This is a genomic window from Flavipsychrobacter sp. (assembly GCA_041392855.1).
Lineage (GTDB): Bacteria > Bacteroidota > Bacteroidia > Chitinophagales > Chitinophagaceae > UBA5543.
Genome location: JAWKLD010000001.1, coordinates 2,496,174 through 2,726,859, shown reverse-complemented (window position 1 = coordinate 2,726,859; position 230,686 = coordinate 2,496,174). Strand labels below are relative to the sequence as shown.

At 38.4% G+C, this 230,686-nt stretch carries 200 protein-coding genes, 1 tRNA gene and 1 riboswitch (2 of these 202 only partly in view); of the genes, 112 read left to right on the top strand and 89 right to left on the bottom strand.

Annotated features, from left to right (window positions below):
* Together clpX and R2800_12570 are read left to right on the top strand one after the other, a co-directional pair.
* Positions 1-218: the 3' portion of an ATP-dependent Clp protease ATP-binding subunit ClpX gene (gene clpX / locus R2800_12575; protein MEZ5017884.1), read on the top strand. Its footprint begins 1,033 nt before the window's first position; only the last 218 of its 1,251 coding nucleotides appear in the window; the start codon falls outside the window, past its left edge; it ends in the stop codon at positions 216-218.
* Positions 219-228: 10 nt separating this feature from the next.
* Complete coding sequence (locus R2800_12570) at positions 229-429, top strand: hypothetical protein (GenBank protein MEZ5017883.1); 201 nt, start codon at positions 229-231, stop codon at positions 427-429.
* A 36-nt stretch (positions 430-465) separates the two neighbouring features.
* Here the strand turns inward: R2800_12570 and R2800_12565 are convergent, their stop codons facing one another.
* Genes R2800_12565 through R2800_12555 form a run of 3 tightly spaced genes read right to left on the bottom strand, consistent with a single transcriptional unit; the run spans position 466 to position 2,198 of the window.
* On the bottom strand, positions 466-882 hold the full coding sequence (locus R2800_12565; GenBank protein ID MEZ5017882.1) for a hypothetical protein: 417 nt from the start codon (positions 880-882) through the stop codon (positions 466-468).
* An 11-nt stretch (positions 883-893) separates the two neighbouring features.
* The gene (locus R2800_12560) at positions 894-1,394 is read right to left on the bottom strand and encodes a dihydrofolate reductase (protein MEZ5017881.1); all 501 of its coding nucleotides are present in this window, start codon (positions 1,392-1,394) and stop codon (positions 894-896) included.
* A 9-nt stretch (positions 1,395-1,403) separates the two neighbouring features.
* Positions 1,404-2,198, bottom strand: a complete 795-nt coding sequence (locus R2800_12555) for a thymidylate synthase (protein ID MEZ5017880.1) — start codon at positions 2,196-2,198, stop codon at positions 1,404-1,406.
* A 152-nt stretch (positions 2,199-2,350) separates the two neighbouring features.
* Here R2800_12555 and R2800_12550 point away from each other — a divergent pair, with 152 nt between their 5' ends.
* The 3 genes from R2800_12550 (at position 2,351) to R2800_12540 (ending at position 4,453) form a co-directional block, all read left to right on the top strand.
* Complete coding sequence (locus R2800_12550) at positions 2,351-3,070, top strand: glycosyltransferase family 2 protein (GenBank protein ID MEZ5017879.1); 720 nt, start codon at positions 2,351-2,353, stop codon at positions 3,068-3,070.
* Between the two features lie 6 nt (positions 3,071-3,076).
* On the top strand, positions 3,077-3,589 hold the full coding sequence (locus R2800_12545) for a gamma carbonic anhydrase family protein (protein ID MEZ5017878.1): 513 nt from the start codon (positions 3,077-3,079) through the stop codon (positions 3,587-3,589).
* 90 nt (positions 3,590-3,679) lie between these two features.
* A complete protein-coding gene (locus tag R2800_12540; GenBank protein MEZ5017877.1) occupies positions 3,680-4,453 on the top strand; it encodes a hypothetical protein in 774 nt (257 codons plus the stop codon).
* 49 nt (positions 4,454-4,502) lie between these two features.
* Here the strand turns inward: R2800_12540 and R2800_12535 are convergent, their stop codons facing one another.
* Entirely contained in the window at positions 4,503-5,783 is a 1,281-nt protein-coding gene (locus R2800_12535) for a hypothetical protein (protein ID MEZ5017876.1), read from the bottom strand.
* 111 nt (positions 5,784-5,894) lie between these two features.
* Between R2800_12535 and R2800_12530 the strand changes: the two genes are divergently transcribed.
* Positions 5,895-9,296 (top strand): methylmalonyl-CoA mutase family protein, encoded by a 3,402-nt coding sequence (locus tag R2800_12530; protein MEZ5017875.1) that lies wholly within the window; start codon positions 5,895-5,897, stop codon positions 9,294-9,296.
* A gap of 239 nt (positions 9,297-9,535) precedes the next feature.
* On the opposite strand, the gene R2800_12525 is transcribed toward R2800_12530, so the two are convergent.
* Genes R2800_12525 through R2800_12510 form a run of 4 tightly spaced genes read right to left on the bottom strand, consistent with a single transcriptional unit; the run spans position 9,536 to position 12,425 of the window.
* Positions 9,536-10,630: an EVE domain-containing protein gene (locus R2800_12525; protein ID MEZ5017874.1), complete on the bottom strand. Its 1,095-nt coding sequence runs from the start codon at positions 10,628-10,630 to the stop codon at positions 9,536-9,538.
* Between the two features lie 2 nt (positions 10,631-10,632).
* Complete coding sequence (locus R2800_12520) at positions 10,633-11,718, bottom strand: DNA cytosine methyltransferase (GenBank protein MEZ5017873.1); 1,086 nt, start codon at positions 11,716-11,718, stop codon at positions 10,633-10,635.
* A gap of 42 nt (positions 11,719-11,760) precedes the next feature.
* Positions 11,761-12,177, bottom strand: a complete 417-nt coding sequence (vsr, locus tag R2800_12515) for a DNA mismatch endonuclease Vsr (protein MEZ5017872.1) — start codon at positions 12,175-12,177, stop codon at positions 11,761-11,763.
* 20 nt (positions 12,178-12,197) lie between these two features.
* Entirely contained in the window at positions 12,198-12,425 is a 228-nt protein-coding gene (locus tag R2800_12510) for a helix-turn-helix transcriptional regulator (GenBank protein ID MEZ5017871.1), read from the bottom strand.
* A gap of 160 nt (positions 12,426-12,585) precedes the next feature.
* On the opposite strand from R2800_12510, the gene R2800_12505 reads away from it, so the two are divergent.
* Together R2800_12505 and R2800_12500 are read left to right on the top strand one after the other, a co-directional pair.
* On the top strand, positions 12,586-12,924 hold the full coding sequence (locus tag R2800_12505) for a PadR family transcriptional regulator (protein ID MEZ5017870.1): 339 nt from the start codon (positions 12,586-12,588) through the stop codon (positions 12,922-12,924).
* Positions 12,925-12,926: 2 nt separating this feature from the next.
* Entirely contained in the window at positions 12,927-13,658 is a 732-nt protein-coding gene (locus tag R2800_12500; protein MEZ5017869.1) for a hypothetical protein, read from the top strand.
* Between the two features lie 31 nt (positions 13,659-13,689).
* Here R2800_12500 and R2800_12495 read toward each other — a convergent pair whose 3' ends face one another.
* Entirely contained in the window at positions 13,690-14,526 is an 837-nt protein-coding gene (locus R2800_12495) for a hypothetical protein (protein ID MEZ5017868.1), read from the bottom strand.
* 233 nt (positions 14,527-14,759) lie between these two features.
* On the opposite strand from R2800_12495, the gene R2800_12490 reads away from it, so the two are divergent.
* The 4 genes from R2800_12490 to R2800_12475 all read left to right on the top strand — a co-directional run bounded on the left by R2800_12490 (position 14,760) and on the right by R2800_12475 (position 21,035).
* Positions 14,760-16,925 carry a TonB-dependent receptor gene (locus R2800_12490; GenBank protein MEZ5017867.1) on the top strand — a complete coding sequence of 722 codons (2,166 nt, stop codon included), beginning with the start codon at positions 14,760-14,762 and terminating at the stop codon, positions 16,923-16,925.
* A 25-nt stretch (positions 16,926-16,950) separates the two neighbouring features.
* The gene (locus R2800_12485) at positions 16,951-17,649 is read left to right on the top strand and encodes a hypothetical protein (GenBank protein MEZ5017866.1); all 699 of its coding nucleotides are present in this window, start codon (positions 16,951-16,953) and stop codon (positions 17,647-17,649) included.
* 173 nt (positions 17,650-17,822) lie between these two features.
* Positions 17,823-18,632, top strand: coding sequence for a DUF4382 domain-containing protein (locus tag R2800_12480; GenBank protein ID MEZ5017865.1), 810 nt, complete (start codon positions 17,823-17,825; stop codon positions 18,630-18,632).
* Between the two features lie 105 nt (positions 18,633-18,737).
* Complete coding sequence (locus tag R2800_12475) at positions 18,738-21,035, top strand: hypothetical protein (GenBank protein ID MEZ5017864.1); 2,298 nt, start codon at positions 18,738-18,740, stop codon at positions 21,033-21,035.
* Between the two features lie 17 nt (positions 21,036-21,052).
* Here the strand turns inward: R2800_12475 and R2800_12470 are convergent, their stop codons facing one another.
* From R2800_12470 to R2800_12460, 3 genes are read right to left on the bottom strand one after another with little or no spacing between them, the layout of a single operon-like run.
* Positions 21,053-22,219, bottom strand: a complete 1,167-nt coding sequence (locus tag R2800_12470; protein ID MEZ5017863.1) for a hypothetical protein — start codon at positions 22,217-22,219, stop codon at positions 21,053-21,055.
* A gap of 3 nt (positions 22,220-22,222) precedes the next feature.
* Positions 22,223-22,927 (bottom strand): hypothetical protein, encoded by a 705-nt coding sequence (locus R2800_12465; GenBank protein MEZ5017862.1) that lies wholly within the window; start codon positions 22,925-22,927, stop codon positions 22,223-22,225.
* 11 nt (positions 22,928-22,938) lie between these two features.
* Positions 22,939-23,496: a sigma-70 family RNA polymerase sigma factor gene (locus R2800_12460; GenBank protein MEZ5017861.1), complete on the bottom strand. Its 558-nt coding sequence runs from the start codon at positions 23,494-23,496 to the stop codon at positions 22,939-22,941.
* 143 nt (positions 23,497-23,639) lie between these two features.
* Here R2800_12460 and R2800_12455 point away from each other — a divergent pair, with 143 nt between their 5' ends.
* Complete coding sequence (locus R2800_12455) at positions 23,640-23,951, top strand: hypothetical protein (protein ID MEZ5017860.1); 312 nt, start codon at positions 23,640-23,642, stop codon at positions 23,949-23,951.
* Here R2800_12455 and R2800_12450 read toward each other — a convergent pair.
* Positions 23,948-26,389: a TonB-dependent receptor gene (locus R2800_12450; protein ID MEZ5017859.1), complete on the bottom strand. Its 2,442-nt coding sequence runs from the start codon at positions 26,387-26,389 to the stop codon at positions 23,948-23,950. The two genes, R2800_12455 and R2800_12450, sit on opposite strands and share 4 nt — an antisense overlap.
* Positions 26,390-26,504: 115 nt before the next feature.
* Between R2800_12450 and R2800_12445 the strand changes: the two genes are divergently transcribed.
* Genes R2800_12445 through R2800_12430 form a run of 4 tightly spaced genes read left to right on the top strand, consistent with a single transcriptional unit; the run spans position 26,505 to position 30,870 of the window.
* Positions 26,505-27,884, top strand: a complete 1,380-nt coding sequence (locus R2800_12445) for a deoxyguanosinetriphosphate triphosphohydrolase (protein ID MEZ5017858.1) — start codon at positions 26,505-26,507, stop codon at positions 27,882-27,884.
* A gap of 2 nt (positions 27,885-27,886) precedes the next feature.
* Entirely contained in the window at positions 27,887-29,104 is a 1,218-nt protein-coding gene (locus R2800_12440; protein MEZ5017857.1) for an S-adenosylmethionine:tRNA ribosyltransferase-isomerase, read from the top strand.
* 51 nt (positions 29,105-29,155) lie between these two features.
* Positions 29,156-29,992, top strand: coding sequence for a carboxylating nicotinate-nucleotide diphosphorylase (gene nadC / locus R2800_12435; protein ID MEZ5017856.1), 837 nt, complete (start codon positions 29,156-29,158; stop codon positions 29,990-29,992).
* The gene (locus R2800_12430) at positions 29,992-30,870 is read left to right on the top strand and encodes a diacylglycerol kinase family lipid kinase (protein MEZ5017855.1); all 879 of its coding nucleotides are present in this window, start codon (positions 29,992-29,994) and stop codon (positions 30,868-30,870) included. Before nadC ends, R2800_12430 begins: the two co-directional genes overlap by 1 nt.
* A gap of 51 nt (positions 30,871-30,921) precedes the next feature.
* On the opposite strand, the gene R2800_12425 is transcribed toward R2800_12430, so the two are convergent.
* Positions 30,922-31,560, bottom strand: coding sequence for a carbonic anhydrase (locus R2800_12425; GenBank protein MEZ5017854.1), 639 nt, complete (start codon positions 31,558-31,560; stop codon positions 30,922-30,924).
* Positions 31,561-31,679: 119 nt separating this feature from the next.
* Between R2800_12425 and R2800_12420 the strand changes: the two genes are divergently transcribed.
* The 3 genes from R2800_12420 (at position 31,680) to R2800_12410 (ending at position 33,779) form a co-directional block, all read left to right on the top strand.
* Positions 31,680-32,690: a fumarylacetoacetate hydrolase family protein gene (locus tag R2800_12420; GenBank protein ID MEZ5017853.1), complete on the top strand. Its 1,011-nt coding sequence runs from the start codon at positions 31,680-31,682 to the stop codon at positions 32,688-32,690.
* A gap of 112 nt (positions 32,691-32,802) precedes the next feature.
* On the top strand, positions 32,803-33,129 hold the full coding sequence (locus R2800_12415; protein MEZ5017852.1) for a T9SS type A sorting domain-containing protein: 327 nt from the start codon (positions 32,803-32,805) through the stop codon (positions 33,127-33,129).
* A gap of 23 nt (positions 33,130-33,152) precedes the next feature.
* Positions 33,153-33,779, top strand: a complete 627-nt coding sequence (locus tag R2800_12410) for a YdeI/OmpD-associated family protein (GenBank protein MEZ5017851.1) — start codon at positions 33,153-33,155, stop codon at positions 33,777-33,779.
* 10 nt (positions 33,780-33,789) lie between these two features.
* Here R2800_12410 and R2800_12405 read toward each other — a convergent pair whose 3' ends face one another.
* Entirely contained in the window at positions 33,790-35,016 is a 1,227-nt protein-coding gene (locus R2800_12405) for a hypothetical protein (GenBank protein MEZ5017850.1), read from the bottom strand.
* A 129-nt stretch (positions 35,017-35,145) separates the two neighbouring features.
* Here R2800_12405 and R2800_12400 point away from each other — a divergent pair, with 129 nt between their 5' ends.
* Positions 35,146-36,318, top strand: a complete 1,173-nt coding sequence (locus tag R2800_12400; protein ID MEZ5017849.1) for a 3-hydroxyacyl-CoA dehydrogenase NAD-binding domain-containing protein — start codon at positions 35,146-35,148, stop codon at positions 36,316-36,318.
* A gap of 29 nt (positions 36,319-36,347) precedes the next feature.
* Here R2800_12400 and R2800_12395 read toward each other — a convergent pair whose 3' ends face one another.
* Complete coding sequence (locus R2800_12395) at positions 36,348-36,617, bottom strand: hypothetical protein (protein MEZ5017848.1); 270 nt, start codon at positions 36,615-36,617, stop codon at positions 36,348-36,350.
* Between the two features lie 146 nt (positions 36,618-36,763).
* Here R2800_12395 and mfd point away from each other — a divergent pair, with 146 nt between their 5' ends.
* The 3 genes from mfd to R2800_12380 all read left to right on the top strand — a co-directional run bounded on the left by mfd (position 36,764) and on the right by R2800_12380 (position 41,785).
* A complete protein-coding gene (mfd, locus tag R2800_12390) occupies positions 36,764-40,162 on the top strand; it encodes a transcription-repair coupling factor (protein ID MEZ5017847.1) in 3,399 nt (1,132 codons plus the stop codon).
* Between the two features lie 64 nt (positions 40,163-40,226).
* Complete coding sequence (locus R2800_12385; GenBank protein MEZ5017846.1) at positions 40,227-40,871, top strand: response regulator transcription factor; 645 nt, start codon at positions 40,227-40,229, stop codon at positions 40,869-40,871.
* A gap of 140 nt (positions 40,872-41,011) precedes the next feature.
* Entirely contained in the window at positions 41,012-41,785 is a 774-nt protein-coding gene (locus tag R2800_12380; protein ID MEZ5017845.1) for a hypothetical protein, read from the top strand.
* Between the two features lie 54 nt (positions 41,786-41,839).
* Here R2800_12380 and R2800_12375 read toward each other — a convergent pair whose 3' ends face one another.
* The 3 genes from R2800_12375 to R2800_12365 all read right to left on the bottom strand — a co-directional run bounded on the left by R2800_12375 (position 41,840) and on the right by R2800_12365 (position 44,944).
* Positions 41,840-43,399 carry an Rne/Rng family ribonuclease gene (locus tag R2800_12375; GenBank protein MEZ5017844.1) on the bottom strand — a complete coding sequence of 520 codons (1,560 nt, stop codon included), beginning with the start codon at positions 43,397-43,399 and terminating at the stop codon, positions 41,840-41,842.
* A 319-nt stretch (positions 43,400-43,718) separates the two neighbouring features.
* Positions 43,719-44,567: a tetratricopeptide repeat protein gene (locus tag R2800_12370; GenBank protein MEZ5017843.1), complete on the bottom strand. Its 849-nt coding sequence runs from the start codon at positions 44,565-44,567 to the stop codon at positions 43,719-43,721.
* Positions 44,568-44,617: 50 nt separating this feature from the next.
* On the bottom strand, positions 44,618-44,944 hold the full coding sequence (locus R2800_12365; protein MEZ5017842.1) for an HU family DNA-binding protein: 327 nt from the start codon (positions 44,942-44,944) through the stop codon (positions 44,618-44,620).
* A gap of 364 nt (positions 44,945-45,308) precedes the next feature.
* On the opposite strand from R2800_12365, the gene R2800_12360 reads away from it, so the two are divergent.
* Positions 45,309-46,364, top strand: coding sequence for a COX15/CtaA family protein (locus R2800_12360; protein ID MEZ5017841.1), 1,056 nt, complete (start codon positions 45,309-45,311; stop codon positions 46,362-46,364).
* Positions 46,365-46,443: 79 nt separating this feature from the next.
* Complete coding sequence (locus R2800_12355) at positions 46,444-48,669, top strand: hypothetical protein (protein MEZ5017840.1); 2,226 nt, start codon at positions 46,444-46,446, stop codon at positions 48,667-48,669.
* On the opposite strand, the gene R2800_12350 is transcribed toward R2800_12355, so the two are convergent.
* The 4 genes from R2800_12350 to R2800_12335 are packed head-to-tail and all read right to left on the bottom strand — an operon-like array spanning position 48,652 to position 52,069.
* Positions 48,652-49,581 (bottom strand): hypothetical protein, encoded by a 930-nt coding sequence (locus tag R2800_12350; GenBank protein ID MEZ5017839.1) that lies wholly within the window; start codon positions 49,579-49,581, stop codon positions 48,652-48,654. The genes R2800_12355 and R2800_12350 overlap by 18 nt on opposite strands.
* The gene (hutH, locus tag R2800_12345; protein ID MEZ5017838.1) at positions 49,569-51,047 is read right to left on the bottom strand and encodes a histidine ammonia-lyase; all 1,479 of its coding nucleotides are present in this window, start codon (positions 51,045-51,047) and stop codon (positions 49,569-49,571) included. The genes R2800_12350 and hutH overlap by 13 nt, the downstream gene beginning before the upstream one ends.
* 41 nt (positions 51,048-51,088) lie before the next feature.
* A complete protein-coding gene (locus R2800_12340; protein MEZ5017837.1) occupies positions 51,089-51,607 on the bottom strand; it encodes a thioredoxin family protein in 519 nt (172 codons plus the stop codon).
* 3 nt (positions 51,608-51,610) lie between these two features.
* On the bottom strand, positions 51,611-52,069 hold the full coding sequence (locus R2800_12335) for a MerR family transcriptional regulator (GenBank protein ID MEZ5017836.1): 459 nt from the start codon (positions 52,067-52,069) through the stop codon (positions 51,611-51,613).
* Between the two features lie 116 nt (positions 52,070-52,185).
* Between R2800_12335 and mqnC the strand changes: the two genes are divergently transcribed.
* A complete protein-coding gene (gene mqnC / locus R2800_12330; GenBank protein ID MEZ5017835.1) occupies positions 52,186-53,310 on the top strand; it encodes a cyclic dehypoxanthinyl futalosine synthase in 1,125 nt (374 codons plus the stop codon).
* A gap of 26 nt (positions 53,311-53,336) precedes the next feature.
* The gene (locus tag R2800_12325) at positions 53,337-54,098 is read left to right on the top strand and encodes a TSUP family transporter (GenBank protein MEZ5017834.1); all 762 of its coding nucleotides are present in this window, start codon (positions 53,337-53,339) and stop codon (positions 54,096-54,098) included.
* On the opposite strand, the gene R2800_12320 is transcribed toward R2800_12325, so the two are convergent.
* The 3 genes from R2800_12320 to R2800_12310 all read right to left on the bottom strand — a co-directional run bounded on the left by R2800_12320 (position 54,085) and on the right by R2800_12310 (position 57,020).
* Positions 54,085-55,245, bottom strand: a complete 1,161-nt coding sequence (locus R2800_12320; protein MEZ5017833.1) for a methionine aminotransferase — start codon at positions 55,243-55,245, stop codon at positions 54,085-54,087. The genes R2800_12325 and R2800_12320 overlap by 14 nt on opposite strands.
* A complete protein-coding gene (locus tag R2800_12315) occupies positions 55,242-56,327 on the bottom strand; it encodes a mannose-1-phosphate guanylyltransferase (protein ID MEZ5017832.1) in 1,086 nt (361 codons plus the stop codon). The genes R2800_12320 and R2800_12315 overlap by 4 nt, the downstream gene beginning before the upstream one ends.
* 102 nt (positions 56,328-56,429) lie before the next feature.
* Positions 56,430-57,020 carry a NifU family protein gene (locus tag R2800_12310; GenBank protein ID MEZ5017831.1) on the bottom strand — a complete coding sequence of 197 codons (591 nt, stop codon included), beginning with the start codon at positions 57,018-57,020 and terminating at the stop codon, positions 56,430-56,432.
* A 200-nt stretch (positions 57,021-57,220) separates the two neighbouring features.
* On the opposite strand from R2800_12310, the gene R2800_12305 reads away from it, so the two are divergent.
* Both R2800_12305 and R2800_12300 read left to right on the top strand, forming a co-directional pair.
* Positions 57,221-57,412: a hypothetical protein gene (locus tag R2800_12305; GenBank protein ID MEZ5017830.1), complete on the top strand. Its 192-nt coding sequence runs from the start codon at positions 57,221-57,223 to the stop codon at positions 57,410-57,412.
* A gap of 46 nt (positions 57,413-57,458) precedes the next feature.
* Positions 57,459-57,839 carry a hypothetical protein gene (locus R2800_12300; GenBank protein ID MEZ5017829.1) on the top strand — a complete coding sequence of 127 codons (381 nt, stop codon included), beginning with the start codon at positions 57,459-57,461 and terminating at the stop codon, positions 57,837-57,839.
* An 86-nt stretch (positions 57,840-57,925) separates the two neighbouring features.
* On the opposite strand, the gene R2800_12295 is transcribed toward R2800_12300, so the two are convergent.
* From R2800_12295 to R2800_12285, 3 genes are all read right to left on the bottom strand, one after another.
* On the bottom strand, positions 57,926-58,252 hold the full coding sequence (locus R2800_12295; GenBank protein MEZ5017828.1) for an iron-sulfur cluster assembly accessory protein: 327 nt from the start codon (positions 58,250-58,252) through the stop codon (positions 57,926-57,928).
* Between the two features lie 70 nt (positions 58,253-58,322).
* The gene (gene iscU, locus R2800_12290) at positions 58,323-58,739 is read right to left on the bottom strand and encodes a Fe-S cluster assembly scaffold IscU (protein ID MEZ5017827.1); all 417 of its coding nucleotides are present in this window, start codon (positions 58,737-58,739) and stop codon (positions 58,323-58,325) included.
* Positions 58,740-58,770: 31 nt separating this feature from the next.
* Entirely contained in the window at positions 58,771-59,991 is a 1,221-nt protein-coding gene (locus R2800_12285) for an IscS subfamily cysteine desulfurase (protein MEZ5017826.1), read from the bottom strand.
* Positions 59,992-60,106: 115 nt separating this feature from the next.
* Here R2800_12285 and mce point away from each other — a divergent pair, with 115 nt between their 5' ends.
* Complete coding sequence (mce, locus tag R2800_12280) at positions 60,107-60,508, top strand: methylmalonyl-CoA epimerase (GenBank protein MEZ5017825.1); 402 nt, start codon at positions 60,107-60,109, stop codon at positions 60,506-60,508.
* On the opposite strand, the gene R2800_12275 is transcribed toward mce, so the two are convergent.
* Positions 60,505-61,350 (bottom strand): hypothetical protein, encoded by an 846-nt coding sequence (locus tag R2800_12275; GenBank protein ID MEZ5017824.1) that lies wholly within the window; start codon positions 61,348-61,350, stop codon positions 60,505-60,507. The two genes, mce and R2800_12275, sit on opposite strands and share 4 nt — an antisense overlap.
* Before the next feature lie 221 nt (positions 61,351-61,571).
* Here R2800_12275 and R2800_12270 point away from each other — a divergent pair, with 221 nt between their 5' ends.
* Genes R2800_12270 through R2800_12260 form a run of 3 tightly spaced genes read left to right on the top strand, consistent with a single transcriptional unit; the run spans position 61,572 to position 64,236 of the window.
* Positions 61,572-62,492 (top strand): nucleotidyltransferase domain-containing protein, encoded by a 921-nt coding sequence (locus R2800_12270; protein ID MEZ5017823.1) that lies wholly within the window; start codon positions 61,572-61,574, stop codon positions 62,490-62,492.
* A 15-nt stretch (positions 62,493-62,507) separates the two neighbouring features.
* On the top strand, positions 62,508-63,440 hold the full coding sequence (locus tag R2800_12265) for an NAD(P)-dependent oxidoreductase (protein MEZ5017822.1): 933 nt from the start codon (positions 62,508-62,510) through the stop codon (positions 63,438-63,440).
* Positions 63,421-64,236, top strand: coding sequence for a methyltransferase domain-containing protein (locus tag R2800_12260; GenBank protein MEZ5017821.1), 816 nt, complete (start codon positions 63,421-63,423; stop codon positions 64,234-64,236). Before R2800_12265 ends, R2800_12260 begins: the two co-directional genes overlap by 20 nt.
* Here R2800_12260 and corA read toward each other — a convergent pair.
* Entirely contained in the window at positions 64,233-65,345 is a 1,113-nt protein-coding gene (corA, locus tag R2800_12255) for a magnesium/cobalt transporter CorA (GenBank protein ID MEZ5017820.1), read from the bottom strand. The genes R2800_12260 and corA overlap by 4 nt on opposite strands.
* A 100-nt stretch (positions 65,346-65,445) precedes the next feature.
* Between corA and R2800_12250 the strand changes: the two genes are divergently transcribed.
* From R2800_12250 to R2800_12235, 4 genes are all read left to right on the top strand, one after another.
* Complete coding sequence (locus R2800_12250; GenBank protein ID MEZ5017819.1) at positions 65,446-66,099, top strand: peptidylprolyl isomerase; 654 nt, start codon at positions 65,446-65,448, stop codon at positions 66,097-66,099.
* Between the two features lie 77 nt (positions 66,100-66,176).
* Positions 66,177-68,576, top strand: a complete 2,400-nt coding sequence (locus R2800_12245) for a DUF2339 domain-containing protein (protein MEZ5017818.1) — start codon at positions 66,177-66,179, stop codon at positions 68,574-68,576.
* Complete coding sequence (locus tag R2800_12240) at positions 68,557-69,327, top strand: TIGR02757 family protein (GenBank protein ID MEZ5017817.1); 771 nt, start codon at positions 68,557-68,559, stop codon at positions 69,325-69,327. Before R2800_12245 ends, R2800_12240 begins: the two co-directional genes overlap by 20 nt.
* A gap of 58 nt (positions 69,328-69,385) precedes the next feature.
* Complete coding sequence (locus R2800_12235; protein MEZ5017816.1) at positions 69,386-70,312, top strand: hypothetical protein; 927 nt, start codon at positions 69,386-69,388, stop codon at positions 70,310-70,312.
* Positions 70,313-70,373: 61 nt separating this feature from the next.
* Here the strand turns inward: R2800_12235 and R2800_12230 are convergent, their stop codons facing one another.
* Positions 70,374-71,627: a homoserine dehydrogenase gene (locus tag R2800_12230; GenBank protein MEZ5017815.1), complete on the bottom strand. Its 1,254-nt coding sequence runs from the start codon at positions 71,625-71,627 to the stop codon at positions 70,374-70,376.
* A gap of 49 nt (positions 71,628-71,676) precedes the next feature.
* Entirely contained in the window at positions 71,677-72,852 is a 1,176-nt protein-coding gene (locus R2800_12225; protein MEZ5017814.1) for a PLP-dependent aspartate aminotransferase family protein, read from the bottom strand.
* Between the two features lie 181 nt (positions 72,853-73,033).
* A riboswitch (SAM riboswitch) is annotated at positions 73,034-73,143 on the bottom strand.
* A gap of 133 nt (positions 73,144-73,276) precedes the next feature.
* Between R2800_12225 and R2800_12220 the strand changes: the two genes are divergently transcribed.
* From R2800_12220 to R2800_12210, 3 genes are read left to right on the top strand one after another with little or no spacing between them, the layout of a single operon-like run.
* On the top strand, positions 73,277-74,041 hold the full coding sequence (locus R2800_12220; GenBank protein MEZ5017813.1) for a UDP-2,3-diacylglucosamine diphosphatase: 765 nt from the start codon (positions 73,277-73,279) through the stop codon (positions 74,039-74,041).
* Positions 74,034-74,549 carry a histidine phosphatase family protein gene (locus R2800_12215; protein ID MEZ5017812.1) on the top strand — a complete coding sequence of 172 codons (516 nt, stop codon included), beginning with the start codon at positions 74,034-74,036 and terminating at the stop codon, positions 74,547-74,549. The genes R2800_12220 and R2800_12215 overlap by 8 nt, the downstream gene beginning before the upstream one ends.
* The gene (locus tag R2800_12210) at positions 74,546-76,015 is read left to right on the top strand and encodes an RNase adapter RapZ (GenBank protein MEZ5017811.1); all 1,470 of its coding nucleotides are present in this window, start codon (positions 74,546-74,548) and stop codon (positions 76,013-76,015) included. The genes R2800_12215 and R2800_12210 overlap by 4 nt, the downstream gene beginning before the upstream one ends.
* A 45-nt stretch (positions 76,016-76,060) precedes the next feature.
* On the opposite strand, the gene clpP is transcribed toward R2800_12210, so the two are convergent.
* A complete protein-coding gene (gene clpP, locus R2800_12205) occupies positions 76,061-76,771 on the bottom strand; it encodes an ATP-dependent Clp endopeptidase proteolytic subunit ClpP (GenBank protein ID MEZ5017810.1) in 711 nt (236 codons plus the stop codon).
* 159 nt (positions 76,772-76,930) lie between these two features.
* Here clpP and R2800_12200 point away from each other — a divergent pair, with 159 nt between their 5' ends.
* The 3 genes from R2800_12200 (at position 76,931) to R2800_12190 (ending at position 79,027) form a co-directional block, all read left to right on the top strand.
* Positions 76,931-77,320, top strand: coding sequence for a hypothetical protein (locus R2800_12200; protein ID MEZ5017809.1), 390 nt, complete (start codon positions 76,931-76,933; stop codon positions 77,318-77,320).
* A gap of 55 nt (positions 77,321-77,375) precedes the next feature.
* Positions 77,376-77,882 carry a hypothetical protein gene (locus R2800_12195; GenBank protein MEZ5017808.1) on the top strand — a complete coding sequence of 169 codons (507 nt, stop codon included), beginning with the start codon at positions 77,376-77,378 and terminating at the stop codon, positions 77,880-77,882.
* 173 nt (positions 77,883-78,055) lie between these two features.
* A complete protein-coding gene (locus R2800_12190) occupies positions 78,056-79,027 on the top strand; it encodes a GSCFA domain-containing protein (protein ID MEZ5017807.1) in 972 nt (323 codons plus the stop codon).
* Positions 79,028-79,030: 3 nt separating this feature from the next.
* Here R2800_12190 and R2800_12185 read toward each other — a convergent pair whose 3' ends face one another.
* Positions 79,031-79,447 (bottom strand): polymer-forming cytoskeletal protein, encoded by a 417-nt coding sequence (locus R2800_12185; protein ID MEZ5017806.1) that lies wholly within the window; start codon positions 79,445-79,447, stop codon positions 79,031-79,033.
* A 251-nt stretch (positions 79,448-79,698) separates the two neighbouring features.
* Here R2800_12185 and yidC point away from each other — a divergent pair, with 251 nt between their 5' ends.
* Positions 79,699-81,540 (top strand): membrane protein insertase YidC, encoded by a 1,842-nt coding sequence (gene yidC, locus R2800_12180; GenBank protein MEZ5017805.1) that lies wholly within the window; start codon positions 79,699-79,701, stop codon positions 81,538-81,540.
* Between the two features lie 218 nt (positions 81,541-81,758).
* Here the strand turns inward: yidC and gyrB are convergent, their stop codons facing one another.
* The gene (gyrB, locus tag R2800_12175; protein ID MEZ5017804.1) at positions 81,759-83,735 is read right to left on the bottom strand and encodes a DNA topoisomerase (ATP-hydrolyzing) subunit B; all 1,977 of its coding nucleotides are present in this window, start codon (positions 83,733-83,735) and stop codon (positions 81,759-81,761) included.
* Between the two features lie 344 nt (positions 83,736-84,079).
* On the opposite strand from gyrB, the gene R2800_12170 reads away from it, so the two are divergent.
* The gene (locus tag R2800_12170; GenBank protein MEZ5017803.1) at positions 84,080-84,940 is read left to right on the top strand and encodes an AraC family transcriptional regulator; all 861 of its coding nucleotides are present in this window, start codon (positions 84,080-84,082) and stop codon (positions 84,938-84,940) included.
* A gap of 6 nt (positions 84,941-84,946) precedes the next feature.
* On the opposite strand, the gene R2800_12165 is transcribed toward R2800_12170, so the two are convergent.
* Positions 84,947-86,458, bottom strand: a complete 1,512-nt coding sequence (locus R2800_12165) for a lipopolysaccharide biosynthesis protein (protein ID MEZ5017802.1) — start codon at positions 86,456-86,458, stop codon at positions 84,947-84,949.
* 25 nt (positions 86,459-86,483) lie between these two features.
* A complete protein-coding gene (locus R2800_12160) occupies positions 86,484-87,524 on the bottom strand; it encodes a 2-oxoacid:ferredoxin oxidoreductase subunit beta (GenBank protein ID MEZ5017801.1) in 1,041 nt (346 codons plus the stop codon).
* Positions 87,525-87,693: 169 nt separating this feature from the next.
* On the opposite strand from R2800_12160, the gene murI reads away from it, so the two are divergent.
* Positions 87,694-88,518: a glutamate racemase gene (gene murI, locus R2800_12155; protein ID MEZ5017800.1), complete on the top strand. Its 825-nt coding sequence runs from the start codon at positions 87,694-87,696 to the stop codon at positions 88,516-88,518.
* On the opposite strand, the gene R2800_12150 is transcribed toward murI, so the two are convergent.
* A complete protein-coding gene (locus tag R2800_12150) occupies positions 88,515-90,167 on the bottom strand; it encodes a CTP synthase (protein ID MEZ5017799.1) in 1,653 nt (550 codons plus the stop codon). The genes murI and R2800_12150 overlap by 4 nt on opposite strands.
* 223 nt (positions 90,168-90,390) lie before the next feature.
* Here R2800_12150 and R2800_12145 point away from each other — a divergent pair, with 223 nt between their 5' ends.
* Both R2800_12145 and R2800_12140 read left to right on the top strand, forming a co-directional pair.
* A complete protein-coding gene (locus tag R2800_12145) occupies positions 90,391-92,370 on the top strand; it encodes a dehydrogenase E1 component subunit alpha/beta (protein MEZ5017798.1) in 1,980 nt (659 codons plus the stop codon).
* An 80-nt stretch (positions 92,371-92,450) separates the two neighbouring features.
* Complete coding sequence (locus tag R2800_12140; protein ID MEZ5017797.1) at positions 92,451-93,287, top strand: hypothetical protein; 837 nt, start codon at positions 92,451-92,453, stop codon at positions 93,285-93,287.
* Here the strand turns inward: R2800_12140 and R2800_12135 are convergent.
* The 5 genes from R2800_12135 to R2800_12115 all read right to left on the bottom strand — a co-directional run bounded on the left by R2800_12135 (position 93,284) and on the right by R2800_12115 (position 100,696).
* Positions 93,284-93,706: a Rid family hydrolase gene (locus R2800_12135; GenBank protein MEZ5017796.1), complete on the bottom strand. Its 423-nt coding sequence runs from the start codon at positions 93,704-93,706 to the stop codon at positions 93,284-93,286. The genes R2800_12140 and R2800_12135 overlap by 4 nt on opposite strands.
* Positions 93,707-93,725: 19 nt before the next feature.
* The gene (locus R2800_12130; protein ID MEZ5017795.1) at positions 93,726-95,183 is read right to left on the bottom strand and encodes an aldehyde dehydrogenase; all 1,458 of its coding nucleotides are present in this window, start codon (positions 95,181-95,183) and stop codon (positions 93,726-93,728) included.
* Between the two features lie 131 nt (positions 95,184-95,314).
* Positions 95,315-96,376 carry a hypothetical protein gene (locus tag R2800_12125; GenBank protein MEZ5017794.1) on the bottom strand — a complete coding sequence of 354 codons (1,062 nt, stop codon included), beginning with the start codon at positions 96,374-96,376 and terminating at the stop codon, positions 95,315-95,317.
* 200 nt (positions 96,377-96,576) lie between these two features.
* On the bottom strand, positions 96,577-98,688 hold the full coding sequence (feoB, locus tag R2800_12120) for a ferrous iron transport protein B (protein MEZ5017793.1): 2,112 nt from the start codon (positions 98,686-98,688) through the stop codon (positions 96,577-96,579).
* A 91-nt stretch (positions 98,689-98,779) separates the two neighbouring features.
* Positions 98,780-100,696: a gliding motility-associated C-terminal domain-containing protein gene (locus R2800_12115; protein MEZ5017792.1), complete on the bottom strand. Its 1,917-nt coding sequence runs from the start codon at positions 100,694-100,696 to the stop codon at positions 98,780-98,782.
* Positions 100,697-100,827: 131 nt separating this feature from the next.
* Here R2800_12115 and R2800_12110 point away from each other — a divergent pair, with 131 nt between their 5' ends.
* A complete protein-coding gene (locus tag R2800_12110; protein MEZ5017791.1) occupies positions 100,828-101,361 on the top strand; it encodes a lipocalin family protein in 534 nt (177 codons plus the stop codon).
* A gap of 48 nt (positions 101,362-101,409) precedes the next feature.
* On the opposite strand, the gene R2800_12105 is transcribed toward R2800_12110, so the two are convergent.
* Positions 101,410-103,965: an ATP-dependent Clp protease ATP-binding subunit gene (locus R2800_12105; GenBank protein MEZ5017790.1), complete on the bottom strand. Its 2,556-nt coding sequence runs from the start codon at positions 103,963-103,965 to the stop codon at positions 101,410-101,412.
* 187 nt (positions 103,966-104,152) lie between these two features.
* Between R2800_12105 and R2800_12100 the strand changes: the two genes are divergently transcribed.
* Both R2800_12100 and R2800_12095 read left to right on the top strand, forming a co-directional pair.
* Positions 104,153-104,527 (top strand): STAS domain-containing protein, encoded by a 375-nt coding sequence (locus R2800_12100; GenBank protein MEZ5017789.1) that lies wholly within the window; start codon positions 104,153-104,155, stop codon positions 104,525-104,527.
* A 57-nt stretch (positions 104,528-104,584) separates the two neighbouring features.
* Positions 104,585-105,487, top strand: a complete 903-nt coding sequence (locus R2800_12095) for a ribonuclease Z (GenBank protein MEZ5017788.1) — start codon at positions 104,585-104,587, stop codon at positions 105,485-105,487.
* 49 nt (positions 105,488-105,536) lie between these two features.
* On the opposite strand, the gene R2800_12090 is transcribed toward R2800_12095, so the two are convergent.
* Entirely contained in the window at positions 105,537-106,271 is a 735-nt protein-coding gene (locus R2800_12090; protein MEZ5017787.1) for an outer membrane beta-barrel protein, read from the bottom strand.
* 130 nt (positions 106,272-106,401) lie between these two features.
* Between R2800_12090 and R2800_12085 the strand changes: the two genes are divergently transcribed.
* Positions 106,402-106,475, top strand: a tRNA-His gene (locus tag R2800_12085).
* 33 nt (positions 106,476-106,508) lie between these two features.
* Here R2800_12085 and R2800_12080 read toward each other — a convergent pair.
* Both R2800_12080 and R2800_12075 read right to left on the bottom strand, forming a co-directional pair.
* Positions 106,509-107,372 carry a HAMP domain-containing sensor histidine kinase gene (locus R2800_12080; GenBank protein MEZ5017786.1) on the bottom strand — a complete coding sequence of 288 codons (864 nt, stop codon included), beginning with the start codon at positions 107,370-107,372 and terminating at the stop codon, positions 106,509-106,511.
* A gap of 21 nt (positions 107,373-107,393) precedes the next feature.
* On the bottom strand, positions 107,394-108,005 hold the full coding sequence (locus R2800_12075; protein ID MEZ5017785.1) for a response regulator transcription factor: 612 nt from the start codon (positions 108,003-108,005) through the stop codon (positions 107,394-107,396).
* A 318-nt stretch (positions 108,006-108,323) separates the two neighbouring features.
* Here R2800_12075 and R2800_12070 point away from each other — a divergent pair, with 318 nt between their 5' ends.
* Together R2800_12070 and R2800_12065 are read left to right on the top strand one after the other, a co-directional pair.
* Positions 108,324-108,725, top strand: a complete 402-nt coding sequence (locus tag R2800_12070; GenBank protein MEZ5017784.1) for a DUF3127 domain-containing protein — start codon at positions 108,324-108,326, stop codon at positions 108,723-108,725.
* 141 nt (positions 108,726-108,866) lie between these two features.
* Complete coding sequence (locus R2800_12065; GenBank protein ID MEZ5017783.1) at positions 108,867-109,895, top strand: hypothetical protein; 1,029 nt, start codon at positions 108,867-108,869, stop codon at positions 109,893-109,895.
* Here R2800_12065 and R2800_12060 read toward each other — a convergent pair.
* On the bottom strand, positions 109,892-110,293 hold the full coding sequence (locus tag R2800_12060; protein MEZ5017782.1) for an RNA-binding S4 domain-containing protein: 402 nt from the start codon (positions 110,291-110,293) through the stop codon (positions 109,892-109,894). The genes R2800_12065 and R2800_12060 overlap by 4 nt on opposite strands.
* 62 nt (positions 110,294-110,355) lie before the next feature.
* On the opposite strand from R2800_12060, the gene purN reads away from it, so the two are divergent.
* From purN to recO, 3 genes are all read left to right on the top strand, one after another.
* Positions 110,356-110,922 carry a phosphoribosylglycinamide formyltransferase gene (gene purN, locus R2800_12055; protein MEZ5017781.1) on the top strand — a complete coding sequence of 189 codons (567 nt, stop codon included), beginning with the start codon at positions 110,356-110,358 and terminating at the stop codon, positions 110,920-110,922.
* A gap of 71 nt (positions 110,923-110,993) precedes the next feature.
* A complete protein-coding gene (locus R2800_12050) occupies positions 110,994-113,288 on the top strand; it encodes a two-component regulator propeller domain-containing protein (GenBank protein MEZ5017780.1) in 2,295 nt (764 codons plus the stop codon).
* Between the two features lie 3 nt (positions 113,289-113,291).
* A complete protein-coding gene (recO, locus tag R2800_12045; GenBank protein MEZ5017779.1) occupies positions 113,292-114,026 on the top strand; it encodes a DNA repair protein RecO in 735 nt (244 codons plus the stop codon).
* A gap of 4 nt (positions 114,027-114,030) precedes the next feature.
* On the opposite strand, the gene R2800_12040 is transcribed toward recO, so the two are convergent.
* Entirely contained in the window at positions 114,031-114,312 is a 282-nt protein-coding gene (locus R2800_12040) for a DUF6787 family protein (GenBank protein ID MEZ5017778.1), read from the bottom strand.
* Between the two features lie 114 nt (positions 114,313-114,426).
* Here R2800_12040 and R2800_12035 point away from each other — a divergent pair, with 114 nt between their 5' ends.
* Complete coding sequence (locus R2800_12035; protein MEZ5017777.1) at positions 114,427-116,127, top strand: M23 family metallopeptidase; 1,701 nt, start codon at positions 114,427-114,429, stop codon at positions 116,125-116,127.
* Between the two features lie 5 nt (positions 116,128-116,132).
* On the top strand, positions 116,133-116,597 hold the full coding sequence (gene bcp, locus R2800_12030) for a thioredoxin-dependent thiol peroxidase (GenBank protein MEZ5017776.1): 465 nt from the start codon (positions 116,133-116,135) through the stop codon (positions 116,595-116,597).
* Here bcp and R2800_12025 read toward each other — a convergent pair.
* Positions 116,594-119,200, bottom strand: coding sequence for a DUF5686 family protein (locus R2800_12025; GenBank protein ID MEZ5017775.1), 2,607 nt, complete (start codon positions 119,198-119,200; stop codon positions 116,594-116,596). The two genes, bcp and R2800_12025, sit on opposite strands and share 4 nt — an antisense overlap.
* A gap of 127 nt (positions 119,201-119,327) precedes the next feature.
* Here R2800_12025 and R2800_12020 point away from each other — a divergent pair, with 127 nt between their 5' ends.
* Together R2800_12020 and polA are read left to right on the top strand one after the other, a co-directional pair.
* Positions 119,328-119,831, top strand: a complete 504-nt coding sequence (locus R2800_12020; GenBank protein MEZ5017774.1) for a YkgJ family cysteine cluster protein — start codon at positions 119,328-119,330, stop codon at positions 119,829-119,831.
* A gap of 78 nt (positions 119,832-119,909) precedes the next feature.
* Positions 119,910-122,741 carry a DNA polymerase I gene (polA, locus tag R2800_12015; protein MEZ5017773.1) on the top strand — a complete coding sequence of 944 codons (2,832 nt, stop codon included), beginning with the start codon at positions 119,910-119,912 and terminating at the stop codon, positions 122,739-122,741.
* A gap of 4 nt (positions 122,742-122,745) precedes the next feature.
* On the opposite strand, the gene R2800_12010 is transcribed toward polA, so the two are convergent.
* From R2800_12010 to R2800_12000, 3 genes are read right to left on the bottom strand one after another with little or no spacing between them, the layout of a single operon-like run.
* On the bottom strand, positions 122,746-123,903 hold the full coding sequence (locus R2800_12010) for a hypothetical protein (protein ID MEZ5017772.1): 1,158 nt from the start codon (positions 123,901-123,903) through the stop codon (positions 122,746-122,748).
* A complete protein-coding gene (locus tag R2800_12005) occupies positions 123,890-124,339 on the bottom strand; it encodes a GNAT family N-acetyltransferase (protein ID MEZ5017771.1) in 450 nt (149 codons plus the stop codon). Before R2800_12005 ends, R2800_12010 begins: the two co-directional genes overlap by 14 nt.
* Positions 124,340-124,353: 14 nt before the next feature.
* Positions 124,354-126,264 (bottom strand): VWA domain-containing protein, encoded by a 1,911-nt coding sequence (locus R2800_12000; protein MEZ5017770.1) that lies wholly within the window; start codon positions 126,262-126,264, stop codon positions 124,354-124,356.
* A 198-nt stretch (positions 126,265-126,462) separates the two neighbouring features.
* On the opposite strand from R2800_12000, the gene R2800_11995 reads away from it, so the two are divergent.
* Positions 126,463-128,304, top strand: a complete 1,842-nt coding sequence (locus R2800_11995) for a 2-oxoacid:acceptor oxidoreductase subunit alpha (GenBank protein MEZ5017769.1) — start codon at positions 126,463-126,465, stop codon at positions 128,302-128,304.
* 52 nt (positions 128,305-128,356) lie between these two features.
* On the opposite strand, the gene R2800_11990 is transcribed toward R2800_11995, so the two are convergent.
* Together R2800_11990 and R2800_11985 are read right to left on the bottom strand one after the other, a co-directional pair.
* Entirely contained in the window at positions 128,357-129,313 is a 957-nt protein-coding gene (locus R2800_11990; protein ID MEZ5017768.1) for a glycosyltransferase family 2 protein, read from the bottom strand.
* Between the two features lie 74 nt (positions 129,314-129,387).
* Positions 129,388-130,656, bottom strand: coding sequence for a T9SS type A sorting domain-containing protein (locus R2800_11985; protein ID MEZ5017767.1), 1,269 nt, complete (start codon positions 130,654-130,656; stop codon positions 129,388-129,390).
* 58 nt (positions 130,657-130,714) lie between these two features.
* On the opposite strand from R2800_11985, the gene R2800_11980 reads away from it, so the two are divergent.
* From R2800_11980 to R2800_11970, 3 genes are all read left to right on the top strand, one after another.
* A complete protein-coding gene (locus R2800_11980) occupies positions 130,715-132,025 on the top strand; it encodes a deoxyribodipyrimidine photo-lyase (GenBank protein MEZ5017766.1) in 1,311 nt (436 codons plus the stop codon).
* Between the two features lie 224 nt (positions 132,026-132,249).
* The gene (locus tag R2800_11975; protein MEZ5017765.1) at positions 132,250-135,222 is read left to right on the top strand and encodes a histidine kinase; all 2,973 of its coding nucleotides are present in this window, start codon (positions 132,250-132,252) and stop codon (positions 135,220-135,222) included.
* Positions 135,215-135,970: a LytTR family DNA-binding domain-containing protein gene (locus R2800_11970; GenBank protein MEZ5017764.1), complete on the top strand. Its 756-nt coding sequence runs from the start codon at positions 135,215-135,217 to the stop codon at positions 135,968-135,970. Before R2800_11975 ends, R2800_11970 begins: the two co-directional genes overlap by 8 nt.
* Positions 135,971-136,164: 194 nt before the next feature.
* Here the strand turns inward: R2800_11970 and R2800_11965 are convergent, their stop codons facing one another.
* Positions 136,165-137,703, bottom strand: a complete 1,539-nt coding sequence (locus R2800_11965) for a YifB family Mg chelatase-like AAA ATPase (GenBank protein ID MEZ5017763.1) — start codon at positions 137,701-137,703, stop codon at positions 136,165-136,167.
* 101 nt (positions 137,704-137,804) lie between these two features.
* On the opposite strand from R2800_11965, the gene R2800_11960 reads away from it, so the two are divergent.
* Both R2800_11960 and R2800_11955 read left to right on the top strand, forming a co-directional pair.
* Positions 137,805-138,806 carry a hypothetical protein gene (locus R2800_11960; GenBank protein MEZ5017762.1) on the top strand — a complete coding sequence of 334 codons (1,002 nt, stop codon included), beginning with the start codon at positions 137,805-137,807 and terminating at the stop codon, positions 138,804-138,806.
* Positions 138,807-138,841: 35 nt separating this feature from the next.
* Positions 138,842-139,621, top strand: a complete 780-nt coding sequence (locus tag R2800_11955) for an enoyl-CoA hydratase-related protein (protein MEZ5017761.1) — start codon at positions 138,842-138,844, stop codon at positions 139,619-139,621.
* Here the strand turns inward: R2800_11955 and R2800_11950 are convergent, their stop codons facing one another.
* The 5 genes from R2800_11950 to typA form a co-directional block, all read right to left on the bottom strand.
* Positions 139,622-140,653 (bottom strand): glycosyltransferase family protein, encoded by a 1,032-nt coding sequence (locus R2800_11950; protein ID MEZ5017760.1) that lies wholly within the window; start codon positions 140,651-140,653, stop codon positions 139,622-139,624.
* A gap of 15 nt (positions 140,654-140,668) precedes the next feature.
* Positions 140,669-141,562, bottom strand: coding sequence for a UDP-2,3-diacylglucosamine diphosphatase (locus R2800_11945; protein ID MEZ5017759.1), 894 nt, complete (start codon positions 141,560-141,562; stop codon positions 140,669-140,671).
* A gap of 153 nt (positions 141,563-141,715) precedes the next feature.
* Positions 141,716-142,735: a homocysteine S-methyltransferase family protein gene (locus R2800_11940; protein ID MEZ5017758.1), complete on the bottom strand. Its 1,020-nt coding sequence runs from the start codon at positions 142,733-142,735 to the stop codon at positions 141,716-141,718.
* A 132-nt stretch (positions 142,736-142,867) separates the two neighbouring features.
* On the bottom strand, positions 142,868-147,289 hold the full coding sequence (locus tag R2800_11935) for a gliding motility-associated C-terminal domain-containing protein (protein ID MEZ5017757.1): 4,422 nt from the start codon (positions 147,287-147,289) through the stop codon (positions 142,868-142,870).
* 193 nt (positions 147,290-147,482) lie between these two features.
* The gene (typA, locus tag R2800_11930) at positions 147,483-149,294 is read right to left on the bottom strand and encodes a translational GTPase TypA (protein ID MEZ5017756.1); all 1,812 of its coding nucleotides are present in this window, start codon (positions 149,292-149,294) and stop codon (positions 147,483-147,485) included.
* Positions 149,295-149,411: 117 nt separating this feature from the next.
* Here typA and R2800_11925 point away from each other — a divergent pair, with 117 nt between their 5' ends.
* Positions 149,412-149,840 (top strand): YciI family protein, encoded by a 429-nt coding sequence (locus R2800_11925; GenBank protein ID MEZ5017755.1) that lies wholly within the window; start codon positions 149,412-149,414, stop codon positions 149,838-149,840.
* A 3-nt stretch (positions 149,841-149,843) separates the two neighbouring features.
* Here R2800_11925 and apaG read toward each other — a convergent pair whose 3' ends face one another.
* The 5 genes from apaG to nadA form a co-directional block, all read right to left on the bottom strand.
* Positions 149,844-150,230, bottom strand: a complete 387-nt coding sequence (gene apaG, locus R2800_11920; protein ID MEZ5017754.1) for a Co2+/Mg2+ efflux protein ApaG — start codon at positions 150,228-150,230, stop codon at positions 149,844-149,846.
* Positions 150,231-150,282: 52 nt separating this feature from the next.
* Positions 150,283-150,648 carry a regulatory protein RecX gene (locus R2800_11915; protein MEZ5017753.1) on the bottom strand — a complete coding sequence of 122 codons (366 nt, stop codon included), beginning with the start codon at positions 150,646-150,648 and terminating at the stop codon, positions 150,283-150,285.
* A gap of 82 nt (positions 150,649-150,730) precedes the next feature.
* Entirely contained in the window at positions 150,731-152,599 is a 1,869-nt protein-coding gene (mnmG, locus tag R2800_11910) for a tRNA uridine-5-carboxymethylaminomethyl(34) synthesis enzyme MnmG (protein MEZ5017752.1), read from the bottom strand.
* Between the two features lie 122 nt (positions 152,600-152,721).
* The gene (locus R2800_11905) at positions 152,722-154,653 is read right to left on the bottom strand and encodes a PA domain-containing protein (protein MEZ5017751.1); all 1,932 of its coding nucleotides are present in this window, start codon (positions 154,651-154,653) and stop codon (positions 152,722-152,724) included.
* 121 nt (positions 154,654-154,774) lie between these two features.
* Positions 154,775-155,770, bottom strand: a complete 996-nt coding sequence (gene nadA, locus R2800_11900) for a quinolinate synthase NadA (GenBank protein ID MEZ5017750.1) — start codon at positions 155,768-155,770, stop codon at positions 154,775-154,777.
* A 522-nt stretch (positions 155,771-156,292) separates the two neighbouring features.
* On the opposite strand from nadA, the gene R2800_11895 reads away from it, so the two are divergent.
* Both R2800_11895 and R2800_11890 read left to right on the top strand, forming a co-directional pair.
* Positions 156,293-158,443, top strand: coding sequence for a peptidylprolyl isomerase (locus tag R2800_11895; GenBank protein ID MEZ5017749.1), 2,151 nt, complete (start codon positions 156,293-156,295; stop codon positions 158,441-158,443).
* 107 nt (positions 158,444-158,550) lie between these two features.
* Complete coding sequence (locus R2800_11890; protein MEZ5017748.1) at positions 158,551-159,066, top strand: DUF2480 family protein; 516 nt, start codon at positions 158,551-158,553, stop codon at positions 159,064-159,066.
* 6 nt (positions 159,067-159,072) lie between these two features.
* Here the strand turns inward: R2800_11890 and R2800_11885 are convergent, their stop codons facing one another.
* Positions 159,073-159,732, bottom strand: coding sequence for a metal-dependent transcriptional regulator (locus tag R2800_11885; GenBank protein MEZ5017747.1), 660 nt, complete (start codon positions 159,730-159,732; stop codon positions 159,073-159,075).
* A gap of 181 nt (positions 159,733-159,913) precedes the next feature.
* On the opposite strand from R2800_11885, the gene R2800_11880 reads away from it, so the two are divergent.
* Positions 159,914-160,555 carry a L,D-transpeptidase gene (locus R2800_11880; protein MEZ5017746.1) on the top strand — a complete coding sequence of 214 codons (642 nt, stop codon included), beginning with the start codon at positions 159,914-159,916 and terminating at the stop codon, positions 160,553-160,555.
* On the opposite strand, the gene R2800_11875 is transcribed toward R2800_11880, so the two are convergent.
* Entirely contained in the window at positions 160,533-161,828 is a 1,296-nt protein-coding gene (locus tag R2800_11875) for a polysaccharide deacetylase family protein (GenBank protein MEZ5017745.1), read from the bottom strand. The genes R2800_11880 and R2800_11875 overlap by 23 nt on opposite strands.
* 15 nt (positions 161,829-161,843) lie before the next feature.
* Positions 161,844-163,214 carry a LutB/LldF family L-lactate oxidation iron-sulfur protein gene (locus tag R2800_11870; GenBank protein ID MEZ5017744.1) on the bottom strand — a complete coding sequence of 457 codons (1,371 nt, stop codon included), beginning with the start codon at positions 163,212-163,214 and terminating at the stop codon, positions 161,844-161,846.
* Between the two features lie 89 nt (positions 163,215-163,303).
* Between R2800_11870 and R2800_11865 the strand changes: the two genes are divergently transcribed.
* Positions 163,304-164,269, top strand: coding sequence for a KpsF/GutQ family sugar-phosphate isomerase (locus R2800_11865; protein ID MEZ5017743.1), 966 nt, complete (start codon positions 163,304-163,306; stop codon positions 164,267-164,269).
* Here the strand turns inward: R2800_11865 and R2800_11860 are convergent.
* On the bottom strand, positions 164,266-165,390 hold the full coding sequence (locus R2800_11860; protein ID MEZ5017742.1) for an acyloxyacyl hydrolase: 1,125 nt from the start codon (positions 165,388-165,390) through the stop codon (positions 164,266-164,268). The genes R2800_11865 and R2800_11860 overlap by 4 nt on opposite strands.
* Before the next feature lie 87 nt (positions 165,391-165,477).
* Between R2800_11860 and R2800_11855 the strand changes: the two genes are divergently transcribed.
* From R2800_11855 to R2800_11825, 7 genes are all read left to right on the top strand, one after another.
* Positions 165,478-166,074 (top strand): DUF502 domain-containing protein, encoded by a 597-nt coding sequence (locus tag R2800_11855; GenBank protein ID MEZ5017741.1) that lies wholly within the window; start codon positions 165,478-165,480, stop codon positions 166,072-166,074.
* Entirely contained in the window at positions 166,049-167,131 is a 1,083-nt protein-coding gene (serC, locus tag R2800_11850) for a 3-phosphoserine/phosphohydroxythreonine transaminase (GenBank protein ID MEZ5017740.1), read from the top strand. Before R2800_11855 ends, serC begins: the two co-directional genes overlap by 26 nt.
* A 6-nt stretch (positions 167,132-167,137) precedes the next feature.
* Positions 167,138-168,373 (top strand): DUF1015 family protein, encoded by a 1,236-nt coding sequence (locus R2800_11845; protein MEZ5017739.1) that lies wholly within the window; start codon positions 167,138-167,140, stop codon positions 168,371-168,373.
* Positions 168,374-168,447: 74 nt separating this feature from the next.
* Positions 168,448-168,720 (top strand): hypothetical protein, encoded by a 273-nt coding sequence (locus R2800_11840; protein MEZ5017738.1) that lies wholly within the window; start codon positions 168,448-168,450, stop codon positions 168,718-168,720.
* A 108-nt stretch (positions 168,721-168,828) separates the two neighbouring features.
* Positions 168,829-169,602: a sulfite exporter TauE/SafE family protein gene (locus R2800_11835; GenBank protein MEZ5017737.1), complete on the top strand. Its 774-nt coding sequence runs from the start codon at positions 168,829-168,831 to the stop codon at positions 169,600-169,602.
* A gap of 84 nt (positions 169,603-169,686) precedes the next feature.
* Positions 169,687-170,679, top strand: a complete 993-nt coding sequence (locus R2800_11830) for an aldo/keto reductase (protein MEZ5017736.1) — start codon at positions 169,687-169,689, stop codon at positions 170,677-170,679.
* 71 nt (positions 170,680-170,750) lie between these two features.
* Positions 170,751-171,896 carry a glycosyltransferase family 1 protein gene (locus R2800_11825; GenBank protein MEZ5017735.1) on the top strand — a complete coding sequence of 382 codons (1,146 nt, stop codon included), beginning with the start codon at positions 170,751-170,753 and terminating at the stop codon, positions 171,894-171,896.
* Here the strand turns inward: R2800_11825 and R2800_11820 are convergent, their stop codons facing one another.
* From R2800_11820 to R2800_11810, 3 genes are read right to left on the bottom strand one after another with little or no spacing between them, the layout of a single operon-like run.
* Positions 171,897-172,439 carry a hypothetical protein gene (locus R2800_11820; protein ID MEZ5017734.1) on the bottom strand — a complete coding sequence of 181 codons (543 nt, stop codon included), beginning with the start codon at positions 172,437-172,439 and terminating at the stop codon, positions 171,897-171,899.
* A gap of 1 nt (position 172,440) precedes the next feature.
* A complete protein-coding gene (gene mreC / locus R2800_11815) occupies positions 172,441-173,295 on the bottom strand; it encodes a rod shape-determining protein MreC (GenBank protein MEZ5017733.1) in 855 nt (284 codons plus the stop codon).
* A 54-nt stretch (positions 173,296-173,349) separates the two neighbouring features.
* Positions 173,350-174,375 (bottom strand): rod shape-determining protein, encoded by a 1,026-nt coding sequence (locus R2800_11810; GenBank protein MEZ5017732.1) that lies wholly within the window; start codon positions 174,373-174,375, stop codon positions 173,350-173,352.
* Between the two features lie 239 nt (positions 174,376-174,614).
* On the opposite strand from R2800_11810, the gene R2800_11805 reads away from it, so the two are divergent.
* The 3 genes from R2800_11805 (at position 174,615) to carB (ending at position 179,016) form a co-directional block, all read left to right on the top strand.
* Positions 174,615-175,202: a hypothetical protein gene (locus tag R2800_11805; GenBank protein MEZ5017731.1), complete on the top strand. Its 588-nt coding sequence runs from the start codon at positions 174,615-174,617 to the stop codon at positions 175,200-175,202.
* A gap of 19 nt (positions 175,203-175,221) precedes the next feature.
* Positions 175,222-175,986 (top strand): hypothetical protein, encoded by a 765-nt coding sequence (locus R2800_11800; GenBank protein MEZ5017730.1) that lies wholly within the window; start codon positions 175,222-175,224, stop codon positions 175,984-175,986.
* 174 nt (positions 175,987-176,160) lie between these two features.
* Complete coding sequence (gene carB / locus R2800_11795) at positions 176,161-179,016, top strand: carbamoyl-phosphate synthase large subunit (GenBank protein ID MEZ5017729.1); 2,856 nt, start codon at positions 176,161-176,163, stop codon at positions 179,014-179,016.
* A gap of 72 nt (positions 179,017-179,088) precedes the next feature.
* Here carB and R2800_11790 read toward each other — a convergent pair whose 3' ends face one another.
* Entirely contained in the window at positions 179,089-179,901 is an 813-nt protein-coding gene (locus tag R2800_11790) for a choice-of-anchor V domain-containing protein (GenBank protein MEZ5017728.1), read from the bottom strand.
* Positions 179,902-180,112: 211 nt separating this feature from the next.
* Between R2800_11790 and R2800_11785 the strand changes: the two genes are divergently transcribed.
* The 4 genes from R2800_11785 to R2800_11770 all read left to right on the top strand — a co-directional run bounded on the left by R2800_11785 (position 180,113) and on the right by R2800_11770 (position 184,417).
* A complete protein-coding gene (locus R2800_11785; protein ID MEZ5017727.1) occupies positions 180,113-181,990 on the top strand; it encodes a TonB-dependent receptor in 1,878 nt (625 codons plus the stop codon).
* A 57-nt stretch (positions 181,991-182,047) separates the two neighbouring features.
* Complete coding sequence (locus R2800_11780; GenBank protein MEZ5017726.1) at positions 182,048-182,563, top strand: acyl-CoA thioesterase; 516 nt, start codon at positions 182,048-182,050, stop codon at positions 182,561-182,563.
* Positions 182,564-182,607: 44 nt separating this feature from the next.
* On the top strand, positions 182,608-183,894 hold the full coding sequence (locus R2800_11775) for a pitrilysin family protein (GenBank protein MEZ5017725.1): 1,287 nt from the start codon (positions 182,608-182,610) through the stop codon (positions 183,892-183,894).
* Between the two features lie 103 nt (positions 183,895-183,997).
* On the top strand, positions 183,998-184,417 hold the full coding sequence (locus tag R2800_11770; protein ID MEZ5017724.1) for an SRPBCC family protein: 420 nt from the start codon (positions 183,998-184,000) through the stop codon (positions 184,415-184,417).
* 36 nt (positions 184,418-184,453) lie between these two features.
* Here the strand turns inward: R2800_11770 and R2800_11765 are convergent, their stop codons facing one another.
* On the bottom strand, positions 184,454-185,728 hold the full coding sequence (locus R2800_11765) for an acetyl-CoA hydrolase/transferase C-terminal domain-containing protein (protein MEZ5017723.1): 1,275 nt from the start codon (positions 185,726-185,728) through the stop codon (positions 184,454-184,456).
* A 220-nt stretch (positions 185,729-185,948) separates the two neighbouring features.
* Between R2800_11765 and msrB the strand changes: the two genes are divergently transcribed.
* From msrB to nth, 3 genes are all read left to right on the top strand, one after another.
* The gene (gene msrB, locus R2800_11760) at positions 185,949-186,389 is read left to right on the top strand and encodes a peptide-methionine (R)-S-oxide reductase MsrB (protein ID MEZ5017722.1); all 441 of its coding nucleotides are present in this window, start codon (positions 185,949-185,951) and stop codon (positions 186,387-186,389) included.
* 18 nt (positions 186,390-186,407) lie between these two features.
* Positions 186,408-187,235, top strand: coding sequence for a methyltransferase domain-containing protein (locus tag R2800_11755; GenBank protein MEZ5017721.1), 828 nt, complete (start codon positions 186,408-186,410; stop codon positions 187,233-187,235).
* Between the two features lie 80 nt (positions 187,236-187,315).
* The gene (gene nth, locus R2800_11750) at positions 187,316-187,972 is read left to right on the top strand and encodes an endonuclease III (GenBank protein ID MEZ5017720.1); all 657 of its coding nucleotides are present in this window, start codon (positions 187,316-187,318) and stop codon (positions 187,970-187,972) included.
* Position 187,973: 1 nt separating this feature from the next.
* On the opposite strand, the gene R2800_11745 is transcribed toward nth, so the two are convergent.
* Positions 187,974-188,531 (bottom strand): DUF255 domain-containing protein, encoded by a 558-nt coding sequence (locus R2800_11745; GenBank protein MEZ5017719.1) that lies wholly within the window; start codon positions 188,529-188,531, stop codon positions 187,974-187,976.
* 69 nt (positions 188,532-188,600) lie between these two features.
* Here R2800_11745 and R2800_11740 point away from each other — a divergent pair, with 69 nt between their 5' ends.
* Genes R2800_11740 through R2800_11730 form a run of 3 tightly spaced genes read left to right on the top strand, consistent with a single transcriptional unit; the run spans position 188,601 to position 193,670 of the window.
* Entirely contained in the window at positions 188,601-189,158 is a 558-nt protein-coding gene (locus R2800_11740) for a UbiX family flavin prenyltransferase (GenBank protein ID MEZ5017718.1), read from the top strand.
* An 18-nt stretch (positions 189,159-189,176) separates the two neighbouring features.
* Positions 189,177-189,941 (top strand): nucleoside triphosphate pyrophosphohydrolase, encoded by a 765-nt coding sequence (gene mazG, locus R2800_11735; protein ID MEZ5017717.1) that lies wholly within the window; start codon positions 189,177-189,179, stop codon positions 189,939-189,941.
* Between the two features lie 3 nt (positions 189,942-189,944).
* Positions 189,945-193,670: an ATP-binding protein gene (locus tag R2800_11730; GenBank protein ID MEZ5017716.1), complete on the top strand. Its 3,726-nt coding sequence runs from the start codon at positions 189,945-189,947 to the stop codon at positions 193,668-193,670.
* A 1-nt stretch (position 193,671) separates the two neighbouring features.
* Here the strand turns inward: R2800_11730 and murB are convergent, their stop codons facing one another.
* Together murB and R2800_11720 are read right to left on the bottom strand one after the other, a co-directional pair.
* Positions 193,672-194,688, bottom strand: coding sequence for a UDP-N-acetylmuramate dehydrogenase (gene murB, locus R2800_11725; protein MEZ5017715.1), 1,017 nt, complete (start codon positions 194,686-194,688; stop codon positions 193,672-193,674).
* A 21-nt stretch (positions 194,689-194,709) separates the two neighbouring features.
* Positions 194,710-195,741: a dipeptide epimerase gene (locus R2800_11720; protein ID MEZ5017714.1), complete on the bottom strand. Its 1,032-nt coding sequence runs from the start codon at positions 195,739-195,741 to the stop codon at positions 194,710-194,712.
* A 43-nt stretch (positions 195,742-195,784) separates the two neighbouring features.
* Between R2800_11720 and R2800_11715 the strand changes: the two genes are divergently transcribed.
* On the top strand, positions 195,785-197,428 hold the full coding sequence (locus R2800_11715) for a glycosyltransferase family 39 protein (GenBank protein MEZ5017713.1): 1,644 nt from the start codon (positions 195,785-195,787) through the stop codon (positions 197,426-197,428).
* Positions 197,429-197,457: 29 nt separating this feature from the next.
* Here R2800_11715 and R2800_11710 read toward each other — a convergent pair whose 3' ends face one another.
* Positions 197,458-198,162, bottom strand: coding sequence for a hypothetical protein (locus R2800_11710; GenBank protein MEZ5017712.1), 705 nt, complete (start codon positions 198,160-198,162; stop codon positions 197,458-197,460).
* A 50-nt stretch (positions 198,163-198,212) separates the two neighbouring features.
* On the opposite strand from R2800_11710, the gene R2800_11705 reads away from it, so the two are divergent.
* From R2800_11705 to R2800_11690, 4 genes are read left to right on the top strand one after another with little or no spacing between them, the layout of a single operon-like run.
* On the top strand, positions 198,213-198,995 hold the full coding sequence (locus tag R2800_11705) for an amidohydrolase (GenBank protein ID MEZ5017711.1): 783 nt from the start codon (positions 198,213-198,215) through the stop codon (positions 198,993-198,995).
* Between the two features lie 58 nt (positions 198,996-199,053).
* Entirely contained in the window at positions 199,054-199,524 is a 471-nt protein-coding gene (locus tag R2800_11700) for a hypothetical protein (protein ID MEZ5017710.1), read from the top strand.
* A gap of 55 nt (positions 199,525-199,579) precedes the next feature.
* Entirely contained in the window at positions 199,580-201,937 is a 2,358-nt protein-coding gene (locus R2800_11695; protein MEZ5017709.1) for an efflux RND transporter permease subunit, read from the top strand.
* A gap of 52 nt (positions 201,938-201,989) precedes the next feature.
* Positions 201,990-202,616, top strand: a complete 627-nt coding sequence (locus tag R2800_11690; GenBank protein MEZ5017708.1) for a sterol desaturase family protein — start codon at positions 201,990-201,992, stop codon at positions 202,614-202,616.
* Between the two features lie 52 nt (positions 202,617-202,668).
* On the opposite strand, the gene R2800_11685 is transcribed toward R2800_11690, so the two are convergent.
* From R2800_11685 to R2800_11675, 3 genes are read right to left on the bottom strand one after another with little or no spacing between them, the layout of a single operon-like run.
* On the bottom strand, positions 202,669-203,298 hold the full coding sequence (locus R2800_11685; GenBank protein ID MEZ5017707.1) for a CoA pyrophosphatase: 630 nt from the start codon (positions 203,296-203,298) through the stop codon (positions 202,669-202,671).
* A 10-nt stretch (positions 203,299-203,308) separates the two neighbouring features.
* Positions 203,309-203,737 carry a (4Fe-4S)-binding protein gene (locus R2800_11680; GenBank protein ID MEZ5017706.1) on the bottom strand — a complete coding sequence of 143 codons (429 nt, stop codon included), beginning with the start codon at positions 203,735-203,737 and terminating at the stop codon, positions 203,309-203,311.
* A 53-nt stretch (positions 203,738-203,790) separates the two neighbouring features.
* Positions 203,791-204,519 (bottom strand): pirin family protein, encoded by a 729-nt coding sequence (locus R2800_11675; protein MEZ5017705.1) that lies wholly within the window; start codon positions 204,517-204,519, stop codon positions 203,791-203,793.
* A gap of 180 nt (positions 204,520-204,699) precedes the next feature.
* On the opposite strand from R2800_11675, the gene R2800_11670 reads away from it, so the two are divergent.
* The 4 genes from R2800_11670 to R2800_11655 all read left to right on the top strand — a co-directional run bounded on the left by R2800_11670 (position 204,700) and on the right by R2800_11655 (position 207,938).
* On the top strand, positions 204,700-205,386 hold the full coding sequence (locus R2800_11670) for a toxin-antitoxin system YwqK family antitoxin (protein MEZ5017704.1): 687 nt from the start codon (positions 204,700-204,702) through the stop codon (positions 205,384-205,386).
* Between the two features lie 2 nt (positions 205,387-205,388).
* Positions 205,389-206,555, top strand: coding sequence for a sigma-54 dependent transcriptional regulator (locus tag R2800_11665; GenBank protein ID MEZ5017703.1), 1,167 nt, complete (start codon positions 205,389-205,391; stop codon positions 206,553-206,555).
* Between the two features lie 49 nt (positions 206,556-206,604).
* Entirely contained in the window at positions 206,605-207,162 is a 558-nt protein-coding gene (locus R2800_11660) for an RNA 2'-phosphotransferase (GenBank protein MEZ5017702.1), read from the top strand.
* 89 nt (positions 207,163-207,251) lie between these two features.
* The gene (locus R2800_11655) at positions 207,252-207,938 is read left to right on the top strand and encodes a DUF4386 domain-containing protein (GenBank protein MEZ5017701.1); all 687 of its coding nucleotides are present in this window, start codon (positions 207,252-207,254) and stop codon (positions 207,936-207,938) included.
* A 62-nt stretch (positions 207,939-208,000) separates the two neighbouring features.
* On the opposite strand, the gene dnaN is transcribed toward R2800_11655, so the two are convergent.
* The 3 genes from dnaN to alaS all read right to left on the bottom strand — a co-directional run bounded on the left by dnaN (position 208,001) and on the right by alaS (position 212,532).
* A complete protein-coding gene (dnaN, locus tag R2800_11650) occupies positions 208,001-209,122 on the bottom strand; it encodes a DNA polymerase III subunit beta (protein MEZ5017700.1) in 1,122 nt (373 codons plus the stop codon).
* A gap of 102 nt (positions 209,123-209,224) precedes the next feature.
* On the bottom strand, positions 209,225-209,863 hold the full coding sequence (locus R2800_11645; GenBank protein ID MEZ5017699.1) for a hypothetical protein: 639 nt from the start codon (positions 209,861-209,863) through the stop codon (positions 209,225-209,227).
* Positions 209,864-209,913: 50 nt separating this feature from the next.
* Positions 209,914-212,532, bottom strand: coding sequence for an alanine--tRNA ligase (gene alaS / locus R2800_11640; GenBank protein MEZ5017698.1), 2,619 nt, complete (start codon positions 212,530-212,532; stop codon positions 209,914-209,916).
* A gap of 100 nt (positions 212,533-212,632) precedes the next feature.
* Between alaS and R2800_11635 the strand changes: the two genes are divergently transcribed.
* The 8 genes from R2800_11635 to R2800_11600 all read left to right on the top strand — a co-directional run bounded on the left by R2800_11635 (position 212,633) and on the right by R2800_11600 (position 223,402).
* A complete protein-coding gene (locus R2800_11635; GenBank protein MEZ5017697.1) occupies positions 212,633-213,403 on the top strand; it encodes a nuclear transport factor 2 family protein in 771 nt (256 codons plus the stop codon).
* 90 nt (positions 213,404-213,493) lie between these two features.
* Positions 213,494-215,533, top strand: a complete 2,040-nt coding sequence (locus R2800_11630; GenBank protein MEZ5017696.1) for a BatA domain-containing protein — start codon at positions 213,494-213,496, stop codon at positions 215,531-215,533.
* A 5-nt stretch (positions 215,534-215,538) separates the two neighbouring features.
* The gene (locus R2800_11625; protein MEZ5017695.1) at positions 215,539-216,807 is read left to right on the top strand and encodes a dihydroorotase; all 1,269 of its coding nucleotides are present in this window, start codon (positions 215,539-215,541) and stop codon (positions 216,805-216,807) included.
* 7 nt (positions 216,808-216,814) lie between these two features.
* Positions 216,815-217,330, top strand: a complete 516-nt coding sequence (locus tag R2800_11620; GenBank protein MEZ5017694.1) for a DUF4199 domain-containing protein — start codon at positions 216,815-216,817, stop codon at positions 217,328-217,330.
* A 20-nt stretch (positions 217,331-217,350) separates the two neighbouring features.
* The gene (locus tag R2800_11615) at positions 217,351-218,301 is read left to right on the top strand and encodes a glycosyltransferase family 2 protein (protein ID MEZ5017693.1); all 951 of its coding nucleotides are present in this window, start codon (positions 217,351-217,353) and stop codon (positions 218,299-218,301) included.
* A gap of 69 nt (positions 218,302-218,370) precedes the next feature.
* Complete coding sequence (locus R2800_11610) at positions 218,371-220,872, top strand: outer membrane beta-barrel family protein (GenBank protein MEZ5017692.1); 2,502 nt, start codon at positions 218,371-218,373, stop codon at positions 220,870-220,872.
* Positions 220,873-220,916: 44 nt separating this feature from the next.
* Entirely contained in the window at positions 220,917-221,672 is a 756-nt protein-coding gene (locus tag R2800_11605) for a DUF4197 domain-containing protein (GenBank protein MEZ5017691.1), read from the top strand.
* Positions 221,673-221,719: 47 nt separating this feature from the next.
* Positions 221,720-223,402 (top strand): DUF349 domain-containing protein, encoded by a 1,683-nt coding sequence (locus R2800_11600; GenBank protein ID MEZ5017690.1) that lies wholly within the window; start codon positions 221,720-221,722, stop codon positions 223,400-223,402.
* Here the strand turns inward: R2800_11600 and R2800_11595 are convergent.
* The gene (locus tag R2800_11595; protein MEZ5017689.1) at positions 223,399-223,902 is read right to left on the bottom strand and encodes a hypothetical protein; all 504 of its coding nucleotides are present in this window, start codon (positions 223,900-223,902) and stop codon (positions 223,399-223,401) included. The two genes, R2800_11600 and R2800_11595, sit on opposite strands and share 4 nt — an antisense overlap.
* A gap of 101 nt (positions 223,903-224,003) precedes the next feature.
* Here R2800_11595 and R2800_11590 point away from each other — a divergent pair, with 101 nt between their 5' ends.
* Entirely contained in the window at positions 224,004-227,156 is a 3,153-nt protein-coding gene (locus R2800_11590) for an ATP-dependent DNA helicase (protein ID MEZ5017688.1), read from the top strand.
* A gap of 16 nt (positions 227,157-227,172) precedes the next feature.
* The gene (locus R2800_11585; GenBank protein ID MEZ5017687.1) at positions 227,173-227,793 is read left to right on the top strand and encodes a 2-thiouracil desulfurase family protein; all 621 of its coding nucleotides are present in this window, start codon (positions 227,173-227,175) and stop codon (positions 227,791-227,793) included.
* 71 nt (positions 227,794-227,864) lie between these two features.
* Here R2800_11585 and R2800_11580 read toward each other — a convergent pair whose 3' ends face one another.
* Positions 227,865-230,072, bottom strand: a complete 2,208-nt coding sequence (locus R2800_11580) for an OmpA family protein (GenBank protein MEZ5017686.1) — start codon at positions 230,070-230,072, stop codon at positions 227,865-227,867.
* A 267-nt stretch (positions 230,073-230,339) separates the two neighbouring features.
* On the bottom strand, positions 230,340-230,686 hold the end of the coding sequence (tsf, locus tag R2800_11575) for a translation elongation factor Ts (protein ID MEZ5017685.1). 493 nt of this gene lie beyond the right edge of the window; 347 of the gene's 840 nt are visible here — the last part of the coding sequence; the start codon falls outside the window, past its right edge; its stop codon occupies positions 230,340-230,342.

The following is a 230,686-nucleotide window of genomic DNA, read 5'->3' as shown; positions in this document are numbered from 1 at the left end:
TAGTAGACGATGAGGCATTAACATATATGGTTGATAAGGCTATCGAATTCAAACTAGGAGGTCGTGGTCTTAGAGCAATTTGTGAGATGATCCTTACAGATGCCATGTACGAATTACCTTCTCAAGAAAACAAGGATGAGATCTTCCACCTTACGCTTGAGTACGCAAAAGAAAAGCTGGAAGGCTCTAACAAACTGGAATACTTAAAAGCAGCATAAACCACTATAAATGCAACAATTAATAGATCAATTAAAAGCAGAAGCGGGACTTACTGAAGAACAAGCAGTAAAGTCTATACAAACAGTGAAGGAATTCATCCAATCGAAACTACCGCCGATGATGCACGAAATTGTAGACAATTTTTTGAAAGATGATGGTAATGACGAAGATGATCCGCTAAGCAATATGATGAAAAGCTTTGGCAGTTAAGCCACCAAAAAAGCCCTACTAATTAGTAGGGCTTTTTTAATATGGATATTTTAAAGTGTAGTGCTTCTTTTCTCTAAAATCTTCGCGGTAAAAGAGTAAACCGTGATTGTATAGATCTATACTCATCCGCACTTCCGATCGGTTTCTCAACCTATTCCATGCAGCAGTATGATGTTCTGACTTGTGTATTGATGGAATAACGATCACAGTTCGTTGTCTCATATCCTTTAGCAAAACACCATAGGCCTCTTCCCAGTGTGCCGGATATTTTTCTGTAAGCTGTAGTACATTTTCATCATCAAAAAAATCGATCAATCTATCCGTAAGTGATTTTGCAGACTTACCACGGAGTACATTCTCAATAAGGCTGTATAAAAAAGGAGAATGAACCCCTTGCCTTTCCTTTGACAATCTTTTATACTTAATGAATTCTTGAATAGAATGTAAGCCCATAACAATTACATTTATTTTATTCTATCCAATTGTTGAAAAGTAAAAGAGAACTGATGTTTCTCATCTGCCTCATGGTGCTCTTCCCATTTCAGCGCCCACTCTTTTTCGTCTACTTCAGGAAAGTATACCATTGCTCCATCAATAGTAGTATGCACTTTGGTAAGGTATAACCTATCTAGCAATGGAAATGATTGTTCATACACTTTCCCGCCTCCTATGATAAACGCCTCTTCTGTACCTTCTTCTTCCAATCTTTTAATTCCTTCTTCCAAACTATGAAAAAGCAATACACCTTCAGGAAGTTCCAGATCCTTTTGTGAAGACAATACTATATTCAATCTCCCTTTCAATGGCTTACCTAAAGAGTCAAATGTATTTCTACCCATCAGTACTGGCTTACCCATTGTTGTTCTCATAAAGAACTTCAAATCGTCTGGCAATTGCCAAGGCAATGTATTATCCTTACCTATGGCATTATTTTCATCTTTGGCAACAATTGCAGCTAATATCATTCTTAAACCTTATACTGCTACTGCAGCTTTTATATGTGGATGACTTTCGTAATTCTCTAAAGTGAAATCTTCATACTTAAAGTCAAACAAATCTTTTACTTCAGGGTTCAACTTCATAGTAGGCAATGCATAAGGCTTACGTGTTAGTTGAAGCTTTGCTTGCTCAATATGGTTGCTATACAAATGTACGTCACCAAACGTGTGTACAAAATCTCCCAGTTCCAGATCGCATACTTGCGCCAGCATCATGGTTAGCAAAGCATAAGATGCTATATTGAAAGGAACACCTAAAAACACATCGGCACTACGCTGGTATAATTGACAGCTCAACTTGCCATCTGCTACATAAAACTGAAATAAAGCATGGCAAGGGCTTAATGCCATTTTAGGCAGATCTCCCACATTCCAAGCATTTACTATGATGCGCCTGCTATCAGGATTATTTTTTATTAGGTCAATAGCTTGTTTGATCTGGTCGTAAGTAGAACCATCCGCACCAGCCCAGCTACGCCATTGATGACCATATACAGGACCTAGATCTCCATTTTCATCCGCCCATTCATCCCATATACGTACACCATTATCTTTTAAGTACTTAATATTCGTATCCCCCTTCAAAAACCATAACAACTCATGGATGATTGATTTGAGGTGTAGCTTCTTCGTAGTGATAACAGGAAAACCCTCTTGTAGATTGAAGCGCATCTGATAGCCAAAACAACTTATAGTACCAGTACCTGTACGGTCCTCTTTTTGAGTACCTGTGTCTAAAATATGCTGTAAAAGGTCAAGATATGCTTGCATAAAAAAGAATATTCAGAATTAGCAATAGCCTGTTTAGGCTGTATACAAAGTTAGGGTACTGCAGCATTATATAATAGAACAGAATAGTAAATGGGGAAAACAAGTGCATATTCTATAAATCATTGTATTTTGCACCCTTATTACCACTACTAATGAGCAAAGTACTCTCTATTGTAATACCGGCCTATAACGAAGGTCCTACCATTCATCACATTTTGGATAAGGTGAAGGAGGTCGATCTTATCGATGGTATAAGTAAAGAAGTAATTATTGTTAATGATTGCTCTAAAGACAATACTGAAGAAGCCATATTAGCCTATAAGGATGCTAATACCGATTTACCTATTAGTTATTATAAGCATGAGGTAAACCAAGGAAAAGGCGCAGCTTTACATACGGGTATCAATAAAGCCACAGGTGACTATGTTATCATACAAGATGCCGATCTAGAGTACGACCCTCAGGAATATAATGTATTGCTTAAGCCAATAGTAAACGGGTTTGCTGATGTGGTGTATGGCTCGCGCTTTATGGGCGGCAACCCACATCGTATATTGTTTTTCTGGCATTCGATAGGTAACGGCATGCTTACTTTCTTGTCTAACATGTTTACCAACCTCAACTTGAGCGATATGGAGACCTGTTATAAACTCTTTAAAAGAGAGATCGTACAAAGCCTGAAATTGGAGGAAAAACGCTTTGGTTTCGAACCGGAAGTTACTGCCAAAGTATCTCGAGTACCTAAAATTCGCATCTATGAGGTAGGCATCTCCTATTATGGGCGCACCTACGAAGAAGGCAAGAAAATAGGATGGAAAGATGGTTTTAGGGCTATTTATTGCATTTTGAAATACAATATCTTCAAAAAATAAGTTGACATGCCGGTAATATTACCCGTAAAAGGCGTTATGCCACAAATACCCGAAGGCTGCTATATAGCTGAAAATGCAACTGTTGTGGGCGATGTTGTGATGGGGGAGGAGTGCAGCGTATGGTTTAATGCTGTGGTGCGTGGAGATGTGAACAGCATACGCATGGGTAATAAAGTAAATATACAAGATGGCGCTTGTATACATTGTACTTACGAAAAGACCAAAGTGACATTAGGAAATAATGTATCTATTGGCCACAATGCCATTGTACATGGCTGTACTGTAGAAGATAACGTGCTAATAGGTATGGGAGCCATTGTTATGGATAATGTAACCATAGGTAGCGGCAGCATCATAGCGGCTGGTGCTGTAGTGCTGGAAAACACAAAAGTACCTCCGGGTAGTATTTTTGCAGGCGTACCTGCCAAAAAAGTAAAGGATATCAGCCAAGAATTACTGCAAGGAGAGGTGGAAAGGATTGCTAATAACTACGTTATGTATAGCTCTTGGTTTAAATAATATACTAATTTTAAATATTGTATAACTATTGCATTTAATAAGATTAGACTATACATTTGTCATACAATTAAACTTAAACGCACGAATAATATGAAAAAGTTAATTCTAGGACTTCTAGCTGTAGCTGTAGTAAATACTGCTGATGCTCAAAAAGGAAGTATTTTAGCTTACGGTACTGCTGGCATACACACTACTAAGAATGACAACGGTGGCGGAAACGAAACAAAACAATTCAACTGGAACATCAACCCTGGTGTTGGTTACCAATTCACTGACAATATCACTGTAGGTATACAAGGTGGTTTCATGAACATGAAGAATACTGCCAATACTAGCGCTACTGTATTAAACGTGACTACTACCACTGAAACTATTACAAGATCTAACGAGTGGCAAGCAGGTGTTTTCTTCCGTTATGGTATGAAGATCAGCAAGCTATTCACTTTATACGATCAAATTGATGCTAGCTACCTAGCTGGTAAAAATACTACTGACGCTAAAACTACTGTAACTCCTGGTACTACTACTACAGCACCACGTGTTATCAATGGTGAGTTTACTGGTTTCCAAGCTCGTTTGTTCCCTGCATTACAAATGCACGTTAAAGACGGTATGGCACTTAACTTCTCATTTGGTGGTTTACAATATCGTACTGTATCTACAGACGTTCCTGGTGTAGCTGGTGCTCCAACTACTACTTCTAAAACTAGCAGCTTTGATCTTACTTTCTGGCAGCAAATGAACTTCGGTATCTCTTACAACTTTGGCGGAGGTAGCGGATGTTGCAAGAAAGGTGCAGGCAACCCAAGCGATGATCTTCGCCCAATGAAGATTGACAGCAATCAAGACGATGACGACGAATAGTCTTCACTATAACTTATAATAATAAAGCCTCGAAATATTCGAGGCTTTATTATTTAATACTATTGGTTTGAATATATAACTGTTGTTTACCCTTCTGTCTTTCGTTGCTCCATAAGTAGTAAATATTACCTCCTCTTACAGTCACCTTTTGCGCAAATGGTTTTTCCAACCGCACACCTTGCTTTGAAAAGCTACCCTTTTCTACATCTATCTCCAACAATATTTGATGTTCCTGCTTAACTCTATAAGCATATATCTTGCCTGTTATAGCATCTTGCATTATTTCTTTTATCCTTAGATCATCGTAGTCAAATTGTAACGGGCACCTTTTTAAAAAGACACCATTTAAAGAATAAAAGTTCAAATAGCCATTATCAAAATCGAATATCAATAATGCTTCTTTCCTTAAAAACAGCGGCGTATTAATTCTTTTAAATGAGTTTTTATCCGTTAGCTCTATCACGTTCGATAACATTTTTGCAGCTTGAAGATTGCCTTGTGCTACATACTGTTGTACTTGGCTCTTGCCGTCTACAATATCAAACAGGTCCTCTTTTTGCCAACTTTCTCTAAAAGATACTAATTGCGTATCCCCCCTTCTCGATAAACGAAACGATATCGAATGCAACTCTTTATCGACGAATTTGTAGTAATAAACATCATTATTATAAAGTACACAGTCCTTCAACTGTGCCAAGGTTCTTAGTGATTGTTGCTCCCCAATTTTTATTTCTTTTGTGGCATGGTCAAATGTTATACGATGTATTCCATAAGAAGTGACCAAATAAAGCACACCAACACTACTTTTATACAACTCTTTAAAGCTTAAGGCATCCTTATTTTCCATTAAAACATGACCATTATTATCTACCAAGCTTAGTTTATGGCCTTTACCAGAACGTGAAGCAATAAGGATATTATCCCCTACAAAGGCATAATCAAACATGTACTCCCTACCCCTTTTTAAAACTATATGCGACTTTTTACTGGTAATTACGGCTTCTCCCAATAGTCTTTGTAATGGATATAGGTATAGCTCTTCAGGCAATTTACTGGTCTTGAGTGTATCTGGCTGATAGCCTTCTTTATACAGTAAAAAATAAGAGTTATTGATAATCAAACTATTAGGTATGCCTAACACCCCATTCTTATCAGAATACAAGATATTAGCTCCTTTCGTTATCAGCTGTACTTTTTCAATAGGTTCTTGGGTTATTCCATCAACAAGTTTTACTTGAACTGCTTCTTGAGCATTGGATGACAGAGCAAAGAACAATGCACAAATAATTAAGCTCGAAACCTTTACAAAATGGGCTGAAACAGAACACATTGTTATTGATTATAACATTTTAAAAAAATATAGCCATTGTAGTTCATTTTGTAACTTTACAGCCCCGTTTCTTTGTTGGTATAACTAGAGATCGGCTATTAAAATAAAAATATGTCATATACTCCTAAGAATAAAGTTCGTATTGTAACTGCTGCGTCACTTTTTGATGGGCACGATGCTGCTATTAACATCATGCGTCGTGTAATGCAGAGCACAGGTGTGGAAGTGATACATCTTGGTCACGATAGAAGTGTACAGGAAATTGTACAATGTGCTATACAAGAAGATGCAAATGCTATTGCTATCACCTCCTATCAGGGTGGGCACGTAGAGTATTTTAAATACATGTACGATCTACTTAAAGAGCAAGGCTGTGGACACATCAAACTTTTTGGTGGCGGTGGTGGTGTTATTTTACCCGAAGAGATAGAGGAATTACACAATTACGGCATCACGCGTATCTATTCTCCGGATGATGGCCGTGAGATGGGGTTGCAGGGCATGATCGACGACCTTATTAAAACCAGTGATTTCCCAACAGGCAACCAACTTAATGGAGAGGCTGGTCACCTAGCAGATAAAACTCCAAAAGACATCGCAAGAGTAATATCAGCAGCTGAAAACTTTCATGACTTACCAGAAACGCAGGCTATACTTAAAAAAGTAGAAGCAGATGCTGCTAAGTCTACCACACCTATATTGGGTATTACCGGTACAGGTGGTGCTGGTAAAAGCTCTTTGGTAGATGAACTGGTTCGCCGTTTCTTACTCGATTTTGAAGATAAGAACATCGGTATTATATCCGTAGATCCTTCTAAACGTAAGACAGGAGGTGCACTACTTGGCGACCGTATCCGTATGAATGCCATACGTAACGATCGTGTATATATGCGCTCTATGGCTACACGCCAAAGCAACCTTGCCGTGTCTAAGCATATCATGGATGCGGTAAATGTGCTTAAAGCAGCAAAATACGACCTTATTATACTAGAAACATCGGGCATAGGACAAAGTGATACACAAATAACTGACTATTGCGACCTGAGCATGTATGTAATGACACCAGAATATGGTGCAGCAACTCAATTGGAGAAGATAGACATGCTTGATTTCGCTGATATAGTTGTAGTCAACAAATTTGACAAACGCGGTGCAATGGATGCACTACGCGATGTAAAGAAACAATATCAACGCAACCATAAGTTGTTTGATAAACAACCTGATGATATGCCGGTATATGGCACTATCGCATCACAGTTCAACGACCCGGGCACCAATACCATGTACAAATCCCTTATGGATTTGATAGCAGAGCGTACCAATGCTGACTTAAAGTCTACTTTTGAGATAAGCAACGAGATGAGTGAGAAGATATATATCATCCCACCAAACCGTACTCGTTACCTAAGTGAAATATCAGAGAATAACCGTAGCTACGACAAATGGGTAAAAGACCAAGCAGCCATTGCCCAAAAGCTATTCGGTATTACCAAGACTATAGAAACATTGCAAAACGGTGATGTAGAAGATAAAGACCGTTTGATTAAAACACTACAGGAAGTATATAGCAAAACTGAAATAGATCTTGACCCTAAGAATAGAATACTAATCGAGGGATGGGATGAGAAGAAGAAGAAATATCAAGACGAATTCTACACCTTCAAGGTGCGTAATAAAGAGCTAAAGATAAAAACACATACAGAGTCGCTTTCTCATACACAGATACCTAAAGTAGCCGTACCAAGGTTTGAAGCTTGGGGCGAGATACTACAATGGGCGTTGAGTGAGAACTTCCCTGGAGAGTTCCCTTATGCAGCTGGTATCTATCCATTCAAGCGTGAGGGTGAAGACCCAACACGTATGTTTGCAGGAGAGGGTGGACCAGAGCGTACCAACAAGCGTTTCCACTATGTATCACTAGGTATGCCTGCCAAACGTTTGAGTACTGCTTTTGATAGTGTGACATTATATGGGCAAGACCCTGACCACCGCCCTGATATATATGGTAAAGTAGGTAACTCTGGTGTGAGTGTTTGCTGCTTAGACGATGCAAAGAAGCTGTACAGTGGCTTCCGTTTAGCAGACCCTAAGACATCGGTATCTATGACCATTAACGGTCCTGCACCAACTATTACCGCCTTCTTTATGAATGCAGCCATAGACCAAGAGTGTGAAATATACATCAAAGAAAATGGACTGGAAGAGGAAGTAAACAAGAAGATAGAAGCTATATATAAAGAGAAAGGCGCTAAACGACCAACCTACAACTCTTCTACATTTAGCGATGCCAAAGTAGGCGAGTTACCTCAAGGTAACGATGGTCTTGGATTGATGCTACTAGGCGTTACGGGCGACCAAGTACTACCTGCCGATGTATATGCTAAGATCAAAGAAGAAACACTGAAACAAGTACGTGGTACCGTACAAGCAGACATACTTAAAGAGGACCAAGCACAAAACACTTGTATCTTCTCTACAGAGTTTAGCCTACGTGTGATGGGTGACGTACAACAGTACTTCATTGACAATGGTGTTCGTAATTTCTATTCCGTTTCTATTAGTGGCTACCACATAGCAGAGGCAGGAGCTAACCCTATTTCTCAATTGGCATTCACGCTAAGTAATGGCTTTACATTTGTAGAGTACTACTTGAGTAGAGGAATGGACATCAATGATTTTGCACCAAACCTATCCTTCTTCTTTAGCAATGGTATAGATCCAGAATACAGTGTTATTGGCCGTGTGGCGCGCCGTATATGGGCTAAAGCCATGAAGAACAAATATGGTGGTAATGAACGTTCTCAAATGTTGAAGTATCATATTCAAACATCAGGTCGTTCGCTACACGCACAGGAGATAGACTTCAACGATATACGTACTACACTACAAGCACTATACGCGATATACGACAACTGTAACTCACTGCACACCAACGCTTATGACGAGGCCATCACAACGCCTACGGAAGAGAGCGTTCGTCGTGCTATGGCAATACAACTGATCATCAATAAAGAGCTTGGCTTGGCTAAGAATGAGAATCCACTGCAAGGTTCGTTCATCATAGAGGAGCTGACTGACCTTGTTGAGGAAGCCGTACTTACCGAGTTCGATCGTATTACAGAACGTGGTGGTGTATTGGGTGCTATGGAAACCATGTATCAGCGTGGTAAGATACAGGAGGAAAGCTTGTATTATGAAACACTGAAACATACAGGTGAATTCCCGATCATTGGTGTAAACACATTCTTGAGTAGTAAGGGCTCTCCTACAGTAAGACCAGGAGAAGTGATCCGCTCTACAACAGAAGAAAAAGAATTCCAAATAGAGACGGTACAGAACTTGTGGAAGCGCTCGGGTGATATTGGCGAACAAAAGCTAAAAGAACTACAACAAGTAGCCATTAGCAACGGTAATGTTTTTGAAAAGCTGATAGATACCGTGAAGTATTGTTCACTAGGGCAAATCACTAAAGCCCTATTTGACGTAGGTGGACAGTACCGTAGAAATATGTAATACATCTTAGTAACAATACATTTTAATCCCTGCCCGTGTGGTGGGGATTTTTTTGTGCCCAAAATGTTACGAATTGTTACAGATAAAGTATGCTGTGAAATGTTACGGCTGGTAGCCAACCACTTACGGGAAGAAATGTTACGCCTTGTTACAAGGCAGTAACAAATGGTACTTAAAAAATGCTGGTGAGATAGGTGCATACAGGCTATAATTACTATAGCAAATATACAACTTTTAAACTAAACCTCAACAAATAACTCTTCAAAAGTCACTACACCTTCTTCATTTGTAGAATACTCTATTAATCTAATCGGGTTTTCGTTTTCTGTATCTTTTCTACTTTTCAAGTAATTAGTGACACCTTCTTCGAATTTATTCGATATATATATACCTTCAATGCTACTAAATGGTATCTTTTTTAAATCTGCATATGCTTTCATGTAGCCAATTAATTGAGAAAGGTCACTAATAGTAATTTTTTGGTCTCTTTTAATCTCAATAATTGAATAAAAGTGTGGCGCTTCATTAATCTCATTATATAAGCATAATATATCTGATCTAAATTGCTGGGTATGTAATATTGGTGCTTCAAGAAGCCATTGTATACTATTATTCAAATCCAGATCGCTAATGATATTCTTTAAGTTTCTTTTAATGCAATAGTAAATATAACCTTGTAAAGCATTTTCATATTTTGAGATATAATAATTATCCCTTACTCTTTTTAACTTAGTAGGTATAAGAGTTAGTTTAAGCGCAGTAGGAGTTTCAAACGTTTCACCTTCTTCTTTCCTAGAAATAAGTTCTCTTGCTTCTAATAGTGTATCAGATACAGATATCTCTTCATAAGTTTTTACATCATCAGTATTTACTTTTGGATTATATCTTAACAGTATTTTTTTCAGATTATCTGCTTCAAGACTTGTAATTTGTCTGATTCCTCTAAATGTTGCATTAGCATCTCTTTCAAATGTACTTATAGAAAACAGGTTGCCCATCTGTATTAACTTAGCTAATTCTGATACTGGAATATATTTTTTATATGCAGATACCTCCTTAAAATTAAACCTAAAAGGATAGCATTGAGTTTCATCTTCAAATAGGTAATCTTCACAGTAATATGGCTCTGAGGTTACTTCAAATAATCCAGCTAAGACCATAGATTTCTTTATATAAAAGAATACATAATCACCTTTCTTTATTGCAAGCAAGTCCGCTACCTTTCCCCATAAAGTTTGTTCTTGATCATTTTCACCTTCAACATTACCATATACACCTTTTTGATATGATATCTCCCAAGCCTTTGGGTTTGTAAAACATATATGAAACATCATAGTTATAGAATTTTCTTAATTATTTTTTGAGCAGTTGCTTGTATTGCAGGTACGGCAACCGAGTTGCCGAACTGCTTATAAGCAGAAGCGTCTGCTACTTCCAGTTTAAATTCGTCAGGGAACCCTTGAAGCCTGGCCCACTCTCTTGGTGTTAACCTTCTTATCCCTTCTCTGTTTACTTCACCTTTTATTTTTGTTACAGGAGTAAAGTCTTTCAAACGTTTATCAATTATTAGGTTACGTTCACGCCCCATGCCACCTACTACAATGGCATTTGCAACGCCTTCGTTTTTTAAAATCTCATAACCAAAACCGTTACCTTTTTGTGCATGTCTTTCCTTATGCGCTCTTAACGTGCTTAGATATTGAGTAGACAAATAGTACTTAGCACTAACAACGTTTTCTTCTATTATATCACTAACCTTAACTGCTATATCTTTCGATTGCGGGTATTCAAAATCGGTAATGGCTAAGTTCTTTCTGAAGCCTACAATAAAAATCCGTTCTCTATTCTGTGGTACACCATAATATTTAGCGTTTATGATTTGCGGGTCAGGCACATAATAATCCAAATCGTCTCTTAACGTGTTTAGAATTGTGCTTAACGTTTTGCCTTTATCATGATTGAATAATCCCTTTACATTTTCTAAAAAAACAGCTTTGGGCTGATGCTTTTTAATGATTTCTGCAACATCAAAAAACAATGTACCCCTAGTATCTTCAAACCCGCCACGTTTACCCGCTATAGAAAATGCTTGACAAGGAAAACCTGCACATAAAACATCGAACTTTTTCGGTATAGCATCTTTAGTGCTTTTTTGGGTAATATCTCCATGTGGTCGATCTCCGAAATTCACTTCATACGTTTTCTGTGCAGATGCATCCCATTCTGATGTAAATACACATCTGCCATTCAGGTTTTGCATAGCTAACCTAAAACCACCAATACCTGCAAACAGGTCAATAAATGTAAAATCTTCTTCTCCCTCTTTTGGTCCGGGAAAAGGAATATTTTTTTCAACTCCTAGTGCCAACTCTTTTACTATTGGTTTCGGCTTCCTTATCTTTTGCACTACAGAACGACTCATGTTCAAAAATACTCTTTTAGGTGAACTTCAAACAACTTACGACTAAAGTGTAAGTTTATCTATCAAATTGCTTAATGTTTCATCTAACTTTTTAGGTTTTAACTCACAAGTCCATATTGTAATTATATTCCAACCTGCACCTTGTAATTGATGTATCGTTTTTTGATCGTTGGCTATATTACCGTTTATCTTTTTTGTCCACCATTCTGTTTTTGTTTTAGGTATGGTGAAATACTTACAGTTTTTATGCCCATGCCAAAAGCAGCCGTGAACAAATATTACAGTATTGTATTTGGGTAAAACAATATCTGGCTTACTGGCAAGGTCTTTAACATGTAACCTATACCTGAACCCATTAGCATGAAGAAATTTGCGAACCAACAATTCAGGCTTTGTGTCTTTGCCTTTTACTTGGCTCATGTTATAACTTCTTGTTTTCTTATCGTGTACATCAGCCATGACACAATTTATATATTTCTTTACTCAAACCCCTCACTAAAAAACTCCGCTAAGGTCATATCAAATATTCTAACCAGCTTTATCAAACTGCTGACGTGTAGTCCTTCACCTCGCTCATATCTACCGTATTGGGTACGCGAAATATCATGCTCATATGCAAACGATTCCTGACTGCTATAGCCTCTAAGCTTTCTTACTTGTCTTATTCGCTTACCAATAAGTTGCATATACTCTTGTTCTCCACTCATGGGCAACAAGGTAAATACCTAACAATAACCATAGCACTACATATATGTACACCTCTGTTTTGTAGCAGCATTTGTTTGCTCACACAATAATTTTTACAAAAAATTAGTTAATACATTGGATTCTTATGTATCTTTGTCTTAGGCATTAATAAACTAGGTTATGATATTTTCTTCAGAACTCATAAAGGGCACGCTTAAGACCATTATCCTCAAGCTGCTTACCGAGCAAGACAGGATGTATGGTTATGAGATCACCCAAAAGGTGAAGGAACTCACCAAAGACAGAATACAGATAACCGAGGGGGCACTATACCCTACGCTCCATGCTTTGGAGAAGGACGGGCTGGTAACCACCGAGCAGGTACATATAGGCAAGCGGGTGCGCAAGTACTATGCCATTAGCCCTGCGGGTACTACTAAGAGTGAGGAGAAGGTGAACGAGTTTGCTGCCTTTATGGAGACCATGACCTTTTTGCTGGACCTCAAACCTTCTGTATAAGTATGTATACGTTGACCGATGAGCAAATAGACTATATCGCTGACGACATTAGACGTAATGGCGTTAGCATGGAGGATCTGCAGTTAAACCTCTTAGATCATATCTGTTGCATCATTGAGCGCGATTATAAAGATGGCGACAATTTCAAACAGCTCTATCAACAAACCCTACAACAGTTTTATACTACCGAGTTGAAAGAGATAGAAGAGGAGACCATCAATTTATTAAACATCAAAAACTATTATCTAATGAAAAAGTCGATGATAATAAGTGGTGCTATTGCCGTATGTATACTGGTAATGGGTGCCATATTTAAAATAGGGCACTGGCCCGGGGCGGGTATACTCATCTTCTCGGGCATGGTGGTGTTCAGCTTGGTATTTCTGCCATTGGTCTTTCTATTAAAAACTAAAGAAGTAGATACAGGGCGAGAAAAGATAATACTAGGAGTGGGTACACTAGCTGGTATACTGTATTTTATATCTGCCTTGTTTCTAATTATGCACTGGCCGGGTGCAAGGGTGATATGGATACTCACACTATCCTTGTCGTTTTTTGTGCTGCTACCACTGTACTTCTTTAATGGTATACGCAAGCCCGAGACAAAGCTCAACACAATAGTGACCACCATTATACTTATTGGGGTACTGATATTACAGTTTGCACTTACACCCGTAGGCATATCTCGTAAGAAAAAAGATGTAGCTACTACCCAACAAGTAGAAAGGAATTAAGCTAAATAGCCACCAATATCGGTGGCTATTTTTATTTTTTGAATAACTGATGTGGGTTGCGAATTTTGACACCAAAATCCATATGCCCGCCACCTGGCATAATATCATTATAATTGCCCCCATTGATCCTGAACCCTAAGCCAAATTGCATATTAAACTTTACAACCTCACCACCAAACTCTAGGTTGACAAAAGGTTCTGCAAATGCATAGGTAAGAGAAGTAATGCTAGGCGTTTGGCTTTTGCCTATATCAAAATATTTATCGGTTATATAATATTTAGCCAAGGGATCATTGCTCGTAAAGTCTGTATACTTCTGCACTACAAACCTTGAGCCCCACATTACCGAAAATTTCTCCCTTACATAAAAACCAATAGCTGGCTGTACAAAGTAGCGGTAATATTTAGTGTTGTAATCTAACACAGGAGTAACAGAACCCCTACGACTCATCTCTCCTGCGCCACCACCCAAATAAATCTCTACAAGCCCCTTAGAACCCATTTTGGAAAAGAAACCAAAACCCAGATCAAATCTATATCCGTTAAAAACACCACCAAAATCAGCTACGCCTAAGGAGTCGTTAAAGGGCTGGGGTCTATTTCTATTGAGCACGGAACGATAAGATGCTATTACACCAAAATTATCTGAAAAAGCATAATTCAGGTCTACTGAAGGAGAAAACCAATCGAAACCTGTAAAAGTTGTATCCTGATCGGGTATATGTAGGTTTGCGGCTACTACAACATTACCATCTCCTTTCTCTTTAAGGCCCGGAGTATTTACCCTATCAGGGAAATAAACACGTGGGGCAGAGCATGACGAGATCATAATAATCACAGTACAGAGTAATAGTAGTTGGCGTATCATAGAAAAATGCTTTAGAATTTTGTTAAGACAAGTATAATGCCAAATAGAAGTTCTTAACATTGACTTAATATAGGGATTAACTATAAGTAATATTTCTACTAACCGACACCTACTATTCGTTCACCTACATTTTTTAGTATCTAGCCGAAATATTTTTCTGTCATAACAATGTCATGTGTAACTTGCGCCATATTATATCACCAAAAAGGAATTTAACATACAGCATCTGCCTTATGACTAAAACATCTACTTTACTAAAAAGCTTAGTCTTTCTACCCATTTTGTCATTATTAACCGTTGCAGCAACGGCACAGTATACCATTAGTGGTAAAATAATCGGTAAAGGCGGAGCACCTGTTAATGGTGCTAGTGTGTATTTAGATAATACATTAGATGGCGGCACTTCTGATAGTATGGGAAATTTTAGTTTCAAAACTACAGAGAAAGGCAGCCAAGTATTGGTAGCTACAGAGGTAACCCATATGGATGCTGGTATGACCATTGAGGTGAATGGAGATGTAACAGGCATAGTGCTAAAAATGAAAGTGAACACCAACATGCTGGAAGCGGTAACTGTAACAGCAGGCTCTTTCGAGGCATCAAGCGGAAAACAAGCAGTACTAAAACCACTGGATATTGTAACTACTGCAGGTGCACAAGCCGACATTGCCAAAGCCATACAAACACTACCTGGCACACAACAACAAGGTGCACAAACAGGTCTATTCGTTCGTGGTGGTGACGCCAGTGAGGCCGCTGTTATCATTGATGGACTTACCGCACAAAATGCTTTTTTAAGTACAGCACCTGGTGTGGCAGCGCGTAGTAGGTTTAGTGCCTTTCAATTCAAAGGAGTAGCTTTTAGTAGTGGTGGTTATAGTGCGCGCTATGGTCAGGCACTATCTTCGGTATTGGAGCTAAATAGTAATGATAAACCTAGCAAGAGTACGCTTAACTTAGGCTTAAACATGGCAGGTGTTTATGCTTCGGGGTCAAAAGTATTTGAGAAAACAAGCATAGAAGGGTCTGCATCTTATACGAATGTATCTCCTTTCTACAGCATCGCGAAAACCAACTTCGACTTCTATGAAGCGCCACAAGGTATAGGAGCTTCTACAAAGTTTACCTACACACCTAAAAAAGATGGTATCATAAAAGCATTGGTCAATTACCAACGTTTCAAAAGTGGCACAAGACTACCCGATCCTACAGATGGTAGTAAATCTTTAGATTTTGGGTTAACAAACAGTACTGTATACAGCACCGTATCTTATAAGCAGAAGCTAAACAAGAAATGGAATTCTTATGTCGCTGTTGGTTATAGTTTTAATGAAGACGATGCTAAGTTTGATACCATACCAAGCTTATCTAAAGACTATCGTACTCAGGCAAGAGCAGAGCTCAACTATTACCCAACAACAAGACTAAGTTTTTTGATGGGTGGCGAATTTCAACATTTCAACTATGATAGAACATTTAGTGTATTCAATACCAACTTTAATGAAACACAAGTATCAGGCTATCTGGAAATGAACTGGACACCCATTAACTGGCTGGCTGTAAAACCGGGTGTGCGTGTTACTAATAGCCAATTAGTAAGTACAACTTCTGTAGCGCCGAGGTTGGCACTTGCTTTAAGAGCAGGGCTACATGGTCAGTTCTCTATAGCTAGTGGTATGTTTTACCAATTGGCCGACCCACAATATTATTTGGCAGGTAGCAAACCGGGTTTTCAAAAATCAGTACACTACATAGCCAACTATCAGTACATGCATAAGAATCGTACAATACGCGTAGAAGCTTATTATAAAGATTATGACCAACTGATAAGAGAGCAAGTAGCAGGGGCGTTTAACGCCAACACTTTCCGTTTCCCTAATGGCAGTATAAGTAATACAGGTAGTGGATATGCTCAAGGTGCCGAACTATTCTTTAGAGATAAGGAAACGGTTAAGAATGGAGACTTCTGGGTATCGTATAGCTATATTGATACAAGAAGACTATTTCAAAACTATCCAGTAGAAGCACAACCTACATTTATAGCCACGCACAATATGAATGTAGTAAGTAAATACTTTATCGAAAAATTGCAAACACAAGTGAACCTTACTTATAACTATGCAAGTGGCAGACCATACTATAACCCTAACAATACTGAATTCTTAGGAGACCGCACTCCCGATTTTCACAACCTGAGTATGACCTTTAACTACCTCACCTCTATTAAAAAATGGTTTGTAGTGGTGTATGCAGGTGTTGATAACGTTACTAACCAAAAGAATGTATTTGGATATCGATATGCTAATGGGAACCGCTATCCTATTGTGCCAGCAGTATACCGCTCGGTATTCGTAGGTGCTAATTTCTCACTATCAGCATTTGACCTTGATGAATTATAATTTTGTAACTGAAAACTAAAACTATATGACACGCTTTTTCTTAACACTACTATGTGCAGCACTAATAACTACTAGTGGATATGCACAAGACATGAACACTGTTTTAAAAAACACGTTCACCAATTTTGATACAACAAGATATGAAGATGTAGAAGCCAAAACAGCTATTAGCAATAGAATGGGGCTTATCGCTAAAAAATGGAAAGATGACTGGGCAGCACACTACTATAATGCCTATACAAAAGCACAGCTATCTTACATACTAGAAGGGATGGAAAAAAAAGATGCAATGATAGATGAAGCGGAGACAGAACTACAAGAAGCAATAGCATTACTTGGTGAAGAAACTGATGAAACTTATGTATTAAAAGCTATGCTTGCACAAGCGAGAATGTCTGTAGATGGTAAAAATCGCTGGCAGAAATACGGTAAGATATTTGGAGAGAATTTGGACAAAGCCAAGGAACTTAATAAAGACAACCCTCGTGTATATCACTTAAAAGGTAGCTCAGTATTCTTCACTCCTAAAATGTTTGGCGGTGGTGCAAAAAATGCAAAGCCATATTTTGAGAAAGCATCTGAACTTTTTGCTATGGAGAATGATAGCGATATGAAAGACCCTTTCTGGGGGAAAAGAGCTAATGACTGGTTCTTAATGCAAGTAGAACAACAGTTGGCTAAAAAGAATAAAGACGACAAAACAGAAGAAGAGGACGGAAAATAATTCCCTAATATCTTAAAGGGATAGTATACAGTAACAGCCTGGTTTTCAGGCTGTTTTTTTATGCCCTAGATTATCTAGTTAACATTTTTTTATGAAAAAACTAAGGTTACCATTTTATCGTACCTATATTAATAAGTATATAATAGCTAAAACTTAAACCAAAATAATAGAGTATGAAGAAGAAAGGATTATTTAAAAAGACAATATTAAGTACAGTATTATTAGCTACAGCAGGAGCCTTGCTATTTTCGAGCTGTACAAAAGACTCTAGCAACCAAAACAACTCTAATACAAGTGCTAAGGTGACTATGCGATTGACAGATGCGCCTGCCGACTATGACGCTGTAAATATTGATATCCAAAAAGTGGAAGTGACCGTTGAAGGTAGTACAGCAGTTACACTAACACCGGTACGTGCAGGTATTTATAACTTACTTGATTTTAGAAACGGCATAGATACTTTATTGGTACAAGCAGACTTGCCTGTAGGTAAAGTAGGGCAGATAAGATTAGTACTCGGAGACAGCAACTCTGTAGTAGTTAATGGGCAAACACATGCTCTTAAAACACCATCAGCACAAGAAAGCGGCCTAAAACTTAATCTGCATGAAGAACTTGCAGCAGGAGGTTCTTATACTTTTTGGATAGACTTTGATGCGGGTAAATCAATAGTTGAAACAGGTAATGGTAAATACAACCTTAAACCCGTAATAAGAGCATATACTGCACTTACTAACGGTAAAATAAAGGGTACCGTACTCCCACAAACTGCTATGACCACCGTATACGCATCAGACGGTGTAAATACTTATACAGCTATACCTAATGCCGACGGTACATTTGTATTCAGCGGTATGCCTGAAGGTACTTATACGATTACTATGGATGCAGCTGTAGCATTATTTACAGATGTTACACTCAATAATATTAAGGTCACTTATGGTCAGGAGACAGACCTGGGTGTTACTACTTTGATACAATAAGATTCATTGTGTGTCTTAAAAGAAGGAGTTTGGCAAAAAAGCCAAGCTCCTTTTTATTTTTAAACCAACCCCTTATTATGTATTTTCAGTCCATAGAATTAGTATATGCAAAAGAGAATACAACAGCTACCATATCTATTTTGTTACCTAATAGCAATAGTTTTTGGACTAAAGCAACTTAGAGAACCCGATGTTTGGTGGCAATTACTTACCGGCAGGTGGATGTTAGAGAACGGTGCTATTACTCGTACCGACAGTTTTTCTTACACCATGGAAGGTACTGAGTGGATAAACGTAAAATGGTTGTATGAACTTATTATTGCAAGCTTAGAAAAAGGATTTGGACCACATGTAGTCATACTGCTTCAAGTAGCCATAAACGTCGCTATTGCTTATTTACTCATTCGCTTGATACAACTTTTCTTTAAGCGCTTTGACATAAAACACTCTGACTTTTTCACTGTACTCTCCATATTTCTATTCTTTAGCATTGCTGAAAACCGAATGACAGGCAGACCTGAAATGGTAAGCCATCTAATGACCACCCTATACCTTTACATCCTTTTCAAAAATCCTTCTTTCAACTGGAAAAAAATATTCTGGCTAATACCACTACAGTGCCTTTGGGCTAATATGCATGAAGGGTATCCAATAGGTATTATCATTATCGGCACATTTGCCTTAGGTAGTTTTTTGTCTTACCTACTTAGTAAAAACAAAGACTACCTGCAACAAACCATAAGACTTGGTGGAGTAGGCTTAGCAGCAATTGTAGCAATACTACTTAATCCCAATGGACTACAGCTTTGGAAACAGCCTTTCGAAATTTTCAGGCAGCTAAGTGCTAATAAATATACCATTGAGTTGTTTTCTTTTACCGAAGCTCAGTATTGGACACTTCAAGCAAAAGCAAACTTTATAGTTATAATAGTTGCCGTTATTTTTTGGGTAGTATATATCATCAGCAAGCGCAAAGGCAAACCTAGCTTATTCAGACCCACAACTGTTGCTTACTTAATTCTTTTAGCTCTATTCGGCTACTTATCATTATCAGCCAATAGAAATATTCCTTTTACAGAGATCATATTTATTCCTTCTATAGCTATTGCTATCCCATATTTAGCAAGTAGATTCAATCTAAATCAGCAAGGGTGGTATCATAAACTATCAAAGCGTTGGGCAGTGATCACTATCATTATTGGTGCCTTGTTGTATGCAAGTGTAGTAAGTAATCAATTTTATGAGTATAACAACTCACCGAACAAATATGGTGCTCATGTAAGCATGCTGAATAACCCTATAGGTGCTGCCAACTTTATTAAGAAACACAACATAAAAGGTCCTGCATTTTCAGACTATTTTATATCCTCTTATTTACTATGGGACAACTACCCTAACTTCAAATCATACATAGACCTAAGAGATCTGGATATATTTCCTTCCACTTTTTTTGACGATTATTTTGAGTTGAATTATAACCCGTCCAAATTTTACGCTTTAGACTCTATTTACAATTTCAACTATGTGGTTCTTAGTACTTCTCAATTACCGTTGCTGCAACAGAAGCTATATTGGGGGCATGGTTTCAATGTGGTATATGTAGACCCTGTATCTATAATACTATTGAGAGAGAATGAAGAAAATGATGCCTTTAATCACAACTTAGGCGTACAGCAACTCTTTACTTGGCCGGAGCAATATGACGACCCTGCTTGGGCAACATTAATATCTAAGTTCTTAAACCCAACACTTGATTATGACGAAGATGAAAGCCGTGTTAATGCACCTAGATACGGCGCTGTATTTTATAACTCTGTAAATAATTTTAAAGTAGCTAAAAGATTACTACTGCCTGCACTATACACTACCGATCTGCGAGAAGATGCTGTTGCATTTAGCACCATGGGTAATACCTATGTTGAGTTTGGCAACGTTGCTGCCAATGAGGGTGAACGTAGAAACAGATTAGATAGTGCTAGAATGTTTTTAGAAACTGCTATCTCCCTTGATGATAAAACAGCGAGTGCTTATAGTGGGTTGGCTAACTTAAGTCTTATGAATGGATTGCCACAGGCTGCGGTAGACTACTTGGATACTTATATAAAACTAAAACCTTTAGACGATTTCGGTTATTATTTACGTGGCATTAGTTATCACTTTCTACTAGACTTGCCCAACGGGTTAGATAATGCAGACAAGATGATCAGTGATATGAAAAAATCGCTGGCCATTAATGAACACAGTACCAAAACACATTTATATATAGCTGAAGGCTATTATAAAAAGGGAGATAAAACCAATACAAGAACGCACCTTAAAGAAGTTATTGCTGCAGACAATTATTGGGTAGCGGAAGAGAAAGCCCTTATAGAAAAACTAAAAGATTGGACAGGGATGAAATAATCCCTGCCCGACCTTTATTAAAATAATCTCATAGCTACTGTTATCCCCGACCATACTTGGTTGTCTTGCCCCTTCATATCCAACAAGTATAGATTACCCGTTACCCTTATAGCAGGAGATACGCCAAAGTGGAAAAACATGCTATACATATTGTGCGGCTCAATACTTGGATGATCACTCATAATGTATCCAAACCCTATTGAAGTATTATAAATAGGTACTTGTGAAACTTTTCTGTTAATGATAGTACCTATCTCTGCATTGAAGGAAACGGTATTGTAAAAGTCAAACCGTGCAGTATTCACTTGTTCAAACTGTGGTAGCGTTACGAATGATGCTCTAAAATAGGTGTACTCTGTTTTGTTGTCAGGAAATTTATAAGATACACCCATCTCTAAATTTGGTGTAAGCTTATGCCTAAACAAACTGGCACCTATATAGTAGTCTACATCTATTCCTTTCAATATACCGTTTCCTCTATTGGTAACAGTTAATTTTTCGCTCTTATCAGTTTCCATGGGTTCATAGGCAATGCCTACCTTATGGTACCAGATGTCTTCTTTTTTCCATCTGCTTCTTTTAGCTGCTACAACACTGTCTAATGTGTGTACGATATCTGCTATCAAAGCCTTGTTATTAGCAATCACCTGCATATCACTAATATCCTTTAATACAAAAGTATATTGTATCTGAGCCAGCTCTTCCAACTCCTTATTTCTACCAGTATTCTTTTTATAGGTCTTCAACACCTGTACGGTATCCATACCTATTTTCAACGCTGCAGACTCTTGTCCATCCACTACAAATATTCCATCGTCATTATGCTCTTTTAGTTGCACCATAACTGGTTTATTATTCATGGGCACATGTAAGCCCAACCATTTAGATGCATCTTGGTCTTTAAACTTGTCCGATACATTATCAACTGTACCAGCAGCAATGTCACAAACACTTTGCAGGTCTGATGGTGTAGGCCAGTAGCTCATTCTATAAAAATCTATGAGCAGAAAATTGTCGTTGGGCAGGGTTACTTTTATAAAATGATTCTTATCAAGATGATCAATATGAAATAATGTTTTTTTGATCCTTGCTTCATTCTTAACCGGAAATTGAAGTTCTTCTTGACCGTAAGTGGATACCGCACCACAAAAGATCATTAATATGGCTATGATATAACTTTTCATGATTTACTTTTTTAGCATTTTTCTTAATACAATGGGCTGATTTGTACTGCTAGCACTCATAGTGTGTGTATGAGCCACTTGCTTTTTTAATTGTTGAAATGTTGACGACGCAGACTCCGGATCGCTTAGTACTATCTGCCTGTCTTCATTATCTATATCTAAAAGATGTACCGCTTTTCTTTTCAGTGGCGATTTTATTTCTGCCACTACTTCTTCTTGTTGCTCTATTTGCTTTGGTGCTATTGTTGTTGGGGCTGGCTTTATTTTTTCTTCGTTTTTTGTTGTAGCAATAATTTCTTTAGGAGCCTCTTTTACCTGATGTTCTTTTACTATTGGCTTTTCTTTTCTCTCCACAGTAGCCACGGCCTCTTCTACAGTTTGGGCATTTTCAATAGTATTATATGATGGCACACTAGGCTGGTTGATGATAATAGTAGGCTGTGTTGTTGGTGCTGTTTGTTCTACCGCTATTGGCGCTGTCACCCCCCCATTAGATAACCATTGATTGACAGAAACCCCACCCAACAAAAGCCCTGCCACCACTGCTGCAGCATAACGGAACCATATAGGGATAACTCGTTTTTTATCTGCTGCTTGCAGGCGCTCTTGTAGATCAGACCACTCTGCTTGCTTATCAAACGATGGCATAATATCGTTCAAGTCGGCACTGTCTAACCTCTTTCCCAGCTTTTCAAATTCTCTTTTCATCACTGTATTTTTTAGTACATCAATTTTATTTTTTCTTTCAGCATTGTCTTTGCTTTATGCAGCTGCGACTTGGAGGTATTTTCCGATATCTGCAACAATGCTGCTATTTCTTTATGTGTTTTACCTTCTAAAGCATAGAGGTTAAAAACTGTTCTATAACCCGCTGGCAGTTCTTGTATCAAACTAATGATCTCTTTTGCCGCCATAGTATCCAGTGCACTTATGTCTACCGCTACCCCTTCATACACATTCATATCGTCCGATGCTATTATCAGATCTTTCTTTTTTCTCAAATGCATCAAACATTGGTTCACTACTATTTTCTTCAACCATGCGCTAATACTTCCTTCACCCTGCCACTCAAACTTGTCTATGTTTTTAAAAAAGTTGTAAAACCCATCCATACAAGCCTCTTTAGCATCTTCATGGTCTTTCACATATCTGATACATAGCAACAGCATACTATCCACGTACTTGTCGTAGAAGAACTTTTGTGCCATACGGCTGCCTTTTCGGCATTCTGCCAAAGCTACCTGTTCATCAATGGTATATGTGTCTGGTACTCCCAATAGTCAGGTTTTGTTATGCGCTAACAACTATATAAATGCAGGGTTGTGCTAAATGGTTGCCTGAAGTTCAAAAAAATATAATAATTCTTGTTTTTAGCCCTTTTTAGGTCTTTTATTAACTTTATAGCACTAAATATCAATATATGAAAAAGGTATTCTTCTTTAGTTCGCTCGTATTATTATCCATTCTAGTAGCTGTGCCTGGCTATGCGCAAAACTTCAAAGCCAAACAGCAAGAGCAGGAAAAAGCTATTAAATATGCTTATAAAAAGAAGAAGATCACAGAGTTAGAGTACAATAAGCTCATGCGTGAGCAAGAGATCATCAAACAAACCATTGAGGATTACAATGTAGACAAAGTACTTACCTCCAAAGAGAAAAATGCCATACATAGCAAGCTTCTTCGAGCGCAAAAACGACTAAGAAAATACAAGACCAATAGTGAGGTGTACTAGAATGCCAGTATAAAGCCTATTGTTGGTATTACTGTAGGGTCTGAATCGTTGATGATATATGGTATGGCATTGCTACCGTCTTGTTTTACGGGTTGCCCATCTGTAGTAGCAAAGGCGGTGTTATCCTTAGTACGTTCAAATGTATATCTAGGATACTGAGGCTGCACACTAGCGTATACATTGCTTATATCCAGATAAACATCCAGTGTCCAGTTATTAAAATTCCACTTCTTGTCTATACGCACATCCATAGCATGAAAACCCTGTAGCCTTTGGGTATTAAATCGGCTATAGTCTATAGTACCCACACCAGTTGATAGATAATTGATCCTTGATGCATTATTATCGAACGGAGAATATGGCGCGCCACCTTGATAGCGGAACTTAACGCCCAATTCATAATTACGCTTGAACTTATACCCTCCTATAAAGGACAACAAGTGTCTATTATCCCAAGAGGCAGGTGTATACACGCCATCAAGGTTAGCAAACTCACTTTTAAAGTAGGTGTAAGATAAGATAGCAAATACTCGTTTGGTCAGTTTCTGTTGAAACTGAAACTCCACACCATAGCTTTTACCTTCTCCTGTAGTAGCAACAGGCTCATTGCCCAGCACATTAAAGTCGCCACCTTTATTGGCCAAAGAGATGCTATCTATAAGGGAAACAGAATAGTTGCTGTATATCTTATAGAAACCCTCTAGCGTAAATCTTCCTCCTTCCCAAGGCTGGTATTCTAAACCTGCCACATAGTGGTCGCTTTGTGTATAGGAAGCAGACTGGTTAGTAAAAGCTCCATTATTTTGATATCCTAATACTGTATAGGTAGGTATCTTATAGTATCTACCAACTGATGCATTCAGCTTAATACTTTCTGTAAGCAATAGAGAACCTGCCAATCTTGGCGAAATGGTTTTGCCTAGGTTATTACCATCAGTAGTAAATGTATTGCCATCAGTACGCAAGCCAAGAGATAAGTTCAAACGCTCTTTGAAAAATTTACGCGCCACTTGGGCAAAAGCACCATACCGCCAAAAGTTGATATTGGTATTGCCTTGTACAATTAAGGCTGGTTGTACGATATTATTATTGGCATCGCGCACTTCACTGCGTATACGATTGTAGATATTATTACTAAACTGATCGTACTGCGCCATCACCCCGAATGAATAGCTCCATTTGCTATAAAACTTATTCCACTCAAAGCGTAGTTTATTCTCGGCTTCTTGCGATGCTATTTTTAAAGTTCGCTGTGCTTCGTTAGGGTTTTGATTGTCTTCAAACTTATTGAGCTCATTGTTCAGCATATTTCTGCTAAAGGTCAAGTTCCAATAACCTTTCTTCATCAGCCCCTTTAGTCCATAGCCATTAGTATAGTTCCACTGGTCTATTAGCGGATTACTTCTTAGTATATACACATTCTCAGGGCTCAACTCATCAGGCGTGTTGAAACGAAACTTGTCAATAGCACCGATGCCCAACGTATAAAATCTCAATTTGTCATTTATCTTATAATCTATTTTGTACTGAAAATCCCAATAAGACGGACTAATAGGCACTTGTAAAGCGCTAAAGAGCAACTGTAAATAAGACCTACGTGCCGATGCCATAAAGGTGAGCTTGTCTTTCTTTATAGGTCCGTCCAAAGTATAGGCTAGCTCTGTAGCACTAAGCCTTATATTGTGTTGCACCTTTTCAGGGTTCGCTTGTCGCTGCTTCAATTGTAGCACACCCGATAGTGGGTTATCATATTTGGCAGGGAAGGCGCTTGTATAAAGGGTCACATCGTCAATGAAAGAAATATTGACAATACCTGTTGGCCCTCCCGCGCTACCCTGTGTAGCAAAGTGGTTAATAACAGGCACTTCTATACCATCCAGATAATATACATTCTCATTAGGTGCACCACCACGAATAATGAGGTCGTTACGGTAGCCACCTACCGAACCCGACGTACCGCCCACACCAGGGAAAGCCTGTATCACTCGGCTCACATCAAAATTACCACCGGGATTACTCTTTATCTCTTGAGAGGATAACGACTGGATGGACAATGGTGTTTCCGCTCTTTTCTGAAATGGCTTACTACGTATCACAACCGTATTCAGTCCTATACTATTAGGTTCCAAGTCAATGGTTAATATCTCTGCATTACCCGACGTGATGACCACATTATATATGGTTCTATTCTTATGATCTATTGACTTTGCCGTAATGCTATAAGTCTTAGGCGGGATGTTATTTATTGTGAATTTTCCATCTATATCGGTAACAGCACCTAACGCTGTACCATCCAGAGTTACCGTTACACTAATGAGCGGCTCTAGTGTTTTGCTATCTCTCACCTCTCCCGTAAGTGTACCTACAGGGCCTAAACGTTGTGCCATTGCCGCAGCACTGAAAAGTATTATCGAAAATAGTAGTACTAGTTTTTTCATATAGTGCATAATCACAAAATACTAATCAATATGTATAATAAAGTACAAGCAAAGTTGCATTAATATATCTTTGAAGGCGATTAGCAGTATTAATGACCTTATAGCAAATATAAATATGAACTGGGCAGGATTATATAGTGCAAGGAGAACTGGTGATAAAGTGTCTAAAAGCAACTCGTCAGACCAAGTACGTACCTCTTTTCAAAGAGACTACGACAGGATCATTTTTTCTTCTGCTTTCAGAAGGTTGCAGAATAAAACACAGGTGTTCCCGCTACCTGGTTCTGTATTTGTACACAATAGGCTCACCCATAGTTTAGAGGTAGCCTCTGTTGGTCGCTCACTGGGCAAATCTGTTGGAGATACCATAGCAGCTAAATACACTAACGAATCTGATGAGTTTAAAGATTTTTACCGCTACGAGCTGCCCTCCGTTATAGCTGCTGCTTGCTTAGCACACGATATAGGCAACCCTCCATTTGGTCATTCGGGTGAAGATGCTATTCGTACTTACTTTAACGAGCTAGAAGGGGAAGCCAAAAACAAAATACATGCTGCACTTACGGAGAACCAACTAAAAGATTTTGAGCTTTTTGAAGGGAACTCCAATGCGTTAAGGACATTGACCAACAACTTCAACGGTACTACAGAAGGTGGATATAGGCTCACCTATACTACACTGGCAGCCATAGTAAAATACCCTTGTAGTTCTAAAGAGGGGTTCAATAAAACGACGGGGTTGGTATCTACTAAGAAGTCAGGCTTTTTTGAAAGCGAGCAAAGCACTTATGAATCTATTGCTGACACATTAGGGGTTCCTAAAAAAGAGGGTTATGAGCAAGTATATGCCCGCCACCCATTTGTATACCTAACCGAAGCCGCTGATGATATTTGCTATCGCATTATAGATATGGAAGATGCACATAGATTGGGCATTATCAGCATAGATACTTTAAAGCAGCTCTTCCTGCCTTTCTTTGATGAGGACACGATCACTTATTTATCAGGCAAGATGGCGGCTATGATAGATGCTAATCAGGAAGTGCAATTTCTCCGTGCTATGTGGATCAACCTCATGGTAGAAAAACTATCCAAGGCCTTTATAGACAACGAAGCAGCATTGCTATCAGGCAACTTAGAAAAAGATCTGTTGGCTTGCCTACCCGATAGAGAGCAAGCGTTAATAGAAGAGATCAATAAGTATTCTGTAAAATACATTTACAACTACAAGTCGGTAGTAGAAATAGAAATTGCCGGTTATAATCTTATTGGCGGACTGTTGAAAGAATTTATCCATGCGGTATTGCATCCAGATACCAGCAAGTCAAAAAAAGTATTACAACTGATACCAAAACAGTTTCCTATCACTAAAGACACGCAACATCTATATTCAGATATACAATCGGTAGTAGACTTTATTGCCGGCATGACCGACCTTTACGCCATCGACCTATATCGTAAAATAACAGGTATCTCCATACCCGAAATAAGATAATAATGCCTCATCCTCGCGAGCTTAAAATAGAAGATTTTACCTACGAGCTACCTGACGAAAGGATAGCCAAATACCCTTTAGCAGAACGCGCAGACTCAAAGCTATTGCTCTACAAAGAAGGAGCTATAACAGAGCGTATTTATAAAGACATAGCAGAAGAAATACCAGAGGGTACGCTATTAGTATTCAACGAAACTAAAGTAGTACACGCACGCCTATTGTTTAAAAAACCTACAGGTAGCACGATTGAAGTTTTTTGCTTAGAACCACACGAAAGCTATGGAGATGTACCTACCGCTATGCTGAGCAAAGGCAAAGTGTGGTGGCAATGTATGATAGGTGGTGCCAACAAGTGGAAGGATGGCATGGTATTACAAATGGTGTTTGAAGAGTTTACACTTTCAGCGTCCATTGTCAATCGTGCTAGTACCTTTACATTATCGCTGGAGTGGGATAACGATATGACCTTTGCCGAAGTATTACATATAGCAGGCAAAGTACCCTTACCGCCTTACCTACACCGCAATGCAGAACAAAGTGATGAGGAACGATACCAAACCATATATGCCAAAGAAGAAGGCAGTGTAGCCGCGCCAACCGCTGGTTTGCACTTTACGGATAGCATTATGCGATCGCTGGCAAATAAAAACATTGATACCGCCTTTGTAACCTTACACGTAGGTGCAGGCACTTTCAAACCTGTGAAAAGCGAGACCATGGAAACGCATGATATGCATGCGGAATGGATAGTACTACATAAGGCTACAGTAGAAAAACTCATTGCAAAACTTTCAGACGGTATCGTATCAGTAGGCACTACCTCTATGCGCACACTAGAGAGCCTGTATTGGATAGGAGCAAAACTTTTAGCGAAACAAACCATCAATTTTTCTGATATAGCAGTACACCAGTGGGATCCTTATGAGTTGGCAACAACTGCTACTACAGAAGAAGCACTGCAAGCCATCATTGACATGATGGAAAGAGAGAACAAAACCAAAATACTAACACGTACACAAATACTCATTGCACCCGGCTATCGCCCAAGGGTTATTAAAGGGTTGATCACAAATTTTCACCAACCTAAGTCTACTTTGCTATTATTAGTTGGCGCTATGATAGGTAATGAATGGAAAAAAGTGTACGACTATGCCTTGGCGAACGATTTTCGTTTCCTGAGCTATGGAGATGGGTCTTTGTTATGGCTACCCAATTCTTAACCTTATTTCCACATTCATTTTAGTAGTTTTGCCACAACTAAATAGATAGTGGTGAATAACAAAGCATTTATTGAAGCTGCACTTGCTGAAGATATAGGCAACGGTGATCATTCTACATTGGCATCTATTCCTGCCGATGCACAAGGGTCGGCTGTATTGAAAATAAAAGGTGATGGCGTTATTGCTGGTATCGATTTAGCGCAAGATATTTTTGAATACCTGGAGCCCGCTGCCAATTTCACGTTCAACAAAAAAGACGGCGACAGAGTACTGAATGGAGAAATGGCTTTTGAGGTAGATGCTAAAGTGCATACTATACTACAAGCCGAGCGTTTGGTACTCAATAGTATGCAACGCATGAGTGGTATCGCTACACTTACTAGTCAATATGTAGATAAAATAAAAGGTTACCACTCTAAAATATTAGACACCAGAAAAACAACACCGCTCTTTAGAGCACATGAAAAAGAAGCGGTAAGAATAGGAGGTGGTTACAATCACCGTATGGGACTATACGATATGGTAATGCTAAAGGATAATCACATTGATTTTTGCGGTGGCATTGCTAAAGCTATTGAACGTACGAATGATTACCTACGTAAAAATGCGCTGAACCTAAAAATAGAGATAGAGACCAGAACCCTTGATGATGTGAAGGAGGTATTGCGTGTAGGTAATGTGCATAGAATAATGCTGGACAATTATACTCCTGCTAAAATAGAAGAAGCATTGGCACTGATAGATGGTAAATACGAAACAGAAGCATCCGGAGGTATTAACATTGACACTATTGAGTCGTATGCAAGAACAGGGGTAGACTTTATTTCTGTTGGTGCATTGATACACCAAGCTGCGAGTATGGACTTGAGCTTGAAAGCAAAAGCTTAATGAATAAAAAACATCTGGTTTTTATTATCAATCCCAATTCGGGTGTAGACCGTCAGAAGGCCATACAAAATGCCATTGACGACCATCTGAACCTGACACAGTTTTCTTACGAGATACAACATACTCAATACGCCAAGCACGGTATAGAGCTTAGCCGAGCAGCTGCCCAAAAAGGCGCTTATGCTGTAGTGGCAGTAGGTGGCGATGGTTCTGTCAATGATGTAGTAGCGGGTCTATCGGGTACTGATACTTGCTTGGCGATAATACCCAAAGGATCTGGAAACGGCATGGCACGTTCTATGGGTATCCCCCTTGATGTTGTAAAAGCCATTGAAGTAATCAACAGCGGAAATGTAATAAAGATGGATATTGGCTATGCCAACGATCAACGCTTTATCAGCAATGCGGGAGTTGCCTTTGATGCTATAATATCCAAAGAGTTTGCCTCAAGTAAGCGAAGAGGATTCCTTATCTATTCATGGTTGGTTACCCGCAACCTTTTCTCTTATAAAGAGAAAGAATGGCAAATCACTTTTGATGGGAACACCATAAACAAAAAAGCCTTTATGGTCAATGTAGCTAATGGCAAACAGTTTGGTTACAACTTTCAAATTGCACCCGATGCTAGCTGGACCGATGGTCTTTTCGATATTATTATCATTCGCAAATTTCCTAAACTACTAGGAGGCATGTTGGTACTACGCGCAATGAATGGCACTATTACCAAAAGCAAATACGTGGAGCACTATCGCGCAAAGGAAATATCTATACATCACCCCGACCTAAAACTTATGCAAACAGATGGGGATGCTCATGACTGTGCAAACACTATAAAGTTTACTATTACCAAAGGCGAACAAAAAATATTAGTACCATAAAAAAAGCAGCAGGAAGCCCTGCTGCCAATATCATAATACAATAACCTAATGCTATGCACCCGTTAGGTTATATATCTTCTGTATCTTCTTCAACATGCCTTCAAAATCTACTTTTAGATCTTTTAGTAAGCCTGTCTCCAGATCGAACACCCAACCATGTACTATAGGGTAATTATTCGCTAAATACATTTTTTGTACTACTGCAGTCTTAATAACGTTCAAACATTGCTCTTCAACATTTATTTCTATCAATCTGTTATAGCGCGCGTGCTCATCTGTTATCGCATCAAGCTCTTCTTGGTGTAAGCGATATACATCACGAATATTACGCAACCAAGGGTTTAAGATGCCTAGGTCTTGTGAGGTCATTGCTGCCTTTACACCACCACAGCCATAGTGGCCGCAAACCACTACATGCTTCACTTTCAAATGCTCTACAGCGTAGTTGATGCAAGACATGACGTTCAGGTCGATGTTATTAACAAGGTTAGCCACATTACGATGCACAAATACATCGCCTGGGCTTAGTCCCATGATCTCATTTGCAGGTACACGGCTATCAGCACAACCGATATATAAATAGTCAGGAGATTGACCTTTAGCTAATTCTTCAAAAAAATCAGCGCTTTTGCCTTTTTGCTCTTCTACCCATTTTTTATTGTTCTCAAATACCTGATCGTAAGTAGCCATTAGTATAGTTTTAGTCTATTGCAATAATAAAGAAATTGGCACAAAAAAGACTGTTAACAGAACCTCAATTTAATATCCCGTTTATATCTGTTATTTTTGCAACCTCAAAAGATAGTAATATGAAACTGGTAACTTATGCTAAAGAAGGGAAAGAGCAATTAGCCTTCTATATTAATGATAGTCTTTATGACGTAAATGCTGCTAACGATCGCCTTCCTGGCACTATGAAGGAGCTTTTGGATAATTGGGAGCAATATGAAGCTGCAGCTCGCCAAACTGAGGATGATATTAAAAGTGGTAAAAATACTAACGCAACTCCAATAGCTTTTAACGGCGCTAATATTATGGCACCTGTGCCTAAGCCTAGCTCTTGCAGAGATGGTTATGCCTTCCGCCAGCACGTAGCTGCTGCTCGTAGAAACCGTAAGGTGGATATGATACCAGAGTTCGACCAATTCCCGATATGGTACTTTACCAATCACAATGCGATACAAGGCCCTGGTGATATTGAATGTATGCCCGACCATTTCCACAAGCTGGACTTTGAGCTTGAGGTAGCTGTAGTATTAGGAAAGAAAGGCCGTAACGTTACCGCCGAAGAAGCAGATAATTATATAGCAGGCTATATGATCATGAATGACATGAGTGCCCGCTTGATGCAAATGGAAGAAATGAAACTGAACCTAGGACCTGCAAAAGGTAAAGATTTCAGTACGGTGATAGGACCAATAATGGTAACCCCTGACGAGCTAGAGAAATGGCGCGTGCCTGCTAAGGAAGGTCATGTAGGTAACAACTACGACCTGAAAATGACTTGTAAAGTGAATGGCGTACAGGTAAGCGAAGGTAGCGTAGGCGATATGGACTGGACCTTTGCTGAGATCATAGAGCGTTGCGCATACGGTGCAGACATACTACCGGGTGATGTAATAGGTAGTGGTACTGTAGGTACAGGTTGCTTCTTGGAGCTGAATGGTACAGGCTTATTGAACGACCCTAACTACCCGGTACAATGGCTAAAAGATGGTGATGTGGTAGAAATGGAGATAGAAGGATTGGGCACATTAACCAATACCATTAAAGCCGTAGACAGCAACCATAGCTTATTGGCTAAGAAAAAGAATGTGTAACTAATTACAATACATAATAAAAAGCCCGCCATATGGTGGGCTTTTTATTGCAAATAATATTTAGACTATAATTACGTTATCTCTGCTGCTAACAACTATTAACTTAAAACAAATGAGCAAGCCTCTATATTCCCTAAGCCTCTGGTCAATGATCATCATTCTTTTCGCAGCATGTGCTAAAAAGAAGGCAGAACAAATTTTAGTGTACCCAAACCCTGCCACAACCTATATTGTTTTTGATGCCACCAAAACTGCAGACAAGCATAAACATGGTGAGGTAATCATCAAAAATACAATAGGGGATGTGATACAATTATTCAGAACCAATGATAGCAGCCTGATTCATTGGTCCATCGATACCGTTCAACGTGGTGTGTACTTCTACACCTATAAAGCGGATAAAATGAAAACGCAAACCGGCAGAATACAGTTTAACTAAACATATCGTTATCTTGCTGTCGTATGGCGATGACAAAAGATATAGAAACCTATTTTATTGACGGCTGTGGACGCTGCTCCTTATTTGGCACACTTGAGTGCAAGGTAAAAACATGGCAAAAGGAATTAAAGCTATTAAGAAAGCTGGTACTCAGCTGTGGACTCACAGAAGAAATCAAATGGGGACAACCTTGCTATACATACAACGGCAATAATGTACTATTTGTCACCTGCTTTAAAGACTTTGCCTGCATCAGCTTTTTCAAAGGGGCACTGCTCAACGATACAGAACAGATATTATCTGCACCTGGCGAAAACTCACAGGCAGTACGCCTTATCAAATACACCAATGCTAAGGATATAGTAGCGCAAGAGGCCACTATAAAAGCCTATATCTACGAAGCCATAGAAATAGAAAAAGCAGGGCTGAAAGTAGCGCTTAAAAAAGAGCAAGACCCCATACCCGAGGAGCTGCAAGCCATGATGGATAAAGATGCAAAACTAAAAGCAGCTTTTGAAGCCCTGACACCAGGCAGACAGCGCGGGTACATACTACACTTTTCTGCACCTAAGCAGTCCAAAACTCGCATCTCAAGAATTGAAAAGTGCATTCCTAAAATCATGTCTGGGAAAGGGTTTCATGATAGGTGAGGAAAAAAATTTATGTAATATCATCGATATCAACCTCTGATGGGAGCAGATTATCACCTTGTTTTAATAGGTATTGAATTTCATTTATATTAATTTTTATGTCATCTGCTTCTAATATTCCGCTTTCCACTAAGTTCGACAGCTTATATATCTGTTCTATTTTTTGATCTATTATTTCATTTCTAAGTTTTTCATTTTCCAACACTTTCTTTTCTAGGTTAATAGCATTTATAATTTTGCTTTCAGTTTCATTAGGTAGACTTCTTATTTCCTTATCCAATAAGTCTCTTTCTTTCCTAATCTTTTCAGTTTCTGCTGTTTGCTTTTTTATATTAGAATATGATACTTTGCCAAATGTTGTAGCTGAAACAAGGGACTCTTTTGTAGTCTCTAAAATTGCTTTAGTTTCTTCTTTTGCCAATAAATCCTTTAGATATATTCTTACCCTTCCAATTAAACTACCAACTGATATTTTTTCAAACTCAATCTTTACATTGTGTACTGATGCTAAACTCGATATGATTTTAAAAAGAATAACGCTTAGTACATCTGCTCTATTATCCTTAACACTTATTTCAAAATCTAAATACATTTCATATGTTTCTTCAATTTCTACAAATCTATACCTCTTTTCATCCCATTTTATTTTAGTTTTTGTAAACTCTTTACTAAAAATATACCACTCCTCAATAGGTTTCTTTCTCTTGTTTTTTAATGTCCCTAACTCGTAGGATATATCGTCCTCTTCATGCAATATGATATAGTAAAGTTCATCATATTGGGAGGGTGTATTTATGTTAAAATTTACTTTTTCAGTATGCTTACTTATGTAGTTTGAAAGTTGACCACCCCAAAGTGTTGGGAAATTTTCTATAATATTCTTTCTGTAAAAAAATTCGCTTTTTATGTTATCTGATTTAGATAACAAAAATGAAAACCAATGTATAAATCTCTTAAATGCGTAAAATATAGGCCTGTCCGAAAAGCCAGTATATTTAAACATTACTAAAAAGGGGAATAAAGATTGGACAAGGTATTTATTTACAATTTCCTTTGAAACAGGGTCACTATTAACATTAAAATCTTGATATTGTCGATCAAATTCTTCTAATATATCGTAGAAATTGCCAAGACTAAACTTTGAATTTGCCGTTCTATGCTTTTCTATTAGTTCATAAAACTCTTCAAGTATATTTTTTTCACTTAAATCGAATAGCAATGCTTGTGTTGTTTCCATGTGATATAGTATTTATTTCTAAATTTAGAATATGAACTTACATAAAACACTTCACTTTTTGCAACCTTGTCATATTTAGTCTGACACAGCAATCATTGACTAAAAGTAAATCACTATTTTCGCAGCATCATGAGTAGATTTTCAAAAGAAACAATAGTAGGGGTAATAGGTGCGGGCGCTATGGGTAGTGGTATAGCACAAGTAGCGGCTATGGCAGGTCATCAGGTAGTATTATTCGATACCAATAGTGCGGCGTTGGATAAGTCAAAAGCCGCATTAGAAAAAGTACTAGCCCGCTTGGTAGAAAAAGGTAAAATAGACAGTGTAGAAAGCATCACTTCCAAATACACTTATGCTAATAATTTAGCTGCTTTCAAAGATTGTGGCTTGGTGATAGAAGCTATTATTGAAAATCTGGACATTAAGAAAAAAGTATTTGCTGATGTAGAGACTGTTGTGAGTGCTGATTGTGTATTAGCGAGCAATACCTCTTCCCTATCAGTTACTTCTATAGCTGCTGCTTGTACTAAGGCAGAGCGTGTATTGGGGCTACACTTCTTCAACCCCGCTCCGCTAATGGCACTAGTAGAGATAGTACCTGCGGTACAGACAGATGCTACTATTGTTGCAGAAGCTAAAGCTTTGATGAGCGACTGGAAGAAAGTACCGGTAATTACTAAAGATACACCGGGCTTTATCGTGAACCGTGTGGCACGCCCTTTCTATGGCGAGGCAATACGCATCTACGAAGAAGGCTTGGCAGATATACCAACTATTGACTGGGCATTGACAGAACTAGGTAGCTTCCGCATGGGGCCATTTACGTTGACGGACTATATCGGTCATGATGTAAACTATGTAGTGACCGAAACGGTATTCCAATCGTTCTTCTACGACCCTCGTTACAAACCATCTTTCTCTCAAAAGCGTTTGCTGGAAGCAGGCTGGCTGGGCAGAAAAACAGGACGCGGTTTTTACAACTATGCCGAAGGTGTGGAGCAACCACAACCTAACAAGGATGAAACTTTGGGTAGGCAGATAGTAGAACGAGTAGTAGCCATGCTCGTCAACGAAGCGGTAGACGCACTACACTTGAATATTGCCAGTGCAGAAGACTTGGAACTAGCCATGACCAAAGGGGTGAATTACCCTAAAGGGCTTTTAGCATGGTGCGATGAATGGACAGCAACAAAAACACTGTCTATCTTAGACGAGCTATATACCAACTATGGTGAAGACCGCTACCGTGCCAGCATACTGCTTCGCAAAGCGGCGAAGAACAATACTACATTTATGAACTAAAGCATTATTGCGTGGGCGTGTGGGTGAAGTTATTCGGCTTCGCCCTCACACTCTTTTAGCTCTGGGTCGTTCGTCACTTCAATAATATTTTCCATAACCTCTTTAAAATCGGGGTACTTCTCTATCACTTTGTCCGTACGGCAGTCGCATATCTTTTTAGCTTTTGCCTCACTAATACTACCTTCCATTTCTATTTCCATACAAGCTTGGTGAAACAAGTCTTTATACTCGTCAGGCCAAGTATTCTTACACGCCGCAAAGGTGATAACCGCTAATAATAATAGTGCATACTTCTTCATATCAACTCTTTTGTAGACAAACTATTTACAAAATTAACCAACATACCAGAAGATTACAATCTATAGTTAATATCAATACAGTAGTAACAATTAATTCTTAGTAATACGTCTGGTAAGAACTTAGATTACCTTACTTTTGCATCCCGATGAATTTGCAAGTGCTGCAGGGTTTGTATCAGAATGATATCCGCTTAAAACAAATAGCGGCCGGCATCTCAATGCCCACCCCCTCGCAAAGGATCTATTTAGACAACCTCAGAGGATCTTCTATCAACTTTATAGGAACTAGCATATGGCAACTTTCTGATGTCAACCATGTGTTCATTCTCAACGATAAGGAAGAGGCGGCTTATTTCCATAATGATATTGAGCACCTCACAGGAGCATTGGATATTTGCTTCTTCCCTGATTCGTTCAAGCGTACAGGTAGCTATAAAGAGTTGAACAGCAGCCACGTCATGCTACGTACCGAAGCATTGACCAAATTCAGCAAAGCAAGTACCCATAAGAAGGTACTGGTCACCTATCCTGAAGCACTATTTGAAAAAGTAGTGAACCCTAATACCTTATCTAAGAATATCATCAACATAAAAGTAGGTGAGAACCTTAAGGTAGACCAGTTGATGGACCAGTTTGTGAAACTAGGTTTTCATAGAGAAGACTTTGTTTATCAACCCGGGCAGTTTGCCATGCGTGGCGGCATATTGGATATCTATTCTTTTGGTAATGAACATCCTTATCGTATCGAGTTGTTTGGCGATGAGGTAGATAGCATACGCATCTTCAATCCTGAAACACAATTATCGGAAAGAAAATTGTTACAGGTTTCAATACTGCCCAATGTAGAGTCTAACATTGACGAAACAGAAAAAGTATCACTGCTAGAATTCTTACCCGCCAATACTACAATATGGGCTAAGGACTTTAACTACACCATTGGCTGTATTGGCAAAATGGAAGAGGAACTTCCTGAACAAATTGAAGTAAGTGATGTAGCTATTGATAGGGAAGAATCTTGGATAAAACAGCTTAGCAAAGATGACTTTGAAACGCAAGAGACTTGGAAAAGCCTTTTGCTAAAAAGACATTTGATAGAATGGTACAATCATTCGCTGGAAAAAATAACGGGGGACGAAATTAGCACGGCTATCAACTTTGCTACAGAAGAGCAGCCTGTGTTTAATCGTCAATTTGAGTTGCTCATCAGCGACCTTAAAAAACGTACAGCAGATAAATACACGGCTTATATCTTTGCCGAGAACCCAAAACAAACAGAACGACTACGCAGCATATTTGAAGACTTGGATGCACAGATCAACTTTGTGCCTATACCTACGGCTATTAGTCATGGCTTTATAGACCATGATAAAAAAGTACTGTGCTATACCGACCATCAGATATTCCAACGTTATCATAAATACAAGGTTAAGCAGGCCTATACCAAAGGGAAGGCTTTAACCCTTCGTGCACTACGCGAATTGCAACCCGGCGATTTTGTGACACACATAGACCATGGTGTGGGCACATACAGCGGCTTACAAAAAATAGAGGTGAATGGCAACATGCAGGAAGCCGTACGCATCATCTACCGCGATAATGATGTACTGTATGTGAACATCAACTCCTTGCATAAGATCAGCAAGTTCACAGGTAAAGAAGGTACCAAACCTAAGGTAAACAAGCTAGGTAGTGAGGCGTGGAGCAAGCTAAAGAATAAGACAAAGAAGCAGGTAAAAGAAATAGCTACTGACCTTATAAAGCTATATGCCAAACGTAAAGCCTCACAAGGGTTTGCCTTTGCGCCCGATAGCTATATGCAAACAGAGCTAGAAGCATCTTTCTTTTATGAAGACACTCCTGACCAAAGTAAGGCCACCGAAGATGTAAAGCGCGACATGGAAAAGCCATCGCCTATGGATAGGCTGGTGTGTGGCGATGTGGGCTTTGGTAAAACAGAAGTAGCCATACGTGCTGCGTTCAAAGCAGTAGCAGATAGCAAACAGGTAGCCGTATTAGTACCTACAACTATCTTAGCTTTTCAGCATTATCAAACGTTCAAAGAAAGACTAAGCGATTTCCCTTGCACAGTCGATTATGTCAATCGTTTCAAAACTGCGAAGCAAAAAAAGGAAACGCTAAAGAAACTGGAAGATGGGGAGATAGATATCATTATTGGCACACACGGTTTATTAGGCAAGTCGGTTAAATTTAAAGACATAGGACTACTGATAATAGATGAGGAACAAAAATTTGGGGTAGCGGCAAAAGAAAAAATACGTGAGCTACGCGCCAATGTAGATACCCTCACTCTTACGGCAACACCGATACCAAGAACGCTGCAATTCTCCCTCATGAGTGCGCGCGACTTGAGTATCATGAACACGCCACCACCAAATCGTCAGCCGGTACATACTGAAGTCTTGACATTTGATGAGTATGCGATACGCGATGCTATCTATTACGAAACAGAACGCGGCGGCCAAGTATATTTCATACACAACAGAGTACAAAGCTTGCCCGAGATGGTGACCCTGCTACGCGGATTGTGTCCTGACTTAGAAATAGGCATGGCGCACGGACAGCTGGAAGGACATAAACTGGAAGAAGCACTTTTTGATTTTATAGACCATAAATATGATGTACTCTGCTGTACTAATATAGTAGAGAGCGGTGTTGACATTCCAAATGCCAACACCATTATCATCAACAATGCACACCAATTTGGATTGAGTGATCTACACCAACTACGTGGACGTGTAGGACGCAGCAACAAAAAAGCATTCTGCTACCTGATGGCTCCATCTATGCTTACACTGCCTAACGATAGCCGTAAGCGATTAGAAACATTAGAACAATTCAATGAACTGGGTAGTGGTTTCCAAATAGCTATGCGCGACTTGGATATACGTGGTGCAGGTAATTTATTAGGTGGCGAGCAAAGTGGTTTTATCTCAGACATAGGTTTTGAGATGTACCAGAAAATACTCAATGAAGCTATCAGAGAATTGAAGAGTACAGACTTCAAAGAAGTTTTCTCTGAAGAGATGGAACGCAAAAATGAGTTTGTCAACGACTGTACTATTGATACCGATCTTGAGATACTTATTCCTGAAACTTATGTAGAAAGTATCACAGAGCGTTTATCTCTATACACTCAGCTAGATGATATTGAAGATGAGGAAAAACTACAACAATTTGCAGAAGAGCTGAAAGACCGTTTTGGCCCTATTCCTCAAGAAGTGACTGAATTATTTACCACTATACGTTGCCGTAGTATTGCTATTGAGCTTGGTTTTGAAAAATTGATCTTAAAGAAAGAACAACTGAGGTTATATTTTATTAGCGATCCGGAGTCTGCTTATTTCCAATCGGCTGCCTTCAATCATATACTTACCTATATACAAACCAGAACCAATAATGCTAAGCTGAAACAGGTTGGAAAAAACTTCATGCTAGTAGCCAGTCGCATGCAAGACATGGATGCTGTATACCAGTTTTTAAACAGCATGCTTAGCACAATGGAAAAAGAAGTGACAGAATCATAATTTCAGACACTATAATTTCCATAATTTTTGCCTTATCTTGTATAGGAACGCACCCCACGCTTTTATGAGCGAAATAAAAATAGTCATCGCAGATGACCATCACATCCTATTAGATGGTTTAAAAGCTATGCTACAAAAGTATAAGCATATCAATGTAGTAGCTGCTTACGACAATGGTCAAGACCTGTTCGACAATCTTTCTAAAACACAGCCTAATGTTGCCCTGGTAGACATTAACATGCCAGGTCTTAATGGTAAAGAGGTCACCCAAAAAATAAAAGAATTCTACCCTGACATACAAGTGATCACCTTATCTATGTATGACGATGCCGGCCATATTATGGAAATGATAGAGGCTGGGGTATCTGGCTATCTACTTAAAAATGTAAATGACAAAGAACTTATAGAAGCCATTAAAGTAGTCAATGAAGGAAAACTATATTTCTCCTCAGAAGTTTCTGAGCGCATAACTACTATGGCCATTCAACAACAGAAAAAGCTTGAAGAACCTGAAGAGCCTAAACTAACCGCTCGAGAATTAGAGATATTAAAACTAATAGCTGAAGAATACAGTAACGCACAAATAGCTGAAACCTTATTTATTAGCGAACGAACTGTAGAAACTCACCGTAAAAACATGCTACGGAAAACAAGTAATAAAACTATTGTGGGTTTATTAAAATATGCCCTGAGTAAAAATCTTGTATAAATAGTTTTGTTGTGTATCCGTACTAGCACGGATATTTAAATACAAACTATAGTGTATTTATTTAGCTCCATCACCTCAGTAGCTTTGTGATAGAAAATAATTCCGCCTTAGGAATATTTATAACATAAAACTTTATGAAAATGAGAAAGCTATCTTATCTATTAGTACCTGCATTTTGTGCACTACTTATGGCATCTTGTGTTAAAAAAGAAGATGTAGTACCAACAACACCAACGACACCTACAACAAACACGGGCCCAACACCTCAAGTACCTACGCAAAACAATGTGGATGGTGTTTTGGCTGCTATTAAAATGAATTTCAAAATAGAACAAGCCGGTTTCACAATCGATGTGGTATCAGAAGTTGGCGTAGCAAGCATGTATTCTAGCACAGGTTCTAGCACAATTGTAGATGCTGGTACTGTAAAGCTAAACAGCAATGCTCTTGATAAGAACTCTAATAACTCTTATACCAAAACAGCAACAACAGGACAAACTCCAAGTGATCTTGGTTTAAGCAGCGGGGCTAGCTGGGATGTTTCTGGTGCAGGAAGCGTATCTGCTTTTACCTACAATCACGGTTCTACTTTCCCTAAGTATACTGGAACTATGCCTAAATCTATAACTAAGTCTAGTGGCCTTACACTTACTTTCAACTCAGGTAATGTAAAAAATGCTGACTCAGTATATGTATTTATAGCATCGGGTAGCAATAGCTTTATCAAAGGCTATGCAACAAATGCAGGTAGCATTACAGTTACTTCTTCTGAACTGAGCAACTTGGCTACAGTATCTGACAATACAGCAATTTTAGAGATACTTCCTGTAAAAATTGACCTAATTACTAAGAATGGTAAGCAATACGCTTTCGTAAAAGAGGAAGCTAATGTTCGTTATATCAACATCAACTAATAAATAGAAGATACACCCACTAATAAAAAAGGAACCTATTAGGTTCCTTTTTTATTACATCTTTATAATGTCTTCGGTTTTTCTATCGTAAAACTGATATTGTGTGATAGCAGTATTATTATCAATAACCACTTTCAATTTCAGTTTGTGTTTAGCATTCCACTTGGCCAATATAGATTTCTTGAAGAAACCACCTTTCGTCAGGTAAGCTTCTATTACAGGATGCACACGTAGCTCCAAGCTTCTATGCCCTTGATTGATAAGATACTTCAGATCTTTTTCAATATCATCGGCAATAAGAATAGAAGGACCTATCTTTCCAGTACCTGCACAAGAAGGGCAAACCTCAGAAGTGCTGATATTAATTTCAGGGCGTAAGCGTTGGCGTGTTATCTGCATCAAGCCAAACTTAGAGATCGGCAATATTGTATGCCTTGCCCTATCGTGAGCCATATGCTTTTCCAACTCTTCCAACACTTTCTTTTTATTATCAGCCAACTTCATGTCTATAAAGTCGATGATAATGATACCACCAAGATCTCGCAAGCGCATTTGTCTGGCGATCTCTTCAGCAGCCTCCAAGTTAGTGATCAAGGCATTTTGCTCTTGCCCATGCTCTGCACTACGTGTACCACTATTTACGTCTACTACGTGTAGCGCCTCAGTATGCTCTATGATTAGATACGCACCACTGTTAAGATTTACTGTCTTACCAAAAGAAGCTTTTACTTGTTTTGTAATACCATATTGGTCAAACAAGCTGTTATTACCACTGTGATAAGACACTATTTTCTCTTGCTCTGGGGCAATACGTGCTATATAGTCTTTGGTCTCATTAAGTAGTTTCTTATCGTTTACTACTATCCCTTGAAAACTATCACTCAACAAATCTCTTAATATTGAGGTGGCTTTATCTTGCTCACTCAATATTATTTTAGGTGCGTGTGCACCTTTGAGATTCTCTTGTATCGACTTCCACATATTTGCCAGTTCCAGCATGTCTGTGTGAAGTTCAGCAGTATTCTTGCCTTCAGCTGCAGTACGTACTATTACACCGAAATTTTTCGGCTTGATAGCTTCTACAATTTTTTGCAATCGCTTACGCTCGTCTGCAGAATGTATTTTTCGAGAAATTGCCACCACATTATTAAATGGTGTCATTACTACAAACCTACCGGGTAAAGATATTTCGCAACTTAGTCTAGGTCCTTTAGCAGATATGGGTTCTTTTAGTATTTGAACTAAAATTTCAGGTTTTTGGTTGAAAACCTCTGTTATCTTACCTGTTTTAAGTATCTCGGGCTCATTTTTAAATGCTCCAAAATTGCTGCCCCAAGGTGTGTTTCCATCCAGGGACAATTTTGAGAATTTTAATAATGATCTGAAATAAGGACTAAGATCTGTATAGTGTAGAAAAGCATCTTTCTCGTACCCAACATCTACAAAAGCAGCGTTAAGACCAGGCATCAGTTTTTTGACCTTGCCCAGGTACAAATCTCCGACGGCAAATTCATTTTGCCCTTCTTCGATATGAAGCTCTACAAGCTTCTTATCTTCTAACAATGCTATTTCAACACCATTATCAGAAGTATTAATAATAAGTTCTTTGTTCATGCTACCGTCAATTTTCCTTTCCTACCCCTTACTTAGATGAAGTAAATTGTTGCACAGGAATGTGCAGCAATAATGCTCAGGCATGCTAACAACAAAACCTTACACCTCCAGGCAGCATACGTAACACTACAGGGAGCTGTAAGGATTTTATTAAAAGAAGTCTAAAAAAAGAATACGCAAATGGTTAATAAATAACCAATTAGGTTTTTATTTCTTCTTCTTATGACGGTTTTTTCTAAGACGCTTTTTACGCTTATGCGTAGCTATTTTATGTCTTTTTCTTTTTTTACCACAAGGCATAATCAGTAATTATTTAAAGTTATTTGAATGTTTTTATAAACGCATCAATATCTGCTGTGAACTCAGGATTGTCTACGTTTTTCTTACACTTCTCCAATAGTTCTATCGCTTCTTCTTTTCTTCCTAGCTCCTTATATACTACTGCTAGCATATACATTGCTTCTGTATTATTAGGTTCTTTTTTTAACACCGTCTCAAAGCGCCCCAGGGCTTTTTGATATTGTGCAGAGCGTATAGACATTTTACCCAGCATTAAATTAGCAGCCACATTGTCGGGCTCCTCTCTTGTAATGCCTAGCAACAGCTGTATCCCTTTCATGGGTTGTGCTGTTCCGTCTACATAGCCTGATGCTAATGCTATTTTAGTAGTATCGTTATCAGGATTTATCTCCAAAGACCTTTCTAAACAACTAATTCCTTGCTCTGCTGCCCATATCTGCATAGACGGATCTTGCAGGTTGTGCATGATGCTCAAAAATAATTGGCCTGCAAAGTTGAGCTTTTTTTCTGAACTTTCCAATTTCCCTTCCTCAGCATAATAATATGCAGCTACAGGCATTTGTTTATGTTCTTGCCAAAGCTGTGCTATACTACCATATAGACTAGCTTTTTGGCTGTTATCTTGCTCTTCTGTAGCTTGCTGCTCCAGTGCTTTTATTTCTTCTACAGCATGTGCTGGCAATAGCTGTATCGAAGCCAACTTTATAGAATCGAAAGAAGCTGCTGTAGGTGCAGCGCCACTTGCTTCCGCATTCGCCATTGGCTTTGCAGCATCAGCATCTTTAATAGGCTTGGTATTAACGCCCCAATATAGCACAGCAATGAGGGCAAGTGCTGCAACTATTGAGATATAGTGAATTTTACGCAATTGATTGAATTTAGTTGCGCAAAGGTAACGAATAAGAGTGGCAGATGGTGCTATTCGTTATTAAGAGAACCATTTTTCTCTTTTTCCAACAGCGCGTCTGTAGAGTCTTTAACTGATTGTACAAACTCTTTTGCAGGCTTAAAGGCAGGTATATAGTGTTCCGGTATTTCTACTGCTATGTTCTTTTTAATGTTTCTGCCCACTTTTGCAGCCCTTTTCTTCAGAATAAAGCTACCAAAACCTCTTACATAAACAGGTTCCCCTTCTACAAGAGAGGTTTTAACTTCTTTAAAAAAGGCTTCGAGAGCCACAAGAATATCTACTTTAGGTATTCCTGTCTTTTCAGCTATGCTACTAACAACATCAGCTTTTCTCATAACAGATTGGTTTTTTCATTTACGATTGAAGAGTCGCCCCTTCTATAACTTCTAAAAGTGTTTTCTATAACTACAGTTTTTAGTTGTGAGCTATGCAATAGAAGTGTAGCGCGGCTTGTCTTTATCATATTAAATCAAATAACGTTTACTAACCACATCTACACACACCATTTGCACCATGTTATATAAGTGCATTTTTTACATGTGTGAAAAATTACACAAAAATTCTTATTAATTGAAATTAATATAATGTAGATACAATATAATACTTAATCGGTAATCCTAATAACATTTGACACACTATTGTCGAATTATATCGATTCTGAGTGTTTTGTGCCTTATTTTTGAGCAAATTTTAATGTAAGTGCAAGATAATAAGAAGAAAAAGGCTGTCGCTTATTGGCTACTGGCAGGCGTATTCATGATTATAATACAAGTACTGCTAGGTGGCATTACCAGACTTACAGGTTCAGGATTATCTATTACCGAGTGGAAACCGATCATGGGTGCACTACCTCCTATGAGCGAACAAGAATGGACACAGGCTTTTGAGCAATACAAACAAATAGCCCAGTACAAATACATGAATAGCCATTTTGTACTCGACGATTTTAAATTCATTTTCTTTTGGGAGTGGTTCCACCGCTTATGGGCAAGATTACTGGGTGTAGTATTTGCCATTGGCTTTATCTACTTCCTTATCAGGCGATACTTTGACAGGGATATGGTTATCCCTTTCGTGATACTATTTCTCTTAGGTGCTGCTCAAGGGCTTATTGGGTGGATAATGGTAGCCAGTGGACTAAATGATACAGACCTATATGTCAATCATATCAAATTGGCACTGCACTTCATGGCCGCCCTACTACTACTTTGCTATACTTTGTGGTTTGCACTAAAACTTTTAATACCCAAAGAGAAAGTTATACATAATACCAAACTCAGAAACTTCACTCTGATCAATATTGTAATTCTTGCTGTGCAGCTGGTATACGGCGCTTTCATGGCAGGACTAAAAGCTGCTATGAGTGCACCTACTTGGCCTAGCATTAATGGCATGTGGGTACCCGACTATCTGTTTACACAAAGCATAGTGAACAACCATATCAATGTGCAGTTTATTCACCGGCAGCTAGCCTACTTCCTATTCACCACTATTATATTATGGTTTGGCTCTGCTACCAAAGCTGCGCTAAAAGAGAAGACCAGCAAACTGTATACTGCTCGTTGGTGGCCATTCGCCTTAGTGTGGGTGCAAGTAATTTTGGGAATAATAACTGTAATTAGTGCGCCCAAGATCACCTTTGGACAGTTTGGCCAATATGAGCTTCTAGCTCAAGCACATCAGCTAGTGGCTATGTTCTTGTTGATGTCTCTTATTGTAGCGCTATATATTGTAAAGCCATTACGCAAGGCCTAAACCTTACTGAAAAGAAGCAGTACACTGACAATATTCAGCGATAATTTTCGTAAATTATAAAAGGTTACATTTACTTTTTATGCGCGAAAAACTCAAAGCAATATATAGATTCTTGCCGGTGCAGTTATTACTACTGCATTTTCGTAAGTATCAATTATTGCTCGTTTTTTGGGTAGCCTTGTTCTCCATTATTACCGGAGGCTTAGCCTCTTCTTTCGGAGCAGCAACGATCTTCCTTACACCTGAATATTTAGGCGAAACCAGCTTTCTGAGTATGGCACTTATGGGTGGTGCAGTAGGTGTATTTATCATGGCTTGGCATATTACTACCTTTATTATCCATAGTCACCGTATACCTTTTATGGGAGCTATACGATATTCGTTCATCAAATACTGCATCAACAATTCATTTCTCCCTTTATCTTTTCTCATAGCCTATTCTGTTATAGGTATTAGGTTTTTGATCAAAAATGAAGAGGCTTCATTTTCAGATATATTAATATATCAGCTGGGCTTTTACTTAGGCCTCGCTATAATTATCATTATCTCTTTTGCTTACTTCTTTCGTGTAAGTAGAGATCTATTAAAAACTGTTCTTTCTCGATTTACCAATCCCGGAAGAATAAAGGAGATCATACCTTATGATAGCCTCGACTACGAAATGGATATCATCCGTGCAGATAGTTTTCTAAGTGGTGGGCTTGCTATTAAAAAATTGGCAGAAGTAGAACGATACCATCCTAGACTACTCAATACAGTCCTTAGAAAGCACCACCGAAATGCTATTACCGCCACCATATTTGCTATAACTACGCTACTGCTGTTTGGCATATTTATGGAAAATCCGAAATTTAGAGTACCCGCAAGCGCCAGCTTTCTATTGCTCTTTTCCATCATCATGGGCATGGTGGGTTCTATGAAATACTTTTTAAGAAGCTGGGAGGTACTGGGCTGGATAATGATAACAGTGCTTATTTCCCTAATGGTAAAACAAGGCATGTTCGATTTGCGTAGTAGGGCATATGGACTAGACTACACCACCAAAACCGAAGCGATACCTACCTACAATTATAATAGCTTAAAGAAGGCATTTTCTACCGAAAAGTACGAGCAAGACCGTAACAAAGAATTCAACCGACTGAACAATTGGAAGGCAAACGGAGCGAAAAAAGACAAACGCACTTTAGTGGTCATTAGTGTAAGTGGCGGTGGTTCTCGTTCTGCATACTGGACGTTTAAAACGCTACAACATATTGACAGCCTCAGCAGAGGGCAGCTTTTCAATAATACGGTTTTACTTACAGGAGCATCAGGCGGGATGATAGGCGCTGCCTATTGGAGAGAGCTGCATAGTGCTTATATAGCAGGAAAAATAAATTCTGTTTACAACACCAGATATCAAGATAATATTGGCAGTGATCTATTGAACGCTATTGTATTTTCCTTTGCCAGTGTAGATCTCATTTCACCCTTTAATAAAATATCTCTTGCAGGCTACTCTTATACCAAAGATAGAGGCTATGCTATGGAGCAAGAGATGATCCACAATACAGAAGGGGTACTCGACACCAAGCTGGGCAACTATAAAACCAATGAAGCAAAAGGACTAATACCCATGATGATCGTGAATGGTACTATCATCAACGATGGCAGAAAGCTAATGATGGGTGCACAACCTATTAGTTACCTCACCCATTCAGAGCATGCACACAAAAACAGTAAAAACCCGCCTATTGATGCTGTAGATTTTGCTACCTTTTTTCAAAATAGAAATCCTTATAACCTAAGGCTTACCAGCGCCTTAAGAATGAACGCTACTTTCCCGTTAATACTACCTGTTGTAAAACTACCTTCCGAACCCAGAATGAATATTATGGATATAGGACTAAGAGACAACTTTGGGGTAGAGTTGATCAGCAGGTATCTATATACCATGCGAGACTGGATCAATGAAAATGTCGACAATGTGGTTTACCTACAAATACGCGATACCAAGGACTATGAAATATTTCCGCCATCGTCTATGAAAACTTTAGGTAGCATGATAATAGACCCTGTGTTTGCTATACAAAACAAATGGGAGCCTTTTCAATCCTATCAGCAGGAATATGTAAAAGATTATGCCCCTAACTTTCTAAAAAGCAAACTACACTATGTAACGCTACAATATATCCCTGAGAAAAAAAGCAATATGGCGGCACTCAACTTTCACTTAACCACAAGAGAGCGTAAAGACATATTGAACAGTATCAACCACCCTAACAATCAAAAAGCGGTAGATGATATTTTAAAGCTGCTTCAGTAAATGCTCCCAGTCAGGGATTACTGGCATCCACTTCTTATTTACCAAATGATCTTTATGGCTTCTATACTCTAGGTAGTTGGTACGTATTTGCATCTCTGCAGGTATTTGTACCAGTTGGCTATACTGTATCAGCTCATCCCAAGTAGCGTTATTGAAGTGGGCTAAGAAAGAGGCTAACAGCAATCGTAAACTTTTAAAGTTCCAATAATGAAGAATGTATGCGCCTGTTGTTTTTACATCTTGCTGCTGCTGAAAGAAATAGGAGAACGCAAATTGCTCTACTATATGCTTAGGGTATTTTTTATGTAAATGATCAGTGAAGGACAATACCTCTTCTAATACCACAGTACCTATTTTAAAACCAAGAACACCAGCGTTCCACATCTCTGTATCTAGCGATACCTTTATTTTCTTGTCTCCTACTTTTACTTCAGGTTTCTTAGTCAGGTATTTCTTCAACTTTTTTATTACTACACTACGCTCACTCTCTATAGCTCCTTCCATCACATGCATGTATCTTTTCCCTTGGGCTATACCATCAAACACAGTACTTATCGATTTTAAGAATGTGACATCTGTATCCAAGTATAAAACATTCCCTTCCCTCTCTTTTGTAAAATCTCTTAGCACTTCAATTTTCACACGGTGAACAAAATCTATTTCACCGCGCCATTGTGCTAATAATGATTTATCTATCGTTCTGTAATGCAGTGGCAACCAACAGTCTTTTAACGCTTCAAAACGTTCAGGACGATCCGTATATATCCATATCTCTAAGTTGGCTAAGTCTTCTTTTTTATGAAAACTAGAGAAGGTAATTAAGGAAAAGATGCACTCATCAAAAATTTCCTTACTACCATAACACTGGTAAACGATGTAAGACTTAGGAGGGAAGCTCATTATCGGATCCATTTTTCAGGGTCAGTATCTAAGAACCTTTCTGCCTTGATCATATCATCATGTAGCAGTCTATCCTCAGCCATAAAACTTACTTCTTTTCTAAAGTCAGCATATAGCTTCTCAATGATAGGTGATGATTTTTTAGGACGACGCATGTCTAAGGCTTGCATAGCGGTTAGCAATTCTACCCCTAATACACGCTGTACATTCTGTATTACTTTATACATTTTAGTAGCAGCATTGGCACCCATACTCACATGGTCTTCCTGTCCGTTACTACTGATTATACTATCTGCCGATGCGGGTGTACACAATTGTTTGTTTTGGCTTACAATAGCTGCCGCCGCATACTGGGCTATCATAAAGCCGCTATTAAGACCTGCCTTCGGTGCTAAGAATGGAGGTAAGTTTCTCTGTCCACTAACTAGTAGGTACATTCTTCGTTCCGAAATATTAGCCAACTCAGACATGGCAATTGCCAAAAAGTCCAAATTCAATGCCAATGGCTGCCCGTGGAAGTTACCACCGCTATAGATGGCATCTTCATCATGAAACACGATAGGATTATCCGTTACAGAATTGATCTCGGTATCTACTATTGCTGCTACATTGTCTATTACATCTTTTGTAGCTCCATGCACTTGTGGCATACACCTGAAAGAGTAAGGGTCTTGCACCTGCTCTTTTGGTAGTGCTTGAATTTCGCTATCGGCTAATAATGCCAATAGGTCCTTTGCTGTATTTATCTGCCCGTTATGAGGTCTTACTCTATGTATCGGATGGTTAAACGGTTCGCTCTTGGCCATGAAGGCATCTGCAGACACAGCACCTATCAGGTCTGCCCATGCTGATAGTTTTTTGGCTTGCACTAAACACCATACTGCATAACTACTCATGAACTGAGTACCGTTCAACAACGCCAACCCTTCTTTTGCAGTAAGTGGCAAAGGTGCTAAACCATTTTCTTGCAGCACATCCATAGCTGGTCTTACTTCCCCCTTATACCTTACTTTTCCTGCACCAAATATCGGTAACGATAAATGTGCAAGTGGTGCTAAGTCTCCTGAAGCACCTAAAGAACCCAGCTGGAAAACAACGGGATGAATTTTTAGATTATAAAACTCAATAAGGCGCTCTACTAATACGGTACGTACACCACTATAACCTTGACTTAAGCCATGTACTTTCAATAATAGCATCAACCTTACTACATCCTCAGGCACTTCATCTCCCATGCCTGCGGCATGTGAGCGTACTAGGTTTTCTTGTAATTGAGCTAATTCATTATCCTCAATACGCACATTGCACAATGAGCCAAACCCTGTATTGATACCATAAAAGGTTTTGCCACTTGCCAATATATTGTCTAGGTATGCTCTATTTGTATTTATTCTGCTTGCTGCCTCCTTCGATAGCTCAAGCTGGTCAACGTCTAACGTTCTAAGTATATCAATGGAAATATGTTCTGGTAATTCCATATTAGTATTATGTTTTATAGCTATTGTTAAAAAGGGAAGGATCAACCCTCTTTGTGCTTCTTTATTATGTCTTTCAAGTCTGCTTCCAGACTAACTTTTGCTGTTTCTACAACCCTTCCTACTTCTTTACCTTTATTGAAAAGTATAACTGTAGGTACATTTTCTACTTTATATTTTTCGTGCTCGTCAAGATATCCTTGCTTGTTCAAGTCCAGTCCATACATTTTGTACTGGCTCATAGGATATTGTGTAATGCGTAACAGCTTGTATATCTGCGGTAGCATCTTATGAGAGTCCTCACACCAAGTTCCCATCAATACCACAATATTATAGTCTTTCAGATGGCGCTCCAGATAGGTTACCGATGCTCTGTCAGGATTATAATGGCCTACTCCAGTACGCAACCAAGTGAAAGCCTGCTCGCTACTTAGATCCTTAAAGGTACATTCACCTCTATACACTATATCTCCCGTCTCATTATCAACGGTAACATCCAAATTATATTGACCTGACGCTTGCATAGTTATCATTACAGCTAGTGCTACTAATAATCTTTTCATATTCTATAAACGTTTCTTTATCTGAACCAGCTTGTTTCTTAGTTGCTGCAATGATTCTTTAAGTTCAATGTGTTCTGTACCAATTTTTTTCTTCGATTTCAGCCTGCCCTTGGCACCATTGATGGTGTACCCCTTTTCTTTTACTAAATAGTAGATGGTTTGTATCTCTCGCACTTGGTCGGGAGTATATAAACGGTCGCCCTTTCTGGTCGTACGCACTTTCAGCGCAAACTCTTTGGTCCAAAAACGAATATTGGAGGTACGTACTTTGAACAGTTTGGCCACCTCTCCTATGGTATAATATTGCTTATCCCCAGCCCAGCCTTCTAGAATATTTGTTTTAGCCTCTTGCTGGGGTACCTCCTCTTCAACTACTTTCTTTTTTGCAGCAGGCTTCTTGGCAGCTGGTTTTTTCTCCGGCACCACTTCCTCTCCAAAAAGTGTAAGAATCTTCATTTCCATACATCGGCAAAGTAAATAAAAAAAGCTACAATACTACTTATTGATATAGCTATAAAAAGCTATGCCAGGCGATTGTTTTACGTTAATTTTGTAGAACATTTTAGAATAATAAGACGATGGTATTATCCCAACTTTACGAGAGAGCGTTACAATTTGACTTTTTAACTGCTGAAGAAGGTGTTTTTTTATTTGAAAACGCACCGTTGACCGAGTTGATGTATCTGGCAAATGAGCTCAGAAAAAAGCAAGTACCGCACAACAAAGTAACTTGGATAATAGACCGTAATATGAACACTACCAATGTTTGTATTGCCAATTGTAAGTTTTGCAATTTCTACCGCATACCCGGGCACGAAGAGGCCTACATTACTGACATAGAAACCTATAAAGTAAAAATTGAAGAGACCTTCCGCTACGGTGGCGAGCAGTTGCTACTACAAGGAGGCCATCACCCTGAGCTAGGATTGGACTATTATACCGACCTTTTCAAACAACTAAAGAAGTTATATCCTACGCTTAAACTACATGCTTTAGGACCGCCCGAAGTAGCTCATATATGCAAAGTGTCAGGAGTAAATTATACTACAGCTCTTACCGCGCTTAAAGAAGCGGGCATGGATAGTATGCCGGGGCCAGGTGCAGAAATATTGAACGACAGGGTACGCAGACTTATATCCAAGGGAAAATGCGGCGCTCAAGAGTGGCTGGATATTATGCACGAAGCACATAAAGTAGGTCTTACTACCAGTGCAACCATGATGTTCGGACATGTAGAAACTGTTTTAGAACGTTTTGAGCACCTTGTAAAACTAAGAGAGGTACAAGCGAAGAAACCTGAAGATGCCAAAGGCTTCATTGCCTTTATACCTTGGACGTTCCAAGATGTAGATACCATGCTAAAACGCATAAGAGGCACTAAAAACCTCACTACCGCAGAGGAATATATTAGAATGATAGCTTTGAGCCGTATCATGCTACCAAACATCAAAAACATACAAGCTTCTTGGTTAACTGTTGGTAAGGATGTTGCTCAAATGTGCTTACACGCCGGTGCTAACGATTTTGGTTCTATCATGATCGAAGAAAATGTTGTTAGTGCGGCGGGTGCTCCTCACAGGTTTACTTATAAAGGCATACAAGATGCTATCAATGAAGCTGGCTTCCAAGCCCAGCTTAGAAATCAACAATACGAATTCCGTCAGTTGCCGGAAAATATTGAAGAGCAAACTATTACTTACTAATTAGCGGGTAATATGTATTTTGGGTAATGCTCATAGCATTATCCATATTTGCATTTCTGGCAGGTTTTGTTGAGGCGGTAGTTGGCGGCGGTGGCTTGATTCAACTACCTGCTATGTTTCTACTCATGCCTGAGTTGAGCTTATTACAAACATTGGCTACCAATAAAACAGCTAACTTTTTAGGCACAACGGTATCTGCCGTGCAATACAAGAAGAAAACTAACATCAGTTTAAAGTTTCTGCTCCCCATAATCATCTCTGCTTTTATCAGCTCTTTTTGCGGAGCATTGCTGGTAAGCTATTTCGAGAAAGAAAACTTTGTACCCATACTCATAGTAGTACTTATCGGTATGCTACTTTATACTGTTTTCAAGAAAGAATTGGGAAAGACAGAACAGCTTAAAAAGCTTAGCAAAACACAGCATTACTTTTATACTATTACCATTGGTAGTGTTATAGGCTTGTACGATGGGCTTATCGGTCCCGGCACAGGAAGCTTCCTCGTTTTTGCATTCATTCTACTATTCGGGAAAAACTTTTTACAAGCATCAGGCCATGCAAAGATCATTAATGTAGTGACCAACATTGCTGCCTTAAGTTTTTTCATAATAAGGGGGGCAGTAATATGGTCGGTAGCTTTACCATTAGCACTCGCCAATATGTTAGGCAATTACATAGGGTCTCACCTGGCTATAAAAAAGGGGAGTGCATTTGTGCGGGTCTTCTTTATTATTACGGTATTGGCGCTTATTGCCAAACTAGTGTACGAGTATATTATTTTGCAATAGCTAGCAATGGTTTCAGCTTTTCTATTGCTGCTTGTAGTGTCTCTTCCTTTTTAGCAAAGCAGAAACGAATGATCTTATCGTCTTGTTTATTCTTATAAAAAGCACTTACGGGTATGGTAGCCACACCATAGTTTTCTGTTAGCCATTGTGCAAACTCCATATCTCCCTTATCGCTTATTTGCTCATACGATACTGTTTGAAAATAACTTCCTCCCGATGGTGCGTGTACGGTAAAAGGTGTCTCTTTGAGCAGATTGAGGAAATAGTCTCTTTTAGACTGCATAATGCCTGTTACGTTTGGCAAAACAGGCTGTGTCAAATACTGCGCTATGGCATATTGGGACGGAGTGTTTACAGAAAAGCATAAGAACTGATGCAGGCTTCTAAAAGCATTCGTCAGCACCTTGGGCGCAACCACATAGCCCATTTTCCAACCCGTATTATTAAATACCTTACCAAAAGAATAGATAGCAAAACTTCTTGCTTTCAGTTCTGCATGGTGCATTACAGTATAGTGTGGTTTATTGTCAAAGCTTAATTGCTCATATACTTCATCCGACAGGATTATGATATCGGTATCCCTTACTACTTCTGCCAGCTTATCCCAGTCTTCCTTTTGCCATGTGGCGCCTGTAGGGTTGTGTGGCGTGTTTACGATTATAGCTTTGGTCTTAGCCGTTATGGCAGCCTTTACCCTGTCCCAATCTACAGTGAATGTTGGTGCTGTAAGTGGAACGGTAATCACTTCTCCACCGCAAGATTCTATATTAGGAATATAACTATCATAAGCAGGCTCTAGTACTATGACCTGATCCCCTTTTTCGATTATTGCAGCAAAGACGGTATAGATACCATAAGTAGCGCCGGGCGTTACAGTAATTTCTGTATCAGGATCAACAGTAAGCTGATAACGTTTTTTCAGGTCACCTGCTATTGCTTCGCGCAGCATGGGCAAACCTGCCATAGGTGCATATTGATTGTAGCCCGACTGTACCGCCTTGTACATCAAAGCACCTAATTGCTCATCGATAGGAAAATCGGGGAAGCCCTGAGATAAATTGATAGCATTATGCTTTGCCGCCAAAGCACTCATTACACTGAAAATATTTGTTCCCGTAACTGAATGTTTTGGCTGCAGTTTTATCATAGATATTTGTCTCCTTTATTTCTTTTTATCTCGGCTACGTATTCTTTTATTTGTTGCTCTCTGTTACGCTCGCATATAAGCAGTACATCATCGGTATCAACTATTATACAGTTTTCCAAGCCCTGCACTACTACCAGCTTATCCTTGGGTGCTTTTATCATACACTCTGTTGCATCTACTATCATCACATTGTTACCATGTACCGCATTACCCAGATAGTCTTTTTCAGAGTTTTCATAAGCAGACTCCCAAGTACCCAAATCGCACCAACCAAAATAAGATGGGATAACATATACATTCTTTGCTTTCTCCATAATACCATAGTCTATAGAGATATTGGTGCATTGAGAATATAATTCACTCAACACCGCATATTCACTCGGCGTATTGTAAGCATCAGTAGCTTGTAGAAAAACCTCGTTCATTTCAGGCATCAGCTTTTCTAAGGCTTCCATGATGGTTTTTACATTCCATACAAATATGCCGGAGTTCCACAAGAAGTCTCCACTCTTCAAGAATGTTCTTGCCAATTCTAAAGATGGCTTTTCTGTAAATGTTTTTACCTTATATACTTTATCTATCGATTCCTCCTCGTCATATTGTATATAACCATATCCCGTATCAGGGCGTGTAGGTTTTATACCCAATGTTAGCAATGCTTTATTCTTCGATACAAACTCCAACGCATCTGCTGCAGTTTGTTCAAAAGCACGCTCATCCATTATTAAGTGGTCGGCAGGAGATAAGATGATATTAGCATCAGGATTGAGCGACATCATCTTATGTGCAAAATATGCCGCACAAGGTGCTGTGTTTTTCCTAGAAGGTTCGCTAATGATATTAGCATCGCTTACCTCAGGTATTTGCTCCTTTAAAGTATCAATATAGGTGGCGTTGGTAATAAAATATATATTCTCCTGCGGACATATATTTTTAAACCTTTGGTAAGTCCACTGTATCAGCGACTTTCCTGTACCTAGTATATCAATAAATTGTTTTGGATGGGCTGTTCTACTGATCGGCCAAAAACGACTACCGATACCGCCCGCCATTATCGCGACGTAATTATTCTTATTGCTCATTGATTATCTGAATGTGCTAAAATTAGTACAAATAGCCTATTAAATAAAAAGAGTGGCCATTTTAAAGCCACTCTTTTAAAAAACTTAAGTTATTGATAAACTTTATTCCGCTTCAGCAACTACTTCTTTCACTTCTGGTATCATACGCTTCATCATCCCCTCAATACCCGCTTTCAATGTGATCATTGAAGATGGGCAACCAGAACAAGAACCTTGCATAGATAAAGTAACTACTCCGCTATCATAGCCCTTAAACCCTATAGCACCGCCGTCCATCTCTACTGCTGGCTTCACATAGTTCTCCAATAGTTCTTTTATACGCTTTACGATATCACTGTCGTCTGCACTTATTGTATTTGCCGACTCTTTCTCAACTATTTGGTCTTCGTTGATAACCACTTTACCTTCTTCCAAGTAGTTTTTCAAAAAATCACGTACTGATGGTATTACATCTTCCCATTGTGTTTCTGAAGTTTTTGTTAGTGTAACAAAGTTGCTTGCGATAAACACGCTACGGATAAACGGGAAAGCAAAAAGCTCTTTTGCTAATGGAGACGGCGCTGCACTAGCCTCATCAGGTATATCTAAGCTTTTACCAGGATATAGCAGTTTGTTCGCCACAAACTTCATTGTTTCCGGGTTAGGCGTCATTTCTGTATATATGCTCACTATTGTGTTTCCTGTCTTCAACATATGTATTCTTATTTAGCTACAAAAGTACTTAATATATTAGGTCTGCGCTAATCAATTCAGCAAATAAGGATATAATTACTGTCTAAGCAATGTATAAACAACACTTATAACATAGATAGCATATATAACCTATCAACAATACCTATTTGCCAAAGCGCTCTCTTTCCCTTATACTATTGATGTACTAACGATTACATATTATGAAAACTATAAGAATACTATTATTAGGAACATTTATTGTGGGTATGGGGCTTAGTTTTAATAGCTGTAGCAACGTTAGAGAAACAGATAAAGCTGACCTATCTGCAGCACAAAATGAACCTATGAGAGACCGTTACAAAAATGTGGAAAGGGATAATACTCCCGGACACCAAAACAGGGAATTACATTAATAAAAACACGACTACGAAGATTTTTTTAACCAGATTAAAATAAGATATGATGAAAAGAATAATGATTGCAGTATTGGGAATTATGTTTTTGACTAGTAGTGCTTTTGCACAAGACAAGAAGAATATTAAGGTTAAATATTATAAACACACGGACAGAACTCTTGCCTCTAATGAGGTTACTGAAGATAACTATACTATTATTACTGCCTACAATAAGCATGTGATTCTTACCAGCGACAAAAAGAATCCAAGAATTAATATCCAATACGATAAGCCAGGCGAGGCGTATAGTGGGGAAGAAGTAATGTATAATGATGGTGTAGAAGCTAATATGGATAGAAACATCAACTATCTAAATAGTGCTACCAAACTACCTCCTTTAAATGGACGTATTGGTTTTAGAAATGGTAATACATTCTTTCACTAAAGATCATTCAACACAAGATATAACTATATAAAAAGGGCGGTGAATATTCACCGCCCTTTTTATTTGATGCTTTATTAATAAACTATTTATACTGCAAAGCTTTCCCCACATCCACAACTTCTACTAGCATTAGGGTTACTAAAATGGAACCCTTTCCCGTTCAATCCATCAGAAAATTCTAATGTTGTATCACACAAGTACAAGAAACTTTTTAGGTCAGTCACCAGTTTCACACCATTATCCTCAAAAACCTGATCGTTGGGTTGTTCTTCATTGTCAAAGTCTAACTTATAAGACAACCCTGAACAGCCACCGCCAACTACGCCTACCCTTAAAAAGTAACTATCGTCAAGCTCGGCATTAGCCTTAAGCTCGCGTACTTTTTCTTTAGCCTTATCACTAATATATATCATAATCACTTGATTTTCACGTAAATGAACATCCCTTCAATTACGGAATCATATAGCCTTACTTATCGTTATACTAATGTTTATTACCTTCTAATTCCAACTCTGGCAAGCCATTCTTAACACGATAGTCGTTAATAGCAGCCTTGATAGCATCTTCTGCCAATACAGAGCAGTGGATCTTTACCGGTGGTAAGTTCAGTTCCTCAACAATATCCATATTGTCTATAGCCAATGCTTCATCTACAGATTTTCCTTTAAGCCACTCTGTAGCCAAAGAAGAAGAAGCAATTGCTGAGCCACAACCAAATGTTTTGAACTTAGCATCTTTTATCTTGCCCGTTTCATCGTCTACTTCTATTTGTAAACGCATTACGTCACCACACTCTGGTGCACCTACCAAACCTGTACCTACTTGGCTTTTACTTTTGTCAAGCGTACCTACGTTTTTAGGATTTTGATAATGATCGATTACTTTATCTGAATATGCCATTTTAAATGTCTTTAGTGTGTTTAATAAATAATTAGTGGTGCGCCCATTCTATTGTATCAAGGTCAATACCTTCCTTATACATTTCCCAAAGCGGACTCATTTCACGCAATTTCAACACCGTTTCCGATATTGCTTTTATTGTATAGTCTATCTGCTCGTCTGTAGTGAAACGGCCCAAGCCAAAACGTAATGAACTATGCGCTAGGTCATCTCCCAAGCCCAAAGCTTTCAATACATAAGAAGGCTCTAGAGAAGCTGACGTACAAGCCGAACCACTTGATAATGCGATGTTCTTATTGAAACCCATCATCAAACCTTCTCCTTCTACATATTTGAAAGAGATATTAGATACATGTGGTAATCTATGCTCCGCACTACCATTTACATAAGCTTCTTCCAGTTGTAAAAGACCTGCCTCCAATCTATCTCTCATGGCACTAAGGCGTTTAGCCTCACTTTCCATCTCATTCATGCATATTTCGCAAGCCTTACCAAAACCTACGATACCAGGTACGTTCATAGTACCGCTACGCATACCACGCTCGTGGCCACCGCCATCCATTTGAGAGGTTACCTTTACACGAGGGTTTTTACGACGCACATATAATGCGCCAACACCTTTAGGACCGTACATTTTATGTGCACTAAATGCCATTAGATCTATACCATCTGCTTGTACATCCACAGGTATTTTACCTACCGCTTGTGTTGCATCAGTAAAGAAAAGCACCCCATGCTTGCGTGCTATAGCACTTATTTCTTTTATTGGTTGCACAACACCTATCTCATTATTACCATACATAATAGAGATAAGGATCGTTTTATCTGTAATTGCTTTTTCAAGTGCCTCAAGGTCTACAAGACCATTCTCTTGCACCGGAAGGTATGTAACATTACCTCCCATCTTCTCCACATGCTTACAAGTATCTAATACAGCTTTGTGCTCAGTAGTACATGTGATGATATGATCCCCTTTTGAAGCATACATCTCAAATACACCCTTTATAGCAAGGTTATCTGCTTCTGTAGCACCAGAAGTAAATATTATCTCTTTAGATGACGCGTTGATCAGTTTAGCAACTTGCTCACGTGCATAGTCTACAGCTTCTTCAGCTACCCATCCAAAAGAGTGGCTACGGCTAGCAGCGTTACCAAATTTTTCATAGAAAAACGGCACCATTTCGTCTACCACTCTTGGGTCGCAAGGTGTGGTAGCATTATTATCCAAGTATATTGGCAATTTCAATTCCATATTCGCTTTATTCAATACTTATTTTTGCAACTACAAAGTTACGTCAATTGTACTACTTTAGGGCATTTTATGCATTGTAGCTTTATATAACGCTATTTGTAAAACTTATTAGAAAATGAACAAAATTGAGCATTTAGGCATAGCGGTGAAAGATCTGAAGGTTTCCATACCGCTTTTTGAGGCACTTTTGAATACAAACTGCTATAAAACCGAGGAAGTAGCCAGTGAAGGGGTTAGTACGGCCTTTTTTAAAACCGGAGCATCGAAAATAGAACTCTTAGAAGCCACTAACGAGCAGAGCCCAATTTTTAAATATTTAGAAAAAAAGGGGGAGGGTATACACCATATAGCTTTTGACGTGACCGATATAGAGGCTGAAATGAAAAGACTGGCAGCAGAAGGCTTCACCATACTCAACGAAACACCCAAAAAAGGTGCCGATAATAAACTTGTTTGCTTTTTACATCCCAAAACCACCAATGGCGTGCTCATAGAGCTTTGCCAGGAGATCAGCTAGGACTTGTTGCCTAATTTATAAGCGGGAATGAGCAGATAAACTAATATTAAATACACCACAAAACCTAGTAAAGTACCTACAGCTAATATTAGTGACGGCGCCTTGGTCTTAGGGAGTGGTACAACTATATCATCTATTATTTTCAGATTGGTAGGCATTGCCGTTTTGGCTTCCAGTGCCTGCTTCTTTTTAAATAAAGAATAAGAAAATTCGTAAGCACCTCCTAAATCTGACTGCTCTTTTTTTGCACTTTTCAATGCATTTTCTTGGTTCATCTGCCTTTTCAAAGTGTCAAGCATAGCCAATTGTGCATCTATAAACTTGATCTCCGATTCTGTTTCCTGTATTCTTAATGCCTTTTTCTCCTTCAAATAACTATTCCCGTTTTCTAGAAAATCAAGAATACCTTGCTGAATGTCAGACACATATTGCGCATCTGTAAACTCCAACTCTACAACAAAAGGAATTTTATCGGTATTTAGATCCTTATCCAAATCGTCGCCGAGAATATTTTTACCCTGTATCTTTTCTATAGATCTTATAGCCTCGTCTGAAACTCCTAGCAACTCCTTAAGTTTTGCATCATCTCCTTTTTGTACCAACGCATCTAGTTTTGCCAGTCTATCACCATATATCTTCCTTACCAGCTCCTCATATATTACCGTAAACGATGTAGTATAAACACCAGATGACTGGTAATTATAAATAAACAAACCGCCTGTAACAGCACCTATACAAACAAGCAGCAAAATGAAATTTTTTCTAATGCCTGATAAAAAACCATGTATCAGCACCAACACTTTATGGTATAAATTACCGGTCGTCTCTTTTGAATCTAGCATACTATATATATGTAAGAAAGGATAAAAGTAATACCTATTATAGACTTTTTAGCAAGAAATTGTTCTAATGAGATTTTAAGTTCCTGAATACAAACCTTTATTAGTTTTGTCATGTCTTAAGCGATGACCCTTCATTTTTTAAGACTAGCCGTTACATTACCTGATTTACTTGCTTATAAATTACCTATCGTAATTTATCAGGATTTAATTGCCCAAATTCCATGCAAGTAGCAAATAGAAATAAAGAGTTAGAAAGTAGGGTATTGAGTACCCTACAGTATTTTCATGTATTTACACATCCGCTATTTGTTGATGATATTTATCGGTATTTATCAGAAACAGTAAGTATAGGTGAGCTGAACAATGTTTTGGATGATATGGAAAAACGCCATGTTATCTATAAACATAAAGATATGTATATGCTGGTCAACAATCCTGCACTGACCGACAAGCGAATAAAAGGGGAAGCTATAGCCCAAAAAAGGCTACAAAAAGCTAAACTGTCTACTAAAATAATCGCGCAATTCCCTTTTGTGAGTAGCATATGTATCTCCGGTTCCCTGTCAAAAGGTTATGCTGATGATAATTCAGATATTGATTTTTTCATCATCACAAAGGCAAAGCGGCTATGGATATGCCGAACCACATTGCACCTATTTAAAAAATTGACATTCCTTTTCGGTAAGCAGCATTCCTTCTGTATGAATTATTTTATAGATGAGTCTTACTTAGAATTGGAAGAGCAAAATAAGTTTACGGCTACAGAGCTGGTGACGCTTATTCCCGTATACAACAGAGCTACTTTTGAGATTTTAGAAAAGAAGAATAGTGCCTGGGTAAAAGAGCTGCTACCCAACGCCTCTTGGAATGAAAATAAAACGGTACCTGATAATAAGAGTTTTATAAAGGCTTTTGCTGAGTTTATGTTCAATATTTTATGGCCAGAACAACTCAACAGCTTTTTAATGAAACTCACCGATAGAAGATGGCGTAAAAAATGGATGAAAAGAAACTATCCTATGGCAGAGTATGACCTAGCCATGAAAACAAAATGGTATGTATCGAAACACCACCCTAGCAACAATCAAAAAAAGGTATTGGAAGTGCAAATTAACCGCGCTGATATACAGACTGCTCATTAGTATTAATTTTACTGTATGCGAATACTCCTTATTGGGGCAACGGGTTTTATAGGTAGTGCATTATTAGACTTTCTTGCATTGAAGCAAGAGGTGCAAATAGATGCATTGCTACATAAAAGCATACCTCAAAAAAAACTAGACGGAGTTAGATACAAAACACTCAGCTATACTCATATCGACCTTTCTTTTTTACAAGAGGGTAATTACGACTATATATTTCATCTTGGTAGAATATCCGTTAAAAAGTCTGGAAATATCGGTCGCTGGTATGCCGGAAAAAAAGGTAGAAAAGCGAACGAGAACTTGTTACAAAACATTGATAAGCTTCCTAAAAAGCCAAAACTCATTTACCTCTCGGGGTCTTTAATGTATGGGGATCATCAAAAAAAACTAATGGATGAAGACACCCCACTATCTCCTACAGGCTTTGCAAAATATTACTACAAAGCAGAACAACCATTTTTAGACGCTATAAAAAATGGTGCTGAAAATATAATACTATTGAGAGCTCCTTGGGTGCTTGGGTTAGGGTCTTGGTTCGATCAGATATACCTCAACCATATTGACAAGAATGGATCGGCACCTATATATGGAGACAAAGACAGAGCCATGTCTATTATCTCTTTAGAAGACTGTGCCGGTATGCTATGGCACTATGCACAAAATGCTGAAAAAGGCGGTGTATTTAATATCTATACTTATCAAAAAGTACTGCTAAAAGACTTTGTAAACCTTACAGCCAAAGCCGCTGGAGTGAACAAAGTAGAACACTACCCTAAGTATACACTCAAAAAAATGGCAGACAAAACCACAATAAGGTCTATATTATGTGAGATACTGCTAGACACAAAACATAAAGACATATTTAACGCCTATACTCCACTCTATCAAGATCTAGAAGATTATATTATTTATACCATCAAGAAATATGACGCAAGAAAACACTGATAAATACTATAATAAAGTAGGTGAATACTTTGACCTGTTTGCCGATAAGTACTACGACAGGAGTATACAAAACCCTGTGCTTTCTGCCATGCGCCATTCATTTCGCAACCATGTCACTATCCAAAATCCCAAATACATTTTAGACATAGGGTGCGGCCCCGGTGAAGACGTGATCTACTTTGCTGAAAAATATCCTTATGCTACCGTTTATGGCATAGACGTTTCTGCGAAAATGATCGACTGTGCTCAAGAAATAGTAGCTAGTAAAGGATTAAAAAACATTAAACTCATCAACACAGGCATTGAAAATATATCTGCTCATATCGGTAGCGATATTCAATTCGATATCATCTATGTTTTTTTTGGCGCACTCAACACGGTTTCTTCTTTGCACAATGCCGCACAGGTGATCAATAACCTCTTGGCACCTAAAGGGCAGGTAGTACTCACTTTTGTCAATAAGTATTACCTATCTGAGTTTTTTGTCAATATGCTGAAAGGACGGATAAAAAAAGCTACAGCTCGTTGGGGCAAGGAATGGCAGGGCTATTCTCCCGAAGCGGCAATTTCCAGTAAGACATACACTCCTTCACAAATAAAAAAGGTCTTTGCCCATATGAAGTTTTTAAGGAAAGAAGGCTACTCTATATTTTATCCCGCTTGGTACCAAGCTAATAAAATAGCCAACCGCCCATCTATAGGGAATATGCTATACAAAATGGATAAAATGGCTAATAAAACTCCGTTGTGGAGTAACGGCGAGTACACTCTTTTTGTCTACGAAAAAGTGGATTAGAACCAACCTCTCCGTTTAAAATAGATCAACATTAGTAAAGGGATCGCCAACATCAATATCACTGTGATATAAAAGCCATCTTTTTGATGAGATAGAGGTATTACATCAAAGTTCATCCCGAAGATACCACCTATAAGTGTGGCGGGTGCCATGAGTGTAGCCAACAATGTGAACACCTTCATCACTTCATTCATCCTCAGGTTGATTTGGCTCATTGCCAGATCTTGAAGGTTCATGACCATATCTCTATGGTTCTCTATATATTCTGTTGCTTGCGTACTGTGGTCTAGTACGTCCTTGTAGTATTTCTCGTGTTCTTCTTCCAGTAGGTCGCTATCACTTTTTATAAATGCATGCACCAGTTCTTTTACTGGACTTACCGAACGTCTCAACACCATTACCTCTCTACGTAGTATACTTATCTTGGCCAGCGAAGCCTGCTCTCTTTGCTGTAATAGTAAGGTGTCTTCCAGTATTTCTATTCTCTCATTTATTTTTTCCAACACACCAAAATAGCTGTCTACTATTATGTCTATAAGTGCATAGCATAAATAATCTGCCGTTCCTTTTCTTATTCTCGACCCTTCTCTTCTTATCCTTTCTCTTATGGGGTTAAATACATCTCTTGCCGGGTCTTCCTGAAAAGAGATAACAAAGTTCTGTCCCAATACAATACTCACTTGCTCTGTCTCCACAGCATTATTAGTAGCATTATAATATATCATGGGCAAAAGGCAGAAGATCACATTCTCAGAATCATCCATTTTTGCACGCTGCCCTACGCTTAGTATATCTTCTATTAATAGGTGGTGTATCTCATAGTGCTTACAAAGGCGTTCTATTTGCTCTTTCTCCAATCCGTCAACATTTATCCATGTTATCTTACCGCTGTTGAAATAATCGTGGCACTCTGTTTCTTTTATTCCTTTTCGTTCCTCAACACTATGCTCATCAAAATCGAAAACTGAGTAGACAGGCTCATCAACATGTATTCTTTTGTCTGGCAAGTGCGAAGGGTTGAACGCAGTAATAGGTTTACGTTTGGTATAGTTCCACGACCATTCCGGTAGTAGTTTGGTAAGCCCTCTTGCATGTATCTTTCTTGCCATCAACTTCTGGTTATTAGTTATCAGCTAATTTAGTTTTTTGTATTTACATATTTTGGGGATATAGCAGGATATTAATAACTTTCCTACCAACTTTTACAAAATGAAGAAAATACTACTTACCGTACTGTGCCTTATAGCACTAACCCCAGTTTTTGCCGATGATAAAATTGTGATCTATACCGATATGGGCAAAATAGAGCTTGTATTGTTTGACAACACACCGCAACACAGCAAGAACATGCTAAAGCTGGTAAAGAAGAAGTTTTATGATGGCACACTTTTTCACAGAGTGATACCGCAATTTATGATACAAGGTGGCGACCCGGAATCTAAAACAGCTAAGAAAGGCACAACATTAGGCAACGGTGATGTTGGCTATCGTGTACCTGCCGAAATAAATGACGTGAACTATCATAGATACGGCGCACTGGCTATGGCTAGAGACAACAATCCAGAAAAAGCATCTTCGGGCTGTCAATTTTATATTGTAGTGGGTAAAAAATTCGATGCAAATCAACTAGACCAGATGGCATCGAGAACAGGAAGAAAATACACTGAAGCACAGAAAAAAGTATATGCAACAGAAGGTGGCACTCCTCACCTTGATGGCAACTATACTGTATTCGGACAAGTGACCAAAGGCATGGACGTAGTAGAAAAGATAATAGACGCTACAAGAGATGAAAGAGATAGACCTTATGAAGACATTAAGATGAACAAAGTACGCGTGAAGAAATTTTTGGGTTTGTTTTAACTTAAAACAACCTACTATTATACTGTGAATGAGGCTATTAATAGCCTCATTTTTCATTAAGGACTATTATATCTACTTTGAGTAACACATATAGCCGCAGTATGATGACCAACAATGAACATATAAGCCGACTATCAGAAAAGCTGGATGCTTTACTAAAAAAACAGAACAGTTTTACTGCTGAAATAAATGAACTACGCCAAGAAATAAATGCATTAAAAAATGCGGATGTACCATCATTAGAAAAAGCAGACAACCCTGATCCTACACCTAAGGCTATTGAGCCAACTATCAATACCCCTGCTGCTGTAACATCAAAAACTCCTATTCAAAATACACCTCCGCAGAACTATACCCATACGTCTAAAAAGTCGAACTTGGAGAAGTTCATTGGTGAAAACCTTATCAGTAAAATAGGGATCATCATTACCATTATAGGGGTAAGTATAGGGGTCAAATATTCTATCGACCATCAATTAATAAGCCCTGCTACAAGAATTATATTAGGCTACTTGGCTGGTATTACCCTTACTCTCATAGGGCTTAAGCTAAGAGCGAAATACAAAAACTATAGTGCTGTTTTAGTTAGTGGCGCTATGGCTATCATGTACTTTATCACTTTTGCAGCATACAACTACTACGCGCTTATGCCACAAATAGCAGCCTTCCTGCTAATGGTAGTCATTACTATTGCCACTGTAGGTGCTGCTATAAAATATAATAACCAGATCATTGCCCATATAGGATTGGTAGGCGCCTATGCTATTCCATTTTTACTAAGCGATGGCTCAGGAAAAGTACAGATACTTTTCTCCTACATGGCTATTATCAATATGGGTATTCTATTCATTGCCTTTAAAAAATATTGGAAGTCGCTTTCTTATTTCTCGTTTGGACTTACTTGGTTGATATACGGCTCTTGGGCTGTCTTCAAATATTCGGTAGAAGAGCATTTTAGTTTAGCACTATTGTTCTCCATTATCTTCTTTGCTATATTTTGTATCTCTTTCTTAGCCTATAAATTATTACGCGACAAAATTTTTGAAAAAGCAGACATTGCCCTAATACTCATCAACTCCTTTGTTTTTTATGGCATTGGTTATTCCCTACTTGATGGGCATGATATTGGAGCACATTACCTAGGACTCTATACCCTTTGCAATGCCTTTATACACTTCTGTATCAGTATCGTAATTTATAAACGCAAGCTTGCGGACAAAAACTTGTTTTACTTATTAGCAGGATTATCTCTGCTCTTCATCACCATTGCTATACCGGTGCAGCTAGACGGGGAATGGGTAACACTAGCATGGGCATTTCAGGCGGCTTTACTTTTTGGTATCGGCAGAGTTAGAAGTACAGCCATGTACGAGTCTTACGCCTACCCAGTGATGGCATTGGCATTTTTAAGTTTGCTGCAAGACTGGTCTGTAGTGTATGTAGACTATAGGTTTGACGGAACACGCGAAGTATTCCGCTTACTATTAAACGCACATTTTCTTAATTCACTATTGGTAATTATACTCTTCTCAGTTATAAACGTCATCAATCATAAAAAGAAGCCCCCTGAACAACTTGACCGAAACAAAGACTTAATGCAGTTTATCAATATGGCTATTCCTGCTGTACTTATTGCTGTTATTTACGGAGCCTTCTTTTTAGAAATAAGAAACTATTGGGATCAGATATATGTGAGCTCTACTATAGAACACGAAACTAAAGGGATGTTTAGAAATCATAATCTAAAACAGTTTAGTACTGTATGGTTGATCAATTATTCTTTGGTTTTTGTTGCTCTACTTTCCATCCTCAACATCAAAAAAATTAAGAGCACAGTACTCAGTTATGCAAGCCTTGTGATGAGTAGTTTGGTAATCTTTGCATTCTTGACTTTTGGGTTGTATTTGTTGAGTGAACTACGTGAAGACTATTTGCAACAAAGACTTGCTCAGTACTATGCCAAAAACAGTTTTTATATAAGTATCCGTTATGTCTCTTACACCTTGGTGGCTGTAGTGCTAGCTGTAATGTACAGGCAAATACGATTCAGTTTCATGGCTAAAAGTCTGAAACAAATTGCTCCCATATTTGAACTCTTTTTCAGCATTACACTACTGTGGATAGTCAGTAGCGAGCTACTGAACATTATGGATATTATGCAAAAACAAAGTTCTTACAAACTGGCACTAAGCATACTATGGGGTGTCTACTCCATGCTACTTATATCCTACGGTATTTGGCAAAAGAAAAAGCAATTGCGTATAGCCGCTATTGTATTGTTTGCCTTTACTTTATTAAAACTATTCTTCTACGATATTGCTCATTTAGATACCATTTCAAAAACTATTGTCTTTGTATCTCTTGGTGTTTTACTTTTGATTATCTCTTTCTTGTACAATAAGTATAAGCACATCATTACAGAGGAAGATGTTGAACCAAAAGAAGCGCTAAAGAACAATGACGAAAGCACAACTTAAAAAGCTATTAGAGGACAAAGTAAAACTATACAACCAGCCTTCTTTTATTAATGGCGACCCTATTGTTGTGCCACGTCGGTTTAGCAAATTGCAAGACATAGAAATAGCAGGGCTTTTTGCTGCCGTACTCGCTTGGGGCAACCGCACTACCATTATCAACAACTGCAACAAACTAATAGGATGGATGGACAATGCACCACACGACTTTATCCTACATCACAAGGAAACCGACTTGAAAAAGTTCTTGCCTTTTGTGCATCGCACTTTCAATGCTACCGACCTTTTATATTTTATTTATTTCTTACAATACCATTATCAGCAGCACCCTAGTTTAGAAGATGCTTTTGTACCTGATAAAAAATACAATGATGATAATGTGGAAAGGGCGCTCATTCATTTTCACAATTATTTCTTCTCCATTGAGCACCCTGACCGCACAAAAAAACACATAGCCACACCGCAAAGAAGATCCGCTTGTAAACGCATCAATATGTACCTCCGCTGGATGGTACGAAAAGACAAACAAGGTGTGGACTTTGGACTTTGGCAAAAGATAAGCCCACACCAGTTAGTTTGCCCATTAGATGTTCATGTAGCACGAGTAGCATGCAGACTAGAGCTTATAGACAACACTAAATCGAACTGGCAAAATGCTACAGCACTTACTGAAAAGCTAAAGGAGTTAAACCCCAAAGACCCTGCTAAATATGACTATGCGTTATTTGGATTAGGTATGGCGGAACGTCTTTAAACCCTTTTTACATTCTTAAGATTTAGCACAACTGTATTCACTATATTTGATTTTTCTTATGAAATATTTAGTCCGTTATACTCAGCATTTACTTTTATTGACATTTCTTTTTAATAGCATTTTTTGTTTTGCTCAAAGTAACAAGCATGTTATAGTTCCAGGTACAAAATGCAGTATTATACCGCCTAGTGGCTTTCAATTAGTAAATAATTTTAGTGGCTTTTTTAATCAAAAAACAGGCGCTTCTATTATGGTAAACAAAATGCCTACTGCACCATACAGAACAGTTGCCAACGGATTCACAAAAGAGGCCTTGGCTAGTGAAGGAATGACACTTATTAGTAAAGAAAGAGTTCATTTTAATAATGCAGAGGCAACCTTTGCTAAAATAAAGCAGTCTGCAAATAATACTACTTATCATAAATTAATGCTGTTATTTTCTATTAGTAATGGTGTTATAATGATTAATGGGATTTATCCTGAAGGATCTGAAAATGAACAAAAAATAAAAGAAGCTATTTTTTCAACTATTTATAATGAAAAACAAAATGACGACCCTCTTGATGCTGTACCATTTAAAATTGATATAAGCGGGACCGACTTAAAATACACTGAATATATGTCTGGTTCATTGCTATATTCTGTTGAAGGAAAAATGCCCACAACATCTCCTGCTTTAATAGTAGGAAGTTCTTTCGCTAAAGTTTCTACTAACAAAAGGGAATATTCCATTAAGCGGTTGAAAAAGCTACCTAGAGGTGAATCTAATGTCATCAAAAGTATTAACGAAATAAAAATAGATGGCATTTCCGGGTATGAAATTGAAGCTAACGGAATATCTAAAGACGGAGAAGAAAACTTAGTTTATCTGGTACTGCTTTATAATAGTGATAATTATTACATACTTCTTGGTACTGCAAATGAAGCGTTTGAAAACAACTTAAAGCAATTTAAAAAAGCTGTAAAAACCTTTAAAAGAAAGTAACTAATACAGAGCCATAGTATAAACAGAATAGATGCTTAACATGACTCTGTATGTTATATATCTATACCAAATGTAATTGCTTTATCGGTGCCTTCTTATATTTTGGCAGCTCCAATAATATTGGCTCTGGCAGCAATATCAAGGAAACTCCCTTTGCTTTCCACCAGTTACTTTCTTGCAATTCTTTGAACGCAATAATACCTGACACACAACAACGCTCTTCCGTAATACTCCACTCTTCTATAAGTGCAAACCTATCTTGTGGTATATCAAAAGCCGATTCAAAACTGGCGTATACTTTCAGGTAGAGCTCATTAGTTAATGCAGGCACTTGTGCTCTATTGTATTTTTTATACTCGTAGGTATAGTTGTAACGCAGTGCAGATATATCGCTCAACGCTGCCGATGCTGTTGGAAAGCTACCTGCTCCTTTACCGTAAAAGAACTGTGCATCTGCCAAACCGCTTTCTATCACCACGCCGTTATACTCATTACGCACTCCTTCTAACAGCTCTCCTTTCTTTACAAACTGCGGTAGCACAAATGCTGTTGCTTGCTCTTCTGTTATCTTTTTGGCCTTAGCTACTAGTTTTATTTCATAGCCTTTCTCTTGTGCATACACTGCATCAGCAGCATTAATATTTTGTATACCTGTGTGCACTACGTCTTGCGGAGCTGTGATAATACCATAAGCATGCACTAATATAATAGACAGTTTGTTGACGGCATCAATACCCTCTACATCCAACGCAGGGTTGCTCTCTGCAAAGCCTGCTGCTTGTGCATTTTTCAATGCCGTTTCATAGCTTAGGTTTTCTTCAAATATTTTACTGAGTATATAGTTGGTAGAGCCATTTACAATTCCGCTAATGCCTTGTAGCAGATCGTTATCATAATACTCTTCTAAGTTTCTTAGCACTGGTATACTCGCACAACATGCCGCCTCGTATAGTAGTGGTGTATTGTATTCTTTTTGCAAAGCCAATAGTTCAGGCAGGTGTTCAGCAATCATTTTTTTGTTGGCACTCACTACTGCCTTACCTGCTTTCAATGCTTTCTTTGTAATGGCAAATGCCGCTTCTGCATCGTCGATCAATTCTACTATTACGTTGATGCTATTATCCGACAATACTATTTCAGGATAGGTAGTGAATAATTCTTTAGGGGCATTACGTTTTTTCTCCGGGTGTTTGATACACACCTTCTTAATGTTGGCATTAAGTGACGTAGTTTGGTTCAGTACTTTATATAAACCTTCTCCCACTACTCCGAAACCAAATAACCCAATAGTCAATTCTTTTTGTTGTATAGACATGTTGTAAAATTTTAAAGTTGTATAAACAGTATGCTTGTTAATAATCCATTCATTGAAAGGCTACGATGTTATCTTGCACAATAGTCAATGAGCTTAGTGCTTGTGCAATATCTTGCTTTAGGTCTTCCACATCTTCCAGTCCTACACTCAGGCGGATGAGACTATCAGCTACTCCTGCTGCTCTTCTCTTTTCGTCTGGTGTAGATTTGTGCGTCATGGTTGCGGGGTGGCAAAGCAAGCTCTTCACACCACCTAGGCTTTCTGCTAGTTTAAAGTACTTAGTACTGCATACCACTTTCTTAGCCGCTATGTCTGTATCATTCTTTAGTGTGAAGGAAACAATACCACCAAAGGCTGCTTGTTGTTTTTTAGCAATGTCGTGGTTCACATGCGTTGTCAATCCCGGGTAGTACACTTTGTCCACCTGCGGTAGTTGTTGTAAAAACTGAGCAATCTCTAGCGCATTTTTACTGTGTGCTTGTACGCGAAGGTTTAGCGTTTCTATACCACGGATGACTAGCCAGCTATCGTGTGGAGAAAGGATAGTACCGCAAGCATTTTGTATGAATTTGATCTGCTCACCTAGCTCTTGTGTTTTACACACAACTAAGCCTGCTATCAGATCGCTATGCCCGCCCAAGTATTTTGTCGCACTATGTATGATGATGTCTGCACCCAATTTTATTGGTTGTTGCAAAGCGGGTGATGCAAAGGTATTGTCTACACATAGTAGTACTCCTTTTTGCTGCGCTACTTTTGCTATAGCTTCTATATCGCTAATTTTTAGTGTGGGGTTAGTAGGCGTTTCTAGCCATATCAGTTTGGTGGCAGGTGTTATAGCTTCTACTACATTTAACACATCAGTAGTGTCTACATAGTTTACATTGATACCAAACTTCTTGTAGATGTGTGTGAATTGACGAAAAGCACCACCGTAGATATCATCAACGGCTAGTATTTCATCTCCTGTCTCCAGCAGCTTCACTACAGCATCTATTGCCGCAAGACCACTGGCAAATGCATAACCTGAATGTCCGCCTTCCAACTTAGCGATAATGCTCTCTAGCGTGCCACGTGTGGGGTTGTTGCTACGAGCATAGTCATAGCCTTTGTTTACACCTGGTGCTTCCTGTACAAAGGTGGAGGTTTGGTAAATGGGTACGGAAATAGCTCCTGTCAATTCATCTACGGGAATACTGTGGATTAGTTCTGTTGCATTACTCATTGTTCCTAATAGTTTTAAAATGTGATCAAATAATTGTTCCGCACAATTATCTATCAGGAACTTACCGAAAGAGCTATTTCAACACATGATGTACATGCATAAAAAAAGCTCTTCCGATAAATCAGAAGAGCTTCGAGTTATGTACACAACACAAGGTTGATGTGATAAAACTATTGCAACTGACTTATCTGCCTCGCCGTAGCGAGATGGAAGTAGCACCTTTACAAACTTGCGCTTGTATGGTTGCTAAGGCTTCATCGGGCCATATCCCTCTGCCTTTCTTGATAAGAAAACTGTTAAAGAACTGGCGCAAAGATATAGTTGCCCTTTTCATTTTTCCAAATAAAATTTTGGAAACATAGTTTTACTCCTACTCCTTCCTTTAGGTTATTTCTGCTAACTTGCGCTCTATTAGCGGTTATCAATGAATTTACCTCAAGGCAAAAAAATATATTTCGCTTCCGATTTTCATTTCGGTATCCCCAACAAGCAGAGCAGTTTGGAAAGAGAACGCAGACTGTGCAGATGGTTGGATAAGATAAGTGTGGATGCAGAACAATTATTTCTTGTAGGTGATCTATTTGATGCATGGTTTGAATACGGCAAAGTAGTACCCAAAGGCTACACTCGATTTCTCGGAAAGCTGGCAGAACTAAGCGATGCTGGCTTGCATATAGAAGCATTTACGGGCAACCATGATCTTTGGATGCGCGATTATTTTCAGGAAGAGTTTAGCATACCAGTACATCATGAACCAATAGAGAGAACCTTCAATGGTAAGAAGTTTTTCATAGGGCATGGTGATGGACTAGGGCCTGGCGACCATGGTTATAAACTTCTAAAAAAAGTATTACGAAACCCCTTCTGTCAGTGGCTGTATAGAAGAATACACCCTGATACGGGCGTACGCATGGCAGAGTGGTTTAGCCAACTAGGCCCTAAGCATGTGGATGGAGAGGAAGATAGCTTTCAAGGACCTGATAAAGAATACTTGGTTCAGTTCTGTAACGACAAGCTTAAGGAAGAGCACATCGATTATTTCATTTTTGGTCATCGCCATTTGGCCATCAACTACCCACTACCTAATAATAGCTTATACATCAATCTAGGCGATTGGATAAAGTTTGATAGCTATGCTGTATTTGACGGCACAGAGCTACAGCTAAAATATTACAAAGAAGATGAGTGAGGGTGAGCATATAAAGAGAGTAGTGATTGTAAGACATGCAAAATCTAGCTGGGCCAATGCGGGGCTTGCCGATTTTGACCGACCGCTAAACGATAGAGGCAACCACGATGCACCCATGATAGGTAAACGCCTAAAAGCATTGGGAGTGCAGCCAGAACTCATTATCAGCAGCACAGCAAAAAGAGCAAGGCAAACCGCTAAAAAGATCAGCTCAGAGCTTGGCTACAAAAAAGAAGACATTTTATTACTAGACAAATTGTATCATTGCCACCCAGATACTTTTGAAGAAGTGATCTATGGCATTGAAGATAGCGTTAAAACCGTTATTATCGTAGCACACAATCCCGGTATTACACTCTTTGTCAATAGTTTATCATACCAATTCAGCTCAGCCAACATACCCACATGCGGTGTGGTAGTAGCAGAGTTTACTGCAAAAAACTGGAATGAATTTAATAGAGTAGAAAAACAAGTAGTTATATTTGAATACCCCAAAAAACAATCATGAGCCCAAGTATTGACTCATCACAGAATATTGATATTCTGGCTGATTTATTTGAAACACATTTTGAAGAAAAACCGGATAGTATCGTTTCCTTACCTATTTCCGGTTCTGACAGGAGATACTACAGACTAAAGGCTGGCGACAAAGCAGCAATAGGTACATTTAATGATAATGTGGCTGAAAATAACAGCTTCTTCTATTTTGCCGAGCTACTAAGAAAGCATGGTGTAAACGTTCCTGAAATATATGCTATAGGCAAGGAAAGAAGATTCTATTTACAACAAGACCTTGGCGATACTTCTTTGTTCGATCTATTAGCGAAGGAAGGACATACCGACGAGGTAAAAGAATACTATAAGAAGTCTGTCGAGCAGTTGGTAAAGGCGCAGTGGATGGCAGGCAGAGAGTGTAATTTCGACCAATGCTTTTCTTCTAAAAGCTTTGATGAAAAAGCCATCATGAGCGACTTGATGTATTTCAAGTACTACTTTGCCGACCTTCAAAAAATACCTTACGACCGCAACCTCCTCATGGAGGAAATGGAGCAGCTAAGCCGTGAGCTAGGCAGAATTCAACCACAAACATTAATGTATCGCGATTTTCAGAGTCGCAATATTATGATACATAATGGTGAGGTATATTTCATCGATTTCCAAGGGGCTATGCAAGGTCCTCCACAATATGATTTAGCATCTCTTTTCTGGCAGGCAAAAGCAAAACTACCTGACAACTGGAAGGAAGAGTTGATGAATAAATATGTGGCTGCGATGGATGAAATAAAGATCGCACGCGTTGAAGAAATTCATTTTAGAAAAGGCTACTTACAGTTTGTACTGTTACGTATGCTACAAGTATTAGGTGCTTATGGCTTCAAAGGGTTATTAGAACATAAGCCACATTTCATTAGTAGCATTAGCCCTGCTCTGGCCAATCTGCAAAACTACCTTTCAGACAACCCGCATGTGCCTGCTTATCAAGAGCTACGCGCCTTGCTGGAAGCCGTTTGTAGTGATGAGATCCAAGAGCATTACAGACAACCTGAAAAATCAGACTCTATTAAACTTAAAGTGCAAATAACCAGTTTCTCTTATAAGAAGAATGGCATGCCTAAAGATGAGAGCGAACATGGTGGCGGCTATGTGTTTGACTGTAGAGGTATTAAAAACCCAGGGCGTTACAAACCTTATAAGCACATGTCTGGTCTTGATGCTGCGATACAAAACTTCTTAGACAGAGAAAGCCGTATGCCAGACTTTATGAGCCATGTATATGGTCTTGTGTCTGTAAATGTGGAAGACTATATTTCTCGCGACTTTGATTATTTGTCTATCAACTTTGGTTGTACCGGCGGTCAGCATAGATCGGTATATGCCGCTGAGCAGCTGGCAGCCTATTTAAAAGGCAAATACAATATTCCCATTACCCTCACACACTCCAATAAAAACAATTGGGTAACAGAACCCGAATAACATAAAAAAGCCTCGCAAATTGCGAGGCTTTAATTTTATAACTCTTTATTTTTTATCGTCTTGCTCTTCTGCTTTTCTAGGGTTGCGCTCTAGCACCTCATCTATCATACCATAGTCTTTCGCTTCCTGTGCTGTCATCCAGTAGTCACGGTCGCTATCCTTTTCTACCTTAGCTAGTTTTTGTCCCGAATGGTGTGCAATGATCTCATAAAGCTCTTTTTTCAACTTGCCTATCTCACGTGCTGTAATTTCAATATCACTTGCTTGTCCTTCTGCACCACCTAGCGGTTGGTGGATCATGATACGGCTATGCTTCAACGCAGTACGTTTACCTTTAGTACCTGCACACATCAATACAGCTGCCATAGAAGCGCCAATACCTGTACATATGGTTGATACATCAGGGTTGATGATCTGCATCGTATCGTACATACCTAAACCTGCATACACACTACCACCCGGGCTGTTGATATACATCTGTACATCGCGGTTACGGTCGGTACTTTCTAAGAATAGCAACTGTGCCGTAACGATATTAGCCACATAGTCATTAATAGGCTCTCCCAAGAAAATGATCCTATCCATCATCAAACGAGAGAACACATCCATAGAAGCTACGTTTAATGGACGCTCTTCAATAATATATGGTGTCAACGCGTTTGGTCCCTTTGTTAATGCAGAAGTATAACTATCAAAGGTCAGGCTACTAATACCGTGATGTTTGATAGCATATTTTCTAAATTCATTTGGATTCATAAAATCGTATTTTTAACTAGATCAGTATTTATTTTGTTTGAATTGAGTAGAACAATTATCAATCCATACTCAATATAATGTCATTACGGCATTTATCATGCAAAAGCTGGCATAAATAAAGGTCACATTCATTTTTATTACAATATCAAAGCACCTAATATGGCAAAACTAACCCAAAATGAACTACTAGAGATTTTCAATGCGCTAAAAAAGGAAATAAAACCCTACCAAAAAGGCAATATAAAACCACGCATAGATATAGAAGGGAAATATGACCTATGGGTAGAAAAAGACGTAATGGTGATGGGCAAGCCCAAGAGTGAAATATATCTCTGCGGACTCATCATCCAGAGCAACTATGTGGGCTTTTACTTCTTTCCCGTATACGTAGAGCCAAGTATGAAGGCCGACCTTGCACCCGACTTAGTAAAGTCTTTAAAAGGGAAATCCTGTTTCCACATCAAGAAAATAGATGATACTGTACTGGAAGAGGTACGCCATGCTATGAATGTAGGGATGGAGTTTTATAAAGAGAATGGGTGGTATTGATATGAACACTAACAAGTGTGAATGGTAGAAAAAGAAGCACTAAATAATAATCTTTATGGAGAAACAAATTAAAAAGATAATCATTCCTTCAAAATTATCAATACACAGTGCTATAGCAGATTTAGCTTTGGGCTTTGTGCTGATTTATTTAAGCTATCTTCTCTTTAACGTTTATTGTATACTTGGCTTTTTAATGTTTATTGTTGTGATCAGAACTTCAATATATCAAATGATTGACCTTTGGTTTACTAAAACAATTATTATTGAAGGAGATGAGCTTTTTATTTGTTGTTGGGGTATAAAATTTAAGCTTAGTAGAGAAGATTCTTTTTTGAAAATTGATAATATAGTGAAGTTTTCAAGCTTAAACGTAAGGTACCCATCATTGAATATATATAGAAACCCAACTTCCTTTTTGCATAAAGTATTTAAAAATAAAATAAAGTTAAATGTAACTATAAAAAAAGACATCAAAGAAACAGAAGAAGAAGCAAGAAGAATTTCAAACATGTTTGGTATACCGTTTAAAGACACTTATAAATATGATGAGCATGCATGGTAGTCTCCGCCTTTGTTGGTGTTCCTCATCAATAAAGAATCATTAATCATTGTTAAAATAACGTATATTTGTAATAGTAAATTATAACTATAATTCAATGTCAAAATGTTACAAATAGGAAAAAAGAGTTGAAATGCTGTAACAAAACGTAACATTTCGTAACATTATACTAGTCCATGTTTTATATAGAGCTACATATCGAACCATTAGCACAAAAAATCAAGCATACAGATAAAATCATGCTGATGGGTTCTTGTTTTGCTGAAAATATATCTGCAAAGCTAGCTGAGCATAAATTCGATATCTGCACTAATCCGCATGGCATACTATTCAACCCACTCAGCGTAGCTGATAGCATTAATAGCTATATAGAACAAAAGCAATATACAGAAGACGACCTCTTCTACCTCAACGAACTGTGGAACAGTTGGGAGCATCATTCCCGCTTTTCGCATATTGATAAGGATGCTGCGCTATCGCAGATCAACCAATCGCAGGAGCAAGCGCACAGGTTCATCTCTTCAGCTGATTATTTGATCATTAGCCTTGGTACTGCCTATCAGTATTATAGAAAGGATAGCGGCATGCCTGTGTCTAACAATCATAAAGCACCATCACAAGAGTTTGAGAAAGTGCTACTGCCTATTGAGGAAATTACCAATAGCTTGTCAGACACTATAGAGGCCTTGGAAAACACCAATCCTAACCTACAGATTCTTTTTACAGTAAGCCCTGTTAGACATATTAGAGATGGCGTTGTAGAGAATAATAGAAGCAAGGCGAGACTACTGGAAGCAGTGCATGATATATGTGGCCGCTATGAGCAAGTTCATTATTTCCCTGCTTATGAGCTATTGATCGATGTATTGAGAGATTATCGTTTTTATGATACAGATCTAGTTCATCCCAATAAACAGGCTGTGAGTTATATATGGGAGCGTTTTATGAATAGTTGTATGGAGGACACTACATTGACTTACATAAAGGAAATAGCGGAACTCAATAGTGCCTATCAACACCGCCCAAGATTTGAGCAAACTGAAGGGCATCAACAATTCTTAGCCGTCTATGCAAAAAAACTAAGGGTACTTCGTGAAAAGTACCCTCATATAAATTGGAGTGAAGAAGAACAATACTTCTCCCTTTAATGTTTAAGATTGAAGAGCAGCTACTTCTTCTGTTGTTTTAGACGTTTTTAAAACCTCTTGGTCTGATGTCATCTTACATTGACCATTAAATACAGCATTTGGTTCTATTTGTAGTCTTTGTGTTACCAAATTGCCATTTATAGTGCTGTTTTGCTTCAAGCACGATAGATCTTTAGTAGTAATGTTTCCATTCACAGTACCAAATACATCTACATTTTCAGCATGTAGATCTCCCTGTACTATAGCAGTTGGTCCAAGCACTACCTTAGCCTTACAATATACATTACCCACAATATTGCCATCTATTCTCATGTCAGAATCAGACTCAATATCGCCATTAACAGTTGTACCTTCTGCTACTGTACTAATAGATCCGGCAGCATGGCTGCTAGAACGAGCATTATTAGTATTCTTTTTCATAAACATATTAAATAGGTTTTTTCACGACCTTAAAATATTTGCAGTGCAAAGCTATATTGTTCTTAATATAAAACTCCTAACTGCATTGAAAAGCATGTTATTATATCATGATGATGAAGGTGTAGCTACCAAGATAATACATAAGAATACTATTTCATAATCTTTGAAATGAGAATATATCAAATATCTAACCTATTGCTAATTGGTGTACAGCTCATTTTATATACCTTTGCAACCTTATTTTCTGACAAATGGATCGTAATTCAGTCATCGGCTTTGCATTATTAGCCGCACTACTTATTGGATATATTACATACAATAATTACTCTCAAAAGGAGTATAAAGCACAAAAACAGGCAGACTCTATAGCCAAAGCTAAGGTTCATCCTATGCCTGCTAAAGTAGATACTGCAGCTACTACAACCGCTATAGTTGCAGATGCAACAGTGCTTGATAGTACTATTGTAGATAATAGACCTGCCGCTTATACTGGTGAAGCTAAAGAGGTAACTCTTGAAAATGATCAAATAGCGATCACGTTCAATACTAATGGTGCCCACCCTAAAAAGGCACTATTAAAAGAATATAAAACACATAGCGGAGAACCACTATATCTTTTTGACGGCGCATATAATAAGCTAAGTGCTGTGTTACCTATTAATAACGGTGCAGTAGCTACAGGTGATCTATTTTATGAAGTAGTCGAGAATACAGATGCTGATGGTGCTAAATCACTGACATTTACTGCCGACCTAGGTGATGGTAAACTTGTAAAAATAAAATATGCACTACCTGCTACGGGGTATATGTTACAATACAACATGGACCTTGACGGCATGCCTGTTGGCGGTGCCTTACCATTCACTTGGCAAACGGAAGCGCTACACACAGAGAATGACATTAAGAATGAGCGTATCAATAGCCAAATCTATTATCGCTATACCAATGAAGATCATGACTACTATACAATAAGCAATAAAGAAGATGAAAAAGAAAGCCTGGAGAGCAAAACCAACTGGATAGGTTTTAGACTTCACTTCTTTACGAATACCATCATCTCTGACGAAGGTTTTAACAATGCAGTAGTAATAGGTAAAACAAAACTAGATAGCGACAATATTGTAGCTCAAAACAAGAACACTTTTGATGTGCCTTTTGATGCTGCTACACAATCTGCTAGCTTACGTTTTTACATTGGACCAAACCATTACAAAACACTACGCTCTTACAAAATAGGTATGGAAGAAATGGTTCCTTTGGGTTACGGACCAATGTTCTTTGTTAAGTACATCAACAAATGGTTGATCATACCAATATTCAATATACTAAGCAGCTTTATTAGCAACTATGGTGTTATCATCATGTTGATGACCATCATCATAAGATTACTCCTATCATTCTTTACTTATAAGAGTTATTTGTCTGCTGCTAAGATGAGAGTCTTAAAACCAGAGCTGGACGAACTACGTGAAGAGTGTGGAGAAGACAAGCAAAAATTTGGTGTAGAGCAGATGAAGCTATACAAACAAGCTGGAGTTAACCCTCTTGGAGGTTGTTTACCAACTCTATTCCAGTTACCAATACTTTTTGCGATGTACTACTTCTTCCCGTCATCAATAGAATTAAGACAGGAATCTTTCCTTTGGGCGAGCGACCTATCTACTTATGATAGTATTGCCAGCTGGACGTCTACAATACCAGTATTAAGCTCCGTATATGGTAACCACATTAGTTTATTTACTATCCTTATGACAATATCAAGTTTATTCTTGGCATTGTATAATAGAAATATGACGGCGCAAGATCCTAACAACCCAATGTTGAAATGGATGCCGTTCATCTTCCCTATCTTCTTACTAGGTATCTTTAACAAAATGGCAGCGGCACTTACTTTCTACTACTTCTTTAGTAACATGATCAGTATTGCACAGCAGTTTATCATTCAAAAGTATATCATCAACGAGGATGCTATACATGCTCAAATCCAAGAGAATAAAAATAAACCTGCTAAAGAGTCTAAATGGCAACAACGCCTACAAGAGATGCAGAAGGCACAAATGGAAAAAGCAAAACAACAACAGAAGAAGAAATAATACAAAGCGGGTATAACTACCCGCTTTTTTTATACCCTATAAACTAGTAAAACTTGTATATTAGCAATCCTAAAATGATTATATACACTATAAGTGTCTATTAATAAGCTTTCGTTTCAATAGGGGTAAAGTTCATTGCTACTTTGTAGCATATGGCTGAAATGAAAAAAAGCCTTACAATCTTGTAAGGCTTCCTTTTTTATATAACATTGTACTGTTTAGATATCGATCTTAGCATACTTAGCGTGTGTCTCTATAAACTCACGTCTTGGCGCAACCTCATCACCCATCAACATAGAGAATACCCTATCCGCTTCGGCTGCACTTTCTATAGTCACCTGTTTTAACAAACGTGTGCTTGGGTCCATTGTCGTTTCCCAAAGCTGACTTGCGTTCATCTCACCAAGACCCTTATAGCGCTGTATGTTCACACTATCTTCTTTACCATTAGCCATTCTATCCACAGCTGCCTTACGTTGATTATCATCCCAAGCATATTCTTGATCTTTGCCTTTCTTCACTAAATAAAGTGGTGGCTGCGCCAAGTAAACATACCCTTGCTCTACTAACTCTTTCATATAGCGGAAGAAGAAGGTCAATATCAATGTTGCGATGTGAGAACCATCTACATCAGCATCCGTCATGATGATGATCTTATGATAACGCAGCTTAGATATGTTTAAGGCTTTGGCATCTTCTTCAGTGCCTACAGACACTCCCAATGCTGTAAACATATTCTTGATCTCTTCATTCTCGTAGATCTTATGCTCTTGTGCTTTTTCTACGTTCAGTATCTTACCACGAAGAGGCAGGATAGCTTGATAGCTACGGTCGCGGCCTTGCTTAGCCGTTCCACCCGCCGAGTCACCCTCCACTAGGTATAGCTCACATCTTGCAGGATCTTTATCCGAGCAGTCTGCCAGCTTACCAGGCATACCTCCACCCGAAAGTACATTTTTACGCTGTACTAGCTCACGAGCCTTACGTGCTGCTGCACGAGCCTGTGCCGCAATGATAACTTTATCAATTATCATCTTAGCTTCTTTAGGGTGCTCTTCAAGATAGGTTTCTAAAACACGGCTAACCGTAGTATCTACAACACCTATTACCTCTTTATTACCTAGCTTGGTTTTTGTTTGACCTTCAAACTGTGGCTCAGGAACTTTTACAGAAATGATAGCACTCAACCCTTCACGGAAATCGTCACCAACGATATCTACTTTAGCTTTCGCGAACAGATTGTTCTTATCACCGTAAGATTTAAACACTCTGGTTATTGCCCTACGAAAACCTGACACGTGTGTACCACCTTCTATAGTATTAATGTTGTTTACATAAGAGAATATATGCTCACTATAAGAAGTATTATAGTTCATCGATACCTCTACAGCAACATTAGATGGCTCATCATGGCCTTCCATATATACAGGAGCTTCCAACAATGGATTACGCTTGCCTGCAGCATCCAACATTTGAACAAACTCTACGATACCCCCCTCACTATAAAACTTCTCTTGAATATTATTGCCTGCATCGTCTTGCTCACGCTCGTCTACTAATATGATATTGATACCCTTATTTAAGTAACTCAATTCACGTAAACGTCCGGCTAATATCTCACGGCTATATATGTTTTCTTTAAAAATGCTATCATCAGGTGTAAAGAAAACTCTTGTACCCGTAATATCGGTTGTACCTGTTTCTTTAACTGAATATAGAGGAGCACCTTTACTGTATTCTTGTTCAAAAACTTTGCCCTCTCTGTGTACAGTAACATGTAATAACTTACTAAGCGCATTTACACAACTAACACCAACACCATGCAAACCACCGGATACCTTATACGTATTCTTATCAAACTTACCACCTGCGTGTAGTACGGTCATTACTACCTCTAATGCAGAACGACCTTCTTTTTCATGCATACCTGTTGGTATACCACGTCCGTCGTCTTGCACACTAATAGAATCGCCCTCGTGTATAGTAACAGTAATATTGTTACAATATCCTGCCAAGGCCTCATCTATAGAGTTGTCAACCACCTCATATACAAGATGGTGTAGCCCTTTGACACCTATATCACCAATATACATGGCAGGGCGCTTACGCACCGCTTCAAGACCTTCTAATACTTGTATACTTCCTGCGTCGTAACCAGGATTAGCTGACTTATTTTCTTCGTTTTCTGTACTCATAAAACAATTAAGAAAAACACTAAAAAATAGTATTTCTGTTTATGGATCGGCCACAAAGAATGACCGTAAAATTTGCTTGAATATAACCTAACAAAGTTAGCAAAAAGCGACATCTTATACAAGAAAAAACAATGTTTTTTAACAGTACTAAAACCCTTTCCTGTAAAGCATTTCAGCCATTTTCAAATAATCTGTTTTTCAATATTTATTTCGTTAAATAAATATACATTTTGCTATTAATGTTTCTCTATCCAAAAAACTAGCCCTATCGCTCAATATTATATTGCTATTATCCTTATAACTGCCTGATTCCGCTTAATTTAAATAATCCTATATTTGCAGCCGTGCCTAAGGTAAAAGACATAAAGGTTATTACTAAGCAAAGCGCTCCGATAGAACGTATCTTGGGGCAGGAAGCTCAGATAGTAGACCGTAACTTCATTTTCAAAAGTCATATTGTCTATTCTGAGAAGATAGAAGTGGATTTTCCTAGTAATGCATGGCCCGATGAGCATGCTAAACTGCACTTATTCCCAATAGAAGACGATCAGTTCTGTTTACAATTGCTTTATCTAAAGCATGATATTCGCCCTGAAACGGCCACTATCTTCTGGATAGAGTTTCAGCCACCTTTTTTTGAACAGTATCCACTGGATATATTACTTGCCGAGCAGCCTTTCAGCTTCAACAAGGTTACTGAACAACAGTTCTCTATCTGTAAGCAAACAGAAGTACTGCTGGAACAACTACAAGAAGTACAAAATAAAACCAACTTCACTACCGCTTTACAGCATAATGAGTTGTTGATACACTTGCTGAGAAGAGCGCTAGAGTGTATCAACCTACCATTCACCGCCTGCCCTGTACCTGCGTGTAGATTCTTAGCTTTTGAAAGTGAGCGTGAAAAAGTGATTGCCGCCAAGGAAACTATTGAAGCCAATTTGGATAGCCCACTAACCATTAAAGAGCTCTCACGTACGGTAGCTATGAACGAGTGCTACTTGAAAAAAGGATTTAAAGCATTGGTGGGCAAAACCATTCATGAATACACACAAAGCCTGCGCATTGCCAAGGCAAAAGAAATGTTGCAAACCGGCACTACAGTATCTGATGTAGCCAACGAGCTTGGCTTTAGCAGTATATCGCATTTTAGCACTGCTTTCAAAAAAGCTACAGGCACCAAGCCTTGTGAGTTATTGAAGTAACTCTTTCTATTTTATGTATTTCCCTATTATTGGAATGCGGGTCAGCTCTTCTTTTTCTGACCTTACGATAAACAATACATACAGCACAAACAAGATCAAACCTGATACTATACGTAGTACCATACTATCTGTTAATACATAATTGCGCAACAGTGCTTGTATAAAGAATAGAAGCAACATCATACCAATATACTTGCCAATAGTAGTAAGACTATATGGAATAGGATAATGTTTTTGACCCCATAAGTAAGATAACATCATCATAACCCCATAACAGAGTAGCATGCCCCAAGCACAAGCTGCATAGCCCCAATAAGGTATCAATGCAAAGTTGAACGCTATAGTAACAGCTGTACCTATTATTGCAATGTATGTGCCATACATGGTCTTATCCGTTAGTTTGAACCAGATATTTAAATTGTTATATATACCTAAAAAGACAAATGATAGTAGCAACACAGGAACTAGGTCTAGCGCTACTCTATATTCAGGCGAAATAAAGTATTGCCATAGATCTATAAACAATGCCACATTCAAAAACATAAATGCCATCACTACCACAAACCACTTCATCACTCTTGCATAGGTATATTTAGCATCTTTTTCTTGAGCAATAGAAAAGAAAAACGGCTCTCCTGCCAAACGGAAGGCCTGTATAGCAAGCTTAATCATTATGGCTAGCTTTAGCGTAGCCCCAAAATAGCCTAATTGGATTGTTGTTTCTTCTTTGGTAGCAGGGTATATTTTTTTGAAAATTGGAATACTCAACTGCTCATTAGCCGTACCTGCAAGCCCTGTTATTAATATGGGCAAACCATATTTTAGTACACGCTTGTAGACCCCTTTGTTGATGATAGGCTTGAACTTCAACAGCTCACTAGACAAAAGAAGTAGGGTAAACAATGCCTGTAGCACATTAGCAAAGAGTATAAACCCTAAGCCCCAATATTTATTGTAGAACTCTGCAAACCAACCTTCAGGATTGCGTTGCGCAATACCTTCCCCCATACTAAAAAGAAACATCACTGTACCTACAAACAGTATGATGCCTGCTACTTTGGTAAAAGCGTATTTGCGAGGCCTATTCTCTTGCCTCAACCTGGCATATGGTAATGCAGATAATGCATCTAGCCCTAAGATGGCGGCTATCCATACTACATATTCTACATGATTGCCCAAATCTAGAAAACCTGCAATAGGTGTTTGCAGCATGATAATAGATGCTGTAAATAGCAGTGTGGTTAGCAGCACTGACGTAACCTGAGTACTATAGAGCTCTTGCTTATCTTCGGTATTACTAAAACGGAAAAACGTTGTTTCCATTCCGTAGGAGTAAACAATATTCAGAAAGGGGAGTATGGAATATATGTAGGTGTACAACCCATATTCTACCTGACCTGCAACACCTACAAGCGTATAGGTGAAATAAGGAGTAAGCACATAAGTAAGCAAACGTGCAGCAATATTGCTGACACCGTACCAAACTGTTTGGCTTGCTAGTTTTTTTAGTGATCCCAATTATTTGTGTTCTACATCAGACGCTTTACTCGATCACCCAGTTCTCCTTACCTTTTAGTAAGCTATCCAGATCACCATCGCCTTTGGTGGCTACTGCATGCTCTACTTGTAACTGCATAGCATCCTCATAAGTTGGGCGTTCTACTGCATAAAACACACCTACCGGACGAGGGAAGTGACCTTCTACAGAAGGATTATCGAAGAAGCGGGTTAATATCTGCGCTTTAAAGAAATCTTGCTCATCATGCACCCACAGATCATCCACACTTACGGTTCCATCTTCAAGATTCACGATCTCGGGCTTGTGCCCATTCAGACGGATACCTTTATTTTTTTCTGCACCATATATCAATGGTTGCCCTTGTTGCAAATAAAGCACCTCTTCAGCACGAGTTTCTTTATCTGTGAATGTAAAGAAGGCTCCATCGTTGAAGATGTTACAGTTTTGGTAGATCTCCAAGAAAGAAGCACCATGGTGTGCATGCGACCTTAATAGCAACTCTTGTAAGTGCTTAGGGTCACGATCCATACTTCTGGCAATAAAAGTAGCATCAGCACCCATAGCCAATGCTAGTGGATTGAAGGGATGATCGATACTACCAAAAGGTGTTGACTTAGTTATTTTATTTTCTTCAGATGTAGGAGAATATTGCCCTTTGGTCAAACCATATATCTGGTTATTGAACAACAATACATTCACATCAAAATTTCTACGTAATAAGTGTATCGTATGGTTACCACCAATACTCAATCCATCACCGTCGCCTGTTACTATCCATACACTCAATTCTGGCCTTGTAGCTTTCAACCCCGATGCAATAGCTGCAGCACGCCCATGTATAGAGTGCATGCCATAAGTATTCATATAGTAAGGGAAACGAGAGCTACAACCAATACCCGAAACAATAACGATATCCTCTTTAGGAATACCCGTTTGTGGCAGTATGGTTTGTACTTGCTTTAATATCGAATAATCTCCACAACCAGGACACCAACGCACTTCTTGATCTGTAGCAAAATCTTTTGCTGTAAGTGCTGGCTTTTGTGGTGTTGCAACGTCACTCATAAGTAAAAATATCATGCAAAATTACTGTATTCATACCAGTATTTAAAACATCTACAGCATTGTGACTGTTAATTATGAAAACCTAAGTAGGTTGCTATCGATATCGCGGTACAGATAAAAACATTAGCACTGGTCTCTACCAGTGCTTTTCTTTGATATATTTGTGGCTATGGCTGCTCCAATAGGCATATTCGACTCAGGTTACGGTGGTTTGACCGTTTTTAAGGCTATAAAAGAAAAAATGCCTGAGTATGATTATATATACCTTGGCGATAATGCGCGCGCTCCTTATGGCGACCGTTCTTTTGAAGCGGTATACCATTTTACACTAGAGGCTGTAAAATGGCTATTCGACCAAGGCTGCCAACTGATTATTCTAGCCTGCAATACCGCTTCAGCAAAGGCACTGAAGACCATTCAGATGCACGACCTACCCTTGCTGGGATCAGAAAAACGTGTTTTAGGTGTTATAAGACCCACAGCTGAAATAATAGGGCAGTATTCTGACTCTAAAACCGTAGGTATACTAGGCACTAAGGGCACTATACTGTCTAACACATACCCCATAGAGATCAACAAGTTCTACCCTGAACTTAATGTATATCAACAAGCTTGTCCGCTTTGGGTGCCCATCATAGAGCACAAAATGGCAGATAAAAAGGAAGCGGATGCCATAGTACAGATGGATATCGAAAGCTTACTAGCTCAATCAAAAAATATAGATACCATACTTTTAGGCTGTACCCATTATCCTCTGCTGGAAGAGACCATTAAAAAGCACTTACCAGAAGGGATAAGCACCATATCACAAGCTGATATTGTAGCCGATAGCTTACAAGACTACCTGAGCAGGCATAAGGATATAGAACAAAATATTGGCAAAAATGGCCATATAGCATTCTATACTACAGATAATACTGAGGATTTTAATACCAACGCTCAAACCTTTTTTGGGAGTAGTATTCAGTCAACTCATGTTGATATACAACACTAGTCTACCTGCTGCTTATCAAAAGCCTTCTTCATCCCGCCGTTTCTCTTGCCCTGAGCCTCTTTTGCTGCTTTTATAAAGGCAACAAACAATGGATGCGGGTTTTCTACCGTGCTCTTATACTCCGGGTGATATTGTACAGCCACGTAGAAAGGGTGGTCTTTCAACTCCATCACTTCTACCAGTTGTGTTTTAGGGTTTCTACCCACAGGTATCATACCTGCTTTTTCAAACGCTTCTAAATATTGGTTATTAAACTCGTAGCGGTGACGATGGCGCTCCGAGATAGAAGTTGTACCGTATATTTCAGCTAGTTTGGAATCTTTTTTCAACTCACAAGCATAAGCTCCTAATCTCATTGTTCCGCCCATCTGCGTTATATCTTTCTGCTCTTCCATAATAGATATAACCGCATCCTTAGTATCCTCGTTTACTTCAGTAGTGTGTGCGTTTGGCATGTTCAGCACATTGCGGGCAAACTCTACACAAGCCATTTGCATACCTAGGCAAATACCAAAGAATGGTATTTTTTGCTCACGCGCATAGCGAATAGCATCAATCTTTCCTTCAATACCTCTACTACCAAAACCCGGTGCTACCAATATGGCATCCAAGTTGCGTAGCTTCTCTTCTGCATTTTCTTTTGTAAGATATTCTGAATGTATATTTCTAACCTCTACTTTACACTCGTTAATAGCACCTGCGTGTATAAACGCTTCAAGAATTGACTTATAAGCATCTTGTAATTCTACATACTTACCTATAAGACCAACAGTGATGCTTGTTTTAGGATAGCGTAGTTTGTTTAAAAACTCTTTCCATTTATCCAGATCGGGCTCTTTACCAAAATCTACATTAAGCTTCTCCAAACAAATTTCGTCCAAGCGTTCCTTCATCATTTCCAACGGAACGCTATAGATCGTATCTGCATCTTTAGCTTCTATTACCGCATCCTGTGTTACGTTACAGAATTGTGCAATCTTTCTTTTTATATCCTTATATAATGGCTCCTCTGTACGGCAAACCAATATATCAGGGTTTAAACCATTCTCACTCATCAGCTTTACTGAGTGTTGTGTAGGTTTAGTTTTTAATTCTTTTGCCGCTCTCAAATAAGGAATAAGTGTTAGGTGCACCACAATACAATTGTGCTCTCCCAAGTCCCATTTCAACTGACGAACCGCCTCTATATACGGTAGCGATTCAATGTCACCTACCGTACCACCAAGCTCAGTAATAACAAAATCGTACTTGTTGCCTTCTCCCAAAAGCATGATACGACGCTTAATTTCGTCAGTAATATGCGGGATAACCTGTACCGTTTTACCTAGGTAAGCACCTTCGCGCTCTTTATTGATCACATGTTGGTATACACGACCTGTAGTTACGTTATTAGCCTGAGAGGTGAACGTATTTAAAAAACGCTCATAGTGTCCTAAGTCCAAGTCCGTTTCCGCACCATCTTCCGTTACATAACACTCCCCATGCTCGTATGGGTTCAGCGTACCCGGGTCTACGTTTATGTAGGGATCAAACTTTTGAATGGTTGTTGTGAAGCCTCGGGCTTGTAACAGTTTAGCCAACGATGCAGCTATAATACCTTTACCTAATGAAGAGGTAACACCTCCTGTTACAAAAATGTACTTAGTCATAACGCTCCTGTTTTTGCAGACCGGTGCGCAGCGAAAAATCCAATAAATATGGGGAATTGCTGTTGCGGTCGCACAAAGTTAATAAACCTTGAGATAAGCTAAAACTAATGTGGAAATGTTATATACTAAAAATGCCTTCAAGACTAAAAATAGCCCTAAATAAAAGGCTATTCTTTTTAGGTTTAATTGTGGAAGCGTTTATTTTTGTTGCAAACTGTGCGATATGCAATTTGACAGGGGTGGGCTGGATAGTAGCCTGCTAATAGAATTATATAAGGAGTTATTAACGCCTAGGATGATAGAAGAGCGAATGCTGATTCTATTAAGACAAGGCAAGGTCAGCAAATGGTTCAGCGGAATAGGTCAGGAAGCCATATCGGTAGGTACTACCATGGCTTTGGATGAGGATGAGTATATCATGCCCATGCACAGAAACCTGGGTGTATTTACTAGCCGTAAGCTACCTCTGGACAAGCTGGTCATGCAATGGCAGGGCAAAAAAGGAGGCTATAGTAAAGGCAGAGAGCGCTCTTTCCACTTTGGCGATGCAGAGCATTTTATATGTGGTATGATCTCCCACCTCGGACCTCAACTAGCCATAGCCGACGGTGTAGCACTAGCCCACAAACTAAAAGGAGAGCAAAAAGTAGCCGTAGCCTTTACCGGTGAAGGAGGTACCAGCGAGGGCGATTTTCATGAAGCACTGAACGTAGCAGCTGTATGGGGGTTACCGGTTATCTTCATTATAGAAAACAATGGCTATGGGCTGAGCACACCTACAGAAGAGCAATACGCTTGCGAAAAACTGTCGGACAGAGCACTTGGCTATGGTATGAAGGGAATTACCATTGACGGTAATAACATTTTAGAGGTTTACAATACCATCAAAGAGGCCAAAAGCTATTGTATAGAGCAACAAAAGCCAATACTAATAGAGTGTAATACCTTTAGAATGCGTGGGCACGAAGAGGCCAGCGGGGTAAAATATGTACCACAACACTTATTTGATGAGTGGGAGCAGAAAGACCCTCTTCTTAATTATGAACAATGGCTGCTTTCAGAAGGTATTATCACTAAAGAAGAAACCAATACCATAAAAACCGATATACAGAACTACGTAAAAGATGCTGTAGCCAAAGGGTTTGCCGCTGAAGATGTAGTACCTGATACGGAGGAAGAGTATAGCGACTTGTTTGCAAAAGACCATACGGGAGTTATTGCTCCAAAGTCTACAAACAAGACGGAGAAAAAATTTCACGAAGCTATTAGTGACGCCTTGAAACAAACAATGGACAAGTACCTTAATATGGTTATTATGGGACAGGACATTGCAGAATATGGAGGTGCTTTTAAAATAACAAAAGGCTTTGTAGAACAGTTTGGAACCAGTAGAATAAGAAATACGCCAATTTGTGAAAGTGCCATTATTGGTGCTGCGCTTGGCTTGTCGCTAAAACGATATAAGTCGGTAATGGAAATGCAGTTTGCAGATTTTGCAACTGTAGGTTTCAACCAAATAATCAACAACCTTGCTAAGATACACTACCGCTGGGGGCAAAACGCTGATGTGGTAGTGCGTATGCCAACAGGTGGCGGTGTAGGTGCAGGACCGTTCCACTCGCAAAGCAATGAGGCTTGGTTCACACACACACCTGGGCTGAAAGTAGTTTACCCATCTACCCCTGAAGACGCTAAAGGCTTACTTATAGCAGCTATAGAAGATCCAAACCCTGTTATGTACTTTGAGCATAAGGCCTTATACCGTAGTATATCAGGCGAAGTGCCTGATGATTATTACACGGTAGAGATAGGTAAAGCCCGTCAAGTGACCACAGGTACAGACATCAGCATCATTACTTATGGTATGGGTGTGCACTGGGCTACAGCATATGCAGAGCAACATACTGATGTTTCTTTCGACATTTTGGATCTACGTACGCTTTCGCCACTTGATTATGATGCCATAAAAGCATCGGTAGCTCGTACTGGTAAAGTATTATTGCTGCATGAAGATACATTGATAGGTGGTCTTGGTGGAGAAATTAGTGCATGGATAGCACAGCATTGTTTCCAATTATTGGATGCACCAATTGTTAGATGCGCCAGCTTAGACACACCAGTACCTTTTGCTATTGAGCTGGAACAAAACTTTTTGGCAAAATCTAAACTGAATAGTGCTATCGAAGAGCTATTAAATTATTGATTTAACGTTTTATAATAATATTAATTACAAAACGCCCTGCATAAGTCAGGGCGTTTCTTATTTTCGTGTAGCATTCTGATATGAAACAATTTTCTTACACCAATATTTTATTGATAGGGCTACTAGCATTGTTCACACTTGCTTGCAATAACGAGGGTGAAGATCGTGGTCCGATTATACTTGGCAACGAAAGAACAATTGTCACAGAAACGGACTCTGTTTACTTGCAAGACCTAGTTCTTGATCTGGACTTTGCACCTGCTGAAGAAGAGGAAGTAAAAGAAGTGCTCACAGACTCTGTAAGGTTTGAACAAGCTAAAAAGAATGTTGTAGTCTCTAAAGAGATGATGCTAAGTGGTGGTGGGCTGAAAGTACCTTTCCCACAGGTTACCATGTTCATCCCGAGTATTACTACCAGAACCTTTCAAGAACAAGATCTTAAAAAAGCACACGGTGCTAGCTACCAAATAACCAGTGGTACACTTGACAATAACTACCTCATACTACAAGGAGCAACGATTAAAGAAGTAGCCATGCGCTACCAAACAGTTATTATGGTGAGTAATGACTTAGGCATGTTAGAGTTAACATCTCTACGCAAGCTTACCGACTGGAAAAGCATGGAAGGCAAGAATGGCATGTACAACCTTGAAGAGTTGGACATCAAAAACCTTGACTATACCAAAGTATCCAACAATGCCATCCGCAATGCAGTAAACCGTGCTACTAAAAGTAAACGCATGCGCAGGTCGGCACAGGTAAGCTGGGAAAACAGCGTAAAAGATGTTAGCCACACTAACCAAAAGCCTTTATACCCAGTAATAAGGGCAGTAATGTGGAGAGTAAGAGGTATAGACAAGGATGGCAATCATTTCCAGAAACAACTAAGAATAGATATTCCTGTTCGTATACCTTAGTCTACCGTTGCAATACATTTCAGCTCTATAGCTATTGGCGTAGGCAATGAGCTGATCTCTACTGTAGTACGGCAAGGCTGGTTATCCTTAAAATATTCCGCATATATCTTATTGTAGGTATGAAAGTCGCGCTTCATATTTACTAAGAACACCGTTACATCTACCAGCTTATCCCAACTGCTACCACATTCTTCCAGTACTATTTTCACATTGTCGAACACGTTGCGGCATTGCGCTTCAAAATCGAAGTCAATGAAGTTGCCGTTTTTGTCCAATGTCAAACCTGGTACTACAGTATCATTTTCACCTGCTTCTCGTGGTCCTATTCCTGAAAGGAAAAGTAAGTTGCCCACCTTACGCGCGTGCGGATATAAGCCTACAGGTTTTGGCGCTTTATTAGTAGATAATTTTTCAGACATATTTTTCTATTCTAATAATTTACAGTTCTATACAAACATTCTTAGGCTCGGTGAAGAAGCGCATAGCTTCCCAGCCACCTTCTCTTCCCACGCCTGAGTTTTTCATACCACCAAATGGCGTTCTCAAATCGCGGAGTAGCCAACAGTTTACCCAAACGATACCACTATCTACGTTAGCAGCTACACGGTTGGCTCTGGTTACATCTTGCGTCCATATTGTAGCCGCCAAACCATAATCGCTGGTATTCGCCAATCTTAAGGCTTCTTCCTCATCTTTAAATGGCTGTAAGGTAACTACAGGGCCAAATATCTCTTCCATATTGGTACGGCAGCTGGCACCAAGCCCTTCTATGATGGTTGGCTCTATAAAATAACCGTTCTCACATCTACCTTCAGGCTTAATGGCATTACCACCCAGTAATATTTTACCTCCTTCTTCTTTAGCCAGTTCTATACAGCTTAGCACTTTATCGTAATGCATCTTGCTCACTATAGCACCCTGCTTGCTTGTCTCATCAAGAGGATCGCCCACTGTAAGCTTTTTAGCTCTTTCAACGAACTCTGTTTTAAACTTTTCGTAGATGCTCTCTTCTATTAGTATCCTGCTACCACAAAGACATATCTGACCCATGTTGGCAAAAGAAGATTGCAATGTAGTGCGCATGGCTTTATCCCAATCGCAATCAGCAAATATGATATTAGGGTTTTTACCCCCCAACTCTAATGACAGCTTTTTAAACATAGGTGCCGCCACACTTGCAATGTGCTTACCTGCTCGCGTACTACCTGTAAAGGATATGGCTTTTATTTCTGGGTGGGCTACTATGGCACTACCACAATTTGGCCCATTGCCGTGTACTATATTCAATACCCCATCTGGCAAGCCTGCTTCTTTACAAATAAGGCTTAGCATATAGCTGGTCATTGGCGTTACCTCACTAGGCTTTGCTATAACACAGTTTCCAGCTGCTAGTGCAGGTGCTATCTTCCAGCTGAATAAATACAATGGTAAGTTCCAAGGAGAGATACAACCCACAATACCTACAGGCTGACGTAATGTGTAGTTAATAGCTCTACCTTCCATGCTATGGCTATCGGTACTGAAATGCATCAATCCCGTAGCAAAGAACCTAAAATTGCTAGAGGCACGAGGTATGTCCACCTTTTTGCTCAACCATAATGGCTTACCATTATCATTACTCTCTGCCAATGCGAGCGCATCGAGGTTCTCTTCAATTAATTCTGCTATTCTATTAAGTACTTTAAACCTTTTCTCAGCAGGTGTTGTACTCCATTCGCCAAAAGCAGCTTTTGCCGCCTTTACTGCATTTGCCACATCTGCCTCCGTACTATCAGGTATGTTACAATACACCTCTCCTGTTGCTGGGTTCACATTATCTATATAAGCGCCACCTTCAGGAGCTACAAATTCGCCACCTATGTAGTTAGTTATATTTTGGGGAGTTTTTAGTTCCATAATCACAAAAGTAACATTTCGTTTTTGTAGTTGAACACCTTATATAGATACAAAAAAATAGCACCCGACCATTGGTGCTATTTATACACTATAACAACTTCCTTTTTTAAAAGATAGTTACAAGAAGGTGACTATTTATCACCTTCCTGCTGCTTTACTATCTTCATCGTCTCTGTCTTAGCATTTATTTCTTTAATTACTTGGTCTAGTGTTTCTGCTGCTTCCGAAATACCTTCAAGTACCTGCTCATTGATCGGGTCTTCAGGGTTCTCTTTATTAAACAGTTGGATCATACCCATTATAGAAGCCACAGGGGCACGTACTTTGTGCGATTGTATCCAAGCAATATCTTTTAGTTTCTGGTTTTGTAATTGTATTTTCTGTACATACAAGCGTTGTTGTGTTACATCTTGTATTGTTCCTTTAACAACAGAAATAAGACCTGTTTCCGTAAGTATTACCTGACCACGAACGAGTATATGTCTTACTTCTTTGGACTTGGTAATAACCCTGCAATAGAAATCTGGAAAGAACTTTTTTATGAATATGGTATCAATTACTTTCTCCAAGTGTTTTACATCATCTTCATGAATAATACTTGAGAAATTCGTGTAGTTCAAATCCTTACCAACTTTGATATCCAAGATCTCTTCAGCAGCTTCCGATAGCTCTACGGTCTCTTGCATTACATCCCATTTGATGTAGCCTATCTTTGCTATCTTCTCTGCTTCCTGTAGTTGCTCATTCTTTTGTTTCAGCTCTTGTTCTACCTCTTTTCTATGATCAATTTCTTGTTGCATCTCTTCGCCCGAGCGCATAGAAAAAGCCTTTGCTAATATCTTTACTACATAGAAAACTGTTATCCAGCTAATAGCACCTGTGATAAATCTTATTAGCGCACTGATACGATAAGTAGGCACCCAGAACATAAGTGCATCTACAAAATAAGTAGCACCACTAAATAGGATAAATGAAGCGAATAGTAAATAAAGACTATTGAACCCTACAGGTTTCTTTTTCTTTACTACATAAAATAGGATAAGAATTGGTATGATAAAATAGGCAGACCATACAAGTAGATCGCTAATGATGTAGAACCATCCGTGAAATTGAGTCCAGTTACCACTCTCCCAAAAAGAGCGGAAATCTTGATACTCAAAAAGGTTTTTAAAGAAGTTAGTGACTTCCTTCATAATTGATGTTTGTTTTATACAAACACTCCTTACGGCGTGTTTTTTATTTTGTGTGTGTTTTGAAACTGCTATTTAATAATAGACTTATTAATAACAGCGACACAAAAATATATTACACTTGCACTTTCTCCCTTAAATATACACCCATTAACTAATCATTATGAAAAGTATTTATACCTAAAATAACCTGAAAGCCTTGCCTAGAAGATATTATAGGCAATAAAAGCCCCTAAATAGGCAATAGCGAACATGTACAAAAATTGATAGATCGGATACTTCCAGCTGCCTGTTTCTCTTTTTACAATTACCATAGTACTCATACATTGCATGGCAAACACGTAGAATATCAATAAAGAAATGCCTGTACCTAGCGTGTATACAGGTCGGCCATCAGCTCTACGGGCTGTACTCATTTTTTGACGTAACGTTTCTCCAGCATCTTCATTGCCCACACTATATAGTGTGGCCATAGTACTCACAAAAACCTCTCTTGCTGCAAATGAAGTAACCAGCGCGATTCCTATTTTCCAGTCGTAACCCAAAGGTCTTATTACAGGTTCCATAGCATGACCAACTATCCCTGCAAATGAGTTTTCTAAACGTTCCGTACCCTTTAAATTTCTTAAGCTATCTGCATGTTGGGGTTGTTGTTCTATCAAAGAGGCATACTTAGCATCTATTGCATCCATTTTGGATGGTGGGCCAAAACTTGCCAAACCCCATAATAATATGGAGATGATCAATATTACTTTACCGGCATCGGTAATGAATATCTTGGCCTTTTCTACCATAGTAATACCTACATTCTTCCAGCGAGGCATGCGGTATACAGGTAGCTCCATTAAAAAAGATGTAGCACCTTTCATCTTCATGGTCATGCTCATCACCTTAGATACGATCATTGCCATTACAAAACCCAGCAGATACAACCCCATGAGTACCAACCCTTGCAAATTGAATATGCCCACACTTTCATCAGGCACCACTAAACCTATTAGTATAGTATATACAGGAAGCCTTGCCGAACAACTCATTAATGGGGTCACCATAATAGTGATCAGCCTTTCTTTCTTATTCTGTATCGTGCGTGCTGCCATTATAGCGGGAACTGCACAAGCCATACCACTTATTAAAGGCATTACGGATTTACCGTTCAGTCCTACACTACGCATTAGTCGGTCTGTTAAGAAACTGATACGTGCCATATAACCACTGTCTTCTAGTATGGTTATAAAACCAAATAGTATCATTATCTGTGGTATAAAGATGACTACACCTCCTATACCTGCCAGCAGTCCGTTAATGAGTAGATCTTTAAACAAGCTGTCCGCCATTACACCATCTAGCCAGTTACTCACAAAGGCAAATCCCTCATCTACCCATGTCATGGGGTAGTCTGCCAACCAAAAAATACTTTGAAAAAGAGTAAAGAGAACTAGTAACAATACCACATTGCCCCATAAGGGATGGAGCAACATTTTATCAATACGCTCGCTTACAACAGCACGTTTTAGAGGATGCTCTTCCACCACACAACGCTTCATGATGCTATCTATCTTTTTGTAGCGTTGTACTATTTCTTCCGCCTGCACTTTGGCTTTATGAAACTTAACCTCATCGAGTAGCGCCCCTATTCTTATCCGCTGTGCAGCAGTAAGGTAGCTAAGCTCTAGATAATTACATGCGGTATGTAAAGCATTGTAATCGCTCTCCAGCGTACAAATAGACCTTATATCTGCCAACCATTCTCCCGATATTTCTTTTATATCAATAAATGATCTGGCACTTGTATTCGGATGTAGGTTTTTTACCCCTTCAATAGCTTTTTTTAGCTGGGTTATGCCTTTGTTCTTTCTTGGGTTTATAGATACTACAGGGGCCCCCATTAGTCTTTGTAGTTCTTTAGTATCTATTCTTATGCCTTTTTTACGGGCGATGTCGTTCATCGTTAATGCGATCACAACAGGCACTCCCAAATCCATGATCTGTGAGCAGAAGAGTAAATTTCTCTTCAAGTTAGCGGCATCTGCTATCACAACAATAAGATCTGGACTATCATTACCACTACTATTCAACAGTACTTCATAGGTCACCTGCTCATCTGCACTCTTAGGATAAAGACTATAAGACCCTGGTAGATCAATGATATTAGCAGAAAAACCGTCACTTATTGCAGCAACGCCCGTCTTTTTGTCTACGGTCACTCCGGGAAAGTTCCCCACTTTTTGATTCAACCCAGTAAGTGTATTGAAAAGAGAACTTTTCCCACTGTTAGGATTGCCCACTAACGCTATCGTATACTCACTCTGCATATGGATAAGAGTGCAAATTTACACAATACTAGCTGCCTATTGACACAGAAATGCTGATAGGGGTATATTTTTTCCGATTATGTAAATGTACTTAACGCAATAGTGTGATATTTCCTTTAAGAAACTGGTCTCTTTTGGTTGATCTGGCTCTATACTCAATGATATAGAGGTAAGTACCCATGTTCGCAGGTTGACCTTGTACAGTACCTCTCCAACCAGTGAAGGGATTATCTGTTTTGAAGACCAACTCACCCCATCTGTTATAAACACTCATTTTGTACATAGATACAGGGCAGGTTACTATTGGTTTAAACTCATCATTGCTTCCATCACCATTAGGAGTGAAGGCATTTGGCAGTACCAAGCAATCTTCACAAAGAGAGAAACCGACGTATACTGTATCTATATAAGAGCCACACTCATTTCTGGTCGATCTTTTATACACCCCTTCCCTGTAAGGCTTTATGCAACAGTCAAAATCTCCAGTATTCCACTTATACAGTACGCCATAAGGCAATTCGTTACCTATCAACCTAGTTGAGTTCTGACACATTATTTCATTATCTTCCAGCTCTTCGTGCGGCGTATAGGTCACATTGATCCTTACTTTTTTCTTAGGGCTTTCACACATTCCTATCTTTTGCGAAACAAATAGGTCATAATAGCCTGGCTCTTGTGTTATGACAGCAGGTTGTGTTAGGCCTCCTACTACACCTGCAGCATTGACATACCACTGTAGTTGCTCTCCTTTTACGTTTAATACAGGCTGAGAAAATTGGCAAACAGTAGTGTCATTGACAAGGGGCTGTGGTGTAGGGGGTTGTATATAGACGTGTACTGAATCTGTTTGAGTACCACATCTATTAGTAGCAGTAAGTGCATACACACCTGTTTTTGACACTACAATTTTGTCACTTGTAGCTCCGTTACTCCAAGTATAAGTATCAAACTTTACTGACGAATTGATCGTGACAGGTTCGTTTTTACAATTCACTATCTGATTGCCAAGTGATAATTTCTCGGGATGCCTGTATTGAACAATAAAAGTATCTATATAGGTATGGCAATTGGCATAAGAAGTACACCAATATTTACCATCTTTTGTTGCTGTTATGTCTTTTGTTGTAGCTCCGTTACTCCACAAATAGTATTCCCCATCTTGCCCGCTACTACTTAGTGGCATAGGTAAATGCTGCGCTAAACAATAACTCGAATCATGAGTAGCGTAAGTAGTATCTGTATTTTTCAGTTTGATAACACTTACATCATCAATATATATATACGCTCTTGTGTTATTGGCAATATTAGGGATTGCAGGGTGTATTGGTTTAATATTAGGTGTTCCTCCTTTCTTAAAGCGCCCCATGGTTAGCCATTCTTCCCCACCTTTGGCGATATATATATCAGATACCCTTACCCAGTTTGATGTATCGGTAAGAAATCTGCCAGTACGGTTAATAACTGCATAAGGCAAGTTAAGTGTATAGCCTGTTCCTACAGAGGTTTTAGCTGCCGCAAAATTTACGCCCAGCTCATCTATACCTACATAGTTGTAAGGCTGCGATTGCACTACACCCGCATTAACGAAAAAAGTAACACAATAGCGCTCTCCTTTTTGCAGAGGTTGATTGAGCTTACATTGTATATACTCACTATAATCCAGCGTTTGCACTCCACCCTGATAGCTGGCTTCCCAAGCTATAATCCCTGCATAACCATTGCCTGTACGTGCATTTTGATACCCAAAACTATTACTTGGTACAGAGACTCCTGTGTTAACTTGTGCACATCTATTAAAATAATCTGGAGTAGCATCGTTCAATGGATTATTCCATGCTTTTACCGTTGGGAAATCTATATAAGTAGGCGAGTAGGCTAAACTTGATATGCTAGAGGGGCATGCGTTAAAATCTTCAAAGGAAGGATTAGGCACTAGGTTTTGGCTATTAGCCCGAAGGCTAAAAAGGGTAACTATTGCAATGACTGCATATAGCAAATAGTGCTTCATAATAAGGGACCAAGTTTGGTCTTTTAAGAGACGGCTGTTTTTAACTTTCTGTTGGTAAATCAGCTGTTTTTGTATGTATTTTTAATGGAATATTTATATAAATGCTGTTTTATTAGCTAAAAGTTATACTTATGAGTATATCAATTGTAAATAAGAACATATATCTGTTGCTAGGTTTAGTAGCTGTTTTGTTATCTTCCTGTACTATGAAAGATTTGAAAACGGTAAAGTATGTAGATGTGGAGCAGTATTTAGGTAAGTGGTATGAGATCGCCTCTTTTCCTCAAAGCTTTCAAAAGGGTTGCTCTTGTACTACTGCCGAATATAGCATGAACGATAATGGCAGCCTTAAGGTGATCAACTCTTGTAATGTTGAAGGCAAGCGCAAAACAGTAACCGGAAAAGCATTTGTAAAAGACAAAAAGTCCAATGCTAAACTAGCAGTACAGTTTTTTTGGCCATTCAGAGGTAAGTATTGGATAATTGAGCTAGCTGACAATTACTCTTACGCAGTTGTAGGGCACCCCAATCGTAAATACTTATGGATATTGTCCCGAACGCCAGAGATGGATAAAGAGCTTTATGAGCAGCTTTTACAAAAGGTAAGCGCTAAAGGCTTTGATACAAATAAGCTAGTAGTTACCGATCAATCTTGCTGGAAATAAAAAGGGCAGATGAATATTCATCTGCCCTTTAATATTTAGTCGTTATTACTATTCCTCTTCTTTAGGAGTAGTTGATTCATTCTTTTTACTAGAAGGAGATTTTTTAATTGTAAAAACAATTTTCTCTTCCTTCTCATCAAAATCTGCTTTCACTTGGCTTCCCTCATCTATCTTTTGGTTTAGTATTTCCTCAGCTAGTGGGTCTTCCAAGTATTTTTGGATGGCTCTGTGTAATGGTCTTGCACCAAACTGCTTATCATAACCTTTCTCTGCTATAAAGCTTTTAGCCTTATCGGTTAAGTCTAGCGTGAAACCTAGCGTGCTCATTCTCTTCAACACATCTTTCATGATGATGTCGATGATAAGTGCTATATCTTTTTCGTCAAGAGAGTTGAAGATAACTACATCGTCAATACGGTTTAAGAACTCAGGAGAGAAAGTACGCTTCAATGCTTTTTCGATTACGCCGCGCGATTCTTCTTCTGCATTTTCTGTTCTCGCATTAGTAGAGAAACCTACACCTGCTCCAAAGTCTTTTAATTGACGGACACCAATATTTGATGTCATGATAATCATAGTATTCTTAAAGTCTACTTTACGACCAAGACCATCTGTTAGCTGTCCATCATCTAATACTTGTAATAGTATGTTGAAAATATCTGGATGTGCTTTTTCAATCTCATCAAGTAGAACTACAGAGTATGGCTTACGTCTTACTTTTTCCGTTAGCTGTCCACCTTCTTCATATCCTACATATCCCGGAGGCGCTCCTATCAATCTACTCAAAGAGAACTTCTCCATGTACTCACTCATGTCAATACGTATTAGCGCATCATCACTATCAAACATATGGCGTGCTAATGCTCTTGCCAACTCTGTTTTACCCACACCTGTAGGCCCTAAGAAAATGAATGAACCTATTGGCTTCTTCGGATCTTTCAACCCTACACGATTACGCTGTATTGCTTTTACTACTTTCTGTATCGCATCGTCTTGTCCTATTACAGCACCTTTCAAGTCATCGCCCATTCTACGAAGCTTTTTGCTTTCCGCCTCTACCATTCTCATAACAGGTATTCCTGTCATCATACTTATCACCTCAGCAATATGCTCTTCATTGATAGGGAAACGTTTATGCTTCGCTTCTTCTTCCCACTCAGCTTTGGCTTGCTCCAGCTCTTCCCCTAGTCTTTTTTCTTTATCTCGTAATGCTGCGGCTTCTTCAAAACGTTGGCTTTTTACAACCTTGTTCTTTTCAGATTTGATATCCTCGATTTGCTTTTCCAGATCAAGGATATTCTGAGGAACATTTATGTTTTTCAAGTGTACCCTTGCACCTACCTCATCCATTACGTCTATCGCTTTATCCGGCAACAAACGATCGGTCATATATCTATCACTTAGTTTCACACAAGCAATTACAGACTCTTCATCGTAATTAACGTTATGGAAATCTTCGTATTTAGATTTAATGTTATTAAGTATGGTAATCGTCTCTTCAATGCTTGGTGGCTCTACCAATACTTTTTGGAAACGACGATCTAATGCACCATCTTTTTCAATATGCATTCTGTACTCATCAAGCGTAGAAGCACCTATACATTGCAGATCACCTCTTGCCAATGCCGGCTTAAAGATATTGGAAGCGTCCAAAGAACCAGAAGCACCACCTGCACCAACTATAGTGTGTATCTCATCTATGAATAGTATTACATCGCGATTTTTTTCTAATTCGCTCATAATAGCTTTCATGCGCTCTTCAAACTGGCCACGGTATTTAGTACCTGCTACCAATGCGGCTAGGTCTAAACTGATAACGCGTTTGTCGAACAACACACGTGATACCTTACGCTGTACAATACGTAGTGCCAAGCCTTCTACAATGGCAGTTTTACCAACTCCAGGCTCTCCTATTAGTATCGGGTTATTCTTTTTACGTCTTGAAAGTATTTGAGAAACACGCTCGATCTCTTTTTCACGACCCACTATCGGATCAAGACTACCTAACTCAGCCATCTTGGTAATATCTCTACCAAAATTGTCTAATACAGGTGTTTTAGATTTCGTGTTACCTGTTTGGCGGCGCTGTTGTTGAAACTGGCGTCTTTCTTCATCTTCATCAAAATCTTCAGAACCAGGATCACCATAGTCCCCTTTAGGAACATCTCCTTGCAAGATGCCTAGCTCTGTTTTAAAGCGTTCGTAATCTACATCGTGCTTGTACAGTATTTGCGTAGCTACGTTCTCTTTATTCTTCAAGATGGATAACATTAAATGTTCCGTTTCAACAGTAGGGCTTTTCAAAGCCTTGGCTTCTAGTACAGTTATCCTGATAACCTTTTCTGCTTGTTTGGTCAGTGGCAAACTATTAAGATTAGCAAGAGGTTTGTTGCTCTTGTCCTTTATAGCTAGTTCCAACTCTTTTCTAAGATCGAATAGATCTACTTGCATTGTTTGCAGCACCTTCACTGCCAAGCCATCACCATCACGTATCAAACCAAGTAGTAGATGCTCCGTACCTATAAAATCATTTCCCAATCGTAATGCTTCCTCACGACTATAAGAAATAATCTCTTTTACTTTGGGTGAGAAATTTGAATCCATTGTATATCTCCTTGTTTAAGTTAAAGTTAACACTATTGGAGGTAGTGGCGTATTGTGTTTCATTATAACGTTATTGCCTGCTATTTTATTTCTGCAATGCTCTACTAACTAATATACGAAGAAATAGTACTAGAGTTATGTTATTTTTGTTTTGGTAAGTATTTACCTTTTAAACTACCTTCTGTATATGGAGTTCAAAATTGATACCAAAGAGACATATAGTGTTATTGCGCCGCTTAGCGAGCATTTAGATGAAAATATGGCAGCGGCTCTTCGCCAAAAATGTATCAGCCTTGTGGAAAACGGCAGTCAAAATTTTTTAATTGATATGTGTAACTGCATTTCTGCCGACAATACGTCATTTAGCACTTTGCTATCCCTACACGAATATTGTTATACCAATGGCTACTCTTTAGTATTTACCAATGTTACTCCTGCTGTGCTGCAAAGCATAAAAGACAAAGAAATAGATGAATTACTAAATATAGCCCCTACTGAAATAGAAGCAGTAGATATCATTAGTATGGAAATACTAGAACGTGATCTATTCAACGAAGAATAGATAGCTTATTTTATGCGCTAGTTATTAGCACCGTTTCAAAACAAAAAAGCATAGGAAATGAAAGTAACTATACTTGGCAACAACTCAGCTCTTCCAGCTTTTGGCAGGCACCCAACATCTCAAATTGTTTCTATTCATGGCGATAGTTTAATGATAGATTGTGGTGAAGGAACACAAATTCAAATGCAACGTTTTGGCCTGAAATGGAGGAAGCTAAAACATATTTTCATCAGTCATTTGCATGGCGATCATTATTTTGGATTGGCGGGCTTAGTGAATAGTATGAGCTTGTTGGGTCGTACCATGCCTTTGCATGTATATGGTCCTGCCGAACTAGAGCCTATGCTACAAGCTGTACAAGATACTGCCGGTACAGAATATTCTTACCCATTTCATTTTCATCCACTACCAGAGGGGCGCGCTAAAATATTAGACGATGAAGGCTATTGTGTCTCCTGTTTTCCTGTAGAACATAGGATAGCCTGCCATGGCTTTTTGATAGAAAGCAAAAACAAGGGCAGGAAGATATTGCCCTACCAATGTAGAGAATATGAGATACCCAGATATTACTACAAAAAACTAAAGGAAGGGGAAGATTATGAACGGAAGGATGGCACTATCATAAAAAATGAATGGGTAACTACGGATGGGCCTAGCCCAAAAAGATATGCTTATTGTGCAGATACACTATTTACCCAATCTTTTCTTGAAGACATAAAAGGCGCAAATACTATATACCACGAAGCTACCTACCTGCACGACAGTGTAGAAAAGGCTAAGGCTCGTTTTCACAGTACAGCGCTACAAGCTGCAGAGCTAGCAAAACTGGCTGGGGTAGAGCAGTTGTTACTCGGGCACTACTCTTCAAAGTATAAAGAGTTAACCTTGTTTGAAGAAGAAGCCAAGCAAGTTTTCTCGAATGTACAGGCTACTGTAGAGGGTAGTACTTATGATGTATAAAAAAGCCCCGCTCTTTTTGAGCAGGGCCATATAATGCTACTATTTTTACTTACAAACCTGTAATACAGATACCCATTGAATATGGCGTTATCTCAGGTCCAAGATTTTCTTGATACAACTTGTTTAAGTTGTAAGAACCAAACAAAGTAAAGTTGCCCCAGCCTATACGTGCTGTACCGGCAAAACGCCAACCTTCCAAAAACACTTTGGTGCCTGTTTTACGAACGATCTTTGTGCCTTCTTCTTTTGCTTTGGTATGTGCTCCCATAAGTGTACCTACCCTTAAACCTACTGCTGCTTTAAAACCTTTATTACGGTTATATTTATTACCAAAGAATCTTAACTCAAATGGAGCCTCCAGATAAGTAGTAGTTAGCTTATACTTTTTGTAATTGGTGGTTTCAGGAATGAACCTAGCCATAGTATCAGCGCCAGAAAGTGTTATTTCCTGATCTTTAAGGTAAATATTTGAAATACCCACACCTATACCTGCGGCAAAACTGAAGTTAGATTTACTAATAGGAAAGTCGTAGCACAGGTACCCATTGAACCCTCTACCAAAACCTGTAGTTGCTATACTATCAGGTGCAGACCACCCCTCGTAGGTAAACTGCAGCATGATGAAGTCTCTAGACGGTTTTTGAATAATTGTCTTCTGCTTTTTCTCGCCCTTTTCTACGTCTTGGGCAAATAACATCACTGGCAACAAACATATCAATCCCAGTAAGAAGGTCTTTTTCAACATATAATGTGTATTGAAGCGCAAATATAACAGCCTATTCATGGATTATTTGTTAAAAAACAGTGTTTCAAGCTATTTATTGGCATTTAACCTAAAAAATACCTTGTGAAAATAATTTTATTGACGCTTAGAAATTACCAATTTTGATTACCTTTGCTTCCCCGAATTGATGGAGGCTATAGCTCAGTTGGTTAGAGCGTCGGTTTGTGGTTCCGAAGGTCGTGGGTTCGAGACCCATTAGCCTCCCAAAAAAGGAAAAGCTGTTTAGCTTTTCCTTTTTTATTTGTTAGGGAAAAACAGCTTTATTTTTGTTCCCCTATTCTTTGCACTTGATATAATGAACTTACCATGAGTAACTTTAAGTAAGTCCTTGATAATCAGATATCCAATACCATTTCCTTGCTTCCCTTTACTATTGGCGGTAGATACAAAAAGCTTTTCTGATAGTAAATTATCTATCTGCTCCTGACTCATGCCCAGCCCTTGATCTTGTACCTCTATCAACAAACCATTTCTCAATACTTTGCTGGAGATATTAATATTTCCCTTCTCCATAAAGTTGATGGCATTCACTACCAAGTTGTATAAGATCACTTTAAGAGGTTCAAAAAATTGCTCTATTACAAACTTTTCAGGCACTTTATTGGTCAATACAATATTTTTCTCTTTGGCCAATGGTTTCAGTATGCCGAAAACTTCTTCAATTATATCGTGTAGGTCTATATCCTCCTTTACTAAAGTTCTATTCTTATTTTGAAATTTTATCCAGTTCAGGATATTCTTAGACAATGCTTCCAGTTCTTCAGAAGTATTAATGATGTCAATTAATATTTCCGAATATTCATGAGGGCTAATTTCATTTTTTTTCATCAGGTTTCTACCTGTGAGATGCATGAAACGTAGTGGGGTGATGATATCATGGCTTATTATAGATATCAATCTTGTTTTGATACTATTCAGATTTTCCAGCTCTATATTCTTACGCTCTATCTCTTTTATCTTCCGCTCGAGATGCAGGGTCAGTAATTTCTCCTTTTTATTTCTTTGCTGCTTTAAAAAACGATAAGTGGCGACGAAATATATGAGGGCTACTAAAATGAATATTCCAATGATAGTGATATTGTTCAATAAGACTTCTCCCATAAGGCAGTGCAGTTCTTCACTTTATACAAAGTTAATATTGAATAAAGAGCTTAGCTGCATTAAAGTTTTTAGATTGTTTGTGTCTGTTTTTTCAAAAATCCTACCCTTAATAGTGGAGACCGTACTCATTCTCAGATTAAGGCTGTTGGATATTTCTTTCGTTCCATCCCCCTTCAACATATAGTGCAATACTTCCAGTTCTCTGGCAGACAAGCTACTAAAAGGGTTATCTGATTCCCCACTACGCTTTTTGTATCTATTACTATCATAGTCAAACAAAAACTCCCTAATACACCTTACCGTTTCTTCTTCGTCCTCGTTTTTTTGTAAGTAATAATATACCCCATACTGTTTAAGCGCCTCTCCGTATATTTCCTTACAAAGCATAGAGAAAACCATAATGTTCAGATCAGGATACAATTTCTGTATGTTGGGTATAATTTCTAAGGACATACAGTCTGTAAGCACTAAGTCCAATATAATATGCGTATAGCCTCCTTTTTGAAGCTCAGACATTACCTCACAACAGTTTGAAGCCTCACCCACGGCTTCAATATTCAAATTATTTTTTAAGATAAGCTGCACACCTCTCCTAATCAGACTATGATCGTCAGCTAATAAAACCCTCTCCATTATATATAACTAGTTCTTTTCCTCTTATAATATACAATATGTATATCAATATTTACCTAACAAAAAGCATGCGAATTTCAGTAAATCTATGGTAAAAAGCGGGTAGAATTTATTCTACACAAATTTCATTAATATATATGTACTTTTGCTAGATTATACTGTATATACAAATTGTTTACATACAGCAGTATTTTTTTTACACTTCTATAGATATTGGCCAGCAGGAAAACTTTAAGTTGGTTCCCTTAATTTTTTTTAGCCCTAACTGTAATATTTGGTATCTTTACTCTTCATCCGCATTTAATAAAATACGATATAATGAGTTTAGAAATTACAGGAAAACTACTTGTTAAATATGATACCCAACAAGTAAGTGAGCGTTTCAAAAAAAGAGAATTTGTCCTTGAATTATCAGATGAAGTAAATGGTAATGTATATACCAATTTTGCTAAAATGCAATTGGTACAGAACAAATGCGAAATTTTAGACAGATTTAATGAGGGAGATGAAGTAAAGGTGAGTTTCAACATAAAAGGCAACAAATGGGAGCGTGACGGAAAGGTAAATTATATAACTAACCTTGATGCATGGCGTGTGGAAAGTGCTGCTCAAGATATGAACCAAGCGCCTGCACCACAAGCTGCATCGTCTTTTAACACCAATAGTGCCCCTGACAATTATAATCCATCTCCTGAAAATGTAGACGATCTACCATTCTAGGAGTTATATATAACTTATTGTTAATAAAAGCATTCTATAAAGTCTTATAGAATGCTTTTATTGCTCAAATCAGTAGGCTACATATAGCTACTGGCTTGGATTTGTTAACTTTTTTGTTTAAACTTGGTGAAAATTATTTCGATGCGCCGGATATCAAATGTGCTTAAAATTTCGATGTTCGCTTTAACGGCTTTTGCCTTTCAAAGCTGCAAAAAAACAAACGGTATTGATAATAACGCTGTTATTACAAAACCTTATACGCTATATGTAGTAGATTCACTAGGTACTATATACAACACTAACGATGGGAATAATTACAAGCAGATCATTTTCCCTGCCGATGGTATACCTCCAAGAGCGTTTGCTACCTACTTCAATAGTATATTGATGATCAAAAGTAGCGCCAATGCTTTCTTAAGCAGCAACGAGGGTGCTCAATTTAGCTCTACGTTCAGCAAAGTTAGCCCTATGGCTTTCCACCAAAGCTTGATCATAGATGTACCGTCTTTCAATAGAGTATACATTGCCTCAACCGATGCTAAAGGCATTGCTTATTCACAAGACTCTACCGGAGAAGCTTGGATAGCTGATAATGATAATGGACTAGGTTCGGCTGCTTCAATTACTTCGTTTGCACAGCTTGAAGATGGTACATTGGTAGCCTTTGATGACGCTTCAAGAAGTATATTCACCAAACCAAATGTTGGCGCGGCGTGGACTAAGAAGGCTAGTGGCGGATTACCTCCAGCTGGTAATGGTCAAATGTTCATAACTAACTATGGCAATACCATTGTAGCTGCTGACGCTACAGGTGCTGAAGGTGTATACTATAGCACTAACAATGGTGATAGTTGGCTAGCTTATGCAGGGTTACCAACAGGTGTTCCTGTACGTACTGCTCATTCTCCTTTCAACAAAGTATTATTAATAGGTCTTGAAGGCCAAGGTGTATATAGATTGCCTTTAGGTTCTGATACTTTTGTTCCTGCAAATATTGGTTTGGATGCCAATACTGCTGCTCGTTCAATAGTTTCAAAATCCGACTATTTCAAAAATGATCGCCTAAAAGAATATGTATATGCTGCTTGTAATACAGGCTTATACAGAAGTGAAGATAACGGGTCTAACTGGACCAAAATAAAATCAGGAAATTTCGTTCTGGTATACTAGAGTTCATCCTCAACATCAGGACCAAGAAGTTCATTCAGGTCGCGCCGCTGTTTCTTAGTGGGGCGACCTGTTTTACTTAGGCGCTTTCCGGTATAGAAACTTGATGTTTGTCGTTTATTATATTCTTTATCCTCTTCACTGGTCAGGTCAACATAATATTTTATAGCTTCTTCATACTTCATACGCTTATGTAGTAAGTCGGTCACTTCTATAGTCCACTTTCTGCCTATTGCTCTTATGTCGTATTTATCACCTATAGTTACAGTTTTTGAAGGCTTAACATTTACACCCTCCAACTTTACCCTCCCTTCATCACAAGCCTTTGTAGCTTGTGAGCGGGTTTTGAAAACCCTTATGGCCCATAAATATTTGTCTATCCTCAACTTGTTATCACTCATAAGTTTAAAATTAAATAACCTTAAGCTTATTCTCTTTTATATTTTTGTGGTAACCTTATATTATGCAGTCACTTATCATATTTGCCTCTGGCAGAGGATCTAATGCAGAAGCTATTATCAACTTCTTTAAAGAAAAAGGAAATGTCAAAGTATCGCTAATAGTTACCAATAAAGCCGATGCCGGTGTAATAGAAGTGGCGGAGAAAGAACATATACCATTTCTTATAGTAAATAATCAAACACTGGGGGGTGTCCTTTTTATTGATCAGCTAAGGTCGTATAACCCATCATTGATAGTACTAGCAGGTTTCCTGAAAAAGATACCTGATACAGTATTACAGGAATTTTCTAACAAGATTATCAACATCCATCCCTCACTACTTCCTAAGCATGGGGGCAAAGGTATGTATGGGCATCATGTACACCAATCGGTACTGGATAATGGAGACAAGGAGTCTGGCATAACGATACATATGGTTAATGAACACTATGACGAAGGAGCAATACTTACCCAAGCCAGATGTGCGGTTACGAAAGAGGATACTATAGATACCCTTGCCAAAAAAGTGCATCAATTAGAGCATTTCTACTTTCCACGCACTATTGAGTTTTTGCTGCAGCAAATGTGATACTGCAAAGACAATATAGACTGGTACCCTACGTTTTAAATTCTGTACATTTGATAAGTACAACAGGTATTATGAAGACATATAAACTATATCTCATAGCTGTTATGCTATTATTAGCAAACGCAGCAGTAGCACAAGATAGACCAATAGGGTATTGGCGAGCACATATGCCTTACAAAAAAGCAATAAGTGTAGCTACTGATGGCAGCACACTATATGTGGCTACAGAACAGGCATTTTATAGCTACAATATGGCAAAGGATGAAATTACGTCATACAGCAAAGTAGATGGCATGTCTGATGTGGGTATGTCTGATATAGGTTATGATGCACTTACTGAAACAGTTATTCTAGGCTATCAAAATAGTAATATAGACCTGTATAGTAACAATAGTTTTTATAACATACCCTATTTAAAGCTGGAAAATGTTACCGGAAGTAAAAGTATTAATGCAATTTATACAGATAAGGGGCTTGCTTACATCAGTACCGATATTGGTATTTTGGTTATAAATCTGGAGAAAAAAGAAGTAAAAGAAACTTATAACTTCACCATAAACAACCAAACAATAGCAGTTAAAGGGTTTACTATGGTAGGCAACTTCTTCTATGCTGCTACCAGTCAGGGGCTATACAAAGCCAATAAAAATAACCCTAACCTACAAGCTTTTTCTTCTTGGCAGGCTATTGATAATAGTAGAAACTTCATTGATGTAGCTAGTGTAGGCAATAAAGTCTTTGCAACACTTATTGATAGCTTATTCTCTATTGAAAATGATGTTCTTAATTATAGATATAGGTCGGATAGTGCTACTAGAGCACTAAATGAGGGACTTAATGGCGTATGGATCTTAGAGAACTACGGTGCTACTTTTAATGGGACAGCTAAGAAAATAAACATGGATTATTTTCTAGTGGATTCTTTTAAACTACCTGGCTTTGCAAAATCATTAGTAGACCTCCCTACTACTGATAGTGCTAAATACATTGCCGATGAATTTACCGGACTTAAAAAACGTACGCTTAAGGGCGATCCATTCAATACCATAGGACCTGAAGGGCCTAAAGACTTTGCTACTTTCGATATTATAGCCAATAACAAAGAGGTATGGGTAGCTCATGGTGGCTATGATGACGTTTATAAACAAAATGGTAATAGTAGCGGCTTTTCAAAATTTAGTAATCAAAAATGGACGCTTTATAATGGAACAAACTATCCTAAGTTTGGAGACAGCCTAAAAGACATTACTCATATTACTAAAGGTCCTGACGGGTCTATCTATGCTGGCTCCACAACCGAAGGACTTTTTATACTAAAACCTGATGGTAGTGTAGAAGTAGTAAAGCAAGGGGTTATACCTACTTCAGTTACAGGACCTTTATATAGAGTTAGTGGTCTCGTTTTTGATGATAATGGAACTTTATGGTTAACCGTATTTGGTGGTGACCCTTATGAGCTACTGGCACGTACAAAAGATGGAGTATGGTATAAATACACTGCACTTGCCAGCAGACCTATTAAAAATAGTGCCGCACACGTTATCATTGACGATAATAATCAGAAATGGTACGCTGCGCCTAGCGGTGGAGGTGCCATGGTATATGATGATGGTGGTACTGTAGATAACCTTGCTGACGATTCGTATAGACAACTACGCGCAGGCGATGGTAGTGGTGGTTTACCTAACAATGAGGTATACTGCCTGGCCAAAGATAAAGATGGTGCTATATGGATAGGAACGGCTGATGGTGTTGGTATTGTCAATTGTCCACGTGATGTAATAACCGGTGGCTGTGAGGCAGAAAAAAGAGTGGTTCAGTTTGATGATTTTGCTGGTTTCCTTTTTCAAAATGAACAAGTACGTACAATAGCTGTAGATGGTGCTAACAGAAAATGGATAGGTACTAATAATGGACTATGGCTAATAGCTCCTGATGGAGATAAGATAGTAGAACGTTTTACTGTAGATAATAGTCCATTGCCATCTAACAGGGTGCAAAAGATAACAATAGATCCTATAACAGGTGATGTATATATTGGCACAGAAAAAGGATTAATGAGCTACAGAGGTACTGCCACCGATGGAGGTCGTGAAAATGCAGACGAGCTGATCACTTATCCTAACCCTATACCTTCAGGATATACAGGTACTATTGCCATCAAAGGCTTTGTTGAAAATGCAGACGTACGTATCACAGATGTTTCCGGTCAGTTGATATACCGTACCAAAGCATTAGGAGGCCAAGCCATATGGAATGGTAGGGACTATACCGGCAAACGCCCTCAATCGGGTGTCTATCTTATATTTGGCACCAGCAAAGACGGTGCTCAAACCAAAACAGGCAAACTGTTGTTCATGGAATAGCTTATGTTGCTCAAGACAAGAGGAATTGTTTTACGTAAAATAAAATATGGTGAAACAAGCCTTATCTGTACTATTTTCACAGAAGCGCTTGGCATACAATCTTACTTGGTACAAGGTGTAAGAACGACCAAAACCAGAGGTAACAAAGCAGGCTTGCTACAGCCTTGTACATTGCTGGATATAGTGGCTTATCAAAAAGAACAAACAGGGCTACAACGATTAAAGGAGTTTCAACCTTCTTATATCTACTCTGGTATTCAAGAAGACATCATAAAGAATAGCATTGCTTTATTCTCAGCAGAGCTTTTATTGAAACTACTTCCTGAACATGCTAAGATGGAAGACATTTTTCAGTTTGCCTATCAATACTTCTGCTCTATAGACAAAGAGGTAAACAACAAGATCGGTAATTATCCTATCTATTTCGTAATACAGTGTAGTAAGCTATTGGGCTATGACATACACGGCAACTATTCAGCACAAACACCGTATATAGATCTTAAAGAAGGCGCATTTGTGAGTACACCTCCCGCTATTCCTACTACACTGAATGATCTGGAAATAAGATTATTATCTCAACTTGTAGAAGCAGACACCATAGCAGAAGCTACTCGTATAGCCATGAATGCCACTCAACGTTTTACACTATTAGATTGGTATATCGAATTTCTGCAAGCACATACAGAACATATGAGAAATATAAAATCGCTTGCAGTACTTAGAGCAATATTACACTAAAAGCTTACTTGGTTATTCCCAGCTTTTTAGCAACTCTTGATAAGTAGTTTTTGAAAAACTTGAACTGGCCTAAAGGAATACTAACTAACAAAACTGCTATAGGCCAAAGTAGCGTGATCAACAAAATATAAAGAACAAACCATAATACTCCTTTTTCTATTGGCAGCATGGATAAAATTGTTCTGCCGGCATAGCCACACAAACTACCACCTAAAGCAAAAGTGCATAGGATGAGCAGGAGCTGCAAACCCGAAACTTTCCATTTGTTCTTTAATTTTTCTAACATAATTGCTTATATAAGCTTATTAGGCGCTGCAAATCTAAGCATTATCTTTAAGGATAGTTGTTTGGTTATATTTTTTGCATTCCAGTATTTTGTATCATCAATAGTATAGCGGTTATGAATATTAAAAGTTTTCTTGTTTTTATAGGGGTTTTATCGATAATTAATGCAAACGCACAGTCTAGTATCGAAAGCCCATATCCACAAGATTACTTTCGTAACCCATTAGACATTCCTATAATACTAGCAGGCAATTTTGGGGAATGTAGGCCCAACCACTTCCATAGCGGACTGGATATTAAAACTCAAGGCAAAGAAAACTTAGCGGTACATGCAGCTGCAGATGGTGAAATAGTAAGAATAAGGATGCAAAAAGGAGGTTTTGGGCACGCATTATACCTAAGACATCCTGAAGGATATACAACTGTATATGCTCACCTCAATAATTTCAAAGCCGACGTACAAACCTATATGAAAGCCGCCCAATACCGTAATAAAAAATGGACGGTAGACTTATATCCAAAAGCGGGAACATTTAAGGTAAAAAAAGGAGATATAATTGCATGGTCAGGAAATACAGGCTCTTCTACTGCACCGCATTTACATTTTGAAATTAGAGATAGCAGAACAGAACATCCGCTCAACCCCATGCTTTTCGGGTTTGATATAAAAGATAATATTGCCCCTGTACCTACCAAAGTGGTAGTATACGACATGGACAATAGTATTTATGAGCAAACCCCCAGTTTTAACCGCTTATTGAAGAAGGGCAGTATCTATACTACTAACGACATTATTACTACAACTGCTCCCTTTATCGGCATAGGGATAAAAACCAACGACTATATGAATGATAGTCGTAACACTTTGACCTTTTATACCGCAGAGCTATTCATGGATAGTACGCTACAATGCAAAATAACGCTAGATGATATTGGCTACGATATTACACGATACATGAACGCCTATCTGGATTATAAAACAAAGAAAAAAGGTGGCGGTTATATACAGTTGTTTTTTAAGCTGCCTGGTAATAAGCTGAATACTATTTATACTATGAACAAAAATGATGGTGTAATTACTATTAATGATAGCACTGTTCATGATATGCAGGTAAAACTAACCGACCCCAAGGGTAATGTTAGTCATGTAGCTTTTAAAATTAGATATAGCGGTGCTGTAAGTGAGCTAGAGCATGAATGTCAAGAAAGTTTTAATGCAAGTAGTGATAACAAATTTAATCACCCGAATGTAAAGTTCTATTTACCTCAAGGAGCTATATACGACAACATTTGTTTTCAGTTCAACGAAAAAGAAGATAGCAATAGCTATTCATCCAGATATCAAATACATTATCCATACATTCCTTTACACAAATACTTTAAGCTGTTCATCAAACCCAACAAACCAATACCATTTGAACTGAGAAATAAGATAGCAATCATATACAATGGTGATGGAAAGGATGAAGGTGAAAAAGCAGAATTTGAAAATGGATGGTACACCACCTCTACCAGAATGTTTGGAGAATATCGTTTGGTTGCAGATAATACTCCTCCCAGTATAATACCATTACAAAAAGAAGGTGCTGTATTAACGAACTATTCAAAAATTCGTTTTAAGGCGACCGATGCTATCACTTCTGTAAAACAGTTCATTGCTAAACTCGATGGGGAATGGATATGCTTTGAGCAAAAAGACAATGTATTCTTTTATATTTTTGATGAACATTGCCCTAAAGGCAAACACAAACTTACCGTTACTGCAATAGATGATAACGGTAACAGTAAAACAATAACGTACAACTTTACAAAATAGATAGCATGGATTTAGCGAAAGGGGACATGGCTCCCAACTTTACAACAACAGACCAAAACGGAGATAAAGTATCTCTGAAAGATTATGCAGGGAAGAAAGTAGTGCTATACTTTTATCCTGAAGATGATACACCCACTTGTACCGACCAAGCTTGCAATTTTAGAGACAATGTAAGCCTATTGAAAAATAAAGGCATTACCGTTTTAGGTATTAGCCCTGATGGGGTAGATAAACATAAAGACTTTGAGAAAAAGTACAGCTTGCCTTTTACACTACTTACCGATGTAGATAAGAAAGTGGCGAACCTCTATAATACTTGGGGAGAGAAAAATCTATACGGTAATAAATTCATGGGTATAAAACGTACTACTTTTCTTATCAATGAAGATGGTAGTATACACCACATTATAAAGAGAGTAAAGGCTAAAGAACATAGCCAACAGATATTGGAAAAATGGGGGTTACTTTAAAAAGTAACCTTCATACTTCCCAGTACGCCAAAATTTCTTTGTAGCACTTCATTAGGTAGGCTGCTAGGGGTTACTCTCCAAATAAAATCGACCCTAAACAATCTGAATATATTTTCAATTCCAGTACCTACTTCCACATAAGGGTCGTTACTCAATGTTCTAAACATAAAACCTTTATTTAGGTTTATTGCAGCATTTGCATCCGTTAAGCTACCAACAACTCCTTTGGCAGTCCAAAACTGTCTGAGATTTAATTTCTTTACCAGTGGTATGTATTTGAATACCCCTCCACCTATAGAATGCTCCAAATTTGCTCCTACAAATTGGTCACTTAAAAACTCATATTGGTTCATCATATTGAATGCATACTTATTGTAATAGTACGATTCATTACCTGGGTGCTGCTCTAACAATGTATAAGGCAGATCTCCAAAATACTTGCCCCCAAATACATTGACGTAGAGGCTACCAAATGGTGCTATTTCCACCCTGTCTGATACAGAGAAGTTTATTCTATGGTAATTATATCCACTGTTGAAAATGCCCTTTATACCCATAGCATATCTAAGCTGTACTATTGGCTTTTTTGAGCCTAATGAAAACCTAAAGTAATTACCCTCTACAAAACGCTCTCTTGGTGCATACCGTAATGTAATGCCAATTTCCGAAGTAGTAACTGTAGTAGAAGGAGCTCCTTGCTCATCTTTAAAAATGACAGCATCAGGAAGTGGGTCGTAAGGGTCAAATATTTTATGGATCAAGTTTAGTTGTGTACTAAAGCCATTCCCGTATTCTTTAAATGCCTCTAGCCGTACATCTGTTGCAAACATGAACTTTTGAGGTATACCATTTTTTCTGATAGCTACATTCAGTATGTTATCAAAACTTACCCTATCGTAGTAGTTTACCGTCCTATCAATATCGTGCGTGTAGGTAAATCTAAAAAAGGTGCGTGGATACTTTTGAGGTATGTACAACGCCATGCCGTTGTATTTAAACCTTTGGTCTTGCGTGCCGTATGCTACATAACCACTTAGGTACAACTTCTTAAAAAGCTTTGGTGTAGTGCCCATCGAAAAACGAAAACGATTGCCTTCTACCAAGTTGTTACTATACATGCTCCAGTACGGACCAAACTCTACAGGCCCTACTCTTACAGAACCTGTTAATACTATTCTTGCAAAGTTTTTAAATGTTCTATACTTAGGATCAGCTTCAATTCTATCAATAGCACTGTAAATAGCTTTTTCATTTTTATTCAAGCTATCATGCCTCATACCTTGCCAGTAGGTATCATCTGCAACTTGAGCTTTTTCATTAACCGTCACATCCAGCTTTAACTTATTTAGCATATATGATACACTGTCATCATTTACTTTTATATGCTTGTAGGAGTTCTTTTTTCTAGCAATAATTCCCGGCATTTTAAACAGGCCATCTTCTTTAGCCAAATAGAGCTCTGCAGTAAAACCTTCTTTAGTACAAAACCACATACTATCTCCTAGTGGCATATACGTTTTGAAGAAGTTAGCATTCTTTACCCAGTTTACATTTGCTGCCTTTGGCTGTGTAGCTTCAATATATTGCAGCGCAAATGAGCTATCTACAATCTTTATTTTTCCTATAAATGTATTGGTGCCATACTGTTTAGGCACAAAAATTAGTTCTATCACACGATGTCCAGCTACTCTTATGGTGTCTATTATCCTGTACTTATAATAAAACAATCCTGCGCCACTTATAGGACTTACATAGGAGTTGTTGAAAAAACGAATATAGCTGTTGTAAGGGAGGAGGTCTATATAGGTATTACCTAAGTACTTTGATATGGAATTAGTAAAGTTTGTATTGTTAATACCTTTTACTTTTGAAGCTCTAATGTATTCCTTTACTTTTTGTGGTTTCTGCTGATAGTAATAATCAGATATAGTTTCTGTAAGGTAAAATGGTAAAAAAGTTTTTTCGCCACTAGTATCTAAGTTGTCATAGATGTAGCTAAACTTTTTGATCATGGGTATGGGTAAATGTTCAAACTCTTCTTTAGACAGGTTGAGCAGGTCAATCTCTACTGTATTGTATGCTTCATAGCGATAGTTATTTAATCTTGCAGGGTCGTTCTGTGGTTTATGCTTTATTACATTCTTGATCAAAGTAATAGCGGGGTCTTCTCCTGCCCTTACTACTACTTCGTCTAGTGTGTTTTTGTCTAGCTCCATTTCTATTAAATGGAGTGCCGAATCTGCTTGTAGTAATAATGTATATGTTTTATAACCTATGAGCTTGATCTTAAGCGTATCATTAGTTCTTTTGCTAACGTCTAACCTGAATATCCCACCATACTCGGTAGTAGTACCAATTGGTGTATTTGGAATAAATACTGTAGCAAAGGGTATAGGTTCTCTGGTTTGTTTATCTATAACTAGCCCTGTAATAACTCTATCGCTTATTACCTCTTGGGGCTTAATACTTTCGGTCAGTTTAGTACTATCTATTATAAAACTCAAGTCTGTAGAATCTTCTTCTTTTATCTGCGCCTTAGCACAATAGCCCAAACCATTTAGTACTACTAATACCAGTAAAAAAAAATGTGGTTTAAACTTCATCTATTAGTAAGAAGATTACAATATATTTATCAGTGCAACTGATGCACTTTACATAAATAGTCAGAGTTAATATAAAATTGAATACAAATTTAAGATAGCTTTAGCTAAACCTATTATATTTACAGCAATGGATTTGAAAAAGTTTGCCAAGAAGGCACAAAAGAAGAAAAAGCCGCTTACTGCTTTTCTAAAAAAACTAGACAAAATAGTACCTGAAGATTTTCAATCTCTTGTAGCTGAAGAAGATAAAAAGATGTGGGAGAAGGTAGACTGTCTGGAATGTGCCAACTGCTGCAAAACCATGACACCTACCTATAGCACTAAAGACATTAAGCGAATTGCTGCACACTTTGATATGACGCCAAAGGAATTCAAGAAAAAATGGCTCTATCAAGAAGAAGATACTAAAGACTGGATGAACACCAGTACGCCATGTCAGTTTTTAGGTAAAGACAACAAATGCTCTATTTATGAAATAAGACCTGTTGATTGTGCGGAATTTCCGCATCACAACAAAAAAGACTTTGAAGATTATAACGATACTTTTATTCAGAACGTCCACAGATGTCCTGCTACTTACGAGTTGGTGAACAGTCTTAAAAAACGTGTGGAAAGAGAATACGAGTGGTAACACCTATCAGTTATAAATAGCTTTTAAAAAACTTAGATTTTTATTCCCCTACTAACGACATTGGCTTAACTTAGCCATATGTCTGATAAGAAGTTATACCTACTAGATGCTTTTGCACTAATATTCCGTTCTTACTATGCGCTAATACGTAGCCCTCGTATTACCAGCAAAGGGCGCAACACAAATGCTCAATTTGGCTTTACCAATGCGCTGATAGATTTGATAAAGAAAGAAAACCCAAGCCACCTATCGGTAGTATTTGATACCAGTGCACCTACTGAAAGGCATGTGGAGTATGAAGCCTACAAAGCTAACAGACAAGAGACCCCTGAAGACATACTTAGTGCTGTACCAGACATTAAACGTTTAATCAAAGCTTTCAACATTCCTGTAATGGAATATGATGGCTATGAAGCAGATGACTTGATCGGCACACTAGCCCACCAAGCCTCAGACAGAGGATATGAGGTGTACATGGTAACACCCGATAAAGATTATGGGCAGCTGGTAAGAGATAATGTATACATGTATAAACCTGGCTATCAAGGTGGTAAACCAGAGAAGCTGGGCCCTGAAGCTATTTGTGAAAAATGGAATATTGCTCGTGTAGATCAAGTTGTAGATATGCTGGGACTCATGGGTGATGCAGTAGATAATATTCCTGGTATTGCAGGTGTGGGAGAAAAAACTGCAGCAAAACTTTTAGCTCAATACGATACACTGGAAGGAATACTAGAACATGCTGATGAGATAAAGGGTAAACTTGGAGAAAAAGTTAGAGCAGGAAAAGAAAATGCCATCCTTTCTAAAAAACTGGCCACTATTATCACTGACGTTCCTGTTGAGTTTCATGAAGAGGATTTTAAAATGTCTGAATGGAACAAAGAAGAGCTGACTGAAATTTTTGCAGAGCTAGAATTTAAAACACTAGGCAAAAGAATATTGGGTGAAAGCTTCACTACTGAAGAGCAAGCACCTGTAGCAACTGCTGTGGACTTATTTGGCAACCCCATAGCAGGTGGTGCTGTTATCCCTAAAAAAGAAACACCCGAAAATAAAATAGTAGAAGAACCTATCGAAGATACTTTAATCAAAAACATAGAAAACACAGCTCATAATTATCAGCTCATCAATACCGATGAGCAAATAAAAGAGTTGGTAATACAGCTATCTGCTCAAAAAGAAATTGCCTTTGATACGGAAACAACCGGCATTGATCCTCACCAAGCCGATATTATAGGTATGAGCTTTAGCTGGGAGCAGGGTAGTGCCTACTACGTGCCATTATCTATAAACAGGGAAGAGGCTAAAACTACTTTAGCACTCTTCGATAGCCTGTTTGAAAAAGAAGATATACTCTGGATAGGGCAAAACATAAAATATGATATGACCATTTTGAAATGGTATGGCATCACCCTTAAAGGCAAAACTTTTGATACCATGTTGGCACACTATGTTATAGAGCCTGAGGGCAAACATAGCATGGACGTACTAAGTGAGAAATACCTGCACTATCAACCCGTATCTATAGAAACCTTAATTGGCAAAAAAGGAAAGAATCAAAAAAGCATGGCAGAGCTTCCTGTTGAAGAAGTAACTGATTATGCTGCGGAAGATGCCGATGTAACTTTACAGTTAAAACAAAAGTTTGAGCCTCTTCTTGATGAAAAAGAAGTAAGAAAAATATTTGCTGAGGTAGAAAATCCACTTGTGCCCATACTGCTAGATATGGAATATGAAGGCATTAGTGTAGATCAGGAGTTTTTAAACGCCTACTCTAAAGAGTTGGAGGCAGATATTAAACAAGCCGAAGAAAGTGTTTATGAACAAGCCGGCGTACGATTCAATCTTAGCTCTCCTAAACAGTTGGGAGAAGTTTTGTTTGACAAAATGAAGCTAGACGACAAGGCTAAAAAAACAAAATCAGGACAATATGCTACCAGTGAAGATATTCTACAAAAGCTGAGAACTAAACATACTATTGTTGACAATATCCTTGTTTTTAGAGAGCTGAGCAAACTTAAAAGTACTTATGTAGATGCCCTGCCCAATATGATAAACCCTCGTACCGGTAGAGTACACACTAACTTTAGCCAAGCTGTAGCTGTTACAGGTAGGCTTAGTAGTGTTAACCCCAACCTTCAAAATATCCCTATCAAAACTGACAAGGGTAGAGAAGTAAGAAAAGCATTTGTACCAAGAGGTGAAGATTGGCAACTATTATCTGCCGACTATTCTCAAATAGAATTAAGAATAGTTGCCGCCATCAGCAACGATGTAGAAATGATAAAAGCCTTTGTGGACAATAAAGACATTCATACCGCTACTGCTGCTAAAGTTTATAAAGTAGCAGAAGATGAAGTGACCAGTGAAATGAGACGTGCTGCCAAAGCTGTAAACTTTGGTATCATTTACGGACAAACCGCATTCGGTCTTGCCAGCTCTTTAGATATCAGCCGCACTGAGGCCAAAACAATTATTGACAACTACTTCTTAGAATATCCATCCATAAAAAAATATATGGATGATACCGTAGCTACTGCCAAAGATCTTGGCTATGTCACTACTTTAATGGGACGTAAACGTTATTTAAGAGACATCAACTCATCTAACCATACCGTACGTGGCTATGCAGAACGAAATGCCATTAACTCTCCTATACAAGGCACTGCTGCCGAGATGATAAAAATGGCCATGACCAAAGTGTACTATGCTATGCAGCAGCAGAATCTAAAATCTAAAATGATACTACAAGTGCATGATGAATTGGTATTTGATGTGCACAGAGATGAGATTGAACTCATGAAAAAGATCGTAAAAGAGAACATGGAGTCTGCAATGGAGTTGCCTAATAATGTGCCTTTAAATACAGAGGTAGGTATTGGCAATAACTGGCTTGAAGCACACTAATTTTCTACTGTTTTTTGAAGGGGTGGCGCTGCTCCCAAGCGCCTTCCTTTTCATTTGTATTATTTTGCACGGTTGCTATCCTTCTTCTCAAAAAAGGATTTGAGATATACAAATAGGTAGACAAATATTTTGGAGAGCACCCTAAACGTGCTTTTGCATCCAATGCTGTTCTTCCTAGTGTTAGCTTTTTCTTTTTTAGTTCAATGGCTTTTTCTATACTAAAGAATAGAATATTAAAGTACAAGGAATACTTGTTATTCTTCTTGTAGTCAAAACCTATGTAGAACATGTCAAACTCTTCCTCCTTATCCCATGCACTAAAAAAGCCGATCATTATATCATCACTATAAATACCCCAAACACGTAGTTTTTCTTTATAGTATGTTTTTAAGTTAGGTATAAAATCTTCACTTATAAAACCAAGACGTACTTGCTGGTGATCACATACCATTTGATACAGCTTATACAATTCTTTTTTGTTTTCTATTACCTCATCTATACCTAGTTCCTTTAGCACAATACCTTTCCATTGTTTTCTTATTTTCCGAAAGCGTTGTGCATATTTATGTTTCAATGCCTCTTCATAATCATTTAATGATTCCCAAGCAATATCTATTTCCATCTCCATAGAAATATCATTCTTGAAAATTTGGTATTCAGGCTTATACCGTTGGAAATACTTTGCCATTTTCGATGGCATATCTTTTATCAAAGCTGCATTTGCTTTTATTTTTTTCACCGCATTTTCTATAGCAGTGCTGTGGTATATAAAAGCATTATAATCGCTAAGCTCATTAGTGAAATAACATGTGTTTACATCATGCCTGAATAGGTGACCAGCTACTAACAGCTTAGGCTTTGCAACTCGTACAAAAAAGCGCCAAAAAAAATACTGATATGGTTTTACTAATTCTTGATTTATGTGCCGATCTTCAAAACGTAGCAGTTGAAATGCAGTAACCAAAACAGGGCATTCATTGTTACGTATAAGTACATATAGAAAGGAAATATGAGGCAGATCAGCCTCTTCAGTTACTTTTAAGTTTTTACTTTTCAGATAGTGCGCATCAGGTAAAAAGCTATCCCATACTTCTGGTAGGTTTTTATAACTATAGAAGTATTGATATTGAATATTTGTTGTTTTCTTTTTACACTGTTTCAATAATACTCTTCTCCATTTTTATATGATCGATCCCAACCTCCGTAAAGAGTGTTCCCACTTCTGAATAACCTAGTTTTTGATAAAAGTTTCTGGCAACAATTCGCGCGTGTAATAAGATTTTGCTATAACCCTTTTCTATTGTTAGTTGTTCTGCTTTTTTTACCAGCAAACTACCCAAACCTTTTTTCTGCCACTGATCAGCAACAGCCATTTGTCTTAATTGGAGTGTGTTTTTATTTATAGGCGTAAGTATCAAACATCCTATTACTTCTTCCTTATCTACAGCAGCCAGTATGTGATCATTTACTTCAGCAGAAAGGTCTTCATCATCCAACGATAGTCCGATTGGCTTTCTAAGAACTTCGTTCCTTAAAAAATATACTTGTTTATAAATATCCGAATCGAAAGCAACCTCAACTACTGCAATATGTTCCATTATCATCTTTATGCTTATGGCTTAAGGTATAGTTCTGTGATCATATCACTCTTTACTCTAAAATCTTGCACCATTTCTGTTGCGTTAGGTTTACCTCTATTTTGTAAATAGACTACCTTATAAGGACCAGGCATCAATCTCAACTTTTGTTGTGGTTGGTTACCATTTACGTTCAATTTGTAGAATGGCTCAAACCTATCACCATGCTGATAGTACAACTGTACTTGACCCAGCGTTTCCGAATTAGTAACCTGTAGATATCCTGGTCGGTCTATTTTAATAGTTACAATAGCACCAAACTCCAAATCCACGTTGAAGTGTTTACGTGGTAGCGTGTTTAGTTCTATATGGTAATTATCTGGTTCGTACTCTAGCTCCTGCGTACATAGTTGTTTGTGTACCTGACCTCTTTGCAGCGCTTTTTTTACGCGAGCTGCGTATTCTACTACAGCTTTATTGGTAGGGTGTGCATATTCAAAACGAAGAGAAGCATTAGCTACCTCAATCAAAAATTTATTCTTTTGGTTAGGAAGTACTTCTAAATTATTGATCGCAAAATTATCTTTTCCAGGTATCGTCAATTTATATATCCCCGGAGGTATATTTTGAGGATCAGGAGAGCCTACTGCATTTACTGTACGCCAAAAAGTATGTAACTCTTTTCCTGTTTTAGAATCTGATAAAACCAGTTTAGGTGCAGTTTCGTAAAACTTGCCCTTACCATTGGTAAAGAATATTTCAACTGTAGTTTCTTTAGCTTCCTCTCTTTCTATTTTATAATCTATTTTCTTTGGAGGCGCTACTACTGGCGGCTTGTTCTCAATTGGCTTGGTACTACTTGCTGTTAGCTTTACCGGTTTGTATATGGGTTTAGGAGGAGGAGATGGTTTATGCACATCTACCACCGGTGCCGTATACTCAGGCACTTTTGCTTGGGTAACCGCTTCTGTAGCATATTTCTGTGGTAAAGTGTGTGGTGTGTTAATGCTACTTATCTTTTCAATATTTTTTTCTTTTTCCCTTACTCTTTCTTCTACAACTATATTAGATTTTTTAGCTGGCGCTTCCACAATAAGTGTATCTGCTGGTATTGATTCTATTACCAGTAACTCTGGCTCTTTCTTTTCAACAGGTTTTGGTTTTTCAACCGCTTGTATTTCCTTTTCAGCAGTTACCTGAAATGCTGGAATATTCATTTTCAAAGCACTTGGTGGCTTATTGACTATTGCCTTTTCGATCATCTGCTTTGTTAAAGCAGGTTTTATAAAAGTTGATTTATACTCCTCTACTATTTTACCTACCGCAACAGGTATATCAGAATCTTTAGATACTACAAGATATTCCCCCAAACATTCATACTGCTTTCTCAATGGAGCATAGTCTATTAGACTTACGATATAAGGCCTAAAGTCTATTTTCTTTCTCAGAAGTTCTTCCACTACTGCACATATATCTCCTCCACAGCTTTCTCCTCCATCTGTTACTAGTATTAGGCTGTACTTATATCGTTTAAGGTCTATTATATCACTTTCCGCTGCTTCTTTTAATGATAACGCTATGGGAGAAACACCATATGGATTTAGCGCATCCAACCTTAGTGTCATTTGAGCCAGGTTGTTTTTACTAAACATCACCTCACGTCTTGTATCAAAACAGTTATTGTCTTGTGCCGGGTGCTGGTGACCGTAAACACGCAATGCAAACTCTACCTGATCGTTTACTTTATATACACTATCTATTAGTTCGGTAATGATCTTGCCCGCAGCATCAAAACGCTGACCATTATCTGCCCAAGAATTTCTCATGCTAGACGAGCCGTCTAGTAATATCAGTATTCTTGGTTCTTTTTCTATTTGCTGTTGTGCCTTTACTACCCAACTAGAGGTCAGAAGTATACACAGTAGTATGAATGTGAGTACTCGCATTGTTTTTCCTTATTACAAACCTACATTAATTGAGGGAACTATATAACTCCTTTACCCCCTCATAAAGTGTGATTTTTGCCTGTTTTTCCATACATATTGTTAATTATTATTATGAATAGTGCTTTTTTGCTTACAACTTGATACCTGATAAGCGAATGAGTAGATGTAAAATGACTAACTTTGCACAGTTTTATAATTATGTCTATACCTACTAAGACGATAGAAGACGTCGTAATAAAGTTTGCGGGCGATAGTGGTGACGGTATGCAGCTTACAGGTACTCAGTTTACCAACAATACTGCTCTGTTTGGTAATGATCTATCTACATTTCCTGATTTCCCCGCCGAGATACGTGCTCCTTTAGGCACATTGCCAGGTGTAAGTGGTTTCCAATTACGCTTTTCCAGTAATCAGATATTCACTCCGGGCGACCAGTGTGACGTGCTAGTAGCGATGAATGCTGCGGCACTAAAGGTAAATCTACCCACGCTTAAACCAGGTGGTATTGTTATTGCTAACATCGCCGGTTTTGACTCTAAAAACTTACGTTTAGCCAATTATGAAGATGGGGTGAACCCATTGGAAGATGAAACGCTAACTGGGTATGAGTCTTATAAAATAGACGTTACTAAGCTTACCAGAGAGGCTTTAGCAGACATACAGTTGGGTACTAAGGAGAAAGATCGCTCTAAAAATATGTTCATATTAGGATTCCTATATTGGATATATAATAGAGATATGTCTAACACGCAAACCTTCTTAAAAGAGAAGTTTGGCAAAAGACCTGACATATTAGAAAGTAACCTTAAGGCACTGCAAGCAGGTTATAACTATGGTGATACTATAGAAGCGTTTACTACACGTTTTCATGTAGAGAAAGCTAAACTACCTGCGGGTAATTATAGAAATATCACTGGTAACGTAGCTTTATCTTACGGTATAGTAGCGGCAAGCAAGGTCTCCAACCTTCCTGTATTCTTAGGTACATACCCTATTACTCCTGCATCTGATATCCTGCACGAGTTATCTAAATACAAGAACTTTGGTATCAAAACCTTCCAAGCCGAAGATGAAATAGCAGGTATTTCTGCTGCTATTGGTGCATCTTATGGTGGTAGCCTTGGTATTACAACCACTTCTGGGCCGGGTATGGCTTTGAAAACGGAAGCAATGGGATTAGCAGTAATGTTAGAAATACCATTACTTATTGTCAATATACAACGTGGTGGCCCATCTACAGGCTTACCTACCAAAACAGAGCAAAGCGACTTGCTACAAGCCTACTATGGCAGAAATGGTGAATGCCCAATGCCTATTGTAGCAGCATCTACACCTAGTGATTGTTTTGATACTGTATATGAGGCAATGAGAATTTCCATTCAGCATATGACTCCTGTTATATACCTAAGTGATGGTTATATAGCTAACGGTGCTGAGCCTTGGCAATATCCTCAAAGTGCTGACCTGAAGCCTATTGAAGTGAAATTTAAAACTAAAGAAGAAGGAGATGAGCCTTTTATGCCTTACCAGAGAGATGAAAACTTGGTAAGACCATGGGCAGTACCAGGCACAGCAGGACTTGAGCACAGAATAGGAGGGTTGGAAAAAGAAAATATCACAGGTAATGTTTCTTATGATGCAGAGAACCATGAATTTATGGTGCGCACCAGAGAAGCTAAAGTAGATAAGATAGCGGATCATATCCCACTACAAACTATTGACAATGGACCAGAGGAAGGTGATGTATTGGTATTAGGGTGGGGATCAACATATGGAGCTATTAAGAGTGCTGTAGCCGAGCTTAATGCTGCAGGCAAGAAAGTAGCACATGCCCATATTACTTACTTACGTCCTTTCCCAAGCAATCTGGGAGCTATTATTAGCAACTATAAGAAAGTATTGATCCCTGAGATCAATAATGGACAGCTTATAAAGATCATCCGTGATAAATATCTTGTTGATGCCATTCCTTACAATAAAATAAAAGGGGTGCCCATTACAAGAGCAGAACTAGTAGCAAAAGTTAATGAGCTATTGTAATAGAGCATTACATAATATTATAACAAAGGCTAATCATATGATTAGCCTTTGTTTATTCTGATAAGTTATCTTCTAATGACGTTTGGTCTATTACATACAGCGGTCGCTCTCTTACGTTATTAATAATACGACTGATGTATTCTCCTATTATACCCAGTGATAAGAGCTGTACTCCTCCAAGAAATGTGATACTGATAATTGTTGAAGCCCAACCAGGCAAGGTATTTTGCTCAAAAAAGAAGCCGTATAAAGCATAGACCCCTATAAGGAATGAAATAAAACAAACGATGAAACCCAAGTTGGTCGCTATTTTCAAAGGAGAATCTGAAAATGCAGTAATACCATTAAAGGCCAAACGTAGCATTTTTTTAAATGGATAGTTTGTAGTGCCAAATTGCCTTTCGTCTCTCTCAAACATTACATAAGTACTCTTAAAACCCAACCATGCTATCTGACCTCTTATGTATTTATCATACTCTTTCATTTTCTTCAAATACTCCAGCACATCACGACTTATTAATCTAAAATCTCCAACATCAAGTGGTATTTCGAATGATACAAGTCTTGCCATTAATCGGTAAAAAGCTTTTGCCGTTATCAGTTTGAAAAAGCTTTCGCCCTTACGTTTACTGCGTTTAGCATATACTACCTTAAAGCCATCTTTATATTCTTGATACATTTTTGGTATCAATTCAGGCGGGTCTTGCAGATCTCCATCTATCGTTACAATAGCCTTACCTGAAGAAAGATCCATACCGGCACTAATAGCTATCTGATGTCCAAAATTTCTGGAAAAACTGATATAGTGGAGGCGATCATCTTTATAGCAATGTTCTTTAAGATAGGGAAGGGTTTTATCCTTACTTCCGTCGTTGACAAATATTATTTCATAATGCTCGGTAATAGACTTAGCAGCGGCCACCATTCTTGACACCAACTGTTCAATGATCTCCTCTTCATTGAACACGGGTACTATTATGGAGAGTTCTATATTCTTGTTTTTCTGCATCTATTGGTATCTATATATTTTTAAAGCAAAGTAAATTTATCAAATTGTCAAGCAATTTACACGATACTGTCGGCTTATCTTTTTATTAGTTTCTTTATTAGTCTGTCTTTTCCTGTTTTGACCTGTAAAAAATATAACCCTTCCGGCATATTTCCCTCTATCACTATATTTTCAGATGTACTTTTTATTTCATGATTGTCATGTAATATCATACTCCCATCTATTGCGCATAGGCTTACAGTTACCTTATTGCCCACAAGTGATTCATCCCAGAAAATGCGAATCATATTATCAAATGGATTAACCACTTTTACCAGCTGCTTATTTTGCCAGTTCGCTGTAGCTATTCGTAATCCATTTTTAGGTTTTACTACAAAGTCGGCATATACCGGCAAATGATCAGACATCTCATAAAGTGCCTGTATCACATTTACGGGTGCAGATGTATTTGTAGGTATATCATTTATCGATTTATTAAAGTGCTTCCCGTCTTGCCCTAGCGTTTTGTACGAACCTGAAATATATTTTATACCTGAAGAATCATTTAAAATATGGTCGGATGTCAGAATGAAATCGAATCTATCATCCATACCACCAGAAACACCTCCATCTGTGAGGTTTGTACTTCTTGTCGACTGTGTGTGCAAATCTGCAAATGCATTATTGTTATGCCAAATACCTGCTCTATTTACGGGGTCGTAAAAGCGTGCATGAGTATTTATATGATTGCTCATACCCTTATATGCTTCTTCAGTATTTTCATAGATATTAAAATCTCCTACGAAAATATAATTGCCTCCTTTATTTAAACTACTCACATAGTTTGTTACTGTCTCCACTTCCTGCTTTCTAAGCTTTGCGCTATTGGTATCACTACTTGCTTTCAGGTGTGCGACTATCACGGTAAGAAAAACTGTATCAGTAGTAGACATAGCAACACCTCTATAATAAAACTTAAAAGCAATAATATCTCTTAGTAAATGGCTAACAGTAGTTTGGCTTATTAAAGCCAACTTGTCTTTTCTCCAAAAGAGCATATTGGTCTGCACCTGATTATTGGTATTTACATAAGTTCCTTTTTGCCAATTAGTATCAAGAACCGATGTGAGTATATTGTTTTGCAGAGACGCGTTTTGGTATATCTCGTTAGCGGAAAAAACATCCGGCTGCACATACTGTATTATGGTATTCAGGCGTATGTCTTTATAGAAAGAGGGGTTCACATTATCTCCATAATTCAGCAAGTTGTATTGAAGCAGCCTCAAGGTATCCGTCTGAGCAAAACCTGTGGTTATAAATGTAGCTACTAGCCCAATCGAATAAAGTAATTTTCTTACACCCATAACTATTATCAACTTTACTGAACTTATACTGGATAAAATACAACTATTATTATTGTATATGAGACAAAAAGTAGCAATATTCTGGTTTAGAAGAGATCTGAGGTTAGAAGATAATACGGGCTTATATCATGCTTTACAATCGGGGTATCCTGTAGTACCTATATTCATATTCGATAAAGCCATTCTTGATGAGCTTGAAGACACAAAGGATAAAAGGGTCACATTTATTTACAATGAGCTACAAAAAATTCAAACAGAACTTATAAATATTGGTAGCACACTAAACGTTTTTCACGATAATGTAATGAGTAGTTATGAAACACTGATTAATAAATATGAAATAGCAGAAGTATACACCAACGAAGACTATGAACCATATGCTATAAAAAGAGATAATGAGGTTGAAAATTTTCTAACTAGTAACAACATCGCTTTTAAAAAATTTAAGGATCAGGTCATATTCCATAAAGATGAAATTATAAAAGACAATGGCGAACCCTATGTAGTATATACTCCTTATAGTAAGAAATGGAAAACCGTTCTAAATAAAAGCTACTTAACCACATATAGCATTGAAAAACTAAGCGGTAATTTTTATCAACAAAAAACTATTAGCTTACCAGAACTTAGCTCTATAGGATTTGAACATATTGACTTTATCTCGCCATCGTGCGAGGTAAATGAACTAATAATAAAACACTACGATGAAACAAGAGATATACCTTCAATTAATGGCACTACAAAATTAAGTGTACACTTACGTTTCGGCACTATTAGTATTCGAAAGCTAGTTCATGATGCAATGCAACTCAACGAGAAGTACCTGAACGAATTAATTTGGCGAGACTTTTACCATATGATTTTATGGTACTACCCTAATAATGTTTCTGAATCTTTTAGAAAAGAATACGATGAAATACAATGGCGCAACAACGAACAAGAATTTGAAGCTTGGTGCAATGGACAAACAGGTTATCCAATTGTTGATGCTGGCATGAGGGAACTAAATGAAACAGGCTATATGCATAACAGAGTAAGAATGGTAGTAGCTAGTTTTCTTACCAAACATTTACTTATCGATTGGCGATGGGGAGAAGCTTATTTTGCTGCCAAACTTTTAGATTACGATCTAGCTGCTAATAATGGTGGCTGGCAGTGGGCGGCTGGTTGTGGTTGTGATGCTGCCCCTTATTTTAGAATATTCAACCCTTACTTACAAACCAAAAAGTTTGACCCTAATTTAAAATATATAAGGCAATGGGTACCCGAGCTTGAAGAACTGAACTATCCACAACCAATTGTTGAGCATGAGTTTGCCAGAAAAAGATGTCTGGAAACTTATAAAGTAGCATTAGATAAAGGCAAATAGTCTAAAAACCCTATCCACTATAAATGCGCTTTTTTAAGATGAAACAACCTTTTCATCCTTTTAACTAAAGACACTTTATATTCTATGTTTTAATAGTATTTGCACGACTTTTTTTTGATTATCATTGTGTTTTACAATTTATTATTGATACATAAAAGTCGACCATAAAACACCGATTGCACATATCGTTCTTCCTGTTATTTATCTATTTCGTAAGCATAAATGTGTGTGCTGCACAAAGTGAATTTGCCCATAAATACACAACTAGAAATGGACTTCCTAGTAATAATACATTCTTGGTTTCTCAAGATGATAACGGTTATGTGTGGGTTCCAACTTCCAATGGAATTGCAAAATTTAACGGCCAGCGATTTAAACACTTTTCAAAAAAAGATGGTCTACCTTCTAATGAAATATTTCACTCTGTATCGTTTAATAACCAAACATGGCTATACAATTATGGACCATTTATAACCTATATAACTAGAGATAGTATTTTCTCAAAACGCGTAACAAGCTATTTTCACAACCAGGAAATATTTACGACTCAGAACTTTTATGAAAAAAATGGAGTAGTTACTACTATAGACAAAGCAAACAGTACTTTACTTTTATCCTCTAAAGATTCTTTTTTCACCTACGATAACAGGATCTTATTAAACTACATTACAGCACTTAAAGACATAATACCTGACAAATTATGTACCTATAGATTTTTCCTACTACACACTTCTTCATCAATTAATAATGAGATATTAATGCTGGCTTATGACAGCACTTTTATTACCTATGACTATTATACTGACAAAGCGAAAAAAATAAATATTGATAGGGTTATTGATTTGAACTGGAGAAATAAATTATTAAAACCAACCTTATTTTCTAATTACATAACTTATACTGATGAAAGCGCAACTAACTTGCATTTCTTAAACTATAAAACAAATGAAAATATTGACCTCGAAATACCAAATGCCAGTAAAGGGAATAAAATAATATATTTTTATGCAGATAAGGATTCTAGTCTTATCATTAATACGTCACAAAACATTTTTATTAGAGTAAATAATGACATTAAACCAATAGACACTTTTAGTTGGAACCTGAATGAGCAAATATCCAGTTTCCATAAAGACAAATCTGGCAACAACTGGATTTCTACTGTTTCTGAAGGGCTATATTTTATAAGTAAATTTTATTTGCCCTTTAAAAAAATTAGCCTAGAATTTGAGACAGAGAAGATACTGAATCTTTATTCTCACGATAAACACTATTTCATTTTCGACATCAATTCAAACTTATACATCACTGATAAAAAGTTTCATTTACAAAAAAAAATCCATCTTCCCTTAGTTGATAAATCATACCCAAATATTTCAAAATATTGGTTTCATCCTGAAAATGACGGTGGCTACTATATAGCTTCTGCTTTTGGTAAATATTATTTAGACAGCAACTTTAACGCTATTACAAAGTTGCAATTACCCACATTTGTCTCTTGCAAAGACTTTACCTACATCAATTCAAGAAGTGAATATATTATTGCAAGCGGGTCCGGTATTTATAAAATTCGAAAAAACAAATCATCATTTTCTGTACAGTCAAGAAAGAAAATTTTCAATGGAGATAGAATTATGAATATTAGTGAATATAATGACCAATATCTCCTTGGCACAAATGATGCCGGTGATATCGTTTTTTATGACACTTCTTTACACATACATGATTCAATACACATAAATAATAATATAGTATTTTCTACAGTAGATAATGGTAATATTATTGTAGCTGTTGAAAGTGAAGGTGTGTATTATTATGACAAGACTTTAAAGTCAGTGAACCTCATTTTAGCAAATGAAAATCTTACCTATTTCAAAAATAGTGATAATGGATTTTGGGTAGGTAATGAGGCTTATATAGCAAAGCTCGTTTGGGATGGTAATAAATATACAGTAGACAAAAAGTACTTAAACCTAAATGGCTTGCTTTATAAAGAGATTTATAGCATTTCAGAAAATGACGGTCCAGATTTTTTGCTCTGTGATAAAGGTATCATTCAACTGCCCGATTCCTTTTTCTCCTATCAGGATAAATACTTTAACGAAAGCATTCACATCGCTTCCTTAAAAGTAAGAACTACTGATTCCTTCTTCTTTAATAGAACAGACTCCGTCTTTAAATATAAATACACACCCGAAAACCTAACCTTCACCTTCTCTTGTAACAGTACTGCTTTCCTTGGCAATGTTCACTACAAGTATTACATAGAAGGTAGCAGCTCTCGTTGGTTGACCTCAAATGATGGTATTATTAACTACCCAAGCTTAAAACCAGGTTCGTATACGATACACCTTAAAGCTGTAGTTAATAACCTTGACCTTAGTACTAATGAAAAAGTATTCGTTATTACTGTAACCCCAATGTGGTGGCAATCCCTACCTTTTAAGTTCTTCATCGGATTGATCATCTTAGGAGCCATTCTTTTTATTGTACAACTTAGAATTGCAGCCATTAAGAAGAAACAAGATGAACAATCTGATATCGATAAAAAAATATCTGCTTTAGAACTTAATGCACTGCAATCTCAAATGAACCCACACTTCATCTTTAACTCTCTTTCTTCTATACAGAGTTTTATCAACACTAATAAAAAAGATGATGCCAATGAGCTGCTACAAAAGTTCTCTCTGCTCGTAAGGCTTTATTTAGAGTTCTCTAGAAAACAAACCATCAGCATTCAACAAGAAGTTGACTCTTTAAAACTTTATACAGAAATTGAACAGTTAAGATTTAATAACAAATTCTCTGTCAATATTTATATCCGTGCAAACAATATCGACCCTAACGATACTTTCATACCACCTATGCTAGTACAGCCTTTGGTAGAAAATGCAATTAACCATGGACTCTATCATAGAATGGATAATAAAGGGGCACTAAAAGTATTTTTCCTCCTAAAAGAAAACCAAGTAACTGTTATCATTGATGATAATGGGATCGGAAGAATTGAAGCCAAAAAATTAAGAAACAAACTATTCCCCTCTATCGGAAATAAACTGATCGCTGATCGTATAGACATCTTAAACAAGTCTGGTAGAGCCAACGTTACATTCAAAGTAATAGACAAACTAAACAAAGACAATAGTTCAAACGGTACAAGAGTTATATTAACCCTTAATAATAACAATTATGATTAACGCTATTATCGTAGAAGATGAGATATCACTCAGAACATTAATGAGAAAATTTGTTCATGAAGTTGATCCCGATATCAATATTGTATCAGAATGTGAAAACATTAACGAAGCTCAAGAAGCCATCACTCTTTTTAATCCTGATATTATTTTCTTGGATATCATTTTACCCGGAGGAAATAGTTTTGAATTACTAGAACGACTACCCAACTTGAAATCTGAAATAATATTTGCAACCGCGTACGATAAATATTTACTTGATGCTTTTGAACATGCAGCTGTAGGTTATATTATGAAACCTATTGACAAGAAAAAACTCAAAACAGCTATAAACAATGCTAAAAACAGAATTGCTGAAAAGAAAAGTAATAACTTAAATGCGCTATTAGATTTTGTAAAACAAAAAACCGAGGATGCTAATCTTAAATCCATAGGCATACCTACACATGATGGTGTTACTTTCATAAATTATGATACTATAGAACGTTGTGAGGCTTATAAATCCTGTACAAAGATTCACCTTAATGATAACAGCTCGATCCTCAGCTCTTATAATCTTGGTAAGTTCAAAGAAATATTACCTAATGAACATTTTTTTCAAATACATAAATCGCATGTGGTATCATTTACGTACGTGAAAAAATACAACTCTAAGGAAAGCATGATAGAAATGATAGATGGGGAAGTACTTCCATTATCTAAATCAGTAAAAAAAGATTTTATTAGCCATTATAAAATTCCTAAAAGGTAGGCCTTAAAAGATAAAAAGGCAGTTTTGAGCCCGATAATACTATTTTGAATGGATGGCTGACTAAAAACCTACAACTACAAATTATAATTGTAAAAGGTTTTAGGTTAAATAGGAAGAGAGGTATGGCTTTAAAGTCATACCTCTCGCTTTTTCTTATTAAGAGTTAAATATACATACATAGTTACGGATATATTTTATCCTCCCCAGCCTTCTCTATCCAAACTTCGGTACTGAATTGCTTCTGCTAAATGTTCTGGTTTTATAGTTTCGCTTTCATCTAAATCAGCTATGGTTCGTGATACTTTGAGTATCCTATCATAGGCACGTGCAGATAAGTTTAATTTATCCATAGCCGCCTTAAGTAACTTCTGTCCTATTTCATTAATGACACATACTTCCTTTAAAAGCTTACTGCCCATTTGTGCATTACAGTAAACACCTTCATTTTTTTCAAAACGTTGCGATTGTATTTCTCTGGCTTTTATTACTCTGGTTCTTATAGCTGCACTCGGCTCCGATGTTTGCTCTGAAGAAAGCTGATTAAATGGAACAGGAGTTACCTCTACATGCAGGTCTATTCTATCCAAAAGTGGACCTGATATTTTATTTAGGTAGCGATGTACCATTACAGGGCTACAAGTACACTCCTTTTCCGGATGATTAAAAAATCCACATGGGCATGGGTTCATAGATGCCAACAGCATAAAACTAGTAGGGAAGTCTATACTTACTGCCGCCCTAGCTATAGAAACTTTTCGTTCTTCCATTGGCTGGCGCATTACTTCCAATACTGTTCGTTTAAACTCTGGCAACTCGTCTAGAAATAATACACCATTATGTGCCAATGATATTTCGCCTGGCTGTGGCACACCACCGCCGCCTACTAAAGCTACATCGCTTATAGTATGATGTGGTGAGCGAAAAGGTCGTTTTGATATTAAAGAAGTGTTAGACGCTAGCTTACCCGCTACAGAATGGATCTTTGTTGTTTCTAAAGCTTCTTGTAATGATATTGGAGGCAGTATTGTAGGTAAACGTTTTGCTAACATTGTTTTACCTGCTCCCGGTGGACCAATTAGTATTGCGTTATGACCGCCTGCTGCAGCTATCTCTAAAGCCCTTTTTACATTTTCCTGCCCCTTTACATCATTGAAGTCTATATCAAAATTATTCTGAGTATCGAAAAACTCTTCTCTTGTATTTACTGTTACCGGTTTTAGTTCAGTATCACCTTTAAAGAAGTCTATTACTTCTTTTATATCACTCACACCATACACATCCAGATTATTTACCAATGCGGCTTCTCTTGCATTCTGTTTTGGTAATAAGAAACCTTTATACTTTTCTTGTCGCGCCTGTATTGCTATAGGCAAAGAACCTTTTATTGGCTGTAAAGAACCGTCTAGAGATAGCTCTCCCATGATCACATATTGGTCTAGTGCATCTGCGGGTATCTGTCCTGTTGCAGCTAATATGCCTATTGCTATCGGCAAATCGTATGCAGAGCCTGCCTTCTTAATATCAGCAGGGGCCATGTTAATTACAATTTTAGTGCGCGGCTTTTCATAACCGTTATTTTTTAACGCCGCCATGATACGCTCCAGACTTTCTCTAACCGCATTATCCGGCAAGCCTACTATAAAATAACCTGTTCCTTGTGCAGTATCTACTTCTATTGTTATCGTTATTGCTTCTACACCATATACCGCGCTTCCAAATACTTTTACTAACATAGCTTTCTTGATGAGCATTGAAACTACAAAACATCAGCGCGATTTAATACTTTAAAATAAGTTTCTACTATTTTTTGAATATTTTTAAGAAAACCTAATACATGCAACTCTCCGCAACAGACAGAATAGACATTGTAAACATTGGACTTATGCTGCTATCCTGTGTTATCGCTATGCTTATTCCCTTTGAACTTTTTCTAATTGTATATGCATTTTTGGGACCGTTGCATTATTTAACAGAGATATCATGGTTGCACGATCGTAACTATTTTACAAAAGGGAAGTATGACGCAGTAATACTATTAGGTGTAGGTGTTCTTTTAACCCTGAAATATTTTGGAAATGAGCTGGGTTTGTTTTTCCCCGATAACTTTGATGCAAACCTTATGTTCATCGCATTATTAAGTGCATTGATATTTGTAACGGTTAAAAACCCTATTTATAAAATTGGAGGGATCGTTGTTCTTGTAATTGCATCAAAGGTTGGCCAGCAGTTTAATATGTTTCTCACCACTTTTATTCCTACATTAATTCATGTTTATGTCTTCACAGGGCTCTTCATGCTGTATGGAGCAATTAAAAGTAAAGGTCGTTTTGGGTTACTCTCCGTTGGCGTTCTTATTCTTTGCCCTATTATTCTTTTCAACATCTACCCTGATACTGCTTTCTATCCTCCAACAGAATATAGCAAAGGCGCGTATGATCTATTCAAGCACCTCAATATTGTATGGCTAAGACTTGTTGATGGAGTTCCAAGACAAAACTCTATGGAGGCTTGGGATAGTATTATTTATAGTTCCAAAGGCGGTATTTTATTAATGCGTTTTATTGCCTTTGCTTACACTTATCATTATCTGAACTGGTTTTCAAAAACCAAAGTCATTCAATGGCACAATATTCCCAAGTGGCGTTTTGCAACAGTGATAGTGGTCTGGTTATTCAGTATTATACTATATATACAGAGTTACAAGTTGGGGCTTCAGTGGTTGCTATTCCTCAGCTTTATGCATGTATTATTAGAGTTCCCTCTAAATTTCATTAGCATACTTGGTATAGGCAATCATATAAAGACTAAGATTTTTAAAACTGCTACTACCAGTTAATAGGTTAGGATTGAAAACTCATTTATTTTTACATTATGAGCAATACAATACTTTACAAAATAGAAGACGGGGTAGCTTATATTTCGCTTAACCGTCCTGATAAATTCAATAGCTTCAATCGTGAAATGGCTTTGGCTTTTCAAAGCAAATTAGATGAAGCTGAAAAAGATGAAACCGTAAGATGTATCTATGTAACAGGTACCGGAAAGGGCTTCTGTGCAGGTCAAGATCTATCAGAGGCTATTGACCCTGATGGACCAGAGTTAGAAAGAATTGTAGAAGAGCATTACAACCCTATTATTAGCAGATTGCGCAACATAGAAAAGCCAATAATTGCAGCGGTAAATGGTGTTGCTGCTGGCGCTGGTGCCAATATTGCCTTGGCTTGCGACATTGTATTAGCTACTCAAAGTGCCTCTTTTATACAAGCATTTAGTAAAATAGGCTTGATACCTGATAGTGCAGGAACATTCTTTTTGCCTAAGCTTATAGGTATGCAAAGAGCAAGTGCCTTAATGATGTTAGCAGATAAAGTTACTGCTGACGAATCGGTAACAATGGGTATGATATATAAATCATTTGCTGACGAAAGCTTTGAAGAGGAGAGTAAAGCTATTGCTAAAAAGCTGGCAACTATGCCTACTAAAGGTATTGGACTTACAAAACGATTATTAAACGAATCTCTTTACAATACATTTGAAGAACAAATAGAAAGAGAAAAGATCGTACAAGTGGAAGCAGGTAGTACTTACGATTTTCAAGAAGGGGTTAGCGCCTTTTTAGAAAAAAGGAAACCAGAATTCAAAGGTAAATAACTATGCAGGGCTTAATGCTGATTTAGCCTTCACTAGCTTTCGAGGTGCTACTTGCTCCTTTATCATTTTAGCAATTACCTTTTCAATATTATCAGGATAGTTTACTTCAACTGGATTGCCATTAGCGATCCAGTTTTCTATTTGTGGGTAGTACTTTTTACCTAAAACTTCTATTACGGGAACACCAATTTCTTCTAATGCTGCTGCATTGCATTGTTGTTCATATTGTTGTAGCATTGGTATCGCCAATACTTTTTTACCTAAGTGCAATGCTTCAGCAGGTCCCTCAAAACCAGCGCCACATAATACACCTTTACTACTAGCCATACTTTTAATGAAGGTCTCATTTTCTATTGGTGTTACAGTTATATTTTTAAATTCGAATGGACTCTTATTATGTTTTGAAAAAACCTGCCACTGTACCTTATCAAAGTGTGATAAATGTTTTACAATATATTCATCACTATATGCCGGTAAGTATACGGTATAGTGTTTGCCTTCCTCAGGCTTAGTATTTCTTATCTCTTTTCTAATAACTGGCGTGAAGATATTATCATCGTATTCCTCAAAATGAAAACCATATGCCGCAGTAGTTGGGGCATAGTATTTTAAAACCAATGTCCCTTTTAAATCCTTCTTTCTAGGCTTGGGAGAGTTCTCATTAATCACTGCACATTGGTGGCTTAAACTCACACAAGGAATATTTTTTCTTTTACACGCCCATGCTGATACGGGTTCAAAATCGTTTACTACTAGATCATACTCTTCTACCGGTAAGGACTTGATATCTCGTAGTAGCTTAAACAGCTTTATAGATTTTGCTGTCTTTAAAATATCAACACCACCTTTACTCCCAAAAATAAAGCTCATACCATATAGCTGATACTTTATCGAGTAAGGAAGTTTTACATCTGCTTGTATACCACTTACCAAAACATCTACCGTTCCATATTTTTTCAACTCAGGATATACATCTCTTGCACGACTTAAATGTCCATTCCCTGTACCCTGTATTGCAAATAAAATTTTCATGAGCTCTTTATAGGCTTACGCAGCTTCTGTATTTCCCGTTAAGTCACTAAATCCTTGTTGTAATTTTTCCTCTCTATTTATATGCAATTCATATAGTAGGTTGTTAAGTAGCTCTTTGGCATTTTCTTTTTGTCCCTTATTATTGATCTCGATCTTTTGTGCTACCGGATCCTCAGCATATTTATATAATGTCCAGCTAGAGTTATTATATTCCAAAGTAGTTAAGTTTTCTATCCAGTCTCCCGAATTCATATAAGTCACAGTACCTTTTTCCGTTTCTACAGATCTTACCTCAGGCTGATGTATATGTCCACAGATCACATAATCGAAATTATTTTCTGCCGCTATATCACAAACTGTATTTTCAAATTGATTGATAAACTTAACTGCACCTTTCACGCTATTCTTTATTTTTTTAGATAAAGACACTTTGCCTCTCCCCATCTTTTGAGATAGAAAGTTGACAAGTCTATTTATTAATATAAGAGTGTCATAACCAACAGCACCCAACTTAGCCAACCATTTACTATGTTGCATCACTACATCAAAAACGTCTCCATGAAAAATCCAGACGTTGGCATTATTTATCTTTAGCGAAAGTTTATTGGATATTTTAAGAGAGCCCAGTTGAAAGCCGTCAAACTTTCTTAGCATCTCATCATGGTTACCTGTTATATAGTACACAGGTATTTCTTTTGCTATTAAGCCTACCAAATGCTTTACTACCATCATATGCGTAGCAGGCCAATAGCGTTTTTTAAACTGCCATATGTCTATAATGTCACCATTAAGTACTACCGCCTTAGGCTTTATACTTTTTAAATACTGTAGTAACTCTTTTGCATGACACCCATATGTACCTAAATGGATGTCTGAGAGGACTACAATATCCACTTCTCTTTTTGCCATATTGTTTAAAATATTAACGGCGTACTAACCCTGTAGCTACAAAGAGAGGAGTTTAGTGTGAATAGACTATTAAGTAGGCATTAAGCATGCGTTAATTAAAAAGGGTTGGTAGCTAGCTACCAACCCTTTTAGATCTTATTGAATACTGGTTTTTTAAACTGCTGCCAGTTCTGGTTGTGTTCTAGGTGTCAACCCTTTCACTGCCTGAGCAATAGCTCTTATATGGTCGGGCGTTGTACCGCAACAGCCTCCTACAATATTTACCCATCCTTCTTTTGCAAAACCACTTACTATATCCGCTGTTATTTCAGGGGTCTCATCATATTCTCCCATAGCATTTGGCAAGCCAGCATTAGGGTGGCAGCTAACTTTGCATGAAGCCAAGCCTGCAAGCTCCTCCACATATGGTCTCATTTCTTCTCCGCCAAGTGCACAGTTTAGACCAATAGATAGTGGGTTAGCATGAGCTACCGAAATATAAAATGCTTCCAGTGTTTGACCGCTTAATGTTCTACCCGAAGCATCGGTAATTGTACCCGATATCATAATAGGGAGTTTTTCTTGCTTTGTATCTCTAAAATATTTTTCGATAGCAAAGATGGCAGCCTTACTATTTAGCGTATCAAAAATTGTTTCAATCAATAATACATCAGCACCACCATCAACCAAGCCCTTTACTTGTTGGTAATATGCATCGGCTACTTCATCAAAAGTAACTGCTCTATAACCGGGGTCATTCACATCTGGCGATAGCGATAGCGTAACACTCATTGGGCCAATGGCTCCTATTACAAATCTCTTTTCTCCTGGGTTGTCTTTTTCGTAAGTGGCTACTGCTTCTTTAGCAATTTTAGCAGAGGCAACGTTTATTTCATAAGCCAACTCTTGCATACCATAATCTTTCAACGACATGGCATTGGCATTAAAAGTATTGGTCTCTATCATATCGGCACCTGCATCCAGATACTCCCTATGTATTGATTTTATGATCTCGGGTTGTGTTAAAGACAAAAGGTCGTTATTCCCTTTCAGGTCTGAAGGCCAGTCTTTGAATCGTTCACCTCTATAGTCTTCTTCAGCAAGTTTATGTTGCTGAATCATGGTACCCATAGCCCCATCTATCACCATTACCCTATCCGACAGTATTTTTCTTATTTCACTATTAGAACTCATGCGGCAAAATTAGATAATAATCCTACAACAATCTTTATAAACATGTAGATAATATTTATTTACGTTGTTATGCCATCTATAAAAAAAGAGGTCTGTTATAATAACAGACCTCTTTCAACATTTTTTGCAATATTATCTTATTAGTATAATACTACCTTTTTGCTCTATTTCATTTGCAGCATCGTCATCGTTACATACATACTTTATAAAGTAGAAGTAGGTACCAATATCTTGTGGCGTACCATTAAAAGTACCATCCCAACCTTCAGTAGCATCTGTAGTCACAAAAACTCTCTGCCCATATCTATTCAATACCACAAAGGATTTTATGGTATGTTTACCACCACTTATTACTCTGAACAAGTCATTCTTGCCATCTCCATTAGGAGAGAAGGCATCAGGCAGATATATTTCACAACATAAATGTACTCCTACATATACACTATCCTTTCCTTTACAGCCTATATCGTCGGTCACATTCACTCTTACATAACCTGCACTCGGAATTATTGCTCTTGCCTTGCTGCTATTGTTTTGTGTAAAATACTTTTCAGGCTCCCAGAAATACTTATAGTTAGCAAAATGTTTTGCTGAAAGATGTATTTCATTTCTTATGCATAGATCATATTGTCTAGAACTATCTATTTGCGCAACAGGGAATTCCCTGATATTTATTGTATCAAAAATGGTTGGTGATAAACAACCTGTATCAGATATTGTAAACATAGAAATCACCTTCTTGCCTGCCGTCAACCATTTTACGGTATAACCTTTTGCTGTGCTATCTACTCTTGTAGCTGAGCCAAGCTCCCATAAATACTTGCTGGCATGAGCTAGTGGAGAATCAGGCAGTGCTACAACATTTTGATTGATACATGCTTCAGCCAAAAGGTCAAAACCAACTTCCGGCATTGGCATTACATACAAAGTTTGTGTGTCTCTTGCCCTACATCCCAGTCTAAATGCATTTAATGCAATTGTCTTTTTACCCGGGGTCAACCATTTCAACGTGTATGGTCCGGAAGTATCTCCTTTTACAATTGTACCTCCATCAAAGCTCCAAGTAAACGTACTACTATCTGGTATTACTCCCTGATGAGTGATAGTTAAAGTATCATCTTGACAGACAGGAACTTTGTTAAATAATATCCTTGCAGTAACTAATGTATCCGTTTTTACTTGCAAAGCAGCCCTATCACTTTCACAACCCAAAATAGTTTGTGAAACATAATAATTTATTACTCCTATTGTAGATGTATTAGGTATTGGGGCATTAGGATTACCAAAACCACCTGTTGCCGCAGTATACCAACGAAGGTTAGAACCTGTTGCTGTTAATGCAGGCGCCACAATATCCAAACAGTATTCCAAAGAGTCTACTGTTGGTGGGGCAGGTTTCGGATTTATGGTCACTTTTACAGAGTCTCTTTTACTTTCGCAGCCATTTACCGTTTGACTTACAAACCAGTAAAAAATTCCATCATTAGTAGTAGATGGTACTGGAGGGTTTGCTAAAGGTGTACCCCCTGTAAATGTTGTATACCATTTTAAATTGGTTCCTGTGGCTCCAAGCGGCTGTGCTGTTACAAACTGGCAATAAGTAACATCTACACCTGTTGGTACAGGAGGCTCAGCAACTATAGTTACTACTATAGCAGCTCTATCACTTTCACAACCATTCACCGTTTGACTTACAAAGTAAGTAGTAGTACCCACTGTGGTGGTAGGTGGTGTTGGGGCAGTGCTACTTCCAATACCTCCGGTTGAGGTAGTATACCATTTTAAGTTAGTACCCGTTACATTGTTGCCAATAGATATTGGTGTTGTGAACTGGCATAGAGAAGTATCTCTAACTGTAGGTACAGGAGGCTTAGCATATACTATCGCAACAATAGGTTGTCTATTACTTTCACAACCATTTAAAGTTTGTGTTACATAATATGTGGTATTGCTTGGTGTTGCTGTATTAATTGTTGGTGCACCTGCTAATGGCGTTCCTCCTGTAGCTGTTGTATACCATTTTATAGCGGTTCCGCTTACAAATGCATTCAAGCCAGGAGTATTTGCACCAAATTGACAATAGGTTACCGGCGAAGAAACTGTTGGGTTCGCTGGCGTCGGGAATACGGTTACCACAATGGCGGCCCTATCACTTTCACAACCACTACCATCTGTCTGCGATACATAATAAGTAGTATTACCCGCAGTAGTAGTAGATGGAACAGGTGCTCCAGCTAAAGGTGTTCCACCTGTTGCAACAGTATACCATTTTAAATTAGTTCCCGTAGCTGTTAGTGCAGTTGCAGTAGTATTTTGACACAAATAAATTATTGGACTAACTGTTGGCGGCGCTGGTTTAGCCAGTACAATTACATTGACTGCCTTTCTCGGGCTTTCACACAAATTGACATTTGAGGTTTGTGTTACCCAATACGTTGTTGTTCCCGGTGTTGAAGTATTAGGTGTAGGTGCCGAAGATAATTGTGTTCCACCGGTTGCTGCCGTATACCATCTAAGGTTGGAACCCGTTGCGGTTAATGGTGTCGCAACTTCATCTTCACAATATATTACGTTAGTAGCAGTTACTGGTGTATCAGGCGCATTGTTGACAACAACTTGTATTGTATCTTTTAATGATGCACAGCCATTTACTGTAGCACTTACAATATATTGTCCGGCGTTAACAGGTTTTACACCTGTCAATGTTGGATTTTGTGTAGTTGAAGAATAGCCATTAGGGCCCGTCCAGTTATAAGTAACAGTACCACTTATAAATGATGCGGTTAAATTTAAATCCGTGTTTTCGCAAACTGGACTATTGCTACCCGCTACAGGAGCATTAGGATAGCCTACAAAAACATAGGTAGATGCATATTGCGTAGTACAGCCGTTTATAACAGATCTCACTGCATAGATACCTGTACTTACCGGTTGGGCATTTGTAATGCTAGGGTTTTGTGCAGTTGATGTAAAGCTATTAGGCCCTAACCATTCAAAGGCTGTAGCACCAGCACTTGTAGCCGTTAAGTTTACTGTAGATCCAGGGCAAACAGGTGTGTTACTACTAGCCGTTGGTGCTACAGGGTTTTGTACTGTTACTGTAATGGTATCTGTATTAGAATTACAAAATGGTGTACTATTAGACGTAACGATATATTGTGTAGTTACTGTTGGTGCTACATACGGTTCTTTACAAGTTGTACAACTCATAGAAGTTATTGGAGAACCACCCGATATTACAGACCATATAAAACTTGTTCCACCTGTTGCATTTAATCGTACCGTATCTCCTATACAGATCGTAGTATCTTTCAACGCCTTAGTAACTGCCCACACGTATAATGGGACTGTAAATGTTTGTGTAATCGGTATACCTCCAGAAGCACAACTGGAATCTTTTACGGTAACCGTAAGGACTCTGGTACCTGTATCTGTAAAACCTGGTGTCCAACTTATACAACCTCTTACAGAGTCAGAAGGAGAATTGGTATATGTAACTGATGAACCTGGTGCAGCTGCAGAGTGGTTATCTGTCACTACAAGGTTTGCAGAAGTGTCTGTGGATTTTATATCATAACAAAAAGTAAGTGGCTTACCAGCACAACCTACCACTTGACCATTAATAAATTGAGAGCCTGTTAAAGTAGTAGGGGCTGTTCCCACAGTGGGCGTAGTACTTGTACACATTATTACTTGCACCTGTATATCCCTCATTACAGAACCAATAAGTATTCCATTCCTATATTCTTTTACCCTTACGGTTACAGTTTGCGCCCCTTGCTCAGATGGTGTAAATGTCATCTGACCAGTTGTTGAGCTGATCTGAAAAGTATTGTTTGTTTGAAAAGGGTTTCCTGGTATACTTAAAGTAGGCGTTTTAGAAACAAATAATTTATTGGTAGGTGTATTACCACAACCATTGGCTACTTGTTGCGGCATAATAACCTCAAAAGCCATAGAGTCATTATTCGGATCTATACCACCATTATTGTAGTTATACGATTGGTTGATACAAACAAAAGGAACTGGTTTAACTGTAAAAGCAGGAGAAGAGTTTCCTTGAGCTACTAGGTTATTCAATGTAGCCTCTACATAAAACACACCCGTACCTTGTAAGTTCTGTGATGGGTTTCTAGCATTTACATAAGAGTAAAAACGCCATGTAGCACATCTTGATGGTAACGTTAGTGTATTAGAGTACCACCATTCTCTATATCCTGGAATACTTGACCCAACGCTATCACATTTAGATTTTGTATTAGCGCAACCTGTTGATACTTGCTGTCCATTTGTTCCGTTTGGTATCGACGTCATTTTGTCCAACCATATCTGACCACTTTGACTATTACAACCGTTTGAATAACACAACTGAACTCTGGTTGGTTCACCCACACCGCCACAATCTCTATAGAACTTAAATATAAAACGGTAGGTCGAATCACTCACCCACTCATAGATCAACTCTCCACCTGCAGCATGACTGGCACGAGATACAGTATTGAATGATATAACACACAGTGTTAATAAAACAGCTGAAAGTAAAATTCTCTTCAAAACACAAAATTTTAATACGTTATTAATTTTCAAGGCGGGTCTTCTAAATTATAAAAGAAAATCAGATTATTTTAACATTTCGCTTACTTATTATCATTAATTGCCATTAGAGAAAATATTATCACTTTAGGTTAATAAAAAAGGGCAAGTATCAATGACACTTGCCCTTTTATTATATATTATTCTTTTTTTATTACGCTTGAGACGATAGCATTTTCTGATACTTCTTTCTATCTTCTTCATTCAACATTATTTTTCTCAAACGAATGTTTTGAGGAGTAACCTCGATACACTCATCTTGTTGAATATACTCCATACATTCTTCCAAACTCATTTCTATTTTAGGAGCTATTTTATTGGCATCATCACTACCGCTTGCACGGTGGTTAGTTAACTTCTTGTTTTCTACTACATTCACATTCAAATCTCCAGGTTTGATGTTTTCTGCCACTATCATTCCTCCATATACTTCTTCAGTAGGGTCTACAAAGAAATTTCCTCTGTCTTGAAGCTTATCTAAAGAATAAGGTGTTACCGTACCTGTAAATTTAGAGATCAATACGCCATTATTACGTCCAGGGATAGGTCCTTTCCAAGGCTTGTAATCATTGAAACGGTGCGCCATTACAGCCTCTCCAGCCGTACCTGTTAACATTTGAGAACGTAGACCTATCATACCACGAGCAGGTATTTCAAACTCAAGGTGTTGCATTTCACCTTTTGTTTCCATGATCAACATCTCACCTTTTCTTTGCGTAACTAGGTCTATCACCTTTCCACTATATTCTGCAGGAACATCTACTACAAGTGTTTCATATGGTTCACATTTTACACCATCAATTTCTTTGGTAATAACCTGAGGTTGTCCCACGGTCAGCTCATAGCCTTCACGACGCATAGTTTCTACCAATACACTTAAGTGCATGATACCACGACCATATACCAAGAATTTATCAGCATCATCTGTATCAACAACTTTTAATGCTAGGTTCTTCTCCAATTCTTTTGTTAGCCTATCCCTTATGTGTCGGCTAGTAACAAACTTGCCTTCTTTACCGAAGAAAGGAGAATTGTTAATGCTGAACTGCATGTTCATTGTTGGCTCATCAATAGGTACTATTTCTAATGCCTCAGGATTTTCAGCATCTGCAATAGTTTCACCTATAGTAAAGCCTTCGATACCTACAACAGCACAAAGATCACCGGCAACTACTTTATCTACACGTTTTTTGCCCATTCCTTCAAACACATATAGCTCTTTCACTCTACTTTTTACAATAGAACCATCTACCTTACATAGACTCACTTGCTTACCTTCAACTATTTCTCCTCTTGTTACTTTACCTATAGCTATTCTACCTAAGAAACTAGAATAGTCCAGTGATGTAATTTGTAATTGTAAATTTCCTTCTGCTATTTGTGGCTCAGGTACTTTTTCTAAAATAGTATCCATTAATGGGATAATATCTTCTGTAGGCTCAAGGCTTGTATTAAACCAACCTTGTTTTGAAGAACCATAAAGTGTTGTAAAGTCAAGTTGCTCTTCAGTAGCATCTAGCTGGAAGAATAATTCAAAAACTGCATCGTGTACTTCTTCGGGACGACAGTTTTCCTTATCAACCTTATTGATAACAACTATTGGGTGTAGGTTTAGTTGTAATGCTTTTTGCAATACAAATCTTGTTTGAGGCATTGGGCCTTCGAAAGCATCCACTAATAGTATTACACCATCAGCCATTTTTAAAACACGCTCTACCTCACCTCCAAAATCGGCGTGACCAGGAGTATCGATCACGTTTATCTTAATGTCCTTATAAGTTACAGAGGCGTTCTTACTAAAAATAGTAATTCCACGCTCACGCTCAAGGTCATTACTATCCATTATCAACTCACCAGTCTCTTGGTTGTCTCTAAACACTTTTGTTGTGTGTAGTATTTTATCAACCAGTGTTGTTTTGCCATGGTCAACGTGTGCAATAATGGCAATGTTTCTAATATTTTTCAAAATAATCTCTTTAGTTTAAGCCCTTGCAAGAAGTGCCTACATTTGTATAAAATTCGCGCAAAGGTAGGTAAATAAACCCAGCATTATAGATTAAAACACTTTTTAATAACACTAATTATGAGATATTTTATATTTCTATTATCAATAACTATATTAAGTTGTAATTCAGAGAGTTCTGACAGTACGAGGAACAATCAAGAGGCTTTAGCTGCTAATGAGTTTAAAGATGGGGAGTACACTATGAAGCAATACTATTTTGTAATGCTTAAAAAAGGAGAGAATAGAGATGAAAATATAGACACAGCAATAGTGAATGAACTACAAAGAAAACACCTTGCCAATATAGACAGGCTGGCAGATGAGGGAAAAATTATTGTAGCAGGACCATTTGGTGATGATGGTGACTGGAGAGGTATCTTTATTTTCAACTGTGATAAACAAGAAGAAGTAGAAGGGCTATTAAATACTGACCCTATGGTCGCTGCTAAATGGCTGAGCTACGAGATACACCCTTGGTGGACGGCTAAGAATGAGGTGTTTAAGTAATAACTAATTCATCTTAAAAGGAGGAATCAACTTAAACTCAGGAATATCAACTGAGAATTCTTTTTTTGTATATAGGTCTTCCATCAAATAAGTACCATACATTTTACCAATATCAGCCCTCAGGCTTGCTGCCGATATATACTGGTAATATGCTCCCGGCTCTATTATAGGCTGTTCACCAACAACTCCTTCTCCTTTCACTTCTCTTCTTATCCCGCTACTTTCTACAATATGCCAATGTCTGGTCTTTAGTTGTATCGGCGTGCTGGTTTGGTTTTCAATAGTTATCCTATATGCGAATAAATATTCAAACTGTACAGGGTTTGACTGCTCTTCCTGATAAAACGTTTCTACTGATACGCTAACTCCTGCTGTTACCTGCCTTACCATAATTAGTCGTTTTAGTAAAAATAACGCATAAATTGATACAAAGTTTCATCAACTAGTTTAATGTTTCGTTAATAGCCTGCTGTATCAAATTGTACTCAAAACCTTTCCCTAGCAGATACTTAATCAATTTATTCTTCGTAATATACTCACTTCTACTTTTGTAATCCGGTAGTTTCTTCTCTATCAGGTTTAGGATGGTAGTATAGTACTCATGATCATCTATTTCCTTGAGCGCCTTCTTGATACAATATTCTGATATTTGATTCTGCTGTAGTAAGTAGAGTATCTTTTTTTTGCCCCATTTATTCATTCTAAACTTGCCACCAGCTATAGCTTTTGCATAACGTTCTTCATTTAACACATCTGCCTGTATCATTTCAGATATTAGTTCTTCAACCTCATCTGTTTTACAGCCCATTTCGTAGAGCTTGTTCCTAACCTCCTTGTGGCATCGTTCCTGGTAATAGCAATAATGTAGTATAGATTCTTTTGCTCCCATTCTATCTACCCATAAAAACCATTAGAATTTGGATATCACTTGGGTTCACACCACTTATTCTACTAGCCTGTCCCAATGTACCTGGTTTTATATTGGTCAACTTCTGTCTTGCTTCCATAGACAAGGCCGTAAGTTTATGGTAATCAAATCCTTGTGGAATTATCAAATCCTCCAATGAATTCATTTTTAGCACCATCTCTTTCTCCTTTTCTATATAGGTTTCATACTTTAATTGTATCTCCGCCTGCTCCAACTCTAATGCTGTTACATCTCCGAAAGCATCTTTAAGCCCTGATATTGCTTCACAAAGATTAGCTAAACTAACTCCTGGCCTTAATAATATCTTACCTGCTTTTGTTTTTTCTTTTAGCTCTGCCGATGCTATGCTAGACAAATAGCTATTTATAGTAGAAGGTTCCACGTGGAACTGTGCTAAAACATCCTTTATTCTTTCAACGTTCTGTATCTTCCTATCAAGATCGTTCTTTCTTTCGTCGCTAGCTATACCCAAACTATGCCCTAAAGGGGTAAGTCTCATGTCAGCATTATCTTGTCTAAGCAATGTCCTAAACTCAGCCCTACTTGTAAACATACGATATGGTTCATCTGTACCTTTATTAATAAGGTCGTCTATAAGTACGCCAATATAAGCATCACTTCTCTTAAGAATAACGGGTTCTTTATCTTTCACATGGTTATGAGCGTTTATACCAGCCATAAGTCCTTGGCAGGCAGCTTCTTCATATCCAGTAGTACCATTTATTTGCCCTGCAAAGAAAAGACCCTTAATAAGCTTAGTCTCAAGGGTAAAACTAAGCTGTGTAGGTGGGAAATAATCGTACTCAATAGCATAACCTGGCCTGAAAAACTTACAGTTCTCAAATCCCGGTACTTTCCTAAGTGCATTGAACTGAACTTCTTCAGGCAAGGAGGTACTAAAACCGTTTACATATATCTCGTGAGTATTCCACCCTTCAGGCTCAACAAATAGTTGGTGTCTATCTCTGTCTGCAAATCTGCTTATTTTATCCTCAATACTAGGGCAGTATCTTGGGCCGCTACCTTTTATACGGCCTTTATACATAGGAGACTGGCCAAAACCTTCTTTTAAAAGGTCATGTACTTCAGGACTAGTATAGCTAATCCAACAACAACGCTGTTGTTCGGGAGCTATAATATCTGTCTTTTGATAAGAAAAACCTACAATTTCTTTATCTCCCTCCTGTACTTCCATTCTAGAATAGTCTAAACTACGCCCGTCTATTCTTGGCGGAGTGCCAGTCTTTAGTCTATCGCTTTCAAAACCAAGTGATACAAGTTGCTCTGTTAACCCAGTGGCACCCTTTTCTCCCATTCTACCACCACCAAATTGTTTCTCGCCTACATGTATTACTCCGTTCAAAAAGGTTCCGTTGGTTAATACTACACTTTTAGCATAGATTTCTTGCCCCATACCAGTCTTAACCCCTTTCACTGTTCCACGTGAAACAATAAGTTCTTTCACCATATCCTGCCAAAAGTCCAGGTTAGGAGTGTTTTCAAGCATTTCCCTCCATAGTGTGGCAAATACCATGCGGTCGTTCTGAGTTCTGGGGCTCCACATACCAGGACCTTTTGACTTGTTAAGCATGCGGAACTGTATCATGCTCTTATCGCTTACTATTCCACTGTAACCCCCTAAAGCATCTATCTCCCTCACAATCTGTCCTTTAGCTATTCCCCCCATTGCCGGATTACAACTCATTTGGGCTATAGTCTGCATATTCATAGTGATCAATAGAACCTTTGATCCCATATTTGCAGCAGCAGCAGCAGCCTCACAACCTGCATGGCCTGCGCCTACTACTATTACATCATATTCTTGAAACATATCGTGCAAAGCTACGAATAGATAATAAGATACCAGCCACCTATATACCTACTTAATAAAAAATGATACAAATAAAAAGGTCGGACAAAAAGCCCGACCTATATATTTAGCAAACGCTCTTTCTATTTTATAACACTAAACTTCTTAACCGTAACCTTGTCATCGGCATTAATAGTTAAGAAATAGTTTCCAGCAGGAAGGCTTTCTGTATTAATAGAGTATTTACTACTCTTAACAGAGCTTTCGTTATGCTCTAGAATTCTTCTACCACTAGCATCTAATACTGAATAATGTAGATTATTGGCTTGTTTATCCAATTCTACAGATACATTCATTATATCTGTAACTGGGTTAGGATAGATATCTATAGCAATTGGGTTAGGATTGTTTACATTCTTAACATCTACAGTGAATGGAGATAAGAATAACGGAACAGAAGGTACTGAACCATTCTTTTGCTGAGAGAACCTTACAGAATCAACAGGTCTGTTGAATCTATCAAAAGGGAACATATTAGGGAACTCGGTTGCAGAAGAAGTAAATGTAGCGTCAGTACCATTGTATACTGGGCTATAAGATTCTACTGCAGTATCAGCAGATTTATATGCTCTTGCAAACGTTCTAGGGAAGTAGTTTACAACACCATCACATAGTAAGAATGTATTGATAGGCACACTTACAGTTACCCAGTACCAAGAATTATCATCTAATACTACAGGGTTATTTGCATTGTTTGCGTCACCGATTGGAACGGTAAAGAATTGACCGCTTGTATCAGCACCACCATATGTCTTACCACCAGCACCTACTAAAGTACACTCTCCGCTTACGATAATACCATCCAATGCTTGACTGTTACTACCATCTACCCATTTCCATACTAGTATGTTTACAGTACCTTGAGTACTCATACTACCTCCTCCTGTTTTACTTAATCCAAACTGAACGGCATCTAAACTATAATTACCCTTATTAATATAGTATAATGGTCCCCACATAAAGTCTACAGAAGTAGCAAAAGCGAAACCAATATTTGAAGTTGGTAAGCCTGTTTGATAATTGTATCTACCTTTTGAGAAATTATTATTAGTTACATCAAAAGAATAACTTGTAGAGTTGTCACCAGGTAATTCATCAGTACTATCACTTGTTACTTCATAGCTAACATTGAACTTACCAGTACCGCTCACATTACCAAGGCTATATGATGTTTTACTCATTGGAGAAATTATAGAATCTCCAGGATTGAATGGACCAGGATATAATACTGAATCTACTTTAACAACAGTAGCAGAGCCACCTGTAGGCGTGAAAGTCACAGTAGATTTTACTTTAATATTTGTTGCAGGATTAGTACCAAAGTTTCCTATTACTGCACCAGTAATACCTTCGTATGTACCAGGTGTACCTGTACCTGTTTTAATTTGGCTAAGCGGAATAGACTGAGCGTGCCATTGAGTAATACCACCATCTAGTATAGCAATATCGTTTTTAGCACCACTAGCCCAACTACTTAATGACATTTTTACTGTTGCACTAGCTAAAGCAGCATCAATAGCTGCGCCATCAACATCGGATATCATTATTACAGGAATAGTTACACTTGCACCTTGAGCACCAGCTCCCATACCTACTGGGCCACCGGGAACATTATTTACAATCACAACTGCCACAGCACCAGCTTGTTGTGCACGTAAAGCCTTAGCGCCAAACTCACAATTACCACGCTGAATAAGAGCAATTTTACCATTTACTTGCGTACCATTTGTAAGAGGTACACATGCTTCATATGGTACTGCTTTTACTACATCAATATTGTTCATTGCTGTAGTAACTGCGCCTCCCCACTCATTTGTACCACCACTACCATCGTTAGCTATGTCATAAGCAAGAGCACCTGCTATGTTTTGCGGTGTAGTTATTGCAATACGTGCGCCTACATAATCAGCGTACCAGTTTGTCTCAAAATGGTCCATATTCTGGGCAGAGACAGATAACGTCGATAATGATAATATTGACGCCGTTAATAATTTGAAAAAGTTGAGTTTTTTCATAGAGAAAAGCATTTCTTATAATTTGAAAAAAGATAGTTAACTAAGATATGTTAAAAACGTAATAAATCAAAAAATACCCCATAAAGGGGTATTATATATTACATTATTATTACTATTATATTTAAAGATTAAAGCTTGCACTTAACTCCAACATTTTATCAATTGGCTTTTTTGCTGCCAATCTCAAATCTTCATCCATATTTATTTCTGGCAATTCATACTTCATAGCTAAATATAATTTTTCTAAAGTATTAAGCTTCATATGTGGACAATCGTTGCAAGCGCAAGAATTATCTGGTGGTGCGGGTATAAAAGTTTTGCCCGGGGATAGCTGTTGCATCTGATGTAATATTCCTGTTTCAGTTGCAACAATAAAACTTTGGCAATCGTCTTCTTGACTATACTTTAATAGTTGTGTCGTTGATCCTATAAAATCTGCTATTCTTAATACTGCCTCTTCACATTCAGGATGAGCTATCAACTTAGCATCTTTATGTTTCTCTTTCAATTTGGTGATCTTCTCTAGAGAAAATATTTCGTGAACCATGCAAGCACCATTCCACAGTACCATATCTCTCCCACTTGTCTTATTGATATATGCTCCCAAATTCCTATCAGGAGCAAATATTATTTTTTGATCTTCCGGAAGACTTTCAACAATAAGTTTTGCATTCGATGAAGTACAAATAATATCACTTAATGCCTTTATACCAGCCGAGCAATTGATATAAGAAATAACTAAATGATCGGGATGCTTTTCCTTAAAGGCCTTAAATAAATGTGGAGGACAACTGTCGCTTAAAGAACATCCAGCATTTAGATCTGGTAGCAAAACTTTCTTTGTTGGGTTAAGGATCTTGGCAGTTTCTGCCATGAAATGCACACCAGCAAAGACTATCACGTCAGCGTTGGTACTTGCAGCTTTTTGTGCCAGACCCAAACTATCTCCGATATAATCTGCCACGTCCTGTATATCGGGCTCTTGGTAGTAGTGTGCAAGTAGTATGGCATTCTTTTCCTTTTTTAGTTTTTCAATTTCAGCGAACAAATCTAAGGTAGGATCAATTTCGAGATCTAGGAAGCCTTTTGAAGATAAATTTTCGACGGCGTTTTCCATATGCACATCCATATAATAACTAGTATTTTATTTATTTAAAAAAAGGTTATTACTATTAAGTGTGTTAATATGGGGATATAAATTTGACTGAACTGTTGCATAAGAATTACTTATAGTTCATACCCACATTATACATCTAATATTCACACTCGAAAGTATTGAAAAATGGGGATACTAACATTATAAAGTATAAATGTTAATTACAAAAGGAGTGAATAATTAAAGAGTGATATTGGTCTAATTACCCTGTTAAAAAATCTGACTCAGTTATTAATAATTTGATAACGCAACGATAATTTTCTGTTTATATACAACTGCTAAAATTTTATTCAGCGATAATGCCCACATATACACACACAAGTATTAATAACTAAATTTTATTAATTAGTAATTATTGAAATATGAAATGATGTGGTAGAAAATTGGAAGATTTATGCTGGTTATTCTATATTTAAGTGTTCAGAAAGAACATAATGTCAATTTTTCCTATAAATTTGCCGTCCTTACAAAATATAAACTTATATGTCTGTAATACAGAATATCAGAACCAAATATGCAAAGCTTGCGGGCTTTGTAATTGCATTCGCCCTAGTAGCATTTATATTAATGGATGCTTTGAGTAGTCGTGTTGGAAGTATTTTCGGAAACGATAGTAACGTAGCAAAAGTTAATGGTCATAAAATAGAATATAAAGACTATTCACAAAGGTCAAGTGACTATGATATATTATACGGCTACAGTTCTCAAGGTAAAACCCTTGACGATAACGCTCGTGCACAACTTAATCAACAAGCACTATCTGACTTGATCAATGAAACATTAATTAAGGAAGAAGCCGAGCAACTAGGTTTACAAACTACAAAAGATGAAGCTAAAGATTTAATATATGGTGCTAACCCTGATCCTGCAGTAAGAAACTACGCGCCATTTAGAAATCCGGAAACAAATATGTTTGACCCACAATATGTGAGAGCTTTTGAAGAACAAGTAGATCAGTATGATCCAACTGGCAAGGCAAGACAACAGTGGGAAATTCTTAAAGCATATGTTATCAGAAACAACATTGTGCAGAAATACAATGCACTTTTGGTTAATAGTTTATATGTACCAAATTTTGTTGTAGAAAGACAAGTTCAAAATCAAGGACAAAAAGCAAGTATTGATTATGTAAATGTAGCTTATGCAAATGTTGCAGATGATAAAGTAGAAGTAACTGATGCAGATATGGAAGCGTACATGAAAGAACATAAAAAAATATATGCAACTGAAGCTGATAGCAGAAGTATAGAATATGTTTCTTTTGATGTTTTACCAACAGCTGCCGATACTGCTGCTGCAAAATTGCCATTGGTACAATTAGCAGACGAGTTTAGAAATACAAATGATGCTGAAACATTTGTAAACAGAAATTCTGATGCTGCTTACAATGCTGGTTTTGTAATGAAGAAAGACTACATGTCTTTATATACTGACTCTATTATGAGTCTTCCTGTAGGTGGTGTTTTTGGTCCGTACTTAGAAAACAGTGAATACAAGTTGACAAAAGTATTGGATAGAAAAACATATCCTGATACAGTTGTATGTAGACATATATTAATTAAAACAGCTCAAGGAAACAACTTAATACTACCTGATAGCATCGCTGAAAGAAAAATTGATAGTGCTATAGCTGCTATAAAAGGCGGTGCAAAATTTGAAGATCTAGTACAGTCTGTATCAGAAGACGAAGGAAGTAAAGCTACTAATGGAGAATATACTTTCGACTTCCAACAAAAAGCGAATATTTCTAAAGAGTTTGGCGACTTCATCTTCGAAGACGGAAAACCTGGTCAATCTAAAAAAGTAAAAGTTCAGAATGGATCTTATAGTGGCTATCACTATATAGAGATAATTAAGCAAAAGAACTTCTTACCAGCAGCTAAATTAGCTACAATAACTAAAGGTCTTTTTGCAAGCGATGAAACTGAAAATAATGTTTACGCTGAGGCTTCAAATTTTGCAGGTACTAAAAACACTGCTGCTGCTTTTGATGAAGCTACACAGAATAGTCTTAACAAAAGAGTTGCTGAAGAAGTTAAGGTGAATGACTTTATTGTTTCAGGTTTAGGTTCTGCAAGAGAAGTTATCAGATGGATGTACAGTGCTAAAGTTGGCGATGTATCTTCAGTATTTTCTCTTAAAGGTCGTTATGTAGTTGCAAAACTAAAATCTGTTAATAAGAAAGGTCAAGTAATGTTGACTCAATCTAACAGACCAGAACTAGAAGATATTGTTAGAAAGAAAAAGAAGAAAGATATATTAATAGAGCAGTTTAACGGGAAGAACTCTCTTGAGCAAGTAGCAGCTACTGCAAATACTCAGGTTTCAAGTGCTGATTCTTTTTCTGCAGCTACATCTTTTATCCCTGAGCTAGGTTTCGAACCAAAAGTATCTGGTTATGCATTCAACAAAGGGTTCAATAAAGGAACATTGTCTGCTGCAATTCCGGGACAAAACGGGTTGTTCTATATTACGCTTAAAGATAGATTTACACAAGAAAGCACTGTAGATTCTAATATGGTTAACAGACAAAAAGTAATGATCCAAAACCAACTTAAAAATGGTGTTAGCTCAAGACTTGCTGATGTATTGAAAGAAAGCGCTGATATAGAATACAACGCCAACAACTTATAATATCAAAAACAGTTAAGGATATATAGAGAAAAACAGCAGTTTATAACTGCTGTTTTTTTTATTTCAACCCTTATGAGTCGTATTTTTGTAGCACAACTATTAATGGTATGAGCGAACTGATAAATAAAGTAGCAGAGAGTGGTATTGTGACGATCGATTTAACAAGTTATATACCTGATGAAGAAAATATAGCTGTCTTTGATCTGAAACCATTTCTCTTCAGAGAAATGATACTTAGGGAAAAAGACTACAGACAATCACTTAAAGAATTTGACTGGACGGTTTATGAAAATAAACATGTTGCTGTTTTCTGTTCTGTAGATGCAATTATTCCTATTTGGGCTTATATGTTGGCTACTTCCTATCTTGAAGAAGTGGCTACATCTGTTTTTTATGGAACTGCCGAAGCGTTAACTGCTAACCTCATTAAAAACAAAGTAGCGACAATAGATGTTTCTGAATATGAAGATAAAAGGGTTGTACTAAAAGGTTGTGGTGACAAAGCCATACCAGAGACCGCTTATGTAGAAGCAACACAATTATTGAAACCGGTTGTGAAATCATTAATGTATGGAGAGCCTTGCTCTACAGTACCTATTTATAAAAAGAAAGTGGTGAGGTAATATACCTTAAACAGCGAATAGCTTTTCTGCAATTTTTTCTGATAACTGGAAAGGAGTACCCTCCTTCTGTTTTACTGTGATGCTTTTATCATAAGGCATACGTTCCGTAATAACGAGTTTAGTATCTATAGCAATATTATACAGTGCTAACTGTTGTAAAAAAGCAGTAGAAGTATCTTTTACGGCAACAATTTTATAAGTACCCCCTATTTCACATTCGCTAAGGGCTACCGCTCTGGATTTTGGTAGGGTACCTTCTGAAGTTGGTATAGGGTCGCCATGGGGGTCATATTCTGGAAATCCTAAAAACTCGTCTAGCTTTTCGATGAGTTTTTTAGATCTTATGTGTTCCAATTGCTCTGCTACTTCGTGAACCTCGTCCCAAGAGAAGTGGAGTTTAGTATTAAGAAAGGTTTCCCAAAGTCTATGCTTTCTTATAATGTAAAGTGCTGTTTTTTCTCCGCTATCTGTAAGGTGTACTTTTTTATATTTCTCATAGTGCACCAGTTCTTTCTCTGATAATTTTTTTATCATATCAGTAACTGTAGCCGGACGGGTTTGCATTCGCTCCGCTACCTCGTTTACCGAAACTTCAGGAGTATCGTTATTTGTTTGGATAACATATATAGCCTTCAAATAATTTTCTTCGGTATAAGTCAGTAGCATAGATTGTAAAGCTAAAACTAAATTATTTTATACGGCAACATAATGGACCACGTTTTGATTCAATATTATTTACTAGTTTAGTAAAATTACCTTATAGGTATCTGGATAAATGAACCATTACACAAAACATATAACTGGCTTAATAGTTCTGTTATCATTTTTCACTTTTTGTGCTGTAAATGTGAAAGCACAAAACTCTGACTTCAATAGGCCTAAAAACCTGAAGCTGGTTAGAGAATACGATGATGGGAAAGGACATATTGTAAGAGAAGTACAATATAGCCAAGGTAATATGCGTGTGACGGAGACAATAATAATGCCTAAACCAAGAAGACATACTATTGGTTTTCATGTACGAGTAAACCCAGATACTTTAGATACAGATTCTTTGTGGCTGATAATTGATAAGTCGCGTTACGTGCTACAGGTGTACTACAAAAACAGAATGCTTAGAAACTACAGAGCAGTTTTTGGGCCTAAGCCTATACTCAATAAATGTATGGAAGGAGATAGGTGCACTCCAGAGGGTTGGTTTACCATAGTTAACAAGCACAAATCCAGTAAGTACAATAAGTTTTTAGGTATCAGCTATCCCGGAGCAAAAGACATAGAGCGTTTTAACGAGCTTAAGAAAAAAGGTAGTATTCCCAAAAATGCCAGAATAGGAGGTAATATTGGCATACATGGTATTTGGGAAGGCGGTGATGATATGATAGAACTGGGAGTGGGCTGGACAGATGGTTGTATAGCACTAAAAAATAAAGATGTAAACGATCTTTATTTGTTGATCAAAGAAGGTGTTAGAGTTTACATTCAGAAATAAAACGCTCATAAGCTTCACTCCACCCTTTCCACATTTTATCAGTTCCTAAAGAGAAGTTGTGGAATACAGTAACCAAAGTACTGTTGGTTTCCTCGAGTTTATCTTTCATTTTTTGAAGTCTTGTAAAAGATTCCTGAGTAGTCAACTTTTCTTCATAATATGCTGTGGTGTCCATAAAGCAGAAAGGATGGACCCTTAAGTTTTGTTGTTCTCCTTTTTCCAGATCGAACCATAAGAAAGCGCTGCCTGTTCCGGCTCTGAATCCTAAATGTGTGCCATAGCCCATGCTATAGTCTTCTGTAATATTGTTTGCTAATAACTGTCGGTAGGTGTCAGGCATTTTATTTTTGATGTAGTGCTGACGGGAAATAGAAGTGGGTTTATTTATAAAATTTTCCAGCAGCCCTTTTTCTTCCGACAATAAGTTTTTATTACTGTCAATATAATAAGATGGGTGTATGCCTAATGAATATCTATTTGCTAAATGCTTAAGCAAATTTTGCATAGCAGTATTGGTAGGCGCAATATTTTTGTCAAAAGCACTAGTTGCTTGAGCACAGAGTATAAAATATATTGGTGCTAGTTTATATTGCTCATGTAACCTATCCAGCCATTCAAAAGAATCATAGGGGTCTTTTTTTGAACCGAATAATGTCTTTAGTCTGTCCCACAAATTATTCATATTCCCTTTTAGCACTTCTTTCGCAAAAGCACCAAAAGTTCTAGCAGCTCCTTTATGTTTATAAGACCATGCTATGTCAATATCATAAGTAGGTAGGAACTGAAAGGTTCTTTCTTTTACTGCAATACTATTTGAAACAAGTAGCTTGCTAAAAGCACTCACCCATTCATCTACAATAGGTCTGTTTAGCAATTCCTTTTTAAAAAGAATGCTTTCTGTAGCAGGGTATCTATTATGTTTATCAGGGGTATAGCTATAATATTCTTCATACCTAGATAAAAGGAAAAATATGGCAGAGAAGATATCGAAAGGAACAGAGTATTGCTGATCTCCAGCAAATAATGTGGGCAATCCGTTCCAGTCAGCAGATTCTATATGTTGTTGCTCAATATTAGTTGACCAAAGTAAATCTGCATCGGGTATAGAAATGCCATTATCACAAACCGCTCCATAAGAAATGAAAATGTCATTTGTTACAGGTATTCGGTCTACAATAACATAGTCGATATCCAAACGGTCACGGAACAACCAATCTAGTACATAACTTAGCCTTGCACTGTTTTGTTTACTGTATATAGTAAGTGCTGGCATATAGTTGGTTGAATACTAGTTACGGTCTTTCCAAAGTTGGTTGAAGGACTTGCGAGGAAATTCCAGTTTGCTTCTGTGTGCCTCCCAGCTGTTTTTGAATAATGTATGGATCACTTTGGTTTTCATATTACCACCTGCTGTGTTCATTAATCCTCTATTAAGCATGGCTAACTTCCATGCTTTCCAGGTAGCCCCCTCTACAAAACTGCCATGCCCTTCTTTTACAGCAATGTTTCTATTGTTGAGTAGCATTTCGTGAATATTGATCTTCACTGGACAAACTTCTGTACAGTTTCCACACAGGCTTGAAGAGTAACTCAAGTGTTTAAAATCACTCATGCCTTTTAGGTGTGGAGTAATTACCGAACCAATAGGACCACTATAGGTGGTGCCATAAGTATGGCCACCAATATTTTTATAAATAGGGCAAACGTTGAGGCAAGAACCGCAACGGATGCAATACATACTTTCTCTTACTTCTTTTCTAAGCAGGTTAGTTCTTCCATTGTCAAGAAGTATAACATACATTTCTTCAGGTCCATCTGTTTCGCCGGGTTGTTTTGGTCCGGTGAAAATAGAGTTATAGACCGTTACTTTTTGTCCCGTTCCATATGTAGATAATAGTGGCCAGAAAAGATGTAAGTCGTTGATCGACGGTAGCATTTTTTCTATACCAACTATCGCAATATGTGTTTTAGGGAAAGCTGTAGTTAATCTTCCATTACCCTCATTCTCAGTAAGACAAACAGCACCTGTATCTGCTAACAAAAAGTTACCACCTGTTACACCTACTTCAGAAGTCACATATTTCTCTCTAAGCTTTACACGGGCAATTTGTGTAAGCTCTTGAGGTGCAAGATTGGGTTCTACACCTAGTTTTTCGTGAAATAGTTTAGCAACGTCTTCCTTGCTCTTGTGCATGGCAGGCGTTACAATATGGTATGGCGCTTCGCCATCCAGTTGTTGGATGTATTCTCCAAGGTCTGTTTCAACAGACTCTATATTATTTTTTTCTAAGAAATCGTTTAGGTGAATTTCTTCTGTCACCATCGATTTCGACTTAACAACTTGCTTGGTATTCTTAGCCTTGCATATTTCTAGAATGGCCTGCTGTGCTTCTTCTGCATTTTCAGCCCAGATCACCTTACCCCCCCTAGCTGTAAAGTTTTTCTCAAACTCTTCCAGATATTTATCCAGGTTTTCAATCGTTTTCCACTTGATATTCTTAGCACGCTTACGAGCAAGGTCAAGATCAGCATATTGCTGTTTTCCTTTTACTACAGCAGTATTATACTTATCTATATTAAAATGCAGTTTTCTCTTATGTTCAAGATCTTCTGCTTTTATCCTACTTTTTGCAATAAATGTAGCACTGTTGTTGCTCATGGCTCAAAAATATAAAGGATTTATGACAGTATGAACTTATAGTTACAAGCAAAATGAATAATTAACTAAATACGGTTAATTTTGCAGCCATGTCTTCCAATAACAACATAAAGCAGCTAGCCATAGATACCATTGATATGGAGGCCAAGTCTGTAGAAAACCTAAAAGGTTTTGTGAATGATGAATTTGTAACGGTAGTAGAGTTGATACACAATTCTAAAGGGCGTGTGGTGATTACAGGTATTGGCAAAAGTGCTGTTATTGCTCAGAAGATAGTTGCTACATTAAACTCTACGGGCACGCCGGCCCTGTTTATGCATGCTGCAGATGCCATACATGGAGACTTGGGCATGATCCAAGAGAATGATGTTGTAGTTATTATTTCAAAAAGTGGCGAAAGCCCTGAAATAAAAGTGTTGATACCTTTTATTAAGAATTTTGGTAATAAAGTGGTAGCACTTTGTGGTAATGAACAGTCGTATTTGGCTAAGAGTGCTGATTATTGGATAAACAGTACAGTTTCGCAAGAGGCATGCCCCAATAACTTAGCGCCTACAACCAGCACTACTGCTCAATTGGTGATGGGAGACGCTTTGGCGGTTTGCCTGTTAAGTCTGAAAGGGTTTACTGCGGAAGACTTTGCCCGTTTCCACCCTGGTGGTGCTTTGGGTAAGCGTATGTATTTAAGGGTTGAGGACCTTTGCAGGGCTAATGAGTGTCCTGCCGTAAGAGAAGACGCATCAATAAAAGAGATCATCTACGAAATCTCTAATAAAAGATTGGGCGCTACAGCTGTGACTAAGGGAGATGAACTCTTGGGTATTATAACAGATGGTGATATAAGACGTATGCTAGAAAAAGGTGTTGACACCAATGAGCTTAAAGCGACAGATATACTTTCTAGCAACCCCAAAACCATAGACCAAAACGAGTTAGCGGCCGTGGCACTAGAAATGATACGTAAGAATAATATTACGCAGATAGTGGTTACCAACGAAGGTAAATATGTGGGGATGGTACATCTACACGATCTTATTCGTGAAGGGCTTATCTAAAAACCAAATCCTAGACCGACTTCTACTAGTTCCGCTTTTTCAGCATGGGTTTTCAAAAGTGTAGATAAGAAAAGCTCTTTTAATACACCTTGCTCCTTTTGTACGATATAGAAGTTACCTCCAAGCTTTTCATAGAAGGAGTCTTCCGTTATATATACATTTTTAATATAGTAGCCCAGCTGAAATATAATACCTACCCTGCCTACTAGAAACTCATTACCTACAAAAAGGCTGGCACGCCAGGAGTTATCTTTTTCCTTGCCCACCTCAATTTCGTTGTTTTTCAGAAACTGATAGACCTCGCTATGGAAAGTATAGTCGGCACCTAATAATAATTTGTTCTTGCTCCAATAGCGTTTGCTCGCATAAAGCGTTAGCATATATATTGGGTAGTCTGGTCCATCGGCAGCAGTATACTGGCGGGTAGTATAACCCAAACGTGCTTGTGCCAACCATCTATTTTTTAGTGGTTTCAGCCTGCGTTCTATATTTTCAGGGGTAGAAGTAGTAGGGAAATATCTAAAACCTACATGTGCTCCATAGGTATTGATACCCAAGTTGGGAATTTTAAAAGACGCATTGGAAACATGATAAAAATTGGCACCTAGTTGTATATCCAAGTTTTGATTAATACGATATCGTAGATCGGTAGTAAAATGTGTGAAGTTATTCAGTGCGCCACCTATGGCTGTGTTTACAGTATCGAAGGAAGGGTATCTGCGAAAATATTTTGTCATATAGGCTATTCCAAACCCAGCTCTAATGGTCCACTCTATTTTGTCGCTTTTTATAATGGGTATTTGCAGGTTGGGGTAAAGGCTGATGCATTTCCCGTAAATAGAGTCGATACCATAATCCGTATAACCTACAGCAAAGCCTACTACAGGAAACTTTCTACGTTGCTGCCATGCTTTGCGCCCATAGGTTTGTTGTATAAAATTGAGTTCGTAATTGGTCACCACATTAGGTAGCTGTTTAGGGAACTTAGGGGTATGACGTATCATTTTACCCATACTGGCATTTACTTCTATACCAAAGCCACTCCAAGGTTTGTTGGTTTGAGCTAGGCTAGAGTGCATACCTCCAAACATCAATAATAGTACAAGAAAGTAAGGCTTCATTAACTCCCTATTAGGTTTATTACTGTAAGTATAAAACAATTATACGTTAGCTGTGTCAATATCGTACATTTGTGCTAACGTTTTCATATGCGTAGAATTTTATCTATATCAGTTCGTTCGTTTCTACAGGGGTTGTTGATACTTAGCCCCATAGCGGTAACGGCGTATATTATCTATACCGTGTTTGATAGTATAGATAGTCTGATACCTGAAATGCCCAGAGGCATTGGGTTTATTTCTATTATCGCCGTTATTACACTTATTGGTTATTTAGGAACCCGTTTCTTACTAGGCCGTATTCTTTTTGAGGCATTTGATTATTTAATGCAGCATATACCAGGCATTAAGTTTTTGTATACTTCTATTAAAGAGATCATGGTCTCTTTTGTAGGAGATAAGAAGAAGTTCACAAAGCCCGTATGGATACGCACTAATAATGACCCTGAAGTATGGCGTATCGGTTTCCTGACACAAGAAAATATGGACTTTGCCGACTTTGAGGATAAAGTAGCCGTTTACTTGCCGCATGCCTATGCCGTATCGGGCTGGGTAGTAGTGGTGGAAAGCCATAATATAAAACCTGTTACGGGTATGTCAGCAGCTCAGGCTATGAAGTTTGCCGTAAGTGGTGGTGTCACAAGTTTGGAAGAAGAACAAAATGTCAAAATTGAAGATCAATTTTAATGCGGGACCGGCAGCCCTCCCTCAAGAGGTTTTAGAAGAGGCAGCACAAGCAGTATTGAATTATAACAATACAGGGGTATCCATACTTAGTATGCCGCATAGGGGTAAGGATTTCAGTGCCATATTGGAAGAGTCCAAAACATTGGTAAGAGCGCTTTGCGGTGTAGGTGATGAGTATGAAGTGCTTTGGCTACAAGGTGGTGGGCGCTTACAGTTTGCTATGACGCCAATGAACTTTCTAGGTGCTGACGAAACTGCAGGATATATAGATAGTGGTTCTTGGTCGTCGGCAGCAATAGAGTATGCCAACTACTATGGTAAAGTAAAAGTATTGACCTCTTCGAAAGACAAGAACTATACGGAACTACCAGATTGGCCAGATAATAATAGCCAGAAAGACTTAGCCTATATACACTGCACTACCAACAATACTATTTATGGTACACAGTGGAAAGATATACCAGCTTCCACAGTACCAGTTATTGCTGATATGAGTAGCGATATATTCAGTAGAAAAATATCATTTACTAATTGTGCTATGTTTTATGCAGTAGCTCAAAAGAATATTGGCCCTGCGGGGGCTACGCTGGTAGTAGTTCGTAAGGATATGCTGCAACATATAAAAAGAGCAATTCCTTCTATATTAGATTACAATCTTTATGCAGAGAAAAACTCTGTATTGAATACGCCACCCGTATTTGCGATATACACATCGATGCTGGTATTGAGATGGATAAAGGAAAGAGGGCTGGACAGTATAGAAAAAGATAACCGAAGAAAAGCAGCGCTTTTATATAAGGAAGTAGAACGAAATTCGTTATTTCGCACAGAGGTGAAGGAGGAAGATAGAAGCATGATGAATGTTTGTTTCTTACCGGTGGATGAGCTGATGAGAAAACCATTCATTGGTTTTTGTGAAGAGCGAAACATAACGGGCATTGCAGGGCACCGATCGGTAGGTGGTTTTAGAGTATCGCTGTATAATGCGATAACCATACAAGATGTAGAACAGCTGGTGGCTGTGATGCAGGAATTTGAACAAAAGCACAGTAAATAATAAGCTATGGCAAAGATTTCCCCTTTCAAAGGGTTAAGACCAAAACAAGAACTGGCAGAACAAGTAGCTACACTACCCTACGATGTGGTAAATGTAGCAGAGGCAAGAGCCTATAAAGATCAGCCACATCATTTTTATCATGTTACCCGTTCTGAAATAGATCTACCTGAAGGTACAGACGTGCACACACAAGCGGTGTACGACAAGGCAAAAGAGAACTTGGATAAAATGATAGCTGATGGTGTGATGGTATATGACGAGAAGCCATGCTATTATATCTATAAGTTGGTCATGAATGGTCGTGCGCAAACAGGTTTGATCTGTGGCTCATCTGTAGAGGACTATAACAATGGTATCGTTAAGAAGCACGAGTTTACTCGTCCTGTAAAAGAGAACGACCGTATCAACCACATCAAAACTACACGTGCGCAAACTGGTATCGTTTTCTTGGCATATAGAGACCAAGCCGATATCAACCAAATAATTGAGCAGTGGAAAGATAGCAACGAGCCTACGAACGACTTTACTACTGAGGATGGTATACAGCATACCTTCTGGGTGGTAGACGATGAGGCTACAGTGGCTATGATCACTGATATATTCGATAGAGAAGTGCCAGCTACTTATATTGCTGATGGTCATCACCGTGCGGCATCTGGGGCTAAGGTTCGTGCTGCTCTAGAAGCAGAAGGTACAGCAGATGAGCGTAGTCATTACTTCGTGACTTGTATTTTCCCTGAAAGCCAGTTGTTGATTATCGATTATAACCGTGTAGTGAAAGACTTGAAGGGTATGAGTACCGAAGAGTTTATCAACGCGCTGAAAGAAGACTTTGACGTATCGGAGCCAATGGGCAAAACACAATACAAGCCAGAGCAACTGCACGACTTTGGTCTGTATATAGATGGCAACTGGTATAAGCTGGTAGCTAAAGAAGGTACGTATACCAACGACCCGATAGGCGTGCTGGATGTGAGCATCTTGCAAAACAACGTATTGACCAAACACCTAGATATTGACGACCCGCGTACGAACGACCGTGTAGATTTTGTAGGTGGTATTCGTGGATTGGGCGAGTTGGAGAAGCGTGTGGATAGTGGAGATGTAGCAGCAGCCTTTGCTTGCTACCCGGTAAGCATCCAACAACTATTTGACATAGCTGATAGCGGAGAAGTGATGCCACCAAAGAGCACTTGGTTTGAACCAAAAATCAGAGATGGTTTAGTGGTGTATATGATATAACAGAATTTTGAAAGGCGCTTTTATAGCGCCTTTTTTATTTATGTAATCCTAAATTAGCATATATATTATAATTTATGAGTTGGTCATTAGCAGAATACGAAAAAAGAAGAATAAGGATATGTGAACAAATCGCCCATGAGTTAATAGTATCTGATATGAGTAAAGAAGAAAAAAAACTATTAAATACTTATCAGGAGATAATAAAGGAACAATACACTTTTAATAATGCCGAGAACGTTACAGGGTTGCTTACTCAGATAATAGTGGATAGCTACCCCAATTTTGGAAGAACCATAATTGATGAGATAATAACATTTGATAAGTATATAGCATCTAGTATACATTAATCTATCATTGCGAATTTGATTCACAACCTTAAGGCATATGGTTGTAATCATTCTATATAAATAATAACTACTTGGCAAAATGCAAATACCTATTTTGTAAATTGGTATATGGACTACTTCCTTATTAGTTTGGTTGCCTTGATAGGCTCGGGACTGACGCTGTTCTCCGGCTTTGGCTTGGGTACAATATTAGTACCAGTGTTTGCGCTATTCTTCCCTATTGAGATAGCCATCGCACTCACAGCAGTAGTTCATTTCCTGAATAATATCTTCAAGCTGGCATTGTTGGGCAAGCATGCCGATAAGTCGGTGGTCTTACGTTTTGGTATCCCTGCTTTTCTCGCTGCATTTTTAGGGGCTAAGGCACTACTACTTTTTGCTGACCTTCCTGCATTGTATAACTATAGCATAGGTGCGAGGGCTTTGAGCATAGAACCTGTAAAACTAGTGGTGGCAATACTCATTATCATCTTTGCGGTGTTAGAACTACTGCCTAGTTTTTCAAAAGTTACCTTCGATAAAAAGTATTTACCATTGGGTGGATTGTTGAGTGGGTTCTTTGGTGGGCTGTCGGGTCATCAAGGGGCATTGCGTAGTATGTTCCTCATCAAAGCAGGCTTGACCAAGGAGGCCTATATTGCTACAGGGGTGGTTATTGCGATGATCATAGACATCTCCAGAATGATCGTCTATGTCAGCATCTTCAAGTCACTACAAGGCGATCTTAATTATAGTTTACTGGCGGTAGTAACACTCTGTGCCTTTGCGGGAGCTTACATTGGTAATAAGCTGGTGAAGAAAATCACTATTGAGACATTGCATACTATTGTTGCTGTTATGTTGCTGATAATAGCGGTGTTATTAGGTATGGGCATAATATAAATTCTCTCTTCTCTTTCTTAGAAAAGCTTTATCGGTTTTCTCCTCAAAAACCCGCAACTTTAGAATCTCTAAAAAATAGCAACTATGGAATATAGAATAATGGGCAAAACGGGTTTGCAACTGAGTGCTTTATCTTATGGTTCTTGGGTCACCTTTGCCAAACAGATAGATGATAGCGTATCAGACAGGTTGATGAGTATTGCCTATGATAATGGTGTAAACTTCTTTGATAATGCAGAAGTGTACTCTAAGGGGGAAAGTGAAAAGATGATGGGGCGTGTGCTAAAGAGTAAAAACTGGGAGCGTTCTTCTTATGTGGTATCCAGCAAGGTGTTCTTTGGCTGGCACGGGGGCGATACCAACAAGCCCAACCAAAAAGGGTTGAGCCGCAAGCATATTGTTGAGGCTTGCCACGAGGCACTAGTGCGTTTACAAGTAGATTATCTGGACTTGTACTACTGCCACCGCCCTGATAAACAAACCCCTATAGAAGAAGTGGTATGGACGATGAACCATCTTATCCAACAAGGTAAGATCCTTTATTGGGGTACTAGTGAGTGGAGTGCAGCAGAAATAATGGAAGCCCATATGGTGGCTCGCGACTTGCGTTTGATAGGCCCAAGTGTGGAGCAACCACAATACAACCTATTTGAGCGCCAAAAAATGGAGGTGGATTATTACACCATATTCAAGAATATAGGCATGGGTACTACTATTTGGAGTCCTTTGGCTTCTGGCTTACTTACAGGTAAGTATAATGATGGTATTCCTGAAGGGTCTAGATTGGGTTTAGAAGGTTTTGAGTGGCTAAAAGACCGCACATTAAGTGAAGCTCGTTTGAATAGTGTAAAAGAACTGGGTAAAGTAGCAGGTGATCTAGGTACTTCTTTGGCAACACTATCTATTGCATGGTGCATCCGCAACCCTAATGTAACTACAGCTATACTGGGCGCTACTAAAGAGTCGCAGCTTACAGAAAACCTAAAGGCGCTGGATGTTTTACCAAAATTGACCGATGAGGTGATGGAAAGGATTGACGAGATAATGGGTACTAAACCCACCATGCCGTTGTTCTAAAAAATTAATAATCTTAAAAATGGCACAGAATTAAGCCTTTTTTGTAGGTAAAAACACTTAAAGGCTTAATTTTGTCGCCACTTATGCGCATTGGTGTCAATACCAGGTTATTACTAAAGGACAAGTTAGAAGGTATCGGGTGGTTTACCTATCGCACGTTGGAGCGAATAGTAAAGCAGCATCCTGAGCATGAGTTTATTTTCTTCTTTGATAGAAACTACGACCCCTCTTTTGTTTTTGCAGATAATGTAACTCCGGTAGTTGTTCGTCCGCAGGCAAGACACCCTTTTCTTTTTTATGCATGGCTGGAGTGGAGCATCCCCTTTATGTTGAAGAAGCATAAAGTAGATGTGTTTTTATCTCCTGACGGTTTTGGCTCGCTAAGTACTAAAGTGCCAACTTGTATCGTTATACACGATCTGGCTTTTGAACATTACCCGGAGCATTTAAAATTTAGTCACCGTTTATATTGGCAACGATATAGTCCTCTTTTTGCAAGGAAAGCAAAAAGGATCGTTACCGTATCTACCTACTCCAAAGAAGACATCAGCAAACGATATAGAATAGCGCCCGAAAAAATAGATGTTTCTTACAACGGTGCACATGATGAATACCAGCCTTTGTCTTGGCAAGAGAAAGAGAAGGTAAAGGAGCAATATGCGGAAGGTTGTGAATACTTTGTATTTGCAGGAGCATTGCATCCAAGAAAAAACATCGTCAACCTATTGAAAGCATTTATGGCTTTTAAAGAGCGCCAACGATCAGATATGAAATTAGTTATCGTTGGGCGTATGGCATGGAAGTATGAGGAAGTGATAGAGATGAAAGAGAATATGCCTTTCAAGGATGATGTGAAATGGGTAGGCTATATGAATGTGGATGAGCTGTCTAAAGTAATAGGTGGCGCATACGCTATGGTTTATGCTTCTTTGTTTGAAGGTTTTGGTATCCCAATTCTTGAAGCATTGAAATGTAATGTGCCGGCTATAGTAAGCAATACTTCTTCTATGCCAGAAGTGGTAGGCGAGGCAGGGTTATTGGTAGATCCTGAAGATCATTTTGATATTGCTGCTAAGATGGAGCAATTGTATAAAGATGAAAACCTAAGAGCACAACTAATCAAGAAAGCACCGGAGCAAGTAGAAAAATTTACTTGGGAGCGTGCTGCTAATGTGCTTTGGGAAAATGTTGAAAAGGCAGCAAAAAATGCCGACTAATTAATACTGTTTCGTCTGACGGGTAAACAGTAAGGCATAGGCCAACACAAATAATAATGTGGTAATAGTTGTTACCAAGATCTTCAACAACAGATAGCTGATATTACCAACATTCCACAGCTCGAATACAAAGAATGTGGCATGGTGAAATACAATTAGAAAAGCGGCATAAACTATATAAGGCAACCAGCCCATGTTTTTCACCGATGGAGATTGATTACCATACTCACTCAAATTTTTTGGCAAAAGAGCATTCAGTACATTAGTTCTGAAATAAGCAATAAGCACTGTAGCAAAAGCATGCATGCCTGCCGTATTCATAGAAGCATCTACTACAATACCTGAGACGAAGCCTAGTAATATCAAAGCCCAAATGGGTGTTTCAAAAGGTAGTAGTAAAATGAATAAAGGATAAATAAGCGGTTTGAAAATAGGAAAGCCACTTGGTTCCGTCCACCATTGCACCGTCTCATCTCTAAAGACGAGTATTTGTATCACCATAATGATACAGAAGCGAATCAAGTTTTTTATGTAGACGTTCATATTATTTGGCTCTGGTATCTTCCAGTTGCTTTCGTTCTTCTAAGTTTTTATTTTCTATTATATATACGTACTGTAAATTTCTAAAACTAGTAGCAGTTTTTAAGTGTAATAATTGGAGGTTGTTATTCTCTTGCATTTCTTTTTTAACCACAACCCCTATCAGCACATTTGCCGGAAAGAAAGAATAGCTGGTGGTAAAAACAGAATCGCCTACTGCCACTTTTATTTGTTGTGGTACATCTTTCATCGTTAACCTATCAGCATTTCTACCCTTCCAAACTACATAACCAAAAGTGCCATCTTTTAGTTTAGCACTTACCTGTTGTTTCACACTTAGTACCGATAAAACCGTTGCAAACTTTGAAGAAACATTTACAACCCTACCTACAACTCCATTGCCCGATACTACTGCCATGTCTTTTTTGATACCGCTATTACTACCTCTATTTATAGTGATATAGTTATTAGCTGCAGTGATCGAATTATTGATTACCCTGGCAGTTCGGAACTTATAGTTAGCATAAGTGATCGTTTTGTTAGAGGTATCCTCTTCTGATACTACTGCTTGGTTTACATTGAAGTCTTTAAGAGTATCTACACTATTATAGGCAGCTATTTGTGTACGTAGTTTAATGTTCTCATTTAATAAACTATCGTTCATTCTTCTTAGCGCAAAGTAATGAGCAACATCATCTTGCTTTTGGTATACACCTCCAATAATAATGTTGGCTGAGCTCATAATATCATTACCTTGAATAGTATTAGTACGTGCTATAAGAATAACACATGCAATTTCTACTATCAAGAACAGTAACAGATTAGAAAAGCGGCGAATGAATAAAAGAAAATTGCGCACCTTATAATTTACTGTTTAACATTGTTGGTAATGATAATTACCTATTAATAATAGTTATTTCATTAAGAAAGGCATCTTAGGTATGTTCTTCAGTGCCATACCTGTACCTCTTACAACAGCACGTAGCGGATCATCAGTTACTTGTACCGGTAATTTTATCTTCTGAGAAATACGTTTGTCCAAACCACGAAGTAATGCACCACCACCAGTAAGGTACAAGCCACGTCTGTAAATATCAGCAGCTAGTTCGGGAGGAGTACTTTCCAGTGCTTTAAGAATTGCTTCTTCAATTTTGAAGATAGATTTATCCAAAGCTTCGGCAACTTCTTGGTAAGACACCATGATTTGTTTTGGAATACCGGTTACCAAGTCACGTCCGTTTACAGCTATGTCTTCCGGTGGATTGTCCAACTCTTTAAGGGCCGAGCCCACATGAATTTTTATTTGTTCAGCAGTACGCTCACCTATCATCAAGCTATGATATCTACGCATAGCTTCCATAATATCTCCGGTAAATTCGTCACCTGCTATTCTTATTGACTGGTCGCATACGATACCTGCCAGTGCAATTACAGAAATACCAGTAGTACCACCACCTATGTCAATGATCATATTACCAGTAGGTTCTTCTACGTCAATACCTATACCAAGTGCAGCAGCCATTGGTTCGTGTATCATGTATACTTCTTTTGCACCTGCTTGTTCGGCAGAGTCTCTTACGGCACGTTTTTCAACTTCTGTAATACTAGAAGGAATACAGATAACCATACGCCAGCTAGGAGGAAATAATGGACGCTTTTTAGTATGCACCAGTTTTATCATTTCCCTTAGCATACCTTCAGCAGCATTAAAGTCGGCAATAACACCGTCTTTTAACGGGCGAATTGTTTTAAGATTTTCGTGTGTTTTTTCATGCATCATCATTGCCTGTTTACCAACGGCAACTATTTTATTAGTTGCACGGTCTATGGCAACAATCGATGGCTGATCCACCACTACTTGTCCATTATGTATCACGAGGGTGTTGGCTGTGCCTAGATCGATCGCGATTTCCTGTGTTAAGAAGTTAAACAAACCCATGTTTACTACTACTGCATAAATTTGAAAAAGGTAAAAAAGCAGTGAAAAACGGACAGATTTTATAAAAATCGAGCGATTTTAACCACTAATAAGTAAAGATAGAACATTTGTAGCCGAAAGTTGAAGTTTTTTAGAAATTCAAATTGTCAGCATCATGTTACCAAATTATTAAGTGTTTTTCATCGCTAAAACTAGCATAGATTTTGCATATCATAATTTCACACATTTAATATCGCTATATGAAAAATACAATCTTAAAAAAGGCTTTTGTAGGGCTATTACCCCTACTTCTGCTAGGCATATCTTCTTGCGACCCGCTTGGTATTGTAACTATTGATGGTGGAGAAGAACCGACGGTGCAACCCCCATCCCCTCCTAAAAGCGTAGAGGGCTATGCGCCGATATATGGAAACTTGGATGATGTGGCAAAGATCAAATCGTCTGGCCCGGCACCAATAGTTAATGAAGGTAAGATATATGTAAAAGGCAACCTGCTTTATCAAGTAGAGACGGGAAAGGGCATACATGTAATAGATATCTCAGCACCATCTAATCCTCAAAAGATACACTTCATAGAAGTGACCGGAGCTCAGGAAATGGCTATTAAGAACAATAATCTCTATACTAACAATCTCAACGATCTGGTAGTAATAGATATCACCAATCTGAATGATGTAAAGGTATTGGATAGAGTTACAGGTGTTTTCCACCTTTTTGATGCAAAAACACCTCCTGGCACAGGCTGGTATGAATGTGTAGATGCATCGAAAGGAGATGTAATAGGATGGGAGTTAAAAACATTAAGTTATCCGGAGTGTAACAAATAACCCTTTAAACAAATAAGTCATGAAAAAATATATCTTATATATAAGTCTATTTGCAATGCTGTTTTCTGCTTGTGATAAAGCAAGTGATAGTGGCCCTGCAACTTCTGCAGACCCAACAGCTGCTGGTAATACAACAGGACAAGGAGGTTCTCTGGCAAGGTTTACTATAGCTGATGACCACTTATATGTGGTCGACAATCAAAAACTATATACCTACTCACTTACCAATGAGGACAACCCGCAGTTGAAAAGTTCACAAAACATAGGGTTTAACGTAGAGACCATTTATGCTTATAAAGACAAGCTATTCATCGGTTCTCAGCAAGCTATGTATATCTATTCTATTTCTAACTCCGATTATCCATCGAAGCTGGGCGATGCACGTCATGTTCGTGCCTGCGATCCTGTGGTGGCCAATGACTCTATAGCTTATGTAACTGTGCGTTCGGGTACCAACTGTGGAGGAACCGTGAATGCCATGTATGTTTATAATATCAATTACATACTACAACCAAGGCAGCGCAATGTGATACCGATGAAAAATCCACACGGTTTGGGTATGAAAGGAGATCGATTATATGTGTGCGATGGTAGTAATGGGTTGAGCATATATAATATAACGGAGCCAATCTATCCTAAGCTAGTGAAGCAGATATATGGCGATACCTTCTATGACGTTATTATATATGATAACTTATTGATTTGCATGATAGAAGGCGGAATGCTACTCTATGAGATAAAACCTAATGACGAGTTGGTAAGACTCGCTAACATTACGGGATAAAGGAAACCTATACAGGTATAGCACTATCAAAGGCATTTGGTAGTGCTTTTTTTTAGCTAAAAATTCAGAATAAACTATTTTTCTACTACTTTTGCATCTCGGGCGTTGAGCCCGATTTTTGTATCAGCTCATCGCGCCTTTAAGATTTTACAATCCTAAAAAATTACGTAGTTCATGCCGCGCGACAATTCTATTAAAAGTGTACTAATTATTGGTTCTGGTCCTATTGTTATCGGACAAGCCTGTGAGTTTGACTATTCAGGTTCGCAAGCAGCCCGTAGCCTTAGAGAGGAAGGGGTAAAGGTTATCCTCATCAACTCCAACCCTGCTACTATTATGACCGATCCGATAATGGCGGATAAGGTATACTTATTACCACTTACGGTAGAAAGCCTGGAGCAAATATTAGAAGAAAATGACATTGACGCAGTACTGCCTACTATGGGCGGACAGACAGCACTAAACCTGGCAAAAGAAGCCGATGAGCTTGGTGTTTGGAAGAGTCATAATGTGAAACTGATAGGTGTTGATATAAAAGCAATAGATAAAGCAGAGGATAGAGAGCTATTCCGTCAGTGGATGATAGAAATAGGTATTCCTGTTGCACCTGCAAAAACGGCTAACTCACTTCTTGAGGGTAAAGAATTTGCACAAGAAATAGGTTTACCGATAGTTATTCGACCTTCATTCACACTAGGTGGTACTGGTGGTGGTTTTGTAAAGGAAAAAGAAGATCTGGATGCGGCATTAGATAGAGGACTTACTGCTTCTCCAATGCACGAGGTGCTTGTAGAGAAAGCCGTATTTGGCTGGAAGGAGTTTGAGCTAGAACTATTGCGCGATGCAAAGGATAATGTTGTTATTATCTGTTCTGTAGAGAACTTAGACCCAATGGGAGTGCATACTGGAGATAGTATCACCGTAGCACCAGCAATGACGCTAAGTGATACGGCTATGCAGCTAATGCGTAATACTGCCATAAAAATGATGCGCGACCTGGGCAATTTTGCTGGTGGTTGTAACGTACAGTTTTCGCTAAACCCGGAGACAGAAGAAATAATTGCTATTGAGATCAACCCTCGTGTGAGTCGTTCATCAGCCTTAGCGTCGAAAGCAACAGGGTATCCTATTGCAAAGATTGCTGCTAAATTGGCTATCGGCTATACGCTAGACGAACTGAAAAACCAAATTACTGAAACAACATCAGCATATTTTGAGCCTGCATTAGACTATGTGATCGTGAAGATGCCTCGTTGGAACTTTGATAAGTTCAAAGGAGCGGACGATACACTTGGCTTGCAAATGAAGTCGGTAGGTGAGGTAATGGCTATTGGTAGAACATTCCCGGAGGCACTACAGAAAGCTTGTCAAAGTCTAGAGAACAATGCCATAGGTCTTACGCCTATTGGTAGAAGCAGAATGCGTGTAGAAGAGTTGTTAGAATACCTAGAGCGCCCAACTTGGGATAGAATATTCAAGATAAAAGAGGCGATGGAGCTTGGCGTATCTATCAAAAAACTAAGAGAGCTAACACAAATTGATAGATGGTTCTTGTATCAAATACAAGATATTGTGAACCTTGAGCGTAGAATAAGTGAGTACAAGCATTTAGAAAACTTGCCTATTGAGCTGTTGAGCGAAGCAAAGAAAATGGGCTTTAGTGATGAGCAGATCGCAGAGTTGGTAAAAGACTGTACTGCTGAAGAAGTATACGAACACCGTAAGAAAGCAGGCATTCGCCGTGTCTATAAAATGGTGGATACTTGTAGTGCAGAATTTGAAGCGAAGACACCGTACTACTATAGTACGTTTGAGAACGGACCATTATCAGAAAGTACTCCTGGTGAATTGCTAACGAACGAGAGTGAAAGAACAGATAAGAAGAAAATAATCGTTTTAGGTTCAGGCCCTAACCGTATTGGTCAGGGTATCGAGTTCGATTATTGTTGTACACACGGTCTGCTTGCAGTAAAGGAAGCAGGGTATGAAGCTATCATGATCAACTGTAACCCAGAAACGGTATCTACAGATTTTGACGTAGCTGATAAGCTATACTTTGAGCCGGTATATTGGGAGCATCTTTGGGAGATCATAGAACACGAGCAACCAGATGGCGTTATCGTTCAGCTAGGCGGACAGACAGCCTTGAAGATGGCGCAGAAATTAACGGAAAAAGGTATAAAGATCATTGGAAGTAGTTTTGATAGCATGGATATAGCGGAAGACCGCGGACGTTTTAGCGATATGCTAAAAGAGATGAATATCCCTTATCCTAAATATGGTACCGCCTATACTACTGACGAGGCTATTGAAGTGGCAAACCAGGTTGGTTATCCAGTATTAGTACGTCCATCTTATGTATTAGGTGGTCAGCGTATGCGTATTGTGATAAACGATGACGAGCTGGAGAAAAGTGTAGTAAGCTTATTGAAACACCTGCCGGGTAATAAGATATTGATCGACCATTTCTTAGACCGTTGTCAAGAAGCGGAGGTAGATGCTATATGTGATGGAGAAGATGTGCACATTATGGGTATTATGGAGCATATAGAGCCAGCAGGTATCCATAGTGGTGATAGCCATGCAGTATTACCATCATTCAACCTTGGTCAGCTGGAGCTGGACGAGATGGTAGACTATACTAAGCGCATAGCATTGAAATTAAATGTTAGAGGATTGATCAACATTCAGTTTGCTATAAAGAATGGTAAAGTATATGTAATTGAGGCCAACCCTCGTGCCAGCCGTACTACACCATTCATTGCTAAGGCCTACGGAGTACCATATTTAAATATGGCTACAAGGGTAATGATTGGTGATAAAAAGTTGAAGGACTTTACGATTGAAAAGCACCTTGACGGTTATGCAGTAAAAGAGCCGGTGTTTAGTTTCAACAAGTTCCCTAAAGTAAATAAAGAGTTAGGGCCTGAAATGAAGAGTACAGGTGAGGCGATTCGTTTTATTAAAAACTTGCGCGACCCATGGTTCCGTACCTTATACAAAGAACGTAGCATGCACTTGAGTAAATAAAAAAAGTGTTCTAAGAATATTAAACAATAAAGGCAGCCGATCGGCTGCCTTTATTGTTGTGGTTTAAATCAATTATTGCTTATTGAACATAAGTGTTGTTGTATTTGTCTTGCCGTCATACAGTTTTAAAAAGTAGACTCCTGAAGAAAGTGTCGAAACATCTATTGAGTTCTTAAGCTGACCTTTTGATACAATACTACCGCTTAAACTATATACTGAATAGTTGTATGAAGTGTTTCCTACCCCATTAAAATATAACCTGTTAGTAGCGGGGTTAGGGTAGATAGAGATATCCACTTTTGGGGCTACTGTATTTACAGAAACAGGACTTTCTACTAAATCGAGTCTTGTTTTGTCCCATTCGTCGCCAGAAGAAGCGCCGTTCCAGTTCACAGAATTTACAACCAAAAATAATGTAATAAGCCCTTTGCCAGCATTTGGTGCTGTCCAATCTACACTAGCAGAAAAGCCTCCAGGAGCGCCAAGAGTAGCGGTATGCGCAAATATGAAACCCGAATTGGTATGAGTAGCAGACGCTGGTATTGGGTTAGAAAAGAAACCTTCTCTATAAAAAAGATTAGGACCTACAGAATCCAAAGCAGCTAGTATGAATCCAAATCTTTGAGCAGTTGGGTGTACCCCTCCTACAATAATGGTGTAAGTTACCCCTGGGTTATATGTGCCATTTTTAATAGTATCTCCGGTCGACTTGTTCACAACAATTATTATAGGGAGTGTATTATTATTTGATGTACTACTATGGCAAGTAATGTCACCACCACATCCTGCTCGAGCAAAAGTAGCATTGGTTACACCTGTATTATGACTCGAAAAAATGAGGTAAACAAAAGGGGCTATAATTAATAATAAAATAGCTTTTTTCATCAACTACTGATTTTGGGATATATTAATAATGTTTCACATCTAATATAATGTGATATTATGTAAATATCAATTTAGCTGTATTATAGTAACCAAGTTTTAATATATAAACACTGGTTTATCAGCACCTCAAGAATTAACTAATTGACTATTAGTTAATTAGCTATGAAATGAAAAAAGCCTGCCTATATTTGCCCGCTAAATTTTTATAGCAATGAAAAAGCAATTATTATTCGCGTCAGCAGTAGTATTAAGTCTTTTTACACAAGCAGTAAAAGCACAGCATGCTACCACAACAATGGACTCCATTGTCGTTCAGGAGAACCGCATTAAAGAGCCATACGGTAAGCAGAACAGAAACATCCAAATATTGGATAGTAGGCAAATAAAAACTTTGCCGGTAAAATCTACCAACGAGCTATTGGCTTATGTAGCAGGGGTAGATATTAGACAGCGTGGCCCTTGGGGTACGCAAAGCGATGTAAGTATAGACGGTAGCACCTTCGACCAAGTACTTATATTGATCAATGGTGTAAAAATGTCTGACCCCCAGACAGGGCATCATGTTTTGAACATCCCTATACCGATTGGTATGATAGACCATATTGAAGTGGTAAGAGGACCAGCCGCAAGAACATATGGAGTGAATGCATTAGCAGGAGCTATTAATATCGTCACCAAAACACCCAAAGAAAACAATGTATTTGCTCAAGCGTATTCGGGTAGTAGTTTTAAGAACGATACTGCAGTAGGCGATACTTACTTCAACACCGGTGCACAGATAGCAGCATCATTTGCAGGAAAAAAACAAGCACATACCGTATCCGCAGCATACGATAAAGGAAACGGTTACCGTTACAACACAGGTTTTGAAGGTACTCGCTTGTTCTATCAGAATGACATAACACTTAATAAGAAAAATACTATCCAAGCTATGGGAGGGTATATCAACAACTCTTTTGGTGCTAATGCATTCTACGCTGCACCAGTAGATGTGGAGTCTACTGAAAAAGTAGAAACAGCTATAGGTAGTATTAAATACACTTATCAGCCATCTTCAAAAATTACGATCAGTCCGCGTGTAAGTTACCGCTACAACAAGGACGATTATATTTTCGTTCGTCAGAAGCCATCAGTATATCACAATATTCACGAAACAAATGTGGTAACAGCTGAACTACAAAGTACCATAAAACTAAAAAAAGGTACCATTGGTCTTGGTGTAGAGTATAGAAATGAAGATATCAATAGCACCAATTTGGGTAAAAGAGATCGTAACAACTTGGGCATCTATGCAGAATACAAGCGCTACTTTACTGAAAAGCTAAACGGTAGTATAGGTGTATATGCTAATAAGAACAGCGATTATGATTGGGAGTTTTTCCCGGGTATTGATCTAGGATATACAGTTACAAAAAACATAAGACTATTTGCTAATGCCACAATGGGGCAGCGTTTGCCAACCTATACCGATCTGTATTACAAAGGCCCTACCAATATTGGTAACGCACAGCTAGAGTCAGAATATGCACAGTATGTAGAAATAGGAGGACAGTATAAAAACCAATTATTGTTTGCAAGAGCAGCGTTCTTTTATAAAAGAAATACGGACTTTATTGACTGGGTACGTGCCAATAGTGTAGACCCTTGGCAGCCGCAAAACTTCCAGTCGGTATTGACCAATGGTTATACTCTTTCTGCCAATTATAATTTGGGTAAAGCAGTAGGTTTGTCAAGCGATCATAAGATGAATGTAACCGCTAACTATACTTATCTAAATCCGGAAATCGACGCTCCTGCCACAGCCATGTCCAGATATGCCATCAATGCATTAAGACATCAAGCAACAGCGTCGATAAGAACGCTATGGTTTGATAAAATACAAGCCAATATAGCTGGCCGCTATATGTATAGAATAAATGGTAATGACTATACTTTGATCGACCTAAGACTGGGCTATCAGTTGAAGAGCTTCTTGATATTTACGGATATCAATAACATACTGGATACGCAGTATAAGGAAGCCGGAGCTGTTCCATTGCCAGGTAGCTGGTTCACACTAGGGGTAAGGTTGAATACCTCATGGAAATAATTGATAATGTGGGCAAAGAAACTAACGTAACTTTGCCCACATCTTAATATAGATAGTATGAAAGAAAAACATCCGCAGGATAGTTATGTAATGATGTCGGAATTGGTATTGCCCAACGATACTAATACACTTGGCAACCTTATGGGAGGTAAATTGATGCACTGGATGGATATTGCAGCTGCTATTTCTGCACAGAAACACTGTAATTGTCCGGTTGTTACAGCATCTGTAGATAATGTCTCTTTTAAGAATGCTATAAAACTAGGTAATGTAGTAACACTGGAGGCTAAAGTAGTAAGAGCTTTTAGCACATCGATGGAGATATATGTGAAAGTATGGGGAGAAGATGTGGCAGCACAATATAAATATTTATCTAATGAGGCTTATTTGACTTTTGTAGGCTTAGACCCAAATGGCAGACCTAGAAAAGTGCCACAGTTGGTTCCACAAACAGAAGATGAACAAAAAATGTATGATGGTGCATTGCGCCGTAGACAAGTAAGGCTGGTACTAGGTGGTAAGATGAAAGCAGAGGATGCGAGCGAATTAAAATCGCTGTTTGTTAAGGATTAATTACCTTGTCTCACAAATTGAAAAAGTACTTATAAAAAGCAGGAATGGTTTTAGACAGAAAGAACGCACCAAAGATACACGATGCCATATCTTTTGATTATGCATTGCCACTCATCAATCAGGATAAGCTAGATAACGGCACGCCGTTTTATTGGCTGAATGCCGGAGTACAAGATGTGGTAGAGGTAGACTGGGTGTTTCCTGCTGGGGTATGGCAAGAGCCCAAAGAAGGAGTGGCGCAAGCAACTTCACAACAACTAAAAAGCGGCACGTCTACCAAAACATCCCAAGAGATAAATGAGGCATTGGAGTTTTACGGAGCTTCATTAAGAGTAAGAGCAGGAAATGATACTAGTACTGTTTCTTTATTCACACTTACAAAACACCTGCATGCACTATTACCAATAGTACATGAACTTTTAACGGATGCTACTTTTCCTGAAGAAGAACTAAATATTTATAAGCAGAATACGTTACAAAGGTTACTAGTGAGCCTTCGTAAATGTGATTTTGTATCGAACCAGCTGATCGATGCTGCTGTATTTGGCGAAGAGCATCCTTATGGTAGGTTTACCAAAAGAGAAAGTATAGAAGCCATCACACAAGAAGATATAAAAGGCTTTTATAAAAATAATTATGACCTGTCTAAAGTGAAGATATTCATGGCAGGCAAAATTGGGAAAAAGGAAACCCAACAGATAAACGACCTGTTTGGAAAGAATGTTGTTGAACATACTAGTGATAAAAGTTCATCATCTTTTGAAATAAAGCCGATAACCAATAGAAAGCAAGCAGTAGATAATGACCCTAATGGTTTGCAAGGAGCTATTCGTATTGCACGAAGATTTCCGAATAGACATCATGAGGACTTTCCAGCACTAGTGGTTACTAATACTTTGTTTGGTGGTTATTTTGGCTCAAGGCTCATGAGCAATATCCGTGAAGATAAAGGCTATACTTATGGTATTTATAGTAGTATGACACCAATGATAAATGATGGTAGTCTTACGATACAAACCGAAGTAGGTAAAGATGTAGTAAAAGCAGCTATAGACGAGGTGTATAAGGAAATGGATATGCTTTGTAATGAAAAGCCCGCTGATGATGAATTGCTGTTAGTAAAAAACTATTTACTGGGTAATCTGTTGGGCGATCTTGATGGGCCATTCTCTATACTGCAACGTTGGCGTACTATTATATTACATGGTTTAAGCATTGATACCTTCGACCGAAATATTGAGGTATACAAAAGCTTAACGCCTACACAAGTACTAGACCAAGCACAGAAGTACTTCAACAAGGCAGACTTCCACGAAGTAGTGGTGATATAGGTGTAAATACACCTCCGAAATGTCGCAGTCTACACTCTTTTGTTATATTGGTTTGTTTCACTTTTGTATTGTACTTTTTCAAACAATAGTAAAACTGTAAAATATGTCAACAACTTCTGTAATAACTGTAGCTGCTACAGTAAACGCACCCATAAGCAAGGTATGGGAAACTTGGACAGAACCTCAACACATCACACAATGGAATGCGGCAGCAGATACCTGGCATTGCCCATCTGCAGCAAATGATCTTAGAAAGGGTGGTAAGTTCACATCAAGAATGGAGGCAAAAGATGGAAGCTTCGGATTTGATTTTGGTGGTATCTATGACGAGGTATTGCCGCACAAATTAATTAGCTACACGCTAGATGATGGCAGAAAAGTAGATATTACTTTTACTGTTGTTGGTGATATCACTCATGTTACCGAATCATTCGTTGCAGAAAATGAAAACCCAATAGAAATGCAACAAGGTGGTTGGCAAGCTATATTGGATAATTACAAGAAGTACACAGAGAACTTATAATATTTAATAGCAGTTGTTCTTTAATAAGGACAACTGCTATGCTAGAAACCTGTTGTAAAAAGCTTTTTCTAAACTTTCTCTATGGTCAGGATGTGCTATGCTGATAAGAGCTTTGGCACGTTGCTCCATGTTTTTACCATACAGATTCACCACACCATATTCAGTTACCACATAGTGTACGTGTCCACGTGTGGTTACTACACCAGCACCTTGTTTCAAGGCAGGAGTTATTCTCGAAATACCTTTACTGGTTACAGAAGGTAAAGCGATTATTGGCTTACCACCAACAGATAAAGATGCGCCACGCATAAAATCCATTTGCCCGCCAATACCAGAGTACTGGTAAGTACCCAATGAGTCGGCACATATTTGTCCTGTAAGGTCTATTTCCAAAGCACTATTAATGGCTACTACTTTTGGGTTTTTACGAATGATAGCGGTATCGTTCACATACGATACATCCATGAAAGAGATATTAGGGTTATCGTCTACAAAGTCATAAGTCTTTTGTGTACCCATAGCAAAGGTGGTAACTATTTTACCTGGTCGTATTTTTTTGTACTCATTGGTTATCACACCACTTTCCACAAGTGGAATAATACCATCAGAAAACATTTCTGTATGTACGCCTAGTCCTTTATGGTTGCTAAGTGATTTTAGTACAGCATCAGGAATACAGCCAATGCCCATTTGTAGTGTAGAGCCATCTTCAATTAGTGCAGCCACATTTTCACCTATTTGTTTTGAAGCGGCGTCTATCTTACAACCATAATCCACCTCAGGTAGTTTGGCTTCTTCCCAAACCATAGCATCGAACTTAGAGATATGTATATGGCTATCGCCATGTGTACGCGGCATTAGTGGGTTTACTTGTGCTATTATTTTCTTTGCTACACGCACGGCTGTCCAAGCAGCATCTATAGAAGTGCCAAGCGTACAGTATCCATGCTCATCGGGAGGGGATACCTGTACAATTGCTACGTCAGGAGGCAGTACGGTTTTCAACAATGCTGGTATCTCACTTAAGAAAACAGGCACATAGTCACCATAAGGGCTGTTGACCCACCCACGAACATTGGCAGATACAAATAAGGAGTTGAGGTAAAAACTTTGGCGCACCTCGGGTCTATCCCAATTAATATCACCAAAGGTGCTAATGGCTACAAGCTCTACATTATTTATTGCTCCCGCTCTGCCTAGCAGTGTATTGAATAAGTGAATAGGTGTGGCAGCACTACCATGTATAAATACTCTATTGCCACTCTCTACTATTTTTACAGCTTCTTCAGCCGATATATATGTTGCATTCATAATGCAGTAAAACTAAGTTGCGTAACTTGTAGATACCATGACCAATATCACTATTTCTAACCTTTACAAAGGTTTAACATAATTGTCAGTATAAATAAGGCATACAATCGTCTATACAGACAACTAAAAGATACAGCTTATGCGTTATATTCAAATAATATTGTCGGCAGTAACAATTTTACTATTTACACAATGCAGCAATGCGCAAAAACAAGACGTAATGGATACACATAAAAATAACCCCTACTATTCGCGAACAGATACTAAAGTGTTAGATGTTAGTAATGAAGAGTGGAAGAAGATTTTGCCTAAAGAGGTATACTACATAGCCAGAGAGCAAGGTACAGAGTACGCCTATACTGGAAAATATTGGGACACTGATGTAAAGGGAATGTATTACTGTGCCGTTTGTGGTAATGCGCTTTTCCGATCTGATTCTAAATTCTCTAGCCACTGTGGCTGGCCCAGCTTTTATGAGCCAATAAGAGAAAAAAGTGTGGTGTATAAGCCAGACCACTCACACGGTATGAACAGAATAGAAGTAACCTGTGGTAGATGCGATTCTCATTTAGGGCATATATTTGATGATGGGCCACCACCAACAGGTAAAAGGTTTTGTATGAACTCTGCTGTGTTGGATTTTGAAGCGGAAGAAAAATAACAAGCTAGAAAAAAGGATATGAAAAACCTGCTCGACTGGAAGACAAAAGAAGTAGTTAATATTTATGATGAAATATCGCTATGGTCGGCACCATTCGGTCAAGTACTCTTGGAGCATATCCCAATGAAGAAGGGAGCATCTATTGTTGATATAGGTTTTGGAACTGGGTTTCCTCTAATAGAATTAAGTCAAAGGTTTGGAGAAGGAGCTAAACTGTATGGTGTTGATATTTGGGAAGAGGCGATAAATAGAACAAAAGAAAAGATCAGAGTTCTAGGTATAGATACTATTCAAATAATAGAAGCAAGTGCTACTCATATACCATTAGAAGATGATAGTATAGATCTGATAACCTCCAACTTGGGTATCAATAATTTTGAGCATAGAAAAGAGGTTTATGCAGAAATACACAGGATTTTAAAAAAGGATGGCAGCCTCTGTATCACTACAAACCCTACGGGTACGTTCGATGAACTATTTCAAATAATGATGCGCGTGTGTGATACCATGAATTTAGAGAAAGCACACACATCACTTAAAGACTATGTCAATAACAGGAGTACTAAGGAGCAAATAATTGAAGAGTTTGGCAATCATAGCTTCGAGTTGGGCAACAAGTATGAAACAATTACGAAGATGAGGTTTGTTGATGCGAAAGCAATATTTGATCATAGCCTTATACGTATAGGTTTCAGAGCATATTGGGAGCAGATGATACAGGAAACAAATAGAGATGACTTTTTCAATGTGGTTATTCAAGAAATAGAAAAAGAAATAGCAATAAAAGGCGTGTTTGAAATGACAGTACCGATATTATACTTAGAGTTTAGAAAAAGGAATACATAGCCTGTTAAACTAATAGAAACTTAAACTGTGTTTTTATAGATGAACCCGTTATTTTGCAAAGCAAATAGCGGGTTTTTGTTATGACTAAGAAAGAACGTTACGAATACATCATAGACTATTTCCAAAAGAATATGCCTGATGCAGAAACAGAATTGCATTATACCAACCCTTATGAGTTGTTGATAGCAGTCATTCTTTCGGCACAGTGTACGGATAAGCGAGTGAACCTAGTAACGCCCGCTTTGTTTAAGCAGTTCCCGACACCTGAGCTTTTGGCAGAGGCAGAGTTTGAAGATGTGGAGCCTTTTATTCGTAGTGTTACTTTCGCCAATAACAAGACCAAGCACCTAATAGGTACTGGTAAGATGCTGGTAGAAGATTTTAATAGTGAAGTGCCGAGTACGGTTGAAGAGCTAGTAAAGCTGCCAGGTGTTGGCAGAAAAACAGCAAATGTGATCACTTCTGTTATATTCAATCAGCCTAACATGGCTGTAGACACACATGTGTTTAGAGTGTCTGCAAGAATAGGACTTACTACCAGAGCCAAAAACGTACTACAAACAGAAAAACAGTTGATCGCTAATATACCTGAAGAGCTGATTCACAAGGCGCATCATTGGCTGATACTACACGGGCGCTACACATGCGTAGCCCGCAGGCCAAAATGTGAACGCTGCGGGCTAACAAGTATCTGTAAGTTTTATAGATCAGATATGAGACATATTGTAGAGCAGTAGCTTAGCTTTTTTCTTTCCAAGTAGGTGTGTAGCCTTTGCTAAATTCATCCAGTGGGATTTTTTGCTTATAAGCACCTTTCATTAGGTAGTTGAATATGGTTTGTAATTGTGGAGCAGGTTGGTAACCGGGAACAATTACAGGGTTCTGGAAATTCTCTTCCATATATATCATAGATGGATAGCTTAGTTGACCACTAAGTAATTGTATAGCCAGTTCATTAGTTCCACTTCTGCCTACAGAAGGATTAAGCTTATAGACATTACCCATGAAGCGGATGTCTTCTTTTGTTTCCGCATCAAACTTTACAGCATAGAAGTTTTCATTCATGTATTTGATAACATCAGGATTGCTAAAAGTTTTTTTGTCCATCACTTTACACCAGCCACACCAATCTGTATAAACATCTACCCATACTTTTTTGGGTTTTTTCTTCATGGCTACCTGCGCCTCATCCCATGTCATCCATTTGATCTTATCGTTATCACCTGCATACGACGGGATAATCATAAGAATAGCCACTACAGCTAAAAGAATACGCTTCATACTCAAAAATTTCATATCAACGAATTTACGATTATTTCCATGTAGCTTTGTTAAAAGCATGTGATAATTCTATAAAAAGTATATATGAAGATAGCAGTTGCGGTAACCGGGGCTAGTGGCTCGGTCTATGCAAAGGTGTTGTTAGACAAATTAGTACAGCTAAAAGACCAAGTGGAAGAAGTGAGTGTGGTGTGGAGCGACAATGCTAATGTAGTGTGGAATCATGAACTGGGTAATGAGCTATATAAAGACTACCCTTTCAAAGTATGGGGAAAGAATGATTTTTTAGCACCTTTTGCCTCGGGCAGTTCTACATATGAGACATTGATCATTTGCCCTTGTAGTATGGGAACAATAGGGCGTATAGCATCGGGGATGAGTAACGACCTTATTACCCGCGCTGCGGATGTAATGCTAAAAGAAAGACGTAAATTAATATGTGTAGCAAGAGAGACACCTTATAATCTGATACAATTGCGGAATATGACAACCATTACAGAAGCGGGTGGTATCATATGCCCTGCCACACCCTCTTTTTACAGCAAACCACAAAGTATAGAGGAAGTAGCGTATACAGTTATACATAGAGTGCTACATTTAGCAGGCCTAAAGGCCGATGGTTATAAATGGCAGGAAGATTAATAGCATAAACAATAACTAATGGAGTACGCACAATCGATAGAAAGGCTAAGGAAGATTATGAATGAGCTAAGGGAGCAATGCCCTTGGGACAAAAAACAAACGATACAGACATTAAGAAAGCAAACCATAGAAGAAACTTATGAGTTGGCAGATGCCATTACGGATGAAGATTGGCAAGGTTTGAAAGAGGAGCTAGGAGACTTACTATTACATATCGTATTTTACAGTAAGATCGGTGAAGAGCAGGAGCAGTTTACATTTGGAGAAGTAGTGGAAGGTGTTTGCAATAAATTGGTAGCAAGACACCCACATATTTATAGCAATATAGAAGCTAATGACGAAGAGCAGGTAAAGCAAAACTGGGAAAAGCTTAAGCTTAAAGAAGGTAAGAAGTCAATACTCGGTGGTGTGCCTCGTTCCTTACCTGCTGTAGTAAAAGCAATAAGGTTGCAAGAAAAAACAAAGTCGGTAGGTTTTGAATGGGAGACTACCGACCAAGTACGTGAAAAAGTAGACGAAGAAATAGGTGAACTGTATGAGGCGGTAAAAGCAGGTGAACCAACACATATTGAAGAAGAGTTTGGAGATGTGTTATTTGCATTGATTAATTATGCAAGGTTTACTAAAATAGATCCTGAGCTTGCGCTAGAAAGAACGAATAAAAAGTTCATCCGCCGTTTTCAGCAAATGGAGGATATGGCAGAAGAGAAAGGCAAGCAGTTGCACGATATGAGTTTGGAAGAACAAGATGCCTTATGGAACAGAGCCAAAGAGTTAGAATAATTAGTGTTTAGAAAATATCCATATCGTGGTTGGTTGCTCATTAGTACTATACTGTGGGCAATAGTGGTATATAAATACTATAATGTCACCAGACACTTGAGCCATGAGCAAATGGCAAAAACCATTGAAGCGGATTATCAAGAGCGCGAAAAGCAGTTTGCAAGATTTGTTAATGATGAAGAACTGGTAAAAAGCATTTTTGAAGAACAGGAAGTAAGTACCAATATTGATAGGCTTACAGACTTGCCATTTTTTCTTTACGCTTATAAAAACAATACACTCACCTTTTGGAATAACAATAAAGTATTGGCTGATTGTGGATTGCCAACGCCTTCAAAAGAGGGGACGCTTTACTACAATGATAGAGGGGTGTTTGTGAAAAAATGTGTTCGACCAACCTACTTGGAAGAAGGCAACCAGTTGGTCATCTTATACCCAATAGTTACCAAGTATCCTTTTGAGAACAATTATTTGAAATCACAGTTTGTTGCGGCAGACTATATACCTTTTTCTACTAAGGTTATATCAAGACAAGTAGATGGCAGCCATGTAGTGAATAACCTATCGGGCAAGCCAATTTTCTTCATTAACTTTTACGCCAAACAAACACCTGCACCACCTCCAAGTAATACACTGTCTGGTTTGATCATTGCAGCAGTTTTGCTTAGCATGTTATGGTTGCAGTTATTGATCATCAACCTTACCAGAAAACATGGTTATGGTGTAGGACTAGGGCTAACTATAGGAATTGTATTTATAGTCAGGGGTTTAAACTATTGGTTGGGCTTGCCGTTCAATTTAGAAACCCTCCCCCTATTTACACCACAACTATATGCATCTACTTCATTTTTAAAATCATTAGGGGATCTGCTGTTAAACGCACTCTGTTTATTGTGGATAGTTATATTTATGGTGAGGCATGTACCCACAACCTTGCTAAGTGACTATTTCAAAAATAAGTGGATCAAAAAATTAGTAGGGCTTTTTGTAGCGGTATGCTTATTGGTATATTCTTTTAGCTTTATCAATATCATAAGTACGCTGATCATGGATTCGCGTATCTCTTTTGATGTAAGCCACTTCTACACCATTTCAGCTTATACTATCGTAGGTCTTTTTACTATAGGGATCATTACATCTGCTTCTATACTTTTAGTCTACTTTTTTAATTGTCAGCTTACCCATCTTATAAACAATAAATGGCTAAAGTATTTGTTGGTGGCCGCGTTGGGTTTGGTATTTATACTTATAAGCGATAAAAATATTACAGGGCAGTTATCCTATATATTGTTAGGTTGGTTGTTATTGTTCATCATATTGCTTGATGTGAAAAAGCTGACAATGGTATCAGATCTGTTCTCACCAAGAATGATATTTTGGGCGGCGTTTATTTGTGCTTTTTGCGCGGGTATATTACAATACTTTAACTACTTAAAAGAAAGAGATACCCGTTTAAGATTTGCAGAAGAGGTAGTGCAACAAAGAGATGATGTAACAGAATACACCTTCAATAATATTGCAGAAAATATACAAACAGACCCTATTCTAATATCATTTTTAAAAAGACCGAGAAGCAATAAAAGGTGGGCGTTAAATGAGCGCTTTGATGCACTTTACCTAGGAGGGCAGCTTAACAAGTACAACTCAAAAGTGTTGATCTTTGATACTACCGGAGTTGCACTTTTCAATGACGATACGCTGTCTTACAAAACACTGAACAAACAATTGGTAAATGCATTACCCACAATATATTCTTCACTATACTATAAAGAGTATGCCCAGGATGGACACTATTATTTGGGTAGGATACCTATTACAATAGATATTAATGATAGTACAAGAACTAAACTGGGCTATGTATATATAGACTTGGCTATTAAGGAGTCAACAGGTGAAACGATATACCCGGAGCTACTACAACCAGGTACCGTAAAAAGCGACGGTAATCAAAAAGCGTACTCTTATGGTGTATATATAAACGATAAATTAATTACACAGACCAACGATCATAACTTCCCAGCATTTTTAAGAGATTCCATTGCTACAAAGTATGAATATAGCGAGTGGAGTAGCTCTTCGGAATTAAGATATAAAGCAGATGATACCAAGACGGTAATAGTTATCAGGTATCATCGTATGTGGTTAGAGAGCATAACCTTGTTCTCCTATCTATTTGGGATGCTGATGATCATTGCCATATTGATGGCAGTATACAAGGCTTACTTTATTTACTTTTTAGGGTTAAGAAATAGAAGGATCGTAAACCTTACTTTACGTAGGAGGATACACTTATCTATGTTGGGTATTGTATTTATATCCTTCATTATTATAGGTCTTACTACTATTACTTTTTTTACCTACCAGTACAAGCAATCGAATAGAAGAAAACAAGAAGTGCTCTTGCAATTGGTAGAGCGTTCTACACTACAGTTTTTAAATAGTAAAAATGCACTGGATAGCTTAGGCGCTTTTAATAAAGCTGTTGCCGATCAAGATTTCAAATACTTTTTGACAGGGCTTGCAAACGCACAGAATATTGACATTAACTTATATGACGCTAGTGGCGTATTAGGTGTCACTTCACAAAGTAGTATTTACGACAAGTCATTGTTTGCTCGCATCATGCATCCAGCTGCATATAGTAGTTTGCATGAAGACAGTCGCCAGTTTTTAGTGAAAAATGAAGAAATAGGAAGGTTGAAGTATTTGTCTTGTTATAGTCCATTAAGAAATGAGAATGGTAATGTTTTAGGATATATTAATGCACCGTTCTTCTCTTCGCAAAAAGAACTGAACTTCCAAATATCAGGCATACTGGTAGCATTAATCAATCTATACGCTTTTGTATTCCTTATATCAGGTATACTTACCCTATTTATTACAAGGTGGCTCACCAGAACTTTAAATGTTGTCATCAGCAGGTTTGAAAAATTTAGTCTTAGTAAAAATGAATTGATAGAGTGGCCATATGATGATGAGATAGGCTTGCTGATAAAGGAATATAATAAGATGGTGCGTAAGGTAGAAAGTAATGCCAAATTGTTAGCACAAAGTGAAAGAGAAAGTGCATGGCGCGAAATGGCCAAACAGGTGGCTCATGAGATAAAGAATCCGCTAACGCCAATGAAGCTCAACATTCAGTATCTACAAAAAGCCTTGAAGAATGATTATGATAATGTGAATGAACTGGCTACCAAAGTGTCAGCTTCTCTAATAGAGCAGATAGATAACCTATCATACATAGCCTCGGAGTTTTCCAACTTTGCTAAGATGCCACAAGCACGCCCCGAACGTTTGGAGCTGAATAGGCTTATTATAAATACGATACACCTATACGATAAACAAGAAGCTACTGAAGTAAGTTTTCAAAAAACTGATGAGGAAGTCTACGTGTTTTTGGATAAGAGCCAACTACTTAGAATTTTTACCAACCTTTTGGAAAATGCCGTACAAGCCATTCCCGAAAATATTAAAGGCGTAATATCGGTAACCGTGAAAACAGAAGAGCAGTTTGCTTTGGTAACCATAAAAGATAATGGTACAGGTATTGACGAAGAGGTAATTGATAAAATATTCCAACCATACTTTACCACAAAATCTTCGGGTACAGGTTTAGGACTTGCCATGACCAAAAAGATAATTGAATTCTGGGGTGGTAATATCTGGTTTGAAACAGAGAAGAATAAAGGCACTACATTCTTTATAAAACTACCAATAGTGAATCAATAGTCTACCAAATTTGTACTTCCCTTTCAAGTAAGATATTGAAACGAGACAAAACCGATTGTAATATCTCTTCAGACAATCTCCATATTTCTAACCCAGTAGCATTACCATTACTGTTTATTAAAACCAGTGCCTGTTTTTCATGCACACCCGTATTGCCTTGCTTTACTCCTTTGAAGCCACATTTTTCTATCAGCCAACCAGCAGGTATTTTAAACCTGTGTTTATCAACGGGGTAGCTAGGCATTTTGGGATATTTATCAATGAGCTTATTAAATAGCTCGCTGCCAATGGTAGGGTTTTTGAAAAAGCTACCGGCATTGCCTATTAGTTTTGGGTCGGGGAGCTTACTAGAGCGAATGGCAATTACAGCATCAGCTACAGCTTTGATTGACAGCTCTTTAATACCTTGCTTGTCTAGCTCTTCTTGTATAGCGCCATAATTGGTGTTGAATGTATGTTTCTTCTGTAGTTTGAAGGTTACGCTTGTGATAAACACTTTTCCTTTTTCCTTTTGTTTAAAGATGCTATCTCTATATCCAAACTTACAGGCTTCATTGTCATAGTCAATGTATTTACCTTTTATCCAGTGCCAAGCACGTACGTTGGCAATTACATCCTTTACTTCTACACCATAAGCACCAATATTTTGCATAGGAGCTGCACCAACGGTGCCCGGTATTAATGCAAGATTTTCTATACCACCCCACCCTTTGTTGATAGCATATAAAACAAAGTCGTGCCATACCTCTCCCGATAGCACTTCTAGCAATACATGTTCCTCATTTTCTTCTAGTAAGGTGATGCCTTTTATTCTATTAAGTAATACTGTGCCCTTCACAGGTTCTGTAAGAAGAATATTACTACCACCGCCAATAACACGTATGGGTTGTGGTAAATAGCTATTGGCAAATACTTCTTCCAGTTGTTGTGCATTCTCTAATTCGATAAAATTAGTTGCGTTAACATCTATACCAAAGCTATTGTATGCCTTTAAGGAAACATTTGTTTGTACCTGCATCTGTAAGCGAAATTAGGAACTTTATCGTTCAAATTTCTGCCCTTTGAATAATATACCTAACCCTGCGCCTTCACTTACTGTTATTTTACCGTTATCATATTCCAAACCATCAGCAAAATCCTCTTTCAACAGCAATGGGCCATCAGCATCTACCTCGTCCAGCATAGGCATCATATGCGCAATTGCAGCAGACCCAAGCGTGCTTTCACACATCGATCCCATCATTACTTTTATGCCTTTTTCTTTAGCAGTTTTTATCATTCTTGTAGCGGGAGTAATACCACCACATTTGGTCAGTTTAATATTGATACCATGAAAGGATTCGGCACATTTAATAACATCTTCTTCAGTTTGGCAGCTCTCATCAGCAAATAACGGTATAGTGGATAAGGACTTTAATTCTTTCATGGCATCATGCTCGGTTCTGTTTAGCGGCTGCTCTACCATGCTAACGTTTAGCTTCTGCAATTCGGGCAATATCTGTCTGGCATCTTCAAAGCTCCAGCCTTCGTTGGCATCTACACGTATTGTAGCATTCGTATTGGCTTTTATTTTTTCTAACAGGTCTATATCATTCACATTACCGAGCTTAATTTTATATATAGGCCAAGGCTGCTCCTTTATCTTTTCAATCATCTCTTCTGCTGTACCCATGCCTATAGTATAGTCGGTCATTGGCACATCTTTCCACTCCTGCCCCAGCATTTTATAGAGGGGTTGGCGACGCATTTTAGAAAATAGATCCCAGCCGGCAATGTCTAGTGCTGCAATAAGAAAGTTGTGCCCTGGTAGCAAATGATGTAAAAAATGCCAATATCTAAGCGGGTCAGTCAACGCATATCGTTCTATCACATGTTTTTTAGCCTGCAACAGTTCTACCATTTGGTCAATAGAAACATTATAATAACTAATAGCGGGAGCTTCGCCGTAGCCTGTAAGGTTGCGTAGACTTAAGGTTACTACTAGTATAGGTTGGTGTGTTTTTGTTCCTTTGTAGGTAGTAAACGGATGTTTAAAGGCCAAATCGTAGGAATAGTGTCTTAATTGCAGCATTCAATAAAATTGCAACTATTTTTGCTTTCATAAAATTCTAATCATGCCAAAAATTCCATTTTGGGTATTTATACTCGTAGCACTACTCCATTTATCTGCTTATAGAGTAGATGTGATGGATATAGATGCTTCGCAATATGCGGAGATGAGTAGAGAAATGATGGAGTCGGGAGATTATCTGCATACCTATGATAGAGGTATTGATTATCTGGATAAGCCGCCGTTCTTGTTTTGGGTAAGTGCTGCTAGTATGAAAGTGTTTGGGGTGAATAATTTTGGTTATAAATTCCCTTCTATACTCTTTGCGCTCTTTGCCATATTTGCCACTTACAGATTAGCACGATTGCTATATGGAGATGAAGTAGGGCGTATGGCGGCATTGGTCTTTGGGGTCTGTCAGGGCTTATTCCTCATGACCAATGATATACGTACCGATACTGTGCTGATGAGCTGGGTGATAACAGCTATATGGCTGATTAAAGAATGGGAAGTACACAAAAAATTACATCATTTATTATTAGGCTGTGCGGCAATATCCTTTGGTATGATGAGCAAAGGGCCTGTAGCCTTAATGATACCTATCTTCTCCTTTGCTACGGACTGGGCTTTGAAGCGCAATTGGAAAATGTTTTTCCGTTGGGAATATCTGTTGGGCTTGGTGGTGATAGCAGTACTGCTCATCCCCATGAGTATAGGCTTGTATCAGCAGTTTGATATGCACCCTGAAAAGATAGTGAATGAAGTAAAAGGGCCTTCTGGTTTACGTTTTTTCTATTGGTCGCAAAGCTTTGGTAGAATAACAGGAGAAAGCCCATGGAACAATGGTGCAGGTTTTGACTTCTTGATGTTGAATATGTTGTGGTCATTCCTCCCTTGGATATTTCTATTCATTCCTGCGTTGATCATCAATATTGTTCAGCTAGTAAAACAAAAGTTTAAGCTACAGCCCAATCAAGAATGGATAACTACAGGTGGTTTTATATTAGGTTATTTAGCATTAGGGTCTTCTAAGTACCAGCTACCGCATTATATATTCGTAGTGTTCCCATTAGCGGCTATTATGGTAGCTAAGCTACTAGCAGACTTTTTTGAAACCGATAAGTATAAGAAACTGTATAACGTGATGCGCCCTGTGCATTATGTGATCTTTGCCTTGATGCTGGTATTCGCTTTTGCCCTGATCACTTTTGTATTTCCTGCTAGTATGGGTATGCATGTTACTTATATGTTCCTGCTGGGTATATGGTTATACATTGCTTTGAGCAAGGTAATACGCCCTAAGCTTTTTTGGCTGGCAGTAGGTGCTATGATAATTGTCAACATTTTTGGTACACACCATTTTTATACTAATCTCACTAAGTATCAGGTAGGCTCAAGCTTATCTGCCTTTATGAATAAAAATAATATTCCTCCTAGCAAGTTGGTGAAGTACAGGGAAGAAGACCCGTTAAACTGTTTACATTTTTACCTACAGCATGTTATCAATAAAGGAGGAGATCAAGTTGCGCCCGGTAAATATGTGTTGACAATGGAAGACGGTAAAAATGAACTAAAACAGAAAGGGTTTGATTTTGATGTGGTATTAAAAGAAAAGTATTGTAAGATAAGTGAACTGACCATTGAATTTATGAACCCAGCCACACGAGATAAAGCAACAAAAGATTATTACTTACTTAAAATAAAATAGGGTAGCCATGGCTACCCTATTTTGTGGAGTTATCTTCTAAACTGTCTGAAGAAGTAGGTAATACCATTCTCTTCCATGATCAGTTCGTTGTCTTCGCATTTTAAAACCTTGAACTGTCTACGGTTTTTGCCATTGCAATAAAGTGTTTGTGTTTTTGGGTCGTAGCGCTCTACATACCATGATGGTGCTTGGTCGCCATCTCTTGCGGCAAACACATCGCCTAGCTTATTACCTTCAGGTTGGTTGAATATCTTCACCACTTTCAATAGTCTGGTATAGTCTACCTCCTGTAGCGTTCTATCACTAGTGCTTTTAAATTTTGACCAGTGCCCTACCATTGGGTTTATACTGGTAACAGGCCCCCATACTTCTTTAGCTCTTGGTGCGCCTTGTTGGTTGGTAGGGGTGTAAGGCTCCAGCTGATATTTACCAACTTGGTCTTGAAGAACAATTCTGTTTTTCTTCATCTCTACTATGGTAAAGTATCTACGCCCAATATCCAATGCACCATTTTCTATTTTGTAAGAGCCTCTATAAATGAAGCTGCCACTCTTCTGCCACACATATTCATTGCCCGGAAGAAACTCCATATGAATAGTGTCTTGATAAGCTACTTTTTTATTACTTGGGTTCCATCTCTGTACTTCTCTCCAATTGCCTGATAGTTTGTTCTTGTCTTTGGCAATACTTAGTATCGGTATTGTTAATAGTAGTAAGAATAATATTTTTCTCATAGCTTGCAGATGTTGTGTTCAACCAAAAGTATATAAATATTTAATAGCTAATGAGTACTCAGCTAAACTTCACATTGATACAACCCAATATCGTTTGGGAAGATAAAAGGGCCAACCTTAGGCAATATGAAGACTATATTAGTAATGTAAAGGAGAAAAAAGAGATTGTAGTATTGCCCGAAATGTTTAGCACGGGGTTTAGTATGGCACCTGAAAGGCTGGCCGAACAAATGGATGGCGATACTGTGCAATGGATGAAACGCATGGCTAAAAGCCATAGATGTATACTAACTGGTAGTGTTATAATAGAAGAAGAAGGAAAGTATTATAATAGAATGCTATGGGTGCAACCAGATGGAAAAGTGGGGCATTATGATAAAAGACATCTTTTTGCCTATGCCAGTGAAGACAAGCACTACAATGCTGGTGATAGCAGATTGATAGTGAGTGTAAAGGGGATACGTATCTGTTTACAAGTGTGCTACGACCTGCGTTTTCCGGTATGGTCTAGGAATAATAAAGCTGTGTATGATGTATTGCTGTATGTGGCCAACTGGCCGGAGCGTAGAAGTATGCCGTGGAAGGCGTTATTACAAGCAAGAGCTATTGAAAATATGAGTTATGTGATAGGGGTAAACCGTGTTGGGGAAGACGGTAACGGTATCAATCATAGTGGTGATAGTAGTGTGTTTAGTCCGCTGGGAGAGCAATTGTGGCAAGTCTCTAATAAGCCAATTTGTGCAACTATAACCATAGACAAACAGCAAATAATAGAAGCCAGAGAACGTTTCCCGTTTTTAGATGATGCAGATAACTTTATGGTGGCAGATTAGAAAAAGCCTAGAAAACAGCACATATATTTATATATTTATGTAGCTTATTTTATTAGTTATGAGGTCGTTTGCATTATTATTTATTCTATCCTTTTCTCTTTTGGGTTGTCAAAACATTGTTTCAGTAGATTGTAAAAATGTGCCGGCACCAACCAAGCCCGTTGAAACGGCAAGGTTTAGAATTTTTTCAGATGCTAATAATGAGGACCTACTTGCTAATAATACACTGAGTTTAGACTCTTTGGTAGCGATACAGCCCTGTAATATGAACGATACGCTTCAAAAAACGTTGTTGAGCTATAACAATGGCTATCAGTTCTATTTTAATGATATACGCCAGCCTGTTGTAGGTGAAAACACAGAATGTTATGATATCATCTTAAAATGGAATAGCGGTATTACAGATAAACTGACTTTTACAGTAACGGCAGAGCATACAGAATGCCATACTATATATAGCATTGCACGTGTTACATACAACAATGTACCCATGAGCAAGCAAGATGGGTACTACGCGTTAAGACGCTAAGTAAGTGCCTATTATTTAGTACTTTTGCCACCCAAATAAAGAGAGTCTAGCATTTATGTGGCACCGGATCGCAGCCTTCGTGATAAAGTATCGTATTACATTATTGGTAATACTACTAGTAGCTACTGCCTTCATGGGCTACAAAGCCACTAGCTTACAGCTTAGTTATAATTTTGCGAAGACGATACCTACAGATAATCCCAAGTATACAGATTATCAGGAATTCAGAAAGAAATATGGGGAAGATGGCAACCTTATGGTGGTTGGCGTACAAACCGAGCGATTTTATACAAAGGAATTCTTTTCCTCTTATAGAAAACTGGTAGAGCGCCTACAAAAAGTAGAAGGGGTCGAAAATGTGATCAGCATACCCGGTGCTATCAACTTGGTAAAAGATACAACTACCAATAAGCTGGTAGCGGGCTTGATAGTAGAGCAAGGTGTAGATGTAGATGTTGATAGTTTTAGAAAGGTATTTGAGAACCTGCCCTTTTATAAAGGCTTTTTATACAACCCGTCTACTAATAGCTACCTATTGGGTATAAGGGTCAATAAAGACATCCTTAACTCAAAGCACAGAGAGGCTATGGTTAGGGAAATGGTAGGTATCTGCGACAAGTATGGTGAAGAGCAAAGCGTAGAAGTACATTATTCAGGTTTGCCACTGATACGTTCAGTAATGGCTACGGGTGTTAAGGACGAGCTGAATATGTTCTTAATGATATCGTTCCTGCTAACGGCGGTAATACTGATATTATTTTTCCGTTCTATAACAGCTGTAATAGCCTCTATGCTAGTAGTGGCTATGGGAGTAATATGGTCTATGGGTATTACGGCAATGTTTGGGTACAAGATCACTTTGCTCACAGGCCTAATACCACCACTAGTTGTAGTTATAGGTATTCCCAACTGTGTTTACTTCTTAAATAAATATCATTCGGAGTATAGCCTATTCCCTAACAAGGCTAAGGCCTTATTGAGGATGGTAGATAGAATGGGTATTGTTACCTTATTTACCAACTTAACAACAGCCATTGGTTTTGGAGTATTTGCCTTTACGCATAGTAGCTTATTAAAAGAGTTTGGTAAAGTTGCTAGTATCAATATCGTAGTGATATTCATCATCTCCCTCATTTTCATACCATCATTTTATAGTTTTCTACCACCGCCTAAAGGACGCCATACTAGCTACCTACAAAATAAGTTGGTGAATAAGCTGCTGCAAAGAATAACCAGTTGGGTTTTCAGTCACCGTCCTTGGATATATGCTGCAGCAATAATTGTATGTGTATTATCAGTACTGGGAATGACACGCCTACGAAACGTTGGCTTTATAGTAGACGACCTTCCGAAAGAAAAGAAAATATACCAAGACCTTAAGTTTTTTGAGCGCAACTTTAAAGGGGTAATGCCTTTGGAGATACTCATAGATACTAAACGTAAAAATGGTGCTACATCATTATCAACCCTGAAAAAGGTAGACCAGTTTACCAACTACTTAAATAAATATCCGGAGATAGGTAGCAAACTATCGATAGTAGAGGGTGTTAAATTTGCAAGACAGGCATATTATAATGGTGATAGCAATTACTATGCAGTACCCAATGCTTTTGATGCCTCATTTATTCAGCCTTACCTACGCATGAAGAGTGATAATGGCAGTCTGTTTGGCAGCTTGGTCAATTCTTTTATAGATAGTAATAGACAAGAGGTTCGCATTAGTCTTAGTATAGCAGATGTTGGTTCTGAAAGGTTACCTATCTTATTGGACAGTATACAACCCGTAGCGTATAAAATATTTGATACCAGTAAGTACAAGGTCACTTTTACAGGTACCAGTGTTGTGTATCAAGAAGGGAGTCGTTTCATCATCAATAGCTTAAGGAATAGTTTGATACTGGCTTTTGTTATGATATTCGGCTGTATGATATTTTTGTTCCGCTCTTGGCGTATGTTGTTTATCTCTTTAGTAATAGACATTATACCGCTAATGATCACTGCGGGACTTATGGGCTGGGCGGATATAGCCATCAAGCCTTCTACTGTACTCATTTTTAGTGTTGCACTGGGTATTACCATTGATGTAACGATACGTTTCTTGGTCAACTTCAGACAAGAAATGGATAAAAATGGTAATGATATACCATCGGCAGTAGATAAAACAATTGCTGATACAGGCTTGAGTATTATATATACTACATTAATATTAGTAGCAGGTTTTGGTGTATTTATTCTATCAGACTTTGATGGTACAAAATCATTAGGTTATCTTACATCATTAACACTACTATTAGCCATGGTGACCAACCTTATCCTACAGCCCGCATTACTGTTGTGGATGGATAAGATCCTTAAAAAGAACAAATCGCCCAAATGGCTTAAGGAAGAGCAAGGAGACGAAAAGGAGGCATAATATCTGGTTAACAAATCATGTTGTAATTTTACATGAGCTATATTGATTAACAATGGAGTTTGATAAAATAAAAAACAAAGGGCAAGCAAGACTGTTTAAGAGTGACTTCATGGAGATGATGACGAAAACGCATCCTTTCGTTATCTATAGCATGTATTTTCCTGTTATTGCTTTCATGCTCTATTTTGGTGCTACTTATATAGGTGTTAGTATTGTTGCAGAGATAGGATTCTTTGTTTTCGGTGCTTTGTTTTGGAGTTTGTTTGAGTATATCATGCACCGCCATGTATTTCATATGATAGTAGAGAAGCCTAAAGCAAAAAGGTTTGTTTATACGATGCATGGTGTGCACCATGAGTATCCGCGTGATAAAGAACGTTTGTTTATGCCGCCTATACCTAGTATGGTGATAGCTACTATACTATTTACTATCATGAAGTTCATTATGGGCTGGTACGCATTGGCTTTCTTCCCAGGTTTCTTATTTGGCTATATCATGTACGGCTCTATGCACTATGCGATACATGCTTTTGCACCGCCAAAATGGTTAAAAGCACTTTGGAGAAACCACCACTTACATCACTACAATGAGCCGGATAAAGGTTTTGGTGTGAGTTCTGTATTATGGGATCTGGTTTTTCGTACCGTTCCAAAAGACCCAACAAAAAAGAATAAATAATCTATTGAAGATATTATAATAAAGCCCTTGTAGCCTTTTTGCCGCGAGGGCTTTACAGTTTTATAATAGCCTCCAGTTCTGATATGATCATCGCAGTAGCTCCCCAAATCATATGGTCGCCCTCCCAATGATATACAGGAGTTTTTATGATGGCTTCAGGGTATGCTGTTGGTCTTATTTCTTTAATAGATTTCCTGTGAGGAGCAAATAGGTCTTTAATGGGCGCCTCAATGATATACTGTACTTCGTTGGGGCTAAGTATATAGTTATGTACCGCACTAGTATAGCCAATATAGGGCTGTACGTTAGAATTACTTACAGGAATGTACAGTGAGCTTAGAGCACCCAAGCTAGTTATCTCATTTTTGGGTATACCCACCTCTTCTTCGGTTTCTCTAAGTGCTGTGGTAAGCAGATCGTTGTCTTCCTTATCCTTTCTACCTCCCGGAAAACTAATTTGACCGCCGTGAGGTTTACCATCTTCTACCCTCTTTATCAAAAGTAAGTTCAGCTCATCATCCTTAGGGAACAAAAGCCCCATGACAGCACTAAGCTTAGCAGTATCGGGCGCGGTAATGTCTAGCCTCCGCTTTCCCGATGCCATTTTTATTTGTGCGGCTTTCCCTGGTAAGGGTTCTTTGAGCCGTTTTTCCAGCTGTGCAATTATTTCGCTATTTGTCAATTAGTATCGCTTAACCTTCAAAACCGATTTTATTATGCTGTCCATCGCAGTAGGGCTTGTTACTAGACGCTCCACAACGACAGAAAGCTGTCACTTTCTCTTTTTGTGTTTCGTTGCCAGCTGCATCTTTTACGGTTATGCTACCATGTACCAGTAATGGTCCGTTTTTTCTTACTTCAATGGTTGTCTCTGCTGTATTTTGTTTGTTCTCTATCATACCTTCACTGTTTTTAAAATAGGACAATGCTCCTGAAGGACAGGTGTCTATTTGTGCCATTATTTCTTCCGAAGTAGCACCGCTCATGTCTACCCAAGGTTTTCTATTGGGGTCAAATACATGACCTAAACCCTTAGCACATTTGGCAGAATGAATACACTGTGCAGGTTTCCATACAATGGTTATATCATCATTCGTATAGTGTTTTGTAATGTCCTTCATAAGCTATGCTTTTACTAAATATACGAAACTCCTAGTGGAGCTTTTAATAGAGATCAATGTATTTCCAGCTCCATAGGTACCTCATATATCAATACATCACTATTGCTATTCGCTGTTATCGTTACACTTTCTGTATCCGATATACCTAGGGCATCTCTTTTGTTCAGCTCTGTACCTTCCACAGTTACTGTCCCTTCTATTACGAAGAGGTATAAACCATGTTTGTTAGAATGTATTTGATGGGTAACTGAATTACCAGCATCCAATTTTGTACGGTATATCCATGCGTCCTGATGTATTTTCAAACCCTCATCATTACGCTCTATTGGCGATACCAGTGTTTGTATTTTATTAGTACGACCTTCTTCGGCAAACATGGTTTGGTCATATCTTGGTTCTACATTCCTTTTGTTAGGAAATATCCAAGACTGCAACACATTCACCGTTTGGTCTCGGTTGTGGTTATACTCACTATGAAAGATACCACTACCTGCACTCATCACTTGTACTTCTCCAGGTCTTATCACCTCAGTATGCCCCATGCTATCCTGATGCTCCAACGCACCGTCTAGTATGATAGTGATGATCTCCATATTATCATGCGGATGCTTGCCAAAACCCATACCTGCTTGTATGATATCATCGTTCAATACGCGTAGCACCCCAAAGTTTATCTTTTCAGAATCGTGATAGCCGGCAAAGCTAAAAGAGTGCTTGGCGTTAAGCCATCCATGGTTAGCATGTCCTCTCTCGTTTGCAGCATAAAATTTAGTTGTTGACATATTTATTGTTCTTTATAATTGATTAATGTATGTACATCAATCTTATTGCAAATCTAACCCCAAAAGTTAAAAACTGACAAAATTGCATAACTATACAACCATTGATAATGTTAATACTGTCTATAATGCTTCAAAGACAACGATATAAATTATTAATTTGCTCAAAATCTAACAATAAGCATGCATATTAAAGGCATTTTACTTACAGGATTGATTATTAGTTGCTTACCCAATTTACTACAGGCGCAGACAGATACACTTAGAAAAAGAGATGGTAAAGACTGGGAATTCATACAAACCAGAAATGCTGTAAATCTTGTAGAAGAGGAAGGTTATTTATATAAAGGCAAAGTGGAAGGGGTATGGAATAGCTACTGGTCGTCGCAATACCCTAAAACGGTAACTACCTATAGAGATGGTAAACGCAATGGTATGCATATGGAGGTATATGCTGATGGTGCTATCAAACTGATAGAAAACTATAAGAACGGCAAGCTGGATGGACCGAGAAAAGAATATAAGCTTAGAGGCCCAATAATATTGACCGAGCTATACTCTGATGGGCAAAAGCATGGTCCTTATGTTAAATACTTCAATTCGGGTAGAATAAAGGAACAGGGTAGCTACGTGTATGATAAAAAAGACGGGCAACTGACCTGGTATTACGATAATGGTCACCCTGCGGCTACTTATACCTACAGAGAAGATGTGATGGAGGGCGATGCTGCTATATACAATGATAAAGGTGGCATTAAAGAAATGGGGCAGTATAAGAATGACAAAAAGGATGGTGTATGGAAGATATATGATGAGGAAGGGCAAGTAATTAGAGAAGAGACTTATAAAAACGGAGTAAAAAAGAAATAAAGATGGCGGCACAAAAGATCTTGGTAATAGATGATGAGAGCGCAATACGTAGAACCCTCAATGAGATACTCTCTTTTGAAGGGTTTAAGATAGAAGAAGCGGCAGACGGAGCAGAGGGCTTGAAGAAAATACAAGAGGGCAATTACGATTGCATTCTTTGTGATGTGAAAATGCCTAAGATGGATGGCTTGGAAGTACTGGAGAAAACAAAAGAGATCAACCCTGATGTACCTTTTATAGTTATATCTGGTCATGGTAATATAGAGACAGCTGTAGAGGCAGTAAAAAAAGGAGCGTTCGACTTTATCTCTAAACCACCCGATCTAAACCGTTTGCTGATCACCATTCGCAATGCCATGGATAAAAAGTCGTTGGTGGCAGAAACGAAGACTTTGCGCAAGCGTATATCTAAGGGGTACGAAATGGTGGGCGAGTCGGATGGTATTGTACAGGTAAAAGAAACAATAGAAAAGGTAGCCCCTACAGATGCTCGTGTATTGATAACAGGAGAGAACGGTGTAGGTAAAGAATTGGTAGCAAGAAACATCCACGACTTGAGTGAGCGTGCTAAAGGGCCACTAATAGAAGTAAACTGTGCGGCTATACCTTCCGAGCTTATAGAGAGCGAACTATTCGGACATGAAAAAGGCTCATTTACATCTGCGGTAAAACAACGTATAGGTAAGTTTGAGCTGGCAAGCGGTGGTACACTTTTCTTGGATGAAATAGGAGATATGAGTGCCTCAGCACAGGCCAAAGTGTTACGTGCACTGCAAGAAGGAAAGATAACGCGTGTAGGTGGTGATAAGGAAATAAAAGTAGACGTGCGCGTAATAGCAGCTACCAACAAAGACCTGATACAAGAAACTGAAGAGAAGAATTTCCGTCTGGATCTGTATCATAGACTGAGTGTGATATTAATACATGTGCCATCACTTAATGATAGACGTGATGATATACCACTACTGGTAGAGCATTTCATGAAAGACATTGGCAAGGAGTATAACCAAGCAGAAAAAGAAGTGGAAAAAGGCGCTATGGATGCTTTGAAGAAATACGACTGGACGGGTAATATCCGCGAGTTGCGTAATGTAGTAGAAAGGTTATTTATACTTTCTGATAAGAAGATCACCAAGAAAGATGTAGAGACCTATATCTATTTGAAATAAAATAGACAATATATCATCATTAGCATATCGATAGACATACATACAAGAAATGATCAGTGAAAAGGAAAAAGTAAAACTTAGTAAGTTTTTGAGTTTAGTATTAAGGCATCAACCAGAGAAAATTGGTATAGAGCTAGATCAAAATGGATGGGTTGAAGTAGAAGAGCTGATCAATAAGCTAAATGAAGCGGATGTTTTAATGAACATTGATACATTAAAGCATGTCGTAGCATCAAGTGAGAAAAAAAGATTTGCATTTGATTCCACTTTAAAAAAAATAAGAGCGAATCAAGGACATTCCGTTAATATAGATTTAGATTATAAACCATCTGTACCACCTAATGTTTTATATCACGGTACTGCTGAAAAAAGCCTAGAGCAAATTTTTGAATCTGGGTTGCATAAAATGAGCCGCCATCATGTGCATTTAAGCTCAGATACTTTAACAGCTTTAAAGGTTGGTCAAAGACATGGTAAACCTTCTATATTGGTAATAAATTCGTTAGAGATGCATAATGATGGCATACCTTTCTTAATATCTGATAACGGTGTTTGGCTTACTGATTACGTTGCCCCCAAGTACATTAAGAAGATAGATGATATATAATCAAAATTAAAGGCTCGCATTGCGGGTCTTTTTTATTTGATGTGTAACTAAACAAGTAGTATTACGATATATGGTTAAAGAAAAGAACAATGAATTCAGCCATTCGTAATGCCAGGCTTGCAGGCTTGCTTATCGTCATTGCTATGATAGCAGGTATTTTTAGCGTTGCCCCATCTGTTGATTCCTTACAATACTTAACGGAAGCTGTAAATAATACAGATCAGGTAATCATAGCCGCAGTATTCCAGTTTATTATGGGCTTGGCATATATGGGGGTAGCTCTTTTGTTTTATTCTGCTATCAAACAGTTTGGTAAGGGGCTGGCAGTAGGCTTTCTAAGCTTTAGAATTATAGCAACAACGCTTGTGGTTATAGGAACATTACTACTACTATCCATTTTGGCACTAAGTACTGAGTATGCAAAACAGCTGCCTCAAGATAGTGCTGCTTTTGAAGCAATAGGAAACATGCTTAAAATCACTAGAGATCATATCAACCATGTGTTTATGATCATTGTGTTGTGTATTGGTAATATACTGTTGTACCTATTGTTGATCAAGTCAAGGCTTATTCCCCGTTGGCTTTCTGCATGGGGCATAATAGGGGCGTTATTCTCTATTATAGCAAGCGTATTGGTTTTGTTTCAGGCAGTTGATATAATTACTACAGAATATATAGTATTGAATGTGCCAACAGGCTTGCAAGAAATAGTTTTGGCAATATGGCTACTCACAAAAGGTTTTAACAAGGAAGTACTATCCGTTGACCATAGATAGTAATATATGAACAATAAAGGCTCGCAATTGCGAGCCTTTATAATATCTGAATAAGAAGAAGTTTACACACTTACCATTAGTGGCATTAATAGCATTAACTCTTCTTCGTTCTCGTTCTTTTCTGTAGGGCGGAAGATACCTGCACGGGTTGGTGTGCTTAGGCTTATTTCAGTATCAGCACCATCCATATTGCCTACCATCTCCACCATTAGCTTGGCGTTGAAGGCAATTTTCATATCCTCACCATTATATTGGCAGGTCAATGTTTCTTTACCCTCGTAAGAGAAGTCGATATCCTGTGCACTTAGTTCCAACTTATTACCGTTGATGTCTAGCACTACTTGGTTGGTAGTCTTGTTGGCAAATATGCTGATACGACGTAGTGCACTAATGAAATCGTTACGGTTAACCGTTAGTTTATACGGATTATCCTTTGGTATAACGGCATTATAGTCAGGAAACTTAGCATCTATCAGTCTACAGCTCATGCTTAGTGCAGCACTTTTCACAAATAGATGACTATCGTTGTAGGCAACTTCCAAAGCGCTATCGTCAGCAGGTAGTGTAGCACGTAGCTGTTGCAAAGGTTTTTTAGGTACTACAAAACCAGCATCGGTTGGGCAGTTCACATCAGTACGAGAAAACTGTACCAGGCGGTGTGCATCTGTAGATACAAAAGTCAACTTGTCTTTCTTTAGCTCAAAGTATACTCCGGTCATTGCAGGACGAAGTGTATCGTTACTTACGGCAAACAAAGTTTTATTGATGCTCTCTATTAGAGCAATAGCCGGCATGTTGAATGTAGTAGCATCTCCCGGAGCTGGTTCCTTAGGGAAGTCGTCAGCCTTCTCACCGCCTATTTTATACTTACCTACATCGCTGGACATCTCGATTGACAAGTCGCCCTCGTTGATGTTGAAGGTAATAGGTTGCTCCGGTAAGTTCTTAAGATAGTCTGTCAGTATTTTTGATGGGATACAGATACGTCCATCTCCTTGTGCATCGGTTACTTCCATTTGCACACGCATCATAGTTTCTAGGTCGGTAGCGGTAAGGGTAAGGGTATTACCTTTTAGCTCAAACAAGAAATCTTCCAAAACAGACAAAACAGTATTTGCGCTGATAACCCCGCCTATTTGTTGCAGGTTTTTCAATAACGCATTAGAGGTAACGATAAAACGCATGTGTAATTAACTTTGCAAACAAAGATAACTGATTAGCACTATTAAAGACAGTACTGTGCATATTATCGGTTTTTCTGTGGATAAGCTTTAAGAGCTGGGCTATTAGCCTTTTTCGTGGCGTAGCACTATAGTTATTTTTAGACTACCGCCATTGTCGGCATAGCTGCTGGGAGGTCCGCTTAGGCAGTCTGCAAAACCTATATAAAGCACTTCGGCCTCATTAGGCACCAGAAATGTTTGGACAGTACCCTTGTCGGTTTTTCCATCTCCTATAAAAAATACCTGATTGAGTGCCGGCCAGTAGGTGGGTTTATTCTCTTTGCCAGTATAGTCATCAGGGTCGTAGGGCTCATCTAGTCCAGAGGCTTCGCTGGCAAATACGCCACAGAGAAACATAACTCTGTTTTTATGACTGATACCTGAAAAGGCTCCTGCACCAGATATAGCGGTGCTATACCCGTAATCGCCACCATCAGCACCAAAATAGGTGCTATCTATGGCGCCAAAGCAGCTGACTGTGCCTGCTGTGTATAACACATTAATGTATTTCTGCCCTTTTACATTCACAGCTATAGGAGCTGTGCCGGCACCTCCGAGCACTTTATCATGGTTGAACATGGCATGGTAGTACACATTAGCCGTTCCGGAAACCTCATAGTGCTGATGTACCGTATCTGGCTGAGCCATAGCAGTATAGCCCAAACAGAGCAAGAGTAGGGTAAACGATCTTTTCAGGGTCATGGGGTAACTCGTTATTTGATATTAAATATAACGAATATGCATCTATAATATTATAGCATCCCCTTCACAGCATTAATAACTTCCTGTAGCTGACTTGGGTTTTGACCACCTGCAGTTGCCAGTGTTTTTTGTCCGCCACCACCGCCTTTGATAAGTGGTGCTATATGTTTTTTGATGATCATATTGGCGTCGATCTCCTTCGCAGCTATTACTTTTTCATCTACCCCTACGGCTACAAATGCTTTACCATCTATATTAGCACAAAGCACTACCACATGGTCGTTCACATGGTGTTTTACGTCCAAGCATAGCTTTTTCAAAGCATCAGCAGAGCCTACCTCTACGATATCTGCCACAAAGTTCACATCACCCACTACCTCGTCTTTCTGTAATACTTCGTTACGTATCACTACCAGCTGACGAGCCTCCAGCATATCGGCATGCTTTTGTAATTGTGCTTTTTCTCTTTGTAGTTTTTCTATGGCCTCCAGAGGGTCTTTGGTGTTCTTCAACGCCTCTTTCATATTGTGGAGTAGTGTAAGGTTGTTATTGATATAGTCTTCTGCAGCTTTACCGCATACTGCCTCTACCCTACGCACGCCTGCAGCCACGGCACTCTCATGCTTTAGCTTGAATATACCTAGCTCACCTGTAGCACCCACGTGTGTACCACCGCATAGTTCTATAGAATATTGTGGGTCGATGATGACCACACGTACTTTATCGCCATACTTCTCGCCAAATAAGGCCATAGCACCCATAGCCACCGCTTCGTCTTTGCTCATTTCTTTGATAACCACAGGGTGGTTCTCGCGGATCTTAGCATTCACGATAGCCTCTATCTGTGCAATTTCTTCATCGCTCACTTTTGAGAAATGCGAGAAGTCGAAACGCAAATGCTCCTCATTCACCAAAGAACCCTTTTGCTCTACGTGCGTACCCAATACCTGTCTTAATGCAGCGTGTAGTAGGTGTGTAGCGCTATGGTGTATCTCTGTATTCTTACGTTTGGCGTCATCTACCTTAGCATGTAGCTCCCCTTCCAGCGAAGCAGGTATCTTATCGGCAAAGTGGATAATAAGGTCGTTCTCTTTCTTCGTATCAAAGATGTGAATGGTATCGTTAGCTAGCGTAAGTACGCCTTTATCACCTACTTGTCCCCCACTCTCTGCGTAGAAAGGAGTGGTGTCCAGTACTATTTGATACAGTTCTTTTTTCTTAGCGGTCACCTTACGGTAGCGAAGTATATGTGCAGTAGCCTCTATTGCTTCATAACCCACAAACTTAGTGCTACCATCTTTCAGCACTACCCAGTCGCCAGTATCTAGTGCAGTTGCTGAACGGCTACGCTCTTTTTGTTCTTGCAGCGCTGCTTCATAGCCTTTCAGGTCTACTTGCCAGCCCTGCTCTTTAGCAATCAGTTCAGTAAGGTCTATCGGGAAACCAAAAGTATCGTTCAGTTCAAAAGCTACTTTGCCAGATACGGTTTTGTTGCCCTCATTTGATGCTAGTATCTCATCCACCTTTCTCAAGCCCTTATCTAAGGTTCTCAAGAAAGCTTCTTCTTCTTCTTTGATCACTTTGGTGATGAGCTCCTGCTGTGTCTTCAACTCGGGGAACACATGGCTGTATTCTGATACCAGTTGTGGCACGAGTTGTGTCAACAATGGTTGTTTATAATCCAGATATGAGAAATAGTAACGTACGGCGCGGCGCAGTATACGACGGATGACATAACCCGCACCTGTGTTCGATGGCAATTGCCCATCGGCAATAGTATAGGCAATAGCACGTATATGGTCGGCTATCACACGGAAGGCAATATCTTCCTTCGCATCAGTGTTGTTGTATTTTTTATTAGTAATGCCCTCTACCTTGCTGATTAAGCCGGTAAACAGGTCGGTATCATAGTTGCTATGTTTGTCTTGTAATACGCGCACCAAACGCTCCAAGCCCATACCGGTATCTACGTGTTGTGCTGGTAGCTTATTTAGGCTGCCGTCTTTTTGGCGGTTGAACTCCATGAACACATTGTTCCATATCTCTATCACCTGTGGGTGGTCGGCATTTACCAGTGTTTTACCATCTACTGCAGCGCGCTCTTCCTCCGTGCGACAGTCTACATGTATCTCGCTACATGGCCCGCAAGGACCAATATCACCCATCTCCCAGAAGTTGTCTTTCTTATTGCCCAGTAGTATGCGGTCTTCGGCTATGTATTGCTTCCATATATTGTAGGCTTCCTCGTCTTTAGGCAGGTTATCGCCCTTGTCTCCTTCAAATATGGTCACATACAGTTTGTCCTTAGGTATTTTGTATACCTCGGTCAGTAGCTCCCAGCTCCATTTTATGGCGTCTTCCTTAAAATAGTCGCCAAAGCTCCAGTTGCCCAGCATCTCAAATAGGGTATGGTGGTAGGTATCTACACCCACCTCTTCCAAGTCGTTGTGCTTACCGCTTACACGAAGACATTTTTGAGTATCGGCTACACGAGGGTTTGGGGCTTGTTGGTTGCCCAAAAAGTAGTCTTTAAACTGGTTCATACCCGCGTTGATGAACATCAAAGTAGGGTCGTTTTTCACCACTATAGGTGCAGAAGGAACGATCTCGTGCCCCTTCTCTTTGAAGAAATCTAAAAACTGCTGTCTTATCTCGTTAGCCGTAAGCATACTGGTATCTTATTATAAGTACGCAAAGCTAAATAAAAACAGGGAGTGGAAGGGAGGTTAATCACTACCCTCAAAAAAATATGGTAATTTACTTACAATCATGAGCAACAAACTAGAGAACGCTAAGAAGTTATATCTGGAAGGTATCAGAGATGGTAATCCCGATGTAGTAGATAAATACACAGGTAATCGATATACCCAACACAGTACAGGTGTAGAGGACGGACCTGAAGGGTTTAAAAAATTCTTTGCCGGTTTTTTAGAAAGGAGTACTACTCGAGATATAAGGCTAATAAGAATGATAGAGGATGGGCAATATGTATTTGTACATGCCTATCAAGATATAGACAACGGTACGGCACGTTGGGTAACAGCAGACCTTTTTGATACAGATGAGCAGGACAAACTCATAGAACATTGGGATGTAATAGCCGCTTATCAAGACCCGTCTACTACGGCATCGGGCAATGATATGATACTGGGCGATTTTGAATTGAAAGACCTAGACAAAACAGAAGCCAATAAAATATTGGTCAGAAATTTTCTCACCGATGTATTTCAAAATAAAAACTATGATACACTGGAACAATATATCAGTACAGCGCAGTATATACAACACAATACCACACTACCTAATGGGATAGAAGCATTAAAAGAACTGTTAGCTAAAGAAGAAGTAGAATATGATTTCATCTTCAAGCTCATTGGTCAGGGCAACTATGTGGTGAGTTATTCAAAAGTAATCGCCCAAGGAGCGGAGCTGGCAGTATTTGACATCTTTAGGATAGAAGACGGCAAAATAGTAGAGCACTGGGATAATATAGAACCCATACCGCCACGCACAGAATGGGCAAACACTGGTAAGTTTTAAAAAAGCAGAAGTACACTACCAACAAACATTTTTCAGAGTTTTAGCATTTGGGAGTGGGGTTTCAGCGGGCAATAACCTTATATTTGGTACGTGAGTTTTCTTTACCCACTATTTCTCATAGCTGGTGCGGCATTGCTGATACCTATAGTCATACACCTCTTCAACCTGCGCAGGTACAAGACGGTGTATTTTCCGCATACCCGTTTCCTAAAAAATATTCAGCTACGCTCGCAGAAGTCATCGCAGCTGCGCTATAAATGGCTTTTGCTATTACGCTTACTGTTCTTAGCCTCATTGATATTGGCTTTTGCACAGCCTTTTTTCGTCAATAAAGATGCTGCTCGTATGCAAGACAGGCTACAGGTGGTGTATATAGACAACTCGGGTAGTATGTCGCTAAAGCAAGGTGCACGCAGGCTGCTCGACATTGCTAAAGATGCCGCCCGTCAGCAAATGCAGAAAGCGCCTCTCGGTACTAAGTTTTTATTGCTCACCAATGATAGAGCGGTAAGCTATACACCACTTTCGGCAGAGAAGGCTATAGCTGCGCTGAATACCATAGACCTTGCTGCCAAGCACAAAACTACCAAGCAGGTAATTGCACAAGTACAAGGTGTAGTGCAGACAGAAGCCAAAGATGGTGCTGATGTATATTATTACTCCGACTTTCAAAATCGTGATGCAATACCTCTATCGGCACAAGAGACAGAACATATAAAACTATATGGCGTAGTAGTACGTGCAGCAGACGTATATAATGTATATATAGATACCGCCTACCTTACCTCACCCGTATTGCAAGCAGGCAAAAGCAACGAACTGGTAGTACGCACTAAAGTGTATGGTGACGTGCCCGACGAGCTCCCTGTATTACAACTGGCGGTAAACGGGCAGGTGAAAAATGCGGCGTCTTTGCAAATAGAGGAAGAAAAAGAAAGTATAGACACACTTAGCTTTCAGGTAGATAATGCCAACTGGCAGCAAATAGCCCTTACGATCAATGATGCGGCCCTACCTTTTGATGACACCTTCCTGATAAGTGCGCGTAGTACACCTAATCTATCAGTATTGGTGTTGAACGAGCAGCTACCTAGCCCATACTTACAGGCAGCATTCAGAGCTTACAACGGCTTTAGGCTGGATAATAGAAAGCTCAATGAGCCTATTAGCAATTGGAAAAATTATAACCTCATTATCCTCAACGAAGTAACAGCTATTAATGATGGCTTGGCTACACAGCTTAATGAAGCAATGCAAGCAGGTAAGAGCATCTGTATCTTCCCAGGGCGTACCGCTAATTATCAGCAGTTGAGCGATGGCTTGAATAAATTGGGAGATATAACCATTACGGGTTTAGATACTGCTACACAAACGGCAGCCAGCATACAACGCGGTAGCGACCTAATACAAGACCTGTTTGAAGATATACCTGCCAATGTGCAACTGCCTACCGCCAACTGGCACTATAGTATCCATGCAGGATTGGCTGCTAACCAGCAGTCAGTATTCAATTTTAGAAATGGCGACCCGCTTTTTGCCAGATACACACCGTCAAAAGCGGCTTTATATATCTCCTCAACAGGTATTGATCTTACAGCTGGTAATTTTCAAGGGAGTTATTTCTTTGTGCCTATGCTGTACCAGATGGCCACCCGCGCAGCAGGGGGTAATGTCTATGCCCTTTCATTGGGTACACAACAGCCCGCCTATTTACCTTTAGATAATGCAGATGAACGTAATATGATACACCTATATAGTAAAGGTGTAGATGCCATACCGGCACAAAGGCAAGAAGGGGCAGGCCTAAATGTATACTTGGATGAAGTAGTGCAGCAAGCAGGTTATTATAGCTTGTCGGCACAGGGGGGAGACACGGTAGTGGTCGCTGTAAATCAAAGTAGAACAGAGTCTGATCTGGCCTTGACTAGCCTTAGCACACTAAAAGAGCATTGGAAAGAGGGCGAAGCGGTTTGGCTTACGGTAGATAGTATTAGTAATATGAAGGCCGGAACTCAATACACTAGCTTCCCGCTTTGGAAACTTTGTGCTATTTTAGCTGTGATAATGCTGTTTGTCGAAACTATTGTATTGGCAGGCAGTTTAAGAAAACAATCAGCTGCTACGCAATAGCTACTATGAAGGTACTCATCAAAAAGGCTACAGTACTCGATTCGGGGTCCGATTACCACAATAAAGTCGTTGATCTATTAATAGAAAATGGGCAAATAAAAAGAATTGCCGCTACTATTAAAGAGGAGGCGGATACGGTTATTAAAGCAAACGGACTATGTGTGAGCCCGGGATGGGTAGATATTTTTGCAGACTACAGAGAACCGGGTCATGAGCAAAACGAAACAATAGCTACCGGTTTGAATGCAGCTGCGGCAGGTGGTTTTACGCAAGTATTTACTACGCCTAATACAGACCCTGCAGTAAGTACTAAGTCGATAGTAGAGTTCTTACTCAAGAAAGCAGAGGGGCATATAGTAGGGTTAAGGCCTTTGGGTAGTATATCTAAAGATGTAGAAGGAAAGGTGTTGTCGGAAATGATGGATATGCAGGCACATGGTGCTATAGCCTTTAGCGATGGCTGGGCGCCTGTACAGAATGCTAATCTGATGCTAAAAGCATTGGAATATGTAAAAGCATTTGATGGTACGCTGATACAGATACCGATGAATGCTTCATTAACCACTGGCGGTTTGATGCATGAGGGGCCTGTATCTACGCATTTGGGTATGGCGGGCATCCCAACTTTAGCAGAAACGCTGACACTACACAGAGATATAGAATTATTAAGATATACAGGTTCTAGATTACATGTTACTGGCATTTCTTCTGCCGAAAGTGTTGCCATGATAAAGGCTGCTAAGAAAGAAGGATTGAACATCACCTGTTCGGTAACGCCATACCATTTGGCGCTAACGGATGAATCGTTAAGAACCTATAATAGTATGTATAAAGTGATGCCACCTTTGCGTTCCGAAGGAGATAGGAAAGCTTTGGTTAAAGGTTTGGCAGAAGGTACTATTGACTGCATTGCTTCACATCATCGTCCGCAAGACTGGGATGCCAAAACACGAGAGTTTGACTATGCAGCAGATGGCATGAATGTTCAGGAAGTTACTTTAGGAGTAGCTTTGAGCGGGCTGAAGGATAAAGTAACACAAGAACGTTTGGTAGAAGCATTGGCAATACAGCCTAGAAAGATATTTGGGCTTGCTACTGCAACTATTGAAAAAGGAGCTACCGCAGAAATCACTATTTTTACTACTGAAGGTAGTGAGGTGTTTTCGAGCAACACCTTACGATCTGCGGTAAAAAACAACCCGTATATTGGCAAAGAGCTGCCGGGTAGGGTTATTGGTATTATAAATCAGCAACAAGTACACATAAATAATTAAGAAAACCATGGAGTTAAAACAGACACATAAGCAGTACGGTCTTATCACAGGACTAGCAATGATGGTAATAGGTTTAATACTATATGTTTTAGATCTATCGTTTGAAAGCTGGACCCAGTATGTAGTTTATTTACCTTTTCTTCTAGGTTTGATATTAAACGCTAATGCTTTTTCAAAAGCTAATAATGGTTATGTCACTTTTGGACAAACATTCAGTAGCTGCTTCAAAGCAGTAGCTATAATTACGATCATTGGAGTAGCTTGGGCATTGCTCTCATTTTATATTTTCCCTGAAATGGTAGACAAGGCGATAGAAGCAGCCCGCGAGCGTATGATACAACAAGGTAATACCGATGAGGAAATAGAAATGGGGATGAAGTTTATGACAGGTAAGTACCTTAAGATAGTAATGATTGGTAGTGTAATGCTTATGTATATGATCGTAGGGGCTATATTTTCGCTCATAGCAGCAGCTACAGCTAAAAAGAATGGACCAATGCCACCAAGTATGCAGGCAGAGTAATTTCCCTATTTTTGCAGAACATGCCTGATATATCAATAGTAATACCATTATATAATGAGGAGGAATCCCTGCCCGAGCTGGTAGAGTGGATCGAAAAAGTGTGCTCAGAACACGGCTATGTGTATGAGGTGATCATGATAGATGATGGTAGTACTGACGATAGCTGGAAAGTTGTGGAGCAACTATCGAAAGAGCAACCTGATATTATAAAAGGTATCAAGTTTCAAAGAAACTATGGTAAGAGTGCTGCCTTATACGAAGGTTTCAAGATAGCGCAAGGCTCAGTGGTCATTACTATGGATGCTGATTTGCAAGACAGCCCTGATGAAATACCTGATCTGTATAGAATGGTCACTATAGATGGGTTTGATCTGGTAAGCGGTTGGAAAAAGAAGCGTTATGATAATGCCATAACTAAAAACCTACCCTCTAAACTATATAATGCTGTTAATCGTCGTATTTCAGGCATCAAGCTACATGACATGAACTGCGGCTTGAAAGCCTACAAGAAAACGGTGATAAAAAGCATTGAGGTATATGGTGAAATGCACCGTTTTATACCTGTATTGGCCAAAGCCGCTGGTTTTAGAAATATTGGGGAAAAGGTAGTACAGCATAGAGCACGTAAGTACGGTGTTTCTAAATTTGGCTGGGAACGCTTCATCAATGGTTTTTTAGACCTTCTTTCTATACAGTTTATCAGTCGTTTTGGTAAAAAGCCAATGCACTTCTTTGGGTCTTTGGGTACACTTACCTTCTTGCTCGGTTTTATCATCACTATTTGGTTGGTCATTGAGAAAATAATAGGCGGAGCCTCTTTCTCTATTACCAACAAGCCGGGTTTTTATATGGCACTCACTGCTATGATCATGGGTACCCAGTTTTTCCTAGTTGGTTTCTTGGGCGAATTGGTCTCTCGTAGTTCCTCTGATAGGAATAACTATATCATAGAAAAGCATATAGGCATATAGAAATGTTTTAACATTATTTATGATGTTAATCGCCATTATTTAGATTTTTTCCATGATTTTTGCGATTCAATGGGTAGAATATACATCAATATATTCCTGACTATGTTATGCCTTGGCTTTTCAGCTACTATATGGGCACAAACAAATAATGGGGATAAGACGGCAGCAGGTACTATTAACGGTAGAATAGTAACAGGTAAGGGCAAAAAGGCAGTACCATATATTACAGTAGCATTACTTAAAGAGGGCAAGCAACCGGTAAACGGTGCCTTGACAGATGATAATGGCCAGTTTGAAATAGCAGCGGTAAAATCAGGTAGCTATAGTTTGAAAGTAAGTGGTATAGGTATTAGTACTTATATAGTGAAGAATATCACCATCTCTCCAGATAATCTTACACGAGCACTTGGGGATATTAAGGTAGAGACCACCACAAAACTTATGGATGAGGTAGAGGTGAAAGGGGAGCGCCCGGTGATGGAAATGGGCGTTGACAAAAAAGTGTTTAATGTAGAGAAGAATACGACCACTGCCGGAGGTAGCGCATCTGATGTATTACAAAATGTACCTTCTGTTTCGGTAGATGTAGATGGAGGCGTGAGCTTGAGAGGTAAATCGGGAGTAACAATACTTATAGATGGTAAGCCCGCTACATTATTGGGTGGTGACGAGGCGTCGGCTTTGCAAAGCTTACCTGCAGAAAGTGTTGATCAGGTAGAGGTAATTACCAACCCTTCGGCTAAATATGACGCAGAGGGTATGACGGGTATCATTAATATAGTTACCAAAAGAGAAAAGAAATTTGGTGTCAACGGAAATGCCAATATTGGTATAGGTACCAGAGATAAGTATAACGGAGGGTTGAGCCTTAATTTCAAAAATGAAAAATGGAACATCTTCCTCAATGGCAACTTTAGGCAAAACCCTAACTACAGAAGAAATACTACAGAGCGTTTTAATAATGAAGATGCAGGTTACTTCAATACCTATGAAGATAATTTACGTCAGCATGGGGGCTCTTTCAATTCCATAGGGGCAGAGTACACTTTCGATAAAAAGAATAGTGTTATGCTGACACAGAATATCAACAGTTTTACCTACGAGTCTAATGGTAAAACGAATTATAAAATATATAATGGAGACAATCTGTTATCTATTCAAGAGCGTGAGAGCAGGTTTAAAGTAAACCCAATATCTAGCTCTACTTCACTAGAGTATAAGCACAAGTTTGCGCCGTTGGATCATCAGCTCACTACCAGCGTTACTTATGTAACGTCAGGTGGCTCTAGGGTACAGTATTTCAAAACACGTAATATTAGTCCCAATGGTACGGTATTAGGACAACCAATAATACAAGATGCACCTGGAAAAGGGAAAAGACAAAGTGTAAATGCGCAAACAGATTACGAGCGCCCTTTGCTAACAAAAAATGGGAAGTTGGAAGCAGGTCTTAAAGCTCAGCTTTTCTTTTTTCAAAGTGAGAATAATCCAATTATAGATTCTACATCGGGAGTAGATGTAGCTATAGACTCTAGCCTATTGAATAGCTATGACTATACGCAACAGATATATGCCGGATATACAAGTTTTAAAGACCAACTAGGTAAATTCAGATACCAATTTGGCTTAAGGGCGGAGTATGCATATTATGAAGGCACTAATGAACAAGTAGGTGGTAGAAGATACTCTAACGAGTTTCTCAACTTTTTCCCTTCAGTGTTCACATCGTATGAGTTGCCTAAAGACCAAAGCATCTATCTGAATTATTCAAGACGTACACATAGACCAAGGTTCTGGCAGCTATTACCTTATTTAGATCTATCGAACCCACAAGATACAAGTGCAGGAAATCCTAACCTTGTACCGGAGTTTATACATAATATTGAGTTGAGCTATAGTAGATTATTCAAAAAAGGGCATAACATCATTTTGAGTACCTACTATCAAAACACGCAAAACCTCATTACTATGTATAGACGTTTTTACGATGATGGTACTTCTTTTAGTATGCGTACTAACCTGAATACAGGTATCACCTATGGAGCCGATATAACGGCAAGGTTTCAGATAGTGAAAATATGGGATGCTACGTTCAATGTTAACCTGTTCCAGAATCAAATATTGGGCGGTAATGTAGACCCTACATTAGATAATACAGGCTTTAGCTGGTTTGGAAAGGTGAATACTAATGTGAAATTGCCTAAAAACTTCTCTTTGCAAATAAATGGTAACTACGAAGCGCCTAAGATAGAGGCTCAAGGTACTAGAGAAGGGGTGTATTGGATAGATGCAGCCATTCGTAAGAATTTATTAAAAGACAAGGCGACACTAGTACTAAATGTATCCGATATATTTGATACTCGTAAGTATACGGTTAATTACGATTTTGATAAAGCAAGACAGGTATCTTACAGAGATAGAGAAACCAGAATTGGAAGAATAACCTTTAGTTATCGTTTTGGCACAAACGATAGAAAGGGGAAAGGTAAGCACAGCAAAGAAGAGTATAAACCTGAAGAAACCAAAGATAGAGATGCCATAAAAGATAAGAGTGAAGATGGTGGTTTTTAATTCTGGCATTTCATTTGGTATAGATATTTAGTAAATTGTAAACTATGAATAAGATTATCAAAACTGTATTATTATTAGGTACGCTATCTATAGCTACAGCAGGTTGTAATGGACAAACATTTGGTGACCTGTTAAAGACAGCAAAAGATGCGGGTATTGATATTAATGGTACAGGCTCATCGAATGGTGGAACGTTAGGAAACTCTGAAATAATTGCGGGTTTGAAGCAGGCGCTCGAAATAGGTGCTAAAAATGCAGGTGGTCAACTACATAATATCAACGGATATTTTGGTAATCAACTGATAAAAGTATTGATGCCACCGGAAGCTCAAAAGGTGGAAAGCACATTGCGTAATTTAGGAATGGGTGATCAGGTGGATAAAGCCATATTATCTATGAACCGCGCTGCGGAAGATGCTGCTGCACAAGCAGTACCTATATTTATCAATGCTATTAAAACCATGAGTATACAAGATGGTATGAATATACTTAAAGGAGGTGATGGTGCTGCGACTAACTATTTAAAAGGGAGAACTACAGCTGCATTGACCAACTCTTTCCGTCCTGTAATAGAAAACTCATTAAAGAAGGTAGACGCTACAAAATACTGGGCACAGATATTTAATATCTACAACAGGCTACCAACTACAAGAAATAAAGTAAATACAGACTTGACAGGCTATGTAACAGAGCGAGCATTAAACGGTTTGTTCGTTACCATAGCACAAGAAGAAAACAAAATACGTAAAGACCCTGCAGCAAGAGTTACAGACTTATTACGTAAAGTTTTTGGCAACTAATAATCTCTCTACTGGTTGGTATAATAACCAACCGAAATTGAAACGGCATGACACAGGAAAACACATTGCAAACTTGGTGGGCAGAAGTAACATTTCCAACTAAAGAACAATATCAACTTTCGGAAACTGGAGACCTTGTCCTGAACCCAATAGAAGGCAACAAAGAGCGAACCATAATAACTTTAGAGCTAAACAATGCAGACGCACAGCTAAAGTCGCTACTAGAAAAATTTCCTGAAGTAGAAGCCAAAGTAAAAGAACTACAAGACGAGTGGGATGTCGAGCAAGAAGACAAATTAAAACTGGCAGGCAAAGTAGAACGAACTAAAGACTATCTGCAACATGCAGTGGCCGTTGGTGATTATACACCTCTGTTTCAAAACATTGCAGTACTAGAAAAAGAGATAGCCGCAAAAACAGAAGAAAACTTTGCAGCTAAAGAAGGTATAGTAAAAGAAGCAGAAGCTGTAGTAGAGAGTGAAGACTGGAAAGAAACAACTCAGAAGTTTAAAGACCTGATTGAGCAATGGAAGGCTACAGGTTATATAGATAAAAAAAGAAACGATGAGCTTTGGGAAAGATTAGAAGCCGCAAGAACGAAGTTCTTTGAACGCAAGCGTGCTCATACAGAGGATATAGAAAAAGAGCTACTTCAAAATCTAGACCTTAAACTAGAGTTGGTAGAAAAGGCAGAAAAACTTGCAGCATCAGATGATTGGAAGAGAACGACTGAAGCGTTCAAACAATTGATGGAGGAATGGAAGGCTGTGGGTAGAACCATGCACGACAAGAACGAGCAACTGTGGAACAGATACATCACTGCTAAGAATGCCTTTTTCGACAAAAAGAAGGCACACTACAACACTATAAAAGCAGAGCAAGAAAAAAACTATACGGTTAAGCTGGCACTAGTAGAAAAAGCAGAAGAGCTAAAAGACAGTCAAGAGTGGAACAAAACTTCTGATGCCTATACAAAAATAATGGAGGAATGGAAGGCTACCGGTAGAGTGCCTCGTGAACATTCTGATGAATTGTGGGCAAGACTTAACGCCGCTAAGGATACTTTTTATCAAGCCAAGAGAGAGCATTTCCAAGCCTTCAAAGTATCGCTGCAAGACAACTATGCACGTAAGCAGGCACTTCTTAAAAGAGCAGAACAATTAAAAAACTCTACACGCTGGAGAGAGGCTACTGCAGAGATAAACGAACTAATGACGGAATGGAAGAGCATAGGGCCTGTGCCTAGAGAGCACAGTGATACTATATGGGAGCAGTTTGTAGCAGCACGTAAACATTTCTACAACCGCAAAGATGCTGATAGGGAGCAAAGAAAAGAACATGCGGAAAAGAGGATCTATACGAGACACGACCAAACTAAAAAGTTTGTGGCGACCCTTGAAGAAGAGCTACAAGAAGAGAAGGATAAACTTGTGGACTTTAAAGAAGGGCTTGCTAACATAGACCCTGAATTAAAGAAGGCAGACGAGCTGAAAGAACACCTAACAAAGCTAATAGCACAAACAGAAAAGAACCTTGTACATAAGCAAGAGAAGCTGGAAGAGGTGCAAGCACAACTAAAAGATATAGGAGCGCAAATAGCTGAAAAGGAAAAACAACAAACAGAAGAGCCGAAAGAGAAAACGTCTAAAAAAGAAGAAGCTTCAAAAGATGCAGTAGCTACTACAACTGATGAAGCTAATAATGATACAGAAGAGAATAAAGAAGCTTAGTCTTTATTCACATCTTTTACAATTTGTTCCAAGCTGGTACCACCGTCATATACGGATACCAGCTTTTTCTTTTTGTTGTAGATAGCTATGTACGGTACGTGTACAGGGGAGTAGAACTTGTAAAAGAAATAACGGAATTCCTTGCCCACTACTACATCTTTATAACTAGCTAGTCTTAGCTTATCGTATACAGGTTTCAACTTATCGAAAGTAAGTGGTGTGAATAGATATATCTTCGCGTTGTTGAGCTCTTGCCTGTTATTCAGTAGTTCTCTTATGGTTATGGTACAGTGTTCACAGTCAGGACTAAAGAAAACAAAAATTACAGGTCTGTCTTTCGGTGCATAGGCAGTATTGGTAATAGTACTACTATCCATGTGCAATATTTCGAAAGCAGGCATTACAGGATACTTTAAATACGGTAAAGTATCATTATCACTCTGTGCTGTTGCTGTAATACAAGTAGCTGCAAATAGTAAACTAAATAGTATCTGTTTCATTCCTTTATATTTTCTTCTAATAGTGCAAAACTAAGTTATCTATCGCTTAATAAATTGTTATAGCTTTTCTAACTTCATGTTGGCAGATAATGCATGCAAATATGTCGATAAACGAGCAATTATTCTTAGATAGATATAATAACCTGAACCAGCGCCAAAAACAAGCTGTAGATACCATTTATGGTCCTGTGATGGTAATAGCGGGCCCAGGTACGGGCAAAACAGAAGTACTATCCATGAGAATTGCCAACCTGTTAAGAAGTGAAGCACAAGTGCAGCCATCGGAAATATTATGTTTGACCTATACGGAGGAAGCAACGAACTCCATGCGTCGTCGATTGGTACAGATCATTGGCACTGCGGCACACAAGGTAAATATTTGCACCTTCCACGCATTTTGTAATAATATCATTCAGCAGAATAGTGAGTACTTCAGCATAAGATCTTTACAGCCAATCACAGACTTGGAGCGTACAGAGTTATTATACGAAATGCTGGAAGAGTTGCCATCGGGGCATGTACTGCGTAGGTTAAGTGGTAATATTTATTTTGATGTCAATAAGCTCAGTCGCTTGTTCGACATGATGAAAAGAGAACACCTTACTGCAAGCAGTATTGCCGATGCAGTAGAGGAGTATATCAACGACCTGCCCAATAGAAAAGAATACATCTACCAAAGAAAAGGTAAAGGGTTTGAGAAAGGTGACCTAAAGCAAGCAGCTATAGATGATGAGGTAAGAAAGGTAAATGATACAAAAGCTGCTGCAGCTTTATTCGATGTTTACCAACAGAAAATGAAAGAAGCGGGTAGATACGACTTTAATGATATGATCATTTGGGTGCTCGAAGAGTTTAAAGAAAACCCTGCCTTATTGTTAAGCTATCAAGAACGACACCAGTTTATTTTAGTAGATGAGTTTCAGGATACGAACGGTGCGCAGAACGAATTGTTGAACAGCCTTACAGAATTTTGGGACGACCCCAACATATTTGTAGTAGGGGATGATGACCAATCTATATACGAATTCCAAGGTGCCAGAATAAGAAATATCATCGATTTTTATCAGCGCTTCAAAGAGAATATAAATGTTGTCGTGTTGCCTGAGAATTATCGATCTTCTCAAGCCATATTAGATATAGCCACAGCAACCATAGATAACAACAATGAAAGACTGATAAAACAGCTGGAAGAATTACAACTAGATAAAAACATTGTTTCTTCCTCCACACGTTTTGCCGACGGTAAAGAAACGATACAACCAGTAGTTACAGAATATCCCAACATACTGCAAGAGGAAGCAGCAGTAGTACAGCATATAGAACAACTACAAAAGGCGAAAATACCGTTAGGAGATATTGCCGTACTCTATGCACAACACAAACAGGCTAATAATATCATTGCAATACTGGAAAGGAAAGGCATTCCTTATTCGGTAAAAAAGCCTGTCAATATTTTAGACCTGCCTTTGGTTCAGCAAGTACTCAACATTCTAAAATACCTTAACGAAGAACAGAAGCAGGCCTTTAGTGCAGAGACGCTTTTATTTGAGTTGATGCATAGCCCTTACTTTGGTATCAATGCAACTGATATTGCTATGATATCCTTGTATATGCAGGCTAACAAGTCGAAAGATAGCTCACTTAGGTATTGGCGTTTGGTATTGGGCAATAAGCTAATGTTGGCTACACAATTAGATTTAAAATCTGTACAAGCCTTACATCGTTTTGGTGATTGTGTAGAACGTTGGATGGCAGAACAGTCCTCGCTACCTTTACCATTGCTCATAGAGAAAATAGTTTACGAAAGTGGTATTGTTAAATACCTGATTGGCACTAAAGATTATACTTGGAATATACAGGTGTTGAATACCTTCTTTGAGCATGTAAAGGATGCTTATGGTAGAGATGCTAAAATAACCTCCGATGCTTATCTACAGATGATAGATAAGATGCGAAGTGAAAACATAGCACTACCCATTCAAAAAGTAGTGCAGAATGAACACGGGGTACAGTTTTATACCACGCATGGTGCTAAAGGCAATGAGTTTGAACATGTTTTTCTTATCGGTGCAACCAAAAACTTTTGGGAGAGCAAACGTGGATTGAGCAATGAGTATAAGCTGCCAGATACGATCACTAATACTAAGGACGATAAAGACAAAACCTATAAAACAGAAGTTGCCCGTAGGCTATTTTATGTGGCACTTACCAGAGCTAAGAAACACTTATATATTTCTTATGCCGCAGCGGATAATGATGGTAAACCGATTGAACATTCTGTATTCATAGATGAAATAAGTAAGGAGGAAGATAGGCAGCAACAGCAGTTAGCAGAAAAGGACTTAGTGGAACATATGCAACTAGCTATGGAGCCGGTATCTGAAGTGCGTATAGAGCTGGCCAACAATATGTGGATCGATAAAGTGCTGCAGTCCTTTATCATGAGTTATACTACACTTTCTAAATATCTCAACTGTCCTGTCAGCTTCTATTATCAGTATATACTAAAAGTACCTTTCCAAAAGAACGATGCTATGGCTTTTGGTAGTGCGGTGCACGATGCCTTAGAACGGATGTTCCGTATCATGAAAGAGCAAAATGGCACTTTCCCTTCAAAAGAAGAAGTACTGAAAATATTTGATAATGCGATGTACAGAGAGTCGTCGGCTTTTACACCAATACAGTACGAGCGCCGTATGGAACAGGGACATACATTACTCAACGATTATTATGACGAGTATATTAATAGTTTTCATAAGGATGTAGAAATAGAGTTGTCTATCCCTCGCTATATACTTAATGGTGTGCCTATAACAGGTAAGATAGACAAGATGGAAATGAATGGAGATAACTGTACTGTGGTAGATTATAAAACAGGAGACCCCGATCGCTCTGCAAAAGCATATACCGCTGCACCAAACGAAGCTAACCCCAACGGCGGAGACTATTGGAGACAGATGGTATTTTATAAACTAATTATAGAAAACCATCCTGATAGAAACTGGAAAGTAGACATGGGTATGTTTGACTATGTGGAGAAGGGTAGCAAAACAAATCAGTATAAACGTATCAAAGTACCTGTATTTGCACAAGATGAAGAAATAGTGTTGAAGCAGATGAAGGACAGCTATACAAGTATTATGAATCACGACTTTGATAAAGGTTGTGGAAAGGAAGACTGTTACTGGTGCAACTTTACCAGAAAATACGAATTGAATCGTCCTGCAGATATAACACCTACACAAGAAGACTAGACTAAACCACAATGCTATGACAGATAGAGACTATCTAAAGAAACTTAGAATACCAACTCCTGAAGATCCATTAAGAGTAATGTTAAGTGCTTGCCTGTTAGGCATTACTTGTGGGTATGATGGTAGTGCCAATGGAGAGTATCCGTCGGCACTAAAGCTGCTCGACTACAAAACGATAAAAATTACAAAATTTTGTCCTGAAGATTTTTCTTTTGGTACACCAAGAGAAATGTGTGATATACATGGTGGTACAGGTATGGATGTGTTGGAAGGGAAGGCCAAAGTGTTAACAGAAACTGGGGTAGACTGGACAGAAGGCATGATCAAGGCATCGGAAAGAATGCTGGAAATAGCCAAGCAAGAAGATATAGAGTTGGTCGTAATGATGGATATAAGTGCGGCCTGTGGTAGCCAGGTAATATATGATGGCAATCGTTTTGCGGCAGAGAAAAAATATCAAATAGGTATGGGTGTGGCTGCAGCACAGCTAATGAGAGGAGGTATTAAAATTATCAGTCAAAGAGATTATGCATCTTTAGAGATATTATACAATAAGCTTGACAGTGCACACACAATTAATACAGAGCTTATAGACCATCATGAAATAGAATGGTATAAAGAGTACTTCAATAAATAATATCAACTTACATACAATAATAAAGCCCTACCAAACGGTAGGGCTTTATTTATTTGGAATGAGAATGGCGATTATCTCAATTTCATATCCATTACTACACGGCGGTTTTTAGCACGGCCTGCACGTGTTTTATTATCAGCTACAGGTTGAGACTCTCCATAACCTTCAGCTTTTAGTCTGCTAGAAGCGATACCTTTAGATTCAAAGTAAGCTTTCACAGCATTAGCTCTTTCTTTAGATAGCTTTAAGTTAACAGCATCACTACCCGAAGCATCAGTATGGCCATCAATGGTCATGTCATATTCAGGATGGTTGTTCAATATCTCAACTATCTTATCAAGTAGTTCATGAGAACCTTTTCTGATAGAAGCTTTGCCTAGGTCAAACTCGATAGCAGTTGCTGCAAACTCTAAAGTTTTCTTCTCTTCAACAGTTATCTCTGGGCACCCTTGGTTTGAAGCAGGTCCTGCAACTTCCGGACATCTATCTTCACCATCTATAATACCATCACCATCGCTATCAGGGCATCCGCCATATTGCGCTAAACCTGGTACTGTAGGACAAGCATCTTCAATATCCACTATACCATCGCTGTCTGTATCAGGGCAACCTTGATATTCTTCTGGTCCTGCTTTTTCAGGGCAACGATCTTCGCCATCAGCAATACCATCACCATCAGCATCAGGGCAACCATCAGCAGAAGCAACACCTGGAACTTGAGGACATTTGTCAACAGAGTCTAATATGCCATCACCATCTTGGTCTGGTATAGGGCAACCTCTTAGCTCCCAAGTACCTTTTTCTTTCTTACACTTATCTTTCTTGTTCGATACTAGGTCTCCGTCAGTATCTTTTGGTTTCTTTTTGTTGAAAGGAATAGAAGCTCCGAAGTAGAAGTTAAAACCGTTTGTGCTATTGCTGAACAAGCCGGCAATATCATCACTACCTACAAAGAAACCTCCTACACGTGCTCCAAGACCAGCTCTTACATTCTTAGCTAAGAAATTGTAAGTAATCGGTACACCTACACTGAACACACGAGTGTCCCAACGAGGAGTAACAGTTAATTGACTATAGATCGTATTACCATGTACATTACGGTTTGCTACATTGGCAATGAACATAGCATTAATGTATAGGTTCTTTACTGCGTGGTAGTCTACATTGGTTACTAATGCAGTTGGCAATACAACGTTTGTAGATCTTTGACCAGTGCTGCTATCTACTCCAAAGCCGTGGCTCTTAGCATAGTTTCTCAAGCTATTGTAGCTACCGATGCTATCAGCAAGCGTAGCACCTTTTATATATCCATTACCTGTGATGTTCAAGTCAAAGTTGTTCTTACCCTCGTAGGTGATAACACCAAAGTCAGTAACTGCTACCGAGAAACGTAATTTGTATTTATTAACGGCATCGTTAACAATGTTGGTATCGCCGTCCATATCGTATCTATACTTAGCATGATTTGGTCTCCACTCATATACAAAACCAAAGTCGCCACCTACGCCCTTACCAGCTGAGCCAAATAGATAATCGTTTACATTAGTACCAAACTCTCCGTTAGCTATAGTAGTACCAAATTTCATATTACTATTAGTAACCACAACAGAGTCTTGAGCACCATAAGAAACGGCATTGATATTAGCACTGGTAAGACTTACATAGCCCGCACCCATAAGGTAGCGTACTGTAAGACCACCCTTTACAAAGTGCTTACCACCGTCATATAGCACACCACCATAGGTAAGACCTATTTCAGTCCACGCATGAGTAGTGTAGTTAAAAGAATTACCTGAGTTAACTACATAATTACTACTAGCAGAGTTTCTAAAGTCTTGGTCTACTATAGTACGATATAGGTTTTTGTTGAAGTCGTGAAACTGATTGAAGGCACGCACACGAGTGGTTAACGCAAGTCCGTGTTTTCTACCTATGCTTACCATAGCACCAGGGCCACGTATCTCGGCATAAGGAGCCATAAGGCTGAACTTATCATTATTACCAAAAGTATATGCCTTTGATATATCATTATTATTCGGGTCGTTGATATACTTTATAGCCTCGGAAGTATTGATCTTAGCTAGGTTATTATCCAGACCTACATTAAGAGAAAATAGATCGATCGTGAACTTGTGCCTACTATCTGCTGCATTGGCAGGGTTAAGGTACAAGCTATTGGTACCGCTCCAGTTACTTGTGGAAATACCAATGTAGCGCTGTGCTGATGCACCAAAAGACAGCAAGGCTACAAGACAAAGGAGTAAAGATATTTTTTTCATAAAGTATGTTTAACAACAAAAAAGTAATAAATGGTAATAGCGTATTACTTCAGTTTGCTATAATCTTAATGCAAAACAAATAAATCTTTCTAATTAATGAAAGAATATAATATGTTTCAACTTTAAATATTGATTAATAATGGTGTAAAAGTACAGTGTGATTTTGCTGCAAGAATACCTTATTTCAGGTATTTTAAATACGTATTTATTCGTATAAAAAAAGCCGTGAAAATGTATCCACGGCTTTGTTATTGTACTTACTGAATATTATCCTGCTACTGCTACGCGTACGAAGCTAGTAACTGTAAGGCCAGAAGATACAGCATCAAGATGCTTACCTACTGTAATGCTATTATCTTTTACGAAAGGTTGAGGAAGAAGTGTGTTCTCTTTGAAGAACTTGTTCAACTTACCAACAGCGATCTTCTCTGCCATATCAGCAGGTTTACCTTCTGCTTTGATCTGGTCAACAGCTATTGCACGCTCGCGCTCAATAGTTTCTTGAGGTATGCTGTTTTCGTCAACACCTAGTGGGTTCATTGCAGCTATTTGCATAGCAGCGTCTTTACCTGCACCAATGATATCGTCGTTAGCAGCTTGGTTCATAGCTACTA

Bases quoted from the DNA above. Each gene is read 5' to 3' on its own strand.
- R2800_12185 (MEZ5017806.1), bottom strand. From the start codon at position 79,447: ATGAAAAAGAATACTAATAATGCTCGTTCTAGCAGCCATGCTGCCGGA.
- R2800_11755 (MEZ5017721.1), top strand. From the start codon at position 186,408: ATGAAAAACCTGCTCGACTGGAAGACAAAAGAAGTAGTTAATATTTAT.
- R2800_12305 (MEZ5017830.1), top strand. From the start codon at position 57,221: ATGAAAACTATAAGAATACTATTATTAGGAACATTTATTGTGGGTATG.
- R2800_11745 (MEZ5017719.1), bottom strand. From the start codon at position 188,531: ATGAAATTTTTGAGTATGAAGCGTATTCTTTTAGCTGTAGTGGCTATT.
- R2800_12135 (MEZ5017796.1), bottom strand. From the start codon at position 93,706: ATGTCTGAAAAATTATCTACTAATAAAGCGCCAAAACCTGTAGGCTTA.
- R2800_11965 (MEZ5017763.1), bottom strand. From the start codon at position 137,703: ATGTTAGTAAAAGTATTTGGAAGCGCGGTATATGGTGTAGAAGCAATA.
- R2800_11645 (MEZ5017699.1), bottom strand. From the start codon at position 209,863: ATGACCCTGAAAAGATCGTTTACCCTACTCTTGCTCTGTTTGGGCTAT.
- R2800_12355 (MEZ5017840.1), top strand. From the start codon at position 46,444: ATGCGCGAAAAACTCAAAGCAATATATAGATTCTTGCCGGTGCAGTTA.
- R2800_12115 (MEZ5017792.1), bottom strand. From the start codon at position 100,696: ATGAAGCACTATTTGCTATATGCAGTCATTGCAATAGTTACCCTTTTT.
- R2800_12525 (MEZ5017874.1), bottom strand. From the start codon at position 10,630: ATGATGTTTCATATATGTTTTACAAACCCAAAGGCTTGGGAGATATCA.
- R2800_11855 (MEZ5017741.1), top strand. From the start codon at position 165,478: ATGCGTAGAATTTTATCTATATCAGTTCGTTCGTTTCTACAGGGGTTG.
- R2800_11670 (MEZ5017704.1), top strand. From the start codon at position 204,700: ATGCATATTAAAGGCATTTTACTTACAGGATTGATTATTAGTTGCTTA.
- R2800_12415 (MEZ5017852.1), top strand. From the start codon at position 32,803: ATGAGCAAGCCTCTATATTCCCTAAGCCTCTGGTCAATGATCATCATT.
- R2800_12285 (MEZ5017826.1), bottom strand. From the start codon at position 59,991: ATGGAATTGAAATTGCCAATATACTTGGATAATAATGCTACCACACCT.
- R2800_11830 (MEZ5017736.1), top strand. From the start codon at position 169,687: ATGGAATATAGAATAATGGGCAAAACGGGTTTGCAACTGAGTGCTTTA.
- R2800_12275 (MEZ5017824.1), bottom strand. From the start codon at position 61,350: ATGCTAGATTCAAAAGAGACGACCGGTAATTTATACCATAAAGTGTTG.
- R2800_12410 (MEZ5017851.1), top strand. From the start codon at position 33,153: ATGGCGATGACAAAAGATATAGAAACCTATTTTATTGACGGCTGTGGA.
- R2800_12075 (MEZ5017785.1), bottom strand. From the start codon at position 108,005: ATGGAGAGGGTTTTATTAGCTGACGATCATAGTCTGATTAGGAGAGGT.
- R2800_12215 (MEZ5017812.1), top strand. From the start codon at position 74,034: ATGAGTGAGGGTGAGCATATAAAGAGAGTAGTGATTGTAAGACATGCA.
- R2800_12110 (MEZ5017791.1), top strand. From the start codon at position 100,828: ATGAGTATATCAATTGTAAATAAGAACATATATCTGTTGCTAGGTTTA.
- R2800_11865 (MEZ5017743.1), top strand. From the start codon at position 163,304: ATGTCTTCCAATAACAACATAAAGCAGCTAGCCATAGATACCATTGAT.
- R2800_12470 (MEZ5017863.1), bottom strand. From the start codon at position 22,219: ATGAAAAGTTATATCATAGCCATATTAATGATCTTTTGTGGTGCGGTA.
- R2800_12095 (MEZ5017788.1), top strand. From the start codon at position 104,585: ATGAAAGTAACTATACTTGGCAACAACTCAGCTCTTCCAGCTTTTGGC.
- R2800_11870 (MEZ5017744.1), bottom strand. From the start codon at position 163,214: ATGAGCAACAACAGTGCTACATTTATTGCAAAAAGTAGGATAAAAGCA.
- R2800_11980 (MEZ5017766.1), top strand. From the start codon at position 130,715: ATGAGACAAAAAGTAGCAATATTCTGGTTTAGAAGAGATCTGAGGTTA.
- R2800_12190 (MEZ5017807.1), top strand. From the start codon at position 78,056: ATGTTTTATATAGAGCTACATATCGAACCATTAGCACAAAAAATCAAG.
- R2800_11860 (MEZ5017742.1), bottom strand. From the start codon at position 165,390: ATGAAGCCTTACTTTCTTGTACTATTATTGATGTTTGGAGGTATGCAC.
- vsr (MEZ5017872.1), bottom strand. From the start codon at position 12,177: ATGGCTGATGTACACGATAAGAAAACAAGAAGTTATAACATGAGCCAA.
- R2800_12220 (MEZ5017813.1), top strand. From the start codon at position 73,277: ATGAATTTACCTCAAGGCAAAAAAATATATTTCGCTTCCGATTTTCAT.
- R2800_11805 (MEZ5017731.1), top strand. From the start codon at position 174,615: ATGAAAAATACAATCTTAAAAAAGGCTTTTGTAGGGCTATTACCCCTA.
- R2800_12400 (MEZ5017849.1), top strand. From the start codon at position 35,146: ATGAGTAGATTTTCAAAAGAAACAATAGTAGGGGTAATAGGTGCGGGC.
- mce (MEZ5017825.1), top strand. From the start codon at position 60,107: ATGAACAAAATTGAGCATTTAGGCATAGCGGTGAAAGATCTGAAGGTT.
- mqnC (MEZ5017835.1), top strand. From the start codon at position 52,186: ATGGTATTATCCCAACTTTACGAGAGAGCGTTACAATTTGACTTTTTA.
- R2800_12335 (MEZ5017836.1), bottom strand. From the start codon at position 52,069: ATGGAAATGAAGATTCTTACACTTTTTGGAGAGGAAGTGGTGCCGGAG.
- clpP (MEZ5017810.1), bottom strand. From the start codon at position 76,771: ATGAATCCAAATGAATTTAGAAAATATGCTATCAAACATCACGGTATT.
- R2800_12020 (MEZ5017774.1), top strand. From the start codon at position 119,328: ATGGATTTGAAAAAGTTTGCCAAGAAGGCACAAAAGAAGAAAAAGCCG.
- R2800_12375 (MEZ5017844.1), bottom strand. From the start codon at position 43,399: ATGAACAAAGAACTTATTATTAATACTTCTGATAATGGTGTTGAAATA.
- R2800_12425 (MEZ5017854.1), bottom strand. From the start codon at position 31,560: ATGGCTACTTACGATCAGGTATTTGAGAACAATAAAAAATGGGTAGAA.
- R2800_12535 (MEZ5017876.1), bottom strand. From the start codon at position 5,783: ATGTGTTCTGTTTCAGCCCATTTTGTAAAGGTTTCGAGCTTAATTATT.
- R2800_12560 (MEZ5017881.1), bottom strand. From the start codon at position 1,394: ATGATATTAGCTGCAATTGTTGCCAAAGATGAAAATAATGCCATAGGT.
- R2800_11780 (MEZ5017726.1), top strand. From the start codon at position 182,048: ATGAAAGAAAAACATCCGCAGGATAGTTATGTAATGATGTCGGAATTG.
- R2800_12320 (MEZ5017833.1), bottom strand. From the start codon at position 55,245: ATGATAAAACTGCAGCCAAAACATTCAGTTACGGGAACAAATATTTTC.
- R2800_11655 (MEZ5017701.1), top strand. From the start codon at position 207,252: ATGAATTCAGCCATTCGTAATGCCAGGCTTGCAGGCTTGCTTATCGTC.
- feoB (MEZ5017793.1), bottom strand. From the start codon at position 98,688: ATGCAGAGTGAGTATACGATAGCGTTAGTGGGCAATCCTAACAGTGGG.
- R2800_12260 (MEZ5017821.1), top strand. From the start codon at position 63,421: ATGACGCAAGAAAACACTGATAAATACTATAATAAAGTAGGTGAATAC.
- R2800_12395 (MEZ5017848.1), bottom strand. From the start codon at position 36,617: ATGAAGAAGTATGCACTATTATTATTAGCGGTTATCACCTTTGCGGCG.
- R2800_11625 (MEZ5017695.1), top strand. From the start codon at position 215,539: ATGAAGGTACTCATCAAAAAGGCTACAGTACTCGATTCGGGGTCCGAT.
- R2800_12210 (MEZ5017811.1), top strand. From the start codon at position 74,546: ATGAGCCCAAGTATTGACTCATCACAGAATATTGATATTCTGGCTGAT.
- R2800_12325 (MEZ5017834.1), top strand. From the start codon at position 53,337: ATGCTCATAGCATTATCCATATTTGCATTTCTGGCAGGTTTTGTTGAG.
- R2800_11720 (MEZ5017714.1), bottom strand. From the start codon at position 195,741: ATGCTGCAATTAAGACACTATTCCTACGATTTGGCCTTTAAACATCCG.
- R2800_11615 (MEZ5017693.1), top strand. From the start codon at position 217,351: ATGCCTGATATATCAATAGTAATACCATTATATAATGAGGAGGAATCC.
- R2800_12510 (MEZ5017871.1), bottom strand. From the start codon at position 12,425: ATGAGTGGAGAACAAGAGTATATGCAACTTATTGGTAAGCGAATAAGA.
- R2800_12040 (MEZ5017778.1), bottom strand. From the start codon at position 114,312: ATGTTAGAAAAATTAAAGAACAAATGGAAAGTTTCGGGTTTGCAGCTC.
- R2800_11810 (MEZ5017732.1), bottom strand. From the start codon at position 174,375: ATGGGTTTGTTTAACTTCTTAACACAGGAAATCGCGATCGATCTAGGC.
- R2800_12050 (MEZ5017780.1), top strand. From the start codon at position 110,994: ATGAAGACATATAAACTATATCTCATAGCTGTTATGCTATTATTAGCA.
- R2800_11700 (MEZ5017710.1), top strand. From the start codon at position 199,054: ATGAGGTCGTTTGCATTATTATTTATTCTATCCTTTTCTCTTTTGGGT.
- R2800_11605 (MEZ5017691.1), top strand. From the start codon at position 220,917: ATGAATAAGATTATCAAAACTGTATTATTATTAGGTACGCTATCTATA.
- R2800_11945 (MEZ5017759.1), bottom strand. From the start codon at position 141,562: ATGGCAAAAAGAGAAGTGGATATTGTAGTCCTCTCAGACATCCATTTA.
- R2800_12005 (MEZ5017771.1), bottom strand. From the start codon at position 124,339: ATGGAACATATTGCAGTAGTTGAGGTTGCTTTCGATTCGGATATTTAT.
- msrB (MEZ5017722.1), top strand. From the start codon at position 185,949: ATGGATACACATAAAAATAACCCCTACTATTCGCGAACAGATACTAAA.
- recO (MEZ5017779.1), top strand. From the start codon at position 113,292: ATGTTGCTCAAGACAAGAGGAATTGTTTTACGTAAAATAAAATATGGT.
- R2800_11845 (MEZ5017739.1), top strand. From the start codon at position 167,138: ATGGCAAAGATTTCCCCTTTCAAAGGGTTAAGACCAAAACAAGAACTG.
- R2800_11740 (MEZ5017718.1), top strand. From the start codon at position 188,601: ATGAAGATAGCAGTTGCGGTAACCGGGGCTAGTGGCTCGGTCTATGCA.
- R2800_12350 (MEZ5017839.1), bottom strand. From the start codon at position 49,581: ATGGATCCGATAATGAGCTTCCCTCCTAAGTCTTACATCGTTTACCAG.
- hutH (MEZ5017838.1), bottom strand. From the start codon at position 51,047: ATGGAATTACCAGAACATATTTCCATTGATATACTTAGAACGTTAGAC.
- R2800_11915 (MEZ5017753.1), bottom strand. From the start codon at position 150,648: ATGGGCTGTAAAACAGATGAGGTTGAAGAACTAATATCTGAAATGATA.
- R2800_11620 (MEZ5017694.1), top strand. From the start codon at position 216,815: ATGGAGTTAAAACAGACACATAAGCAGTACGGTCTTATCACAGGACTA.
- R2800_11960 (MEZ5017762.1), top strand. From the start codon at position 137,805: ATGCAACTCTCCGCAACAGACAGAATAGACATTGTAAACATTGGACTT.
- R2800_12200 (MEZ5017809.1), top strand. From the start codon at position 76,931: ATGGCAAAACTAACCCAAAATGAACTACTAGAGATTTTCAATGCGCTA.
- R2800_11940 (MEZ5017758.1), bottom strand. From the start codon at position 142,735: ATGAGTTCTAATAGTGAAATAAGAAAAATACTGTCGGATAGGGTAATG.
- R2800_12385 (MEZ5017846.1), top strand. From the start codon at position 40,227: ATGAGCGAAATAAAAATAGTCATCGCAGATGACCATCACATCCTATTA.
- R2800_11775 (MEZ5017725.1), top strand. From the start codon at position 182,608: ATGGTTTTAGACAGAAAGAACGCACCAAAGATACACGATGCCATATCT.
- R2800_11660 (MEZ5017702.1), top strand. From the start codon at position 206,605: ATGATCAGTGAAAAGGAAAAAGTAAAACTTAGTAAGTTTTTGAGTTTA.
- apaG (MEZ5017754.1), bottom strand. From the start codon at position 150,230: ATGGTAAGGCAGGTAACAGCAGGAGTTAGCGTATCAGTAGAAACGTTT.
- R2800_11970 (MEZ5017764.1), top strand. From the start codon at position 135,215: ATGATTAACGCTATTATCGTAGAAGATGAGATATCACTCAGAACATTA.
- mazG (MEZ5017717.1), top strand. From the start codon at position 189,177: ATGGAGTACGCACAATCGATAGAAAGGCTAAGGAAGATTATGAATGAG.
- R2800_11885 (MEZ5017747.1), bottom strand. From the start codon at position 159,732: ATGCTACTGACTTATACCGAAGAAAATTATTTGAAGGCTATATATGTT.
- R2800_11840 (MEZ5017738.1), top strand. From the start codon at position 168,448: ATGAGTTGGTCATTAGCAGAATACGAAAAAAGAAGAATAAGGATATGT.
- nadA (MEZ5017750.1), bottom strand. From the start codon at position 155,770: ATGGAAAACGCCGTCGAAAATTTATCTTCAAAAGGCTTCCTAGATCTC.
- R2800_12250 (MEZ5017819.1), top strand. From the start codon at position 65,446: ATGAAGAAAATACTACTTACCGTACTGTGCCTTATAGCACTAACCCCA.
- alaS (MEZ5017698.1), bottom strand. From the start codon at position 212,532: ATGCTTACGGCTAACGAGATAAGACAGCAGTTTTTAGATTTCTTCAAA.
- R2800_11820 (MEZ5017734.1), bottom strand. From the start codon at position 172,439: ATGAACGTCTACATAAAAAACTTGATTCGCTTCTGTATCATTATGGTG.
- R2800_11600 (MEZ5017690.1), top strand. From the start codon at position 221,720: ATGACACAGGAAAACACATTGCAAACTTGGTGGGCAGAAGTAACATTT.
- R2800_11890 (MEZ5017748.1), top strand. From the start codon at position 158,551: ATGAGCGAACTGATAAATAAAGTAGCAGAGAGTGGTATTGTGACGATC.
- iscU (MEZ5017827.1), bottom strand. From the start codon at position 58,739: ATGGCATATTCAGATAAAGTAATCGATCATTATCAAAATCCTAAAAAC.
- R2800_12340 (MEZ5017837.1), bottom strand. From the start codon at position 51,607: ATGAAAAGATTATTAGTAGCACTAGCTGTAATGATAACTATGCAAGCG.
- R2800_12485 (MEZ5017866.1), top strand. From the start codon at position 16,951: ATGACACGCTTTTTCTTAACACTACTATGTGCAGCACTAATAACTACT.
- R2800_12235 (MEZ5017816.1), top strand. From the start codon at position 69,386: ATGAAATATTTAGTCCGTTATACTCAGCATTTACTTTTATTGACATTT.
- R2800_12240 (MEZ5017817.1), top strand. From the start codon at position 68,557: ATGACGAAAGCACAACTTAAAAAGCTATTAGAGGACAAAGTAAAACTA.
- nth (MEZ5017720.1), top strand. From the start codon at position 187,316: ATGACTAAGAAAGAACGTTACGAATACATCATAGACTATTTCCAAAAG.
- R2800_12540 (MEZ5017877.1), top strand. From the start codon at position 3,680: ATGAAAAAGTTAATTCTAGGACTTCTAGCTGTAGCTGTAGTAAATACT.
- R2800_12100 (MEZ5017789.1), top strand. From the start codon at position 104,153: ATGGAGTTCAAAATTGATACCAAAGAGACATATAGTGTTATTGCGCCG.
- R2800_11835 (MEZ5017737.1), top strand. From the start codon at position 168,829: ATGGACTACTTCCTTATTAGTTTGGTTGCCTTGATAGGCTCGGGACTG.
- R2800_12140 (MEZ5017797.1), top strand. From the start codon at position 92,451: ATGAAACAATTTTCTTACACCAATATTTTATTGATAGGGCTACTAGCA.
- R2800_11925 (MEZ5017755.1), top strand. From the start codon at position 149,412: ATGAGATATTTTATATTTCTATTATCAATAACTATATTAAGTTGTAAT.
- yidC (MEZ5017805.1), top strand. From the start codon at position 79,699: ATGGATCGTAATTCAGTCATCGGCTTTGCATTATTAGCCGCACTACTT.
- R2800_11610 (MEZ5017692.1), top strand. From the start codon at position 218,371: ATGGGTAGAATATACATCAATATATTCCTGACTATGTTATGCCTTGGC.
- R2800_12545 (MEZ5017878.1), top strand. From the start codon at position 3,077: ATGCCGGTAATATTACCCGTAAAAGGCGTTATGCCACAAATACCCGAA.
- R2800_12065 (MEZ5017783.1), top strand. From the start codon at position 108,867: ATGCGCCGGATATCAAATGTGCTTAAAATTTCGATGTTCGCTTTAACG.
- purN (MEZ5017781.1), top strand. From the start codon at position 110,356: ATGCAGTCACTTATCATATTTGCCTCTGGCAGAGGATCTAATGCAGAA.
- R2800_11895 (MEZ5017749.1), top strand. From the start codon at position 156,293: ATGTCTGTAATACAGAATATCAGAACCAAATATGCAAAGCTTGCGGGC.
- R2800_12230 (MEZ5017815.1), bottom strand. From the start codon at position 71,627: ATGTCTATACAACAAAAAGAATTGACTATTGGGTTATTTGGTTTCGGA.
- R2800_12520 (MEZ5017873.1), bottom strand. From the start codon at position 11,718: ATGAGTCGTTCTGTAGTGCAAAAGATAAGGAAGCCGAAACCAATAGTA.
- R2800_11765 (MEZ5017723.1), bottom strand. From the start codon at position 185,728: ATGAATGCAACATATATATCGGCTGAAGAAGCTGTAAAAATAGTAGAG.
- R2800_12070 (MEZ5017784.1), top strand. From the start codon at position 108,324: ATGAGTTTAGAAATTACAGGAAAACTACTTGTTAAATATGATACCCAA.
- R2800_12405 (MEZ5017850.1), bottom strand. From the start codon at position 35,016: ATGGAAACAACACAAGCATTGCTATTCGATTTAAGTGAAAAAAATATA.
- murB (MEZ5017715.1), bottom strand. From the start codon at position 194,688: ATGCAGGTACAAACAAATGTTTCCTTAAAGGCATACAATAGCTTTGGT.
- R2800_11990 (MEZ5017768.1), bottom strand. From the start codon at position 129,313: ATGCAGAAAAACAAGAATATAGAACTCTCCATAATAGTACCCGTGTTC.
- R2800_11580 (MEZ5017686.1), bottom strand. From the start codon at position 230,072: ATGAAAAAAATATCTTTACTCCTTTGTCTTGTAGCCTTGCTGTCTTTT.
- R2800_12025 (MEZ5017775.1), bottom strand. From the start codon at position 119,200: ATGAAGTTTAAACCACATTTTTTTTTACTGGTATTAGTAGTACTAAAT.
- R2800_12420 (MEZ5017853.1), top strand. From the start codon at position 31,680: ATGAAACTGGTAACTTATGCTAAAGAAGGGAAAGAGCAATTAGCCTTC.
- R2800_11715 (MEZ5017713.1), top strand. From the start codon at position 195,785: ATGCCAAAAATTCCATTTTGGGTATTTATACTCGTAGCACTACTCCAT.
- R2800_11585 (MEZ5017687.1), top strand. From the start codon at position 227,173: ATGACAGATAGAGACTATCTAAAGAAACTTAGAATACCAACTCCTGAA.
- R2800_11690 (MEZ5017708.1), top strand. From the start codon at position 201,990: ATGGAGTTTGATAAAATAAAAAACAAAGGGCAAGCAAGACTGTTTAAG.
- R2800_12440 (MEZ5017857.1), top strand. From the start codon at position 27,887: ATGCCTCATCCTCGCGAGCTTAAAATAGAAGATTTTACCTACGAGCTA.
- R2800_12315 (MEZ5017832.1), bottom strand. From the start codon at position 56,327: ATGAGCAATAAGAATAATTACGTCGCGATAATGGCGGGCGGTATCGGT.
- R2800_12550 (MEZ5017879.1), top strand. From the start codon at position 2,351: ATGAGCAAAGTACTCTCTATTGTAATACCGGCCTATAACGAAGGTCCT.
- R2800_11695 (MEZ5017709.1), top strand. From the start codon at position 199,580: ATGTGGCACCGGATCGCAGCCTTCGTGATAAAGTATCGTATTACATTA.
- R2800_12035 (MEZ5017777.1), top strand. From the start codon at position 114,427: ATGAATATTAAAAGTTTTCTTGTTTTTATAGGGGTTTTATCGATAATT.
- R2800_12000 (MEZ5017770.1), bottom strand. From the start codon at position 126,264: ATGCGAGTACTCACATTCATACTACTGTGTATACTTCTGACCTCTAGT.
- mnmG (MEZ5017752.1), bottom strand. From the start codon at position 152,599: ATGTTTCAAGAATATGATGTAATAGTAGTAGGCGCAGGCCATGCAGGT.
- R2800_12475 (MEZ5017864.1), top strand. From the start codon at position 18,738: ATGCAAAAGAGAATACAACAGCTACCATATCTATTTTGTTACCTAATA.
- R2800_12125 (MEZ5017794.1), bottom strand. From the start codon at position 96,376: ATGAAGGAAGTCACTAACTTCTTTAAAAACCTTTTTGAGTATCAAGAT.
- R2800_11790 (MEZ5017728.1), bottom strand. From the start codon at position 179,901: ATGAAAAAAGCTATTTTATTATTAATTATAGCCCCTTTTGTTTACCTC.
- R2800_12430 (MEZ5017855.1), top strand. From the start codon at position 29,992: ATGAATAAAAAACATCTGGTTTTTATTATCAATCCCAATTCGGGTGTA.
- corA (MEZ5017820.1), bottom strand. From the start codon at position 65,345: ATGGCAAGAAAGATACATGCAAGAGGGCTTACCAAACTACTACCGGAA.
- R2800_11680 (MEZ5017706.1), bottom strand. From the start codon at position 203,737: ATGAAGGACATTACAAAACACTATACGAATGATGATATAACCATTGTA.
- R2800_12500 (MEZ5017869.1), top strand. From the start codon at position 12,927: ATGTATACGTTGACCGATGAGCAAATAGACTATATCGCTGACGACATT.
- R2800_12480 (MEZ5017865.1), top strand. From the start codon at position 17,823: ATGAAGAAGAAAGGATTATTTAAAAAGACAATATTAAGTACAGTATTA.
- R2800_11595 (MEZ5017689.1), bottom strand. From the start codon at position 223,902: ATGAAACAGATACTATTTAGTTTACTATTTGCAGCTACTTGTATTACA.
- R2800_11590 (MEZ5017688.1), top strand. From the start codon at position 224,004: ATGTCGATAAACGAGCAATTATTCTTAGATAGATATAATAACCTGAAC.
- R2800_11705 (MEZ5017711.1), top strand. From the start codon at position 198,213: ATGAGTACTCAGCTAAACTTCACATTGATACAACCCAATATCGTTTGG.
- R2800_12145 (MEZ5017798.1), top strand. From the start codon at position 90,391: ATGCAATTTGACAGGGGTGGGCTGGATAGTAGCCTGCTAATAGAATTA.
- R2800_12495 (MEZ5017868.1), bottom strand. From the start codon at position 14,526: ATGATACGCCAACTACTATTACTCTGTACTGTGATTATTATGATCTCG.
- R2800_12555 (MEZ5017880.1), bottom strand. From the start codon at position 2,198: ATGCAAGCATATCTTGACCTTTTACAGCATATTTTAGACACAGGTACT.
- carB (MEZ5017729.1), top strand. From the start codon at position 176,161: ATGCCGCGCGACAATTCTATTAAAAGTGTACTAATTATTGGTTCTGGT.
- R2800_12565 (MEZ5017882.1), bottom strand. From the start codon at position 882: ATGGGCTTACATTCTATTCAAGAATTCATTAAGTATAAAAGATTGTCA.
- R2800_11905 (MEZ5017751.1), bottom strand. From the start codon at position 154,653: ATGAAAAAACTCAACTTTTTCAAATTATTAACGGCGTCAATATTATCA.
- R2800_12530 (MEZ5017875.1), top strand. From the start codon at position 5,895: ATGTCATATACTCCTAAGAATAAAGTTCGTATTGTAACTGCTGCGTCA.
- R2800_12225 (MEZ5017814.1), bottom strand. From the start codon at position 72,852: ATGAGTAATGCAACAGAACTAATCCACAGTATTCCCGTAGATGAATTG.
- R2800_12270 (MEZ5017823.1), top strand. From the start codon at position 61,572: ATGCAAGTAGCAAATAGAAATAAAGAGTTAGAAAGTAGGGTATTGAGT.
- R2800_12455 (MEZ5017860.1), top strand. From the start codon at position 23,640: ATGAAAAAGGTATTCTTCTTTAGTTCGCTCGTATTATTATCCATTCTA.
- mfd (MEZ5017847.1), top strand. From the start codon at position 36,764: ATGAATTTGCAAGTGCTGCAGGGTTTGTATCAGAATGATATCCGCTTA.
- R2800_12300 (MEZ5017829.1), top strand. From the start codon at position 57,459: ATGATGAAAAGAATAATGATTGCAGTATTGGGAATTATGTTTTTGACT.
- R2800_12380 (MEZ5017845.1), top strand. From the start codon at position 41,012: ATGAGAAAGCTATCTTATCTATTAGTACCTGCATTTTGTGCACTACTT.
- R2800_11785 (MEZ5017727.1), top strand. From the start codon at position 180,113: ATGAAAAAGCAATTATTATTCGCGTCAGCAGTAGTATTAAGTCTTTTT.
- R2800_11995 (MEZ5017769.1), top strand. From the start codon at position 126,463: ATGTCTATACCTACTAAGACGATAGAAGACGTCGTAATAAAGTTTGCG.
- R2800_11985 (MEZ5017767.1), bottom strand. From the start codon at position 130,656: ATGGGTGTAAGAAAATTACTTTATTCGATTGGGCTAGTAGCTACATTT.
- R2800_11950 (MEZ5017760.1), bottom strand. From the start codon at position 140,653: ATGAAAATTTTATTTGCAATACAGGGTACAGGGAATGGACATTTAAGT.
- R2800_11665 (MEZ5017703.1), top strand. From the start codon at position 205,389: ATGGCGGCACAAAAGATCTTGGTAATAGATGATGAGAGCGCAATACGT.
- R2800_12195 (MEZ5017808.1), top strand. From the start codon at position 77,376: ATGGAGAAACAAATTAAAAAGATAATCATTCCTTCAAAATTATCAATA.
- dnaN (MEZ5017700.1), bottom strand. From the start codon at position 209,122: ATGCGTTTTATCGTTACCTCTAATGCGTTATTGAAAAACCTGCAACAA.
- R2800_12570 (MEZ5017883.1), top strand. From the start codon at position 229: ATGCAACAATTAATAGATCAATTAAAAGCAGAAGCGGGACTTACTGAA.
- R2800_12445 (MEZ5017858.1), top strand. From the start codon at position 26,505: ATGAACTGGGCAGGATTATATAGTGCAAGGAGAACTGGTGATAAAGTG.
- R2800_11635 (MEZ5017697.1), top strand. From the start codon at position 212,633: ATGAGCAACAAACTAGAGAACGCTAAGAAGTTATATCTGGAAGGTATC.
- R2800_11955 (MEZ5017761.1), top strand. From the start codon at position 138,842: ATGAGCAATACAATACTTTACAAAATAGAAGACGGGGTAGCTTATATT.
- R2800_12465 (MEZ5017862.1), bottom strand. From the start codon at position 22,927: ATGAAAAGAGAATTTGAAAAGCTGGGAAAGAGGTTAGACAGTGCCGAC.
- R2800_11770 (MEZ5017724.1), top strand. From the start codon at position 183,998: ATGTCAACAACTTCTGTAATAACTGTAGCTGCTACAGTAAACGCACCC.
- R2800_12150 (MEZ5017799.1), bottom strand. From the start codon at position 90,167: ATGACTAAGTACATTTTTGTAACAGGAGGTGTTACCTCTTCATTAGGT.
- bcp (MEZ5017776.1), top strand. From the start codon at position 116,133: ATGGATTTAGCGAAAGGGGACATGGCTCCCAACTTTACAACAACAGAC.
- murI (MEZ5017800.1), top strand. From the start codon at position 87,694: ATGGCTGCTCCAATAGGCATATTCGACTCAGGTTACGGTGGTTTGACC.
- R2800_12130 (MEZ5017795.1), bottom strand. From the start codon at position 95,183: ATGGAACTAAAAACTCCCCAAAATATAACTAACTACATAGGTGGCGAA.
- R2800_12295 (MEZ5017828.1), bottom strand. From the start codon at position 58,252: ATGATATATATTAGTGATAAGGCTAAAGAAAAAGTACGCGAGCTTAAG.
- R2800_11800 (MEZ5017730.1), top strand. From the start codon at position 175,222: ATGAAAAAATATATCTTATATATAAGTCTATTTGCAATGCTGTTTTCT.
- R2800_11675 (MEZ5017705.1), bottom strand. From the start codon at position 204,519: ATGTCAACAACTAAATTTTATGCTGCAAACGAGAGAGGACATGCTAAC.
- R2800_12450 (MEZ5017859.1), bottom strand. From the start codon at position 26,389: ATGAAAAAACTAGTACTACTATTTTCGATAATACTTTTCAGTGCTGCG.
- R2800_12490 (MEZ5017867.1), top strand. From the start codon at position 14,760: ATGACTAAAACATCTACTTTACTAAAAAGCTTAGTCTTTCTACCCATT.
- R2800_12080 (MEZ5017786.1), bottom strand. From the start codon at position 107,372: ATGGGAGAAGTCTTATTGAACAATATCACTATCATTGGAATATTCATT.
- R2800_12365 (MEZ5017842.1), bottom strand. From the start codon at position 44,944: ATGAGAAAAGCTGATGTTGTTAGTAGCATAGCTGAAAAGACAGGAATA.
- polA (MEZ5017773.1), top strand. From the start codon at position 119,910: ATGTCTGATAAGAAGTTATACCTACTAGATGCTTTTGCACTAATATTC.
- R2800_12310 (MEZ5017831.1), bottom strand. From the start codon at position 57,020: ATGTTGAAGACAGGAAACACAATAGTGAGCATATATACAGAAATGACG.
- gyrB (MEZ5017804.1), bottom strand. From the start codon at position 83,735: ATGAGTACAGAAAACGAAGAAAATAAGTCAGCTAATCCTGGTTACGAC.
- R2800_12105 (MEZ5017790.1), bottom strand. From the start codon at position 103,965: ATGGATTCAAATTTCTCACCCAAAGTAAAAGAGATTATTTCTTATAGT.
- serC (MEZ5017740.1), top strand. From the start codon at position 166,049: ATGTCAAAATTGAAGATCAATTTTAATGCGGGACCGGCAGCCCTCCCT.
- R2800_12090 (MEZ5017787.1), bottom strand. From the start codon at position 106,271: ATGAATAGGCTGTTATATTTGCGCTTCAATACACATTATATGTTGAAA.
- R2800_12160 (MEZ5017801.1), bottom strand. From the start codon at position 87,524: ATGAGTGACGTTGCAACACCACAAAAGCCAGCACTTACAGCAAAAGAT.
- R2800_11875 (MEZ5017745.1), bottom strand. From the start codon at position 161,828: ATGCCAGCACTTACTATATACAGTAAACAAAACAGTGCAAGGCTAAGT.
- R2800_11710 (MEZ5017712.1), bottom strand. From the start codon at position 198,162: ATGAGAAAAATATTATTCTTACTACTATTAACAATACCGATACTAAGT.
- R2800_12265 (MEZ5017822.1), top strand. From the start codon at position 62,508: ATGCGAATACTCCTTATTGGGGCAACGGGTTTTATAGGTAGTGCATTA.
- R2800_12505 (MEZ5017870.1), top strand. From the start codon at position 12,586: ATGATATTTTCTTCAGAACTCATAAAGGGCACGCTTAAGACCATTATC.
- R2800_12060 (MEZ5017782.1), bottom strand. From the start codon at position 110,293: ATGAGTGATAACAAGTTGAGGATAGACAAATATTTATGGGCCATAAGG.